This window comes from Pseudomonas sp. HN8-3 (genome assembly GCF_020790195.1).
Taxonomy (GTDB): Bacteria; Pseudomonadota; Gammaproteobacteria; order Pseudomonadales; family Pseudomonadaceae; genus Aquipseudomonas; species Aquipseudomonas synxantha_A.
Map to the genome: position 1 here is coordinate 5,542,995 of NZ_CP086206.1, position 226,709 is coordinate 5,769,703.

213 protein-coding genes, 1 other RNA gene, 2 pseudogenes and 1 riboswitch (2 of these 217 cut by a window edge) are annotated in these 226,709 nt (G+C 60.3%); of the genes and pseudogenes, 102 read left to right on the forward strand and 114 right to left on the reverse strand.

All coding sequences use genetic code 11. The features are described 5' to 3' along the window. Positions 1-724 carry the 3' portion of a choline ABC transporter ATP-binding protein gene (gene choV, locus LJX92_RS24760; protein WP_005792170.1) on the forward strand. The gene continues 455 nt to the left of window position 1, outside the view, so the window shows 724 of its 1,179 coding nt (coding positions 456-1,179); its start codon lies beyond the left edge, outside the window; it ends in the stop codon at positions 722-724. A gap of 73 nt (positions 725-797) precedes the next feature. Here choV and LJX92_RS24765 read toward each other — a convergent pair whose 3' ends face one another. Continuing rightward, on the reverse strand, positions 798-2,732 hold the full coding sequence (locus LJX92_RS24765) for a BCCT family transporter (RefSeq protein ID WP_228309931.1): 1,935 nt from the start codon (positions 2,730-2,732) through the stop codon (positions 798-800). Between the two features lie 390 nt (positions 2,733-3,122). On the opposite strand from LJX92_RS24765, the gene betI reads away from it, so the two are divergent. From betI to yccS, 12 genes are all read left to right on the forward strand, one after another. Next, positions 3,123-3,716, forward strand: coding sequence for a transcriptional regulator BetI (gene betI / locus LJX92_RS24770; RefSeq protein WP_032879040.1), 594 nt, complete (start codon positions 3,123-3,125; stop codon positions 3,714-3,716). A 110-nt stretch (positions 3,717-3,826) separates the two neighbouring features. Continuing rightward, complete coding sequence (gene betB / locus LJX92_RS24775) at positions 3,827-5,299, forward strand: betaine-aldehyde dehydrogenase (RefSeq protein WP_032879038.1); 1,473 nt, start codon at positions 3,827-3,829, stop codon at positions 5,297-5,299. A gap of 143 nt (positions 5,300-5,442) precedes the next feature. Beyond that, entirely contained in the window at positions 5,443-7,146 is a 1,704-nt protein-coding gene (gene betA / locus LJX92_RS24780; protein ID WP_005792174.1) for a choline dehydrogenase, read from the forward strand. A 225-nt stretch (positions 7,147-7,371) separates the two neighbouring features. Next, on the forward strand, positions 7,372-8,814 hold the full coding sequence (locus LJX92_RS24785; protein ID WP_228309060.1) for a TldD/PmbA family protein: 1,443 nt from the start codon (positions 7,372-7,374) through the stop codon (positions 8,812-8,814). Further along, positions 8,814-10,130: a TldD/PmbA family protein gene (locus tag LJX92_RS24790; protein WP_228309061.1), complete on the forward strand. Its 1,317-nt coding sequence runs from the start codon at positions 8,814-8,816 to the stop codon at positions 10,128-10,130. The genes LJX92_RS24785 and LJX92_RS24790 overlap by 1 nt, the downstream gene beginning before the upstream one ends. 247 nt (positions 10,131-10,377) lie before the next feature. Beyond that, entirely contained in the window at positions 10,378-11,895 is a 1,518-nt protein-coding gene (locus LJX92_RS24795; RefSeq protein ID WP_228309062.1) for a hypothetical protein, read from the forward strand. Positions 11,896-11,970: 75 nt separating this feature from the next. Next, entirely contained in the window at positions 11,971-12,708 is a 738-nt protein-coding gene (locus LJX92_RS24800; protein WP_228309063.1) for a hypothetical protein, read from the forward strand. Positions 12,709-12,922: 214 nt separating this feature from the next. Beyond that, on the forward strand, positions 12,923-13,795 hold the full coding sequence (locus LJX92_RS24805) for an alpha/beta fold hydrolase (RefSeq protein WP_032879030.1): 873 nt from the start codon (positions 12,923-12,925) through the stop codon (positions 13,793-13,795). A gap of 53 nt (positions 13,796-13,848) precedes the next feature. After that, complete coding sequence (mdtD, locus tag LJX92_RS24810; RefSeq protein WP_032879027.1) at positions 13,849-15,276, forward strand: multidrug transporter subunit MdtD; 1,428 nt, start codon at positions 13,849-13,851, stop codon at positions 15,274-15,276. Between the two features lie 130 nt (positions 15,277-15,406). After that, complete coding sequence (dbpA, locus tag LJX92_RS24815) at positions 15,407-16,744, forward strand: ATP-dependent RNA helicase DbpA (protein WP_235165500.1); 1,338 nt, start codon at positions 15,407-15,409, stop codon at positions 16,742-16,744. Between the two features lie 159 nt (positions 16,745-16,903). Continuing rightward, entirely contained in the window at positions 16,904-18,082 is a 1,179-nt protein-coding gene (locus tag LJX92_RS24820; protein WP_032879024.1) for an NAD(P)/FAD-dependent oxidoreductase, read from the forward strand. Positions 18,083-18,233: 151 nt separating this feature from the next. Then, complete coding sequence (gene yccS, locus LJX92_RS24825; RefSeq protein WP_005792181.1) at positions 18,234-20,417, forward strand: YccS family putative transporter; 2,184 nt, start codon at positions 18,234-18,236, stop codon at positions 20,415-20,417. Between the two features lie 4 nt (positions 20,418-20,421). On the opposite strand, the gene LJX92_RS24830 is transcribed toward yccS, so the two are convergent. Then, on the reverse strand, positions 20,422-21,159 hold the full coding sequence (locus LJX92_RS24830) for a substrate-binding periplasmic protein (protein ID WP_032879022.1): 738 nt from the start codon (positions 21,157-21,159) through the stop codon (positions 20,422-20,424). A gap of 197 nt (positions 21,160-21,356) precedes the next feature. Between LJX92_RS24830 and LJX92_RS24835 the strand changes: the two genes are divergently transcribed. Continuing rightward, positions 21,357-21,809: a GNAT family N-acetyltransferase gene (locus LJX92_RS24835; protein WP_148854084.1), complete on the forward strand. Its 453-nt coding sequence runs from the start codon at positions 21,357-21,359 to the stop codon at positions 21,807-21,809. A gap of 36 nt (positions 21,810-21,845) precedes the next feature. Here the strand turns inward: LJX92_RS24835 and LJX92_RS24840 are convergent, their stop codons facing one another. From LJX92_RS24840 to LJX92_RS24850, 3 genes are read right to left on the reverse strand one after another with little or no spacing between them, the layout of a single operon-like run. Further along, on the reverse strand, positions 21,846-22,142 hold the full coding sequence (locus LJX92_RS24840; protein WP_005792184.1) for a winged helix-turn-helix domain-containing protein: 297 nt from the start codon (positions 22,140-22,142) through the stop codon (positions 21,846-21,848). A 17-nt stretch (positions 22,143-22,159) separates the two neighbouring features. Next, complete coding sequence (locus LJX92_RS24845) at positions 22,160-22,660, reverse strand: M48 family metallopeptidase (RefSeq protein ID WP_032879017.1); 501 nt, start codon at positions 22,658-22,660, stop codon at positions 22,160-22,162. A 43-nt stretch (positions 22,661-22,703) separates the two neighbouring features. Continuing rightward, positions 22,704-24,809 (reverse strand): putative bifunctional diguanylate cyclase/phosphodiesterase, encoded by a 2,106-nt coding sequence (locus LJX92_RS24850; RefSeq protein ID WP_228309064.1) that lies wholly within the window; start codon positions 24,807-24,809, stop codon positions 22,704-22,706. A 310-nt stretch (positions 24,810-25,119) separates the two neighbouring features. On the opposite strand from LJX92_RS24850, the gene LJX92_RS24855 reads away from it, so the two are divergent. The 6 genes and pseudogenes from LJX92_RS24855 to LJX92_RS24880 all read left to right on the forward strand — a co-directional run bounded on the left by LJX92_RS24855 (position 25,120) and on the right by LJX92_RS24880 (position 28,981). Beyond that, entirely contained in the window at positions 25,120-25,785 is a 666-nt protein-coding gene (locus tag LJX92_RS24855; RefSeq protein ID WP_223017711.1) for a polysaccharide lyase family 7 protein, read from the forward strand. A 483-nt stretch (positions 25,786-26,268) separates the two neighbouring features. Further along, a pseudogene (locus LJX92_RS24860) lies at positions 26,269-26,542 on the forward strand (fructose-bisphosphate aldolase). 231 nt (positions 26,543-26,773) lie between these two features. Further along, positions 26,774-27,331, forward strand: coding sequence for a hypothetical protein (locus tag LJX92_RS24865; protein WP_223017712.1), 558 nt, complete (start codon positions 26,774-26,776; stop codon positions 27,329-27,331). 79 nt (positions 27,332-27,410) lie between these two features. Continuing rightward, positions 27,411-27,692, forward strand: a complete 282-nt coding sequence (locus tag LJX92_RS24870; RefSeq protein WP_223017713.1) for a hypothetical protein — start codon at positions 27,411-27,413, stop codon at positions 27,690-27,692. A 100-nt stretch (positions 27,693-27,792) separates the two neighbouring features. Next, positions 27,793-28,140, forward strand: a complete 348-nt coding sequence (locus tag LJX92_RS24875; RefSeq protein ID WP_228309065.1) for a hypothetical protein — start codon at positions 27,793-27,795, stop codon at positions 28,138-28,140. A 415-nt stretch (positions 28,141-28,555) separates the two neighbouring features. Further along, entirely contained in the window at positions 28,556-28,981 is a 426-nt protein-coding gene (locus LJX92_RS24880) for a hypothetical protein (RefSeq protein WP_223017714.1), read from the forward strand. A gap of 119 nt (positions 28,982-29,100) precedes the next feature. Here LJX92_RS24880 and fba read toward each other — a convergent pair whose 3' ends face one another. The 6 genes from fba to tkt all read right to left on the reverse strand — a co-directional run bounded on the left by fba (position 29,101) and on the right by tkt (position 35,316). Continuing rightward, entirely contained in the window at positions 29,101-30,165 is a 1,065-nt protein-coding gene (fba, locus tag LJX92_RS24885; RefSeq protein ID WP_003177554.1) for a class II fructose-bisphosphate aldolase, read from the reverse strand. Positions 30,166-30,288: 123 nt separating this feature from the next. Beyond that, the gene (locus LJX92_RS24890; protein WP_005792196.1) at positions 30,289-30,624 is read right to left on the reverse strand and encodes an MliC family protein; all 336 of its coding nucleotides are present in this window, start codon (positions 30,622-30,624) and stop codon (positions 30,289-30,291) included. 60 nt (positions 30,625-30,684) lie between these two features. Next, entirely contained in the window at positions 30,685-30,912 is a 228-nt protein-coding gene (locus tag LJX92_RS24895) for a hypothetical protein (protein ID WP_005792197.1), read from the reverse strand. Positions 30,913-30,943: 31 nt separating this feature from the next. After that, positions 30,944-32,107 carry a phosphoglycerate kinase gene (locus tag LJX92_RS24900; protein WP_032879003.1) on the reverse strand — a complete coding sequence of 388 codons (1,164 nt, stop codon included), beginning with the start codon at positions 32,105-32,107 and terminating at the stop codon, positions 30,944-30,946. A gap of 17 nt (positions 32,108-32,124) precedes the next feature. After that, positions 32,125-33,180 (reverse strand): erythrose-4-phosphate dehydrogenase, encoded by a 1,056-nt coding sequence (gene epd / locus LJX92_RS24905; protein WP_032879002.1) that lies wholly within the window; start codon positions 33,178-33,180, stop codon positions 32,125-32,127. Between the two features lie 138 nt (positions 33,181-33,318). Beyond that, the gene (tkt, locus tag LJX92_RS24910; RefSeq protein ID WP_005792201.1) at positions 33,319-35,316 is read right to left on the reverse strand and encodes a transketolase; all 1,998 of its coding nucleotides are present in this window, start codon (positions 35,314-35,316) and stop codon (positions 33,319-33,321) included. Positions 35,317-35,576: 260 nt separating this feature from the next. Between tkt and LJX92_RS24915 the strand changes: the two genes are divergently transcribed. From LJX92_RS24915 to LJX92_RS24930, 4 genes are all read left to right on the forward strand, one after another. Then, on the forward strand, positions 35,577-36,572 hold the full coding sequence (locus LJX92_RS24915; RefSeq protein ID WP_228309066.1) for an ArsR/SmtB family transcription factor: 996 nt from the start codon (positions 35,577-35,579) through the stop codon (positions 36,570-36,572). A 19-nt stretch (positions 36,573-36,591) separates the two neighbouring features. Beyond that, positions 36,592-37,782 (forward strand): methionine adenosyltransferase, encoded by a 1,191-nt coding sequence (gene metK, locus LJX92_RS24920; RefSeq protein ID WP_032878996.1) that lies wholly within the window; start codon positions 36,592-36,594, stop codon positions 37,780-37,782. 110 nt (positions 37,783-37,892) lie between these two features. Next, on the forward strand, positions 37,893-39,557 hold the full coding sequence (gene ligB / locus LJX92_RS24925; RefSeq protein WP_228309067.1) for an NAD-dependent DNA ligase LigB: 1,665 nt from the start codon (positions 37,893-37,895) through the stop codon (positions 39,555-39,557). 41 nt (positions 39,558-39,598) lie between these two features. Then, positions 39,599-39,994: a DUF1090 domain-containing protein gene (locus LJX92_RS24930; protein ID WP_103734251.1), complete on the forward strand. Its 396-nt coding sequence runs from the start codon at positions 39,599-39,601 to the stop codon at positions 39,992-39,994. A gap of 6 nt (positions 39,995-40,000) precedes the next feature. On the opposite strand, the gene LJX92_RS24935 is transcribed toward LJX92_RS24930, so the two are convergent. Beyond that, entirely contained in the window at positions 40,001-40,450 is a 450-nt protein-coding gene (locus LJX92_RS24935) for a c-type cytochrome (protein WP_032878990.1), read from the reverse strand. Between the two features lie 128 nt (positions 40,451-40,578). Here LJX92_RS24935 and LJX92_RS24940 point away from each other — a divergent pair, with 128 nt between their 5' ends. After that, entirely contained in the window at positions 40,579-41,772 is a 1,194-nt protein-coding gene (locus LJX92_RS24940; protein WP_228309068.1) for a murein transglycosylase A, read from the forward strand. 79 nt (positions 41,773-41,851) lie between these two features. Here LJX92_RS24940 and LJX92_RS24945 read toward each other — a convergent pair whose 3' ends face one another. Both LJX92_RS24945 and LJX92_RS24950 read right to left on the reverse strand, forming a co-directional pair. After that, positions 41,852-42,238, reverse strand: coding sequence for an MAPEG family protein (locus tag LJX92_RS24945; RefSeq protein ID WP_032878985.1), 387 nt, complete (start codon positions 42,236-42,238; stop codon positions 41,852-41,854). Positions 42,239-42,269: 31 nt separating this feature from the next. Beyond that, positions 42,270-42,605: pseudogene (locus LJX92_RS24950) on the reverse strand (EamA family transporter); the annotation flags it as partial. Positions 42,606-42,730: 125 nt separating this feature from the next. Here LJX92_RS24950 and LJX92_RS24955 point away from each other — a divergent pair. Further along, positions 42,731-43,990 carry a cation:proton antiporter gene (locus tag LJX92_RS24955; protein WP_228309069.1) on the forward strand — a complete coding sequence of 420 codons (1,260 nt, stop codon included), beginning with the start codon at positions 42,731-42,733 and terminating at the stop codon, positions 43,988-43,990. Here LJX92_RS24955 and LJX92_RS24960 read toward each other — a convergent pair. The 3 genes from LJX92_RS24960 to LJX92_RS24970 all read right to left on the reverse strand — a co-directional run bounded on the left by LJX92_RS24960 (position 43,984) and on the right by LJX92_RS24970 (position 47,367). Next, positions 43,984-44,871, reverse strand: a complete 888-nt coding sequence (locus tag LJX92_RS24960; RefSeq protein ID WP_005792214.1) for a formate/nitrite transporter family protein — start codon at positions 44,869-44,871, stop codon at positions 43,984-43,986. The two genes, LJX92_RS24955 and LJX92_RS24960, sit on opposite strands and share 7 nt — an antisense overlap. 71 nt (positions 44,872-44,942) lie before the next feature. Then, positions 44,943-46,862 (reverse strand): patatin-like phospholipase family protein, encoded by a 1,920-nt coding sequence (locus LJX92_RS24965; RefSeq protein ID WP_228309070.1) that lies wholly within the window; start codon positions 46,860-46,862, stop codon positions 44,943-44,945. A 100-nt stretch (positions 46,863-46,962) separates the two neighbouring features. Beyond that, on the reverse strand, positions 46,963-47,367 hold the full coding sequence (locus tag LJX92_RS24970) for an acyl-CoA thioesterase (protein ID WP_032878978.1): 405 nt from the start codon (positions 47,365-47,367) through the stop codon (positions 46,963-46,965). 198 nt (positions 47,368-47,565) lie between these two features. Then, positions 47,566-47,672, forward strand: a riboswitch (S-adenosyl-L-homocysteine riboswitch). Between the two features lie 21 nt (positions 47,673-47,693). Here LJX92_RS24970 and ahcY point away from each other — a divergent pair. The 5 genes from ahcY to LJX92_RS24995 all read left to right on the forward strand — a co-directional run bounded on the left by ahcY (position 47,694) and on the right by LJX92_RS24995 (position 54,259). Then, entirely contained in the window at positions 47,694-49,103 is a 1,410-nt protein-coding gene (gene ahcY, locus LJX92_RS24975; RefSeq protein ID WP_005792218.1) for an adenosylhomocysteinase, read from the forward strand. Positions 49,104-49,282: 179 nt separating this feature from the next. Beyond that, complete coding sequence (gene metF / locus LJX92_RS24980; protein WP_005792219.1) at positions 49,283-50,128, forward strand: methylenetetrahydrofolate reductase [NAD(P)H]; 846 nt, start codon at positions 49,283-49,285, stop codon at positions 50,126-50,128. A 75-nt stretch (positions 50,129-50,203) separates the two neighbouring features. Beyond that, positions 50,204-51,286, forward strand: coding sequence for a hypothetical protein (locus LJX92_RS24985; protein ID WP_032878976.1), 1,083 nt, complete (start codon positions 50,204-50,206; stop codon positions 51,284-51,286). A 63-nt stretch (positions 51,287-51,349) separates the two neighbouring features. Continuing rightward, positions 51,350-52,153, forward strand: a complete 804-nt coding sequence (locus LJX92_RS24990; protein WP_148854552.1) for a substrate-binding periplasmic protein — start codon at positions 51,350-51,352, stop codon at positions 52,151-52,153. Between the two features lie 222 nt (positions 52,154-52,375). Beyond that, positions 52,376-54,259 (forward strand): DEAD/DEAH box helicase, encoded by a 1,884-nt coding sequence (locus LJX92_RS24995; RefSeq protein WP_032878973.1) that lies wholly within the window; start codon positions 52,376-52,378, stop codon positions 54,257-54,259. Positions 54,260-54,445: 186 nt separating this feature from the next. On the opposite strand, the gene LJX92_RS25000 is transcribed toward LJX92_RS24995, so the two are convergent. Together LJX92_RS25000 and LJX92_RS25005 are read right to left on the reverse strand one after the other, a co-directional pair. Beyond that, complete coding sequence (locus LJX92_RS25000) at positions 54,446-55,045, reverse strand: YceI family protein (protein ID WP_014720298.1); 600 nt, start codon at positions 55,043-55,045, stop codon at positions 54,446-54,448. A gap of 32 nt (positions 55,046-55,077) precedes the next feature. Continuing rightward, positions 55,078-55,629: a cytochrome b gene (locus LJX92_RS25005; protein WP_032878972.1), complete on the reverse strand. Its 552-nt coding sequence runs from the start codon at positions 55,627-55,629 to the stop codon at positions 55,078-55,080. Between the two features lie 272 nt (positions 55,630-55,901). Between LJX92_RS25005 and LJX92_RS25010 the strand changes: the two genes are divergently transcribed. Beyond that, positions 55,902-57,308, forward strand: a complete 1,407-nt coding sequence (locus tag LJX92_RS25010) for an adenosylmethionine--8-amino-7-oxononanoate transaminase (RefSeq protein ID WP_032878971.1) — start codon at positions 55,902-55,904, stop codon at positions 57,306-57,308. A gap of 70 nt (positions 57,309-57,378) precedes the next feature. Beyond that, the gene (locus LJX92_RS25015; RefSeq protein WP_032878968.1) at positions 57,379-58,098 is read left to right on the forward strand and encodes a 16S rRNA (uracil(1498)-N(3))-methyltransferase; all 720 of its coding nucleotides are present in this window, start codon (positions 57,379-57,381) and stop codon (positions 58,096-58,098) included. A gap of 9 nt (positions 58,099-58,107) precedes the next feature. On the opposite strand, the gene LJX92_RS25020 is transcribed toward LJX92_RS25015, so the two are convergent. From LJX92_RS25020 to LJX92_RS25030, 3 genes are read right to left on the reverse strand one after another with little or no spacing between them, the layout of a single operon-like run. Next, complete coding sequence (locus LJX92_RS25020) at positions 58,108-59,010, reverse strand: transporter substrate-binding domain-containing protein (protein ID WP_078822546.1); 903 nt, start codon at positions 59,008-59,010, stop codon at positions 58,108-58,110. Between the two features lie 24 nt (positions 59,011-59,034). After that, positions 59,035-59,385: a RidA family protein gene (locus tag LJX92_RS25025; protein WP_223017722.1), complete on the reverse strand. Its 351-nt coding sequence runs from the start codon at positions 59,383-59,385 to the stop codon at positions 59,035-59,037. A gap of 10 nt (positions 59,386-59,395) precedes the next feature. Beyond that, a complete protein-coding gene (locus LJX92_RS25030; protein WP_228309071.1) occupies positions 59,396-60,637 on the reverse strand; it encodes a D-amino acid dehydrogenase in 1,242 nt (413 codons plus the stop codon). 108 nt (positions 60,638-60,745) lie between these two features. Between LJX92_RS25030 and LJX92_RS25035 the strand changes: the two genes are divergently transcribed. Continuing rightward, positions 60,746-61,648, forward strand: a complete 903-nt coding sequence (locus LJX92_RS25035) for a LysR family transcriptional regulator (protein ID WP_032878961.1) — start codon at positions 60,746-60,748, stop codon at positions 61,646-61,648. Between the two features lie 24 nt (positions 61,649-61,672). Here LJX92_RS25035 and trhA read toward each other — a convergent pair whose 3' ends face one another. Continuing rightward, on the reverse strand, positions 61,673-62,290 hold the full coding sequence (trhA, locus tag LJX92_RS25040; RefSeq protein WP_005792233.1) for a PAQR family membrane homeostasis protein TrhA: 618 nt from the start codon (positions 62,288-62,290) through the stop codon (positions 61,673-61,675). A gap of 144 nt (positions 62,291-62,434) precedes the next feature. On the opposite strand from trhA, the gene LJX92_RS25045 reads away from it, so the two are divergent. Continuing rightward, a complete protein-coding gene (locus tag LJX92_RS25045) occupies positions 62,435-63,349 on the forward strand; it encodes a LysR substrate-binding domain-containing protein (protein WP_032878959.1) in 915 nt (304 codons plus the stop codon). 73 nt (positions 63,350-63,422) lie between these two features. On the opposite strand, the gene madM is transcribed toward LJX92_RS25045, so the two are convergent. From madM to LJX92_RS25105, 12 genes are all read right to left on the reverse strand, one after another. Next, positions 63,423-64,187, reverse strand: a complete 765-nt coding sequence (madM, locus tag LJX92_RS25050) for a malonate transporter subunit MadM (RefSeq protein ID WP_032881185.1) — start codon at positions 64,185-64,187, stop codon at positions 63,423-63,425. Positions 64,188-64,192: 5 nt separating this feature from the next. Continuing rightward, positions 64,193-64,585, reverse strand: a complete 393-nt coding sequence (madL, locus tag LJX92_RS25055) for a malonate transporter subunit MadL (RefSeq protein WP_103734244.1) — start codon at positions 64,583-64,585, stop codon at positions 64,193-64,195. A gap of 67 nt (positions 64,586-64,652) precedes the next feature. Next, a complete protein-coding gene (gene mdcH, locus LJX92_RS25060) occupies positions 64,653-65,552 on the reverse strand; it encodes a malonate decarboxylase subunit epsilon (protein ID WP_032878955.1) in 900 nt (299 codons plus the stop codon). Further along, the gene (locus LJX92_RS25065; protein ID WP_032878954.1) at positions 65,549-66,145 is read right to left on the reverse strand and encodes a malonate decarboxylase holo-ACP synthase; all 597 of its coding nucleotides are present in this window, start codon (positions 66,143-66,145) and stop codon (positions 65,549-65,551) included. The genes mdcH and LJX92_RS25065 overlap by 4 nt, the downstream gene beginning before the upstream one ends. Next, positions 66,139-66,909 carry a biotin-independent malonate decarboxylase subunit gamma gene (mdcE, locus tag LJX92_RS25070; protein WP_223017726.1) on the reverse strand — a complete coding sequence of 257 codons (771 nt, stop codon included), beginning with the start codon at positions 66,907-66,909 and terminating at the stop codon, positions 66,139-66,141. Before mdcE ends, LJX92_RS25065 begins: the two co-directional genes overlap by 7 nt. Continuing rightward, on the reverse strand, positions 66,906-67,748 hold the full coding sequence (locus LJX92_RS25075) for a biotin-independent malonate decarboxylase subunit beta (RefSeq protein ID WP_228309072.1): 843 nt from the start codon (positions 67,746-67,748) through the stop codon (positions 66,906-66,908). Before LJX92_RS25075 ends, mdcE begins: the two co-directional genes overlap by 4 nt. Beyond that, entirely contained in the window at positions 67,741-68,040 is a 300-nt protein-coding gene (locus tag LJX92_RS25080) for a malonate decarboxylase subunit delta (RefSeq protein WP_025857695.1), read from the reverse strand. Before LJX92_RS25080 ends, LJX92_RS25075 begins: the two co-directional genes overlap by 8 nt. After that, positions 68,040-68,873, reverse strand: a complete 834-nt coding sequence (locus tag LJX92_RS25085; protein WP_228309073.1) for a triphosphoribosyl-dephospho-CoA synthase — start codon at positions 68,871-68,873, stop codon at positions 68,040-68,042. Before LJX92_RS25085 ends, LJX92_RS25080 begins: the two co-directional genes overlap by 1 nt. Further along, complete coding sequence (gene mdcA, locus LJX92_RS25090) at positions 68,874-70,544, reverse strand: malonate decarboxylase subunit alpha (protein ID WP_032878949.1); 1,671 nt, start codon at positions 70,542-70,544, stop codon at positions 68,874-68,876. It lies immediately after the preceding gene. Positions 70,545-70,828: 284 nt separating this feature from the next. Next, positions 70,829-71,263, reverse strand: coding sequence for a hypothetical protein (locus LJX92_RS25095; RefSeq protein ID WP_032878947.1), 435 nt, complete (start codon positions 71,261-71,263; stop codon positions 70,829-70,831). Then, entirely contained in the window at positions 71,226-71,855 is a 630-nt protein-coding gene (locus LJX92_RS25100; RefSeq protein WP_032878946.1) for a nucleotidyltransferase domain-containing protein, read from the reverse strand. The genes LJX92_RS25095 and LJX92_RS25100 overlap by 38 nt, the downstream gene beginning before the upstream one ends. Before the next feature lie 61 nt (positions 71,856-71,916). Then, positions 71,917-72,156, reverse strand: a complete 240-nt coding sequence (locus LJX92_RS25105; protein ID WP_032878945.1) for a DUF6124 family protein — start codon at positions 72,154-72,156, stop codon at positions 71,917-71,919. A gap of 433 nt (positions 72,157-72,589) precedes the next feature. Between LJX92_RS25105 and LJX92_RS25110 the strand changes: the two genes are divergently transcribed. Further along, complete coding sequence (locus LJX92_RS25110; protein WP_005792245.1) at positions 72,590-72,877, forward strand: HigA family addiction module antitoxin; 288 nt, start codon at positions 72,590-72,592, stop codon at positions 72,875-72,877. A gap of 136 nt (positions 72,878-73,013) precedes the next feature. On the opposite strand, the gene LJX92_RS25115 is transcribed toward LJX92_RS25110, so the two are convergent. The 6 genes from LJX92_RS25115 to pilG all read right to left on the reverse strand — a co-directional run bounded on the left by LJX92_RS25115 (position 73,014) and on the right by pilG (position 82,775). Continuing rightward, positions 73,014-73,469 (reverse strand): chemotaxis protein CheW, encoded by a 456-nt coding sequence (locus tag LJX92_RS25115; protein WP_228309074.1) that lies wholly within the window; start codon positions 73,467-73,469, stop codon positions 73,014-73,016. Then, a complete protein-coding gene (locus LJX92_RS25120) occupies positions 73,462-79,281 on the reverse strand; it encodes an Hpt domain-containing protein (RefSeq protein ID WP_228309075.1) in 5,820 nt (1,939 codons plus the stop codon). The genes LJX92_RS25115 and LJX92_RS25120 overlap by 8 nt, the downstream gene beginning before the upstream one ends. Before the next feature lie 89 nt (positions 79,282-79,370). Further along, the gene (locus LJX92_RS25125; RefSeq protein ID WP_228309076.1) at positions 79,371-81,422 is read right to left on the reverse strand and encodes a methyl-accepting chemotaxis protein; all 2,052 of its coding nucleotides are present in this window, start codon (positions 81,420-81,422) and stop codon (positions 79,371-79,373) included. Further along, complete coding sequence (locus LJX92_RS25130; RefSeq protein WP_228309077.1) at positions 81,419-81,943, reverse strand: chemotaxis protein CheW; 525 nt, start codon at positions 81,941-81,943, stop codon at positions 81,419-81,421. Before LJX92_RS25130 ends, LJX92_RS25125 begins: the two co-directional genes overlap by 4 nt. A 12-nt stretch (positions 81,944-81,955) precedes the next feature. Continuing rightward, positions 81,956-82,321: a twitching motility response regulator PilH gene (gene pilH / locus LJX92_RS25135; protein ID WP_003234583.1), complete on the reverse strand. Its 366-nt coding sequence runs from the start codon at positions 82,319-82,321 to the stop codon at positions 81,956-81,958. 46 nt (positions 82,322-82,367) lie between these two features. Further along, positions 82,368-82,775 carry a twitching motility response regulator PilG gene (gene pilG, locus LJX92_RS25140; RefSeq protein ID WP_005792254.1) on the reverse strand — a complete coding sequence of 136 codons (408 nt, stop codon included), beginning with the start codon at positions 82,773-82,775 and terminating at the stop codon, positions 82,368-82,370. 239 nt (positions 82,776-83,014) lie between these two features. Here pilG and gshB point away from each other — a divergent pair, with 239 nt between their 5' ends. From gshB to LJX92_RS25175, 7 genes are all read left to right on the forward strand, one after another. Further along, positions 83,015-83,968 carry a glutathione synthase gene (gshB, locus tag LJX92_RS25145; protein WP_005792255.1) on the forward strand — a complete coding sequence of 318 codons (954 nt, stop codon included), beginning with the start codon at positions 83,015-83,017 and terminating at the stop codon, positions 83,966-83,968. A gap of 77 nt (positions 83,969-84,045) precedes the next feature. Continuing rightward, on the forward strand, positions 84,046-84,951 hold the full coding sequence (locus LJX92_RS25150) for an energy transducer TonB (RefSeq protein WP_032878937.1): 906 nt from the start codon (positions 84,046-84,048) through the stop codon (positions 84,949-84,951). Between the two features lie 50 nt (positions 84,952-85,001). Next, on the forward strand, positions 85,002-85,571 hold the full coding sequence (locus tag LJX92_RS25155) for a YqgE/AlgH family protein (RefSeq protein WP_005792257.1): 570 nt from the start codon (positions 85,002-85,004) through the stop codon (positions 85,569-85,571). Then, positions 85,571-86,008 (forward strand): Holliday junction resolvase RuvX, encoded by a 438-nt coding sequence (ruvX, locus tag LJX92_RS25160; RefSeq protein WP_005792259.1) that lies wholly within the window; start codon positions 85,571-85,573, stop codon positions 86,006-86,008. Before LJX92_RS25155 ends, ruvX begins: the two co-directional genes overlap by 1 nt. Positions 86,009-86,140: 132 nt before the next feature. After that, complete coding sequence (gene pyrR, locus LJX92_RS25165; protein ID WP_005792260.1) at positions 86,141-86,647, forward strand: bifunctional pyr operon transcriptional regulator/uracil phosphoribosyltransferase PyrR; 507 nt, start codon at positions 86,141-86,143, stop codon at positions 86,645-86,647. A 24-nt stretch (positions 86,648-86,671) separates the two neighbouring features. Next, a complete protein-coding gene (locus LJX92_RS25170; RefSeq protein ID WP_032878936.1) occupies positions 86,672-87,676 on the forward strand; it encodes an aspartate carbamoyltransferase catalytic subunit in 1,005 nt (334 codons plus the stop codon). After that, the gene (locus LJX92_RS25175) at positions 87,673-88,944 is read left to right on the forward strand and encodes a dihydroorotase (protein ID WP_228309078.1); all 1,272 of its coding nucleotides are present in this window, start codon (positions 87,673-87,675) and stop codon (positions 88,942-88,944) included. The genes LJX92_RS25170 and LJX92_RS25175 overlap by 4 nt, the downstream gene beginning before the upstream one ends. Before the next feature lie 82 nt (positions 88,945-89,026). On the opposite strand, the gene LJX92_RS25180 is transcribed toward LJX92_RS25175, so the two are convergent. Next, positions 89,027-89,455: an NINE protein gene (locus tag LJX92_RS25180; RefSeq protein ID WP_032878933.1), complete on the reverse strand. Its 429-nt coding sequence runs from the start codon at positions 89,453-89,455 to the stop codon at positions 89,027-89,029. Positions 89,456-89,704: 249 nt separating this feature from the next. Between LJX92_RS25180 and LJX92_RS25185 the strand changes: the two genes are divergently transcribed. After that, positions 89,705-90,343, forward strand: a complete 639-nt coding sequence (locus LJX92_RS25185) for a C40 family peptidase (protein ID WP_005792265.1) — start codon at positions 89,705-89,707, stop codon at positions 90,341-90,343. A gap of 147 nt (positions 90,344-90,490) precedes the next feature. On the opposite strand, the gene LJX92_RS25190 is transcribed toward LJX92_RS25185, so the two are convergent. Beyond that, positions 90,491-91,525: a type IV pilus twitching motility protein PilT gene (locus LJX92_RS25190; RefSeq protein WP_032878931.1), complete on the reverse strand. Its 1,035-nt coding sequence runs from the start codon at positions 91,523-91,525 to the stop codon at positions 90,491-90,493. Positions 91,526-91,582: 57 nt separating this feature from the next. On the opposite strand from LJX92_RS25190, the gene LJX92_RS25195 reads away from it, so the two are divergent. The 10 genes from LJX92_RS25195 (at position 91,583) to LJX92_RS25240 (ending at position 98,892) form a co-directional block, all read left to right on the forward strand. Beyond that, entirely contained in the window at positions 91,583-92,278 is a 696-nt protein-coding gene (locus tag LJX92_RS25195; RefSeq protein ID WP_228309079.1) for a YggS family pyridoxal phosphate-dependent enzyme, read from the forward strand. Positions 92,279-92,303: 25 nt separating this feature from the next. Continuing rightward, on the forward strand, positions 92,304-93,122 hold the full coding sequence (gene proC / locus LJX92_RS25200) for a pyrroline-5-carboxylate reductase (protein ID WP_228309080.1): 819 nt from the start codon (positions 92,304-92,306) through the stop codon (positions 93,120-93,122). A gap of 25 nt (positions 93,123-93,147) precedes the next feature. Continuing rightward, positions 93,148-93,735, forward strand: coding sequence for a YggT family protein (locus LJX92_RS25205; RefSeq protein ID WP_003195087.1), 588 nt, complete (start codon positions 93,148-93,150; stop codon positions 93,733-93,735). A 221-nt stretch (positions 93,736-93,956) separates the two neighbouring features. After that, the gene (gene metX / locus LJX92_RS25210) at positions 93,957-95,096 is read left to right on the forward strand and encodes a homoserine O-succinyltransferase MetX (RefSeq protein WP_005792271.1); all 1,140 of its coding nucleotides are present in this window, start codon (positions 93,957-93,959) and stop codon (positions 95,094-95,096) included. Positions 95,097-95,103: 7 nt separating this feature from the next. Then, on the forward strand, positions 95,104-95,724 hold the full coding sequence (gene metW / locus LJX92_RS25215) for a methionine biosynthesis protein MetW (RefSeq protein WP_005792273.1): 621 nt from the start codon (positions 95,104-95,106) through the stop codon (positions 95,722-95,724). A gap of 21 nt (positions 95,725-95,745) precedes the next feature. Next, a complete protein-coding gene (locus tag LJX92_RS25220) occupies positions 95,746-96,180 on the forward strand; it encodes a DUF4426 domain-containing protein (RefSeq protein WP_228309081.1) in 435 nt (144 codons plus the stop codon). Beyond that, positions 96,177-96,773, forward strand: coding sequence for an RdgB/HAM1 family non-canonical purine NTP pyrophosphatase (gene rdgB / locus LJX92_RS25225; RefSeq protein WP_228309082.1), 597 nt, complete (start codon positions 96,177-96,179; stop codon positions 96,771-96,773). Before LJX92_RS25220 ends, rdgB begins: the two co-directional genes overlap by 4 nt. Further along, positions 96,770-97,972 (forward strand): radical SAM family heme chaperone HemW, encoded by a 1,203-nt coding sequence (gene hemW, locus LJX92_RS25230; RefSeq protein WP_228309083.1) that lies wholly within the window; start codon positions 96,770-96,772, stop codon positions 97,970-97,972. The genes rdgB and hemW overlap by 4 nt, the downstream gene beginning before the upstream one ends. Before the next feature lie 19 nt (positions 97,973-97,991). Beyond that, a complete protein-coding gene (locus LJX92_RS25235) occupies positions 97,992-98,315 on the forward strand; it encodes a DUF3392 domain-containing protein (RefSeq protein ID WP_043046299.1) in 324 nt (107 codons plus the stop codon). 28 nt (positions 98,316-98,343) lie between these two features. Continuing rightward, positions 98,344-98,892 (forward strand): RNA 2'-phosphotransferase, encoded by a 549-nt coding sequence (locus LJX92_RS25240; protein ID WP_032878922.1) that lies wholly within the window; start codon positions 98,344-98,346, stop codon positions 98,890-98,892. Here the strand turns inward: LJX92_RS25240 and LJX92_RS25245 are convergent. The 5 genes from LJX92_RS25245 to LJX92_RS25265 form a co-directional block, all read right to left on the reverse strand. Next, positions 98,885-99,694, reverse strand: coding sequence for a hypothetical protein (locus LJX92_RS25245; RefSeq protein ID WP_050549378.1), 810 nt, complete (start codon positions 99,692-99,694; stop codon positions 98,885-98,887). The genes LJX92_RS25240 and LJX92_RS25245 overlap by 8 nt on opposite strands. A 78-nt stretch (positions 99,695-99,772) precedes the next feature. Then, complete coding sequence (trmB, locus tag LJX92_RS25250) at positions 99,773-100,498, reverse strand: tRNA (guanosine(46)-N7)-methyltransferase TrmB (RefSeq protein WP_228309084.1); 726 nt, start codon at positions 100,496-100,498, stop codon at positions 99,773-99,775. A 9-nt stretch (positions 100,499-100,507) separates the two neighbouring features. Next, positions 100,508-101,302: a thiazole synthase gene (locus LJX92_RS25255; protein WP_032878919.1), complete on the reverse strand. Its 795-nt coding sequence runs from the start codon at positions 101,300-101,302 to the stop codon at positions 100,508-100,510. Positions 101,303-101,356: 54 nt separating this feature from the next. Beyond that, positions 101,357-101,557 (reverse strand): sulfur carrier protein ThiS, encoded by a 201-nt coding sequence (thiS, locus tag LJX92_RS25260; RefSeq protein ID WP_032878918.1) that lies wholly within the window; start codon positions 101,555-101,557, stop codon positions 101,357-101,359. A 79-nt stretch (positions 101,558-101,636) separates the two neighbouring features. Beyond that, complete coding sequence (locus LJX92_RS25265) at positions 101,637-102,011, reverse strand: DUF423 domain-containing protein (RefSeq protein ID WP_005792284.1); 375 nt, start codon at positions 102,009-102,011, stop codon at positions 101,637-101,639. 74 nt (positions 102,012-102,085) lie between these two features. Here LJX92_RS25265 and mtgA point away from each other — a divergent pair, with 74 nt between their 5' ends. Beyond that, entirely contained in the window at positions 102,086-102,808 is a 723-nt protein-coding gene (mtgA, locus tag LJX92_RS25270) for a monofunctional biosynthetic peptidoglycan transglycosylase (RefSeq protein ID WP_228309085.1), read from the forward strand. Between the two features lie 131 nt (positions 102,809-102,939). On the opposite strand, the gene rpoH is transcribed toward mtgA, so the two are convergent. From rpoH to ftsY, 4 genes are all read right to left on the reverse strand, one after another. Then, a complete protein-coding gene (gene rpoH / locus LJX92_RS25275) occupies positions 102,940-103,794 on the reverse strand; it encodes an RNA polymerase sigma factor RpoH (protein WP_003176698.1) in 855 nt (284 codons plus the stop codon). Between the two features lie 130 nt (positions 103,795-103,924). Further along, entirely contained in the window at positions 103,925-104,947 is a 1,023-nt protein-coding gene (ftsX, locus tag LJX92_RS25280; protein WP_005792287.1) for a permease-like cell division protein FtsX, read from the reverse strand. Continuing rightward, positions 104,944-105,615: a cell division ATP-binding protein FtsE gene (ftsE, locus tag LJX92_RS25285; protein WP_003213784.1), complete on the reverse strand. Its 672-nt coding sequence runs from the start codon at positions 105,613-105,615 to the stop codon at positions 104,944-104,946. The genes ftsX and ftsE overlap by 4 nt, the downstream gene beginning before the upstream one ends. After that, complete coding sequence (ftsY, locus tag LJX92_RS25290) at positions 105,612-107,006, reverse strand: signal recognition particle-docking protein FtsY (protein ID WP_005792288.1); 1,395 nt, start codon at positions 107,004-107,006, stop codon at positions 105,612-105,614. Before ftsY ends, ftsE begins: the two co-directional genes overlap by 4 nt. A 338-nt stretch (positions 107,007-107,344) precedes the next feature. Here ftsY and LJX92_RS25295 point away from each other — a divergent pair, with 338 nt between their 5' ends. From LJX92_RS25295 to LJX92_RS25310, 4 genes are read left to right on the forward strand one after another with little or no spacing between them, the layout of a single operon-like run. Beyond that, positions 107,345-108,700 carry a M16 family metallopeptidase gene (locus LJX92_RS25295; protein ID WP_005792289.1) on the forward strand — a complete coding sequence of 452 codons (1,356 nt, stop codon included), beginning with the start codon at positions 107,345-107,347 and terminating at the stop codon, positions 108,698-108,700. Beyond that, positions 108,693-110,183 (forward strand): M16 family metallopeptidase, encoded by a 1,491-nt coding sequence (locus tag LJX92_RS25300; RefSeq protein WP_078822563.1) that lies wholly within the window; start codon positions 108,693-108,695, stop codon positions 110,181-110,183. Before LJX92_RS25295 ends, LJX92_RS25300 begins: the two co-directional genes overlap by 8 nt. Next, entirely contained in the window at positions 110,183-110,800 is a 618-nt protein-coding gene (gene rsmD, locus LJX92_RS25305) for a 16S rRNA (guanine(966)-N(2))-methyltransferase RsmD (protein WP_228309086.1), read from the forward strand. The genes LJX92_RS25300 and rsmD overlap by 1 nt, the downstream gene beginning before the upstream one ends. Before the next feature lie 51 nt (positions 110,801-110,851). Continuing rightward, positions 110,852-111,847: a hydrolase gene (locus LJX92_RS25310; protein ID WP_032878905.1), complete on the forward strand. Its 996-nt coding sequence runs from the start codon at positions 110,852-110,854 to the stop codon at positions 111,845-111,847. Positions 111,848-111,982: 135 nt separating this feature from the next. Here the strand turns inward: LJX92_RS25310 and LJX92_RS25315 are convergent, their stop codons facing one another. Beyond that, the gene (locus LJX92_RS25315; protein ID WP_032878904.1) at positions 111,983-112,837 is read right to left on the reverse strand and encodes a sulfurtransferase; all 855 of its coding nucleotides are present in this window, start codon (positions 112,835-112,837) and stop codon (positions 111,983-111,985) included. Between the two features lie 33 nt (positions 112,838-112,870). Next, positions 112,871-113,542, reverse strand: coding sequence for a TetR/AcrR family transcriptional regulator (locus tag LJX92_RS25320; protein ID WP_005792294.1), 672 nt, complete (start codon positions 113,540-113,542; stop codon positions 112,871-112,873). Between the two features lie 146 nt (positions 113,543-113,688). Here LJX92_RS25320 and LJX92_RS25325 point away from each other — a divergent pair, with 146 nt between their 5' ends. The 5 genes from LJX92_RS25325 to LJX92_RS25345 all read left to right on the forward strand — a co-directional run bounded on the left by LJX92_RS25325 (position 113,689) and on the right by LJX92_RS25345 (position 118,261). Beyond that, the gene (locus LJX92_RS25325; protein ID WP_032878902.1) at positions 113,689-115,116 is read left to right on the forward strand and encodes a coniferyl aldehyde dehydrogenase; all 1,428 of its coding nucleotides are present in this window, start codon (positions 113,689-113,691) and stop codon (positions 115,114-115,116) included. 29 nt (positions 115,117-115,145) lie between these two features. Then, the gene (locus tag LJX92_RS25330) at positions 115,146-115,691 is read left to right on the forward strand and encodes a hypothetical protein (RefSeq protein WP_005792296.1); all 546 of its coding nucleotides are present in this window, start codon (positions 115,146-115,148) and stop codon (positions 115,689-115,691) included. Positions 115,692-115,728: 37 nt separating this feature from the next. After that, on the forward strand, positions 115,729-117,324 hold the full coding sequence (locus tag LJX92_RS25335) for a GMC family oxidoreductase (RefSeq protein ID WP_228309087.1): 1,596 nt from the start codon (positions 115,729-115,731) through the stop codon (positions 117,322-117,324). 103 nt (positions 117,325-117,427) lie between these two features. Further along, positions 117,428-117,907: a pantetheine-phosphate adenylyltransferase gene (gene coaD, locus LJX92_RS25340; RefSeq protein ID WP_003195136.1), complete on the forward strand. Its 480-nt coding sequence runs from the start codon at positions 117,428-117,430 to the stop codon at positions 117,905-117,907. 102 nt (positions 117,908-118,009) lie between these two features. Next, positions 118,010-118,261, forward strand: coding sequence for a YfhL family 4Fe-4S dicluster ferredoxin (locus LJX92_RS25345; protein ID WP_003195146.1), 252 nt, complete (start codon positions 118,010-118,012; stop codon positions 118,259-118,261). A gap of 123 nt (positions 118,262-118,384) precedes the next feature. Here LJX92_RS25345 and mutM read toward each other — a convergent pair whose 3' ends face one another. Further along, entirely contained in the window at positions 118,385-119,197 is an 813-nt protein-coding gene (gene mutM / locus LJX92_RS25350; RefSeq protein WP_005792299.1) for a bifunctional DNA-formamidopyrimidine glycosylase/DNA-(apurinic or apyrimidinic site) lyase, read from the reverse strand. A gap of 21 nt (positions 119,198-119,218) precedes the next feature. Beyond that, a complete protein-coding gene (locus tag LJX92_RS25355; protein WP_177464458.1) occupies positions 119,219-120,031 on the reverse strand; it encodes an HDOD domain-containing protein in 813 nt (270 codons plus the stop codon). 277 nt (positions 120,032-120,308) lie between these two features. Between LJX92_RS25355 and LJX92_RS25360 the strand changes: the two genes are divergently transcribed. From LJX92_RS25360 to ilvD, 3 genes are all read left to right on the forward strand, one after another. Next, the gene (locus tag LJX92_RS25360) at positions 120,309-121,505 is read left to right on the forward strand and encodes a class I SAM-dependent rRNA methyltransferase (RefSeq protein WP_005792302.1); all 1,197 of its coding nucleotides are present in this window, start codon (positions 120,309-120,311) and stop codon (positions 121,503-121,505) included. Positions 121,506-121,647: 142 nt separating this feature from the next. Further along, positions 121,648-122,838 (forward strand): MFS transporter, encoded by a 1,191-nt coding sequence (locus LJX92_RS25365; protein WP_032878899.1) that lies wholly within the window; start codon positions 121,648-121,650, stop codon positions 122,836-122,838. 238 nt (positions 122,839-123,076) lie between these two features. Beyond that, complete coding sequence (gene ilvD / locus LJX92_RS25370) at positions 123,077-124,918, forward strand: dihydroxy-acid dehydratase (RefSeq protein ID WP_003195159.1); 1,842 nt, start codon at positions 123,077-123,079, stop codon at positions 124,916-124,918. A 189-nt stretch (positions 124,919-125,107) separates the two neighbouring features. Here ilvD and LJX92_RS25375 read toward each other — a convergent pair whose 3' ends face one another. Next, complete coding sequence (locus LJX92_RS25375) at positions 125,108-126,169, reverse strand: haloacid dehalogenase-like hydrolase (RefSeq protein WP_228309088.1); 1,062 nt, start codon at positions 126,167-126,169, stop codon at positions 125,108-125,110. 242 nt (positions 126,170-126,411) lie between these two features. On the opposite strand from LJX92_RS25375, the gene LJX92_RS25380 reads away from it, so the two are divergent. Next, on the forward strand, positions 126,412-127,803 hold the full coding sequence (locus LJX92_RS25380) for an L-cystine transporter (protein ID WP_216090440.1): 1,392 nt from the start codon (positions 126,412-126,414) through the stop codon (positions 127,801-127,803). Positions 127,804-127,888: 85 nt separating this feature from the next. Here LJX92_RS25380 and LJX92_RS25385 read toward each other — a convergent pair whose 3' ends face one another. After that, positions 127,889-128,401 carry a dihydrofolate reductase gene (locus tag LJX92_RS25385; protein WP_032878896.1) on the reverse strand — a complete coding sequence of 171 codons (513 nt, stop codon included), beginning with the start codon at positions 128,399-128,401 and terminating at the stop codon, positions 127,889-127,891. A gap of 69 nt (positions 128,402-128,470) precedes the next feature. Here LJX92_RS25385 and LJX92_RS25390 point away from each other — a divergent pair, with 69 nt between their 5' ends. Further along, positions 128,471-129,850, forward strand: coding sequence for a DUF2868 domain-containing protein (locus tag LJX92_RS25390; protein ID WP_228309089.1), 1,380 nt, complete (start codon positions 128,471-128,473; stop codon positions 129,848-129,850). Then, the gene (locus LJX92_RS25395) at positions 129,843-131,210 is read left to right on the forward strand and encodes a DUF3482 domain-containing protein (protein ID WP_032878894.1); all 1,368 of its coding nucleotides are present in this window, start codon (positions 129,843-129,845) and stop codon (positions 131,208-131,210) included. Before LJX92_RS25390 ends, LJX92_RS25395 begins: the two co-directional genes overlap by 8 nt. Before the next feature lie 14 nt (positions 131,211-131,224). Here the strand turns inward: LJX92_RS25395 and LJX92_RS25400 are convergent, their stop codons facing one another. The 7 genes from LJX92_RS25400 to LJX92_RS25430 all read right to left on the reverse strand — a co-directional run bounded on the left by LJX92_RS25400 (position 131,225) and on the right by LJX92_RS25430 (position 140,411). Beyond that, the gene (locus LJX92_RS25400; RefSeq protein ID WP_032878892.1) at positions 131,225-131,740 is read right to left on the reverse strand and encodes a hypothetical protein; all 516 of its coding nucleotides are present in this window, start codon (positions 131,738-131,740) and stop codon (positions 131,225-131,227) included. Between the two features lie 154 nt (positions 131,741-131,894). After that, entirely contained in the window at positions 131,895-133,028 is a 1,134-nt protein-coding gene (locus tag LJX92_RS25405) for a TIGR03364 family FAD-dependent oxidoreductase (RefSeq protein WP_228309090.1), read from the reverse strand. A gap of 125 nt (positions 133,029-133,153) precedes the next feature. After that, the gene (locus tag LJX92_RS25410) at positions 133,154-134,176 is read right to left on the reverse strand and encodes a putative 2-aminoethylphosphonate ABC transporter substrate-binding protein (protein WP_228309091.1); all 1,023 of its coding nucleotides are present in this window, start codon (positions 134,174-134,176) and stop codon (positions 133,154-133,156) included. Between the two features lie 22 nt (positions 134,177-134,198). After that, complete coding sequence (locus LJX92_RS25415) at positions 134,199-135,911, reverse strand: putative 2-aminoethylphosphonate ABC transporter permease subunit (RefSeq protein WP_032878889.1); 1,713 nt, start codon at positions 135,909-135,911, stop codon at positions 134,199-134,201. 1 nt (position 135,912) lies between these two features. Further along, entirely contained in the window at positions 135,913-136,977 is a 1,065-nt protein-coding gene (locus tag LJX92_RS25420) for a putative 2-aminoethylphosphonate ABC transporter ATP-binding protein (protein WP_228309092.1), read from the reverse strand. Positions 136,978-137,224: 247 nt separating this feature from the next. Beyond that, positions 137,225-138,088 carry a LysR family transcriptional regulator gene (locus LJX92_RS25425; protein ID WP_005792324.1) on the reverse strand — a complete coding sequence of 288 codons (864 nt, stop codon included), beginning with the start codon at positions 138,086-138,088 and terminating at the stop codon, positions 137,225-137,227. Between the two features lie 16 nt (positions 138,089-138,104). After that, entirely contained in the window at positions 138,105-140,411 is a 2,307-nt protein-coding gene (locus LJX92_RS25430) for a heavy metal translocating P-type ATPase (protein ID WP_228309093.1), read from the reverse strand. Positions 140,412-140,496: 85 nt separating this feature from the next. Between LJX92_RS25430 and cadR the strand changes: the two genes are divergently transcribed. After that, positions 140,497-140,937: a Cd(II)/Pb(II)-responsive transcriptional regulator gene (gene cadR / locus LJX92_RS25435; RefSeq protein ID WP_103734214.1), complete on the forward strand. Its 441-nt coding sequence runs from the start codon at positions 140,497-140,499 to the stop codon at positions 140,935-140,937. A 132-nt stretch (positions 140,938-141,069) separates the two neighbouring features. Here cadR and LJX92_RS25440 read toward each other — a convergent pair whose 3' ends face one another. Beyond that, entirely contained in the window at positions 141,070-141,903 is an 834-nt protein-coding gene (locus tag LJX92_RS25440; protein ID WP_005792328.1) for a thymidylate synthase, read from the reverse strand. Positions 141,904-141,954: 51 nt separating this feature from the next. Next, the gene (lgt, locus tag LJX92_RS25445) at positions 141,955-142,767 is read right to left on the reverse strand and encodes a prolipoprotein diacylglyceryl transferase (protein WP_005792329.1); all 813 of its coding nucleotides are present in this window, start codon (positions 142,765-142,767) and stop codon (positions 141,955-141,957) included. Positions 142,768-142,983: 216 nt separating this feature from the next. Between lgt and LJX92_RS25450 the strand changes: the two genes are divergently transcribed. Further along, on the forward strand, positions 142,984-143,730 hold the full coding sequence (locus LJX92_RS25450) for an NRDE family protein (RefSeq protein ID WP_228309094.1): 747 nt from the start codon (positions 142,984-142,986) through the stop codon (positions 143,728-143,730). A gap of 98 nt (positions 143,731-143,828) precedes the next feature. On the opposite strand, the gene ptsP is transcribed toward LJX92_RS25450, so the two are convergent. Both ptsP and LJX92_RS25460 read right to left on the reverse strand, forming a co-directional pair. Further along, entirely contained in the window at positions 143,829-146,108 is a 2,280-nt protein-coding gene (ptsP, locus tag LJX92_RS25455; RefSeq protein ID WP_005792331.1) for a phosphoenolpyruvate--protein phosphotransferase, read from the reverse strand. Between the two features lie 22 nt (positions 146,109-146,130). Next, positions 146,131-146,610, reverse strand: coding sequence for an RNA pyrophosphohydrolase (locus tag LJX92_RS25460; protein WP_003176750.1), 480 nt, complete (start codon positions 146,608-146,610; stop codon positions 146,131-146,133). A gap of 143 nt (positions 146,611-146,753) precedes the next feature. Between LJX92_RS25460 and LJX92_RS25465 the strand changes: the two genes are divergently transcribed. Further along, positions 146,754-147,410 carry an HAD family hydrolase gene (locus LJX92_RS25465; RefSeq protein ID WP_032878883.1) on the forward strand — a complete coding sequence of 219 codons (657 nt, stop codon included), beginning with the start codon at positions 146,754-146,756 and terminating at the stop codon, positions 147,408-147,410. Between the two features lie 94 nt (positions 147,411-147,504). Here the strand turns inward: LJX92_RS25465 and LJX92_RS25470 are convergent, their stop codons facing one another. Then, a complete protein-coding gene (locus tag LJX92_RS25470; RefSeq protein WP_078822576.1) occupies positions 147,505-147,918 on the reverse strand; it encodes a DUF2269 family protein in 414 nt (137 codons plus the stop codon). Positions 147,919-147,958: 40 nt separating this feature from the next. Next, the gene (gene ilvA / locus LJX92_RS25475; protein ID WP_032878878.1) at positions 147,959-149,473 is read right to left on the reverse strand and encodes a threonine ammonia-lyase, biosynthetic; all 1,515 of its coding nucleotides are present in this window, start codon (positions 149,471-149,473) and stop codon (positions 147,959-147,961) included. Positions 149,474-149,611: 138 nt separating this feature from the next. Between ilvA and rpiA the strand changes: the two genes are divergently transcribed. Then, positions 149,612-150,283 (forward strand): ribose-5-phosphate isomerase RpiA, encoded by a 672-nt coding sequence (gene rpiA, locus LJX92_RS25480; RefSeq protein WP_099585891.1) that lies wholly within the window; start codon positions 149,612-149,614, stop codon positions 150,281-150,283. A gap of 317 nt (positions 150,284-150,600) precedes the next feature. Beyond that, a complete protein-coding gene (locus LJX92_RS25485) occupies positions 150,601-152,547 on the forward strand; it encodes an autotransporter domain-containing protein (RefSeq protein ID WP_228309095.1) in 1,947 nt (648 codons plus the stop codon). Here LJX92_RS25485 and LJX92_RS25490 read toward each other — a convergent pair whose 3' ends face one another. From LJX92_RS25490 to LJX92_RS25505, 4 genes are all read right to left on the reverse strand, one after another. Then, positions 152,548-153,456 (reverse strand): SdiA-regulated domain-containing protein, encoded by a 909-nt coding sequence (locus LJX92_RS25490; protein WP_032878873.1) that lies wholly within the window; start codon positions 153,454-153,456, stop codon positions 152,548-152,550. 121 nt (positions 153,457-153,577) lie between these two features. After that, positions 153,578-154,501 (reverse strand): SdiA-regulated domain-containing protein, encoded by a 924-nt coding sequence (locus LJX92_RS25495; protein ID WP_005792339.1) that lies wholly within the window; start codon positions 154,499-154,501, stop codon positions 153,578-153,580. A 250-nt stretch (positions 154,502-154,751) separates the two neighbouring features. Then, positions 154,752-155,417, reverse strand: coding sequence for a fumarylacetoacetate hydrolase family protein (locus tag LJX92_RS25500; protein ID WP_032878871.1), 666 nt, complete (start codon positions 155,415-155,417; stop codon positions 154,752-154,754). Between the two features lie 22 nt (positions 155,418-155,439). Further along, positions 155,440-156,834, reverse strand: a complete 1,395-nt coding sequence (locus tag LJX92_RS25505; protein ID WP_005792341.1) for an FAD-binding oxidoreductase — start codon at positions 156,832-156,834, stop codon at positions 155,440-155,442. 205 nt (positions 156,835-157,039) lie between these two features. Here LJX92_RS25505 and serA point away from each other — a divergent pair, with 205 nt between their 5' ends. Beyond that, positions 157,040-158,269: a phosphoglycerate dehydrogenase gene (gene serA, locus LJX92_RS25510; protein WP_005792342.1), complete on the forward strand. Its 1,230-nt coding sequence runs from the start codon at positions 157,040-157,042 to the stop codon at positions 158,267-158,269. Positions 158,270-158,333: 64 nt separating this feature from the next. Here the strand turns inward: serA and LJX92_RS25515 are convergent, their stop codons facing one another. Continuing rightward, positions 158,334-158,774 carry a DUF4399 domain-containing protein gene (locus LJX92_RS25515; RefSeq protein ID WP_103734207.1) on the reverse strand — a complete coding sequence of 147 codons (441 nt, stop codon included), beginning with the start codon at positions 158,772-158,774 and terminating at the stop codon, positions 158,334-158,336. 134 nt (positions 158,775-158,908) lie between these two features. On the opposite strand from LJX92_RS25515, the gene LJX92_RS25520 reads away from it, so the two are divergent. After that, complete coding sequence (locus LJX92_RS25520) at positions 158,909-159,403, forward strand: transporter substrate-binding domain-containing protein (RefSeq protein ID WP_228309096.1); 495 nt, start codon at positions 158,909-158,911, stop codon at positions 159,401-159,403. Between the two features lie 67 nt (positions 159,404-159,470). On the opposite strand, the gene LJX92_RS25525 is transcribed toward LJX92_RS25520, so the two are convergent. After that, positions 159,471-160,103, reverse strand: a complete 633-nt coding sequence (locus LJX92_RS25525) for a 2OG-Fe(II) oxygenase (protein WP_005792345.1) — start codon at positions 160,101-160,103, stop codon at positions 159,471-159,473. A gap of 132 nt (positions 160,104-160,235) precedes the next feature. Here LJX92_RS25525 and LJX92_RS25530 point away from each other — a divergent pair, with 132 nt between their 5' ends. Continuing rightward, positions 160,236-160,988, forward strand: a complete 753-nt coding sequence (locus LJX92_RS25530) for a DUF2059 domain-containing protein (protein WP_148853829.1) — start codon at positions 160,236-160,238, stop codon at positions 160,986-160,988. Positions 160,989-161,028: 40 nt separating this feature from the next. On the opposite strand, the gene LJX92_RS25535 is transcribed toward LJX92_RS25530, so the two are convergent. Further along, the gene (locus tag LJX92_RS25535) at positions 161,029-161,970 is read right to left on the reverse strand and encodes an alpha/beta hydrolase (protein WP_228309932.1); all 942 of its coding nucleotides are present in this window, start codon (positions 161,968-161,970) and stop codon (positions 161,029-161,031) included. A 99-nt stretch (positions 161,971-162,069) separates the two neighbouring features. On the opposite strand from LJX92_RS25535, the gene LJX92_RS25540 reads away from it, so the two are divergent. Both LJX92_RS25540 and LJX92_RS25545 read left to right on the forward strand, forming a co-directional pair. Next, positions 162,070-162,645, forward strand: a complete 576-nt coding sequence (locus LJX92_RS25540; RefSeq protein ID WP_223017749.1) for a DUF6436 domain-containing protein — start codon at positions 162,070-162,072, stop codon at positions 162,643-162,645. A gap of 26 nt (positions 162,646-162,671) precedes the next feature. Continuing rightward, positions 162,672-165,026 carry a penicillin acylase family protein gene (locus tag LJX92_RS25545; protein WP_223017750.1) on the forward strand — a complete coding sequence of 785 codons (2,355 nt, stop codon included), beginning with the start codon at positions 162,672-162,674 and terminating at the stop codon, positions 165,024-165,026. Positions 165,027-165,036: 10 nt separating this feature from the next. On the opposite strand, the gene LJX92_RS25550 is transcribed toward LJX92_RS25545, so the two are convergent. Beyond that, entirely contained in the window at positions 165,037-166,002 is a 966-nt protein-coding gene (locus LJX92_RS25550; RefSeq protein ID WP_103734203.1) for a GlxA family transcriptional regulator, read from the reverse strand. Positions 166,003-166,242: 240 nt separating this feature from the next. On the opposite strand from LJX92_RS25550, the gene LJX92_RS25555 reads away from it, so the two are divergent. Further along, entirely contained in the window at positions 166,243-166,884 is a 642-nt protein-coding gene (locus tag LJX92_RS25555; protein ID WP_032878860.1) for an HD domain-containing protein, read from the forward strand. Between the two features lie 128 nt (positions 166,885-167,012). Here the strand turns inward: LJX92_RS25555 and LJX92_RS25560 are convergent, their stop codons facing one another. From LJX92_RS25560 to LJX92_RS25590, 7 genes are all read right to left on the reverse strand, one after another. Further along, entirely contained in the window at positions 167,013-167,897 is an 885-nt protein-coding gene (locus tag LJX92_RS25560) for an ABC transporter permease subunit (RefSeq protein ID WP_078822585.1), read from the reverse strand. After that, positions 167,894-168,814: an ABC transporter permease subunit gene (locus LJX92_RS25565; RefSeq protein WP_223017751.1), complete on the reverse strand. Its 921-nt coding sequence runs from the start codon at positions 168,812-168,814 to the stop codon at positions 167,894-167,896. The genes LJX92_RS25560 and LJX92_RS25565 overlap by 4 nt, the downstream gene beginning before the upstream one ends. After that, on the reverse strand, positions 168,811-169,953 hold the full coding sequence (locus tag LJX92_RS25570) for an ABC transporter ATP-binding protein (protein WP_003195240.1): 1,143 nt from the start codon (positions 169,951-169,953) through the stop codon (positions 168,811-168,813). The genes LJX92_RS25565 and LJX92_RS25570 overlap by 4 nt, the downstream gene beginning before the upstream one ends. Positions 169,954-170,018: 65 nt before the next feature. Continuing rightward, positions 170,019-171,113: a polyamine ABC transporter substrate-binding protein gene (locus LJX92_RS25575; protein ID WP_005792355.1), complete on the reverse strand. Its 1,095-nt coding sequence runs from the start codon at positions 171,111-171,113 to the stop codon at positions 170,019-170,021. 149 nt (positions 171,114-171,262) lie between these two features. Then, complete coding sequence (locus LJX92_RS25580) at positions 171,263-172,357, reverse strand: polyamine ABC transporter substrate-binding protein (protein WP_032803992.1); 1,095 nt, start codon at positions 172,355-172,357, stop codon at positions 171,263-171,265. Positions 172,358-172,506: 149 nt separating this feature from the next. Next, positions 172,507-173,871, reverse strand: a complete 1,365-nt coding sequence (locus LJX92_RS25585; RefSeq protein WP_103734202.1) for an aspartate aminotransferase family protein — start codon at positions 173,869-173,871, stop codon at positions 172,507-172,509. Between the two features lie 58 nt (positions 173,872-173,929). Next, complete coding sequence (locus LJX92_RS25590; protein ID WP_003195249.1) at positions 173,930-175,288, reverse strand: glutamine synthetase family protein; 1,359 nt, start codon at positions 175,286-175,288, stop codon at positions 173,930-173,932. Between the two features lie 597 nt (positions 175,289-175,885). On the opposite strand from LJX92_RS25590, the gene LJX92_RS25595 reads away from it, so the two are divergent. Beyond that, positions 175,886-177,262 (forward strand): glutamine synthetase family protein, encoded by a 1,377-nt coding sequence (locus LJX92_RS25595; protein WP_003213894.1) that lies wholly within the window; start codon positions 175,886-175,888, stop codon positions 177,260-177,262. 230 nt (positions 177,263-177,492) lie between these two features. Continuing rightward, positions 177,493-178,155, forward strand: coding sequence for a TetR/AcrR family transcriptional regulator (locus LJX92_RS25600; protein WP_228309097.1), 663 nt, complete (start codon positions 177,493-177,495; stop codon positions 178,153-178,155). A 65-nt stretch (positions 178,156-178,220) separates the two neighbouring features. Here LJX92_RS25600 and LJX92_RS25605 read toward each other — a convergent pair whose 3' ends face one another. From LJX92_RS25605 to LJX92_RS25640, 8 genes are all read right to left on the reverse strand, one after another. Further along, positions 178,221-178,436, reverse strand: coding sequence for a TOBE domain-containing protein (locus LJX92_RS25605; protein WP_003176783.1), 216 nt, complete (start codon positions 178,434-178,436; stop codon positions 178,221-178,223). Between the two features lie 19 nt (positions 178,437-178,455). Beyond that, entirely contained in the window at positions 178,456-179,262 is an 807-nt protein-coding gene (gene ssuB / locus LJX92_RS25610) for an aliphatic sulfonates ABC transporter ATP-binding protein (protein ID WP_005792359.1), read from the reverse strand. Then, complete coding sequence (gene ssuC, locus LJX92_RS25615; protein WP_032878854.1) at positions 179,259-180,044, reverse strand: aliphatic sulfonate ABC transporter permease SsuC; 786 nt, start codon at positions 180,042-180,044, stop codon at positions 179,259-179,261. Before ssuC ends, ssuB begins: the two co-directional genes overlap by 4 nt. A 9-nt stretch (positions 180,045-180,053) precedes the next feature. Then, positions 180,054-181,202 carry an FMNH2-dependent alkanesulfonate monooxygenase gene (ssuD, locus tag LJX92_RS25620; protein ID WP_005792361.1) on the reverse strand — a complete coding sequence of 383 codons (1,149 nt, stop codon included), beginning with the start codon at positions 181,200-181,202 and terminating at the stop codon, positions 180,054-180,056. A gap of 25 nt (positions 181,203-181,227) precedes the next feature. Then, positions 181,228-182,196, reverse strand: coding sequence for a sulfonate ABC transporter substrate-binding protein (locus LJX92_RS25625; RefSeq protein WP_032878852.1), 969 nt, complete (start codon positions 182,194-182,196; stop codon positions 181,228-181,230). 96 nt (positions 182,197-182,292) lie between these two features. After that, a complete protein-coding gene (gene ssuE / locus LJX92_RS25630) occupies positions 182,293-182,886 on the reverse strand; it encodes an NADPH-dependent FMN reductase (RefSeq protein WP_078822590.1) in 594 nt (197 codons plus the stop codon). A gap of 318 nt (positions 182,887-183,204) precedes the next feature. After that, positions 183,205-183,843, reverse strand: coding sequence for a peroxiredoxin (locus LJX92_RS25635; RefSeq protein ID WP_003195267.1), 639 nt, complete (start codon positions 183,841-183,843; stop codon positions 183,205-183,207). A 273-nt stretch (positions 183,844-184,116) separates the two neighbouring features. After that, entirely contained in the window at positions 184,117-185,457 is a 1,341-nt protein-coding gene (locus tag LJX92_RS25640) for an OprD family porin (protein WP_032878849.1), read from the reverse strand. Between the two features lie 370 nt (positions 185,458-185,827). Here LJX92_RS25640 and tauA point away from each other — a divergent pair, with 370 nt between their 5' ends. Beyond that, a complete protein-coding gene (gene tauA, locus LJX92_RS25645; protein WP_228309098.1) occupies positions 185,828-186,814 on the forward strand; it encodes a taurine ABC transporter substrate-binding protein in 987 nt (328 codons plus the stop codon). 113 nt (positions 186,815-186,927) lie between these two features. Here the strand turns inward: tauA and argA are convergent, their stop codons facing one another. Together argA and argE are read right to left on the reverse strand one after the other, a co-directional pair. Further along, a complete protein-coding gene (gene argA, locus LJX92_RS25650) occupies positions 186,928-188,226 on the reverse strand; it encodes an amino-acid N-acetyltransferase (RefSeq protein WP_005792368.1) in 1,299 nt (432 codons plus the stop codon). A gap of 133 nt (positions 188,227-188,359) precedes the next feature. After that, positions 188,360-189,508: an acetylornithine deacetylase gene (gene argE / locus LJX92_RS25655; protein WP_103734196.1), complete on the reverse strand. Its 1,149-nt coding sequence runs from the start codon at positions 189,506-189,508 to the stop codon at positions 188,360-188,362. Between the two features lie 158 nt (positions 189,509-189,666). Here argE and LJX92_RS25660 point away from each other — a divergent pair, with 158 nt between their 5' ends. Then, positions 189,667-191,034: an inorganic triphosphatase gene (locus LJX92_RS25660; RefSeq protein ID WP_005792371.1), complete on the forward strand. Its 1,368-nt coding sequence runs from the start codon at positions 189,667-189,669 to the stop codon at positions 191,032-191,034. 71 nt (positions 191,035-191,105) lie between these two features. Here LJX92_RS25660 and LJX92_RS25665 read toward each other — a convergent pair whose 3' ends face one another. Next, a complete protein-coding gene (locus LJX92_RS25665) occupies positions 191,106-191,576 on the reverse strand; it encodes an Lrp/AsnC family transcriptional regulator (RefSeq protein ID WP_005792372.1) in 471 nt (156 codons plus the stop codon). Positions 191,577-191,703: 127 nt separating this feature from the next. Between LJX92_RS25665 and LJX92_RS25670 the strand changes: the two genes are divergently transcribed. The 6 genes from LJX92_RS25670 to LJX92_RS25695 all read left to right on the forward strand — a co-directional run bounded on the left by LJX92_RS25670 (position 191,704) and on the right by LJX92_RS25695 (position 196,963). Continuing rightward, positions 191,704-192,042 (forward strand): hypothetical protein, encoded by a 339-nt coding sequence (locus LJX92_RS25670; protein ID WP_223017755.1) that lies wholly within the window; start codon positions 191,704-191,706, stop codon positions 192,040-192,042. Between the two features lie 82 nt (positions 192,043-192,124). Next, entirely contained in the window at positions 192,125-193,819 is a 1,695-nt protein-coding gene (locus LJX92_RS25675; RefSeq protein WP_228309099.1) for a GspE/PulE family protein, read from the forward strand. Between the two features lie 76 nt (positions 193,820-193,895). Next, the gene (locus LJX92_RS25680; protein ID WP_003195285.1) at positions 193,896-194,816 is read left to right on the forward strand and encodes an SPFH domain-containing protein; all 921 of its coding nucleotides are present in this window, start codon (positions 193,896-193,898) and stop codon (positions 194,814-194,816) included. A gap of 10 nt (positions 194,817-194,826) precedes the next feature. After that, positions 194,827-195,273 carry an NfeD family protein gene (locus tag LJX92_RS25685; protein ID WP_005792377.1) on the forward strand — a complete coding sequence of 149 codons (447 nt, stop codon included), beginning with the start codon at positions 194,827-194,829 and terminating at the stop codon, positions 195,271-195,273. A 68-nt stretch (positions 195,274-195,341) separates the two neighbouring features. Beyond that, positions 195,342-195,656, forward strand: a complete 315-nt coding sequence (locus LJX92_RS25690) for a DUF2388 domain-containing protein (protein WP_003176799.1) — start codon at positions 195,342-195,344, stop codon at positions 195,654-195,656. Positions 195,657-195,820: 164 nt separating this feature from the next. Next, on the forward strand, positions 195,821-196,963 hold the full coding sequence (locus tag LJX92_RS25695) for a DegT/DnrJ/EryC1/StrS family aminotransferase (RefSeq protein ID WP_032878841.1): 1,143 nt from the start codon (positions 195,821-195,823) through the stop codon (positions 196,961-196,963). A 144-nt stretch (positions 196,964-197,107) separates the two neighbouring features. On the opposite strand, the gene gcvH is transcribed toward LJX92_RS25695, so the two are convergent. The 8 genes from gcvH to LJX92_RS25735 all read right to left on the reverse strand — a co-directional run bounded on the left by gcvH (position 197,108) and on the right by LJX92_RS25735 (position 206,091). Next, entirely contained in the window at positions 197,108-197,491 is a 384-nt protein-coding gene (gene gcvH, locus LJX92_RS25700) for a glycine cleavage system protein GcvH (protein WP_228309100.1), read from the reverse strand. 53 nt (positions 197,492-197,544) lie between these two features. After that, positions 197,545-198,627 carry a glycine cleavage system aminomethyltransferase GcvT gene (gene gcvT, locus LJX92_RS25705; protein ID WP_005792381.1) on the reverse strand — a complete coding sequence of 361 codons (1,083 nt, stop codon included), beginning with the start codon at positions 198,625-198,627 and terminating at the stop codon, positions 197,545-197,547. A gap of 156 nt (positions 198,628-198,783) precedes the next feature. After that, complete coding sequence (locus tag LJX92_RS25710) at positions 198,784-200,400, reverse strand: ABC transporter permease (protein WP_228309101.1); 1,617 nt, start codon at positions 200,398-200,400, stop codon at positions 198,784-198,786. A gap of 162 nt (positions 200,401-200,562) precedes the next feature. Then, entirely contained in the window at positions 200,563-201,567 is a 1,005-nt protein-coding gene (locus tag LJX92_RS25715; protein ID WP_228309102.1) for an extracellular solute-binding protein, read from the reverse strand. Positions 201,568-201,727: 160 nt separating this feature from the next. Further along, positions 201,728-202,945 carry a 2-octaprenyl-3-methyl-6-methoxy-1,4-benzoquinol hydroxylase gene (locus LJX92_RS25720; protein ID WP_164699558.1) on the reverse strand — a complete coding sequence of 406 codons (1,218 nt, stop codon included), beginning with the start codon at positions 202,943-202,945 and terminating at the stop codon, positions 201,728-201,730. Between the two features lie 61 nt (positions 202,946-203,006). Further along, positions 203,007-204,194 carry a 2-octaprenyl-6-methoxyphenyl hydroxylase gene (gene ubiH / locus LJX92_RS25725; RefSeq protein WP_078822596.1) on the reverse strand — a complete coding sequence of 396 codons (1,188 nt, stop codon included), beginning with the start codon at positions 204,192-204,194 and terminating at the stop codon, positions 203,007-203,009. Then, entirely contained in the window at positions 204,191-205,513 is a 1,323-nt protein-coding gene (pepP, locus tag LJX92_RS25730) for a Xaa-Pro aminopeptidase (protein ID WP_032878828.1), read from the reverse strand. Before pepP ends, ubiH begins: the two co-directional genes overlap by 4 nt. A 20-nt stretch (positions 205,514-205,533) precedes the next feature. Beyond that, the gene (locus LJX92_RS25735) at positions 205,534-206,091 is read right to left on the reverse strand and encodes a YecA family protein (RefSeq protein WP_017739071.1); all 558 of its coding nucleotides are present in this window, start codon (positions 206,089-206,091) and stop codon (positions 205,534-205,536) included. Positions 206,092-206,229: 138 nt separating this feature from the next. On the opposite strand from LJX92_RS25735, the gene LJX92_RS25740 reads away from it, so the two are divergent. The 4 genes from LJX92_RS25740 to LJX92_RS25755 all read left to right on the forward strand — a co-directional run bounded on the left by LJX92_RS25740 (position 206,230) and on the right by LJX92_RS25755 (position 207,650). After that, the gene (locus LJX92_RS25740) at positions 206,230-206,439 is read left to right on the forward strand and encodes a TIGR02449 family protein (RefSeq protein WP_003177365.1); all 210 of its coding nucleotides are present in this window, start codon (positions 206,230-206,232) and stop codon (positions 206,437-206,439) included. Beyond that, positions 206,436-206,753, forward strand: coding sequence for a cell division protein ZapA (locus LJX92_RS25745; protein ID WP_005792389.1), 318 nt, complete (start codon positions 206,436-206,438; stop codon positions 206,751-206,753). The genes LJX92_RS25740 and LJX92_RS25745 overlap by 4 nt, the downstream gene beginning before the upstream one ends. Before the next feature lie 30 nt (positions 206,754-206,783). After that, positions 206,784-206,962, forward strand: a non-coding RNA gene (ssrS, locus tag LJX92_RS25750) — 6S RNA. 58 nt (positions 206,963-207,020) lie between these two features. Beyond that, positions 207,021-207,650 (forward strand): 5-formyltetrahydrofolate cyclo-ligase, encoded by a 630-nt coding sequence (locus tag LJX92_RS25755; protein ID WP_032878825.1) that lies wholly within the window; start codon positions 207,021-207,023, stop codon positions 207,648-207,650. A gap of 7 nt (positions 207,651-207,657) precedes the next feature. Here LJX92_RS25755 and LJX92_RS25760 read toward each other — a convergent pair whose 3' ends face one another. Further along, entirely contained in the window at positions 207,658-207,804 is a 147-nt protein-coding gene (locus tag LJX92_RS25760; protein ID WP_005792392.1) for a hypothetical protein, read from the reverse strand. Between the two features lie 194 nt (positions 207,805-207,998). Between LJX92_RS25760 and LJX92_RS25765 the strand changes: the two genes are divergently transcribed. The 4 genes from LJX92_RS25765 to LJX92_RS25780 all read left to right on the forward strand — a co-directional run bounded on the left by LJX92_RS25765 (position 207,999) and on the right by LJX92_RS25780 (position 213,314). Beyond that, complete coding sequence (locus tag LJX92_RS25765; protein ID WP_228309103.1) at positions 207,999-208,448, forward strand: EVE domain-containing protein; 450 nt, start codon at positions 207,999-208,001, stop codon at positions 208,446-208,448. A 68-nt stretch (positions 208,449-208,516) separates the two neighbouring features. After that, entirely contained in the window at positions 208,517-209,482 is a 966-nt protein-coding gene (locus tag LJX92_RS25770) for an HlyD family secretion protein (protein ID WP_032878823.1), read from the forward strand. Further along, positions 209,479-212,196 carry a ribosome-associated ATPase/putative transporter RbbA gene (gene rbbA, locus LJX92_RS25775; RefSeq protein WP_228309104.1) on the forward strand — a complete coding sequence of 906 codons (2,718 nt, stop codon included), beginning with the start codon at positions 209,479-209,481 and terminating at the stop codon, positions 212,194-212,196. The genes LJX92_RS25770 and rbbA overlap by 4 nt, the downstream gene beginning before the upstream one ends. Further along, positions 212,196-213,314: an ABC transporter permease gene (locus tag LJX92_RS25780; protein WP_228309105.1), complete on the forward strand. Its 1,119-nt coding sequence runs from the start codon at positions 212,196-212,198 to the stop codon at positions 213,312-213,314. The genes rbbA and LJX92_RS25780 overlap by 1 nt, the downstream gene beginning before the upstream one ends. 41 nt (positions 213,315-213,355) lie before the next feature. On the opposite strand, the gene LJX92_RS25785 is transcribed toward LJX92_RS25780, so the two are convergent. Further along, the gene (locus LJX92_RS25785) at positions 213,356-213,763 is read right to left on the reverse strand and encodes a flagellar basal body-associated protein FliL (protein ID WP_005792398.1); all 408 of its coding nucleotides are present in this window, start codon (positions 213,761-213,763) and stop codon (positions 213,356-213,358) included. A gap of 150 nt (positions 213,764-213,913) precedes the next feature. Between LJX92_RS25785 and LJX92_RS25790 the strand changes: the two genes are divergently transcribed. Beyond that, the gene (locus LJX92_RS25790) at positions 213,914-214,891 is read left to right on the forward strand and encodes an NADPH:quinone oxidoreductase family protein (RefSeq protein WP_228309106.1); all 978 of its coding nucleotides are present in this window, start codon (positions 213,914-213,916) and stop codon (positions 214,889-214,891) included. 291 nt (positions 214,892-215,182) lie between these two features. Then, positions 215,183-216,520 carry a glycerol-3-phosphate transporter gene (glpT, locus tag LJX92_RS25795; protein ID WP_032878817.1) on the forward strand — a complete coding sequence of 446 codons (1,338 nt, stop codon included), beginning with the start codon at positions 215,183-215,185 and terminating at the stop codon, positions 216,518-216,520. Here the strand turns inward: glpT and LJX92_RS25800 are convergent. Together LJX92_RS25800 and LJX92_RS25805 are read right to left on the reverse strand one after the other, a co-directional pair. Continuing rightward, the gene (locus LJX92_RS25800; RefSeq protein WP_198707213.1) at positions 216,517-217,170 is read right to left on the reverse strand and encodes a gamma-glutamylcyclotransferase; all 654 of its coding nucleotides are present in this window, start codon (positions 217,168-217,170) and stop codon (positions 216,517-216,519) included. The two genes, glpT and LJX92_RS25800, sit on opposite strands and share 4 nt — an antisense overlap. A 27-nt stretch (positions 217,171-217,197) precedes the next feature. Continuing rightward, positions 217,198-219,585 carry a TonB-dependent receptor plug domain-containing protein gene (locus tag LJX92_RS25805; protein ID WP_228309107.1) on the reverse strand — a complete coding sequence of 796 codons (2,388 nt, stop codon included), beginning with the start codon at positions 219,583-219,585 and terminating at the stop codon, positions 217,198-217,200. A gap of 326 nt (positions 219,586-219,911) precedes the next feature. On the opposite strand from LJX92_RS25805, the gene LJX92_RS25810 reads away from it, so the two are divergent. Beyond that, entirely contained in the window at positions 219,912-220,394 is a 483-nt protein-coding gene (locus tag LJX92_RS25810; RefSeq protein ID WP_005792403.1) for a hypothetical protein, read from the forward strand. A 121-nt stretch (positions 220,395-220,515) separates the two neighbouring features. Here the strand turns inward: LJX92_RS25810 and LJX92_RS25815 are convergent, their stop codons facing one another. The 5 genes from LJX92_RS25815 to trxA form a co-directional block, all read right to left on the reverse strand. Continuing rightward, on the reverse strand, positions 220,516-221,484 hold the full coding sequence (locus LJX92_RS25815) for a CDP-6-deoxy-delta-3,4-glucoseen reductase (RefSeq protein ID WP_032878813.1): 969 nt from the start codon (positions 221,482-221,484) through the stop codon (positions 220,516-220,518). Beyond that, on the reverse strand, positions 221,484-222,950 hold the full coding sequence (gene ubiD, locus LJX92_RS25820) for a 4-hydroxy-3-polyprenylbenzoate decarboxylase (RefSeq protein WP_003195329.1): 1,467 nt from the start codon (positions 222,948-222,950) through the stop codon (positions 221,484-221,486). The genes LJX92_RS25815 and ubiD overlap by 1 nt, the downstream gene beginning before the upstream one ends. Positions 222,951-223,009: 59 nt before the next feature. Further along, the gene (locus LJX92_RS25825; RefSeq protein ID WP_228309108.1) at positions 223,010-224,992 is read right to left on the reverse strand and encodes an acyltransferase family protein; all 1,983 of its coding nucleotides are present in this window, start codon (positions 224,990-224,992) and stop codon (positions 223,010-223,012) included. A 156-nt stretch (positions 224,993-225,148) separates the two neighbouring features. Beyond that, entirely contained in the window at positions 225,149-226,408 is a 1,260-nt protein-coding gene (gene rho, locus LJX92_RS25830) for a transcription termination factor Rho (protein WP_003176825.1), read from the reverse strand. 234 nt (positions 226,409-226,642) lie between these two features. After that, positions 226,643-226,709, reverse strand: partial view of a thioredoxin TrxA gene (gene trxA / locus LJX92_RS25835; protein ID WP_032881181.1) — the final stretch only. The gene runs 263 nt beyond the window's last position; the window shows 67 of its 330 coding nt (coding positions 264-330); its start codon lies beyond the right edge, outside the window — the gene reads right to left on this strand; its stop codon occupies positions 226,643-226,645.

Below are 226,709 nucleotides of genomic sequence, written 5' to 3' on the forward strand. Positions count from 1 at the left end.
TGAACTGGTGGGCCTGAGCCAATGGCGCAACAAGAAGCCCGACGAGCTGTCCGGCGGTATGCAGCAACGCGTCGGCCTGGCCCGCGCCCTGGCGATGGACGCCGATATCCTGCTGATGGACGAACCCTTCTCGGCCCTCGACCCGCTGATTCGCCAAGGTTTGCAGGATGAGCTGCTGGAGCTGCAACGCAAGTTGAGCAAGACCATCGTGTTCGTCAGCCACGACCTGGATGAAGCGCTGAAACTGGGCAGCCGTATCGCGATAATGAAAGACGGCAAGATCATCCAGTACAGCGTGCCGGAAGAGATCGTGCTGAACCCGGCGGACGACTATGTACGCACCTTCGTCGCCCACACCAACCCACTGAACGTGCTGTGCGGACGCAGCCTGATGCGCACGCTGGACAACTGCAAGCGCGTGAACGGTTCGGTGTGCCTTGATCCGGGTGGTGACTCGTGGCTGGACCTGGCCGAAGGCAACACCATCCAGGGCGCACGCCAGAATGGCGTGGCGATGAACCTGCAGAATTGGGCGCCGGGGCAAGCGGTGGAAGGTCTGGGCCGGGTGCCGACGCTGGTGGACTCCAACATCGGTATGCGCGATGCGTTGCAGATTCGCTACCAGACGGGGAACAAGCTGGTGTTGCATGACAACAACAAGGTGGTGGGGATCTTGGGTGACAGTGAGCTCTACCATGCCCTCTTAGGCAAGAACCTGGGCTAGCAAACACTGCAAAGCAAAATGTGGGAGGGGGCTTGCCCCCTCCCACATTCAAAGCACCACCAGGCTTCAACTATCAGCTATAGACACGGCCAAGGAGCTGCCGATGGCTTTCAAACTGATCGAGCACATCCCGGGTGATCTGTTCCTGGGTGAAGCCCATCAGGTCGTATTCCTGAGGCCCGTTGTGCAGGTACACCTCGGCACGGTAATAACGGGTGCGCTCTTCTTCAGGCAAGTCAGCCGGCGCCGACGAGTAAGCATCCAGGCTCACTTCGTAGACAAACGGGTTGCCCTCTTCCATCTCGATGCGCACACCAATGCAGCGCTTGGATTTGCCCAACAGTGTCTGCACTTCCAAACCTTGCTCACGCAGCGCAACCGCCGCTTCTTCCAGCGCCGGCGTTACGTGCTTGTCCATAAAGCGTTGCACGGTGGCCTGGCTCGGTTGCAGGTCCAGCGCCGTCAAGCGCTCGCTGAACCCACGACGCCCGCGTTCAGCCAGTTGCGCCTGCTCCTGTTCGATGGCCACGTCCTGGCGCATCGCCTTGTGCAAACCGAACATAAAGAAGATCAGCACCACCGAGAACGGCAGCCCTGCCAGCACTACCATGGTTTGCATGGCTTCGAAGTTGCCGGCAAACAACAGACCGATCGTCACCAGCGTAATGACCGCCGACCAGAAGATCCGCAACCAGTGCGGCGCATCTTCGTCCACATTGCCGCCTTTGCAGGACAGATTGGCCATCATCACCGCGCCGGAATCCGCCGGGGTCAGGAACAACACAAAGCCCACGAAGATCGATACGCCGATAACAATTTTCGATGCTGGGTAATGCTCAAGCAGTTGGTAGATGGCCATGGACGGCTGCTCCAGAGCCGTCTTGCCCAACTCCACCGCCCCGTGGTTCAACACCAGGTCCAGGGCCGAGTTACCGAAGATCGACAGCCACGCCAGGGTAAAGCCCAGCGGGATAAGCAATACGCCCGCCACCAGTTCACGCACGGTACGGCCACGGGAAATACGCGCGATGAACATGCCCACAAATGGCGCCCAGGAAATCCACCAGGCCCAGTAGAACAGGGTCCACAGGCCCATCCAGCGCTCGGTCTTGTCGGCGTCGCCTTCGTACACATACAGGTCGAAGGTTTTCAGAATGATGCCGTTGAGGTAATCGCCGGTGTTCTGCACCAGGCCGTTGAGCAGGTGCAGGGTCGGGCCGAACAGCAGCACAAAAATCAGCAAGCCGCTGAACAGCACGATGTTGAGGTTGGACAGGCGGCGAATGCCGTTCTCCACGCCCGATACAGCAGCGATGGTCGCTACGGTGCTCATCACGATGATCACGATCAGCAAGTTAGTGTTGCTGTGCTCCATGCCGAACAGGTTTTCCAACCCCGAGGACACCTGCATCGAGCCGATACCCAGGTTGGTCACCAGCCCCAGCAAGGTGACGAACATGCCGAAACCGTCCACCGCATGGCCGGCCGCGCCTTTCACCCAACGCTCGCCCACCAATGGGTACAGCGCCGAACGCAAGGCCAGCGGCTGGTTATGGCGGTAGGCAAAGTACGCCACGGCCAAACCGACCAACGCATAGATCGCCCAGCCGTGCAGCCCCCAGTGCAGAAAGGTCAGTTGCAGCGCCTGGCGTGCCGCGCCATTGCTGGCCGCTGCGCCTTCGGGCGGGTTGAAGTAGTGGTCCAGCGGCTCGGACGCACCGAAATACAACAGCGAAATGCCGATGCCCGACGAGAACAACATGCCGGCCCAGGCGCCGTAGCTGAAGTCCGGGGTATCGTCCTTACTACCCAGTTTCAATTTCCCGTAGGACGAAAACGCCAGACCGACCACAAACACCAGGTAGGCGGCGATAACCACCATGTAGTACCAGCCGAAGCTTTTCGACAGCCACGCCTGGGCTACGCCGAGCAGGCGCCCGGCCTCCTGCGGGGCGATGATCAGAATGGCGGTCAATATCAGAATCAGCGCGGTGGAGGTGTAGAACACCCAACCGTTGACCCGGACCTTTTCCGGCGGGGTCTTTATAAGAGAGGCAGAACTCATGGCGCAGATGCTCCAGGCAGTGCGAGAGAGAAACACAAGGCAACGGTTATCCCGGGACATCGATTTTTCGGCAGTCGACGGACGGGTGTTATAAAGACACCCCGAAAATTCTTGAGCCCGCCGAAGCGGTGATCAGGCTCTGAAGTGGCCTGTTTCAAGGGTTTTTGCAGGTGTCAGAGGTTGCAGCTCGCAGGTAGGAAATATCTGTAGGCAGCGACCATTTGTCGCAGATCTTATTCTTTGTTGATTGAACGTTCAATCAAAACAAAATAGACTGGCCCTCAAGCCGACGGACGTGGATCGCCCATCGGCAGGCCTAAGGAGAGGTGCTACATGCCCAAGGTCGGTATGCAACCCATACGCCGCCAGCAGTTGATCGAAGCCACTTTGACGGCCATCGATCAGGTCGGAATGGGAGATGCCAGCATTGCGCTGATTGCGCGGCTGGCCGGCGTCTCGAACGGCATCATCAGTCACTACTTTCAGGACAAGAACGGCCTGATCGCAGCGACCATGCGCTACCTGATGAATGCGTTGATCGAGAACGTCCACGAACGCAGGCGTGCCTTGAAGGAAGACAGCCCACGGGCACACCTTCAGGTGATCATCGAAGGCAACTTCGACGCCAGCCAGGTCAATGGCCCGGCAATGAAAACCTGGCTGGCCTTCTGGGCCACCAGCATGCACCACCCGTCATTGCACAGGTTGCAGCGGATCAACGATCACCGTCTGTATTCCAACCTGTGTTGCCAGTTCCGCCGTGCGATGCCGTTACCCGAGGCACGCAGCGCAGCCCGCGGCCTGGCGGCTTTGATCGACGGTTTGTGGTTGCGCGGCGCCCTGTCGGGAGACGCTTTCGACACGGAGCAAGCGCAACGGATCGCTTACGAATATATGGATTTCCAATTGGCCAAGCAGGTGAGTTAGAGCACTTATAAACGCTCAACCCCTGAACGTCCGCCGCTCAGTGTTGCCACAACTCCATGGCCCACTGTACGGCGGGTAACGCCAACCACTTATGCACTTGCGAGGACTTTATGGCCCGTTTCGACCTGCAAAAACTCTACATTGACGGCGGCTACAGCGACGCTGGCAGCGATGCCACCTTCGAAGCCATCAACCCGGCTAACGGTGAAGTTCTCGCCCAAGTGCAACGCGCCACGAAAGAAGACGTCGAGCGTGCCGTGGTCAGCGCTGAAAAGGGCCAGAAAATCTGGGCTGCCATGACCGCCATGGAGCGTTCGCGCATCCTGCGTCGTGCTGTCGACATCCTGCGCGAGCGCAACGATGAACTGGCCGCCCTGGAAACACTGGACACCGGTAAAGCCTTCTCCGAAACCAAATACGTCGACATCGTCACCGGCGCCGACGTGCTGGAATACTACGCAGGCCTGGTGCCAGCCATCGAAGGCGAGCAGATCCCGCTGCGCGACACCTCCTTCGTCTACACTCGCCGCGAGCCGCTGGGTGTAGTCGCCGGTATCGGCGCGTGGAACTACCCGATCCAGATCGCCCTGTGGAAATCCGCCCCGGCCCTGGCCGCCGGCAACGCGATGATCTTCAAGCCAAGCGAAGTCACCTCGCTGACCACCCTGAAACTGGCCGAGATCTACACCGAAGCCGGCGTTCCGGCTGGTGTGTTCAACGTACTGACTGGCAGCGGCCGTGAAGTCGGCACCTGGTTGACCGAGCACCCGCGCATCGAGAAAGTCTCGTTCACCGGCGGCACCGACACCGGCAAGAAAGTCATGGCCAGCGCCTCGAGCTCGTCGCTCAAGGAAGTGACCATGGAACTGGGCGGCAAGTCGCCACTGATCGTGTTCGAAGACGCCGACCTGGATCGCGCCGCCGATATCGCGATGATGGCCAACTTCTACAGCTCCGGCCAGGTCTGCACCAACGGCACTCGTGTGTTCGTGCCCAAGCATCTGCAAGCTGCGTTTGAAGCCAAGATTGTCGAGCGCGTTGCGCGCATCCGTGTCGGCGACCCGCAGGACGACAACACCAACTTCGGCCCGCTGGTCAGCTTCGCCCACATGGAAAGCGTGCTGGGCTACATCGCCAAAGGTAAGGAAGAAGGCGCCCGCCTGCTGTGCGGCGGCGATCGTCTGACCGATGGCGACTTCGCCAAAGGCGCCTTCGTGGCTCCGACCGTGTTCACCGACTGCACCGATGACATGACCATCGTGCGTGAAGAAATCTTCGGCCCAGTGATGAGCATCCTCACCTACGAGACCGAAGAAGAAGTGATCCGTCGCGCCAACGACACCGACTTCGGTCTGGCTGCCGGCCTGGTGACCAAGGACCTGAACCGCGCCCACCGCGTGATTCATCAACTGGAAGCGGGTATCTGCTGGATCAACGCCTGGGGCGAGTCCGACGCCAAGATGCCGGTCGGTGGTTATAAGCAATCCGGTGTGGGCCGTGAGAACGGGATCAGCTCGCTGAACAACTTCACCCGCATCAAATCGGTACAGGTTGAGCTGGGCGATTACGCCTCGGTGTTCTAACACCCGAGCCTTGTATTGCCTGTAAGGCCGCCATCGGGGGCAAGCCCCCTCCCACCTTTGACTGTGTGAACCCGATCAAATGTGGGAGGGGGCTTGCTCCCGATGAGGCCCGACCTGACTAGACTTCAAAGAGGGTGCATCCAATGTCCCAAGAATACGATTACATCATTGTGGGTGCCGGCTCCGCCGGTAACACCCTGGCGACCCGTCTGACCGAAGACGAAGGCGTCACCGTTTTGCTGCTGGAGGCCGGTGGCCCAGACTACCGCCTCGACTTCCGTACCCAGATGCCCGCCGCCCTGGCTTTCCCGCTGCAAGGCCGCCGCTACAACTGGGCCTACGAAACCGATCCAGAGCCACACATGGACGGTCGCCGGATGGAGTGCGGGCGCGGCAAGGGCCTGGGTGGTTCTTCGCTGATCAACGGCATGTGCTATATCCGTGGCAATGCCATGGACTATGACAACTGGTCGAAGCTGCCCGGTCTGGAAGACTGGACGTACCTCGATTGCCTGCCGTATTTCCGCAAGGCAGAAACCCGCGATATTGGCCCGAACGACTACCACGGTGGCGAAGGCCCGGTCAGCGTGACTACGCCGAAAGCGGGCAACAACCCGTTGTTCCACGCCATGGTCGAAGCCGGCGTACAAGCCGGTTACCCGCGGACCGAAGACTTGAACGGTTACCAGCAAGAAGGCTTCGGCCCGATGGACCGTACCGTCACGCCGAATGGCCGTCGCGCCAGCACCGCACGCGGTTACCTGGACACGGCTAAAAAGCGTTCGACCCTGACCATCGTCACCCATGCCCTTACCGACAAAGTGTTGTTCGAAGGCAAGCGTGCCGTTGGCGTGCGCTACCTGATCGGCGCCGCCGAAGAGCGCGTTGAAGCCCGTGCGCGTAAAGAAGTATTGGTGTGCAGCGGTGCAATCGCTTCGCCGCAGTTGTTGCAACGCTCCGGTGTCGGCCCGGCCAAGCTGCTGGAAAGCCTCGACATCCCGGTGGTCCACGACCTGCCGGGCGTCGGCGAAAACCTGCAGGATCACCTTGAGCTGTACCTGCAATATGCGTGCACCCAGCCGGTGTCGCTGTACCCATCGCTGCTCTGGTACAACCAGCCAGCCATCGGTGCCGAGTGGCTGTTCAACGGCACTGGCATTGGCGCCAGCAACCAGTTCGAAGCCGGCGGTTTTATCCGTTCGCGTCCGGAATTCGAATGGCCGAACATCCAGTACCACTTCCTGCCGGTCGCGATTAACTACAACGGCAGCAACGGTGTGAAAGAGCACGGTTTCCAGGCACACATGGGCTCCATGCGTTCGCCAAGTCGTGGCCGCGTGCAACTGAAGTCGAAGAACCCACGGGACTACCCGAGCATCCTCTTCAACTACATGGCCACCGAGCAGGACTGGCAGGAGTTTCGCGATGGCATCCGCCTGACCCGTGAAATCATGCAGCAGCCGGCACTGGATCAATACCGTGGCCGCGAAATCAGCCCGGGTATTGAAGTGCAAACCGATGAGCAGCTCGACAAGTTCATCCGCGAGCACGCCGAAACAGCGTTCCACCCGTCCTGCTCGTGCAAGATGGGCACCGACGAGATGGCCGTAGTGGATGGCGAAGGCCGCGTGCATGGCATGCAGGGTCTGCGTGTAGTCGATGCGTCGATCATGCCGATCATCACCACCGGTAACCTGAACGCGCCGACGATCATGATCGCCGAAAAAATCGCCGACAAGATCCGTGGCCGCAAGCCACTGCCGCGCAGCACCGCCGACTACTACGTGGCAGGCGATGCGCCGGTTCGTGGCAAGCCGATGCGTGAAGTAGGGCCTACTGCGCAGTAACTGATACACCGCGGCGCCTGATATCGCAGGCAAGCCAGCTCCCACATTTGACTGTATTTGCACATCTGAATTTGTGAACACAGTCAGTGTGGGAGGGGGCTTGCCCCCGATGAGGCCCTGACAGACACCACAAAACCTCCCCCTCTACACTTTCCTTGATCAGCTCCCAGCCCCGGCCTACTCTGTTGGCCTGCCGCGCGCCGAGCCGCCCACAAGGAAGGCCCCATGTTCGAACACCACGCCACCCTCAAACAGCACTTCAGTGCCCTGCGCACCCGTGCCGAATTCTTCTCCCTGCGCTACGTACGCGAATCCGGTCAGTACCTGTCGGTACGCAAGAACGTCGCCGAGCCACCACACCTGAGCCACGATGAAGGCGCCATGCTTACCGTGCGTCTCAATGGCGTGGAAGCCTATGCCGCGACCAACGACATTTCCCTTGCCGGCCTGCAAGCGGCCCTTGAGCGCGCCGAACAGCAAGCCCGGATGATCCAGCCCCACGCCCTGCTCGACCTGCACCAGCAGCCGGTTTCCAATGAAGTCGCCGACTACCTGTCTCCGGACCTTGATCAGCCCTTCCCACCCCTGAGCGACTGCTACCAATTGCTCGGCGATGAATCTGCCGCCGTGCCCAAGGATGAACGCCTGGTGACTTGGGAAGTCAGCCTGGGCACCACCCATGTTGAGCAGATCTACCTCAACAGCGCCGGCGCGCAATTGCGCCAGGCTCAGCGCTTCGTCTTCCCTGGCCTGAGTGTCACCGCCTTCGACGGCAACGATAGCCAGACCCGCACCCTGGGCGGTACCAACTTCGGCCAGCAAGGCAGTGCCGGTGTGATCCAGCGCTTTGGCCTGGTGGGCGCCGCCCGCAAGGTGGCCGACGAAGCCCTGCAATTGCTGCTCGCACCCAATACGCCCCACGGCCAACGTGACCTGCTGCTGATGCCCGACCAGATGATCCTGCAGATCCACGAGTCCATCGGCCATCCGCTGGAACTCGACCGCATCCTCGGTGACGAGCGTAACTACGCCGGCACCAGTTTTGTGAAGGCCAGCGACTTCGGCCATCTGCAATACGGCTCACCGCTGCTTAACGTAACCTTCGACCCGGACATCCCCGAACAGCTCGCCAGCTACAGCCATGACGACGACGGCACCCGCGCCAGCAAGCAATTCCTGATCCGCGATGGCCTGCTGCTCAAGCCCCTGGGCGGTGCGTTGTCGCAATTTCGCGCCGACTTGCCAGGCGTTGCCAGCAGCCGCGCCTGCGGCTGGAACCGCCCGCCCATCGACCGCATGGCCAACCTGAATATCGAGGCCGGCGATAAAAGCATGGAGCAACTGGTGGGTGGCATTGAAAACGGCATCCTGATGTCGACCAACCGTTCGTGGTCCATCGACGATGCGCGCAACAAGTTCCAGTTCGGTTGCGAGTGGGGCCAGTTGATCGAAAACGGCGAACTCAAGGGCGTGGTGAAGAACCCCAACTATCGGGCAATTTCCGCGCAATTCTGGCGCAACCTCAGCGCGGTCGGCGACGCCAGCACCTTCAAGGTATTGGGCACGCCCAACTGCGGCAAGGGCGAGCCCAACCAGGTGATCCGCGTCGGCCATGCGTCGCCGGCCTGTGTATTCAGTAACATTGACGTATTTGGGGGCGATGCCTGATGAACCACTTCAAGGCACTGGTGGACTGGCTCAAGCAGGCCGTCACCGACAAGGAGCAGTTCCACCTGGGTTACGCGGATGAATCGTCCGAGTTCGTGCGTTTTAACCACGCACAGGTGCGCCAGGCCGGCCAAGTGCAACAGGCCAGCCTGAACCTCAAGCTGATCAACGATGGCCGCCACGCCGATCTGGGCATCACCCTGTCCGGCGAGGCGGCACTGGATCGCCAGCGTCTGGCCGATGCCCTGCAACAGCTGCGTGAAACCCTGCCGCTACTGCCACGTGATCCGTACCTGCTGCTCAACCACAACGCCTGGCAAAGCAGCAACGAACAGCGACGGCCGCTGCCGGCGCTGGCCCAGGTGCTGGACGATATCAGCCAGGCTGCCGACGGCGTCGACCTGGTCGGTTTCTACGCCGCCGGCCCCATCAGCCGTGGTTTCGCCAGTTCCTCGGGCGCGTTCGGCTGGCATTGCGCCAACAGCTTCAACTTCGATTTCAGCCTGTTCCACGCCAATGGCGAAGCGGTCAAGGCCAGCTACGCCGGGCACACCTGGGACAGCGCCGAATTTGCCGCACGCTTTCAACAGGCCCGCGAGCAACTGGCGTTTCTGGGGCGGCCGCTGCACAAGCTGGCGCCCGGCCAATACCGTGCCTACCTTGCACCGCCAGCGCTGGAAGAAATCATCAGCATCATTACCTGGGGTGGTTTTTCGGCCCAGGCCATCGCCAGCAAAGGCAGTTCGTTGCAGCGCCTGTATGCCGGTGAACAATCACTGAGCCCGCTGGTGACAATCAATGAACAGATCAGCGGTTCCCTGAGCCAGGCATTTTCCACCGAAGGCTACCCGCGCGGGGATGTGCCCCTGATCCGGGCAGGCAAGGCCGAGGGCCAGTTGATCAACTCTCGCAGCGCCGCCGAATACGGTTTGAGCACCAACGGCGCCAGCAGCGACGAGTCGCCCAGCGCCTTGCAAATGGCGGCAGGCAGCCTGGCCCAGGCCGATATCCTCAAGCAGTTGGGCACCGGGTTATATATCAGCAACCTCTGGTACCTGAACTATTCCGACCTGCCAGCGGCGCGCCTGACCGGCATGACGCGCTTCGCCACGTTCTGGGTGGAAAACGGCGAAATCAAGGCGCCGGTCAGCACCATGCGTTTTGATGACAGTGTCTATCAGTTGCTCGGCTCGCAACTTGAGGCCCTGACCGCTGATCGGGAGTTGTTGCTCTCGGCCAGCACTTACAGCCAGCGCAATACCACCTCCAACCTGCTGCCGGGTGCCTTGGTCAAGCGCCTGACCTTGACGCTGTGAAACTTTCACAGCCCGCGTAAAAACTAATGGCAGCCACTCCGGCTGCCATTAGTTATATAAGTGTCCGGCTATTTCCCTTCCTGCGTACAAACCGACCCAAGGCCGGATTTATCCTGCATCCAAAACCAATCGAGGTCACTCTCTGTAACCTATCCTCTCACCTATAGCGGGAACGCATTGCAGCAACAGGACACTTACAACAGTGATTCATTTGCGGGCAACCCACTATCAACTGCGGAGCATACTTATGAGCCTGAGCATTTCGACGCCCACCGGCAGTCATCGGTCGAGCGTAAATAGCTATTCACAAACAAGGGGCAAATCCGCAAATAACACGTCGAGCTCTGAAAACAAACTATTGTCTTCACACCTCCTCCGCGCCGTGCCTACCGAAACATCCGCAACACATGTCATATCAGGAAAAGATAGAGGCGCCCCACCCAGTAACTTGTGGACTGGCTTGTATGCCACCTATGAAAAATACCCCTACTTTGGCCGTTATGACCACGATGACTGGGTGGCGGTAATTAAGGCCGCCATGTCGGGCCTCGGCCAGAGCCCCTTGAGTATTTTTGATGAAGTCAAGGACACCGGAAACGGCTACAACATCACCATGAAAGACGACTTCAAACTGCATATATCCAACGATGAACTAGCACTGGCTACCCACCATGCCAAGTTTGCGGGCGACGATGAGGGCATGCTAAAAGATGCACGCTTTATTTTTGCGATCATGAATAAACGCAAGCACCTTGAAGCACAATACAACTACAGAAAAATCGATTATCGCACCCATATTCACCAACACAGCTTTGGTGCTGTTCTGAGCTCTTCTGATTACGGGATCAGCGGGTACGAGGGTTTAAAGCTTTTAGGGCTTGACTACCAACTACAGCATGTGTGGTCTCAGGACGTAGGGAACCAGGTAGCCGTACCGGCAATGAAGGTATTTTCGAGTAAGCGCGGCATGATTAATGACGGCTTTATGGAAAACTACGGGCACAAGAAAAAGGTACCACAATGGATAGAAAGCTTTATTGTCCTTAAGGCCCCCCACACCTCCATGCCGACGCCTATTGCGGTCCCTCAGATATCAACACCTTCCACCTTCACGCTCGAACCCCTTCCCCCTGAAGGTGATATTCAGGCCGACCATGAACTCCCGGAGCTTTCTGCCAAACGAAATGGACAGAAACCAGATAACCTGGTCACCGGGTTTTACACGCAAAGACCTTTTGTCTTTCAAGGTGAGACTTCAACCCACGCCGATGTCATAAAATTGCTGATGTCCAAGTTCGGGCAGAGCCCAACCGATGTTTTTTCAAATGTAAAATTCGCCCATAACGCCTATCAGGTCACCTTTAGGGACGGATTTGAGTTGACCCTCTCGCGGGACGAACTTGAGCAAGCCCAACAACACTCCTTATTCATCGGGCACGATGATGGCATGATAAAGGACGCCAACTTCATCTTCGCAGCCTACATCAAACGTCAACAACTCCAGCCCCCCGTGCGTTCCTTTGGGCAGAGTTTCGAAGCAGCATTGATTGGCAACATTGATGGCCGTACGGTAAAAAATGTTCTGGAAGGGATGGGCGTGAGCTCATCTATTAAATACATGGAAAGAGCAGGCGATGCCGATGGCCTGACCGTGTTGATCGGCAGTAACGCTGGTGGGCTGTTCTACAACGGCAGGCTCATAAAGGAAGGTAAAAACCTTCCTGGGGATGAGAAGGTACACACCCACGGATATCAACTCGCATAATAATAAATCCTCACCGTCAGTTCTCAGACAACCTGTTCACCGACAGTCCCCTTTATGCACCCCGAGTCAATTACTATGAATATCGGTTTCTCTCCACTGAATGGCCTCAACTATCCAACCCCTTACGATAATAGTCGCATCAACAATCGCCACTTGGAAAAAGGCGAATTCAATGCTGCCTACACCCGCAAAGATGATGCCCCCGCCCGTACAATTGTTCGCTCGACCACCGACTCGGGCATCAGACCAAAAAACATATGGCGAGATTTCTTTCAAGTCACCGAAGGTAACTGTGTCACGGTGTCAGCCATCAAGGCGGCGATGGCCAAGTTCGGCAGCCATCCAGAGAGTATTTATAAAAAGATAACCCGGACACCTGAAGGTTATGACGTAGTGATGCGCGACGATGTCCGCATCACCCTGACCCATCAAGAACTGCTTCAAGCCATGGAGCACACAGGATTCGCTGGTAGCGGCAAGGTCTTGCGACATGCCGTTTTTCTATATGCGGCCAGCGCAAAGCGGGCGCAGAACGAAAACAATGACCACCGGGCCAGCCAGAACTTTAAGACCGCAATGGACACCTTGAACGACGGAGAACACCCTGGTGAAGCGTTAACACGCCTTGGGCTCAAGCACTCTATGCGCAGCGGCACTCTTGAGGAATTAAAAAATGGAGCGATAGGTACCCTTGCCAACTCCAGCCATTCTGTCGCCGTCATTGATGGCCATATCGACTTGTGGAGTATCAAAGTTCCTCTTGGCGACTCACCATTCGACAGTAAAGAAAATACCGTATTGGTGTTGGCTTAAATCAATCTTTGCCTGACTTGCCTGTAAGTGGACTCATCTGTCAGGCAAATCCCTTCCCACTGGTAAACTTTCTGCGGTGCTCTCATTTGGCGAATCCGCCTATTGTCCCCTCCCTGATTCCTCGTTATAAGGCTTGATGGCATCCCGCCACCCCACCCACGTGCCCGCACGTGATGCATGACCTTGCCTGGACTGGGCAAGCTGGAGCCTTCAGATGAACCATGGAAGTTTTGTCATAGAGAAGCTGTTCAAACACTACAACGTTCACGTAGAGCAGCTCGGTAACCATCCGCATAGAAAAACCGTACTGATGGTCAATGGCGCGCTGTCCACCACGCGCTCCTTTGCCCGCACCAGCAAATGCCTGGCCGAGCATTTCAATGTGCTGCTGTTCGACTTGCCGTTCTCCGGCTACTCGCGCGAGCACAACACCGACCTTGACCTGGTCACCAAGGACGACGAGGTGCAAATCCTGCGTGCCCTGGTGGAACGCTTTGAGGTCAACCATCTGGTGTCGGCCTCGTGGGGCGGCATCTCTACGCTGCTGACCCTGGCGCACAACCCGCCCTCCATCGAAAGCTCGGTGGTGATGGCCCTGGCGCCCAACCTCAACCAGGCCATGCTCGAATACGTGGAGCGCGTGCGCGTGTTGATCGAGGCCGATGACAAATCTGCGGTCGGCCACCTGCTCAACGAGACGGTCGGCAAATACCTGTCGCCGCGCCTCAAGCGCAACAACCATCGGCACCTTTCGACCATGGCCACTACCGAGTACCGCCAGGCGCGCTTTCACATTCACCAGGTCCTGGCCTTGGGCGATGGCAACTACTTGCCAGCGCTGCGACAGATCGAGACGCCGGTGCACTTTCTCAACGGTGCCCTGGACGAATACACCCCGGCCGCCGAGGCCCAGCTGTTCAAACAATATGTAGGCCGCAGCAGCTTTGCGGTGGCCGAGCATACCGGCCACCTGCTGGACCTGGAGTCTCGGGAGGCGGCGCTGGCAGTTCACCGTGCATTGCTGGATTTCCTGGTCGGAGAGCACGCAACGTTGTCGGACTTAGACGAACCGCCAGTGGGAAAATGAGCGACGAATGGCGCATAATCGCCAACACATAGCCTGCTAATAAAAGGGTCCCCATGCCGAATCGTGCCCCTCTCGATGCCAAGACCGCCCGCTGGCTCCCCTGGGTGGTAGCGATTGCCTTCTTCATGCAATCGCTGGATGGGACGATCCTCAACACGGCTCTGCCGGCCATGGCCCGGGACCTCGCGGAGAACCCGCTGCGCATGCAGGGGGTGGTGATCGCCTACATGCTCACCGTCGCCCTGCTGATCCCCGCATCGGGCTGGATCGCCGACCGCTTTGGCACCAAGAAGATTTTCTTTGGCGCGATCATGCTGTTCAGCCTCGGCTCACTGCTATGCGCGTTGTCCAGCAGCCTGACCATGCTGGTGGGCGCACGGGTGATCCAGGGCTTGGGCGGTGCGCTGATGCTGCCGGTCGGGCGGCTAGTAGTGCTGCGCGCTTATCCACGCTCCGAGCTGGTGCGCATCATGGGCTTCATCACCATCCCCGGCCTGCTCGGCCCATTACTGGGCCCGACCATGGGCGGCTGGATGGTGCAATACCTGACCTGGCACTGGATCTTCCTGATCAACCTGCCGGTGGGCATGATCGGCTGCTATGCCGTGTGGAAATTCATTCCCGACCTGCGCGGCAGCGAACGCACGCGCTTCGACGGCCTGGGTTTCCTGCTGTTCGGCGCGGCAATGGTGCTGATCACCATCGCCATGGAGGGCCTGGGCGAACTGCACCTGCCGCACCTGCGGGTCATATTGCTGCTGTTCGGCGGGTTCGCCTGCCTGGCGGCGTACTGGCTGCGCGCCGGGCATATTGATAACCCGTTGTTCTCGCCGGTGCTGTTCAAGACCCGCACCTTTGCCGTCGGCATTCTGGGCAACCTGTTTGCGCGGCTGGGCAGCGGCGCACTGCCGTTCCTGGTACCGCTGCTGTTGCAGGTGGCACTGGGTTACTCGCCATCGGAAGCGGGGATGAGCATGTTGCCGCTTGCGGCGGCGGCGATGTTTGCCAAGTCCGTGGCAAGGCCGCTGATCGAGCGCCTCGGTTATCGCATCGTGCTGACCGGCAACACCTTGGCTCTGGGCATCATGCTGGCGAGCATGGGCCTGGTCAGCGAGCACACGCCCTACCCGCTGCTGCTGGCAATGCTGGCGGTGCTGGGGGCGATCAACTCCCTGCAATTCACGGCGATGAACACCGTGACCCTGATCGACCTCGACGACGCCCAGGCCAGCAGCGGCAACAGTCTGTTGTCGGTGGTGGCGCAGTTGTCCCTCAGCCTCGGCGTGGCCTGTGCCGGCGCGTTGCTTGGCGGGTTTACTGCCGAAGCCGGCAATGATGGTGTGGAAAGTGTCCTCGGCGCGTTCCAGTTGACCTTCCTCACCGTGGGCATCATGGCGATGCTGGCGGCGGCGATCTTCCTGCAATTGTCGCCAAAAGACGGCAAACGCGTGGTCAGCCGCGAGCACGATATCGAGCACTGACGGGCTTCTCGTCGAGAACTTGCGGGGAAAATCCCACAGGGCTGGTACACTGCGCGACATTTTGTTTTGCAGAGCCAGTCCCGTGACTACCATCGCCACCGCTTTTAATACTTTGCCCCTGTCCGCCGCCATGCTGGCTAACCTCGACTCGCTGGGTTACGTCGAGATGACGCAGATCCAGGCGCAAAGCTTGCCGGTGATCCTCAAGGGGCTGGACCTGATTGCCCAGGCCAAGACCGGCAGCGGCAAGACCGCCGCCTTCGGCATCGGCCTGTTGAACCCGATCAACCCACGTTACTTCGGTTGCCAGGCGCTGGTGATGTGCCCCACCCGTGAACTGGCCGACCAGGTCGCCAAGGAAATCCGTCGCCTGGCCCGTGCCGAAGACAACATCAAGGTGCTGACCCTGTGCGGCGGCGTGTCCCTCGGCCCGCAGATCGCCTCCCTGGAGCATGGCGCTCACGTCATCGTCGGCACCCCGGGCCGTATCCAGCAGCACCTGCGCAAAGGCTCGCTGGTACTGGACGGCCTGAACACCCTGATCCTCGACGAAGCTGACCGTATGCTCGACATGGGCTTCTACGACGCCATCGAAGACATCATCAGCAAGACCCCACCACGCCGCCAGACCCTGCTGTTCTCGGCCACCTACCCGGTGAGCATCAAGCAGCTGGCGTCCAAGTTCATGCGTGCGCCGCAGCAGGTGAAGGCCGAGGCGTTCCACTCCGATGACCAGATCGAACAGCGTTTCTTCGAGATCTCGCCAGAAGAACGCATGGACGCGGTGACCAAGGTGCTGGCGCATTTCCGCCCAGCCTCCTGCGTGGCGTTCTGCTTCACCAAGCAGCAAGTGCAGGAAACTGTCGACCACCTGACAGCCAAAGGCATTTCCGCCGTCGGCCTGCACGGCGACCTGGAACAACGCGACCGTGACCAGGTACTGGCGATGTTCGCCAACCGCAGCACCTCGGTGCTGGTGGCTACCGACGTGGCTGCCCGTGGCCTGGACATCGACTCGCTGGACATGGTGATCAACGTCGAACTGGCCCGCGACTCGGAAATCCACATCCACCGCGTTGGCCGTACCGGTCGTGCTGGCGAGACCGGTATCGCCATCAGCCTGGTGGCGCCGTCCGAAGCGCACCGCGCCCAGGCCATCGAGCAACTGCAGAAGTCGCCGCTGAACTGGGACCAACTGGACAACCTCAAGCCGCAAAGCGGTGGCCCGCTGCTGCCGCAGATGAGCACCCTGTGCATCGCCGCCGGGCGTAAAGACAAAGTCCGCCCAGGCGACATTCTGGGTGCATTGACCGGTGAAGCCGGCATTCCGGGCGCCCAGGTCGGCAAGATTGCGATCTTTGACTTCCAGGCATTCGTGGCCGTGGAACGCGGGATCGCCAAGCAGGCGTTGCAGCGCTTGAATGACGGCAAGATCAAAGGCCGTTCGTTGCGTGTGCGGATCCTGTAAATATCTCGCACACCAATGGAGATTCAAATGTGGGAGGGGGCTTGCTCCCGATAGCGAAGTCTCAGTCAATATAGATGTGACTGAACCACCGCCATCGGGAGCAAGCCCCCTCCCACATTTGACTGTATTTCAATTCAGAATTTGTATGAGGACACCGTTTTGCGCTCGACCGAAGTTGTGATCATTGGCGCCGGCGCCGCAGGCTTGATGTGCGCACTGACCGCCGCCGGGCGTGGGCGCAAAGTGATGCTGATCGACCACGCCAACAAGGCCGGCAAGAAGATCCTGATGTCCGGTGGCGGCCGCTGCAACTTCACCAATATGTACACCGAGCCTGCCAACTTCCTCTCGCATAACGCGCACTTCTGCAAGTCGGCCCTGGCGCGCTACACCCAGTGGGATTTCATTGGGCTGGTGGCCAAGCACGGTGTGCCGTACCACGAGAAAAAACTCGGCCAGCTGTTCTGCGATAACAAGTCCAGCGACATCCTCGGCATGTTGCTCGATGAGTGCATCCAGACCGGCGTGAGCCTGCACCTGGACACCTCCATCGAGGAAATCGCCAGGCTCGATAGCGGCTACCAATTGCAGACCACGCTCGGCGAGTTGCACTGCGAGTCGCTGGTGATTGCCACCGGTGGCTTGTCGATCCCCACATTGGGCGCCACCGGTTTTGGCTATCAAGTGGCCAAGCAATTTGGCCACGAACTGCTGCCAACCCGCGCCGGGCTGGTGCCGTTTACCATCACCGACCAGCTCAAGCCATTGTGCAGTGAGTTATCCGGCACTTCAGTGGATTGCCTGGTGAGCTGCAACGGCCAGAGCTTTCGCGAGAACATGCTGTTCACCCATCGCGGCCTGAGCGGGCCGGCGATTTTGCAGATCTCGTCTTACTGGGAATCCGGCGACACGGTGGAAATCAACCTGTTGCCCGATCATGACGCCCATGACTGGCTGCAACAGCAACAGGCCGAGCATCCCAACAGCGAGCTAAAGACCCTGCTGGGGGAGATTTTCACCAAGAAGATGGCCAACCTGCTGGCCCAAAGCTGGTTCGAATCCAAACCGATGAAGCAGTACACCCATGCTGAAATTGCCGATATCGCGCAAAAGCTTGGGAGCTGGCAACTCGTACCGGCCGGCACCGAGGGCTATCGCACTGCCGAGGTAACCTTAGGTGGAGTGGACACGCGGGAAGTGTCGTCCAAGACCATGGAATCACTGAAAAGCCCTGGCCTGTACTTCATCGGCGAAGTGCTGGATGTGACCGGTCACTTGGGCGGGTTCAACTTTCAGTGGGCCTGGGCGTCGGGCTACGCAGCCGCGCAATACGCCTGACACAACGCAGTAAACATGTGGGAGCAAGCCCCCTCCCACATTGGTTTTGTAGTGATCTTGAAAAATTTGCTGTTGGATGTGATCAGCACACTTGCCGTGGCGTCCTTGATAGCTCAATTTAGCGACAACGTCCCGGAAGACTCCAGACTTCATGTCATCGACCTCGTTCAAGCAGTCCATGCGGCGCCTGTGGGCGCTGGATAAATTCAGCTACAGCGTACGGGTGTTCATCGCCCTCACCGGCAGCATGGCGCTGTGTTGGTACCAGGATGAAATGACGCTGTTGATCCCGCTGTTCCTGGGGATTATCGCCAGTGCCCTGGCCGAGACTGATGACAGTTGGCAGGGCCGCCTCAACGCCCTGGCGGTGACACTGGTGTGTTTCAGCATCGCCGCGCTGTCGGTGGAATTGCTGTTCCCCTACCCCTGGATCTTTGCCATCGCCCTGGCCCTGGCCAGTTTCTCCCTGACCATGCTCGGTGCGCTGGGCGAACGCTATGGCGCGATTGCCTCGGCCACCTTGATTCTGTCGGTCTACACCATGATCGGCGTGGACCAGCGCGGCGGCGCCGTCACCGACTTCTGGCATGAGCCGCTGCTGCTGGTGGCCGGCGCCGCCTGGTACGGCGTGCTGTCGGTGCTGTGGCAGGCGCTGTTTTCCAACCAGCCGGTGCAGCAGAGCCTGGCGCGGTTGTTCCGTGAGCTGGGGCGCTATCTCAAGCTCAAGTCATCCTTGTTCGAGCCGATCCGCCAACTGGATGTGGAAGCCCGGCGCCTGGAACTGGCCCAGCAAAATGGCCGGGTGGTCGCCGCGCTGAATGCGGCCAAGGAAATCATTCTGCACCGTGTCGGCAATGGCCGACCGGGCTCGAAGGTCAGCCGCTACCTGAAGCTGTATTTCCTGGCCCAGGACATCCACGAACGCGCCAGTTCGTCTCACTACCCGTACAACGCCCTGACCGATGCCTTTTTCCACAGCGATGTGCTGTTTCGCTGCCAGCGCCTGCTGCGCCAGCAAGGCAAAGCCTGCCAGACCCTGGCCGAATCGATCCAACTGCGCCAACCGTTCATCTATGACGACAGCTTCGCCGAGGCCCTGGGCGACCTGAACGCCTCCCTGGAGCACCTGCGCATCCAGAGCAACCCCGCCTGGCGTGGCCTGTTGCGCTCGTTGCGCGCCCTGGCCGCCAACCTGTCCACCCTTGACCGCCTGCTGGGCGACGCCAGCAACCCCGATGCCCTGGCCGACGCTACCGACAGCAACCTGTTGGACCGCGCCCCGCGTAACTTCAAGGAAATGTGGACGCGCCTGCGCACCCAACTCACGCCGACGTCATTGCTGTTTCGGCACGCCTTGCGCCTGTCACTGGCATTGACCATCGGCTATGGCACCCTGCACGCCATCCACGCGTCCCAAGGTTACTGGATCATCCTCACCACCCTGTTCGTCTGCCAGCCGAGCTACGGCGCCACCCGCCGCAAACTCGGCCAGCGGATCATCGGCACCGCCATCGGCCTGACCGTGGCCTGGGCGCTGTTCGATTTGTTCCCCAACCCGGTCGTGCAATCGATGTTCGCCATCGCTGCGGGCCTGGTGTTCTTTATCAACCGCACCACGCGCTACACCCTGGCGACTGCAGCGATCACCCTGATGGTGCTGTTCTGCTTCAACCAGGTGGGCGATGGCTACGGGCTGTTTCTGCCTCGCCTGTTCGATACCCTGCTTGGCAGCCTGATCGCGGGGCTGGCGGTATTCCTGTTCCTGCCGGACTGGCAAGGCCGGCGCCTGAACAAAGTGCTGGCCAATACCCTGACCTGCAACAGCATCTACCTGCGCCAGATCATGCAGCAATACGCCGCCGGCAAGAGCGACGACCTGGCCTACCGCCTGGCCCGGCGCAACGCGCATAACGCCGATGCCGCGCTATCCACTACGCTGGCGAATATGCTGATGGAGCCTGGGCACTTTCGTAAGGAGGCCGACGTAGGCTTTCGCTTTCTGGTGCTGTCACACACCTTGCTCAGCTATTTGTCGGGTTTGGGTGCGCACCGCGAAACCCAGCTACCGGCCGACGTGCGTGAGCATTTGATCGAAGGCGCAGGCAACAGCCTGGCGGCAAGCATTGATGAGATCGCCAGCGGCCTGGCCAACAAACAGCCGATTGCGATCCAGAGTGATGCCGAGGAAGGGTTGGCGGCAGAGTTGGAGCAAATGCCGGATGAGATCGATGAGGCGCAGCGGCTGGTGCAAACGCAGTTGGCGTTGATCTGTCGGCAGTTGGGGCCGTTGCGCACGTTGGCCGCGCACTTGATCAAAGACACCAGCGCGGCTTAGGCCGCTACATCCCATGCGCCTTCATCAACCGCGCATAACTGCCATCCGCCTTCATCCGCGCAATCTCCCGATCAAAACCGGCAACAATCTGCGCGTGTTCGGGGTTCTTCAGGCTGACCAGGATATGCAAGCTGTTCTGGCTCAAGGGCTCGCCCACAAACGCCACGGCATTGCGCACCCGCGGCGATTCCCGCGCCAGGTAGTAACGCGCTACGTATTCATCCTCCAGCGTCAACCGCACGCGCCGGGCCGCCAACATGCGCACGGCCATGGCAAAGTTGTGCACCGGCACTTTCTGCAACAGTGTGTCTTGGTCAAACGCTGCCGAGTAGGCGTAGCCGCGCACCACGGCGATCGTCTCGTCGTGCAGTTCTGTCAGGTTGCGATAAGCAATGGGATCATCGCTACGCTTGAGAAAGCGCACACGGTTAAGCAAATACTCGCCGGAAAATTGCCCCAACTGCGTACGGGCCTCGTCGTACCAGGCGTTGATCAGCACGTCGTAGCGTCCGTCCCCCACCCCTTTCAAGGCGCGAGCCCAAGGCACCTGGTCAAAATCACTGGCATACCCCGCACGGGCCAGGGCCGTGCTGACGATATCCGTGGCCAGGCCGCCATTGATCAGGGTGGCATCGGTAAACGGCGGCCAGCTATCCGCCACCAGGCGCAGGCGTTGTGCCAACACCGGTTGGGCCAGTAACAACACGGCGATCAAAGCAACGGCACGAGTCAATCGCGGCATGCTCAAAGTCCTTGGCAGGCAGGCAGTGGCCTGATAACAGTAGCTCATCAATGAGCGTGCACTGCAGATTACACAAAGAAGCCCGCGGCGCCCGCGCCGAATGATGGCAAATTGATGCCATTCACAAAATTACCATTTTAGACACCAGCGCCCGCCGCGCTTACTATTCTTGGCACGTCTTTATACGAGCACACATCATGACGGTTGATTGGGTCTGCAAACATCACGACGACTTGGGCAAGGAACAGCTGTACGCCATCCTGCGCCTGCGCAACGAGGTCTTCGTCGTCGAGCAACAATGCGTTTACCAGGACATCGACGACCAGGATCTGGCGGGCGATACCCACCACTTGATGGCCTGGCAAGATGATGAGCTGGTGGCCTACCTGCGGTTACTGGACCCTGAGTCCCAGGGCGACGACGTAGTGATCGGCCGCGTCATCGTAGCAAAGGTGGCACGGGGCACCGGGCTGGGGCATCAAATGATGGAGGAAGCGCTCAAGCGCATTGAGAGTATCTGGCCAGAAATGCCGATTTTTCTCTCAGCCCAGGCGCATTTGCAGGGGTATTACGGGCGCTATGGGTTCGTAGTGGCGGGCGAGGAATACCTGGAAGACGATATTCCACATATTGGTATGCGGCGGGCTTGATGGCCTCATCGGGGGCAAGTCCAGCCACAACCTGTGTCAGGGGTAACCCAACACCTGCTTGATCATCGCAAGATTGGCCGCGATCCACCCCCGGTCAATCGCACCCCAATCACGAATCCGATAATGCCCAGCGTGATTACGCGCCCCCTCTTCCTGCTCAAACTCGCACACGATATCCAAGTCAGCCAACGCCGCAATCGTGTCCTGGGCCGTGCGCCGTGGCATGCCAGTGGCCTCGGTCAGCGCCGGGACGCTGCTGGCCAACTGGCTGTCGATCAAATACGCCACATACAGGCGGCGATAGAAGCTGCTTTTGGTCTTGCTCACATCCATGGTCTGTCGCCTTGTGGTTAGGGCTTGCCCTGCAAATCGCGCCAGGTGAGGTACACCCGCAGGTCGAATTCCACCTGATGGTAGTCCGGCATCATGTATTGGCAGAGTTTGTAGAACGCCTTGTTGTGGTCCGATTCCTTGAAGTGCGCCAGTTCATGCACCACGATCATGCGTAGAAACTGCGGGGCGGCCTCCTTGAACAGCGAAGCGATGCGAATCTCTTTCTTGGACTTGAGATTACCGCCCTGTACCCGCGAAATCGTGGTGTGCAAACCCAAGGCGCGATGAGTCAGGTCCAGCCGGTTATCGAACAGCACCTTGTCGATGGACGGTGCGTTGCGCAAGTGTTCCTGCTTCAGGGCCAGCGCGTAGGCGTACAGCGCCTTGTCGCTCTGCACGGCGTGGCGTTCGGGGTAACGCTGCTCCAGATAGGCACCCAACTGGTCCTTGGCGATCAGTTGACGCACTTGCTCCTGAAGCGCAGCGGGATAGGCCTGGAGGTATTTCAACGCAGTCATGGGGGTGTGCAACGCAAATGGGACGGGCGCCAGTGTAGCGAATTCAACGCCCGCGAGGGTACGACCAGCCTGCAACGTCCTCGGCCATTAACGGCAACGCCGCCCACGGCCCCTGGATATACGTGCAGCCATTGGCCTTGAGCCATTCTGTTTGCTCAAGGGTCTCTACGCCTTCAGCGATCACCAACACATTAAAATGCCCACACAACTGGATGATGCTGCGTGCCATTGCGGCATCCCGCGACGAGCCTGGCAGGCGCGCCACCAACTGCGGGTCAAGCTTGAGGGTGTCGAACGCAAGATCGCGCAAATGGGCCAGGGAGCAGTGGCCAGCACCAAAGTCATCCAGGGCTATACGCACGCCAATGCGGCGCAGTAACTGCAACTGTTTGGTCGACTCCTCAAGATTATTCATCAGGCAGTCTTCACCGATTTCCACCTCCAACTGCCGCCCACGCAGCCCATGTCGCTCCAGTACCTGCTGCAGTTGGTTGGCCAGGTTGGGCATATTGAACTGGCTACTGCTCAGGCTCACGCTCAGCACCAGCTCAGGGTCGAAGGTAGCTTGCCAGGCCTGGCGCTGAGCAGCGACTTGCTGGTAGATCCAGGTGCTCAACTGGCTGATCAAGCGCGCCTCTTCCAACAGCGGCAAAAACAAACCTGGTGGCACATCGCCGACACTCGGATGCTGCCAGCGCAACAGTGCTTCGACACCGCGCAGACGCCCATCATCCAGGCACATCTGGGGTTGGTACACCAAGGTGAAATCCTTGTTCGCAATGGCTGTGCGTACGCTGTCTTCGAGCATCAGCCGCGAACGGGCGCGGCCGTTCATTTCCTGGTCGTAGTAACGATACTGCTGACGTCCGGCGCGCTTGGCTTCGTACATAGCGATATCTGCTGCCCGTAACAGACCGCTCAGGTCCGAGCCGCAATCCGGAAACGTCGCAATGCCAATACTGACGCCGAGCATCACATCCAGACCGTCGACCTGCTGGCACACAGACACTCGCTCGATCAGCTTTTCCGCGATCTTCGCAGCCTGTTCGGGGAACTCAAGCTCCAGCAAGGCGGTGAACTCGTCCCCGCCAATGCGTCCGAGAATGTCGTAGGAACGCAGACATGCCTGCATTTGTTCAGAAACCCAACGCAGCACGCGATCACCGGCGTCGTGGCCCAACGTATCGTTGACTCGCTTGAAGCCATCAAGGTCCAGGTACAGCAATACCAGCGCCTGCTCACTGCGTTCGCCGCGCAGCAACGTATTCTCCACCGCCTGATGAAAACCCCGCCGGTTCAGCAGCCCGGTCAACGGGTCGGTCACGGCCTGGAACTCCAGCTGCTGGTGCAGGTGGCGCACTTCAGACATGTCCAGCACTGTCACCACCATCGCCTGCTGCTCGGCAGGCAAGGGCGCGCAGGATAACGCCACCGGCACCTGCTGCCCGCGACCAGTACGCAAAATGGCATCGTGCTGGCGCCACGTCTGGCCCTTGCGATACGCCTCGTACATCGGGAAGCCCAGCCAAGTGGGCACATGAGGTTTTTGCAGAAAACTGAGGAAACTCTCCCCCTGCAACTCGGCCATCGTGGCATTGAGCAGCCGCGAAATGGCCGGGTTGGCGTACTCGATCACACTGGTTTCGCCCACCACCAGAATGCCCTCGGCGGCGTTATCCAGCACCGAGGCATTAAAGGCGCGGGCCAGTTCCAGGTCATGGCTCAGGCGCTGCAAAGCGCGGCGATTACGCTGGTGATCCAGCAACGCCTGCACCTTGGGCTTGAGGATAAGTGGGTCAAACGGCTTGAACAGGTAGTCGATCGCACCGCTGGCATACCCTTCAAGTACCGCATCGGGTGAATGGGCAGTGGCTGTCAGGAAGATAATCGGCGTCATGCGCGTGCGTTGGCTGCCACGCATTAGACGTGCCACCTCGAAGCCATCCATACCGGGCATGCGCACGTCCAGCAACACCAGGTCGACGTCGTGGGCCAGCAGCAATTCCAAGGCTTCCAGGCCGGAAGCGGCGGTCATTACCCGCCAGTCTTCACACTGCAATAGCGCACGCATGCTGACGAGGTTTTCCGGGTAGTCATCGACCACCAAAAGGACCGAACTGGCATCGCCTGGGTGTGGAGCGCAATCCATGCTACGTCTCTTCCTTGGGGAGCTGCACCGGTCAGTTCTGTTACCAAACCCGGATAAATACTGAGGGCTCACTCTAGCCTCGGTTCCAAAAAAGCAGAAGTGACGTGGATGCCCTCATTGAAACAAAAGCCAGGAAGCCGACTAACGGTAAGGCCCTACAGCCCGCGGCTCATGGGCAACATGGCTTTTTGGCATTCCTCTGACGCCAATTAATTGCCAGCGATTGTTTAACAATTTCACCAGCACCGCCTATAAAGAACCGGTAAGGCCTCTGGGCCAACGTTTTCACCCTCTGTAAAAGGCCAACACCATGATCGACCTCTCCACCTGGAACCTGAGCATTCCGGTCGGCTCCCCGCCCACGACCATCGACACCCCAAGGCTGCTGAGTGGCTTCAACGATCAATACTTCCAGGCCGAAGGCAGCGATGTGCAGTTCTGGACCCCCGTGACCGGCACCCGCACCGAAAACGCCATTTACCCACGCAGCGAACTGCGCGAAACCTACGCCGACGGGCGCCTGCGCAACTGGACCTACCCCGAGGCCGACAACTTCCTGCGCGCCACCCTCACGGTCAACCAGGTACCCACCTCCGGCAAAGTCGTCATCGGCCAGATCCACGCCTATGACAGCCAGAAACCACTGATCAAGCTGGAGTACCAGTTCAAGGAAAAAACCCAGACCGGCAACATCGTCGCCAAGGTGCGCATGCGCCCGGACGAGGCCGAGAGCCAGGTCATCATCGTCGCCTCCGACGTGCCGCTGGAGAAGAGCTTCACCTACGTTATCAATCTCAACAAAGCCGGGCTGCTCAGCGTGTACGCCGCCGACAGCGAGTGGAATGAACGCATTGGCGCTGCCTGGGGCGACAAGCCGTTGTACTTCAAGGCGGGGGTGTATGTGCAGGACAACAGTGGGGACAGCAAGGAGGGGGCAAGGGTGACGTTTGCGAAGTTGGATATTGATCACGAGTAAATGGATTAGCCTATTTCGAGTAGGCAACGTCCGATAAGCCCACGGATCATTCCCCGATAAATCCAGACGATTAAATCCCCTGTGGGAGGGGGCTTGCTCCCGATAGCGGTGTGCCAGCTCCAATAGCTGTGACTGACCCACCGCAATCGGGGGCAAGCCCCCTCCCACATTTGGCCTGTGTGGCCTGAGGGCTTGGTGTCCGTCCTACAGCACCATTGCGACAAGCCAACTCGCCGCTTATAGCTCGCCCCGTCGCCGGCGTTGATCAGCGATAGGGTTTCGCAGCCCTACAGAGTTAAAACCGCACCCGTCAAAACAGTCCCGGTATCTTGCCGACGGCAGTCTTTGTTATGGCGGCTGTGCGTGGGAGACCTTCGGGTCTGCCGGGTCTTAGCTCCTCGGTCTGCGAACCCGCGTACAGCTGCCACCTAATTTGTTTCGCAGCAAACGGTGGTCAATCTTCTTTCGAGTTAAGGATTCACCATGACCCAACAACTACCACCCCGCCGCTTCACCGCACCGAAACCGCCACCGACTACCCCGTGCTCCTGATCGACAGCGACGCACCACTGCTTGACCTTCACGCCTGTCTGCGCGAACGCCTCAACGCGGCGCTTGAGCACCTCAACCTGATGGCGTGCTCCATGCCGGACTTCGCCGAACGCGACCTGAACAACACGCATTCTGGTGCAGGATGTAAGTGATGTGTTTCGGGTCATTGAACACCGTGGTGTTCGATGATCCTGCCGCTGCTTGATCAAGCCCTGCAACAAAAGCCCGCACTTTTGCGGGTTTTCCCCTATAGGCTCATGCCCACAACTGACATTTTGAATAAACATGCCGTATAAGAGTCACAAGCGATTCGGCCTTGTAATAAATCGCAGCTTAATTCCGAATCGTTCTAGACACCTGTTAATGTTGACAGTAGCCGCTCCTTCCCGATTATTAGACGATAAGGCCTCACTCATCGCACTAAGGAAGTGCAAACATGGAAACTCTAAACGCCACTATCGAACTTAAACGGTACACTGCCGGTGATAAGGTGTGCGCCGTAACCGATCACGGAACCTTTGCCGGTACAATTGATCATTATGATGGCGTCGCAAAAACCTACACGGTGGCAACCCCAACAGGTGAGTTCGTTACTTTTGAAGAGCAAAGTATCAAGGCATGGGTCAATTCGGCGCTTTTAAATTCGCAACCACAAGCGCCAACGGAAGGACCGAAGGTGGGCGCTCGAACATTTGTCGTTGCCCAACCTGGCTCTTACATTCAAGACTACACCACTTACAACACCTATAACACCGTCTATGCTCAAGCAGGAAGCGTCGTCCAGATCTACAACCAGCGGAGTTCAATGGTCACTCTTCCACAGCCACCCACCTGTATAAAATGCACCGATGAAGAAAAGTTCTGGGCACTGTGGGCAGGCTTTTACTTCAACAACCCTCACTATCAAACCTACACCGGCATTCCTACAACAACCATTTATCCTAGCCAGACTACTATCGTGCCGAGTGGTAGCGTAGCGGTCATTAGAAACTAATAGACGTGTCTATACTGAATACATCAGCGCCCTTCATCAACACACATGAAATAAAATAGCAAAATTGGAGAATACGACCATGGATAACGCCAGCAACCCGCAAGGTCTGCCACTCAAGGAAAATGACCTCGCAGTTTTCGAGACCATTGATAAAAAAATCATCATTGGAAAAGTAGCGGGAATTTCAAAGGAGACCTTTAGCATCAAAGAAATTTCAACTCAACAACTTCTTACGCTTTCCCAAAATAATGTTCGCCTCATTCGAACCGCCGATATTCCCTCGACGTTGCAAACGACTCCAACAAACGTAGTAATCCCGCCAGTGCAGGAGCCTACACAGATCCCATCCAGTAACAGTTAAGCGAAGTATCAAGGTCCAGCCTTATCACCTACACGGTAGGTCTGGGCCTTGTGTCTAAATAAAAGGACTTCCACATCTTACTATTACAGAGAGTATTCGCATGGATGTTTATACAGGCTTCGAAGACTTAACGTTTACACTCAACACCACCCTAGGTGTAATTACGGGTACATTTCTTGGATTCGATTCGAACACCAATAGCCATATAATGAGCATTAACGGAGAGGTCGCCTCCATTCCCGCAGACAGTATCATATCCTTAATAACGACCAGTTCTTTTCAATTATTTGATGAGCCCAACAGAACTGTTACCGACGTCAACATGGAGCCAGGCGCGATTGCCCATATAAATTTTAGGGGTGCCCGTACCGCTGCCAGCATTCAACAACAGCCCGCTTATGGCAACTGGGACGACTTGAGCAAAGCGCTTACACAGAGCATTCAATAAGCAACATCATTATCTGGAGCATATAAAATGACTGCAGTCTTTACATCTGGCCAATACACCGGTGGTTACGGCGATCTATCGATTTACATTACCGTTGGAAACATCATATATACGTCGCCCACTACCGGAGTCTTTGCAGGAAACTGCAACTACTACGGAGATTTTATCTCCCTCTCTGGCACATTTAACACCCCGAATCCCGGATCTGCACAGGGCACAGTAATCAGAATGCAGTCGACCCAATCGAGCGGAACTCGGGTAAGCGGGCTGAACATAGAACTGAATGCAGCGGACCCTTACTACAGCTTACTTGAGGGCAGTCATACCATTCATTTTACAAATAGCACATGGGGTACGAATTACTTAGGTGTCAGACGTGTTTAACCTTCTCCAGCACTCATAGTGAACCAAAATCATGCCACCTATCTTTATGCCACCGGTTGACTTGTTGCTTTATAACTCGAGCAGAACCGTCTTGAACAATATATCGCCCATCGGCATTGACTTTAACAATCCCAACAACATCACGAGGAAGTCGACCACTATTCCTGATGCTTTTCGTGCGATAGACGGCTATGGTATCTATGTGCCACAGAGCACTGTATTTGACGTCAACAACGACAACGTAGTTTTGCACGTAAAAAACACAACGACGGGAAAAGTAGGAACGTTCTCCGGGCATCGTGCATATTTAGCCCCGTATGTGTTTGAATTCGACTTCTACCATAACGGCAGGGTCACGACAGGCGCTGGTGATCTGCAGTTCTATTACGTCGTTACAAAACCTAATGGCACGGTTCTACAGTCCATAATCTTATTGATTACCGCAGTAGCGCCCTGATATTGGAACAGTGGTAGTTCAATCATGACAGATAATGCCCAAGGGTGGCGGGACACGCTCGCTCACACACAAAAAACCCGTCTCGAGACGGGTTTTTAATACGCACCAGCCTTGTGGACTCAGTTCACCTTAGCGTTCAACTCACCCTTCAAATACCGCTGGTACATCGCTTCCAACGAGATCGGCTTGATCTTCGAAGCATTACCCGCAGTACCAAACGCTTCGTAGCGAGCAATACACACGTCGCGCATTGCGGTCACGGTGGCACCGAAGAATTTACGTGGGTCGAATTCGCTCGGGTTGGTGGCCATCAGGCGACGCATTGCGCCAGTAGAGGCCAGGCGCAGGTCGGTGTCGATGTTGACCTTGCGCACGCCGTACTTGATGCCTTCGACGATTTCTTCAACCGGTACGCCGTAGGTTTCTTTGATGTCGCCGCCGTACTGGTTGATGATCGCCAGCCATTCTTGCGGTACCGAGGAAGAACCGTGCATCACCAGGTGGGTGTTGGGGATGCGCTTGTGGATTTCCTTGATGCGGTCGATGGCCAGCACGTCGCCGGTAGGTGGCTTGGTGAACTTGTAGGCGCCGTGGCTGGTGCCGATGGCGATGGCCAAGGCATCGACCTGGGTCTTCTTGACGAAGTCGGCCGCTTCTTCCGGGTCGGTCAGCATCTGGCTGTGATCCAGCACGCCTTCGGCGCCGATGCCGTCTTCTTCGCCGGCCATGCCGGTTTCAAGCGAACCCAGGCAGCCCAGCTCGCCTTCGACCGACACGCCGCAGGCATGAGCCATGGCCACAGTTTGTTGGGTGACGCGTACGTTGTACTCGTAGTCGGTTGGGGTCTTGCCGTCTTCGCCGAGGGAGCCATCCATCATCACCGAGCTGAAGCCCAGCTGGATGGAGCGCTGGCACACGTCAGGGCTGGTGCCGTGGTCTTGGTGCATGCACACCGGGATATGTGGGAATTCTTCGATGGCCGCAAGGATCAGGTGACGCAGGAACGGGGCACCGGCGTATTTGCGCGCACCGGCCGAAGCCTGGACGATCACAGGGGAGTCGGTCTTGTCAGCGGCTTCCATGATGGCGCGCATCTGCTCAAGGTTGTTGACGTTAAAGGCTGGGACGCCGTAGCCGAACTCGGCTGCGTGGTCCAGCATTTGACGCATGCTGATAAGTGCCATTGTGTTGTCTCTCCCGGTCGAGGGTCGTTAATCGTGCAAGCCTGCCGTAGCGGCGGCTGCTATTCAAGTTATTGCAGATCAAGGGGTTAAGCTTGAGCTGCTGAATCGTTATTGCTGTTGGGTTCAGTTGGCTTTGCAGCCGCGCCCAATCAAATCATCGGTGGCAACCCAGTACACCAGGCCTTCCTCACCTTTGGTGTGAAACGCCAATTGGCCGTCGCTGTACAGCACGCCCGAGGCGGCTACCTCTTGTTTGAGACGGTAAACCTGGTCCGATCCGCCGAGGCGTACATCCACTTCGGAACGGGCCTGGTTGGCGAAGCGCCAGTTGAGCTCGGCCTTGCTATCGCAGGTCCAGGTGGTCCACTTGTCGGCAGGCTCTGCGGCCTTGCTGAACATGTTCATGCTGCTGCAACCGGCCAACAGGGCCAGGGCTGCCAGGGCGAAAACGCCTTTCATTGCCAATCCTCGCAGGGCGACCTGGGGCCGCCGTTGCTGTTGGTTAGTGGATCAGACCCGTCAAGGGCAACCCTGTTCCTGACCGTTGGGCGCGGAGTCGTATTTCTCCAGCCGTTCGTTGCCGATGCGCTTGTTGATCACCGGCATGGTCTCGGCTTGCCAGTCAGCCTGGTAACAGCTTTTGTTCAACGGAGCCTTGGCGTTGTCCGCCTCCGGCGCCGCGCTGGGTGTGCCGCTGCAGCCGGCCAACAAGCCCGCTGCGATCACCAGTGCCAACGACTTGATCATGGGAACACTCCTTTTCCTGATCACGCGAGCCTTAGCCCTTGGCTCGGGTTTCCAGCACTTCCACGGCTGGCAAAACCTTGCCCTCGACGAATTCGAGGAAGGCGCCGCCACCGGTAGAAATGTAGGAGATCTGATCAGCAACGCCATATTTATCGATGGCCGCCAAGGTGTCACCGCCGCCGGCGATGGAGAAGGCCGAGCTTTCAGCAATAGCTTTGGCCAGCACTTTGGTGCCGTTGCCGAACTGGTCGAACTCGAACACGCCTACCGGGCCATTCCACAGGATAGTCTGGGATGCCTTGAGCAGTTCAGCGAAATTGGCCGCGGTTTGCGGGCCGATATCCAGGATCATGTCGTCAGCGGCCACGTCAGCGATGAGCTTGACGGTGGCTTCGGCGCTTTCAGCGAACTCTTTGGCAACGACCACGTCCACCGGCAATGGCACGCTGACTTTGGCGGCGATGGCGCGGGCGGTGTCCAGCAGGTCCGGCTCATACAGGGATTTGCCCACCGGGTGGCCGGCTGCGGCTAGGAAGGTGTTGGCGATGCCGCCGCCGACGATCAACTGGTTACAGATCTGGCTGAGACTGTTGAGCACGTCCAGCTTGGTGGAAACCTTGGAACCGGCAACGATGGCCGCCATTGGCTGGGCCGGAGCGCCCAGGGCCTTGCCCAACGCATCCAGCTCAGCAGCCAGCAGTGGGCCGGCAGCGGCAACCTTGGCGAACTTGGCCACACCGTGGGTCGAACCTTCAGCGCGGTGAGCAGTGCCGAAAGCGTCCATCACGAACACATCGCACAAGGCGGCATATTGCTGGGCCAGTTCGTCGCTGTTCTTTTTCTCGCCCTTGTTGAAGCGCACGTTTTCGAACAGCACGATGTCACCGGCTTTCACGTCCACGCCGCCCAGGTAGTCTGCGACCAGTGGCACGTCACGGCCCAGGGCCTTGCTCAGGTACTCGGCGACAGGCTTGAGGCTGTTTTCGGCAGAGAACTCACCTTCGGTCGGGCGACCCAAGTGGGAGCAAACCATCACGGCCGCGCCTTTTTCCAGGGCCAGCTTGATGGTCGGCAGCGAGGCCAGGATTCGCGCATCGCTGGTGACAACACCGTCCTTGACTGGGACGTTGAGGTCTTCGCGGATCAGTACGCGTTTACCTTGCAGATCGAGGTCGGTCATCTTCAACACGGTCATGGGTCGCAGTTCCTGAATTACTGTTGAGGTTGTTTAGAGGCGATGTGCAGATAATGTTCCGCAACATCCAGCATTCGGTTGGCAAAACCCCATTCGTTGTCGAACCAGGCCAGGATGTTCACCAGCCTGGGGCCGGAAACGCGAGTCTGGCTGGCATCGACAATCGCCGAATGCGGGTCATGGTTGAAATCGCAACTGGCGTGGGGCAACTCGGTGTAGGCCAGCAGGCCTTTGAGCGGGCCGCTGGTGGCGGCGTCACGCAGTATCCGGTTGACCTCCGTCGCATCGGTGTCGCTGACGGTTTGCATGGTGATATCCAGGCAAGACACGTTTACCGTCGGCACCCGTACGGCTTTGGCCTGGATTCGCCCGGCAAGTTCCGGCAACAGTCGCTCGATGCCGCGAGCTAAGCCTGTGGACACCGGAATCACTGACTGGAACGCCGAACGCGTGCGGCGCAGGTCTTCGTGGTGATAGGCGTCGATCACCGGCTGGTCGTTCATCGCCGAGTGAATCGTGGTGATCGACACATAATCCAGGCCGATCGCCTGATCCAGCAGGCGCAACAATGGCACGCTGCAGTTGGTGGTACACGAAGCGTTGGACACCAGCAGCTCATCACCGGTCAGGCAATCCTGGTTGATGCCATAGACAATGGTGGCGTCGACATCCGCCTCGCTGGCCATCGGTTGGGAAAACAGCACACGCGGCGCACCGGCATCGAGAAAACGCTGGCCATCGGCACGGGTGTGATAGACACCGGAGCATTCCAGCACCAGGTCGACGCCCAGTGCTTTCCAGTCGATGCCTTCGGGGGTGGCACTGCGCAACACTTGTACGCAGTTGCCATTGATATGCAGACAATCGCCGTCGACTCGCACTTCGCCGGGAAAGCGGCCGTGGGTGGAGTCAAAGCGTGTCAGGTATTCGATGCTGGCCATGTCGGCCAGATCGTTGATTGCAACAATTTCAAACCCGGCTGCCGCCCCTCGCTCGAACAGAGCACGCAAGACGCAACGACCAATGCGGCCGTAGCCGTTGAGTGCAACTTTGTAGGGACGCGGTTGGGGCATGGGGTTCTCGATCAAGGTTAGTTCGGTGTTGAATGTTCTGACGCCATCGCGGGCAAGCCCACTCCCACATTAGACCGCGATCCAAATGTGGGAGCGGGCTTGCCCGCGATAGCGCCAGTGCAGACAACGCAGACTGACTTAGTCTTCCAGCAACTCTTCAGCCTGACCCAGGATGTTTTCCAGGGTGAAACCGAACTCTTCGAACAACGCTGGTGCCGGCGCCGACTCACCATAGGTGGTCATGCCGATCACGCGGCCTTCCAGGCCCACGTACTTGTACCAGTAGTCAGCGTGAGCCGCTTCGATGGCGATACGCGCGCTGACCTGCAGCGGCAACACCGATTGCTTGTAGCCGGCGTCCTGGGCTTCGAACACGCTGGTGCATGGCATGGATACAACGCGAACGTTGCGGCCCTGGGCGGTCAGCTTGTCGTAGGCCTGAACGGTCAGGCCCACTTCGGAACCGGTGGAGATCAGGATCAGCTCCGGCTCGCCGATGCAGTCCTTGAGCACATAACCACCACGGCTGATGTCGGCGATCTGCGCGTCGGTACGCACCTGGTGTTGCAGGTTCTGACGCGAGAAGATCAGCGCCGAAGGGCCGTCCTTGCGCTCGATGGCGTGCTTCCAGGCCACGGCGGATTCGACCGCGTCGGCTGGGCGCCAGCAGTCCAGGTTCGGCGTGGTACGCAGGCTGGTCAGTTGCTCGACCGGCTGGTGCGTCGGGCCGTCTTCACCCAGGCCGATGGAGTCGTGGGTGTACACATGGATCACACGCTTCTTCATCAGTGCGGCCATGCGCACGGCGTTACGGGCGTATTCCATGAACATCAGGAACGTCGCGCCGTATGGCACCAGGCCGCCGTGCAGGGACACGCCGTTCATGATGGCGCTCATGCCGAACTCGCGCACGCCGTAGTACATGTAGTTGCCGCTGGCATCTTCTGCCGAGACACCTTTGCAGCCTTTCCACAGGGTCAGGTTGGAACCGGCCAGGTCGGCCGAACCGCCGAGGATCTCAGGCAGCAGCGGGCCAAAGGCGTTCAGGGTGTTCTGGCTGGCTTTACGGCTGGCGATGGTCTCGCCCTTGGCCGCGACTTCGGCGATGTAGGCCGAGGCTTTTGCCGAGAAGTCGGCAGGCAGGTCACCGGCCAGACGGCGTACCAGCTCGTTGGCCAGTTCCGGGAATTCGGCGGAGTAGGCAGCGAAACGCTGGTCCCATTCGGCTTCGGTGGCCAGGCCTTTTTCCTTGGCGTCCCATTCGGCATAGATGTCGGCCGGGATTTCAAACGGGCCGTGGTTCCACTTCAGCGCTTCACGGGTCAGGGCGATTTCCGCGTCACCCAGTGGGGCGCCGTGGCAGTCTTCTTTACCTTGCTTGTTCGGCGAGCCGAAACCGATGGTGGTCTTGCAGCAGATCAGGGTTGGCTGCGCGCTCTTGCGAGCGGTGTCGATGGCGATCTTGATTTCTTCCGGATCGTGGCCGTCGACGTTGCGGATCACCTGCCAGTTGTAGGCTTCGAAACGCTTGGGGGTGTCGTCGGTGAACCAGCCTTCGACTTCGCCGTCGATGGAAATGCCGTTGTCGTCGTAGAAGGCAATCAGCTTGCCCAGGCCGAGAGTGCCGGCCAGGGAGGCGACTTCGTGGGAGATGCCTTCCATCATGCAGCCATCACCCAGGAACACATAGGTGTGGTGGTCGACGATGTCGTGGCCAGGGCGGTTGAATTGCGCGCCCAGAACTTTTTCAGCCAGCGCGAAGCCGACAGCGTTGGCCAGGCCCTGACCCAGGGGACCGGTAGTGGTCTCCACGCCTGGGGTGTAGCCGAATTCCGGGTGGCCCGGGGTGCGGCTGTGCAGCTGGCGGAAGCTCTTGAGGTCGTCGATGGTGACGTCGTAGCCGGTCAGGTGCAGCAGCGAGTAGATCAGCATCGAGCCGTGGCCGTTGGACAGCACGAAGCGGTCACGGTCGGCGAACGACGGGTTGCTCGGGTTGTGTTTCAGGTAGTCACGCCAAAGTACCTCGGCGATATCCGCCATGCCCATCGGGGCACCGGGATGGCCGCTGTTGGCTTTTTGCACGGCATCCATGCTGAGGGCACGAATGGCGTTGGCACGCTCACGACGGCTGGGCATCGCTGATCTCCTGGAGTTTACTTATAAAGAAACGGAAAAAAGGACCGGCATTTTCCCTCAGCCACCGCCTGCGGGCAATGACAGATAGTCACTTGAGGGTGTTTTTCCTGTGGTTTGGACGGCAATAGGTTGCAGAAACCTTTAACTGGTTCGTCTAAAGGTTATAGCGGCAGCTTATAACCGCCACTTATCGATCAATATCAAAACTTTTTGATATTGACCTTGCAGGGATTTACACCCGTCACTAGACTGCTGGCCTTATGAACGTACCCGTGCCCTCCCTGCGTCCTGACGACGGCGATGAACTGGCAGCCCTTTGCAAGGCTGCAGGTGATCCGTTGCGCCTGAACGTATTGCGCGCACTGGCCAACGATTCGTTCGGGGTGCTGGAACTGGCGCAGATCTTCGCCATCGGCCAATCCGGCATGAGCCACCACTTGAAGGTGCTGGCCCAGGCCGACCTGGTCGCCACGCGCCGCGAAGGTAATGCGATTTTTTACCGCCGCGCCCTGCCCCATACCGAACAGCTCGGCGGCAAACTGCACGCCGCCTTGCTTGAGGAAGTGGATAACCTCGGCCTGCCGAGCGACGTACAGTCGCGCATCGGCCAGGTCCACGGGCAACGCGCCGCCGCCAGCCAAGACTTTTTCTCCCGGGTTGCCGACAAGTTTCGCGCCCAGCAGGACCTGATCGCCGGCTTGCCCCAATACCGCGAAAGCGTACTGGCGCTGTTGGACAAGCTGAGCTTCAGTACTGAGGCAACGGCCGTGGAAGTCGGCCCTGGCGATGGCGGCTTTCTGCCGGACCTGGCACGGCGTTTCGGGCAGGTGACGGCGCTGGACAACAGCCCGGCAATGCTTGAACTGGCGCGCCAACTCTGTGAACGCGAAGCCCTGAGCAATGTGCGCCTGCAGTTGGCCGACGCCTTGAATGACACCAGCCTGCGGGCCGATTGCGTGGTGCTGAACATGGTCTTGCACCATTTCGCCGCCCCCGCCGACGCCCTCAAGCAAATGGCCGGGTTACTGCACCCCGGCGGTAGCCTGCTGGTTACGGATTTATGCAGCCACAACCAGAATTGGGCCAAGGAGGCCTGCGGTGATCTCTGGCTGGGTTTTGAACAGGACGATCTGGCCCGTTGGGCCACCGCTGCGGGACTCGTTCCCGGGGAAAGCCTCTATGTAGGTTTACGTAATGGTTTCCAGATTCAGGTCCGCCATTTTCAGCGGCCGGCTGGCGACACTCACCATCGGTAAATATCAGGAAAACATCGAGATGAGCGAATACTCCCTTTTCACCTCCGAGTCCGTGTCTGAAGGGCATCCGGACAAAATCGCCGACCAGATTTCTGACGCGGTGCTGGACGCTATCATCGCTGAAGACAAGTTCGCCCGTGTGGCGTGCGAGACGCTGGTGAAAACGGGCGTGGCGATCATCGCCGGCGAAGTCACCACTACAGCCTGGGTCGACCTGGAGCAGATCGTTCGTGACGTGATCACCGACATTGGCTACAACAGCTCCGACGTCGGCTTCGACGGCGCGACCTGCGGCGTGATGAACATCATCGGCAAGCAATCGCCTGACATCAACCAGGGTGTAGACCGTGCCAAGCCTGAAGACCAGGGCGCCGGCGACCAGGGCCTGATGTTCGGCTACGCCAGCAATGAAACCGACGTGCTGATGCCGGCGCCGATCACCTTCTCGCACCAGTTGGTGCAACGCCAGGCCGAAGCACGTAAATCCGGGGTATTGCCTTGGCTGCGCCCGGACGCCAAGTCCCAGGTGACCTGCCGTTACGAAGGCGGCAAAGTCGTGGGTATCGACGCCGTTGTGCTGTCGACCCAGCACAACCCGGACGTGTCCTACGCCGACCTGCGCGAAGGCGTGATGGAGCTGATCGTCAAGCACGTGCTGCCTGCCGAGTTGCTGACCAAGGACACCCAGTTCCACATCAACCCGACCGGACAGTTCATCATCGGCGGCCCCGTGGGCGACTGCGGCCTGACCGGTCGCAAGATCATCGTCGACAGCTACGGCGGCATGGCCCGTCACGGCGGTGGCGCGTTCTCGGGTAAAGACCCGTCCAAGGTTGACCGTTCGGCCGCTTATGCCGGTCGTTATGTGGCCAAGAACATCGTGGCTGCCGGCCTGGCCGAGCGCTGCGAAATTCAGGTTTCCTACGCTATTGGCGTGGCGCAGCCTACGTCGATCTCGCTGAATACCTTCGGCACCGGCAAGATCAGCGACGAGAAAATCGTCAAGCTGGTGCGTGAAATCTTCGACCTGCGCCCCTACGCAATCACCACCATGCTCGACCTGCTGCACCCGATGTATCAGGAAACCGCAGCCTACGGCCACTTCGGCCGTACCCCTGCGCAGAAGACTGTTGGCGATGACACCTTCAGCACCTTCACCTGGGAAAAAACCGACCGAGCCAACGACCTGCGTATCGCTGCCGGCCTGTAAGCGTTCGCGCTGTATACAGAAACACCCGGTAAAAAGCCCCGAGCAATCGGGGCTTTTTTGTGGGCGCCTGGATGACTTAGGCTGGGCTCCCTTTTCGAGCAAGGATGCTCATGATGCATATGTTCATGGCTTTTTTTCTCAGTGTTTTATCCAGCTGGACGTGGGCAGAAACGTGCCCCGATCACGCTCACCTGCAACTCGACAGCTTGGCCAGGCAGATCAGCCAGTGGGACGACAGTTACCACCGCCAGGGCCAATCCCCCATCAGTGACGAACTCTACGACCAGGCCCGCCAGCGCCTGGCGCAATGGCGTGAATGCACACGCCAAGCCACGCCGAAAGCGGAAAACCCGCTGGCCAGTTCACGCGGCACGTTACGGCACCCAGTCGCGCACACCGGCCTGGAAAAGCTGCCAGACGAACCGGCAGTCAAGGAGTGGCTCAGCACCCGCCAGGATGTATGGATCCAACCCAAGGTCGATGGGGTGGCGGTGACGCTCGTCTATCGCGAGGGCCGCTTGCAGCAACTCATCAGCCGAGGCGATGGCGTGCTGGGCCACGATTGGTCGGCCTCGGCCGCCAGGATCCCCGGTATCGTCCAACAGCTGCCAGACGCGATTGATGTGGTGCTGCAAGGCGAACTTTACTGGCGCCTTGATCACCATGTGCAAGCGATAAACGGTGGGCTCAATGCGCGCAGCAAAGTGGCCGGCCTGATGAACCGGCGACAATTGAGCGACGCTGAGGCGGCAGGCATCGGCTTGTTCGTCTGGGCCTGGCCTGACGGTCCGGCGGACTTCACCGAGCGCCTGGCCACCCTGACGCGCTGGGGCTTCAGCGATACACAGCGTTATAGCCACCCCATTGCGCACATCAGCGAAGCCACTCATTGGCGCACGCATTGGTACAACGCACCGCTGCCCTTCGCCAGCGATGGCGTGGTGCTGCACCAGGCTGCACGGGCACCCGCCGAGCGCTGGCAAGCCAGTGCGCCTTATTGGATGGTCGCCTGGAAGTACCCAGCCATCAAAGCCCTGGCACTGGTGCGCAAGGTGCAATTCAGGATCGGTCGCACCGGGCGCATCACCCCCATCCTCGAACTGGAACCCGTGTGGCTGGATGATCGGCAGATCAGCCGGGTCAGCGCCGGCTCCCTGAAACGCTGGCAAGCCCTGGATATCCGCCCCGGCGACCATGTGTCGATCAGCCTGGCGGGCCAGGTCATTCCCCGACTGGACGAGGTGATCCTGCGCAACGAAACCCGTGTGGACATGCAGCTACCCAACCCTCGCGATTTTCACGCCCTGAGTTGCTGGCAAATGGAGCCCGGCTGCGAAGATCAATTACTCGCCCGCCTCACCTGGCTGAGCGGCAAACAGGGCCTGGCCTTGCCACATATGGGCCGTGAAACCTGGAACATATTGATCCAGGCCGGTCTAATCGCAGGCTTTCTCGATTGGTTAACCCTGGATGCGGCGCAGCTTGCTACCATTGAGGGCTTCGGTGATCGCACTCGTGAGCGAGTGCTCGACAGTTTTAACAACGCCCGGCAACGCCCTTTTTCACAATGGCTCAAGGCCTTGGGCGTACCGCCAGCGGCGCGCAACAACCTGAAGGGCGACTGGCAGACGCTGGCCGCCAAAGACACCCAAGCCTGGCTGGCCTCAGACGGCATCGGCCCGGGTCGTGCAGCGCAACTGAGCGCGTTTTTTCGCGACCCGCAGGTGCAAGCCTTGGCTGAAACATTACGCGAGGCCGGGATAGATGGGTTTTGAACGCCACCCGGCCACCTGATTGCGACCTTGGAGCTTTATAGATGAAATTTCTCGCCCCCTTTGCCTTGCTGACCCTCGCAAGTTTCACAACCATGCCACTGCTGGCCGCCGAAGAAGCGCAACCGCTCACCGGCTGCGCCGCCAAGCGCCAGGCCATCAGCAGCCAGATCGAACAAGCCAAGGCCCACGGTAACAGCGCCCAACAGGCCGGCCTGGAAAAAGCCCTGAGCGAAGTCACCGCCAACTGCACCGACGCCACCTTGAAAAAAGAACGTGAAAACAAAGTGCTCGACGCCAAGCACGAAGTCTCCCGCCGTCAGGCCGACCTCGACAAGGCCATGAAAAAAGGCGATCCGGACAAGATCAACAAGCGTAAGGACAAACTGGCCGAGTCGCGCAAAGAACTACAGGACGCGGTGGAAGAACTCGACCAGTAAAAACGATCAGTGATCGCGGAACTGTTTATGGCAGGCGCTACAGGCGTCTTCGACTTTTTGCACCGCCGGCTGAAGGTTACTGGCCTTGTAGGGTTGCACTTGGCTGGCGATCACCAATTCACCGGTGGCCGCCTCAAGGTCGCGGGCCAGTTGCTGGAACTGCGCCTGTTTCTGCCACACGTCGTCCCTGGCGCTCGTGTGATCTTCTTCGCGCACGCTTGGGAAGTGCTTCCACGGCTCATGGGACAACGCATCCAGCTTGACCGCGCCTTCTGCAAACCTGGCACCGTCGAACGGGATACGCCCGCGCAACATCCCGCCCAGGTCTTCGCCGGTCTTGAGCATCTGCTTGAAGATCGCCTTGCGTTGGCCCAGTGGGGAATTGGGGTCAACACCGCCACAGGCGGACAAGGCCAGGCAGGCCAGCAGTACAACGGTCAGTTTTTTTAGAATCATGATGGCTTCAGGTCACGGGAAACGGCGGCCAGTATCCTCGCCCCGCCCGCAAAGACCAATAGCCCTATTAATAATAAGGGTTGCCCGAATGCAATGAAGCATGGGTAATCGCTTCAGGAAATGCTTACATGAATATCACCGCGAAACCCTGGAGCCGCCGACTCGCGTGGGCTCTGCCAATGATCGCACTGCTGGCCGGCTGCGATGCAGGTAAAGATGCCGGCAAAGAGGTCGCCAAAGAAGAAGCCAAACCCCATGCGGTCGCCACCTATGTGAGCGCACCTTGGGAAGCCTTGCCGGTGGTCTCCGACAGCGATTTGCTGGCCGGTTTTGAATCCTGGCGCAGCGCCTGCCAGCGCCTCAAAGCCGACCCGGTATGGGGCACCACCTGCGCGGCAGCGGCCAGCGTACCGGGCAATGCCGTGGCGGTTCGCGGCTTTCTCAAGGAACACCTCGATGTCTTCGGCTTGCGTTCGGCCAACAACACACCCAATGGTTTGATCACCGGTTATTACGAGCCGGTCTACCCCGGCAGCCTGACCAAAACCGCTACCGCCCATGTGCCGGTCTACGGCGTGCCGGATGACTTGATTATCGTCAACCTCGAAAGCATCTACCCGGAGCTTAAAGGCAAGCGCCTGCGTGGACGCCTGGAAGGTCGGGTGCTCAAGCCTTATGACGACGCCAGCACCGTCAACAGCCAGGGCTCCACTGCCAAGCCGATCGCCTGGCTGACCGACCCAATGGACCTGCAATTCCTGCAAATCCAGGGCTCAGGGCGTATCCAACTGGCGGGAGGGCGCCAACTGCGCGTAGGTTACGGCGACCAGAACGGCTACCCGTACCGCCCAATCGGCCGTTGGCTGGTAGAGCAAGGCGAGCTGAAAAAAGAAGAGGTGACCATGGGCGCCATCAGCGCCTGGGCCAAGGCACATCCGCAGCGCATTCCCGAACTGCTGGCGAGCAACCCCAGCTACGTATTCTTCAGCGCACGCCCCGACAGTAACGAAGGCCCACGCGGTTCGCTGAACGTGCCATTGACCGCCGGCTACAGCGTGGCGGTGGACCGCAAGGTCATCCCGCTGGGTAGCCTATTGTGGTTGTCGACCACCAAACCCGATGGTTCACCGATCACCAGACCTGTCGCGGCCCAGGACACCGGCGGCGCAATCACCGGCGAAGTACGGGCAGACTTGTTCTGGGGCACAGGTGATGCGGCGGGAGAGCTGGCAGGAAATATGAAACAACAAGGGCAAATCTGGATGCTGTGGCCCAAAGGCGCGGCGCTGCCGCAAGTACCGGATGCCCCCGCCGGCACCTGACAGACGCTGATAATGAAATGTGGGAGGGGCGGTGCGACGATTCGCCTTGCCCCCTGCCACAAAGGATTTGCATCAGGCGTTAGATCGAGACAAAGAAAAAACTCGCAATCAACGCCATTCCCACGGCCCACACCAGCGAACGCAAAATCGCCCAATCGGCCAGGTAGCAAATGATGTACAGCAGGCGGCTGGTGATAAACAGCACCGCCAGCACATTGATCGTCACCAGTTCGGCGTTGCCGGCCATGTGCGCAATGACCACCGCCGCGGCAAACGCCGGGGTCACTTCAAAGCTGTTGAGTTGCGCATTGTTGGCGCGCTTGGCGACGCCCTCAACGGTATCGAGGAAAGCACGCGGGTCGTGGTTGTGCCGAGCTCCGAACTTGCCCGTGCTGAACTTGGCGACACCCGTGCATAGATAGGGCAGAAAAATTGCGATCAACACACACCAGAAAGCGACTGTCATCACTCATTCCTTTTTTGGATTTATCCGACGGTTAGAGTTTCATCACGAACATGCCGATCAGCACCAACCCACAAGCTATGAGCCGTGGACGGCCAAAAGGTTCTTTCAAGTAACGCATGCCGAACAGCACCACCAGGATCACGCTGACTTCCCGCGACGCCGCCGCCTCGGCAATCGAGCCCAACTGCATGGCCCAAAGCACCAAAGCGTAGCTCAACAACACGCACAATCCCACGCTCAGGCCCAACCGCCATTGAGTGCGCCAGAACAGGCTGAAGGCCGCACGCTTGCGCACCAGCGCCAGCAACGGAAATGGCCAGGCACTGATCAATATCAGCCACACCAGGTAATCCAGCGGGTGCGACCAGCACCAGGGCTGTCGCTACCACCAGAACCTCCTCAATTGATTCGTGATGTAACTTCACCTGTTTATACTAAACACCACCTCGGCGCCCCCCATGCGCCTACATTTCCCTGCTCCAAGGACCCCGGATGCTCGAACTTGTCGCCGCCTTCATTTGCCTCACCACCCTGCTCACCTATGTGAACTACCGCTTTATCGGCCTGCCGCCGACCATCGGTGTAATGGTCACTGCGCTGCTTTTTTCCCTGATCCTGCAGGGCCTGAGCTTTATCGGCTATCCCGGCCTGGAAGAGCGCATCCAGCAACTGATCGGCCAGATCGACTTCGGCGACTTGCTGATGAACTGGATGCTCTCGTTCCTGCTGTTCGCTGGCGCCTTGCACGTCAACTTGAACGACTTGCGCAGTTACCGCTGGCCCATCGGCCTGCTGGCCACCTTTGGCGTGTTGATCGCCACCGTGGTGATCGGCAGCCTGGCCTATTACATCTTCGCCCTGTTCGGCTGGCACGTGAGCTTCCTCTACTGCCTGCTGTTCGGCGCGCTGATTTCGCCTACAGACCCGATTGCGGTGCTCGGCGTGCTGCGTACCGCCAATGCGTCGAAACCATTGAAGACCACCATTGTCGGCGAGTCGCTGTTCAATGATGGCACCGCCGTGGTGGTGTTTACCGTGCTGTTGGGTATCGCGCAGTTGGGCGAGACGCCTACCGCGGGCGCCACTGCCCTGCTGTTTGCCCACGAGGCCATAGGCGGCGTGCTATTCGGCGGGCTGACCGGCTACCTCGTGTACCTGATGATCAAGAGTATCGAACAGCACCAGATCGAAGTGATGCTGACCCTTGCTCTGGTGATCGGCGGTTCGGCCATGGCTTCGCAACTGCACGTGTCCGCACCGATTGCAATGGTGGTCGCGGGGCTGATCATCGGCAACCTGGGACGCAAGCTGGCGATGAACGACATGACGCGTCGCTACTTGGATGGTTTCTGGGAACTGCTTGATGACATGCTCAACGCCTTGCTGTTTGCGCTGATCGGCATGGAATTGCTGCTGTTGCCATTCAACTGGCTGCACGTATTCGCGGCCAGTTTGCTCGCCGTGGCGATCCTGCTCTCGCGCCTGTTGACGGTGGCCCCGGCGATCTTGCTGCTGCGGCGCTGGCGCACGGTACCGCGCGGTACTATCCGCATCCTGACCTGGGGTGGTTTGCGTGGCGGTGTCTCGGTGGCCTTGGCCTTGGCGCTGCCCCTGGGTCCGGAGCGCGACTTGTTGCTGAGCATCACCTACATCGTGGTGCTGTCATCGATCCTGTTGCAGGGGTTGAGCATCGGCAAGCTGGTCAAACACGTGACCCGGGGCGAACCCCAGGCCACGCCTGAACATCACTGATCTTTTCTAGTCGGCTGCGGATGCCGAGGGTCCGCAGCAGCTTTGCCTGGCAGGCTGCTCTCACTGCGAATCTGCGCATGGCTGATCAGGGCGAAGATAAAACTGCCGCCGATGATATTGCCCGCCAGGGTCGGTCCGGCAAACACCAGCCAGAAATCCTTCCACGGCAGCTCGCCGGCAAACACCAGGTATGACACTTCCGCCGAACCGACGACGATATGCGTGAAGTCACCCAGGGCCATAAGGTATGTGATCAGGATAATGATCCACATCTTTGCGCTTTCCATTGATGGGATCATCCACACCATGGTGGCGATCATCCAGCCGGAAACGATGCCCTTGGCAAACATCTGGCCAGAATCGTTCTCCATGATCTTGCGTCCGATTTCAAGAAAGGCCAGGTCGGTCTTGGTATCGAAAATCGGTAAATGCAACATCACATAAGCCACCAGCAAAGTGCCGCACAGATTGCCTACCAACACGACTGTCCATAGTCGTAGCAGACGTGCAGCATTGCCCAGAGTGGGCTTGCTCATGACCGGCAGCACCGCGGTCAGGGTGTTTTCGGTGAACAGTTGCTGGCGTGCGAGGATCACCGCCAGAAACCCCGCGCAATAGCCAAAACTGGCTATCACCTTGAAGCCCTCGGCGTCCGGCAGGCGTGAATTGAGCAAACCCATCGCCATCAACGACAGGCCCATGGTGAGTCCGGCGGCCAGTGCCGACCACCATAAGGCGGCGACACTGCGCTCCAGCTCCTGGTCGCCCTGGGTACGGATGATTTCGTGAAGAACCGCCGCACGGGGCGGCTGGTTCTTGTCGACGTCCTGCTGCTCTTCCTGCGACAGGTTGGGGGTCTTGCCGTCTGCTTGAGTGGCCATGATGTACCAAAGTCCGAGGGGTGCCTGAAGCTACGACATGCCGCGACGATGGCTGTTCAATGGCCCGGCAATTAAACCGGAATGCGCCACGCCTTGGCCTGTTCCACGGTGGTGGAACTCACGGGTTTGCTCCAAGGTTTATTGCGCGCTTGATAGTATTTGATGATGCCATCGAGCACGCTATTGAAGTCTTGTGGCGTCTTCGCCTCTTTTAAGTCACGCACCGCACGTTGCAGCAGCTCAACGTTGGATGCCGGCTGGCCAGGACGGTACAGCGATGGGTAGATGACCTCCCGCGTAAAGTTTTCAGCTTTCACCCCGATATCCCGACTTTGCATCTCGGCGACGGCACTGCTCAATACCTTGGACATACTTGGCACACTGCCCGATTTTTGCTTGGCGCCCACCTGTAAAAGCTGCTGGAAATTACGCTGGCCCGGCGTATTCAGACGTTTGCCCAACCACTCGATGTGCTCGGGCCTGCTGGCGAGAGAGTCCAGGTTGCGTAAGGCCGCAGCAATCTTCGGAGTAATCTTCAGGGACGTGTCGGATTGGTTGGCTTCGGTAATTGCACTGTCCAACGCCTCCAACGCCTGTTTCGCCTCATCGCGAAACCGCAGTGCGTCTGCGCTGGCGGGGTCCTTGCGCAATTCACCCTGCACGCTGGCAAGCATTTGATCATCCATCGCCAACACAGCATCGTCCAGGGAGGCGAACTCATGGCGCTCACGTGTCAGTTCACGCTTTTGCAGGTGGCTCGACACCGATTGGCGAGCCTGGGCCTGCAAATGCTGTTTCTGTTCAAGCGTCATGGTGAAGTTGACGGTGCCGTTGAGCAGGCCGCGAAAATCGCCTTTGTTCGAGTTCAACGGCAATGTCACCGTTTGATCCGAAAACGCCTTGAGCCGGTCATCTTGGTAGGTTTCAGCCGCGGTATGCGGCGTGCCTGTGAACTTGTCAGCCAAATGGCTGAAAAAACCACCGCTCTGGCGCGGTGGTGAGCTCTGCTCGGATTCGAACTTGACGATCAGCGATTCGTCCTTGCCCAAAGGGCTCTGCGGAAACGAACGTTCAATGACACCGGGGGCAGGGGTATTGAGGAGCAGCCCTCCGTCTTGAAACGCCGTAACCTCTGCATCCGCCTGAAACCCATGGCCCTGTTCGGACGGGCTCTTGAACAGGCCCGGCAACGCCCCCGAAATAAGCGCAGCACGGGCGATGTCCATATCTGGCGTCAGGCTGGCATTGAACACCACCAACTGTGGACGACCGTCGAACATGCCTGTGCCCGTGATGTTCAGTTGCTTGATCGCCGGAATATGGCGGCTCAACACCTCCAGGTCGCGAAAGGTGGGCCCGGCTCCGGCTTTGAGCCGGTCGGCGATTTGCGTGACTTCAGGCGGGCGGTCCGCCTTGGGCATACGCTCGATATGGGCAAGAATCGATTGACGTGACTGGTTGCGAATCAATTCTTCCAGGGGCTGCCCCTCGGTTTGCAGGCGCGGCAGCAGGGTCAGCAGCAGTTGCGAAATATTGCCGCCCGGGCCAGGTAGATTGCCCGCAAGCTTGCCAAGTTTGGAACTGGCATCCTGCAGCCAGGCCAGGATCGGATCTTTGCTATTGAGCAGGCTGGGCAAGTCGAGGCTGTTCGACAACTGCGTGAACGCCTTCGCGTCCATGCCACTGGCGAGTAACGCTGCAGAAATCGCACCGGCAGACGAGCCCGACACCACCTTGACGCCTTTGAGTTTGTCGGCGTCTTCAAGCGCCTGCACCATCCCGGGAAAGGCAATGCCCTTGGCGCCACCGCCACTGAGCACCAAGTGAGCGGGCGGCGGCGGTGACAGCACCACCTCGACGCGGCCATCGCTATGCCGATAAATACTCAGGTTGCGCTCGCCCACGCCCTTGACCAAAGGCGTCTTCACGTCCTGGCTGAAGGTTTGAGACGAAAGAGGCTTATTTTCTACAACAGAACTGGAGACTTTCATACATGAGGCTCTCTCTACAGGGTGTAGGCCTGAGTGATGAGAGAGCCTCGGAAGGATCCACACGGAATGATTTGGTAACGCAAATCACGTCGCGCAGGTGTTACTCAGAAAGACCGTCGTCCTGGAACTGGTCCTTCACATACTTGATTTCGGTACGGCCATGGGGCGCCGGCAAACCGTCTTCGCCCAGGTTGACGAAGACCATTTTTTCCACCGTCAGGATACTTTTGCGGGTGATCTTGTTGCGCACTTCACAGGTCAGAGTGATGGAGGTGCGGCCGAACTCAGTGGCGGTGATACCCAGTTCAATGATGTCGCCCTGGCGCGAGGCGCTGACAAAGTTGATTTCGGAGATGTATTTGGTCACCACGCGCTGGTTGCCCAATTGGACAATCGCGTAAATGGCTGCTTCTTCATCGATCCAGCGCAGCAGGCTGCCACCGAACAGGGTGCCGTTGGGGTTGAGGTCTTCGGGTTTTACCCATTTGCGGGTGTGGAAGTTCATGATCACTCCAAAGCGTCTTGCCAAATGATGGGCAACATCATGGCAGAGCCAGGGCCCAAGCTCTATGAGCCATTGCCTATCGCCCCCATGCGCGATCTTCATGCCGCCGACAGAAAGGCTTGGGAAGTGCCACATACACGGCTATAATCGCCTCCGTTTCAAAACGGTCATCTTCGATTGATACCGTTCTCCCGCCACCTGTCCGAGGGGCGCTGCAGCAGGTTCAACCTGTCAGGCTCGGATGGGGCGTTGTCCGGCCTGGTTGCCCTGGCCTGATACTAAACGCACAACGGCGCCCATTCGCACACTACGAATGGAGGCTCTCTATGAGCGCTGTAATGACGCCTGCAGATTTCAACGACTACAAAGTCGCCGACATGTCCCTCGCTGCCTGGGGCCGTCGCGAAACCTTTATCGCCGAATCCGAAATGCCGGCCCTGATGGGCCTGCGTCGCAAGTACGCCGCTGAACAGCCGCTCAAGGGCGCGAAGATTCTGGGCTGCATCCACATGACCATCCAGACCGCCGTACTGATCGAAACCCTGGTTGCCCTGGGTGCCGAAGTGCGTTGGTCCTCGTGCAACATCTTCTCGACTCAGGACCAGGCCGCCGCCGCTATCGCTGCCGCCGGTATCCCGGTATTTGCCTGGAAGGGCGAAACCGAAGAAGAGTACGAGTGGTGCCTGGAGCAAACCATCCTCAAGGATGGCGCGCCATGGGATGCCAACATGATCCTCGACGACGGCGGCGACCTGACCGAACTGCTGCACAAGAAGTACCCGCAGATCCTCGACCGCGTCCACGGCGTGACCGAAGAAACCACCACGGGCGTGCACCGCCTGCTGGATATGCTGGCCAAGGGCGAGCTGAAGATCCCGGCCATCAACGTCAACGACTCGGTGACCAAGAGCAAGAACGACAACAAGTACGGCTGCCGTCACAGCCTGAACGATGCAATCAAGCGTGGCACAGACCACCTGCTGTCGGGCAAGCAAGCCCTGGTGATCGGCTACGGTGACGTGGGCAAGGGTTCGTCCCAGTCCCTGCGTCAGGAAGGCATGATCGTCAAGGTCTCCGAAGTTGACCCGATCTGCGCCATGCAAGCCTGCATGGACGGTTTCGAAGTGGTTTCGCCGTTCATCGACGGTATCAACGACGGTACCGAAGCAAGCATCGACAAGGCCCTGCTGGGCAAGATCGACCTGATCGTCACCACCACCGGTAACGTGAATGTGTGCGATGCGAACATGCTCAAGGCCCTGAAGAAGCGCGCCGTTGTCTGCAACATCGGCCACTTCGACAACGAGATCGACACCGCATTCATGCGCAAGAACTGGGCATGGGAAGAAGTGAAACCGCAGGTGCACAAGGTTCACCGTACCGGCGCCGGCAATTTCGACCCGCAGAACGATGACTACCTGATCCTGCTGGCCGAAGGCCGCCTGGTTAACCTGGGCAACGCCACCGGTCACCCAAGCCGCATCATGGACGGCTCGTTCGCCAACCAGGTACTGGCGCAGATCTTCCTGTTCGAACAGAAGTACGCCGACCTGTCGCCAGCCCAGAAAGCCGAGCGCCTGACCGTTGAAGTACTGCCCAAGAAACTCGACGAAGAAGTGGCCCTGGAAATGGTCCGCGGCTTCGGCGGCGTCGTGACTCAACTGACCAAGACCCAGGCCGACTACATCGGTGTGACGGTTGAAGGTCCGTTCAAGCCGCACGCTTACCGCTACTGATACACCTGCTGCCCACTCTCCCTGTGGGGGAACGGGCTTTAATGTGGGAGGGGGCTTGCTCCCGATGGCGGTGGGTCAGTCAATATATTTATTAACTGACACTCCGCCATCGGGAGCAAGCCCCCTCCCACATCGACGGTGTACACACTCCGCAATTCTGGGTTTCAAAGGGTATGACCATGTCCCAAGACCGTCGCTACAGCTTCGAGTTTTTCCCGACCAAGACCGATGCTGGGCATGAAAAGCTGATGGCCACTGCCAAGGTGCTGGCCAGCTACAACCCCGACTTCTTCTCCTGCACCTACGGCGCCGGCGGTTCGACCCGCGACCGCACGATCAACACCGTGTTGCAGCTGGAAAGCGAAGTCAAAATTCCCGCCGCTCCGCACTTGTCGTGCGTGGGCGACAGCAAGGCCGACCTGCGTGGTCTGCTGACCCAATACAAAGCTGCCGGCATCAAGCGTATCGTCGCCTTGCGTGGCGACCTGCCGTCCGGCATGGGCATGGCCAGCGGTGAGCTGCGCTACGCCAATGACCTGGTGAGTTTCATCCGCGAAGAAAGCGGCGATCACTTCCATATCGAAGTGGCCGCTTACCCGGAGATGCACCCCCAGGCGCGCAATTTCGAAGACGATTTGCAGAACTTCGTACGCAAGGCTAATGCCGGCGCCAACAGTGCGATCACCCAGTACTTCTTCAACGCCGACAGCTACTTCTACTTCGTCGAGCGTGTACAAGCGATGGGTGTGAATATCCCGATCGTGCCGGGCATCATGCCGATCACCAACTACAGCAAGCTGGCACGTTTCTCCGACGCCTGCGGTGCCGAAATCCCCCGCTGGGTGCGCAAGCAACTGGAAGCCTATGGCGACGACGTCAAAAGCATCCAGGCCTTCGGCGAGCAGGTCATCACCGAGATGTGTGAGCAATTGTTGCAGGGTGGTGCGCCAGGGTTGCATTTCTATACCCTGAACCAATCTGAACCCAGTCTTGCTGTCTGGAACAACCTCAAGCTGCCACGCTGAGGTCTGTTCGGTTGTACCAAGGCCCTCAGACGAGGGCCTTTGTCGTTTTACGTGACCCACGGAACCCCGCAGTCCATGAATACAGTGTCCCCGACTTCCCGCCCGCAACTGGTCTATCTGGTCTTCGGTGCCCAGACCTACCACCAGGAAGCGGTATTCAGCATCGCCAGCGCACTGGCGTTCCTGCAGGACACCCCGGACGCGAACGTGGACATCCAGGTGTTCACCGACAATCCAGAGCCTTATCACTTGCTGCCGGTACGCGTGCGCCCACTGGACGAGGCCACTCGCAAACGCTGGAGCGAGCCCCACGGTTATCATTTCCGCACCAAACACGTGGTACTGCGCCAGGTACTGGAAGAGTCGGAGGTGGCGCTGCTGATCGACACCGACACGTTCTTCCACCATTCGCCCATGGCCCTGTTCGAGCGCGTGCAGCCCGGCACCCTGCTGTGCAACGCCTTCTACACCAAGTACGGCGACAACCACGAAAGCATCCTCTACACCGCCCTGCACCAGCGCCTGCTGGAGATGGGCGTGGCCGACGATGACATGATGACCCTCAATTCCGGGGTCATGGGCCTGACCCAACAGGATGCACACATCCTCGACCGCTCCATCGAATTGATGGATGAACTGTTCCCCCACGCCCAGGGCGCCTACACCCTGGAAGAGTTCTGCCTGTCCATCGCCGCCTACCGCACCGTCAACGTGCGCGAATGCCCGGACCTGATCCACCATTACTGGAGCCGCAAACAGCTGTTCCGGGCCAAGGTCAAGGCGTGGATCGCCAAACACGCCAGCGCCCCAACCAGTGCGCAGGCCCTGGCCGATACCCGCCAGGTCTCCTCGCACCTGCCGCGCCCGCCGCGCTTGCAGCGCTTGATGTACAAGCTGATCACCCTGCTGCTGCCCAAGCACCAGCAACAGTTCATTCGTGAAATCCTCTATGGTTGCTACGAGCACGAAAACGAGTTCGATCAGGCCTGCGGTCCGGTTTGGTGGGACAAGGCACGACAAAACCAGGAAGAACGCCAGAAGCGCCCACTGGATGCCCACCAACTGGAACACTGGTTCGCCAACCCCGTGGTGCGGCTGATACTGGGCGAGCGTCGCGCCGCGATCCACGAACACTTGCTGGACGCTCCGGCGAAATAACACCGCCCGCCAATGCGCGTGGTAGAGCTTCTCTTTCTGTCGGGAGCGTCGTAACCTCAAGGTATGCCCGCCATTTTCAAGCTACTGACCGCCGTGCTTTTTTCTTGCCTGAGCCTGGTCGCTCATGGCGAGAAACTGCGCATTGTCACCGAGCCCTGGGCGCCCTATGTCTACGACGATAACGGCACCAGGGCCGGCCTGGATTACGAAACCACAGTGGCCGTGTTCCAACGTCTGGGCGTGGAAGTGCAATGGCAATTCCTGCCCTGGAAGCGCTGCCTGGCGATGCTCGAGCAGGGTCACGCCGATGGCGCGCTGGATATTTTCCACAGCCATGAACGCGACGCCCAGTTGCTCTACCCCAGTGAACCCTTGTCGGAAGTCGAATTCGTCCTGTTCTACGCCAATGATCGCCCTCACCCCGCCACAACCCTCGATGAGCTGCGTGGCCTGACTGTCGGCATCTCACCCGGCTACCTCTATGGCGAGACGTTCAGTGGGTCCAGCGCATTCGAGCGCGAGCCTGCCCCCAGCCATGAAGCCAATTTCGGCAAGCTGATGCTCGGACGCATCGACATGGTCGTGACTGACCGGCGAGTGGGGCAGCACATCATCAAGACCCTGGGCCTTGAGGGCAAAGTCAGCCAGGCGGCAGTGGTGGTCAGCCGCCAACAACAATTTCTCGCGGTGCGCCGTGGAGCCGGCATGGACCTGTTGGTACAGCGCTTTGCCGCCGAGCTCAAGCGCTTCAAGCAAGAGCCGGCCTATGCCGCCTTGAGCGCCAAATATGGTGGGATGCAGGCGCAAACCTCCCCGATATCAGCCTCCGGACACGCCGTTGAGCAGCAGGAAAGCAGCGCGCCGTGATTGCTCTGTTATACTCCGGCCTTTCCGCCAGGCTTACGCCCGGCCGCTCGGGTCTTGAAAAAGGCACCCAACCCAGCTACTGCGCAGCTTTGCAGCCCGCGCGAGCCGGTGGAGTGCCCGCCAGACACAGCAGGACCGGACGGGATTGCGCTCCCCTAAGCGCCATTCACGCCCGGCAAGATTATCCCTTTGGGCCAAGCCCTAACTAAAACAGGATTACTCATGTCCTTTGCTTCCCTCGGTCTCTCCGAGGCTTTAGTCCGCGCCATCGAGGCAGCGGGCTATACCGAGCCTACTCCGGTGCAACAGCGGGCCATTCCCGCCGTGTTGCAAGGTCGCGACCTGATGGTCGCGGCTCAGACAGGTACCGGTAAAACCGGTGGTTTCGCCCTCCCGATTCTGGAGCGGTTGTTTCCCAACGGTCACCCGGACAAATCCCAGCGTCACGGCCCGCGCCAACCGCGTGTACTGGTCCTGACCCCTACCCGCGAACTCGCAGCCCAGGTCCACGATAGCTTCAAGCTGTACGCCCGCGACCTGAAGTTCGTCAGCGCCTGCATCTTCGGCGGTGTCGGCATGAACCCACAGGTTCAGGCCATGTCCCGTGGCGTTGACGTACTGGTCGCTTGCCCGGGTCGTTTGCTCGACCTATGCGGCCAGGGCAGCGTCGATTTGTCCCACGTGGAAATCCTCGTGCTGGACGAAGCCGACCGCATGCTCGACATGGGCTTTGTCCATGACGTGAAAAAGGTCCTCGCACGCCTGCCGGCCAAACGTCAGAACCTGCTGTTTTCGGCAACGTTCTCCCAGGACATCACGGCCCTGGCCGGCAAGCTGCTGCACAACCCGGAGCGCATCGAAGTCACGCCACCGAACACCACGGTCGAGCGTATCGAGCAACGCGTATTCCGCCTCGCCGCCAGCCACAAGCGCTCGCTGCTGGCGCACCTGATCACCCACGGCGCGTGGGAACAGGTGCTGGTCTTCACCCGCACCAAGCACGGCGCCAACCGCCTGGCCGAGTACCTGGACAAACACGGCCTCACCGCTGTTGCCATCCACGGTAACAAGAGCCAGAACGCTCGCACCAAAGCCCTGGCCGACTTCAAGGCCGGCACTGTGCGCATCCTGGTCGCCACCGATATCGCCGCCCGCGGCCTGGATATCGACCAGTTGCCACACGTGGTCAACTTCGAACTGCCGAACGTCGATGAAGACTATGTGCACCGTATCGGCCGTACTGGCCGTGCCGGTCGTTCGGGTGAGGCCATTTCCCTGGTCGCACCGGACGAAGAAAAACTGCTGAAAAGCATCGAACGTATGACCAAGCAGAAAATCGCCGACGGCGACCTGATGGGCTTCGATGCCAGCGCCGTGGAGGCCGAGAAACCTGAAGCCCGCGAGCGTCCGGATGTGCGTAACCCGCGCAACCCACGCGGTCCGAAGGGCGATGGCCCGAACGGCGGCGGTGGCGGCGGTGGTCGTCGCGACAAAGGCAAGGACAAGGGCAAGGAAAAGTCCGCCACCAGCAGCCGAGGTGAACGCCCGGCCCGTGAGCAAAAGCCACGTGAAGGCACCCCGGCCCGCGAACAGCGCCAGCCTAGCCAGCCGCCACGCGCCGCCGCTGACCGTGCCCCGGACGAGTTCCTCGACGACGATGTGGATAACTTCGGTAACCGCGTCGACTACGTGCCCCAGGCCAAGCCGGCCCAGGGCCGTGGCCGTCGTCCAGGTGCCCCGGCACAAGGCGCCGGTGCGGGTGCTCCCCGTGGCGGCCAGCCACAGGGTGGCCGTCAGAACGGTCCACGCAACAGCAGCGGCGGCAGCACCGGTACTCCGCCTGCCAAGCGCAGCGGCCCGCGTAATGGTGCACCGCGTGACGGCCAGGCGCGTCGCGAAGATTCGCGCAGCAACAACCGCCGCCCGGCCCGTGACGACCAGCCGCGTCTGTCCGAGCCAGCGGTGCAAAACCCGCGTGGTGGCCCGGCGCCGAAGATCATCCACAAGGAGTCGAAAGCTGATCGCTTCCCGACACCCGAGCAGTTGGACCAACTGCCAGGCCGTCCTCGTGGTGAGAAACCGGCGCTGCTGACCCGCAACCGCTGAGCTCCAAAGCCATAGGCGTTGACCGCTACATCGCCATCGCGGGCAAGCCCACTCCCACAAGGGAATGCATTTCAAGTGTGGGAGCTGGCTTGCCTGCGATGAGGCCCGGCTAGGCAACACGAATCCCCAGCCAAAAAAATGCCCCGCATCGAAAGATGCGGGGCATTTTTGTATGCGCGGCGAAAATTACTTCGCTTTCACACCTTCAAACGTGATGTACAGCTGAACGTTGTCAGACTGTGGACCTACGTCCATACCGTCTTTGTTGAATTCCTTGCGGCTGATGTTGGTGGTGCCTTCAAAGCCGGCACGGTAGCCGCCCCATGGATCCTTGCCTTCGCCCAGGAACGTGGCTTTGACCAGGATCGGCTTGGTCACACCGTGGAAGGTCAGGTCGCCGGTCACATCAGCAGTCAGCTTGCCATCAGCATTTTTGCCAGTTGGCTTGACGCTGGTGGAGACGAACTTGGCATCAGGGAATTTGCCCGACTCCAGGAAGTCCTTGCTGTTGACGTGCTTGTCGCGCTCGGCGTGGTTGGAGAACACGCTGGCAGTACGCACGTTAACTTCAATCTTGGCGTCTTCCGGCTTGGCGGCGTCAAAGCTGAACTTGCCGTCCAGGTCCTTGAAGGTACCGGTAATGTAGCTGTAGCCCAGGTGGCTGATCTTGAAATCGACGAAGGCGTGCTGGCCTTCCTTGTCGATCACGTAGTCAGCGGCCATCGCCGAACCTGCGGACAGCAGAGCAGAACCGATTGCCAGCGCAGCGAGTGTTTTTTTCAACATGCTTTCTATTCCTTGTGAGTCGAGGTTGAACATCAGGCTTTGCGCCCCAGCATTCGTGTCAGGGTCGCATCACGATCGATAAAGTGGTGTTTCAATGCAGCCACGCCATGCAAACCGGCGAAGACCACCAACACCCAGGCCAGGTACAGATGCACCCAACCGGCTGTGTCTGCCTGGTCCGGTAGACCGGAAACCACGGCAGGAATTTCAAACAGGCCAAACACCGGAATACCGACACCGTCGGCGGTGGAAATCAGGTAACCGGCAATCATCACGGCAAACAGCCCCAGATACAGGAACGCATGGCCAAATGCAGCACCGATCCGCGTCATACGGCTATAGCTGGCCAGCGGCGGTGGCGGCGGGCTGACCAGACGCCAGACGATACGCACCAGCATGATGGCAAACAGCGTGATGCCAATGCTCTTGTGCAAGTCGGGCGCATCTTTGCGCCAGGCGCTGTAGTAGTCGAGGCCGACCATCCACAGGCCCAATGCGAATAAACCAAACACCACCAAGGCGACGCCCCAGTGTAGAACCATGCTGACCCAGCCGTACCGGGCGGGAGAATTGCGTAGCTGCATGTACTTAATCCCGTAAGAACTGTGCCCAAGACTAGCGTTTTACCTATCGAATTAAAGCGGAAAATTTCGCTTTGAAATATCGAGAAATACGATGAAGAGGCTAGGTATCATAAATTAACAAGGGATTAAGACTATTCCCAAGAAACGCGACAGACCGTCCTGCATTTACCGCCAATTGCCCCACAATGGCTTGTGACACGCGCCACCATTGCATAGGCTTGCGCGATTGTTTCGCCTGCGCGCGCCGCAGGATCGCTTCGAGGAGATCACCGATGGGCTTGAACAACCAGTGGATGCAACGCGACCTCGCGGTGCTGTGGCATCCCTGCACCCAGATGAAAGACCACCAGCAACTTCCGCTGGTCCCGATCAAGCGCGGTGAAGGCGTATGGCTGGAAGACTTCGAAGGCAAACGCTACCTCGACGCCGTCAGCTCCTGGTGGGTCAACGTGTTCGGCCACGCCAACCCGCGCATCAACCAGCGCATCAAGGACCAGGTCGATCAGTTGGAGCATGTGATCCTCGCCGGTTTCAGCCACCAGCCAGTGATCGAGTTGTCCGAGCGCCTCGTGCAGATGACGCCTGAAGGCCTGACGCGCTGCTTCTACGCCGATAACGGTTCATCCTGTATCGAAGTCGCATTGAAGATGAGCTTTCACTACTGGCTCAACCGCGGCCTGCCGAACAAGAAGCGCTTCGTCACCCTGACCAACAGCTACCACGGCGAAACCATCGCCGCGATGTCGGTAGGCGACGTGCCGTTGTTTACCGAGACCTACAAGGCGCTGCTGCTCGACACCATCAAAGTGCCGAGCCCCGATTGCTACCTGCGCCCCGACGGCATGAGCTGGGAAGAACACTCGCGCACCATGTTCCTGGCCATGGAACAGACCCTGGCTGACCACCACGATACCGTTGCCGCAGTGATTGTCGAGCCACTGATCCAGGGCGCCGGCGGCATGAGGATGTACCACCCGGTGTACCTCAAGCTGCTGCGCGAAGCCTGCGACCGCTACGGCGTGCACTTGATCCACGACGAAATCGCCGTCGGCTTCGGCCGCACCGGCAGCATGTTCGCCTGTGAACAAGCCGGCATCCGCCCGGACTTCCTGTGCCTGTCCAAGGCCCTCACCGGCGGCTACTTACCGCTGGCCGCCGTGGTCACCACCGAAGATGTCTACAGTGCCTTCTACGACGACTACCCTACCCTGCGCGCCTTCCTGCACTCCCACAGCTACACCGGCAACCCGCTGGCGTGCGCGGCAGCCTTGGCGACGCTGGATATCTTTGAAGAAGACAACGTCATCGAAAACAACAAGGCCCTGGCCCAGCGCATGGCGACCGCCACCGCGCACCTGGTGGACCATCCTCACGTTTCGGAAGTGCGCCAGACGGGCATGGTGCTGGCGATCGAGATGGTGCAGGACAAGGCCACCAAGGCCGCCTACCCGTGGCAGGAACGCCGTGGCTTGAAGGTATTCGAACACGCACTGGAGCGCGGCGCGCTGTTGCGGCCACTGGGCAGCGTGGTGTATTTCCTGCCGCCCTATGTGATTACACCGGAGCAGATCGACTTCCTGGCCGAAGTGGCCAGCGAGGGGATTGATATCGCCACTAACAGCAAAGTCAGTGTGGCGGTGCCCAAAGATTTCCATCCAGGCTTTCGTGACCCGGGTTGATACCAACCCCTGTAAGAACCGACTTGCCACAGCAAGCTCGCTCCTGCATACACCTCTTCAGAGAACAGAAATGAGACTGTCCCGCTTTTTCACCGACACCCCGCTGAGCCTCGGCGATCACGAACTTCCTGAAGCCCAGGCGCATTACATCAGCCGTGTGTTGCGCATGGGTGAAGGCGATGCCGTGCAGCTGTTCGACGGCTCTGGCCAGGAGTTTAGTGGCACGCTGCTGGAAGTCGGTAAAAAACGCGTCACCGTGCAACTGACGCAAAGCTTTGCCGGCCAAGATGAATCGCCGCTGCATATCCACCTCGGCCAGGGCCTGTCCCGGGGTGAGCGCATGGATTGGGCGATCCAGAAGGCCACTGAACTGGGCGTCAATGCGATCACACCGATCTTCAGCGAGCGCTGCGAGGTGCGCCTCAAGGACGAACGCGCCGACAAACGCCTGCTGCACTGGCGTCAGGTTGCCATCAGCGCGTGCGAGCAGTGTGGGCGTTCAACGGTGCCGGTGATTCACGCACCGGTGTTGCTGGCCGACTGGCTGAAGCAAACCGAGGCCGACCTGAAACTGGTGCTGCACCCAGTCGCCGAGCCGATGATCAGTCACGCGAAGCCTTCGAGCCTGGCGTTTCTGATCGGGCCGGAAGGTGGCTTGACCGACGGCGAAGTCGACACCGCCCAAGGCGCTGGCTTCCATGCTGCGCGGTTGGGGCCACGGGTATTACGTACCGAAACCGCGCCCGTGGTGGCGCTGTCGGTCGCCCAGCAACTCTGGGGTGATTTCTAAACGGAGCGATCACTCCACCGGATCACTCACCGGCTTGGCAATGATCGCCTTCAACTCGCTGGTCATTGGGAATTCCAGGTTCAGGCCCTTCGGCGGGATCGGCTGCTCAAACCAGCGCTGGTAAATCCCGTTGATCTCTCCCGAACGGTACAGATCACCCAAAGTCTCGTTGACCACGGCGAGAAACTGCGGGTCGTCCTTGCGCACCATGCAGCTGTAGATCTCCCGCGACTGCTCCTCGCCCACCACCACCCAGTGGTGCGGGTCCCTGGCCTTGGCGCGCTCGCCGTAGAGCAACGCATCATCCATATAGAACGCTACCGCACGGCCGGTCTCGAGCATCTTGAAAGCCTCGCCATGGTCTTTGGCGCTGATCACGAACATATTGGCTTTGTGTTCAGCATTGTAACTTTTGAGGAAGCGTTCATTGGTAGTACCGGCAGTGGTCACCACGTTTTTGCCTTTGAGGTCGGCAAAGCCTTTGATCCCGCTGTCCTTGGCCGTTAGCAACTGCCCCTTCACGTAAATGAACCCGTAGGAAAATGCTACCTGCTTCTGCCGCTCGGCGGTCACGCCGGTGGAGCCGCACTCCAGGTCGACGGTGCCGTTCTGCACCAGCGGAATACGGGTTTGAGAAGTCACCAGGTTGTACTTCACCTTGAGCTCACTCACCCCGATTTTCTGCTGGATGCGCTCGACAATCTTGCTCGCCAGGTCCACCGAGTAGCCCATCGGCTTGCCACTGTTATCCCCAATGTAGGAAAACGGCACCGACGCATCGCGATACCCCAGGGTGATGGCCTTGGCGCTGGCGATCTTGCTCAAGGTGCCCTCCAGAGGCGCTTCGGTCGCATGGGCGTTTGCGCTCAAAAAAAGTCCAAGAGCGCAGCCGGTCAACAGGATTTTTTTCATTGTTATTCTCCGTTGGTAGATCGGTTATTTACGTACTGCAATCACGCTGATTTCCACCAGGACACTCGGTCGCGCCAGCTCTGCTTGCAGGGTGGTACGCGTGGGCGCCATGCCTGGCGAAAGCCATGCAGACCAGGCTTCATTCATCGGCTTAAAACCGGTACTGATGTCCTTCAGGTAAATCGTCGCGTTGAGCAGGTGATCTTTGTCACTGCCCGCCTCGACCAACAGCGCGTCGATCCTGGCCAACACTTCTCGGGTTTGGCTGGCTACGTCCTGGCCATCGCCCGGTACCTGGCCCGAGAGAAACACCAAATCCTTGAAGGTCACGGCAGCGCTAAGACGCTCGTTGCTGTTGATTCGGGTGATAGTCATGGCTGCATCCTCAAGCGGCGCGGGGCGCCAGGCCCTGCATATCAATGGAAGGAACATGCTGGCTGATCAACTCAGCCAATAGCTGGCCACTGCCACAGGCCAGGGTAAAACCAAGCGCGCCATGCCCCAGGTTCAGCCACAAGTTGCGGTAGGCGCTGGCACCGATCAATGGCACGCCCGTCGGTGTTGCCGGGCGCATACCGGCCCACTCGACCGCGTGGGCGTAGTCACCGGCCAAGGGAAACGTCTCCAGCGCCTGACGCTTTATCAAGGCCAGGCGCTTGGGCTCAAGACGCGCATCAAAGCCGACAATATCCACCATGGCCGCGATCCGCAGTTGCTCACCAATGCGCGCGTAGACGATCTTGCGGTCATAGTCGGTGATGCTCACGTTCGGCGCCTTGTGCTGCGCGCCGATCGGCACGCTCAGGCTGTAGCCCTTGAGCGGGTACAGCGGCAGCGACAAGCGCGGCAACGCCAACTCGGCGCTGCGATGCCCGGCAGCCAGCACCAACTGTTCGACCGGCATCACGTCATGGCCCATTTCGATGGCCTGCACCGCACCGTCGGCGTGACGAATCCCGGTAACCTTGCGACCCAGCAAAAATGTACAGCGCCCTGAAGCCTTTAACCGAGCTGCCAGCCGTTGGCAAAAAGCATGACAGTCCGCCACTTCCTCATTCGGGGTATAGATGCCGCCGACAAACCCACCTGCCGCCAACGCCGGTTCCAGGTGCGTACAATCCACCGCAGACAGCACCTGCTGCTGAAGGACGTCAGTGACCTTGCTGCGTACACGCTCAAACGTCTCGGCATTGCGAAAGGTCACCAGCTTGCCGTTGCGCCGCCAGTCGAAGCCGTCCAGGCGATCATCGACACGCCATTGCTGCAAGGTGCCTTGGCTCAGGCTCGCCAGCCGCAGCAAGTGGGCAGCGTTGCGCTTGTTCACCGATCCCCGGCAGGCACCGATGAACGCTGCCATCCAGCGCCATTGCTGGAGGTCAAGCCGTGGGCGCAGCTTCAGCGGCGAGTCGCCGCGCAACAGCCACCCAATCGCTTGCAGCGGCACGCCCGCGTCGGCCAATGGCGCAACATAGCGATAGGACAGCTGCCCACCGTTGGCGAAACTGGTTTCGCTGCCCAAGGTATCGCGGGCGTCGATCACCGTTACCTCATGGCCAGCCCGTACCAAAGCATAAGCACTGGCCAAGCCGATAACCCCACCACCGATGATGCAAACCTGCCTGGCCATCCCAGCCCCCGACCGTTGATTAACTGAAGACCAAGCGTAGGCGCAGGTGACAGGCCACCGACAATGAATAAAGATGGGTCACCTATAAACAAAGGTTATGGACTTGCCATGCGCTTGCGTCATATCGAAATCTTCCAGGCCATTCGCCAGACTGGCTCGATCAGTGCTGCCGCGCAGTTGCTGCACGTCTCGCAACCTGCGGTGACCAAAGTGTTGCAGCACGCCGAATTGCAGCTGGGCTTTGCGCTGTTTCTGCGGGTGCGCGGCAAATTGCAGCCCACGCCGGAAGCCCTGGCACTGGAAAGCGAAGTCGAGAAAGTCACCGAGAGCTTGCAAGGTGTAAGGCGTCTAGCCAAGAGCCTGCGCCGCGCCCCAGGGCAAAGCGTGCGCATTGGTGCGATTCCGGCGTTGGCCTTGTCGCTGCTGCCTCCGGCGATTCTGGAATGGAAGCGCGAATACCCCGACATGGCTTGCGAGCTGTCCAGCGACCATAGCCGTGAGCTGGTCCAGAAGCTGCTGATGCGCGAAATCGACCTGGCGCTGACCCTCAACTTTTCCGGCCATCCTGGGTTGACCACCCAGGTGCTGGCCAATGGCGTGCTGGTTGCATTGGCGTCCAAGGGCTATTGGTCGGCGGCTGAAATCAACCAGCCATTGCCGCTGAGCGAACTGGCGGGCGCGCCATTGATCGGGCTTTCCAGTGCTGATCCGCTGGCGACCAAGCTGGACAGCTACCTGGAGAACGTCGATCCACCGCCACGCGTGACCATCTCGGTACAAACCTATTCCCTGGCCCGGGCGATGGTGGAGTCCGGCGCCGGTTTGACGGTCATTGACCCCTTTACCGCCCTCGGCGCATCGACGGCAACCACCTGCATCCGCACCCTCACGCCACCCCTGCCGATCACCCTCTACGCCCTGACCCGTGGCGATGAACCACCGCCGCATATGCTCGCCAAGCTGCTGCAGATCTTCGGCATTCGTGCCTGTGAGCTACTGGCACGTCTCTAATACCACCGAAGCCCCCTCCCACATTCAGAGCACGTAATGCATGATCGCCACAAAATGCAGGAGGCTGCCGCCAATCACAAACAAATGCCAGATCCCATGGGAATGGCGCAGGCGATCTTCCAGGGCAAAAAAGATGATGCCCACGGTGTACAACACGCCGCCCGACGCCAACCAGATAAACCCTGCCGTGCCCAGCGCCGCTATCAGCGGCTTGACTGCCACGAGTACGATCCAGCCCATCACCGCGTAGATCACGATGGACAGAATCCGCGCCTCCGAGCGCGGCTTGATCTCTTGCAGGATGCCGATCACCGCCAGCCCCCACACAATCCCGAACAGCGTCCAGCCCCAGGGCCCGCGCAGAGTCACCAGGCAGAACGGTGTGTAGCTGCCGGCGATCAACAGGTAGATCGAAAAGTGATCGACCTTTTGCATGATCTCTTTTCGCCGCCCCCGCACGCTGTGGTAGACGGTCGACGCGCTGTACAGCACCATCAGGGTAAAGCCATAAATCGCCACGCTGACGATCTTCCAGGGGCTGCCGTCCAGGCTCGCCACCACCAACATCCACACGGCGCCAATACACGCCGCGACTGCACCGAGCAAATGGCTCCAGGCGTTGAACCGTTCCCCGTGATACATCTATCGTTAACCTCCCCTCATCGTTGACGACTGGCGGCAAGCCTCCAGCCTTGCGCATAAGAGTGCAAGCAGCGTGTGACGTTCCAGCGACGAGGGCTGCGTTTGCAGGCACAATCGAGCGCAATCGAACAAGAGCCCACGGCCATGCTGATCGACGAAGAGTTCACCCTCAAGAAGCTGGAAATCTTCCTGGCGTTCATGCGCACCGGCAACCTGGCCCGCGCCGCCGCCGAACTGCAAACCAGCAACGTCAGCGTGCACCGCGCCATCCACTCCCTGGAAAGTGCCTTGCGCTGCCCGCTGTTCAAGCATGAAGGGCGCAACCTCACCCCGCTGGAAAGCGCCTACGTGCTCGAAGAGCGTGCGCAAAAGCTGATAGCCGATGTGGTCGAGGGAGTGCGCCTGACCCGCGAAGCCGCCGGCTTCTGCGCCGAACGCTTCAAGCTCGGCTCGCTGTACTCGCTGACGGTCAAGACCGTGCCGCAACTGATCATGGGCCTGAAGATCCGCCGCAGCGAACTCAATATCGACCTGATCCTGGGCTCCAATTTCGACCTGTTCTACAAGCTCAAGAACATGGAGGTGGATGCGATCCTCATCTCTCTGGACGATCACGCCACCGATCCGGACTGTGAGCAGATCGCGCTGTTCAGCGATGACATCTTCCTTGCCACACCGGCCGATTCCCCCCTGGACCGTCATCAGGAAATCGACCTGGCCGACGTGCGCGACGCCACCTTCATCACCCTCACCCAGGGCTTCGCCACGCACCAGGACGGCAACCGGGTGTTCAAGCAGGCGGGGTTCGAACCGAAGGTGGCGATGCAGGTGAACGATATATTTACCTTGCTGAGCATGGTCAGCTCGGGGGTGGGTTATGCGCTGCTGCCTGGGCGGATTGCGGCGGTGTATGAGAACCGCGTGAAGCTGATACCGCTGCAACCCAGGTATCGGTTGCAGCAGCAGATCGGCGTGGTGTTCTTGAAGGCCAAGGAGCGTGACCCGAACCTGCTGGCGTTGTTGGCGGAGTGTCGGATGTATGCCAATCGCCAGGCTTGAGAATGCCATCGGGGGCAAGTCGAATCGTCGCACCGCCCCCGATTGCGCCAGACCAGACAGCGAAAATCCCCAGTCAGCCCACCAACCCCCTCATCACCAAAAACAACAACGACGGCCCCAACAAACACCCCAGCGCTGTATAGAACGCCGCGGTCAAACACCCATAAGGCACCAACTTCGGATCAGTCGCCGCCAACCCGCCCGCCACGCCGCTGGAAGTGCCCATCAAGCCACCGAAGATCACCGCACTACGTGGATTGTTCAGCCCGATCAGCGGGGCCACGAACGGTGTCATTACCATCACCAAAATAGCCTTGATCAACCCTGCGGCAATCGACAGCGCCATCACCTCGGAACTGGCCCCAATCGCCGCCCCGGTAACCGGGCCAACGATATAGGTCACGGCACCGGCGCCGATGGTGGTGAGGCTCACCGCATCGGTATAACCAAACGCCATTGCCACCCCTACCCCGGCAACAAACGACGAGCCCACACCGACAAACAGAGCCAGCACGCCGACGTATCCGGCGCGCTTCAACTCATCGACACTCACGCCAAACGCCGTGGCTACAATAGCGAAGTCCCGCAGCATCGCGCCGCCCAACAGGCCAATGCCTGACAACAGTGGAATATCCACCACGCCCTTGGAGCCGCCAGTAAAAGCGCCTCCCACATACGACAACACCAGGCCCAACAGAATGGCAATGGCCGAGCCATGCAGGCGGCCTTTGGTAAAAGTGTCAGAGATCCAGTAGGAAACCCACATGGTCAGGCCGATCACGGCAAAACCACTGATCAATCCGTACCCGGTGATCACTTTCATCATCGATTCGTACATGGCGATCACCCGGCGTCTTTGGTCGGAACAGCTGCAACCGGCTCGCGGTTACCGATACGCACCAGCACCGGTACCAGGGCAAAGCCGAGCACCACGGCGAGGGTCCCGGCCAGAATCGCCATGGGCCCGCCACTGATGGCGCCATACACGTTTTGCTGGGCGGCCATCGCCACCACAATCGGGATATAAATCGCAGCCCAGAAGCTCACGCCCTGCTCCGACTTGCCGGTAAACAAGCCACGCTTGCCGAGGTAACTGCCCAGGCCAATCAGCAGCAACATGGCGATACCCACCCCGCCGACGTTAGCCGGGATACCCATCCATTTGCCCAGCAGTTCACCGACAAACAGGCCGGCCAACGTGCACAGCGCCAGAAACGCCACACCGTAGATAATCATGATTGTTGTCCTCAAAGTGCTCGTTCGAAATTGTTGTTGTTGTGCTTCGAAAGCCTTGGGTGTTGCTTCATCGGTGGCGGCGCTCCTCCTCTTGCAGCAGGGCCTGCAAGGTGTCCAGGCGTGCGCCTTCGCAGGCGATCACCGTGCCTTGTTCGAACACGCGGCGTGACAGACCAGTGAGCACCGCGCCCGGGGGCAGTTCGATTTGCAGGCGTACGCCACGCTCGTAGGCGCCTTGCACGGTGCCGCGCCAGTCGACGACGCGGCACATGTTGAAGGCCAGGTCATCGCGCAGTTGCTCAGGGTTGTGGATAGGTCGCGCGCGGGTGCTGCTCAGGTAGGTGATGCGCGGCGCCTTGAGTGGGACGAACGCTTGGGCAAGCACCTTGGCCGGCGCTTCCAGCAGCGCACAGTGGGACGGCACGCTCACTGCCAGACGCTTGGCGACGCCGTTGCCTTTGATGCGCTCGGCGACACGCTGCATCGCTTCATTGCTGCCGGCGATCACGGTCTGGTTGTCGGCGTTGATATTGGCCAGATACACCGGAGTTGCGGCGCTGTGGATATCTGCCAGCAAGGCTTCAACCGTGGATAAATCGGGGCCGATCAGGGCGGTCATGCCGTAGCCTTGTGGATAAGCCTGTTGCATCAGCTCGCCACGCAGGCTGACCAGTTTCAGCGCATCGGCGAAGTCCAGGGCGCCGGCGATGACGGCGGCCGGGTAGGCGCCGATGGACAGGCCCGCCACGTAGTCAGGCGTATGGTGCAACTGCTGGGCATGGGCAACGCCGACGATCAGCAGGCACAGTTGCACCGCACGCGTGCTCGCCAAGGCTTGCGCCGAATCGAGCCGACGAACATCTTCACCCAAGGCATCACTGGCTTCTTCCAGAACCTGGGCCGATAGCGCCTGGAGCATGCCCACGCGCTGGGCACCCTGCCCCGGAAACACCAACAAGCTGCTCATGCCACGGCCTGCCAGGGGTCAAGTACAAGGTGCGCGCCGCCAGTGGTTTTGAGCAGTACGCGGCGTGAGCCTGTGGCCCATTCGCGCAAGGCAACAGCGCCAAACGGGGTTTGCAGTTGCAGGTCCACGGCGCACGGTGCGGTGTCGAATTTCGCCAGCAATGCACGCGCCGCGTTGCGATCAAGCGGTTCGGGGGTGCGCAGGATCAAATCCAGATCACTCATGGCATGCAACGCTTCGACGCCGCTCGCCAATTCAAATCCGGCGCTGCCGCTGACGCCCCAGTGATACTGCGCCAACACTGGCCGCAGTTGATCGAGCGCCCGCAGCGCCGGTAAATCCCGTGGCGAGATCACCTGGCGCAAGTCTTCGGGCGCCACGCGCCGTTGCACCGCAGCAACAGGCATCACCGCCCCATAACGCTGCTCACGCAGACGCCCACGTACGCCAACCGCCACTTGACCTGCTTCGGTAATGGCGCGCCGCACCACTACTGGATGGCCGGCGCTCAGCGCGTCCCGCGCCCAGGCCGGAGCATCCGCAGGCAGGTGCGCCGGGGTCATGCCCCAGAGCAAGTCATGGGCGTTCACCATTGTTCCCGCAGCAGTTGGCGTACATGGCTTGAGGCGGTGCGATTAGTCGCACCGAGACGTCCTTTTAAATCGGGTTGCACGACATCTTTGATCGCCTGCACCAGGCAATCGCTGACCCGCGCCACATCGTCCGTTGTCGGCTGTTCAATCTGGCTCACCGACAAGGTCTCCCAGAGCAAACCCAGGCTGGCATAACTGTCGATGTCATAGGCCATCGGCGGCACACTGGCGGCCAAGGCTTCGAGTTCTTCGACGCTGCGCAGGGTCACCCGTGCGGCCGAAGCCTTGCCCATGGCGTGCACCATTACCCCAGGGTCGCGCAGGGCGATCAAGCGATTGGCCTGGTAACCGTGGGCCAGGAATGCGCCAGACATGGCCTTGCCCACCAGCAGTGCAATCACCGGGTGCCCGGCCAGGCGTGCGCGAGCGTAGCTGTCGGCAGCGGCGGCCAGGGCCTGGTGAATGCCGAGGGCTTCTTCACGGCGACCATAGGCTTGGCTGGGCACATCGACGATGGCGATGATGGGGCGTTTGTCACCCGTCACGATGGCTTCATCGACGGCCTTGGCTAGCCCCCAACCTTCCAGCAACCCGACTTCGCCATTGCGCGCACGCGGGAAGCGGTTATTCGGGTCGGTGACCACGGCGATAAAGCGCACCGCCTGTTCACCCAATACGCCGTCTGCGACTTTCAATGAGTCCGGCAAGCCCTCTACGGGTGCTGCGCCAGCGCTCAATGCATTGAACCACTGTAACCCTCTCATGGGCGTTCTCCCTGATACAGAGCGCGAACCGTCGCGGGCTCGATTTGCGCCGCTGTGTCGAGGTCGGCCAGCCGCGCCAGGTAGAAATCAGCGCGCCGGCTGCGGGGTTGTTCGGGCGCCCCGTGTTGCAACAGCGCGCTCACGGTCTGCTGGATCTGCACCACATCGTCCGCCACGTAACGGTCGGCCAAGCCACTGTTGAAACGTTGTTCGCCGCCGGTGAGGCTCCAGATAAACGGGCGGTCGCGGGAGTCGTATTCTTCCAGCCCGGCCTCCTGTTCGATCACCTGCGGTCCGTTCAGCCCCAGGCGCGCTTCGCGGGTGACCACCAGGTAACTGCACAACCCGGCCGCGATGGACATGCCCCCAAAGCAGCCGACACTGCCCGCCACCACGCCGATCACCGGCTGATACTGGCGCAGGTCGACTATCGCCGCGTGAATATCGGCAATCGCGGCAAGGCCCAGGTTGGCTTCCTGCAAGCGCACCCCACCGGTCTCCAGCAGCAGCACGGCGCGGGTCGGGATGCCGTTGCGGTTGTCTTCGGCAGCCAGTTCCAGTGCCCCCGCGATTTTTGCGCCACCGACTTCACCGAGGCTGCCGCCTTGGAAATTGCCCTCGATAGCGGCGACCACTACCGGCAAACCGCCGATGCTGCCCTTGGCAATCACCACACCGTCATCCGCCTGGGGCACTACGCCCTGGCGGCTGAGCCACGGCGACATGACCCGTTGGAACGGGTCGATCAGTTCACGATAAGTGCCAGCATCCAACAACGCCTTGGCGCGCTGCCGCGCACCGAGTTCGACGAAGCTGTGTTTGTTGAGCAAATCAGTCATGGCCGACCTCCTCGAAACCTTGCTCCAGGCGCAAACGCACCACGCCGGGGGTGGCGCCGAAATCGTGGATATCGATGTTCAAGGCAGGTGGCGTCTGCTCCTGGAAGATGCGTTCGAACAGGTGCTGCCAACGTTGCTCGGCGCCGTTGACCGAGGTCTGCACTTGGATGGTCAGCGTGCCGGGAGTGCCCGGCTCCAGCAGCACTTCGAGGTCGCCCGAACCGACGCAACCCACCAGCGCGCGGCCTTTTGGCGGCTGGCCCGCGGGGAATTCAAAGGATAAGGTTTCCATCACAACGCTCCGTCGAGGCGGTCGATAAACAGGCAGGCGGCGAGCAAGTCGGCAGCGCCGCCAGGGGAGGCATTCAGGGCCAGGAGTTGCTGGTCCAGTGCGTGCAGTTGGCGACGGCCCGCGAGGGTTGCGCTACCGCCAGCGTCGAGCACGGCCTGGGCGCCTTGCTGCATGGCTTGGAGGCCTTCAGTGCCGGCGCGGTAGAGCACGCAGGTGTCGGCCAGCTCGGTCATGATCGCGAGCAAGGCATCCAGGCGGGCATTCTGCTCACCGGCGTTTTGCCCGCGGCTTTTATGCAGTTGCGGCAGGCCGCGTTGCATCACAGCGGGGAAGCCCAGTTGCGCTTCTTCACGGGCACCGCGTGCGCCGTAGCGCTGGGCGACCTGTGCGCCGTGGCTTAGTGGTTGCGGCGCGAAGCGGTCTTCGAGCAGAGCTAGTTTGGCCGCGGTCAGGGTTACGGCGCGTGGTTGCAGGGCCGCTGCTGCGGTGAGCAAACCAAGGGCCCAGATCGCACCGCGATGAGTATTTACACCATGAGTGGTAATGAGCATCGCTTGCTCGCCCTCGCGACCTATACGGCCGAGCGCTTCACGCAGGGGTACACCGACTTCACCAAATTCAAGGACGGCCTCGGCCATTTCCTTGAACATCGGCCACAACGACAGCGCCGAGGCGTGCATCAGGCCCAGGTGCAAATCGCTGTGGGCGCCGTTGCCGCGCCGGTCTACCAAGGCGGGTTTAGGCGACAAATCCGCTTCATCGATCAGCGCGTCGACGGCCATATCCGCCAGGCGATCGGCCAGGCTCAATTCATGCTGTTTTAGAGCGCGCATTTACCAGCTCCTGAATTTGGCGGGCGGGTTGTACAAGCCACCGGACCACTCCACCAGGTCGGCCACACTCTTGGCGGCCAACAATTCGCGGGTGGCATCGGTGCGGCGGATACCCAAGTCTTCGGGCAAGGCGATCAAGCCTTCGCGACGCATACGGGCGGTGTCCTTGGGGTTATGGCGCATACCGATTGCCGTCACCCCGGCGACGGCAGCGATCATTGCCTGGCGCTCTTCCAGGGAGCGCGCCTTGTAGAGGTAGGCGATGCCTTCTTCGGTGAGCAAGTGGGTAACGTCGTCGCCGTAGATCATGATCGGCGCCAGCGGCATGCCGCTTTTACGTGCCACTTCCACCGCGTCGAGGGTGTCGACAAAGGTCGGTTTGCCGCCCTCCTGGAAGGTCTCGACCATTTGCACCACAAGTTTTTTGCCGCGCTCAAGCAAGGCCTCGGGCGCATCGTCATGGCGCATATCCAGCCAGGCCGGTGTGCCGTGCCGACGACCACGTGGGTCGTGGCCCATGTTCGGCGCACCACCGAAACCGGCAAGGCGGCCACGGGTCACGGTGCTGGAATGCCCATCGCCATCCACTTGCAGGGTGGCGCCGATAAACAGGTCCACCGCGTACTGGCCGGCCAGTTGGCAGAACATGCGATTGGAGCGCATCGAGCCATCGCGGCCGGTGAAGAACACATCCGGGCGGGCGGCGATGTAGTTTTCCATGCCCAGCTCGGTGCCGAAGCAATGCACGCTCTCGACCCAACCGCTTTCAATCGCCGGGATCAACGTGGGGTGTGGGTTGAGGGTCCAGTTGCGGCAGATCTTGCCCTTCAGACCCAGGGATTCGCCGTAGGTGGGCAGGATCAATTCGATGGCGGCGGTGTTGAAGCCGATGCCATGGTTGAGCGACTGCACATTGTGTTTTTCGTAGATGCCACGGATCGCCATCATCGCCATCAGCACATGCACCGGCTTGATATGGCGCGGGTCGCGGGTGAACAGCGGTTCGATGTAGAAAGGCTTGTCGGCCACCACCACGAAATCCACCCAGCTTGCGGGGATGTCCACACGGGGCAAGTCGGTGACGTCGTCCACCAACTGGTTGACCTGCACAATGACGATGCCATCGCTGAACGCGGCGGGTTCGATCAGCGCCGGGGTGTCTTCGGTGCTGGCGCCGGTGTAGATATTGCCGGCGCGGTCGGCCATGAAGCCGGCCGAGAGCACCACGTTGGGGATCAGGTCCACCACCAGGCGCGCATAGAGTTCGATGTAGGTATGGATCGCGCCGATTTCCAGCAGGCCGTCTTCCAGCAACTGGCTGATGCGCAGGGATTGAGTGCCGGCGAAGGAAAAGTCGAGCTTGCGGGCGATGCCTTTCTCGAACAAGTCCAAGTGCTCGGCGCGCCCGACACTGGGCATGATCATGTGCAAATCGTGGAGCTTGGCCGGGTCAGCCTTGGCCAGGGAGCGCGAGAGAAAGTCGGCCTGCTTCTGGTTGTTGCCCTCCAGCACCACGCGGTCGCCGGGGAGGATCAGCGCTTCCAGGGCCTCGACGATCCTGTCGCTGGGCAACACCGCCCCGTCTGCATACTGTTTGACCAGCCCGAGCCGCCGCTGCTTCTCGTCGCGCCGCCGCGTCCAGCGCGAGTCGGGGGTGATGGTTGTTGTCATGGTCGCTCCACGGGGTTTGCTGTCGTGGGGCTGTACCTTAGGAGTGAATTTAGGTGCTATCAATCAAGCTCAGCGGCAGACCGTTACGCCTGGAGTAATGAAGATCAAAATATGGGAGGGGCGGTGCGCCGATTCGACTTGCTTCCGATTGCGCTGGGTCAGCTATTAAATTTTGGTTGATACAACGCTATCGGCGGCAAGTCGAATCGGCGCACCGTCCCTCCCACATTTGCTCAGTAGCGCCTGTCAGATAGCAGTCCCTGTGTGGGACCGAACGAACCGCGCTATCTCTGATCAAGGCTAGCCAACAAATCTTGCACGTTGAGCATCAATACCGTCGCGCTATCGATCAACTGGCTTAGCAGGGCCTCATCCTCATCCATATACCCTTCGTATTCCGCCAGGTTGCGACGCTCATGACACAACGCCAACAACCGCACCTGCACCTTGCTCGCGTCGAGGGTGTGAACCAGACATTGAAAGACCAGATAGCGTTTGTCAGAACGATAGCCTTGCAAGCGCAAAGCCGTGAGGGCGATAGCATGGGCGGCGTTGTAAGCCAGATCGAAACGGCTGGCGAATGATAGCTGTGGGGTTGCGGCGTCCTTCAATCGATCACGAGCTGAACGCATCAGCCCGTCACACTCCTTGCGATCCGGCGGCTCAGCCTTCAAGCCACCACTACGTTGCAGATTCTCCAGGTTTGCCTTGCTGTCCATCCGTGGATTCCAGAGGGTTGCCCCCTAACAGATTGATCTTGTCCTGCTGCACTACCCGCTGCACGAAACTGTTCCCGGCATTCCATTTACCGATCCAGTCTTCAGGGGTGTACAGCGTCGGGTTGATGGTGCGACCCAGTTGCTCTTCCAGCGGTATGAGTTGCTCCATGACTTCACTGTAGTTGAGGCTTTGACCGATCAGCATCAGATCTATGTCACTGGATGAGTGCGCCTCACCCTTGGCGATGGAACCGTAGATAAACGCCCAGGTGATCTGCTCGGCAAACGGTGCCAGTGCATTGCGCAATGGCTCGTCCAGGCTCAGCGTCTTACGCACGATAGCCAACAGTTCCGAGTAAATCGGGCACTGAGGGTTGGCTTGGTAGTGAGTCTGGTTGCCTTGGCGCGTCATGTTCAAGATGCCCGCCAACTGCAAACGCTCCAACTCTCGGGTGAGGCTACCCTTACCCACCTGGGCCCACCGGGCAATTTCATTGGTGAAAAAGCTTTGGTCGGGCTTGCCGAAAAGCAGGCCCAGCACTTTTTGCTGGGTGACCGTGAAGAGCGCAGTACTGAGCGGCAAGGTGTGCATGGCAGCGGCCAATGAGTCCCAAAAAGGGAACGATAGGTCCCTTTTTGGGAACGATCAAGTTTTAAGCCGCTGAGAAGGGGGATATCTGTTCCAGTGCTTGATCCACCAATAGCTGTCCTAGCTCTGCCATTTGCTGAATCCCGAGCATGACGGCGCGCTGGGAAGTGTCCAGGTCGAAAGCCAGGTTGCAGGTGAGTGCGTTGAGGGAGGACAGGGTTTCGCTGGCGTTGACCAGCAGGGTTTCGGTGTTTTGGTGGGGGTTTACGGTGAAGAGGGGTGGATTGGGGGTAGGTTTGATCATGATGAAACTCCTAAACAGTCAGTAAGGAGCGCCACCGTTCGCTTGCACGCGAATGAGGGTGGCGACCGTGCGCAGGTGTGCAAGACCGGGCCTGTTTAGGACACCCAGCAGGTCCGAAGACCTCCTGCGCGCAGCCGCCATAAAGCAGCGAGCACAAAAAACGCCCGTTGGATGGCTGGGCGTTCATACGCCTAAACAGTTTCGTCGGACTTGCACGTCCGTGTCACCGTTTTTTGCGATGACGGGACGAAGACTAGGCGTGCGGACCTCTCACCACAAGTTCATGCACGGCTCAAAATCTTGCAGGAAAAATCCGAAGCCTTTTATGTCGAAGTGCGTGCAGGAAGTTTCATACAGCGTTTTGGGGTTGTTGCTTGGAACTGGTCCTTCTAGCCTTCGCGGTTGAATGCCCATAGTCGAAGGACGTACCAACATGCCGATGCACAACCCACCTCACCCAGGTGAAATATTGCTTGAAGATGTGATCCCCGCCCTGGGCATCACCATTACCGAGATGGCGCGACGTCTTGGCTTCGCCCGCGAGACTTTTTCAAGGATCTTGCATGGCCACGCCCCGGTCAGCCCGGACCTTGCCGTTCGGTTGGAACGGGCTGGCGTGAGTAAAGCCCAGTTATGGTTGTCGATGCAAAGTGCCTACGACTTATGGCAGGCCGAGCATCGGGAGCAACCGGTAATTGAGCGGTTTGCGCGCATTGATTGAGATCTTGGGCCAAGCACAATTCAGTGTGGGAGCTGGCTTGCCTGCGATAGCGGTGGGTCAGTTGTTGATGCAGTGACTGACAAGCCGCCATCGCAGGCAAGCCAGCTCCCACATTGGAATTTCACAAGACTTAGGATCAGGCCAGACCGGACTCTACCAACAACGCTTCAAGCCCCATCAAATCCGGCACCTTCGCCACCTGCTCGCCCACCTGCACCGCCGCCAGTTCCAGTGGGCACAGCGGCACGTCCACATAGCTCAATTCGCTATCGAGCTTGTAAGAGCGGGGAATGCCTTGGATCACCAGCGCAATAAACTTCAACGTCGGCCTTCCACCCAAGGCATTCAACACTACGATCCGGGAACGTTCGCCGGTCACGCTGGCTTCACCGCACACGGCTTCAAAGCTGATCAAGGGGATTTGCCGATCACGCCAGGTCACTTGCCGCAGGTACCACGGCGGCGCATCGCTGGCCGGTTCGCCGCGCTGGAAGTCGATCAGCTCGGCGATGGCGACGTTGGGCAGCACCAGGTAGCGGTCGGCCAAGGGCAGCAGCAAGCCGGTGAGTTGGCTGGCGCGGTGGTCAAGCATGGGACTTGCTCCAGTAGGCGATGCTTTCCAGCAGCACCGACTCCTGGTACGGCTTGCCGAGGTAGTCGTTGACGCCAATGGCCATGGCGCGGTCGCGGTGTTTCTGGCCGGTGCGCGAGGTGATCATGATAATCGGCAGGCGCATCAGGCGCGGGTCATTGCGGATCTGGATAGCCACTTCGAAGCCGTCCATGCGCGGCATTTCGATGTCGAGCAGCATCAGGTCCGGGGTGTGTTCTTCAAGTACGGCGAGGGCATCAATGCCGTCCTTGGCGGTGAGCACGTTCATGCCGTTGCGCTCCAGCAGGCGGCTGGTGACTTTGCGTACGGTGACCGAGTCGTCCACCACCAGTACCAGCAGCGGGCGTTTTTTCAGCGGGTCGTTGAGGACCAGTGGCACATCCACTGCCTGGGCCGGCAAGGCCGGTTGGCGGGCGCGGATATGCGCGAGCAGGTCAATGATCAACACCACGCGGCCATCACCGAGGATGGTCGCACCGGGCACGCCCTGTACCCCGGCAAACTGCGGCCCCAGACCCTTGACCACGATCTCGCGAGTGCCGGCCATGGCGTCCACATGCACCGCTACGCGCCGTTCATTGCAATGCACCAGCAACACCGGCAGCGGTTGGTATTGGCCTAGAAGTTTCGGGCGGCTGACGGTGTGCAGCAGATCCCCCAGGTAAAACAACTCGTAGCGCTGGCCGGCGTATTCATAATGCGGCGGGTCTTGCTGGTAGTGCCCGGCCAGTTCATGTGGCAGTACGCGCACCAGGCCTTCGAGGGTGTTGAGGGGGATCGCGTACTGGTCGTCTGCGCATTGCACCATCAACGCACGGTTGACCGACACGGTAAACGGCAGGCGAATACGAAAGTGCACGCCCACGCCTGGGGTCGAGTCGATCACCATCGAGCCGCCGAGTTGACGCACTTCTTCGTGCACCACGTCCATGCCCACGCCACGCCCGGAGATCTGGGTGATTTTTTCTGCCGTGGAAAAGCCCGGCTGCAGGATGAACTGCAGCACGTCGCGGTCGCTGATGGTTTGATCCGGGCCGAGCAGGCCGCGCTTGATCGCCTTGCGCCGCACCGCTTCAAGGGGCACGCCGGCGCCGTCGTCACGCATGTCGAAGACGATGTCGCCGCCTTCGTGGGTCAGGTCCAGGGTAATGCGCCCCTTTTCCGGCTTGCCCGCCTGCAACCGCACCTCACGCGATTCCAGACCGTGGTCGACGGCATTGCGCAGCATATGTTCCAGTGGCGCCGCCATGCGTTCGAGCACGTTGCGGTCCATCTCGCCTTCGGCATTGCCGACGATGAACTCCACGTCCTTGCCCAGCTCTTGCGCCACTTGGCGCACGATGCGCTTGAGGCGTGGCAGCATCCGCTCGAAAGGCACCATGCGCGTGCGCATCAGGCCCTCCTGCAATTCGGTGTTGATGCGCGCCTGTTGCTGGAGCAAATCGTGGGCATCCTGATGGCGCTGCTCCAGGGTGTCCTTGAGGTCGAGCAGGTCGGAGGCCGATTCGGACAGCGCGCGGGACAGCTGCTGCAACTGCGAATGGCGATCCATTTCCAGTGGGTCAAACTCTTCGTAGCCCAGGCGTTCGGCCTCGGCCTGCTGACGACTGAGCAGGCGCCCCTGGGTTTCGCTGTCGAGCCGGCGCAATTGATCGCGCATCCGCTCGATGGTGGTTTGCACTTCATTCAATGCAATGCGCGCATCGTTGACTTGCTGCTCGATACGGCCACGGAAAATCGAGGTTTCACCGGCGAGGTTAACCAGGTCGTCGAGCAGTTCGGCGGAGATTTTCACCATGTCTGCAGCGGGGTCGACCGCCGCTTCAGCCTTGCCCGCAGGCAACGCCACGGGCACCACCGGCTCTACACTGGGGTGCACCAGGCTTTTGATGCGCTCGATAAGTTTGTCCACCGCCCCCACCGGCAGCCCATCCGCTACGGCGTCGACCATCTGTGCCAAACGATCATGGCAACCTTGCAGCAGCGCAAACAGCTCTGGGGTCGGCGCCAGCAACCCGGCGGATAGCCCCTCGTAGAGAAACTCCAGCTCATGGGCCAAATCGCCAATCGGCCCGATCTCTACCATGCGCGCCCCGCCCTTGAGGGTGTGCAGGTCACGCAGCAGGGTTTCGACTTCCTGGCGGTTGCCCGGCTCGGCCTGCCAGCGCAGCAACGCGCTGCCTGAACTGTCGAGGATATCGGCGGCCTCTTCGAGGAAGATATCCAGCAATTCAGGGTCTGCACCCGAGGCCGGCGCCGCCGCAGCCGGAGTCGCCGGCGCGCTGTTCTGGCGCAGCTCACGCAGTTTGGCGATCAGCTCGGCAGCGTCGCTCAAAGGCTGCTGCTGTTGTAGTTCTTCCAGTTGCAAAGCCAACCGTTCGTGGCTGGCCATCAGCACCTGGGACAGCTCGGGGGTGTAACTGTAGCGGCGGTCCACCAGGCCCTCGTACAGGCACTCCAGCTCATGGGCCAAGTCGCCCACCGGGTCGATTTCGGCCATGCGCGCACCGCCCTTGAGGGTGTGCAGGTCCCGTTGCAGTGAGGACAACGGCGCGGCGCTTTCGGGCTCCAGCAACCAGCGCTTGAGGGACTGCCCGGCACTGTCGAGGATATCGACGGCCTCCTCAAGAAAGATGTCGACAATCTCATCATCCATGGCTGTTTGCTGATCCAACTGCGCAGTGGCAGCACCCAGTTCCGAAATGCTCAGGGCGCGGCTGCCGTCGCTTTTGATCAGGCCGGTGGCGGACGGGTCCAGCGCGTTATCCAGCAACGCGTGCAAGGCTTGTACCCGCGCAGGTGCCGGGCTGATTTCCTGGCCGGCAGCCAGTTGGTCGAGCATGTTGATCAGCGCCTCATGGGCCTGTTCCGCCTCATGGAAAAACCGCTCGCTGACCGCCAGGCTGCTTTCTTCCACAGCGCCATACAGGTCGAGCAAGGCCTCGCACAACGCGTCGATAGCGTGCAGGTCGGCGATGTGCGCGCCCTCCCCCAAGGTGGTCAGCTCATCCAGCAAGGCGGTCAGTTCCTGGCGTTCGCCGGGATGTTGCTGCCAGCGGCGCAACAGGTTGTCGGCGTCGAGCAGAATGTCCATGCCCTGGGCCAGGAAGTTGGTGATCAGATGCCGATCGCGCTTGATCGGCAGGCCGCTGCCAGGGGCTTCGAGCAGCGCTGCAAGCTGCTGGTCCAACAGGCTTTGGGTGCGTCTGATCAGATCCGCTGCGCCCTGGATGGGTGCCAGGGGATCGCTGTCCAGGTCGCGCAGGCCACGCTGGAACAGCCCTTCGGCTTCCAGCAGCAACTCTACTTCGTCCAGGTCCAGGGGCAAGCGATGGGCCTTGTATTCGCGGGTCAGGTGGTCGAGGGGGCGCGCCAGTTCCGCGATGGGCAACACCCCGGCCATGTAGGCACTGCCCTTGAGCGTATGCAGGGCGCGTTGCAGTTCATCACTGACCTGCAACGGCACCTGTTCGGCGGCGTGGTGCAGGAAGTGGTTGAGGCTGTCCAGATGGCTCTGGGCTTCGTTGCGGAAGATCTCCATCAGCATCGGGTCATGGGGCTCGCCAGCGGTTGTTGCCGCGCCACTGGCCAAGGCATGGGCGCGGGCGGCCAGGGCGTCGACTTCGTCGCGCTGGCGTTGGTCGTCGATGGCAAAATCGGCGATCAATTCCGGCAGCACAGCCACGGCCTCATCCAGCACCTGCTGCACCTCGGCGCCAAGGGCGACGCTGCGTTCCAACACACGGTTGAGCAGGTTTTCCACGGCCCAGGCCAGTTCGGCCAGCACCAGGGCACGGACCATGCGACCGCTGCCCTTCAACGTATGGAAGGCACGGCGCATTTCGCCCTGGGCGGTTTTGTCCGCACTGTTGGGCAGGTTGCGGTGCAGCACGTCGAGAACTTCGTCGGTTTCTTCGAGGAAGACTTCGCGCAGCTCATCGTCAATCGGCTCTTCACCCGCCGGCGGTGGCAGCAGACTGCCGGGGCGTTGCAGGGCCGGAGGATTAAGGCCTGACGTGGGGCTTGCCAGTGCGTCAAATTGGGATTGGCTCGGTGCCTGTTCGGTCGACAGTGCGCCATCGGGCGCGACCAATGCCTGGCGCCAGGGTTTTTCGGCCGGCAGATAACCCAGCGCCGCCAGGCTTTGGGTGGCCCGCTCCAGCACACGCTCGCCAGCGGCGTCAGGGTCTTGGAGCATGCGTTCCAGGTAATACTCCAGGCTGCTGATCACATCGGCGAACTGCTCCAGTTGCACCGGCGAAGGCGCGACGTCGCTGATCATCAACTGCTCGTCGACATAATCGGTGCAGCCGCGCATCAGGCTCGCCGCACGCGGCAAAGGGATCATCGCCAGCGCGCCACGCACCTGGCTCAGCAATTGCGGCAAGGATTCCAGGCGCTGGCGGTCCCAATGGGCTTCGATGCAGTCGATCACCAGTTCCTTGGCTTGTTTGAGGCACTGGCAGGATTCAGCAATCACCAACTGATGAATCTGGGTCAGGTCGGTGGTGGGCAGCCGGCTTTCTTCGCGGCTTTGCGGCTCCACCGTGCCGATCATGCCCGCCAGCGTGGCTTCGACGTAGAGCAACGCGCCTGCCACGTCCATCAGCACCGCGTCATTGGGTTCGCGTTGCCCCTGGGCCAGGCTCAGCACGACGGCCAACTGGTCGATGATCACTTTGCGCGGCTGGCCAAAACCCAGTACGGCGAGGGTGTCGGCGATCTGCCGCAGGGGCGCCAGCAGTGCGTCGAGTTCGTCGATGTGCTGGCGGTCGCTGCGTACGAACAGATCGAGGCGCTCCTTGACCCGCACCAGCTCCTCACACAAGGCACCGAGCACCGACCCCATGGCATTGCGGTCCGGCCCGGCCATGCGCGCACGCTCGGCGTCGACCACGGCGCTGTCGGGCAAAGCTTCATCCAGGCCATAGCGCTCTTTAAGGCTTTGCATGCGCGGCGTCGGCCGGGTGACTTTGGCCACGTAAAACAACAGGCTTTTGAGCAGCTCATCCGGCGCAGGCTGATTGATGCCGTCAATGCCCTGGGCCAGCAGGCGCTTGAGTTGTTTGCCGCTGGCCTTGAGCAGGCTGCGCAGCGCCGGGCTGTTGGCGACCACGCCGGTCAACATGCCCTCGACCAGTGCCGACGCCACCTGCCACAGCGGTAACAACGGCGCGCCCTGGCACAACGCCTCAAGGCGTGCGAACACCCGCGCCATGTCTTCCAGGTTGCTCGGGCCGTGGTCTTCACGCAGCAACCCGGCGAGGGCTTGTTGCAGCAAGGGGTGCCATTGGCGCAACTGCTCATGCAACTGCGGCGTTGCTCGTTGGGCCAGTGTTTCATCAGGCAGCGGCGCGATCGACAGCAGTTGCGGGCTGAACAGGCTGGTTTCAGACAACAGGCTTTCACCCCGCGCAGTGCGCAGGTCGTTGAGCAGCGGCAGTACCACCAGCGGCAGGTCGCGGCGGGCGCTGTGTACGCGATCCAGGTACAGCGGCAACTGGCCGAGGGCCTGTTGCAGCAGGCGGATGCTTTCTTCGCGCTGGCTGACGCGACCGGTCTGGAGCGCCAGGGCCAGTTCCTCGATCTCTTCGGCCAACAGCGCCGCGCCGTAGAACTCGACCATTTGCAGCGCGCCATGCACCTGGTGGATCCCGGCCAGGCAATTGTCGAGGGTGTCGCCGTCGCCGGTTTCAACGTAAGCGTCCAGCGCCGAACGGGCCTGTTTCAGGGTTTCGGCAATGTCGCCCTTGACCCATTCGAGGGCCACGTAGTCGTGCCGATCAACCATAACTGCTCCGCTTAGAATTCGTGGGTTGCTGGTATCTCACAAACAATGGAGCTCCCACAATTGGACTGTGGCGTTCTTCAGGTCGTATTTCAATCGTCCACCTGTTTGGGTGGCGGCAAGGTGAAACCCGACACCGACCTGCGCAACTGACTGGCCATCTTCGCCAGGTTACCAATGCTCTCGGCGGTCGCGGTCGACCCCGACGACGTCTGTGTGGTGATCTGCTGGATCACATTCATGGTCAGGGAAATCTGCCCGGCCGAAGACGTCTGCTGCTGCGCCGCATTGGAAATGCTCTGGATCAGCGCCGCCAGGGTTTTCGACACGCCTTCGATCTCTTCCAGCGCGACCCCGGCATCCTGGGCCAGGCGTGCGCCGCGCACCACCTCGGTGGTGGTCTGCTCCATGGAGATCACTGCTTCGTTGGTGTCGGCCTGGATCGCCCGCACCAGAGTTTCGATCTGCCGGGTGGCCGCCGACGAGCGCTCGGCCAGGCGTTGCACCTCATCGGCCACCACCGCAAAACCGCGCCCGGCATCGCCTGCCATGCTGGCCTGGATCGCGGCGTTGAGGGCGAGGATATTGGTCTGGTCGGCAATGTCGTCGATCAGGCTGACGATGTCGCCAATTTCCTGGGATGACTCGCCCAGGCGCTTGATGCGCTTGGCGGTGTCCTGGATCTGTTCGCGAATGTTGTCCATGCCATGGATGGTGTTGTGCACCACCTCGTTGCCTTTGTTGGCGATCTCAACCGAGCGCTCTGCCACCGCTGAGGACTCGGCGGCGTTGGCCGATACCTGGTCGATCGACTGCGCCATCTGGTTGATCGCGGTAGACGCTTCGGCAATCTGCTGCGCTTGATGTTCCGACGCCTGGGCCAGGTGCATGGCGGTGGCCTGAGTGTCTTGCACCGCACCGGCGACTTGCCCGGCCGTCAGGTTGATGGTGGCGACCAGGTCACGCAATTGATCCACGGAATAGTTGATCGAATCGGCGATGGTGCCGGTGAAGTCTTCGGTAACCGAGGCGGTGACAGTGAGGTCGCCGTCGGCCAGGTCTTCGATTTCATCCAGCAGGCGCATGATCGCGTTCTGATTGCGCTCGTTCTTCTCGGCGGTTTCACGCAGTTGGCGGTTGGTCTCGCGCACCATCACCAAGCCGATCAGGATGATCGAGGCCAGCGCCAGCAGGCCCAGCAGATAGCCGCCGATGGTGTCGAAACTGCGCCCGCCGGCGAGGTTTTCAAAACCGGTGGCCAGGTGCGAGGCTTCATCAAGCAGGGTTTGCGACAGGTTGAAGATATGGCTCGCCGAAGCCCGCACCTGGAACAACTGCGGCGAGGTTTCGAGGATTTCATCCACGGAGCCTGAGACAAACTCGAACAGCTCGGCAATCTCCATCAGCCGCGTACGGGCGTCAGGGTCTTCGACCTGAGTGATACGCAGCCCGGGGTTGCCGTTGAGCATACCGTTGAGCACCACGCCAAAACGGTTGGCGTCGCGACCGAAGGCATCGGCGGCCTGCACGGCGGTTTCATCGCCCGCAAGCACGGTGTTGACCGCCCCCAGGATCCGTTCGGCCAGCAGCGACTGGCGCTGGGCCAACGCCACCTGGCTGGCCGGGGCGCCGCGTTGCAGCAGGATATCGACGACTTTTTCCGACTCCATTTGCAGTTGCGGCACGGTTTCGGCCAGGGTCGCAGCCACCTGGTGCAGGGACAGAACGGTCTGCTCGCTGGCGAGGATCGCATCGGTGTTTTTCAGCAGCGCTTCCCAGTCGGTCTGCACGGCACGCATTTCGGCGCGCACCGCGCTGGGTGCGGCGGGCAAGCCGGTTTGCGGATCACCCTTTTTCAGGTAGCCCCAGCGCTGGGCAAAATCGTTGCGCGCCTCGCCCAGCAGCTTGAACGCGGCGGCCTTGCCGGCGGCGGCTTCGGTGGCGTTCTTGGCAATGCGCTGGGACAGCACGCGCAGCTCACCGGCGTGGCCGATGTACTGCTTGTCGTAGGTGGACTGGGTGTTGAGGTACGCAAAGTTGGCGAACAGCAACATGATGAACACGATCAAGGCGATAAACAGCACAATGATCTGCGAACGGCTGCGCGAAGCGGCCTGGGGTTTGGGCGTAGTAACGGTGCTCATGCGGCGACATCCATGAAGCCAGGGGCCTGGGCCAAAGCGAAGGGGCTGAAGACTTGCCACTGCGGGCCGCCGTCGAACTGGCCCTGGATAAACGGCGCGCCGGACGCGGTGCTGGCCATCCAGGCATCCAATGGGAAGTGCTGCATACCGACCACTTCGTCTACCAGCAGCCCGACAAACACGTCATTGAACTCCACGACCAGCACCCGCCTTTGCTTGCGCGCCTTGGATAACTCAAGGCCAAGGAAACCGCCCAGGTCCAGCACCGGCAGCAAGCGCCCGCGCAGGTTGGCCACGCCCTTGACCCAGGGTTTGACCCCCGGCATCAAGGTGCAGCGCGGTTCATGCAACACCTCGGCGACCTCGCCCATGGGCGCCACGTACCAGTGTGGCCCCAGGCGAAAGCCGATACCGCTCCAGCGTTGCAGGCGGGTTTCCTGGGACGGCAGGTCGGCGGCCAGCAGGCGGCAACGGCGGTCGATGTCCAGCAGCAGCTCGAAGGCGGTTTGCGACTCGGTCATGATCGCGAGCCTTTAGCCGGCCAGTACCTTGTTCAGGGTGGCGATCAGTGTGTCTTCGTCCACCGGCTTGGTCAGGTAATCCTTGGCGCCCTGGCGTGCACCCCAGATCTTGTCGGTTTCCTGGTCCTTGGTGGTGATGATGATGATCGGAATACCGTTGGTTTCCGGCTCCTTGGACAACTGGCGGGTGGCCTGGAAGCCGTTGAGGCCCGGCATCACGATGTCCATCAACACGGCGTCGGGCTTTTCCTGACGAGCCAGCGCTACGCCGTCCGCGCCGTTTTCGGCTTTCAGGACTTGATGGCCGTGCTTTTCCAGCATGCCGGTCAGTTTGTACATTTCGGTCGGCGAGTCGTCGACGATCAGAACACGTGCCATGGTTTTCCCCACTACATTGGTCGGCGCCGGCCCTTGTGAGGTGGCGTCAGTGTGCTTGTTCTACTGCGGCGAAGGCAGGCACATAGGCCTTGATCGCACCCAGCAGTTCTTCCTTGCTGAAAGGCTTGGTCAAAAATTGATCGACACCCACGATGCGCCCCTTGGCCTTGTCGAACAGGCCATCCCTGGAGGACAACATGATCACCGGGATCGCCTTGAACGCCGGGTTGTTCTTCACCAGGGCGCAGGTCTGGTAGCCATCCAGGCGCGGCATCATGATGTCGACAAAGATAATGTGCGGGTGATGATCCACAATCCGCGCCAGGGCATCGAAACCGTCGATGGCGGTGATGACCTCGCACCCCATGTTCTTCAACAGTGTCTCGGCGGTGCGGCGGATCGTTTTCGAATCGTCGATCACCATCACTCTCAAGGCGTTGGAATGCTGTTCCATATCTGCTCTACCATCGCCACAGCGAATCGGTTTTCGGTGTGTACTGCCTGATGTTGCACAGGATGAGCGCCGCAAGCCTTGGAATTCAAGGGCTGCTACGCCGTGGCAGTCTTTTTAGCACAGTCTCCGGGCGCAATCTATCGAGGCACCCACCCGGTGGTTTTTCCTTGACCCACAACAACCACAGCGCCACTCTGACGCCACTTTTATGCGCCCTAATTTGCTAGAGGAAACCCCCCATGAGCGTTCGCGTCGGCATTGTCATGGACCCTATCGCCAGCATTTCCTATAAAAAGGACAGCTCGCTGGCCATGCTCCTGGCCGCCCAGGCCCGCGGCTGGACGTTGTTCTATATGGAACAGCGCGACCTGTACCAGGGCGACGGCGAGGCGCGGGCGCGGATGCGTCCGTTGCAGGTATTCGCCAACCCCGAGAAATGGTTCGAGCTTTCGGATGAAATCGACAGCCCCCTGAGCGACCTCGATGTGATCCTGATGCGCAAGGATCCGCCGTTCGACATGGAGTTTGTGTACTCCACCTACTTGCTGGAACAGGCCGAACGCGCCGGCGTGTTGATCGTCAACAAGCCGCAGAGCCTGCGCGACTGCAATGAAAAGCTGTTTGCCACCCTGTTCCCGCAGTGCACGCCGCCGACCGTGGTCAGCCGCCGCGCCGATGTACTGCGTGAATTCGCTGCCAAGCATGGCGATGTGATCCTCAAACCGCTGGACGGCATGGGCGGCACTTCGATCTTCCGCCACCGCGCTGGCGACCCGAACCTGTCGGTGATCCTCGAAACCCTGACTGCGCTGGGCACCCAGCAGATCATGGGCCAGGCTTACCTGCCGGCGATCAAGGATGGCGACAAGCGCATCCTGATGATCGACGGCGAGCCGGTGGACTACTGCCTGGCGCGCATCCCGGCAGCGGGCGAGACCCGTGGCAACCTGGCGGCCGGTGGTCGTGGTGAAGCACGGCCGTTGTCGGACAAGGACCGCTGGATCGCCGCTCAAGTTGGCCCGACCCTGCGCGAAAAAGGTCTGCTGTTTGTCGGACTCGACGTAATTGGTGAGAACCTCACGGAAATCAACGTCACCAGCCCTACCTGTATTCGCGAGATCGACAATGCATTTGGCACGAACATCGGCGAAATGCTGATGGCCGCCATTGAGCGCAAGCTACAAGCCAAGTGACATAGAACAGCCGGACACACACCAACATTGCGTTATCATGCGCCACCTGTGAAACGCGCGATGTTGGTTTTCTTGTCATGACACTCCCGTCCGATCTGCCCCCAGAACTCACCCACAGAGGCGTGCGCCCGGCTGATCGGCTCGGATTTACCCTGTTTCTCGCCGCATTGATTCACCTCGCCTTGTTGCTGGGCGTGGGCTTCACCATGGTCGAGCCCAAGCAGATCACCAAGACCCTGGAAATCACCCTCGCTACGTTCAAAAGTGAGAAGAAGCCCGAAAAGGCCGACTTTCTTGCCCAGGACAACCAGCAGGGCAGCGGTACGCTCGACAAGAAAGCCGTGCCCAAGACCACTGAAGTAGCGCCCTTCCAGGACAACAAGGTCAATAAGGTCACCCCGCCGCCGGTGCCCAAGCCCGAGGTCAAGCAGGCAACGCCCAAGGCCGCCGTGACCACCGTTGCGCCCAAGCCGCAAAAGGCCCCGACCCAGCGCGAAAAAACCAGGACTGAACCCAAGCCCGAGCCGGTGAAGCCCGCGCCAACCTTCGACAGTTCGACGCTGTCCGACGAAATTTCCAGCCTGGAAGCCGAACTGGCCCACGAACAACAGCTGTATGCCAAGCGCCCGCGCATCTACCGCCTGAACGCCGCGTCGACCATGCGCGACAAAGGCGCCTGGTATAAGGACGAGTGGCGCAAGAAGGTCGAGCGCATCGGCAACCTCAATTACCCGGACGAAGCCCGGCGTCAGCAGATTTATGGCAACTTGCGCTTGCTGGTATCGATCAACCGTGACGGTTCGCTCTATGAAGTGCAGGTGCTGGAGTCCTCCGGCCAACCGCTGCTGGACCAGGCCGCCCAGCGCATCGTGCGCCTGGCCGCGCCTTTTGCGCCGTTCAGCGGCGACTTGAATGACGTGGACCGCCTGGAAATCATCCGCACCTGGAAGTTTGCCAAGGGCGACCGGCTGTCCAGCAACTGACACCGCTCCTACACTTGTCAGTTCGCCCCTCCAACGCCACACTAGCGGACATGAAAAACGTCAGCCCGACCTACCTCAAGCACCAATTCCTGATCGCCATGCCCCATATGGCCGACCCGAACTTTGCGCAGACCTTGACCTATATCGTCGAGCACACGGCCAATGGTGCCATGGGGCTGGTGGTCAACCGTCCACAGGAGCTGAGCCTGGCCGATATCCTTGAGCAATTGCGCCCGGAACTCGACCCACCGACCCGCTGCCAGGATGTGCCGATCTATATCGGCGGGCCGGTGCAGACCGATCGCGGCTTTGTGTTGCACCCCACCGGGCCGCAATACCAGGCCACGGTGGATCTTGAGGGCGTGTCACTGTCCACGTCTCAGGACGTGCTGTTCGCGATCGCCGATGGCGTCGGCCCTGAGCAAAGCCTGATTACCCTGGGCTACGCCGGTTGGGAAGCCGGGCAACTGGAGGCCGAGCTGGCGAGCAATGCCTGGCTGACCTGCCCATTCGACGCCGACATCCTGTTCAACACCGCCAGCGAACTGCGCCTTGATGCTGCCGCCGCCAAGCTGCGGGTCAACCTCAGCCTGTTGACCAGCCAGGCGGGGCACGCCTGATGGCCTTGCGTCTGATCCTGGGTTTTGACTACGGCACTAAACAGATCGGCGTAGCGGTCGGCCAGGTTATTACCGGCCAGGCCCGCGAGCTGTGCACCTTGAAGGCCCAGAACGGCATACCGGACTGGAACCAGGTTGAAGCCCTTATCAAAGAGTGGAAGCCCGACGCTGTGGTGGTCGGCCTGCCTCTGAACATGGATGGCACCCCCAGCGACATGTGCCTGCGCGCCGAAAAATTCGCGCGCCGCCTCAATGGCCGCTACAACCTGCCCTTCTATACCCACGATGAGCGCCTGACCACCTTTGAAGCCAAGGGTGAGCGTCGTGACCGCGGCGGGCAGAAGGGCAGTTACCGCGACAACCCCGTGGACGCCATCGCCGCCGCCTTGCTGTTGCAGGGTTGGCTGGATGAAAACACCGCTTTATTTGAATCCTGACCCGCCGCGATCCTGTGGGAGCGGGCTTGCCCGCGAAGAACGTTAACGATACCGCGTGAAGGCTGGATGAACGCGGTACCCATGAGTTTTTCGCGAGCAAGCTTGCGCCTACACACTTAAAAAGGAGCCCCCATGAGCCTGCCCAATCCCGCCGAACTGATCAGCCAGATGGCATTACGCCTCAAGGCGCACCTGGAACACCGCGGCATCAGCGAACCGCGCTTTATCGGCATCCGCACCGGCGGTGTCTGGGTAGCCCAGGCGTTACTGGAAGAACTGGGCAGCGATTCGCCCCTGGGTACGCTGGACGTGTCCTTCTACCGCGACGACTTCAGCCAGAACGGCCTGCACCCACAGGTGCAACCTTCGGCCCTGCCATTCGAGGTTGAGGGCCAGCACCTGATCCTGATCGATGACGTCCTGATGAGCGGCCGTACCATACGCGCCGCCATGAACGAACTGTTCGATTACGGCCGCCCGGCCAGCATTACGTTGGTCTGCCTGCTGGACCTGGATGCTGGCGAATTGCCGATCAGCCCGGATGTCGTAGGTGCAACACTGTCTTTGCAAGCCCGGCAGCGGGTAAAATTGTCCGGTCCCACGCCGCTCGAACTCGAACTGCAAGACCTTGCCCTTTAAACCGCCTTGTACAGAGTCCCCGCGATGACGCCTCTAGATGCCAAGCGCCCGCTGCAGCTCAATGCTCAGGGCCAGTTGCAACATTTCTTGTCCCTCGACGGTTTGCCCCGCGAACTGCTCACCGAAATCCTCGACACCGCCGACTCGTTCCTTGAAGTCGGCGGCCGCGCGGTGAAGAAGGTCCCGCTGCTGCGCGGCAAGACCATCTGCAATGTGTTCTTCGAGAACTCCACCCGCACCCGCACCACCTTTGAACTGGCAGCCCAGCGGCTATCGGCCGACGTGATCACGCTGAACGTGTCCACCTCGTCGGCGAGCAAGGGCGAGACCCTGCTCGACACCCTGCGCAACCTCGAAGCCATGGCCGCCGACATGTTCGTGGTCCGCCACGGCGACTCCGGCGCCGCGCACTTCATCGCCGAGCATGTGTGCCCGCAGGTAGCGGTCATCAACGGCGGCGACGGCCGCCACGCCCACCCGACCCAGGGCATGCTCGACATGCTCACCATCCGTCGGCACAAGGGCAGCTTTGAAAACCTCTCGGTGGCCATCGTCGGCGACATCCTGCACTCCCGTGTAGCACGCTCGAACATGCTGGCCCTCAAAGCCCTGGGCTGCCCGGATATCCGCGTGATCGCGCCGAAAACCCTGCTGCCCATCGGCATCGAACAGTATGGCGTGAAGGTCTACACCGACATGGCCGAGGGCCTCAAGGATGTGGACGTGGTGATCATGCTGCGCCTGCAACGCGAGCGCATGGCTGGTGGCTTGCTGCCGAGCGAAGGCGAGTTCTACCGCCTGTTCGGCCTGACCACCGCACGTTTGGCCGGGGCCAAGCCGGATGCCATCGTGATGCACCCGGGGCCGATCAACCGCGGGGTGGAGATTGAGTCGGCGGTGGCCGATGGCCCGCAGTCGGTGATCTTGAACCAAGTGACCTACGGCATCGCGGTACGCATGGCCGTGCTGTCCATGGCCATGAGCGGGCAGACCGCGCAACGTCAATTCGAGCAGGAGCAGGCCCAGTGAAGCTCAGCATTCTCGGCGCCCGAGTCATCGATCCAGCCAGTGGCCTGGACCAAGTTACCGATCTTTATCTGGACGCCGGCAAGATCATCGCCATTGGCGCCGCACCTGCCGGCTTCAACGCCATCGAAAGCATCGACGCCAAGGGCCTGGTGGCCGCGCCCGGGCTGGTGGACCTGAACGTCGCCCTGCGCGAGCCGGGCTACAGCCGCAAAGGCAACATCAACAGCGAAACCCAGGCCGCTGCGGCCGGTGGCGTGACCAGCCTGTGCTGCCCGCCGAACACCAAGCCGGTGCTGGACACTTCGGCGGTGACCGAGCTGATCCTGGACCGCGCCCGTGAAGCCGGCAATTGCAAGGTGTTTCCCGTCGGAGCCTTGAGCAAAGGCCTGGATGGCGAACAACTGGCCGAACTGATCGCACTGCGCGATGCCGGTTGCGTGGCCTTCAGCAACGGCCTGGAAAGTTTTCGCAGCACCCGCACGCTGTGCCGTGCCCTGGAATACGCGGCCACCTTCGACCTGACGGTGATCTTCCACTCCCAGGACCGCGACCTGGCCGAAGGCGGCCTGGCCCATGAAGGGGCAGTCGCCAGCTTCCTCGGCCTGCCGGGCATCCCGGAAACCGCCGAAACCGTGGCCCTGGCCCGTGACCTGTTGCTGGTGGAGCAAAGCGGCGTACGCGCACACTTCAGCCAGCTGACCAGCGCCCGCGGCGTTGCCCTGATCGCCCAGGCCCAGGCCCGTGGCTTGCCGGTGACGGCGGATGTGGCGCTGTACCAATTGATCCTGACGGATGAGGCGCTGATCGACTTCTCCAGCCTGTATCACGTGCAGCCTCCACTGCGTACCAAGGCCGACCGTGACGGTTTGCGTGCGGCGGTGAAGTCGGGGGTGGTGTCAGCGATTTCCAGCCATCACCAGCCTCACGAGCGTGACGCCAAGTTGGCGCCATTTGGCGCGACCGAGCCGGGTATCAGTAGCGTGGAGTTGTTGTTGCCGCTGGCAATGACCTTGGTGGAAGACGGCTTGCTCGACCTGCCGACGCTATTGTCCCGCCTGAGCGCCGGCCCGGCCGACGCTCTGCGCTTGCCGGCGGGCAAGCTTGAAGTCGGTTCGCCAGCGGACCTGGTGCTGTTTGACCTGGGCAGCTCGACGGTGGCAGGGGAGCATTGGTTGTCCAAGGGTGAAAACTGCCCGTTCATTGGCCACAGCCTGCCGGCGACGGTGCGGTACACCTTGATGGATGGGCGGATCACTTACCAGGCCTGAAACCGGTCTAGAGTGAGCGCAGTAAAAAATGTGGGAGGGGGCTTGCTCCCTCCCACATTTTGTTCTCTATAGGGCCGAGAGATCAGCGGCCGTTATTGCGCTCGGCATTGCGGATCGAGATCTGCGTATTCAACGTCCAGAAGTCATACAGCACCCCAATCAGGAACAAACCGCCGGTCAGCAGGTAGATCAGGCCGGTGATCCATTTGCCCTGGTACATACGGTGCACACCGAACAGGCCCAGGAACGCCAACAGGATCCACGCGACGTTGTATTCGATAGGCCCGGCGGTAAAACGCAGGTCGGCTTCACGGTCCATGGCCGGGATGAGGAATACGTCGATCAACCAACCAATGCCCAGCAGGCCGAAGGTAAAAAACCAGATCGTGCCGGTCACGGGTTTGCCGTAATAAAAGCGATGCGCCCCGGTAAAACCGAAAATCCACAGCAGGTAACCGATCACCTTGCTATGGGTATCTTGCTGCTGACCAACCTGTTGATAGGTGTTCATGGAGTACCTCTTTTGCTTCGATAGATAAATTTTTTCATTTTCTTTGTGACTTTTTTACGAGCGCCCGACGTACGGCAAATGGTATCTTCCTGTCCTCAAAGCCTTATGCCACCTGACTTGTGTAGGACAATTGCGGCAATTCGTCGCGTTTTTCCTGGATTTGACCCCAAGGTTCAGTCGACAAACGGCCTGAGAACGACACAAAAAGCTGTTATAAAGTTGCGCGCAAACCCATAAGAGCCACGCCTAATGCGACCATTTTTCAAGACATGGCTGACCATCTGCCTATTAATGCCACTGGCCGCCCACGCCACCAATCGTGAGCAACGACTTCCGAACGTCAATGGTTTCACCCCTAAAGTCCACAGCACAACCACCAAGGCCAAATCGGTAAAGCTGACCGTCAACCGCCCGACTCAACTGAGCAAGGCACACGGTAAAGCAACACCCGGCCTGATGGCTGTCAACACCAAGCAAAGCAGCAACGTCCTCAGCCGTGCCGTCAACGTGCTGGGTACTCCTTATCGTTGGGGCGGTAGCAGCCCAAGTAAAGGGTTCGACTGCAGCGGCCTGGTGAAATATGCATTCAACGATGTAAAAGCCGTGGATTTGCCGCGCACCTCCAACGCCATGGCGGCTGGTCACGGCTTGAAGGTTGATCGCAAAGACCTGAAGCCCGGCGACTTGTTGTTCTTCAAGCTCAAGAGCCGCCAGGTCAATCACGTAGCCATCTACCTGGGCAACGACCGTTTTATCCACGCGCCGCGTCGTGGCAAGTCGGTGAGCATCGACACGCTGAAAAAGCCGTTCTGGGACAAGAACTACGTGATTGCCAAGCGTGTGCTGCCTAAAGAACAGAACAGCAACCTGCGGATCGTGCAGCGCTAAGCCAGGCGCCACTGAAGCTCCCCATTTGAAATGCAATCAAATGTGGGAGCTGGCTTGCCTGCGATGACGGTGTGTCAGTTGGCAGAGAGAGCGCCTGACAGCCCGCTATCGCAGGCAAGCCAGCTCCCACATGAGTATCTGTGCGTTTTAGATATCTGCAGGCACCCTCGCCTTCTCCCGCGCCTCTTCCCGGCTGACCAGCCCCGCGCCGACCAACGCCTTCAAACTCATATCCAGCGTCTTCATCCCCAACGCGCCACCGGTCTGAATTGCCGAAACCATCTGCGCCACCTTGTCCTCACGGATCAGATTGCGAATCGCCGGCGTGCCCAGCATGATTTCATGGGCGGCCACACGGCCGCCGCCGACCTTCTTCACCAGTACCTGAGACACCACCGCCTGCAACGACTCCGACAACATCGAGCGGACCATGGCCTTTTCCCCGGCCGGGAAGACGTCCACCAGCCTGTCTACAGTCTTTGCAGCCGATGAAGTGTGCAGGGTGCCAAACACCAGATGCCCGGTCTCAGCTGCCGTCAAGGCCAGGCGGATGGTTTCCAGGTCGCGCAATTCGCCTACCAGGATCACATCAGGGTCTTCCCTCAGGGCCGAGCGCAGGGCCACGCAGAAGCTGTGGGTGTCGCGGTGCACCTGCCGTTGGGTGATCAGGGCCAGTTTCGGCCTGTGGATAAATTCGATGGGGTCTTCAAGCGTGAGGATGTGCTGGCGCCGGTGCCGGTTCAGATAATCGATCATCGCCGCCAGCGTCGTGGACTTGCCCGAACCCGTAGGCCCGGTGACCAGCACCAGGCCACGGGGGAACTGAGCCATACGCTGGAATACCTCGCCCAACCCAAGGTCTTCCAGGCTCTGGACCTCGGTCGGGATGGCACGAAACACCGCGCCTATACCGCGATTCTGGCGGAACACGTTCGCCCGAAAGCGTGCGACTCCCGGCAATTCGAAGGCAAAATCCGTTTCAAGAGATGTTTCGAAATCCTTTTGTTGGTGTTTATTCAACAAAGGGCTCACCAGATCGACCAGTTGCGCTGCGCTCAGCACCGGCTCATCCATCGGCCAGACCTCGCCATCGACTCGCACCATCGGCGCCAAGCCGGCCGACAAATGCAGGTCACAGGCGCCACGGCTTACGCTGGCCGTCAGCAATTGCGTGATATCCATAGGGCTTTCCATTTCCAGTAGAATGCCGCGGACTCCATATCCACGGGTGCAACTTGAATGTCGACGATAGCAGACAACATCGGCCTGGTTAGCCAGCGCATTCGCGCCGCAGCCGATGCCGCGCAACGTGACGCAAGCAGCATCCACCTGCTGGCCGTGAGCAAGACCAAACCCGCACAAGCCGTGCGCGACGCCTATGCCGCCGGGATGCACGATTTTGGCGAGAACTACCTGCAGGAAGCCCTGGGCAAACAGGCGGAATTGACCGATCTGCCCTTGAGTTGGCACTTCATCGGCCCCATTCAATCGAACAAGACTCGCGCCATCGCCGAGAACTTCGCCTGGGTGCATTCCGTGGACCGCCTGAAAATCGCACAACGCCTGTCCGAACAACGCCCGGCCGACCTGCCGCCGCTGAATATCTGCATCCAGGTCAATGTCAGTGGCGAGGCCAGCAAATCCGGCTGTACGCCTGCCGACCTGCCGGCCCTGGCCAACGCGATCAGCGCCCTGCCGCGCTTGAAGCTGCGCGGCCTGATGGCGATCCCCGAGCCGACTGAAGACCGGGCCGCACAGGATGCGGCGTTTGCCAGCGTACGCGACCTGCAAGCCAGCTTGAACCTGGCGCTGGACACACTTTCCATGGGCATGAGCCATGACCTTGAGTCGGCCATCGCCCAAGGCGCCACCTGGGTGCGGATCGGTACCGCCCTGTTTGGCGCCCGCGACTACGGCCAGCCGCAAAATGGCTGACTTCCCTCGAAAATAAGGACCTGTCATGAGCAACACGCGTATTGCCTTTATCGGCGCCGGTAACATGGCGGCCAGCCTGATCGGTGGCCTGCGGGCCAAGGGCCTGGACGCCGAACAGATCCGCGCCAGCGACCCGGGCGCCGAGACCCGCGAGCGCGTCAGCGCCGAACACGGCATTGAAACCTTTGCCGATAACGCCGAAGCCATCCACGGCGTCGATGTGATCGTGCTGGCGGTCAAGCCCCAGGCCATGAAGGCCGTGTGCGAAAGCCTGCGCCCAAGCCTGCAGCCGCATCAATTGGTGGTGTCCATTGCCGCCGGCATCACCTGTGCCAGCATGAAAGCCTGGCTCGGTGACCAGCCGATCGTACGTTGCATGCCCAATACCCCAGCGTTGCTGCGCCAGGGCGTAAGCGGTTTGTACGCCACCGCTGAAGTCAGCGCGCAGCAGCGTGACCAGGCTCAGGAGTTGCTGTCTGCGGTGGGCCTTGCCGTATGGCTGGAGCAGGAGCAGCAACTGGATGCGGTCACCGCCGTTTCCGGCAGCGGCCCGGCCTACTTCTTCCTGTTGATCGAGGCCATGACCGCCGCTGGCGTCAAGCTGGGTCTGCCCCACGACGTTGCCGAACAACTGGCTGAGCAAACGGCCCTGGGCGCCGCGAAAATGGCTGTCGGCAGCGATGTCGATGCCGCCGAACTGCGCCGGCGGGTAACGTCGCCGGGCGGCACCACGCAAGCCGCCATTGAATCGTTCCAGGCCGGGGGCTTTGAGGCCCTGGTGGAAAAAGCACTGGGTGCCGCGGCACATCGTTCGGCCGAGATGGCTGAGCAACTGGGCAAATAGTCGTCCCTTACCAAGGTAATCAAACATGCTCGGAATCAATGACGCTGCCATTTTCATCATTCAGACCTTGGGCAGCCTGTACCTGCTGATCGTGCTGATGCGCTTTATCCTGCAACTGGTGCGGGCGAACTTCTACAACCCGTTGTGCCAGTTCGTAGTCAAGGCCACCCAACCGCTGCTCAAGCCACTGCGCCGGGTGATCCCGAGCCTGTTCGGCCTGGACATGTCGTCGCTGGTGCTGGCGTTGCTGCTGCAGATCCTGCTGTTCGTGGTGATCCTGATGCTCAACGGCTACCAGGCGTTCACCGTGCTGCTGTTGCCGTGGGGCCTGATCGGTATTTTCTCGCTGTTCCTGAAGATCATTTTCTGGTCGATGATCATCAGCGTGATTCTCTCGTGGGTCGCACCCGGTAGCCGTAGCCCGGGTGCCGAACTGGTGGCTCAGATCACCGAACCGGTGCTGGCACCCTTCCGTCGCCTGATCCCGAACCTGGGTGGCCTGGATATCTCGCCGATCTTTGCGTTTATCGTGATTCAGTTGCTGCAGAGCTGGGTGATTCCACGCCTGGCGTACTTTGCCTACATGCCCAAAGAGCTGTTCGGCCTGATCTGAATGCCGTAGCCCCTATGGGAGCTGGCTTGTGTGGGAGCTGGCTTGCCTGCGATAGCATCACCTCGGTGTGTCTGAAAACCGCGGTGCCTGCATCGCGGGCAAGCCCGGCTCCCACATCAACCCTTCCCACATTTTGTATCTGCGTACTGGTACAGACCATTGCTTGCCGCTAGGGTCCCCGCTCTTTAGACTTACGCCTCATTTAAACGAGAGCAGGGTCGATGCCAGCTGCCTTCCCCCCCGATTCTGTTGGACTGGTCGTGCCTCAAGTGGCGCACTTCAGCGAACCGCTGGCCCTGGCCTGCGGCCGTTCGTTGCCTGCCTACGACCTGATCTACGAAACCTACGGCCAACTGAACGCCACGGCGAGCAACGCCGTGCTGATCTGCCACGCCCTGTCCGGCCACCACCACGCCGCCGGTTTCCACAGCGTTGACGAGCGCAAACCCGGCTGGTGGGACAGTTGCATCGGCCCCGGCAAGCCAATCGACACCAACAAGTTCTTCGTCGTCAGCCTCAACAACCTCGGCGGCTGCAATGGCTCCACCGGCCCCAGCAGCCTCAATCCGGACACCGGCAAGCCATTCGGCGCGGACTTCCCGGTGTTGACCGTAGAAGACTGGGTACACAGCCAGGCACGCCTGGCCGACCTGCTGGGCATCCACCAGTGGGCCGCAGTCATTGGTGGCAGCCTGGGCGGTATGCAGGCGCTGCAATGGACCATCAGCTACCCGGACCGCGTGCGCCACTGCCTGGCTATCGCCTCGGCGCCCAAGCTGTCGGCGCAGAACATCGCCTTCAACGAAGTGGCACGCCAGGCCATCCTCACCGACCCCGAGTTCCACGGCGGTTCGTTCCAGGAAGCCGGCGTGATCCCCAAGCGCGGCCTGATGCTGGCGCGGATGGTGGGGCATATCACCTACCTGTCCGATGATTCCATGGGCGAAAAATTCGGTCGCGGCCTCAAGAGCGAGAAGCTCAACTACGACTTCCACAGCGTCGAGTTCCAGGTGGAAAGCTACCTGCGCTATCAGGGTGAAGAATTCTCCGGACGTTTTGATGCCAACACCTACCTGTTGATGACCAAGGCCCTGGACTACTTCGACCCGGCGGCCAACCACGACGACGACCTGGCGAAAACCTTCGAGCACGCCACGGCCAAGTTCTGCGTGATGTCATTCACTACCGACTGGCGCTTCTCGCCGGCCCGCTCCCGTGAGCTGGTGGATGCGCTGATGGCCGCCAAGAAAGACGTCTGCTACCTGGAGATCGATGCACCGCAGGGCCACGACGCCTTCCTGATTCCGATCCCGCGTTACCTGCAGGCCTTTAGCAACTACATGAACCGAATCGCACTGTGAGAACGCCATGAGAGCCGACCTGGAAATCATCCAAGACTGGATCCCCGCCGGCAGCCGCGTGCTCGACCTGGGCTGCGGCGATGGCGAACTGCTGAGCTGGCTGCGCGACAACAAGCAAGTCACCGGCTACGGCCTGGAAAACGACCCGGACAACATCGCCCAGTGCGTGGCCAAGGGCATCAACGTAATCGAGCAGGACCTGGACAAGGGCCTGGGCAACTTCGCCAGCAACAGCTTCGATATCGTGGTGATGACCCAGGCCCTGCAAGCGGTGCACTACCCGGACCGCATCCTCGACGAAATGCTGCGGGTCGGGCGCCAATGCATCATCACTTTCCCCAATTTCGGCCACTGGCGCTGCCGCTGGTACCTGGCCACCAAGGGCCGTATGCCGGTCTCGGATTTCCTGCCGTACACGTGGTACAACACGCCCAACATCCACTTCTGCACCTTCGAAGACTTCGAAGCGTTGTGTGGCGAGCGTGAAGCCAAGGTCATCAACCGCCTTGCCGTCGATCAACAGCACCGCCACGGCTGGGCGAGTAAGCTATGGCCCAATCTATTGGGCGAAATCGGTATTTACCGGGTCAGCAGTCCTGGCCTGACCGACCACAAAGTTGCCGTCTAATCATCTTCAAGAGGGACGTTCATGAGTCGTTTGGTTATTTTTCTATTGACCGCATGCCTGGGCGCAAACGCCATGGCTGCAGACGCTATCGACCCCAATCGCACGAAGGAATTTGGCGATATTACCGTCCACTACAACACCTACACCTCCAGTTTCCTGCAACCGGAGACGGCCCAGGCCGTCGGCATCGTACGCAGCAAGGAGAAGGGCCTGATCAACGTAACCGTGATCAAGGGCGTCACCCCGGTGGCGGCGCAAGTGACCGGCACCATCAAAGACCTGGGCGGCAAAAGCGAGATCCTGACGTTCAAGCAAATCGAAGAGAAAGGCGGCATCAGCTACCTCGCGCCCTACTCGGTGACCCAGCGCGAATACAAGACATTTACCATCAACGTTGAAACCGGCGGCAAAGCCCATGGTTTCCAATTCAACCAAGAACTGTTTCCGGCCGAATGATGAACCTTACCCAACTCGTACTGGCCAGCCATAACGCCGGCAAACTCAAAGAACTGCAGGCCATGCTCGGTGAATCCGTGCAACTGCGTTCGATTGGCGAGTTCAGCCAGGTCGAACCGGAAGAAACCGGCTTGTCGTTCGTTGAGAACGCCATCCTCAAGGCCCGCAACGCAGCACGCATCTCCGGCCTGCCGGCCCTGGCGGATGACTCGGGCCTGGCGGTGGACTTTCTCGGCGGCGCGCCCGGCATTTATTCGGCCCGTTACGCTGATGGCAAGGGCGACGCAGCCAATAACGCCAAGCTGCTCGACGCGCTCAAGGACGTGCCCGACGCCGAACGTGGTGCACAGTTCGTCTGCGTGCTGGCCCTGGTGCGACATGCCGATGACCCGCTACCGATCCTGTGCGAAGGCTTGTGGCACGGGCGCATCCTGCACGCCGCCAGCGGTGAGCATGGCTTCGGTTACGACCCTTTGTTCTGGGTGCCGGAGCGCAATATCTCCAGCGCCGAACTGAGCCCGGCCGACAAGAACCAGATCAGCCACCGCGCCCGCGCCATGGCGTTGCTGCGCCAGCGCCTGGGCTTGAAATGACCCAGAACACCTCTGCGCAGCCGCTGATCCACGGTGGCGCGCAAACACCACGGGCGGCCCTGCCCCACCTGCCGCCCCTGGCGCTGTACATCCACATCCCTTGGTGCGTGCGCAAATGCCCGTATTGCGACTTCAACTCCCACACCGCCAGCAAGGTGCTGCCGGAAGAAGAGTATGTAGATGCATTGCTGGCGGATCTGGATCAAGACCTGCACGCCGTTTATGGTCGGGAACTGAGCTCGATTTTCTTCGGTGGCGGCACGCCCAGCCTGTTCAGCGCCGTCGCCTTGGGCCGCTTGCTCAAAGGCGTGGAAGCCCGTATTCGGTTCGCCGCGGATATCGAGATCACCCTGGAAGCCAACCCCGGAACCTTCGAGCAAGAGAAGTTCGTGGCGTACCGCAAACTGGGGATCAATCGCCTGTCCATCGGCATCCAGAGCTTCCAGCAAGAGAAGCTTGAAGCCCTGGGCCGTATTCACAATGGCGATGAAGCCGTGCGCGCCGCTGGCATGGCGCGCCAGGCAGGGTTCGATAACTTCAACCTGGACTTGATGCACGGTTTGCCCAACCAGTCCCTGGACGACGCCCTGGGCGACCTGCGCCAAGCCATTGCGCTCAAGCCGACACACCTGTCCTGGTACCAACTGACCTTGGAACCCAACACCGTCTTCTGGAACCAGCCGCCCACGCTGCCGGAAGACGACACACTGTGGGACATCCAGGAAGCCGGCCAGGCGCTGCTCGCCGAACACGGTTACGCGCAATACGAGGTGTCGGCCTATGCCCAGCCCGGCCGCCCGGCGCGACACAACCTGAATTACTGGAGCTTTGGCGACTTTATCGGCATCGGCGCCGGCGCCCACGGCAAGCTCAGCCACCCGGACGGGCGCATCGTACGCACCTGGAAAACCCGCGCCCCCAAGGACTACCTCAACCCGGCCAAAAGCTTCCAGGCCGGAGCGAAAGAGCTGACCAACGACGAACTGCCGTTCGAGTTCCTGATGAACGCTCTGCGCCTGACCGAAGGGGTCGATGCCAAGCTCTACGCCGAACGCACCGGCCTTGATCTGGCCAGCCTCGATGAAGGCCGCCGCGAGGCAGAACAAAGTGGATTAATGCAGGTCGAACCGTCACGCCTGGCGGCAACCGACCGCGGGCAACTCTTTCTCAATGACCTGTTGCAGACGTTTTTGAGCTGATCGCTCTTAAGGAAATCGAATGGATCTGGTACTCGACCTGCTCGCCACCGTATCCCGCTGGAGCCGTAGCAACCTGTCGGAAATCTCCCTGGCCCTCGTGGGCTGCTTGTTGGTGCTGTTCGGCGCCGATATCAAGGGCTGGGTCGAAGCGCGCCTGGGCAGCATCGCCGGCGCCCTGCGCGTGCCCTTGATGGCCCTGCTGTGCATGATCGGCAGCGGTGCGGCGTTGATCTACGCTACGCCGTGGATTGTGCGGGGGCTGAGCCAATTCAATAACTACAGCCTGGCGCCGGTGTTGATCGTGGTGCTGGTGTTGATTGGGGTAGTGGCAGACCGGCGCTGATCAGACCAGACCGAGATAAGGACATCACATGAGCAAAAAGCTACTGGACGACACCAGCAAATTCCTGAGCTATGTATTACGTCACGAACCGCAAGCGATAGGCCTTTCGCTGGATTCAGAGGGCTGGGCAAGCGTGACGGCACTGATCGACGCCGCGTCACGTGAAGGACGCAACCTTACCCGGGAACTGCTGGAACAGGTCGTGCGCACAAACGAGAAGAAACGCTTTTCGTTTTCCGAAAATGGTCAAAATATTCGGGCCGTGCAGGGCCACTCCAACCCAAGCGTCCAGCTGCAACTCGAAGAAAAACAACCGCCAGCACTCCTCTACCACGGCACCGCAACACGATTTGTCGAGTCAATCAACCAGAAGGGCCTTATTCCAGGCTCCCGTCATCATGTGCACCTCAGCGAACAGCTTGAGACTGCCAGGGAAGTTGGGCAGCGCTACGGGACTGTCGTGATTCTTAAGGTAAACACCCCGGAGATGCTGGCCGAGGGTTTCAAGTTTTTCCAGGCTGAGAACGGCGTCTGGCTGACGGAGCAGGTTCCTGTTCGGTTCCTCGAACCTATTTAGCGGCCTGATTACCAAAACTTTTTTCGTAATACTCTTTAAGCGTCATCGGGTCTTTACAACCCAAGGCCAGAGCCTGATTCAGGTAAGTCAAGTTCACGCTGTCGGGCTTACCTTCGTCGTTCATACGTGTCGCCGCCAAGATATAGTAGGCGTCAGCCCGGTACTGATCATAGGTCAGCATCCGCACACTGGCGCGAGCTTGCATGTTGCCCAAGGTTCTTTCTTCCTTGGCCTCGGCTAGCCGATCACTCTCAAAACAAAGCGAGCGATTGGTGTACAACGGGTAATAATCACGGTTGGCGTCAACTTTGAGCAGCATCTGCTTGAGCGTCTCAAGATACTTTATGTGCCCAGGATCAAGCAGATCAAGACGCATGTACGTCATATCGCACTGATAGTAATAACCCACACCAGCGGCCAACAGACCTTGATCCATCGCCTTGTGCATCGGTTCACAAACCTGCTTGCGCTCTTGCTCGGACATGCCGAACCGGCTTTGGATATTGGCCAGCATGTAAGTCGCGACAACGTGCCCGCCCTCTGAGGCCATCTTCAAATCATGTTGGTACGCCGCTATAGCGCCCTGAACCTCTTTGAGTTGTTCGGGCAACGTGGCCTTATCCAGCTCGCCACTGGCTTCAAGCTTGACGTTATCATCGAACAGCAGCTTGAGTTGTTCCGCCTTCTTTTGAGCACGCTCAAAATAATCATCAGGGGAAATCACTGGTAGAGAGGGGGAGCTAGCCGCGAAGGCTGCCGCAGACAGCAGACTGAGCAGCAGGCTGGAAAGAATGGACTTCAAGCGCTTGTATTCCTTTACAAGAAAAAAACCAAGTGGCAGTGGAACGCAGCCATTCCACTGCCGTGATAGCAGGGTTACTTAAGCCAGCTTCTCAAACTTCAAATCCCACACCCCATGCCCCAACCGCTCGCCGCGGCGCTCGAACTTGGTAATCGGCCGCTCGGCCGGGCGTGGCACGCATTTGCCGTCTTCGGCCAGGTTGCGGTAGCCAGGGGCGACGTTCATCACCTCCAGCATGTATTCCGCGTACGGTTCCCAGTCGGTGGCCATGTGCAGGATACCGCCCACTTTCAGCTTGCTGCGCACCAACTCCGCAAAGGACGCCTGGACGATACGACGCTTGTGGTGACGGGCTTTGTGCCACGGGTCGGGGAAGAACAGCATCAGGCGGTCGAGGCTGTTGTCGGCGACGCAGCGGTTGAGCACTTCAATCGCGTCGCAGTCGTAAACTCGCAGGTTGGTCAGGCCCTGGGTCAGCACGCCATTGAGCAATGCGCCGACACCTGGACGGTGGACTTCCACACCGATGAAATCCTGCTCCGGCGCGGCCGCGGCCATTTCCAGCAGGGAGTGGCCCATGCCGAAACCGATTTCCAGGGAGCGTGGGGCCGAACGGCCAAACACCTGGTCGTAATCAACCGGCGCATCGGCCAGGGGCAAAACGAACAGCGGCGTGCCTTGCTCCAGGCCCTTTTGCTGGCCTTCGGTCATACGGCCGGCGCGCATCACAAAACTCTTGATGCGGCGGTGCTTGGACTCGTCGCCCGCTTCCACGGTGTTCGGCGTTTCGTTTGATTCAGTCATCAATAGCTCTTACTTGATCAGACCATCCAGCGGCGAAGAGGCGCTGGCATAGAGTTTTTTCGGCATGCGTCCGGCGAGGTAGGCCAGGCGGCCCGCGACGATCGCGTGTTTCATGGCTTCGGCCATCATGATCGGTTGCTGGGCGTGGGCGATGGCCGAGTTCATCAGCACCGCGTCGCAGCCCAGTTCCATGGCGATGGTCGCGTCGGAGGCAGTGCCCACGCCCGCATCCACCAGCACTGGGATCCTGGCTTCTTCAAGGATGATCTGCAGGTTGTACGGGTTGCAGATGCCCAGGCCGGAACCGATCAGGCCAGCCAGTGGCATCACCGCGATGCAGCCGATTTCTGCCAGCTGCCGGGCGATGATCGGGTCATCGCTGGTGTAGACCATCACGTCAAAGCCTTCCTTGACCAGGGTCTCGGCGGCCTTGAGGGTTTCGATCACATTGGGGAACAGGGTTTTCTGGTCGGCCAGCACTTCCAGCTTCACCAGGTTGTGGCCGTCCAGCAACTCACGGGCCAGGCGGCAGGTGCGCACGGCTTCGATGGCGTCGTAGCAACCGGCGGTGTTCGGCAGGAAGGTGTAGCGGTCTGGGGACAGCACTTCGAGCAGGTTCGGTTCGCCTTCAATCTGGCCCAGGTTGGTGCGGCGCACGGCGAACGTCACGATTTCGGCACCCGAGGCTTCGATGGCCTGGCGGGTCTCTTCCATGTCGCGGTACTTGCCGGTGCCGACCAGCAAGCGGGACTGGTAGGTACGACCGGCCAGGACGAAAGGCTTGTCGTTACGAACGATGCTCATGGGAAATCCTCTGTTTGGATGAGGTTCTGCAGAATGCGTTACCGCCGTGGCGGGCTAACCGCCACCGATGGCGTGGACCACTTCGACTTGGTCGTTTTCCTTCAGCGAGGTCTCGGCGTGCTGGCTACGCGGGACGATATCCAGGTTGAGCTCCACTGCGACGCGACGCCCGGTCAGGTCCAGGCGGGTCAGCAGGGCTGCGACGGTTTCACCGTCGGGCAGTTCAAAGGGTTCGCCGTTCAACTGAATGCGCATGCCACGGGCCGCCATCGTTTTTAGGGGCCCGCATTCTAGCGCGATTGGGACCTGCCGGTCAGCTCCAAGCGTCAAGCGGTCAAAGCTGCAAGCGCCACGCTGCCAGGCCAAGGAAGAACCAGCCAAGCAGGAACGCCAGCCCGCCGAACGGCGTAATGATCCCGAGTTTGCTGATGCCAGTCATCGTCAGCACATACAGGCTGCCCGAGAACAGCAGGATACCGACGGTAAACGAGATACCCGCCCAACTGACCAATCGACCGGGAATATGCGCCGCCAGCAACGCCACGCCGAACAACGCCAGGGCGTGCACCAGTTGGTAGGTCACGCCGGTATGGAAGATCGCCAGGTAGTCGGCGCTCAGGCGGTTTTTCAGGCCGTGGGCGGCGAACGCACCCAGGGCGACACCGGTAAAACCGAAAAAGGCAGCCAGCATCAGAAAGCTACGCAGCATGGGGAACTCCAGTCAGACTCATCGGGCAGGGTCTGTATAATGGCCCGCTCAACGGGTTCGGCCAAGCCATCTCTATGCTGCGTGTCCTCTTCAAACGCTTTCTCAACGTCGTGAAATGGTTCGCCATCGGCAGTGTGTTGCTGGTGCTGCTGTTTCGTGTGGTCCCGCCCCCGTTTACCGCGTTGATGGTGGAGCGCAAGGTCGAGTCCTGGATCGACGGCGAACCCATTGACCTGCAACGCAGCTGGGTACCGTGGGATGAAATCAGCGATGACCTCAAAGTGGCGGTGATGGCCGGTGAAGACCAGCGCTTCCCGCAACATTGGGGCTTTGATTTTGGCGCGATCCAGGCCGCGATCCTGCACAACGAACGCGGCGGCTCGATTCGCGGCGCCAGTACGCTGAGCCAGCAAGTGTCGAAAAACCTGTTCCTGTGGGCCGGCCGCAGCTATTTGCGCAAGGGCCTGGAAGCGTGGTTCACCGGGTTGATCGAGGTGCTGTGGCCCAAGGAGCGGATTCTTGAGGTGTACCTCAACAGCGTGGAATGGGATGAAGGCGTATTCGGCGCAGAGGCGGCGGCGCGGCACCATTTTGGCGTGAGCGCCAAGGGGCTTTCGCGGCAACAGGCCAGCTATCTGGCGGCGGTGTTGCCTAATCCAAGGGTATGGAGTGCCAGTCATCCGACCGCGTATGTGGCCAGGCGAGCGGCTTGGATTCGCCAGCAGATGAGTCAATTAGGTGGCGCTGGATACCTGACTGAGCTGAACAACTCTCGAAAAGCCCCCTGGTCCAACTGACACAACACAAAACAAATGTGGGAGGGGGCTTGCTCCCGATAGCGATAGATCAGTCACTTTGATGTTGACTGACACTCTGCTATCGGGAGCAAGCCCCCTCCCACATTTTCAAACTAGCATTGCCAGCTAAATTAGGCGGCGATCGACAACTTCAGCTTGTTCATCGCGCTTTTCTCAAGCTGACGAATCCGCTCGGCCGACACGTTGTACTTCTGCGCCAGGTCATGCAGCGTGGCTTTCTCTTCTGCCAGCCAGCGCTGGTAGAGAATGTCACGGCTGCGGTCGTCCAGCACTTCCAGCGCTTCGTGCAGGTTGTGGTTGGAATTGTCACTCCAGTCGGCGTCTTCCAGTTGACGCGCCGGGTCGTACCGGTGGTCTTCCAGGTAGTTGGCAGGCGATTGGAAGGCGCTGTCGTCATCCGCTTCGGCGGCTGGGTCAAAGGCCATGTCATGGCCGGTCAGGCGGCTTTCCATCTCGCGCACTTCACGAGGCTCCACACCGAGGCTTTCAGCCACGCGGTGGACTTCCTCGTTGTTCAGCCACGCCAGGCGTTTCTTCTGGCTGCGCAGGTTGAAGAACAGTTTGCGCTGGGCCTTGGTGGTCGCGACTTTCACGATGCGCCAGTTGCGCAGGATGAACTCGTGGATTTCCGCCTTGATCCAGTGCACGGCGAACGACACCAGGCGCACACCCATTTCAGGGTTGAAGCGCTTTACAGCCTTCATCAGGCCAACGTTGCCTTCCTGAATCAGGTCAGCCTGGGCCAGGCCGTAGCCACTATAGCTACGGGCGATATGTACAACAAAACGCAGGTGGGCGAGCACCATCTGCCGAGCCGCCCCCAAATCCTGCTCATAGTAGAGACTCTCGGCCAGTTCACGCTCCTGCTCGGGCGTCAGCAATGGAATGCTGTTGACCGTGTGCACATAAGCCTCCAGGTTCGCACCCGGGACCAAGGCATAAGCAGGTTGCAAAGAAGTGGTCATACGAAAAAACCTCCGACTCACATAACTCGTGCAGTTCAGCACTGCGAAAATTGACCTGGGAACCGTAGGACAAGTTCCCTAAACCACTGATACGGTCAATACAAACGAAACCACATTAATCTGGCATTAACTACTTCGGCGCCAGTTCACGTAAATGCCGTGCTACCGCAATCCAGGCACCGATATACCCCAACAACACCGCGCCAAGCAAGAGACTCAGACCATCGGCTACCGGCACCCCGGCCAGGGCAAAATCACTGCCATACAAACCCGCCAGCCCGACAACCGCGTCGTTCAACCAATTCAGGCCAAACGCCAGCACGCCCCAGGACAAGACCCCGGCACCCAGGCCATAAAGCGCGCCCATGTACAGGAAAGGACGGCGTACATAGCTGTCCGTGCCGCCGACCAGTTTAATCACTTCTATCTCGGTGCGACGGTTTTCAATATGAAGACGAATGGTATTACCTATCACCAAAAGTAATGCAGACACTAATAACACCGTCAGGCCGAACACAAAGCGGTCACCCAGCTTGAGGATCGCGGCCAGGCGCTCTACCCAGACTAGATCAAGTTGGGCCTGTTGCACCTTGGGCATCTCTGCGAGTTTTTGTCGCAGGGCCTCCAGCGCCGGCTTGTCGACCTCGTTCGGCGTCACCAGCACCACGCCCGGCAGCGGGTTCTGCGGCAGCTCCTTGAGCGCCTCGCCCAGGCCGGACTGCTGCTGGAATTCTTCAAGGGCTTGATCGCGGCTGATGTATTCGGCATCCGCTACGCCCGGAATGTTCTTGATGTCGTCGCGTAGCGCTTCGCCGTCCTTGCTGCTGGTGTCCAGGTTCAGGTACAGCGATATCTGCGCCGCCCGCTGCCAGGAACCGCCGAGGCGTTCCACATTATTAAGCAGCAGCGACAAGCCCATCGGCAGGCTCAAGGCTACGGCCATGACCAGGCAGGTGAAAAAGCTGCCGATCGGCTGTTTGCCCAGGCGACGCAGGCTGTCAAGCAGGCTGGCGCGATGGCTTTCGATCCAGGCGTGCAGCAAGGTGCCGAAGTCCGGGCCGTCGTCTTCGTCACGCTTTTTCTTCGGCGGTTGCGGATCGGCAGGCTTGGGTGCCACGCGTTCGGATACTTTGGGGCTACGGGTAGCACTCATACGCCAGCCTCCCCATCACCGATCAAGCGGCCACGTTGCAAGGTCAACATGCGATGGCGCATACGGGCGATCAGGGCCAGGTCGTGGCTGGCGATCAATACGCTGGTGCCCAGCCGATTGATGTCTTCGAACACCCCCATGATCTCGGCCGCCAGGCGCGGGTCGAGGTTGCCGGTGGGTTCGTCCGCCAGCAGCAAGGCCGGACGGTGGACGATGGCGCGGGCAATACCGACGCGCTGTTGCTGGCCGGTGGACAGGTCCCCCGGGTAAAGGTCGGTCTTGTCCGACAATGCCACGCGCTCCAGCGCCGAATCCACGCGCTTGACGATTTCGGCTTTGGACAGCCCGAGAATCTGCAGCGGCAGCGCGATGTTGTTGAACACCGTGCGATCGAACAGCAGCTGGTGATTCTGGAACACCACGCCGATCTGGCGGCGTAGAAACGGAATTTGCGCATTGCTGATGGTAGCCAGGTCCTGGCCCGCCAGCAGCAACTTGCCGGTGGTCGGGCGCTCCATGGCGAGTAACAGGCGCAACAGCGTGCTTTTGCCAGCGCCCGAGTGACCGGTGACAAACAAGAACTCGCCGCGACGCACTCGAAAGCTCAGCTCATGCAAGCCCACATGCCCGTTGGCATAGCGTTTACCGACCTGTTCGAATCGAATCATGAACGCTCCCGCTCGGCAAACAGTGCCTGTACAAAGGGCTCGGCTTCAAAGGTGCGCAGGTCGTCGATACCTTCACCGACACCGATATAACGAATCGGCAACCCGAACTGTTTAGCCAGGGCGAAAATCACCCCGCCCTTGGCCGTGCCGTCGAGCTTAGTCAATGCCAGGCCGGTCAGCTGCACCGTCTGGTTGAATTGTTTGGCCTGGCTGATGGCGTTCTGACCAGTACCGGCGTCGAGCACCAGCAAGACTTCATGCGGCGCATCGGCGTCGAGCTTGCTGATCACACGGCGCACTTTCTTCAGCTCTTCCATCAGGTTGTCTTTGGTGTGCAGGCGCCCGGCGGTATCGGCGATCAACACGTCGATATTACGCGCCTTGGCGGCCTGCACGGCATCGAAGATCACCGAAGCGGAGTCGGCGCCGGTGTGCTGGGCGATCACCGGGATCTTGTTGCGCTCGCCCCATACCTGCAACTGCTCGACGGCGGCGGCACGGAAGGTGTCACCGGCGGCGAGCATGACTTTCTTGCCCTCGCCCTGCAGCTTCTTGGCCAGCTTGCCGATGGTGGTGGTTTTGCCCGCGCCGTTGACGCCGACCACCAGGATCACGAACGGCTTGTTCGGGGTGATCACCAGCGGCGCTTCCACGGGCTTGAGCATTGCAGCCAGTTCGGCCTGCAAGGATTTGTACAACGCATCGGCGTCGGTCAGTTGCTTGCGCGCGACCTTCTGAGTCAGGCTCTGGATGATCACGGCAGTGGCTTCGACACCCACGTCGGCGGTGAGCAGGCGGGTTTCGATGTCTTCCAGCAGTTCATCATCAATGACCTTCTTGCCCAGAAACAGGCTGGCCATACCTTCGCCGATGCTGGCGCTGGTCTTGCTCAGACCCTGCTTGAGGCGGGCGAAAAAGCCGCTCTTGCTGGTTTCGGCAGGCGCGACAGGCTCTTCGATCACCGCAGGCGCGGCAACGACAGCAGGCACTTCAACCGGGATTTCGACCGCTGGCGGCGTCTGGACCACTACCTCTACCGGTGGCGCCACCGGAATGGGCGGCGTCACGTGTTCAGCCTGCACATCTTCAACCAGTGCCACCGGCTCTTCGGCTACCGGTAGCGCAAGCCACGGTTTGTGCTCGGGCTCGGGCTCCGGCTCGGGTTCTGCCTCGACCACCGGCTGCAATACCGGCTCCGCGATGGGCAACACCACCGGCGCCGGCGTCTCGGCAACCGGCTCGGCTTCTACTATAGGCTCTGGAATAGGCTCAGCTTGAACCTGCGGCTGTTCGACGACGGTTTCCTGCGGCTTTTTGCGCAGCCATCCGAACAGGCCTTTTTTCTCGCCAGCCGCAGCTGGGCTCTTCTTGTCGTCGTTGGAACCAAACATGGAGGACGGCTATCTCAAAGTAGCGATGCGCCAGGGCGCCTCGGTAAATAAATTCGATGCAGAACAGACTGCTTTAACGCCCGCTTGTTCATGCGCAACATTTTGTAAGGCGTAAATAAGTGCCTTGGCAAATCGTTTCAATATGGGACTGAAGCGATAAAATCGGCGAAACGTGGAAGATTGTCGGGGAAAAACGCCAACTACTCCAACTTTCCTACGACTGAACCCAGGACTAGATGACGACCGCAGTGGCCGTCCCTAAATCGGATCAGTATCCTAGCACCTCCTCGCCCGCCGACGCTAAGACCAAGCGGGCAGCCCAACAGGTTAAAAAACGAATGAATGCTCTAGCCCGCCGCGCCGCAGGCCTGCTGCTCAGCACAGTTTGTCTGCCCCTTTCAGCCTTCGCTGCCGACCCACAACCCACTCATGAATTCACTCTGGATAACGGCCTTAAAGTGGTCGTGCGCGAAGACCATCGCGCGCCAGTGGTGGTTTCCCAAGTCTGGTACAAGGTTGGTTCAAGCTACGAAACCCCAGGCCAGACCGGTTTGTCCCACGCCCTTGAACACATGATGTTCAAAGGCAGCGCCAAGGTCGGCCCCGGCGAAGCCTCGCTGATCCTGCGTGACCTGGGCGCCGAAGAAAACGCGTTCACCAGCGATGACTACACCGCGTATTACCAGGTGCTGGCCCGCGACCGCCTGGGCGTGGCCTTTGAGCTGGAAGCCGACCGCATGGCCAGCCTGCGCCTGCCCGCCGACGAGTTCAGCCGCGAAATCGAGGTAATCAAGGAAGAACGCCGCCTGCGCACCGACGACAACCCGATGTCCAAGGCCTACGAGCGCTTCAAGGCCATGGCCTTCCCGGCCAGCGGCTACCACACGCCGACCATCGGCTGGATGGCTGACCTTGAGCGCATGAAGGTCGAGGAGCTGCGCCACTGGTACCAATCCTGGTATGTGCCCAACAACGCCACCCTGGTAGTGGTCGGCGATGTGACCCCGGACGAGGTGAAAAGCCTGGCCCAGCGTTACTTCGGCCCGATCCCCAAGCGTGATGTGCCACCGGCGAAGATCCCGCTGGAGCTGGCCGAACCCGGCGAGCGCCTGCTGACCCTGCGGGTGCAGACCCAACTGCCAAGCGTGTTCCTGGGCTTCAACGTACCGGGCCTGGCCACCGCCGAAGACAAACGCTCGGTGCAAGCCTTGCGCCTGATCTCGGCCCTGCTGGACGGCGGCTACAGTGCACGTATCTCCGAGCAACTGGAACGTGGTGAGGAGCTGGTATCCGCCGCGTCCACCAACTACGACGCCTATACCCGTGGCGATACGTTGTTCATGCTCTCGGCCACGCCCAACCAGCAGAAACAAAAGACCGTCGCCCAAGCCGAAGCCGGCCTGTGGCGCCTGCTTGATGAGTTGAAAGCCAAGCCGCCGACCGCTGAAGAACTGGAGCGCATCCGGGCCCAGGTCATCGCCGGCCTGGTGTACCAGCGTGACTCCATCACCAGCCAGGCCACTGCCATCGGCTCCCTGGAAACCGTCGGCCTGTCCTGGAAGCTGATGGACACCGAACTGGCTGACCTGCAAAGCGTGACGCCAGAAGATATCCAGAAAGCCGCGCGCACCTATTTCACCCGCGAACGTCTGAGCGTCGCCCATGTATTGCCTGAGGAGACCGCTCATGAGTGATCGTAAAAGCAGCCGCCTGATCCTGCCCAGCCTGATCGCAGTCACCCTGGTTGCGGCCAGTGCCGTGTATTTCCTGCGCCCGAGCGAGTCGGTCGCCAGCCAGGCTCTGGAAAAGGCCCAATCGGCCAGCACCCTGCAGTCGCTGGCGGAACTGGACGGCAAGGCGCCAACCAACCGCAAGCTCGATGTGCAAACCTGGACCACCGCCGAAGGCGCCAAGGTGCTGTTTGTCGAAGCCCATGAACTGCCGATGTTCGATATGCGCATCCTGTTCGCCGCCGGCAGCAGCCAGGATGGCGACACACCGGGCCTGGCGCTGATGACCAACGCCATGCTCAACGAAGGCGTGCCGGGCAAGGATGTCAGCCAGATCGCCAGTGGCTTTGAGGGCCTCGGCGCCGACTTCGGCAATGGTGCCTACCGCGACATGGCGCTGGTCACCCTGCGCAGCCTCAGCGACAGCGATAAGCGCACCGCAGCCCTGGCACTGTTCGACCAGGTTATTGGCCAACCGACGTTCCCGGCAGACTCCCTGGCGCGGATCAAGAACCAGATCCTGGCCGGCTTCGAGTATCAGAAGCAGAACCCCGCCAAGCTGGCGAGCATCGAACTGTTCAAACGCCTGTACGGCGATCACCCTTACGCGCACCCGAGCGAAGGCACCCCCGAGAGTGTGCCGAAGATCACCCTGGCGCAGTTGAAGGCATTCCACGCCAAAGCCTACGCGGCGGGTAATGCTGTGATTGCGGTGGTCGGCGACCTGACTCGCGCTGAGGCCGAGGCCATGACGGCCAAAGTGTCGGCCTCGCTGCCCAAAGGGCCCGCCATGGCCAAGATCGCTCAACCGACCGAGCCAAAAGCCGGCCTGAGCCGTATCGAGTTTCCCTCCAAGCAAACCCACCTGCTGTTTGCGCAATTGGGCATCGACCGCGCCGATCCGGACTACGCAGCTCTGTCCCTGGGCAACCAGATCCTTGGCGGCGGTGGCTTCGGCACCCGTTTGATGAGCGAAGTGCGCGAGAAACGCGGCCTGACCTACGGCGTGTACTCCGGTTTCTCGCCAATGCAGGTGCGCGGCCCGTTCATGATCAACTTGCAGACCCGCGCCGAAATGAGCGGCGGCACCCTGCGCCTGGTTGAGGATGTACTGGCTGACTACCTCAAGAACGGCCCCACGCAAAAAGAACTGGACGACGCCAAGCGCGAACTGGCCGGCAGCTTCCCGCTGTCCACCGCGAGCAACGCCGATATTGTCGGGCAACTGGGCGCCATGGGTTTTTACAACCTGCCGCTGAGCTATCTGGAAGATTTCATGAAACAATCCCAGGCCCTGACCGTAGAGCAGGTCAAGGCTGCAATGAACAAACACTTGAGCGCCGACAAGATGGTCATCGTGACCGCCGGCCCGACGATTGCGCAAAAGCCACTACCGCCCCCCACTGATAAACCTGCCGAGCAGCCGCTCGGGGTTCCGGAGCATTAATGGCCAGTTCATCTCGCCCGAAAAAACCTGTCCACAACGTGCATAACGGTGTGGGCCAACTGCGCATCATTGGCGGTGAATGGGGCAGCCGCAAGCTGAGCTTCCCCGACGTCGTAGGCCTGCGCCCGACGCCGGATCGCGTGCGTGAAACCCTGTTCAACTGGCTTGCGCCATACATCGGCGGGGCCAAGGTGCTGGACCCGTTCGCCGGCAGTGGCGCGCTGTTCCTGGAGGCGCTGTCGCGTGGCGCGGCCCAGGGCCAGGCGTTGGATGCCAGTAATGTGGCGGTGTCCAGCCTCAAGGAACACCTGGGCACGCTGCGTTGCACCACCGGCCAGGTGCAGACGGTCGACGCGCTGCGCTACCTGGAAACCCAGGCGGTGACTGAATACGACGTGGTGTTCCTCGACCCGCCGTTCAACCAGAACCTGCTGCCGACTGTGTGTGCTTTGCTCGAAGAGCGCCAGTGGCTGGCACCGGATGCCTGGATCTACACTGAAAGCGAGACCGCGCCATCAACGCTCGGCCTGCCGGGCAGTTGGCGCCTGCATCGGGAGCAAAAGTCCGGGCGGGTGTATTACGCGTTGTGGCATCGCCTGGTCGAAAACGCCTCTTAACCTGTGGCAGGGGAGCTTGCCACGGCGAGCTCACTGGCTACCGAGAGTTTCATGACCCCCTCTTCCGATCTGTTCAAACCCGCCTTCGGCCTCGGCAACCCTCACCTGCAAACACTGTGGGGGCCGCTGTTGCGCCCAACGACCCATATCGAACGCCAACGCGAACGTCTATGGCTGGAAGACGGCGACTTCCTCGACCTCGACTGGCATGGCCCCCATGACCTGCACGCACCGTTGGTACTGGTGCTGCATGGACTGACCGGTTCGTCCAATTCGCCCTATGTGGCCGGCCTGCAACAAGCCCTCGCCGGCCAAGGTTGGGCCAGCGTTGCGTTGAACTGGCGCGGCTGCTCGGGCGAGCCCAACCTTCTGGCGCGCAGTTATCACTCCGGGGCCAGCGAAGACCTGGCCGCGGCGATTGCCCATCTGCGCGCCAAACGGCCACTGGCACCGCTGTATGCCGTGGGGTATTCCCTGGGCGGCAATGTGTTGCTCAAGCACTTGGGCGAAACCGGCGTGACTTCGGGGCTGCAAGGCGCGGCGGCGGTCTCGGTACCGTTTCGCCTGGACCAATGCGCTGATCGCATCGGTCTGGGGTTTTCGCGGATCTACCAGAAGCACTTCATGCGCGAGATGCTGGCGTACATTCGCGTAAAGCAACGCCAGTTTTTGCAAGATGGACGTGAGGAAGGACTGAAAACCCTGGAGGCACTGGGCTCCCTGGAGAAGATGCGCACGTTCTGGGACTTCGATGGGCGAGTGACTGCGCCGTTGCATGGCTTCTTGAGTGCTGAGGATTACTATCGCCGCGCATCCAGTCGCTACTACCTGGGCGATATCCGCACACCAACACTGATCATCCAGGCCGCCGATGATCCGTTTGTGTTTGCTCATAGCCTGCCGGAAGCGAGTGAGCTGTCGGAGTGCACCGAGTTTGAATTGCTGACAAAGGGTGGGCATGTGGGCTTTGTGGAGGGTTCACTGAAACGTCCCGGCTATTACTTGGAACGCCGCATCCCACAGTGGTTACTGACACAACGCAGTTAAAAATGTGGGAGGGGCGGTGCGACGATTCGACTTGCCCCCGATAGCGGTGGATCAGTTACAGATACTGAGACTGACACACTGCAATCGGGGGCAAGCCCCCTCCCACATTTTGATTGGGTTTACAGGGCCAATTGCTCAGTCGCCTGTTGCAATTTCCCGCGCCGGATCCGTAATCCACTCACTCCACGACCCCGCATACAACTTGCCCAACGGATATCCCGCCAACGCCAGGGCAAACAGGTTATGGCATGCCGTCACCCCCGAACCGCAGTACGCCACCAACTCCTGCGGCGGGCGCCCCTGCAACTGCGCAGCAAAGCGTTGCTTGAGCTGCTCGGCCGGCAGGAAGCGCCCGTCACTGCCCAGGTTTTCATTGAATGCTGCGCACTGCGCGCCGGGAATATGCCCGGCAATCGGGTCTATGGGCTCTACTTCGCCACGAAAACGCGGCTGGGCGCGGGCGTCGATCAAGGTCAGGCCGGGCTGACCCAGGCGTTTTTGCAAATGCTCGGCATCCAGCACCAACCGATTATCCGGCGTACCAGTGAAGGTGCCCGGCTCGGTCACCGGCGCATCCAGGCTCAAGGGGAAACCGGCGCTGTGCCAGGCCTTGAGGCCACCATCGAGAATAAACACCCCATCACGCTTGCCCAGCCAGGCCAGCAGCCACCAGGCACGGGCGGCATAGGCACCGGGGCCGTCGTCATACAGCACCACATCGGTGTCGGCACTGATGCCCCAGGCCCGTAGCTGCTTGGCGAACGTGTCTGCTGCTGGCAAAGGATGACGACCCGTCACGCCCTTGGTTACCGGACCGCTGAGGTGGCGCTCCAGGTCGGCGTATTGCGCGCCCTCGATATGCCCTTCGGTGTAGCTGCACAGGCCGTAATCCGGGTCTTCCAGGGCAAAGCGGCAATCCAGGATCACCAGCCCTGCCGACTTCTGGCGCTCGGCCAATTGCGGGGGGCTGATCAGTTGGGCAAGCGGCATGACTGACTCCTGTGAATACAAAGGGGAAAGGTCTTACTTCACTTCTTCCAGTGCCTGGTTCAGGGGCACGTAAAATTCCTTGAACAACGCATCCACCGCTTCTTTGGCCTGGGGCGTGACAAACCCCGCCTCCAACACCAGCACCTGGTACACCCCGCGCTTGATCGCCTCGGCGCTCAGGTGGGTGGACTTTTCGTTGGTGGTGCACAGGAACCGCACCCAGGAGGTCAGGATGATCCAGGCATTCAGGGTCAGGGCTTCGGTTTGCACCGGGTCCATATTCAGAATGCCGGCATCGACAAACCCCTGGTAAATGGCACCGCCCTGGATCAGGCAACGCTGGGAAAACCGCCGATAGCCCGTGGCCAGTTCCGGATCGCTCTCCAGCAGATGTTCGAGGTCGCGGTGCAGGAAACGATAGCGCCACATGCCCGCCAGCACGGCTTGCAGATAAAAGCGCTTGTCCTCCACCACCATCGTGCGCCCCTGGGGCGGGCGCAGGAAACTGTCCACCAGGGCTTCATATTCGCGAAACAGCACGGCGATGATCGCCTGCTTGTTGGGGAAGTGGTAGTACAGGTTGCCCGGAGAAATCTCCATATGGGCGGCGATATGGTTGGTGCTGACACTGCGCTCGCCCTGCTGGTTAAAAAGCTCCAGGCTGGTTTGCACAATGCGCTCGCTGGTCTTTACTCGTGGTGCCATGGGGGATCAGCTTCCAAACACGGGATGGGGCATCTTACGGCCTATGCCGGCCAGGTTAAATCTGGATGTTACTGCAATGTTATTTGACAATTTAGAGCAATAACTCTAAAAATCCAGGCAGACCTATAACAATCGGGAACTGCGCCATGTCTGCCAACGTTGCCTACCTGCAAGATGCCCAGGCCTTGGACCACCTCCAGGAGCTGTTCGAAGCCCAGCGTCGCGCCTACGCCGCCAACCCGATGCCACCGGCTGCGCAACGCCAACAATGGCTCAAGGCCCTGCGCGATGTGCTCAGCGACGAACGCCAGGCGCTGATCACTGCGATCAGCCAGGACTTCAGCCATCGCAGCGCAGACGAAACCCTGTTCGCCGAATTGATGCCCAGCCTGCATGGCATTCACTATGCCAGCAAACACCTCAAGGGCTGGATGAAACCCTCCCGCCGCGCTGTAGGCATTGCCTTCCAGCCCGCCTCGGCCAAAGTCATTTATCAACCGTTGGGCGTCGTCGGCGTCATCGTGCCGTGGAACTACCCGTTGTATCTGGCTATCGGCCCGTTGGTCGGGGCTTTGGCCGCCGGCAACCGGGTGATGCTCAAGCTCAGCGAGTCCACACCGGCCACCGGCGAACTGCTCAAGGCGCTGCTGGCCAGGATCTTTCCCGAGGACCTGGTGTGCGTGGTGCTGGGCGAAGCCGAAGTGGGCATGGCGTTTTCCAAATTGCGCTTCGATCACCTGCTGTTTACCGGTGCCACCAGCATTGGTAAACACGTGATGCGTGCGGCGGCCGAAAACCTCACGCCGGTCACCCTGGAACTGGGCGGCAAGTCGCCAGCCATCGTCTCGGCCGATGTACCGCTCAAGGACGCCGCCGAGCGCATCGCCTTCGGCAAAGCCTTGAATGCCGGGCAAACCTGTGTGGCGCCAGACTATGTGCTGGTGCCGGAGGACCGCGTCGCAGGGTTTGTCGAGGCGTATTCCAAGGCCGTACGTGGGTTTTATCCGACCCTGGCCGACAACCCGGACTACACCGCCATCATCAACGAGCGGCAACTGGCCCGGCTCAATGCCTACGCCAAGGACGCCACCGACAAGGGCGCCACCCTGGTCCCACTGTACGAGCAAGGCCAGGCTCGACGTATGGCCCACAGCCTGCTGCTGAATGTCAGCGACGACATGACAGTCATGCAGGACGAGATTTTCGGCCCGCTCTTGCCCATCGTGCCGTATCGCGGCCTTGACCAAGCCTTTGCCTACATCAACCAGCGTCCACGCCCACTGGCCCTGTACTACTTCGGCTACAACAAGAACGAGCAGGAGCGTGTGCTTCACGAAACCCATTCCGGCGGCGTATGCCTGAACGACACCTTGCTGCACGTAGCCCAGGACGACATGCCATTTGGTGGCATCGGCCCGTCGGGCATGGGCCATTACCACGGCCATGAAGGCTTCCTGACATTCAGCAAGGCCAAGGGCGTGCTGGTTAAACAGCGCCTGAACGCGGCGAAGTTGATCTACCCCCCTTACGGCAAATCGATTCAGAAATTGATCCAGAAGTTGTTTATCCGCTGATAACCGTCACCTTCAGGACGATAAAAACAATGAACCCCAGCCTGAACGATTCACCCGCACTGTCTCGGCGCGGCGTCTTGAAAATCGGCCTGTGCGCCAGCGCTTTCCTCGCCACGGCCGGGCTTGGCGCCAGTCTCAGCGGTTGCTCCAGCAGTACGCCGGCCAGCGGCTTCGCGATGTTGCGCGCCAGTGATTTGCCGTTCTTGCGCGCGGTGATCCCAGTGCTGCTGGAGGGTGCGGCCAGCGCCGAGACAGTGGTCGCAGGCATTGAAGACACCCTGAAAAAACTCGATTACAGCCTGCAAAACTTGTCGCCGGAGATGTTCAAGCTCACCCAGCAGTTATTCGACGTGCTGGGCATGGGCATCACCCGCGGCCCGCTGACCGGTATCTGGGGCAGTTGGGAAAATGCCAGCAGCGAGCAGATCCGCAACTTCCTGCACCGCTGGGAAAACAGCTACCTGAACCTGCTGCGCATGGGACAGGGCTCGCTGCTCAAGTTGGTGATCATGGCCTGGTATTTTCGGCCCGCCTCCTGGGCCCATTGCGGTTATCCCGGCCCACCGAAGATCTGATTCGCATCCCTCACAATAAAAACCAGAGACGACCCTGATGCCCGTACCCGATCTGTTCCGCGATGGCCTGGCCCGTGGCTGGAAAACCCACAATGGCGCCGCCCTCGACAACGACCTGACCCTGGAAGCCGATGTAGCCATTATTGGCAGCGGTGCCGGTGGTGGCACCACCGCAGAGATCCTCAGCGCCGCTGGCTACAAGGTGTTGCTGATCGAAGAGGGCCCACTCAAGACCAGCAGTGACTTCAAGCTGCTCGAAGACGAAGCCTACGCCAGCCTCTACCAGGAAGGCATCGGCCGCATGAGCAAGGACGGCGCCATCACCATCCTGCAAGGCCGGGCGGTGGGCGGCACCACCTTGATCAACTGGACCTCCAGCTTTCGTACACCCGACGCCACCCTCGCCCACTGGGCCAGCGAATACGCGGTGAAGGGCCACAGCAGCACCGAGATGGCGCCCTGGTTCGAAAAAATGGAGCAGCGCCTGGGCATCGCACCCTGGGCGCTTCCACCGAATGCCAACAACGATGTGATCCGCAAAGGCTGCGAAAAGCTTGGCTACAGCTGGCATGTGATCCCGCGCAATGTGCGCGGCTGCTTCAACCTGGGTTATTGCGGCATGGGTTGCCCGGTGAACGCCAAACAATCGATGCTGGTGACGACTATCCCCTCCACCCTGGAGAAAGGCGGCGAACTGCTGTACCTCGCCCGCGCCGAGCAGCTCAAATACAGCGGCGACACCATCAGCAGCCTGGAATGCGTGGCCATGGACGAGCGCTGCGTGGCGCCGACCGGGCGCAAGATCACCGTAAAAGCCAGGCATTACGTGCTGTCGGGCGGCGGTATCAATAGCCCGGCCCTGCTGATGCGCTCGGACGCGCCCGACCCGCATTCGCGGCTGGGCAAGCGGACCTTCTTGCACCTGGTCAACTTCTCGGCGGGGCTGTTCGACGAAGTGATCAACCCGTTCTACGGTGCGCCGCAATCGATTTACTCCGACCATTTCCAATGGCAGGACGGCACTACCGGCAAAATGTCCTACAAGCTCGAAGCGCCACCCTTACACCCAGGATTGGCCAGCACCTTGTTTGGCGGTTACGGCAAACAGAACGCGTTGGACATGAACCAACTGCCTCACACCCACGCCATGCTCGCCCTGCTGCGCGACGGCTTTCACCCCGACAGCCCGGGCGGCAGCGTGGATTTACGCGGCGATGGCACACCCGTGCTCGATTATCAGGTTTCGCCCTACGCCTGGGACGGCCTGCGCCGGGCCTTCCACAGCATGACCGAGATTCAGTTCGCGGCAGGGGCCAAATCGGTCAAGCCTTTGCATCACGACGCACGGTACGTGAACAGCCTGGCCGAAGCGCGCAGCATGATTGACGGTTTGAACCTGGAGTTGCACCGCACAACCCTTGGCAGCGCCCATGTGATGGGCGGCTGTGCCATGGGCGAAGATCCGAAGCATGCGGTAACCGACAGCCTCGGTCGCCACCACCAACTGCGTAACCTGTCGATTCATGACGGCTCGCTGTTTCCTACCAGCATCGGGGCAAATCCCCAGTTGTCGGTGTATGGATTGAGCGCCCAACTGGCGTCAGCCTTGGCCGAACGTCTGAAAACAGCGTGAAAAACCGTTCGATTCACGGCATTTATCTACGTAAGTCGACTTGGCCGACCGGGATGGCTGCGATACCATCCGGTTCCCCAACGGACTCCGCCAGGACGACGCGATGAACCGAGTGTTGTACCCAGGTACCTTCGACCCGATTACCAAAGGCCATGGCGATCTGGTCGAACGCGCCTCTCGCCTGTTCGACCATGTGATCATCGCGGTCGCAGCCAGCCCCAAGAAAAACCCGCTGTTTCCCCTGGAACAACGTGTGGAGCTGGCGCAAGAGGTCACCAAGCACCTGCCGAATGTGGAAGTAGTGGGCTTTTCGACATTGCTGGCGCATTTCGCCAAGGAGCAGAACGCCAATGTGTTCTTGCGCGGCTTGCGGGCGGTGTCGGATTTCGAATACGAATTCCAACTGGCCAACATGAACCGCCAACTGGCGCCGGACGTGGAAAGCCTGTTCCTCACACCGTCGGAGCGTTATTCGTTCATTTCCTCGACGTTAGTTCGTGAAATTGCTGCTTTGGGCGGAGATATCACCAAGTTCGTGCATCCTGCCGTGGCGGACGCACTGACATTGCGCTTCAAGAAGTAAGACCGCTCAATCGGTGCCTGCTCGCACTGCGGGCGCCAATGCGGCACAATTGCGCGCATTAGTTTTCAGATGCCTTGGCAGAGTGCCCTGGCAGGAGTTTCCATGTCCCTGATCATCACCGACGATTGCATCAACTGCGACGTCTGCGAACCCGAGTGCCCGAACGCCGCCATTTCCCAGGGCGAAGAGATCTACGTGATCGACCCCAACCTGTGCACCCAGTGCGTCGGCCACTACGACGAACCGCAGTGCCAGCAGGTTTGCCCGGTTGATTGCATCCCGCTGGATGAAGCGCACCCAGAGACTGAAGAGCAGTTGATGGAGAAGTACCGCAAGATTACCGGTAAGGCCTGAGTTTTTTAGTGCCTGTGAGGGCCTCATCGGGGGCAAGCCCCCTCCCACATTTTGAATGTGTTCACAAATCAAAGTGTGGGAGGGGGCTTGCCCCCGATGACAATCTCAGCCATCACAAAGCTATCAGCTCTGACACTTGGGGCAAAACACACTCGCCCGCTGCCCCAGCACCACATTGCGCAACTCGCTCCCGCAGACCTTGCACGCCTCGCCGCCACGGCCATACACGAACAGTTCCTGCTGGAAATACCCCGGCTGCCCATCACCGCCGATAAAGTCGCGCAGCGTGGTGCCGCCCCGCTCGATAGCGGCGGCCAGCACCCGTTTGATCTCAATCGCCAGCTTCAAATAGCGCCCGCGTGAAATGCCACCGGCGGCACGCCGCGGGTCAATACCCGCCGCAAACAGCGCTTCCGTCGCATAGATATTGCCCACGCCCACCACCACCGCGTTGTCCATGATGAACGGCTTCACCGCCATGGACTTGCCGCGTGACAGCTGGAACAAACGCTCGCCATCAAACAGCTCGGTCAACGGCTCCGGGCCCAGACGCAGCAGCAGTTCGTGGTTGTGCGGATCCTGGCTCCAGAGCATCGCGCCGAAACGCCGAGGGTCGGTGTAGCGCAGGGCCATCCCCGACTCCAACTCGATATCCACATGTTCATGCTTGGCCGCGGGCATACCGACCTCAACCAGACGCAGGTTGCCCGACATACCCAAGTGACTGATCAAGGTGCCCACTTCGGCATTGATCAACAGGTACTTAGCCCGCCGTTCCACCAGCACGATGCGCTGGCCAGACAGGCGCACATCCAGGTCTTCCGGGATCGGCCAGCGCAGGCGCCGCTCACGCACCACCACGCGACTGACGCGTTGGCCTTCCAGGTGCGGGGCAATGCCGCGTCGGGTGGTTTCGACTTCAGGTAACTCGGGCATGTGTACCTCTTGAATGACGGTTCAGTGCGCACCCAGTTCGCGGATCGACAACTTCAGGCTTTCGAAGTCGTAATCCGACAGGCCCACGTAATCCAGCACCAGGTGCCCGATTGCATTCCACTCATGGTCCACCGCCTGGCTCCCCAGTACGCGAAACGACGAACAGATATGCTCGGCCATCTTCAAGATAGCCAGCAGGTTCTTGAGCTGCGGGTTGCGCGACGACTCATCACTGAAAATCGCCAGAGCGTTGTGGTGATTGGCGATGGCGTCGGTGACATGCTCCGGCAGGCGCCAGGACTTGGCGGTGTAGTAGCCGACCACTGCATGGTTGGTGTGGAACGCGTTGTTTTCGGTGTCGACCACGCGGCAATCCGGGCCGGCGTTGGCGTAAGCCTGTTCCAGCACGGACATGTAGTTGGGAAAACGCTTGAGCATCAACGGTACGCCGCAATCGTGGAACAGGCCCAGGGCATAGGCTTCGTCGACGGTTTGCGAGCCGGTGCGCTTGGCCAGCGTGAGGCAGGTCATGGCCACATCCTGGGCGGTGTCCCAGAAACGGTTGAGGGTAACGATGGTGTCGTCGCTCATCTCGCCCTTGATCGACTGCGCGTTGATCAAGTTGATGATCGAGCGGCTGCCCAACAGGTTTACCGCACGCTGGATCGATGCAATTTTGTTGCTCAGGCCGTAATACGGCGAATTGACGATCTTCAGCAGCGCACCAGACAAGCCCGGGTCCTGGGAGATCAACCGTGCGATCACTTCCAGGTCCGGGTCGGGCATGTACTGCTCCATCTGCAAATCCACCATGATTTGCGGTTGGGGCGGCACGCTGATGCCTTGCAGGGCCTGTTGAATCTGCTCGGCGGAAAGCTCTTGGGACATAAATACACACTCTGGACTAGGCGCGAATTCTACCCCTTATGCAGCCGTGACCGACACCCAAAAACCCAAGTGAAACCCGATCGAATGTGGGAGCTGGCTTGCCTGCGATAGCATTACCACCGTACGTCTGATACACCGCACCGCCCGCATCGCAGGCAAGCCAGCTCCCACATGAAAGAGTGCGCAAAGGGTATACTCCCGCTCTTTTTTCCGGAGCGACGTCATGTCCCTGCCAAGCCTGCGTCTCAAAGCCAACGCCGATCGTCGTTTGCGCAACGGCCACCTGTGGGTCTACAGCAACGAAATCGACGTGGCCGCCACCCCACTTCACGGCTTCCAGGCAGGCGACCAGGCTATCCTGGAAGCAGCCGGCGGCAAGACCCTGGGCATCGTGGCCATGAGCCCGAACAACCTGATCTGCGCCCGCCTGCTGTCGCGCGACATCAAGTTGCCGCTGGACAAGTCGCTGCTGGTGCACCGCCTCAACGTCGCGCTGTCCCTGCGTGATCGCCTGTTCGACAAGCCGTTCTACCGCCTGGTCTACGGTGATTCCGACCTGCTGCCGGGCCTGGTGGTCGACCGTTTCGGCGACATCCTGGTGGTGCAGATCGCTTCGGCGACCATGGAAGCGCATAAAGAAGACGTGATCGCGGCCCTCACCCAGGTGCTCAAGCCCAGCGGCATCCTGTTCAAGAATGACTCCGCCGCACGCGACGCCGAGGGCCTCAACCGCTACGTCGAAACGGTTTTCGGCCTGGTGCCGGAGTGGGTGGCGCTGGAAGAGAACGGCGTGAAATTCGAAGCCCCGGTGATCCAGGGCCAGAAAACCGGCTGGTTCTACGACCACCGCATGAACCGCGCCCGCCTGGCCCCGTATGCCAAAGGCAAGCGCGTGCTCGACCTGTACAGCTACATCGGCGGCTGGGGCGTGCAAGCTGCAGCCTTTGGCGCCAGTGAAGTGTTCTGCGTCGACGCTTCGGCCTTCGCCCTCGACGGCGTAGAGCGCAACGCCGCGCTGAACGGCTTTGCCGAGAAGATGACCTGCATCGAAGGCGACGTCTTTGAAGCGTTGAAAGAACTGAAAGCCAGCGAAGAGCGCTTCGACGTGATCGTCGCCGATCCACCGGCCTTCATCAAACGCAAAAAAGACATGAAGAATGGCGAAGGCGCCTACCGCCGCCTCAACGAGCAAGCCATGCGCCTGCTCAGCAAGGACGGCATCCTGGTCAGCGCTTCGTGCTCGATGCACCTGCCGGAAGACGATCTGCAAAACATCCTGCTGACCAGCGCCCGTCACCTGGATCGCAATATCCAGATGCTCGAACGCGGCGGCCAGGGCCCGGACCACCCGGTGCATCCGGCGATTGTCGAGACGCGGTATATCAAGAGCATTACTTGTCGCTTGCTGCCTAATAGCTGACAGCGGGATGCTCCCCGTAGGAACAGTCAACGACTGATCCTACGGGCCTTTCAGCTGTTTCCCACTGCCATTTCCATTGACTTCCCTTGCCGTCACACCGACTCTCCTCCCCCCAGCAAGGAAGGGTAGAGCGGTCCGGTTGATGCCTATTAGTACAGCCACACCAAACAAGTCATATTTCATCGTACTGTTGATGACCATGACCCTGCTCGCAGTCTTCCCCCTCGACGTAGTCCTGCCGTCCTTTCCCGCCCTCTCCAATCACTTTGGCCACACGCCTTCAGAAATCGCCCAGTCCGTCAGTATTTTTGCCATTGGCCTGGCCGTCTCGTTACTGCTGATAGGCCCGTTGTCTGACATGTTCGGCCGCAAAAAACTGCTGCTGGCAGGTATTGCCTTATCGGCGCTGGGTGCAGCCGGTTGTTTGCTGGCCCCGGATTTCAATTGGTTTATCGGCTTTCGCGTGGTTCAGGCCGTAGGGTGCGGGGCGTTTGCCCTGTCGCAGGCGCTTATCCAGGACTTGTTTACAGGACGGGAGCTGCAACGGATTCGAATCTGGATGACCACCGCCGGCGGAGTGTTCATCTCAAGCTCGCCACTGATGGGCACCTGGCTGCAAATTTATGGCGGATGGCAGGCGAGTTTTTACGTGTTTATCGTGTTAGCCACAGTGGTGTGGCTCTGGTCCGCACGCCTGCTGCACGACTCGCGCAGCAGCCATCGCCCTTCACCGCTACAGTTCTTCAACGGCTATTGGCTGCTGTTTTCCGACCTCCGTTTCGTCAGCTATTGGTTGATTTCCGCCCTGGCCTTTGCCTGCCATTTCTCGTTTATCGTGATGTCGCCCCTGATCTTCATGGAGCGCTTGAACCTGTCGACGTATCAATTCGCCTGGGCATTGCTGCTATATGGCGCGGCCTACGTCTGCGGCGGAGTGATTGCCAGTATCCTGCATCGCAAAATGGACGCCGACCGGCAAATCAACACTGGCCTGTTGCTGATCACTGTTTCAGGTCTGGTCATGCTCTGGCTGGCCTGGCAGTTCGGCCTGTCGGCCGCCACGGTGCTGATCCCGATGTTGATCTGCACAGCCGGCACCACCATCTGTCGACCCATCGCCAACTCCAAGGCCATGAGCCTCTACCCGCAACTGGCTGGCACGGCGACCTCTGCCGGTAGCTTGCTGATTTTCATGTGCGGCGGCCTGATCAGCCTGGTGATCAACCTGGCCACCGCCAACCTGACCACCGCGCTAGCCCTGTGCTTTCTAACCCTGAGTGCCGCCGGGCTCGCCCTGAATGCGCTGATCAAGCAGCGCCCACATGTCCTGTAGCGGCTATCTTCAAGGTTACGGCCATTCCCTCCAGCCGCCAGCGGTGTAGAATCGGCCCTATTCATCGCCAGTCATCCCCCGGCGGGTTTATGAGCTCGAGGCCCAAGCAAGCGGCGATCCCGCGATGCGAGTGGCAACTTCCGGACACACGGCCATTTTTCGGGTGTTCCAGTCGTCAATTAGAAGCTCACTCCCCTTTGCACCTGATTAATAAGTGATTAGCCGCCCGGAGTGCTCCATGCCAGATTACCGCTCGAAAACATCCACCCACGGCCGCAACATGGCCGGCGCCCGCGCACTGTGGCGTGCCACGGGGATGAAGGATGACGACTTCAAGAAGCCGATCATCGCGATTGCCAACTCCTTTACCCAGTTCGTACCGGGCCATGTCCACCTCAAGGACCTGGGCCAACTGGTCGCCCGCGAGATCGAACGGGCCGGCGGCGTGGCCAAGGAATTCAACACCATTGCCGTGGACGACGGCATCGCCATGGGCCATGACGGCATGCTGTATTCCCTGCCGAGCCGCGAGATCATCGCCGACTCCGTGGAGTACATGGTCAACGCCCACTGCGCCGACGCCATCGTGTGCATCTCCAACTGCGACAAGATCACCCCCGGCATGTTGATGGCTGCCTTGCGCCTGAACATCCCGGTGATCTTCGTCTCCGGCGGCCCGATGGAAGCCGGCAAGACCAAGCTCGCGTCCCACGGACTCGACCTGGTCGACGCCATGGTGATCGCCGCCGATTCCAGCGCTTCTGACGAGAAGGTCGCGGAATACGAGCGCAGCGCCTGCCCGACCTGCGGTTCGTGCTCCGGCATGTTCACCGCCAACTCGATGAACTGCCTGGTAGAAGCCTTAGGTCTCGCCTTGCCGGGTAACGGTTCCACACTGGCCACCCACAGCGACCGCGAGCAACTGTTCCTGCAAGCCGGCCGCACCATCGTCGAGCTGTGCAAGCGTTACTACGGTGAGAACGATGAGTCGGTGTTGCCGCGCAATATCGCCAACTTCAAGGCGTTCGAAAACGCCATGACCCTGGACATCGCCATGGGCGGTTCCACCAACACCATCCTGCATTTGCTGGCTGCCGCCCAGGAAGCCGAGATCGACTTCGACCTGCGCGACATTGACCGCCTGTCCCGCCACGTGCCGCAACTGTGCAAGGTCGCGCCGAACATCCAGAAGTACCACATGGAAGACGTGCACCGCGCCGGCGGGATCTTCTCAATCCTCGGTTCCCTGGCCCGTGGCGGCCTGCTGCACACTGACCTGCCGACCGTGCACAGCAAGTCGATCGCCGAAGGCATCGCCAAATGGGACATCACCCAGACTGACGACGAAGCCGTGCACACCTTCTTCAAGGCCGGCCCGGCCGGCATCCCGACCCAGACCGCATTCAGCCAGTCGACCCGTTGGGATACGCTGGATGACGACCGTGAAAACGGCTGCATCCGCAGTGTCGAGCACGCCTACTCCCAGGAAGGCGGCCTGGCCGTGCTGTACGGCAACATCGCCCTCGACGGCTGCGTGGTGAAAACGGCAGGTGTGGATGAATCCATCCACGTTTTCGAAGGCCGCGCCAAGATCTACGAAAGCCAGGACAGCTCGGTGCGCGGCATCCTCGCTGACGAAGTCAAGGAAGGCGACATCGTGATCATCCGCTACGAAGGCCCCAAGGGCGGCCCGGGTATGCAGGAGATGCTCTACCCCACGTCCTATCTGAAATCCAAGGGCCTGGGCAAAGCCTGTGCGCTGCTGACCGACGGGCGTTTCTCCGGTGGGACTTCGGGCCTGTCCATCGGCCACGCTTCCCCGGAAGCCGCTGCCGGTGGCGCGATTGGCCTGGTGCAGGATGGCGACAAGGTGCTGATCGACATTCCGAACCGCTCGATCAACCTGTTGATCAGCGATGAAGAACTGGCGGCACGCCGGGTTGAGCAGGACAAAAAGGGTTGGAAGCCGGTAGAAAAACGCCCGCGAAAAGTCACTACTGCGTTGAAGGCTTACGCATTGTTGGCCACCAGTGCCGACAAGGGTGCTGTACGTAACAAGGCAATGCTCGACGGCCTGTAAGCCCCGCGCATCAAAATGCCCCGCCAGGTGCGGGGCATTTTTTTGCCTGGAGATAACCCTAGGAACAATGAAAGTCAAAATGTGGGAGGGGGCTTGCCCCGATGACGGTATTTCAGTTAGTCAATTTGTAGCTGACTCACCGCTATCGGGGGCAAGCCCCCTCCCACATTTTTGACCGCATTCAGTCTGTTATTGAATGTCCTCGGGCTTGACGATCACCCAGTTCTTGTCCGCCGTCACCGGCAGCCCTTCCTTGGCTTGAACCGCCGCGTGCTTGGCGATCATGCCGTTGAGCTGGGTCATGTACTTGTCTTTACGGTTGATCCACAAATGGATGCCACCCTTGGCCACCTCCACATCGTGGAACAGCATGTAACCGTCGCTGGTGGGGGTATCACCGCCGACGATCACCGGCTTTTTCCACTCGTCGATGTAGGTGAGGATCGCCGCGTGCTTGCCGGCCATCCAGGTCGCCGGGGTCCACAGGTAGGGCGTCAGCTCCAGGCCGAGGTTGGCCTTCTCGTCATATTTGCCCGCGGTGATCTGCTTGCGTGCGGTGGTCAACTCGCCGGTCTTGCGGTCCTTGAGCATCGTGGTCACGCCGATGACGTTCTCGGGCTTTACGTTGTAGCCGTACTTCGGATCGGCCGCGACCATGCGCACCAGTTCCTCGGACGCGGCGGTCATCACATACACCTCGATGCCGTTTTCCATCAGTTTGTTGTAGAGCTCGGCCTGGCCAGTGAAGACTTTCGGTGGCTGTATCTCGGTTTTTTTCACCACGTCGCCTTCAAAATAGCTGACGGGTACGGGCTTGCCGGAGGCCATCAGCTCGTCGACCTGCACCTTGAGTTCCTTGAGGGTGAAGCCGGAAAAAATCTGCGCAACCCAGGGGTAGCAGACCATGTCGTCGACTTCGCACAGGCGGTAGTAGTAGCTGAACAGACTTTCCTTATGGTCGGCGGTGTCTTTGAAGGGGATAAGCTTGAGCGATGGGTCCATGGTTTCGCGGGTGATCAGGCCCTTGTTTTCCATGTACGGCAGCAGCGACTCTTCAAGGTCGTAGCGGTAGCTGGTGTTGTCCATGTCGAACACCGCATAGTTACCCTTGTTGGCGTTGGCGGCGATCATTTCGTTGAGTTGCTGGGCGGCCGGTGCCGGCCAATGTTTCAACTCGGTGGCGGCAAACGCCTGGCTGGCGAGTCCGAGGCAAAAGGCTGCGGATAAGAGTAGTTTCGGCGCGAGCTTCATAGGCGTTGTCTCCCTCAAGTGAAAGACATCGACGCTAACAAATCCCTGTGACACTTATCACCCGAGCGCGACGGCTTTGGTTCTGATTCCGCCACGGCCATGCGCAGCAGCGTCAGACGCTTATTCCAAAAACGACAGTCACCATTCCATATTGGTATTAAATCAATATATTTCAAGCTGTTAGGCTTGCCGGTTCGCAATCGCAGGCTGACGCGATTGGCTGCCTTCTCAACGGAGCTTCAATGAATCTGCCCCTGATTCTCAATTTATTGGTGTTCGTGGCCCTCTTGCTGGGCCTGGCACAAACCCGTCGGACTAACTGGAGCCTGGCCAAGAAGGTCCTGTTCGCCCTGGTCCTGGGCGTGCTGTTCGGTGCGGCCTTGCACACCATCTATGGCGACGGCAATCCAGTGCTCAAAGCCTCCATCGGCTGGTTTGATCTGGTCGGCAATGGCTATGTGCAGTTGCTGCAAATGATCGTGATCCCGCTGGTGTTCGCTTCGATCCTCAGTGCCGTGGCGCGCCTGCATAACGCCTCGTCCCTGGGCAAGATCAGCTTCCTGACCATCGGCACGCTGTTGTTTACCACGGCCATCGCGGCGCTGATCGGCATCGGCCTGACCAACCTGTTCGGCCTCACCGCCGAGGGCCTGGTGGCCGGCACCCAGGAAATGGCGCGCCTGCAAGTGATCCAGAGTGATTACGCAGGCAAGGTCGCCGACCTGAATATCCCGCAGTTGCTGCTGTCGTTCGTGCCGGCCAACCCGTTCGCCGACCTGGCCCGGGCCAAGCCGACGTCGATCATCAGCGTGGTGATTTTTGCCGCGTTCCTCGGGGTAGCCGCGCTGCAACTGCTCAAGGATGATGTGGAAAAGGGCCAGAAGGTCATCAACGCCATCGACACCCTGCAAGCCTGGGTGATGCGCCTGGTGCGCCTGGTGATGAAGCTGACCCCGTACGGCGTGTTGGCGCTGATGACCAAGGTGGTCGCCGGTTCCAACCTGCAAGACATCATCAAGCTGGGCAGTTTCGTGGTGGTGTCGTACCTGGCCCTGGGCCTGATGTTTGTGGTGCACGGCCTGCTGCTGTCGTTGGCCGGGATCAACCCGCTGCGCTTTTTCCGCAAGGTGTGGCCGGTACTGACCTTTGCCTTCACCAGCCGCTCCAGCGCCGCCTCGATCCCCTTGAGTATTGAAGCGCAGACCCGCCGCCTGGGTATCCCCCAGTCGATCGCCGGTTTCGCCGCTTCGTTTGGCGCGACCATCGGCCAGAACGGTTGCGCCGGTCTTTACCCGGCGATGTTGGCGGTGATGGTCGCGCCGACCGTGGGCATCAACCCGTTGGATCCGCTGTGGATCGCGACGCTGGTGGCGATTGTGACCTTGAGTTCGGCGGGCGTCGCCGGTGTGGGCGGTGGTGCGACCTTCGCCGCGCTGATCGTACTGCCGGCCATGGGCTTGCCGGTGTCACTGGTGGCGTTGCTGATTTCGGTGGAACCACTGATCGACATGGGCCGTACAGCGTTGAACGTGAATGGTTCGATGACGGCGGGGGCGATTACCAGCCAGATCATGGGGCAGACGGATAAAGCGTTGCTGGATGCCGATGAGCATGCCGAGTTAGCGCAGGTCTGATAGACCGCTATCGCAGGCAAGCCAGCTCCCACATTTGAATGTATTCACACATCAAAATGTGGGAGCTGGCTTGCCTGCGATGCTTTTAGGCTTTTTCCCACACTTCGAAGTTGTAGGCCGGTTTATCACCTTCGGCCGGATTCTCGACATTCGACACCAGCTTCCACTGGTTCCTATCAAACTCTGGAAACCACGCATCCCCTTCCGGGCTCAGCGCCACCCGCGTCAGGTACAGGCGATCGGCCTGTTCCAGTCCCTGCGCGTAAAGCTGCGCGCCGCCGATCAGCATCAGCTCGTCCGCGCCCTGCGCCTTGGCCCATTCCTCAGCCCGTTCTACCGCCGCTTCCAATGACGGAAAAACTTGCGCACCTTCAAGCGTCAGATCGGTCTGACGGCTGACCACTATGTTCAAGCGCCCTGGCAGCGGTCGACCCAAGGAATCCCAGGTCTTGCGCCCCATGATGATCGGCTTGCCGAGCGTGGTGGCTTTGAAATACTTGAAATCCCCCGGCAAATGCCAGGGCATGCTGTTGTCGACGCCGATCACACGGTTTTCACCGAGGGCTGCGATCAGGCTTAAAGGGAGAGTTTTTTTCATGGCGACGAGAATACCAGAGCCGCGAGTCAGCGGTTATGCTCCACCTTCACTGAAACAACAGGATGGCGCGTGACTGCACTGACTCCTCTGCACACACTCTGGCTGACAGAAGCCGTGCGCCTGCGTGAAGAACACGCCGGCCCCCTGGAAGACCTGGAAGCCAACCGCCTGGCCCGCACGGCCGGGGGCGACCTGTCGACGCGTATTACCCAGCGCGCCTTGCACCTGGCCGAGCGCGATGGCCTGACCGGTGCCCTCACACGCTGGCTGCAAGGCGCGCGCCTGGCGCTGATCTTACTGGCGGTCGTGGCCGTGATCAGTGGCGCCGGCCTGGCATTCGCTGCGCTGGGCAATGGCCTGACACCGGTGAACGTGTTCTGGGCCCTGGGCAGCCTGCTCGGGTTGAACCTGATCCTGCTGGTCAGTTGGGCCCTGGGGCTGCTGTTTGCTGGCGAACACAGCGCCAGCCTTGGGCGCCTGTGGTTATGGCTCAGCGAGAAACTGGCGCGTGACGCCAAAGCCGCACAATTGGCGCCAGCGTTGCTGCTGTTGTTGCAACGGAAAAAACTCAATCGCTGGGCGGTGGGTGTGTTGGCCAACAGCCTGTGGCTGCTGGCGTTGCTCAGCGCCATGGTGATCCTGCTGACCCTGCTCGCCACCCGTCGCTACGGCTTTGTGTGGGAAACCACCATTCTCGGCGCCGACACGTTTGTCGCCGTGACCCAGGCCCTCGCCAGCCTGCCCGCTTTGCTGGGTTTCAATGTGCCAACCGTCGACATGATCCGCGCCAGCGGTGATTCAGCCCTGAATATCGAAAACGCCCGCCAAGCCTGGGCCGCCTGGCTGGTGGGCGTGTTGCTGGTCTACGGCCTGCTGCCCCGATTGATCCTCGCCCTGTTCTGCCTGTGGCGCTGGAAAATCGGGCGTGCGGCGTTGCGCCTGGACCTCAACCTGCAAGGCTACGCCCAACTGCGCGAACGCCTGATGCCTAGCAGCGAACGGCTTGGGGTCAACGATGCCGCGCCCGAACAGCTGCACCACGTCAGCGGCGGCGTCAGCGAGATGGACAGCGACGGGGCCTTGCTGGTGGCCATCGAACTCGACGATCACCACCCGTGGCCGCCCAAACTGCCCAGCAACGTTAAAAACGCCGGCATCCTCGACAGCCGTGAATCGCGGAACAAGCTGCTGGAACAACTCAGCCGTTTCCCGCCCGCACGGCTGGTCATCGTCTGCGACCCGCGCCGCTCGCCGGACCGTGGCAGCCTGGCGTTGATCGCCGAACTGGCGCGCAGCGCCACCACCACCCGTGTATGGCTGCTGCAAGCACCGCCCGGCCAGGCGCTGGACGCCGAACGCCTGGGTGACTGGCACACCGCACTGCAACAACTTGAGCTGCCGTTTGCCGATTGCGCACCGCTGAACTGGCTGGAGACCGGGCATGACTAAACCGCTGAAACTCGCCGTGGTCGGCCACACCAATGTCGGCAAGACCTCACTGCTGCGCACCCTCACCCGTGACGTGGGCTTCGGCGAAGTCTCCCATCGCCCCAGCACCACGCGGCATGTCGAAGGCGCGCGCTTGTCGGTGGATGGCGAAGCCTTGCTGGAGCTGTACGACACGCCCGGCCTGGAAGACGCCATCGCCCTGCTCGACTATCTGGAGCGCCTGGATCGCCCCGGTGAACGCCTGGACGGTCCCGCTCGCCTGGCGCGTTTTCTGGAGGGCAGCGAAGCGCGCCAGCGTTTCGAACAGGAAGCCAAGGTGTTGCGCCAATTGCTGGCCTCGGACGCCGGCCTGTATGTGATCGACGCCCGCGAGCCGGTGCTGGCCAAGTACCGCGATGAGCTGCAAGTGCTGGCCAGTTGCGGCAAACCCTTGTTGCCGGTGCTCAACTTCGTCACCAGCAGCGACCAGCGCGAGCCGGACTGGCGCGAAGCCCTGGCCCGCCTCGGCCTGCACGCGCTGGTGCGCTTCGACAGCGTGGCGCCGCCGGAAGACGGTGAACGTCGCCTGTATGAAAGCCTGGCCCTGCTGCTGGAAAACTCCCGCCCGCAGTTGGAACGCCTGATCCTCGATCAAGAGGCCCAACGCCAGGCCCGCCAGCAAAGCGCCGCACGCTTGATCGCAGAACTGCTGATCGACTGCGCGGCCTGCCGTCGCAGCGTCGTCACCGAAGATGAACAGCAAGCCATCGGCGATCTGCGCAAAGCGGTGCGCCAACGGGAACAAAAGTGCGTTGAAGCCCTGCTCAAACTGTTCGGCTTTCGCCCACAGGATGCCGCCGCCAGTGATCTACCGTTGCTTGACGGTCGCTGGGGCGATGACTTGTTCAACCCCGAAACCCTCAAGCAACTTGGCGTACGGGTCGGTGGCGGAATCGCCGCCGGTGCCGCTGCCGGTGCTGGCGTGGACCTCCTGGTCGGCGGCCTGACCCTTGGCGCTGCGGCACTGGCCGGCGCTATCGCCGGTGGCGCCCTGCAAACCGCACGCAGCTACGGCAGCCGCCTGCTGGGCAAGATCAAAGGCCAACGCGAGCTGACCGTCGACGACAGCGTGCTGCGCCTGCTCGCCTTGCGCCAACGTCAGTTGCTCAAGGCCCTTAGTCTGCGCGGGCATGCGGCGATGCATAGCATCAAGGTCGACACGCCCCAGGACAAAACCTGGCGCGAGGGCAAGCTGCCCGACGCGCTGCACAAGGCCCGCGCCTATCCGCAATGGTCATCCCTCAACCCCCACGCCAAGCTGAGCCAGGCCGAGCGTCAGGAACAGGTCGAAACATTGGCTGAACAGCTCAACGAAGCGTGACGCGCTTAAAGCGCTCACCAATTCAACCCCAGGAACGCCTTGCATAGCGAGCGAACCAGTTCTTTATCAGCGTTTTCAGCTACCCCGTTGCGGTCGATATCACTATTGGTGGTAGCGGTTTCCAACACGCTGTCGCTGTCGACGTCATAGTCCATGGTTCTGGAGACCAGTAATGTTTTCCCCTCGGACACCTTGCTCTCACGGAACTCCAGCCTCACCGAATCCGGCCGTCCCGCGTCGCTGAAATCATCCACATAGATGACGAGCGCACACTGCCAATGGCTTGCCGGGTTAAACCAATTGAGTTTCACGAAGCTGTCGGCGAAAGTCGCGATCCGGCGCTTATCCAGGTCCAGCGAACCGGGTTTACTATGCCCTCCCCATTTTGCATTCGAGGTCATTTCCTGTCCGACGATATCGTGGATCAGCTCATCGGGACGACCCGGCCGTTGCTGATAGAAATGCAAAATGACCGTATCGGCATGACCGTTGCCTTGCAGGTCTTGGGCGATGGCTTTCAAATAGTGCATCAGTGTTGCTCTCTTAATGGGTGAAGCAAGCACCTTAGTGAGGTAACAACAAGGGCTCCAGGCGGCGTATCGGCTTATTGTGTAAGGCCCATCTTCGCTGCCAGTAGCCTCGCCGCCTTGGCCTTGAGTACATCAAGTTCGAGCACCGGGCTCATCACATCTCTCCCCACAAGGTACTGATATTTCGCTCGGCCATCGCCGGCCCCACGCTCATGCCCACGCCGGTGTGCATCAACGCAGCGCTGACACCGGATGCTGCCTGCACAAACGAGAACGGCCCGGGTCCGCGAGCGCCGTAGACGCCTTGCCAGCGTTCGACCACCTGGATTTTGCAGCCCAGGGTCTGTTCGGCCAGCTCGATCATCCAGTCATCTACCTGCTCGGCATTGAAGGGCGACGGGTCGCTGTCGTAATGGTGGGAGTCACCGATGATCAGTTCGCCATGGGGTGTAGGGCTGATCAACAGGTGAATGCCGTGTTCCTGCAGATGCGGCGTTTCGCGCAGGATCTGCGCCTGCACTGCGGCAGCCTCCGGCAGGTCGGCGAAGGCGCCGTAGTGCACGCAGCTCAGGCCGGTGAGCAGGGCGTGTTGCAGGTTCAGGTTGACCGCCGGCCGGGCGCGCAGCATTTGCAGGCGGCAGGTTTGCGGGTTGAGCGGGGCGATGGATTCGGCCAACAGGGTCTGATAGTCGTGGCCGGAGCAGACGATGATCTGCTCGCCGCGAAAGCTACCGGCCGTGCTGTGCAATTGGCCCGGTTCGACGTCGCGCACCAGAGTGGAAAAGTGAAACTCCACCTTCAACGCCTGACTCAGGTACTGGATCAGCGCCGGGATCGCCTCGCGGGAATACAGTTGCTGATCGTCCTTGCCGTGCAGCGCCGCGCGGTGGTGGCGGAACTGGCCGGCATACAGGTCCTTCATCGCAGCGCCTTGCAGCAGCTCGACGTTGTAGCCGTGTTCGCGGGCACGCCCGGCGCAGAAGGCTTCGAGCAGATGTTCTTCAGCTTCCGTGCGGGCAAACAGGTAAGAACCATTGCGCTTGAGCGCAAGGCCCGCCGTTTGCGCCCATTGGCCCCAGATCTCGCGGCTCTGGCGGGCCAGGTCCAGCATCGGCCCCGGCGGCTGGCCGGTGACCAGGGCTTGGCCGAAGTTACGCACAGAAGCGCCCAATGGCGTGGCGCTGCGCTCGAACACCTTGACCTTGAGGCCGCGCTTGGCGGCGGCATAAGCGTGGGACAGGCCGAGGATGCCGGCGCCGATGATCAGCAGGTCGCTGTGGTGTGTCATGGAGTGATGTCCTGAATTCGAAGCCACTATCGCAGGCAAGCCAGCTCCCACATTTTAATGTGTGAATACCTTCAAATGTGGGAGCTGGCTTGCCTGCGAAGGGGCCATAAGCCCTAACGAAAACCTTACTGACCCGCCACCTTCTCCGACTTACCGTCATAGCGCTTGCGCCATTCAGTCAGGATGCTGTCGCGGTTTTTCGAGGCCCAGGCAAAGTCGTTCTTGATCAGGCGCTGCTCGTAGTCGGCCGGCAATTCGGTCTGCGGCTTGGCGATACCCGGCTGGGCGAGGATGGCGAAGTTAGCCTTGTACAGCTCCATCGCCGCTGGGCTGGCGGAAAAGTCAGCGAGTTTTTTTGCCGCATCGGCGTGTGCGCTGCCCTTGACTACGGCGGTGGCTTCGATCTCCCAGCCCAGGCCCTCTTTCGGCAGGATGATGTCCAGCGGCGCACCCTGGCGTTTGAGTTGAATCGCCGGGTATTCAAAGGAAATCCCGATCGGGAACTCACCGGACGCCGCCAACTTGCACGGCTTGGAGCCGGAGTGAACGTACTGGCCGATGTTCTGGTGCAGGTCGTCCATGTACTGCCAGCCTTGCTTCTCGCCGAAGGTCTGCAACCAGGCGCTGACATCCAGGAAGCCGGTGCCGGAGGACGCCGGATTGGGCATCACGATCTTGCCCTTGTATTCAGGCTTGGTCAGGTCCTGCCAGCTCACCGGTTTGGTCAGGCCCAGCTTTTCGGCTTCGATGGTGTTGAAGCAGATGGTCGCGGCCCACACGTCCATGCCGACCCAGGCGGGCGGGTTGGCGGCGTCTCGGTAGTTTTTGCCGATCTTGTCCAAATCCTTGGGCGCGTAGTTGTCCAACATGCCTTGCTGATCGAGGATCGCCAGGCTGGAGGCGGCCAGGCCCCACACCACGTCAGCCTGCGGGCGGTCTTTTTCAGCCAGCAGCTTGGCGGTGATAATGCCGGTGGAATCGCGTACCCACTTGATCTCGATGTCGGGGTTGGCCTGCTCGAAGGCTTTTTTGTAGGTCTTCAATTGCTCGGCTTCGAGGGCCGTGTACACGGTCAACTCGGTCTTGGCGAAGGCATTCAGGCTGAATGCCGTGAGTACCGCAGCGACCAGCGCCAGGGGCTTGAACATGGAGCACCTCCTTCAGGGATGTTTATTGGCCGGGCGCGGTCTGGCGCCAGGCTTGGGAGCGACGCAGCGCGCCACGTGAGGCCCACGCCAGCAACAGCGAGACGCCGACTGAGGTGAACAGGATCAGGGTCGACATGGCCGCCGCGCCGCCCACGTTGCCGGCGTCGTCCATGTTCAGCACGGCGACGGCGGCGAGGATGGTGTCGGGGCTGTAGAGAAAGATCGCGGCGGACACGGTGGTCATCGCCGACACAAACAGGTAGCGCAGGATATCCAGCAGCGCCGGCAGGCAGATCGGCACCGTGACGCGCCAATAGTGGCGGTACAACGGCGCCTTGAGCGACAACGCCGCCGCTTCGAACTCGGCGTCCAGCTGGCGCAGGGCGGTGGTCGCGGTCATCTGCGCGGTGGTCAGGTAGTGCGCAATGGTGCACACCACCAGCAACGCCATGCTCCCGTAGAACACGTGCAGCGGGTTGCCGTTGAGGTTGAAAAAGAACACGTAGCCCAAGCCGAGCACCAGCCCCGGCACCGCCATCGGTACGAAGCTGAGCATGCGCAGCGCCAGGTTCAGGCCCTTCTGGCCCTTGGTCTTCTCCATCAGGTAGGCACCGGTGAAGATCAACACACTGCCGATCAACGCCGTGCACAGCGCCATGGTCAGGCTGTTGCGGTAGGCCAGCCAGCCGCCGCCGGCGGTGTCTTCGAACTGATAGTGGTTGAGCGATAGCGACAGGTTGTACGGCCAGAACTTCACCAGCGACGAATACACCGCCATGCCGAACACCAGCAGCAACACCGCGCAAATCAGCAACACGATGGCCAGGTAGCAACCGTCGCGCAGCCGCGATGGCGCGGGCAGAAACACCTGGGCGCGACCGCTCATCGAGTCGCCATGCCGACGGCGCAACCAGGCATCCACGCCGAAGCTGAACAGTGCCGGCAGCAGCAACACCATGCCGATCAACGCGCCGCGCCCGAACTGTTGCTGACCGACCACCGCCTTGTAGGCTTCCAGCGCCAACACCTGGTAATCACCGCCCACCACCACCGGTACACCGAAGTCGGTGATGGTCAGGGTAAACACCAGGCAGAACGCGGCGAACACCGCCTGGCGCGTGGCCGGCCAGGTGATGCTGCGAAACGCCCGGGCCGGGCTGGCGCCCATGCTCGACGCCGCATCGAACAAGCGTGCATCCGCCAGGGACAGCGCCGAGAGCAAGATCATCAAGGCATGGGGAAAGGTGTAGATCACTTCACCGAGCACAATGCCCCAGAAGCCGTAGATATTGTCCGAGAGCAAACCGCGCAACATGCCCTGGTTGCCGAACAGATAGACCAGGGCAATGCCCGGCAGCATCGACGGCGCCATCAAGGGCAGCAATGACAACCCGCGCCAGACGGTCTTGCCAGGAATCAACGTGCGTTGCAGGGCGTAGGCAAACAGGTAAGCCAGCGGTACGACGATGGCCGCCACACTGAGGGAAACTTTCAGGCTATTTCCCAGCAACCAGTGGAAGTTGGCGCTGGTCAGCAGCTCCCGCGCTGCAACCAGGCCACCGCCCTGCCCGGCTTCGCTGCTGAAGCCGCGCCAGAAGATCGCCAGCAGCGGCAGCAGGACCGCCACCACCAGCAGGCCGAGCCAGAGCCATTTACCGCCGACCACAAAGAGGCGGTCGCCCCACTCGGCGCGGGACACCTGACGCGGTACCGGCAATGTCATGACGGCGGCCATCTCAGGCAAACACCTGCAGGCTGCGCGGCGGCAAGGCCACCCAGATGTCCTGGGCACCCAGGCGCGGTATGGCTTCGGGTGCCAGTTCGGCCAGCAACGGATGGCCCGGCAACTGCTCCAACTCAAAGCTCATGCGGCAGCGGTTGCCGAGGAAAGTAATGTCGCGAACCTTGGCCGGGAACAGGTTTTCTTCATGCACCGTCGGGTTGACGCTGATCGCTTCCGGGCGACAGAACAGGCGGCCGGACCGGGCCACACCGGCATCGTCGGCCAGGCGCATATTCATTCCGCCGACCTGGGCATGGCTGGCGCTGCTACGGCTGAACGGCAACCAGTTGCCCTGGCCAACAAACTCGGCCACGAAGGGTGTGGCCGGGCGGTCGTAGATCTCCTGGGGCGTGGCGTACTGCTCGACCTTACCGTTGTTCATCACGGCAATGCGGTCGGCCATCAACATGGCTTCGTCCTGGTTGTGGGTCACCATCAAGGTGGTAATACCCAGGCGCCGCTGCAATTGGCGCAGCTCGGTGCACAAATGCTCGCGCACACGGGCGTCGAGGGCCGACATCGGTTCATCCAGCAGTAATAACGAAGGGGCCGGCGCCAATGCACGGGCCAGAGCGACGCGCTGCTGCTGGCCGCCGGAGAGTTGGCCGGGGTATTTCTTTTCGCTGCCGACCAAACCGACCAGTTCAAGCATCTGCCCGACGCGCTTGCGCACTTCATCGCGGCCGCTGCCTGTGAGGCCGTAGCCAATGTTTGCTTCAACCGTGAGATTGGGGAACAACGCGTAGGACTGAAACAGGATGCCGTAGTCTCGCGCCTGGGGCGGCAGCAGGGAAACGTCCCGCTCGCCCAGGTAAAGCTCACCGCTATCCTGACGCTCCAGGCCGGCGATGCAGCGCAGCAACGTGGTCTTGCCGCAGCCGGACGGGCCCAGCAGGCACACCAGCTCGCCGGCGGCGACGTCCAGGGACACGTTGTCCAGCGCGGTGAAAGCGCCAAAGCGTTTCTGGATCCCGCGCACCTTCATGGGCGCGCCGGGTTGGGTCAGGGCTGTGTTCATGCAAGGCACCTCATCGAACGGATGAAGGCCATGCTAGGGAGGCAATGCGTAGTTGGTGTGGCAGAAAGGCAAAACGGGGTGATAGTGGTATTGGTGGATTTGTGTAGGACTCATGGAGATGAGTTGCCTGTCCTACCGCTATCGGGAGCAAGCCCCCTCCCACAGTTGACCGGGTTCCAACATGAGAATGCGGTCAAAATGTGGGAGGGGGCTTGCTCCCGATTGGCCCTCAAGCCAGCCGCAGAACTTAAATTGGCGACATTTCCTGAGCCAGGCCAAGGAATGCCGCCGGCAGCCGCGCACCTTTACGCTCCTTGAGGCAATACAGATACTCCGGAATCTGCGGCGCATTCTCGATGGTCAGCACACGCAATTGCGGATCATGGGGCACTTCCTGGCGAGCGATGATGCTGATGCCGATATTGCGCAGCACCGCCTCGCGAATCGACTCACGGCTGCCAATCTCCAGCAACGGCCCATACCCTACGCCGCCGCTCTTCAAAAGCTCTTCGGTCAGCCTGCGGGTGGTGGAGCCGGCTTCACGCATCAACAGCGTGTGCCCGGCCAGCGCGCTCAACGACACATGCTCAAGCTTGGCCAACGGGTGATTGCGATGTACCGCCAGCACCAGCGGGTCGGTGCCCAGCACGCGGCGGATCAGGCGCGGGTCGTCCAGCAATTGCGAAGAGGCCGCAACGTCGACGCGGTAATCATCCAACGCTTCGAGCACCTGCTGGGAGTTGCCGATTTCCACCGACACTTCCACGTGCGGCAGGCGTTCACGAAAGGCTTTGACCAGGTCGAGAATGTAATACGGCGCCGTCGCGGCAATCCGCAGCGCGCCCTGGACCTGACCATTGTTGCGCAGGAAAAACTCGATATCCGCTTCCTGCTGCAACAGCGTCTTGACCATCGGCAACAGCCGCGCACCTTCGTCGCTGACCGTCAGGCGACGGCCGCCGCGATAGAACAGCTCAACGCCGTATTGGCTTTCCAGGTTGCGAATCTGGGTGGTCACCGTGGGCTGGCTCAGGCCGAGTTTTTTCGCCGCCTGGGTGATACTGCCCAGGCGGGCGACCATAAAAAACGCCTTTAACTCAGCACTCAGCACACCACCCTCTCATCCTCTATTTGCGCAACAGGCGCAGGCCATTGAACACCACCAGCAAACTCACGCCCATGTCGGCGAAGACCGCCATCCACATGGTCGCCATGCCCATGAAGGTCACGGCCAGGAAAATTGCCTTGATCACCAGCGCCAGGGCGATGTTCTGCTTGAGGATACTCGACGTTTGCCGCGACAGCCGAATGAAAGCCGGAATCTTGCGCAGGTCATCATCCATCAGCGCCACGTCAGCAGTCTCGATAGCCGTGTCAGTGCCCGCCGCTGCCATGGCAAAGCCGATCTCGGCCCGCGCCAGGGCTGGAGCATCGTTGATGCCATCGCCGACCATGCCCACCCGATGGCCTTGGCCGTAGAGGGTTTCGATGGCTTGCAGCTTGTCGGTGGGCAACAGGTCACCCTGGGCCTGGTCGATGCCGACTTGGGTCGCAATCGCCTGGGCGGTGTGGGTGTTGTCGCCGGTAAGCATCAGGGTTTTGATGCCCAGGTCGTGAAGTTGCTGGATGGCTTCGCGGCTACTGTCCTTGACCGTGTCGGCCACGGCAAACAGCGCCAGGGGGCCGGACTTGTCCAGCAGTAGCACGACGGACTTGCCTTGTTTTTCCAGGGCGAAGAGTTTTTCTTCCAACGCCTCTGAGCACAGGCCGAGGTCTTCCACCAGGCGGTGGTTGCCCAAGTGATAGGTCTGGCCGTTGATGTCGCCGCGCACACCGCGCCCGGCCAGGGCCTCGAAGTTATCCACAGCATGAATTGGCAGGTTTTTATCCACAGCCGCGTTGGCAATCGCCAGGGACACCGGGTGGTCGGAACGCCCCGCCAAACTGGCAGCCAGGGCCGGGGCGCTGTCTTCAAGATTCGGGAACAGCGGCAGGTAATCGGTTTGCACCGGTTTGCCGTGGGTGATGGTGCCGGTCTTGTCGAGCGCCAGGTAGTCGAGCTTGTAACCGCCCTCCAGGTACACGCCGCCCTTGATCAGGATGCCTTTGCGCGCTGCGGCGGCCAGGCCGCTGACGATGGTCACCGGTGTGGAGATCACCAAGGCACACGGGCATGCCACCACCAGCAGCACGAGGGCGCGATAGATCCAGTCGAACCACACGCCCGCCATGAACAGCGGCGGAATCACCGCCACGCCCAGGGCAAACAGGAACACCGCCGGGGTGTAGACCTTGGAAAAACTGTCGACAAAGCGCTGGGTCGGCGCCCGTGCGCCTTGGGCTTGTTCCACGGCGTGGATGATTCGCGCCAGGGTCGAGTTGTTGGCCGCCGCAGTGACTTTGTACTCCAGGGAACCGGCCTGGTTGATGGTGCCGGCGAAGACTTTATCGCCGATGGTCTTTTCAATCGGCAGGCTTTCCCCGGTGATCGGTGCCTGATCGATGGTGGATTGACCGGCAGTGACTTCACCGTCCAGGCCGATACGCTCGCCGGGTTTTACTCGAACGATCGCACCAAGCTCAATGCTTTTGACCTCTTGTTCTATCCATGAACCGTCAGCCTGGCGCACGGTGGCCTGCTCCGGGGTCATCTGCATCAAGCCGCTGATGGCATTGCGCGCCCGGTCCAGGGACTTGGCCTCAATCAACTCGGCCACCGTAAACAGGAACATCACCATCGCCGCTTCCGGCCACTGACCAATCAGGATGGCGCCGGTCACCGCGATGCTCATCAGCGCGTTGATGTTCAGGTTGAGGTTTTTCAGGGCAATCCAGCCCTTTTTGTAGGTGGTCAAGCCGCCGCTGAGGATCGACACCAGCGCCACCAGTGCGATCACCCAAGTCGGTGCCACACCGGTGAAGTGCAGCACTTCGGCACCCAGGGCGCCCACGCCCGACACTGCCAATGGCCACCAATGCTTCTTGGCCGGCGGCGCGGCGGTGGGGCTGCCTTCCTCGATAGGGTCGGCCTGCATACCGATGGACTTGATCGCCGCAATGATCGGCGCCGTGCTCGGCAGGTCATGGGTGACACCGAGGATGCGGTTGATCAGGTTGAATTCCAGTTGCTGCACGCCGGCGAGCTTGCCCAGTTTGTTCTGGATCAGCGTCTGCTCGGTGGGGCAGTCCATGGCTTCGATGCGGAAAGTGCTCAGGCGCGAGCCGGCGGTGGGCGCTTCGCTCAGGGTCACCACGGCAGGCCCGGCAGCGCCGGAACAGCAGGAGCCTGAGTGGCCGTGGCTATCCACCGGCGTGAGTTTTGCCGGGGCGTGATCATGTGGGTGATCGTGACCATGATCGTGCGGGTGGTCATGAGCATGGTCATGATCGTGCTTGTGGTCGTGCTTGTGCGGGGTGTGAATGGAGTGGCTCATCAGGTCGCGTCCGTAAAGGTGCCTGTTGCCAAGTAAAGACCCTGTAGCCACTATAGGGTCAAGCACCCATTTGGAGATTGCTGCGATGAAGATCGGCGAACTGGCCAAACTCACCGACTGCCCGGTGGAAACCATCCGTTATTACGAGAAGGAAAGCCTGCTGCCACCGCCTGCGCGCACTGAGGGCAACTACCGGGTCTATACCCAGGCGCACACCGAGCGGCTGATCTTTATCCGCAACTGCCGCAGCCTGGACATGACCCTCGAAGAAATCCGCAGCCTGTTAGGGCTGCGCGACAGCCCCCAGGACCAGTGCGAAAGCGTGAATGCGTTGATCGACGAACATATCCACCACGTGAAAGCGCGGATCGACGGATTGCTGGCCTTGCAGGAACAACTGCTGGACCTGCGCCAACGTTGCGGCGGTGGGGATCAGTGCGGGATTTTGCAGCAGTTGGAGGTCAGCGGCGGGATTGCGGCCAGTGAGGCCGAGCCTTCACATGTGGGCCGAAGCCACGGCCACTAAACTCAAGCGAACACGCAACCCATGTGGGAGCTGGCTTGCCTGCGATAGCGGTGGGCCCGCGACATTGATGTCGTCTGACACTCCGCTATCGCAGGCAAGCCAGCTCCCACAGTTTTTTACCGCGTTGGGCCGTTAGATAGCCACGTCGGCCTTGATGCTTGGGTCCGCGTCGTAGCCCACGATCTCGAAGTCTTCGAACTTGTAGTCGTAGATCGAAGCAGGCTTGCGCTTGATCACCAGCTCCGGCAGCTTTTTCGGCGTGCGCGCCAACTGGGTCTGGATCTGTTCCATGTGGTTGCTGTAAGCGTGGGTGTCGCCAGTGGTGACAATGATCTCGTGAGGGATCAGGTCGCATTGCTGGGCCAGCATATGGGTCAGCAACGCCAGCGCGGCGGTGTTATACGGCAGCCCCAGGAATACGTCAGAGCTGCGGATATACAGCTGCATCGACAGATGGCCGTCATGCACGAACGCCTGATACAGCAAGTGGCACGGCGGCAGGGCTTGCTTGCCGTTGCGCGCGTTTTCCTGCGGGCTCTGGGTTTCGTCCGGCAGGTACTCGACGTTCCAGCCGTGGAACAGGATGCGGCGGCTGTTGGGGTTGGTCTTGAGCGTGTGCACCATGTAGTCGATCTGGTTGATCGTGCCGCCGTCCTTGGTGGGCCAGGCGGTCCACTGCTCGCCGTACACCGGGCCCAGGTCACCGTCTTCGGTGGCCCACTCATCCCAGATCTTCACGCCATTTTCGTTGAGCCATTTGATGTTGGTGTTGCCGCTCAACATCCAGATCAGCTCGTTGGCGATGCTTTTGAAGTGCAGTTTCTTGGTGGTCAGCAGCGGGAAGCCGTCGGCCAGGTTATGCCGATACTGACGGGCGAACACGGCCTTGGTGCCGGTGCCGGTGCGGTCGCCCTTGGTCAGGCCATTGGTCACGACGTCGTGCAGCAGTTCGAGATATTGCTTCATGTGAGTACCTGTATCGTTGAAGCCGAGGCGGGCAAACCTCGGCGTTCGAATTTAAAGCGCGGCGTTCTTCAGCGGCTGCGGGCGGTTGTAAGCCCACCACAACATGCCCAGGCCCGCCAGGATCATCGGCAGGCTGAGCACCTGACCCATGGTCAGCCAGCCCCACGCCAGGTAGCCCAACTGCGCATCCGGCACCCGAACGAACTCGACGATAAAGCGGAAAATCCCGTAGAACAGCGCGAACATACCCGACACGGCCATGGTAGGGCGTGGCTTGCGCGAGAAGAGGTAAAGAATAAGGAACAGCGCCACACCTTCCAACGCGAACTGATACAGCTGCGACGGGTGGCGCGGCAGTTGCGCCGGGTCGCTGAACGGCGGGAACACCATGGCCCACGGCACGTCGGTCGGCTTGCCCCACAACTCGGCGTTGATAAAGTTGCCAATGCGCCCGGCACCCAGGCCGATCGGCACGAACGGCGCCACAAAATCCATCAACTGGAAGAACGACTTGCCGTTGCGGCGCCCGAACCACCACGCAGCGATCATCACGCCGACAAACCCGCCGTGGAATGCCATGCCGCCCTTCCACACTTCGAAAATCAGCGTCGGGTTGGCGATATACGCAGACAGGTCGTAGAACAGCACATACCCCAGGCGCCCGCCGACGATCACCCCCATCGACATCCAGAACACCATGTCGGAGAGCTTCTCCTTGGTCCAGGTCGGGTCGAAACGGTTCAGGCGCCGGGAAGCCAACAGCCAGGCACCGCCGATGCCGATCAGGTACATCAACCCGTACCAATGGATTTTCAGCGGACCAATGGCCAGGGCCACCGGGTCGATCTGCGGGTAAGGCAGCATTGCGACTCCTCGTTAAAACATTTAGTCATGACGCACCGGACCATGCCGATGTGCGATTAAGCCTGCGTTACAGCGGCGAGATCAAATTAAGAAGTTCACATACACGCCAAATAGCCCGGCATGTTAACGGATGGAAGGTGAACGGCCCAACTTCGTTACGATGGAACGCCTGCACATCTGTGGGTAGAGTGGCAAAAACACAAAAGGGGTCACCCGATGTGCCTGATTGTTTTCGCCTGGCGACCAGGCCATGCCCAACCGCTGATCGTCGCGGCCAACCGCGATGAGTTCTATGCCCGCCCCAGCCTGCCGCTGGCCCAGTGGCTGGATGCGCCGCAGGTCTATGCTGGCCGCGATCAGGAGGCCGGGGGCACTTGGTTGGGTGTCAACTCGGATGGGCGTTTCGCTGCGCTGACCAATATCCGCGACCCGCACCAGCCACCGGCACGCAAGTCGCGGGGCGAGCTGGTGGCGCGCTTTCTCAGTGGTTCGCTGCCCATTGATGACTATTTAGCCGACGTTAACAGACGTTCGATTGAATATTCCGGGTTTAACCTGCTGGTGGGGACGCGGGATGAGCTGTGGCATTACAACGCCAATGATACCGAGCCTACGCTGCTGAAGGCTGGGGTTTACGGGTTATCCAATGCCGGGCTGGATACGCCCTGGCCTAAGTTGGTGAAGGCCAAGGCGGCGTTCAGCGCAGTACTGGAGAACCCCGAGCCTAAGGCACTGCTGGGAATTCTCAGCGACCCGCAGACCGCCCCGTTTGCTGAACTGCCGGACACCGGCGTAGGCCTGGCGACCGAAAACCTGCTATCGAGCGTGTTTATCGCCAGCCCCAGTTATGGGACACGGGCCAGCACGGCGCTGATTGTGAATGCCGATGGGACGCGCAGGATGCTGGAGCGTAGCTTTGGCCCACACGGCGGGCGGCTGGGCGAGGTCGAACTGGAAATCTGACGGCGCTTGGACTGACGTCATCGCAGGCAAGCCAGCTCCCACATTTGGAATGCAGTTCCCTGTGGGAGCTGGCTTGCCTGCGATGAAGGCGCCTCGGTCTAGAGGGTTTTCGCCGAGGCCGGGTTGATCATCCGGGTCAGCCCGAGGTTCTTCAGCGCCAACTGCAACGAGCTGTGGATAACTTGCGGGTTGTCGATGGTCATCAACTGCGCGAGCAAATCCTTGGCCATGCCCAGGTCAACCTGGCGCAACATCCACTTCACCTTCGGCAAGTTGGTGGCGTTCATCGACAGGCTGTCAAAGCCCATCGCCATCAGCAACACCGCAGCGGCCGGGTCGCCAGCCATCTCACCGCAGATACTCACCGGCTTGCCTTCGGCATGGGCGTCGCGCACCACGTGTTGCAACGCTTGCAACACCGCCGGGTGCAGGTAGTCGTAGAGGTCGGCCACCCGTGGGTTGTTACGGTCCACCGCCAGCAGGTACTGGGTCAGGTCGTTGGAGCCCACCGAGAGGAAGTCCACCTGCCGCGCCAACTCCTTGGCCTGGTATACCGCTGCGGGAATTTCGATCATCACACCAATCGGCGGCATCGGTACGTCGGCGCCTTCGTCGCGTACTTCGCCCCAGGCGCGGTGGATCAGGTGCAGGGCTTCTTCCAGCTCATGGGTGCCGGAGATCATCGGCAGCAGGATGCGCAGGTTGTTCAACCCCTCGCTGGCCTTGAGCATGGCGCGGGTCTGGACGAGGAAGATTTCAGGATGGTCGAGGGTAACGCGAATGCCACGCCAGCCAAGGAAGGGGTTGTCTTCCTTGATGGGGAAATACGACAGTGACTTGTCGCCGCCAATATCCAGGCTGCGCATCGTCACCGGTAACGGGTGGAAGGCCTGCAATTGCTCGCGATAAATCGCCAGCTGCTCCTTCTCGCTCGGAAAACGCTGGTTGATCATGAACGGCACTTCGGTGCGGTACAGCCCTACCCCTTCGGCGCCGCGTTGCTGCGCACGCGCTACATCCGCCAACAGGCCGGTGTTGACCAGCAGCGGTACGCGGTGACCGTCGAGGGTGACGCACGGCAGCTCGCGCAACGAATCGAGGCCCTGGGCCAGTTGCTTCTCTTCTTCCACCACTTCGGCGTATTGCTTGCGCAGCACGTCGCTGGGGTTGGTAAATACCTCGCCGCGATGCCCATCGACGATCATGTCGATGCCGTCGACCTTGGAGTACGGCAGGTCCACCAGGCCCATCACCGTCGGGATGCCCATGGCCCGGGCCAGGATCGCGACGTGGGAGTTACCCGAGCCCAATACCGAGACCAGGCCCACCAGCTTGCCCTCAGGCACTTCGCCGAGCTGAGTGGCCGTCAGCTCTTCGCTGACCAGGATGGTGTTGTCGGGGAAGACCATGTTGGTGCTGCGGTCTTCCTGCAGGTACGCCAGCAGGCGCCGGCCCAGGTCGCGTACATCCGAAGCCCGCTCGCGCAGGTAGGCGTCATCCATCATCTCAAAGCGGTTGACGTGATCGGTGACCACCTGGCGCAACGCGCCCTGGGCCCACTGGCCGGTCTTGATCACGGTCTTGACTTCGTTACCCAGGGACGCGTCATCGAGCATCATCTGGTACACGTCGAACAGCGCACGCTCTTCGGGGCGCAGCTGGGTGGCCAGCTTGTTCGACAGGTTGCGCATGTCGGCGCGCACGCCCTCCAGGGCAGTCTTGAACAGTTTGATTTCGGCTTCGATGTCGTGGACGGTCTTGTCCGGCACCACATCGAGGTCGGCCGGCGGCAGCATGACCACCGCCGTACCCACCGCAGCACCCGGCGAACCGGGCACGCCGACGAACTTGGCTTCCTGGATGCCCTTGCCCTGGCGCCCAAGGCCGCGAATCGAACCAGTGGCTTCGGCGTGGGCGATAACCCCGGCCAGCTGCGCGCTCATGGTCACCAGGAAGGCTTCTTCACCTTCGTCGAACTGGCGGCGTTCTTTTTGCTGGATGACCAACACGCCGACGACGCGGCGGTGGTGGATGATCGGCGCGCCGAGGAACGAGGCGTAGCGCTCTTCACCGGTTTCGGCGAAGTAGCGATAACGCGGGTGGTCGGCCGCATGTTCGAGGTTCAGGGGTTCTTCACGCGTCCCCACCAGGCCCACCAGACCTTCATTGGGCGCCATGCTGACCTTGCCGATGGAGCGCTTGTTCAAGCCCTCCGTGGCCATCAGCACAAAACGGTTGGTCTCGGGGTCCAGCAGGTAAACCGAGCAGACCTGGCTGCCCATGGCTTCCTTGACGCGCAACACAATAATCCCCAACGCCGCCTTGAGATCCTTGGCGGAGTTAACTTCCTGGACGATCTTGCGCAGCGTATTGAGCATGGCTCGGGGTCGAACTCCGTCGTCAGTCGCGCGCTAAAAGGCGCGGGGCAAGCTCTTTGAGAGCGCGGCGGTAAACCTCGCGCTTGAATGTCACCACCTGGCCCAACGGGTACCAATAGCTGACCCAGCGCCAGCCATCGAACTCCGGTTTACCGGTCAAATCCATCCGCACCCGCTGCTCGTTGGAGATCAGGCGCAAAAGAAACCATTTCTGCTTCTGGCCGATGCACAGCGGTTGGCTGTGGGTACGCACCAGGCGTTGCGGCAAACGATAGCGCAACCAGCCACGGGTACAGGCCAGAATCTGCACATCTTCACGCTCAAGGCCGACTTCTTCGTTCAACTCACGGTACAAGGCGTCTTCAGGGGTTTCGTCGGGGTTTATCCCACCTTGAGGAAACTGCCAGGCATCTTGGTTGATTCGGCGAGCCCATAGCACCTGTCCGGCATCATTCGTAAGAATAATCCCGACATTAGGACGGAAACCATCGGGGTCGATCACGGCAACAACCTCGCAAACGCATGTCGCCGCATTGTTCCACAAAGATTGTTCCAGCGGCAACGAGGCTTCTTACCTTATGTGCACTCTTGTGAAAAGACCGTATTCTGGACGCCTTTTTACAGACTTTTCAGCGAGTAACTGCAATGCGCCTGGCTTTATTCGACTTGGACAACACCCTTCTCGGCGGTGACAGCGATCACGCCTGGGGCGATTACCTGTGTGAGCGTGGGATTCTCGACCCGGTGGCCTACAAGGCCCGCAACGACGAGTTCTACCAGGACTATCTGGCCGGCAAGCTGGATAACGCCGCTTACCTGAACTTCTGCCTGGAAATCCTCGGCCGCACCGAGATGGCCCAACTGGACGAGTGGCACAACGACTATATGCGCGACTGCATCGAGCCGATCGTGCTGCCCAAGGCGGTGGAACTGCTGGCCCAGCACCACGCCGCCGGCGACAAGCTGGTGATCATCACCGCCACCAACCGCTTCGTCACTGCGCCAATTGCCGCACGGCTAGGCGTTGACACCCTGATCGCCACCGAATGCGAGATGGAAAACGGCCGCTACACCGGGCGCAGCACTGATGTGCCGTGCTTTCGAGAAGGCAAAGTGACGCGCTTGAATCGCTGGCTGGAAGAGACTGGGTACAGCCTGGAAGACAGCTACTTCTATAGCGACTCGATGAATGATTTGCCGTTGCTGGAGCAGGTGACGCATCCGGTGGCGGTGGATCCGGATCCGAATTTGCGCGCTGAAGCGCAGAAGCGGGGCTGGCCGGTGATCACTCTGCGCAGCTGATGACGCCATCGCAGGCAAGCCAGCTCCCACATTTGGAATGCATTCCCCTGTGGGAGCTGGCTTGCCTGCGATGAAGGCGACGCGATCTAACGCTTTAAACCGGCTTGGCGCCCATCAGCCCTGCAATCGCCACAAACCCCACCAGGCTGACCACCGCCAGCACCAGGGTAAAATTCAGGCTGCCGCCCTCACCTTTGCGCAGGCGATTAAGGCGCGCCACCAGCCAGAACCACGCCAGCGCCGCCACGGTGTAGAGGATGCTGGAGCCTAAAATCCAGGTTTGCCCCAGGGGCCAGCCGATCAGGTGCACCAGCCACCAACCGGTGAACGGCATACTGACCAGGCAAATGCCCATCAGCAGCCACACGAACGCCCATGGGCGTTGCACGATGACCGCCGGGCCGGCACTGCGTTTACGCCAGGCCAGTACGGCCAGGCCGAGGCCGCTGAGCAGCAGCAACACGGTGGCGGTGATGTGGATAACCTTGAGGGTGGTCAGTGTTTCCATGGTCTCGATTCCTTAAAGGCCGCTCAGTCAGCGTAGTCGCTCAACCGAGGAACAACTGGTAGGCCGGGTTTTCGCTTTCATCCCAGTACGGGTAGCCGATTTCAGCCAGGGCTGCCGGCACCAGGTGGCGCTCGTCCGCCGGCACTTGCAGCCCGGCGACCACACGGCCGTCCGCTGCACCGTGGTTGCGATAGTGGAACATCGAAATGTTCCAGCGCCCGCCCAGCTTGTGCAAGAAGTTGAACAAGGCGCCCGGACGCTCCGGAAATTCGAAGCGAAACACCACCTCATCGCTGACTTTGGCCGCATGGCCGCCCACCATATGGCGAATGTGCAACTTGGCCAGTTCGTTTTCGGTCAGGTCCAGCACGGGGAAACCCTGGCTGGTCAGGCTGGCGATCAGTGCGCTGCGCGGATCGTTTTCCGGGTGGGTCTGCACGCCGACGAAGATGTGCGCTTCGCTGCCAGAGTGGTAGCGGTAATTGAATTCGGTGATCTGGCGCTTGCCCACGGCCTCGCAGAACGCCTTGAAACTGCCCGGCTGCTCGGGGATGGTTACCGCGATGATGGCTTCGCGGCCTTCACCCAGCTCGGCACGCTCGGCCACATGGCGCAGGCGATCGAAGTTGACGTTGGCGCCAGAGTCGATGGCGACAAAGGTCTGGCCGCTGACGCCGCGAGTCTCGACGTACTTCTTGATCCCGGCCACGCCCAACGCGCCTGCCGGCTCGGTGATGGAGCGCGTGTCGTCGTAGATATCCTTGATCGCCGCGCAGATTTCATCGGTGCTGACGGTGATCACTTCATCCACATGATCCTTGCAGATGTCGAAGGTGTGTTGACCGATCTGCGCCACCGCCACGCCATCGGCAAAGATTCCCACGGTCGGCAGCACCACGCGCTCGCCTGCCGCCATGGCGGCTTGCAGGCAGTTGGAGTCGTCCGGCTCGACGCCGATGATCTTGATTTCCGGACGCAGGTATTTCACATACGCCGCAATACCGGCGATCAGCCCGCCGCCGCCCACCGGTACGAAAATCGCGTCCAGCGGCCCCGGGTGCTGGCGCAGGATTTCCATCGCCACGGTGCCCTGCCCGGCAATGGTGTGTGGATCATCGTAGGGGTGAATGTAGACGTAGCCTTTTTCGTCGACCAGCTTGAGCGAATAGGCCAGGGCTTCCGGGAAGGAATCACCGTGCAGCACCACTTTGCCGCCCCGCGAGCGCACGCCTTCGACCTTGATCTCCGGGGTGGTCTTGGGCATCACGATGGTGGCCTTGACCCCCAGCACCTTGGCCGCCAGGGCCAGGCCCTGGGCATGGTTGCCCGCCGATGCCGTGACCACGCCACGGGCGCGTTCTTCGCTGCTCAATTGGGTCAGCTTGTTGTAGGCGCCGCGAATCTTGAACGAGAACACCGGCTGCAAGTCTTCGCGCTTGAGCCAGACCTTGTTGCCCAACCGCTCGGAGAGCTGGCGGGCAGTCTGCAAGGGAGTTTCCACGGCGATGTCATACACGCGCGAGGTGAGGATCTTTTTGACGTAGTCTTCAAGCATCGGCAGGCATCTACTTCACGAGTTGGGCAGGGCCAAGGAGTCTAACCCAGCGTTTGGGCGGGCGACCACACGAATCCGGAGGTTTTGTTGGGTTATACTCGCGCCCCTCGATAACTCCCCGCCCGTTCCGGAGCCCGCATGACCCAGGATCAACTCAAACAGGCAGTGGCCCAGGCCGCCGTCGATTTAATCCTTCCCAAACTCGACGACAAGAGCATCGTCGGTGTCGGCACCGGCTCCACTGCCAACTGCTTTATCGACGCGCTGGCCCAGCACAAGGGCGCGTTCGACGGCGCCGTGGCGAGTTCCGAAGCCACCGCTGCACGCCTTAAAGGCCATGGCATTCCGGTGTACGAGCTCAACACCGTGAGCGACCTGGAGTTCTACGTGGACGGCGCCGATGAAAGCGACGAACACCTGAACCTGATCAAGGGCGGCGGCGCGGCCCTGACCCGCGAGAAAATCGTCGCGGCCGTGGCCAAGACCTTCATCTGCATCGCCGATGCCAGCAAGCTGGTGCCGGTGCTCGGCGCCTTCCCGCTGCCGGTGGAAGTCATCCCAATGGCTCGCAGCCACGTGGCCCGCGAGCTGGTGAAACTGGGCGGCGACCCGGTGTACCGCGAAGGTGTATTGACCGACAACGGCAACATCATCCTCGACGTGTTCAATATGCAGATCACCAACCCCGTTGAGCTGGAGACGCAGATCAACGCCATCGTGGGCGTGGTCACCAACGGCCTGTTCGCAGCGCGCCCGGCCGATGTGTTGCTGCTGGGCACCCCGGAAGGCGTGAAAACCCTCAAGGCTTAACAACACCACAACTCCAATGTAGGAGGGGCGGTGCGACGATTCGACTTGCTCCCGATAGCAGTGTGTCAGTCAGAATATCTGGTACTGATACACCCAATCGGGAGCAAGCCCCCTCCCACATTTGCAGCACTCCCCTCCAAAACCGTGCGCTCTGTCACGGCATCCCCTGCCCCGCCTGGTATCCAATCGGATACAAATTACAGCCACGCGACCCACGCGTTTAACAATGCGCCAATTTGCAGCCGCCCACGGAATGAGGCGCGCATTGTGCAAAGGGTCTGGGCTTTGAACATTCCCATCACCTCAAGGAAGACCTTGTGATAAAGCCCCTAGCCCTCGCCATCAGCGTTGCCGGTGCCCTGCTGTCCGCGCAAGCCCAAGCTTACGAGTACGGCCAGCACGCCAACACCACCCTGGAAAAACTGATCAATGACTACCCCGGTCGTTATCGCGGCACGGCCAATTTTGCTGGCGCTGCTGATTGGATGCAGAGCCAGATGGGCGCGGCCTATTCCATCAGCCGCCAGGACTTCACCTGGAGCAGCGGCAGCCGTGCTTCGCAAAACGTGGTGGCCTACGCCGCCGGCACCACGCCGCAGTACGTGGTGATTGGCGCGCATTTCGACACCTACTTCGGCCGCCCGACCCTGCAAGGCCTGGATGACAATGGCTCCGGTGCCAGCGTGCTGACCGAGGTGGCGAAGAACCTCGGCGGCCTGTCATTGGAAAATGGCCTGCAAATCGTCGGATTCGGCGCGGAAGAAGAAGGTTTGCGCGGCTCCCGGGCCTTTGTTGACTCGCTGAGCGCCAGCCAGCGCGCCAATATGCTTGCGATGATCAATCTCGACAGCCTGATCACCGGCGACATGATGTATGCCCACGCCGGCCAGAACAGCACCGACAACCCGGCCCTGGCGTCATTGCGCGAGCACACGTTTCAGATCGCCAAGGAGTTGAATATCCCGCTATTCACCAACCCCGGCCTGGACCCGCAATACCCCAAAGGCACAGGCTGCTGCAGTGATGGTGAACCTTTCGAGCCGCTGAATATCCCGATCCTTTATGTAGAGGCCACCAACTGGGAACTGGGCGATCTGGACGGTTATACCCAGACCGACAACCCGAAAATCCCAGGCGGCTCGACCTGGCACGACCCGAGCGAAGACAACAAAGGCGTACTCACCGACGCCTTCGGCCAGGCGCGCATCGACCAGCGCCTGCGTGACTATTCACGCTTGCTCAGCCGCCTGGTGCTGGAACTGACCAACGCCGACCTGATGGCCTCGACGGCGTCCGGCGGTGCCGTCGCACGCAACATGCAGGACAACCTGCAACGTCAGCATCAAGCCATGGTGCGCCTGCACGATCGCCGCTGGCTGACCCTGCAGGCGGCCAGCCGCGAGGTGGGCAGCTTTGATGGCGAGATCGGCGTGGACGGCGAATACAGCCCGGACAGCGGTTTCGACACGGCCCCCAACCCCGAAGCCCGACGCCTTGGCCTGCACGCCCTTGGCGATTATCAGCTGACCCCAAGCCTGAATATCGGTGCCAGCCTGAGCTACCTCAACGGGCGCGACAAACTGGAGCATCGCGGCAAACTGGACAGCGACACCTGGCAGGCAGCCGTGTACGCGCTGCTCAATGATGGCGGGCCAAGCTGGCTGGCCGGTGACCTGAGCATCGGCCACACGCGTTTCGATTCCAAACGCAACCTGATCATCCAGGCCAATGGCGGGCCGATCCTGCTCAATCAGCAACTGACGGGCGAGACTGATGCCCTGGCGTTGGGCGCGCGGGTGCTGGGCGGCTACGACTTTGACTTCGGTGCGCTCAAGAGCGGGCCTTTCGCCGGCCTGGACTACAGCCACTACCGCATCGACACGTTCCACGAAAAACAGAACCTGCGCACCGCCCTGCAGTATGAAGAGCAGTCTTTCGACTCCCTGCAAGCCAGCCTCGGCTGGCGCGTGCGTGGCGCTGTCGCCCTGCCCTACAGCCTGAGCCTGATGCCGTATGCAGACATCGCCTGGGTCAAGGAAATGGCCGATGGCCGCTTGGATGACCTGCAACTGACAGCCCGCGCCGATGGCCAGGCGCGCACCGCTCGGCTCGGCTCAGCAGACAAGAGCTTTGGTCGCGCACAAATCGGCAGCCAATTGGCGATCACCCCGCAGTTGGGGGTGTATGCCGAGGTCAATGGCCGCCTGGGTCATGCCGAAGGCAGCCAGACCGGCTATACGCTGGGCGTGCAATGGATGTTCTGATCAGGTTTTTTTGAACACGTAAAACAGGTTCGGCTCGCTGACCATATACAGCGTGCCCTCGTCATCCATGGCAATCCCTTCGGCCTGAGGCACGCGCTTGCTCAGGCCATGGCGCCCTTTAAGCAACGACAAACTGCTTAAGGGGCGACCGTCGATGTCCAGCTCCAAAACCAGGAACGATTCATCCGACAGCGCCAGCAGATGGCCGCTGCGCTCGTCGTATTGCAGGCTCGACAGGTCGCGCACAAACAGTCCGGCATCGCGCTTGGGGTTGTTGATCACGTGCACCGAGTAGGTTTTTTCCGCCTTGAAATGCGGGAAGCCATGCACTTCATAGATCAGCATCGGGTCGCGCTCCTTGGCGACGAACAGACGCTTGCCCACCGAATCATAGGCCAGGCCCTCGAACCCCTTGTTGCTGCCGATATGTACGCCGAGGGTCATCTGCTCCGCGTCGGCGGCGTCGAGGAAGGTTGTGTCGTCGTCCACATGCACCTTGATCAGCCGCTGCTGGCGCTCATCGCTGATGACGTAAATGTTGTCACTGATAAACTCCACAGCCTCTGCATCGCCAAACCCCACCAGTGGAATGCGTCGCAGGATCTTGCCCTCCAGGGACAGCTCCACCAGCTCAGCGTTTTTATTGGTGACGGTAAACAGGCTTTTGCGCACCGGATCGTAGGTGAGGGCCGAGACATCATCGTCGAGCCCTTCGATCACCTGGCCTTCCAGGGTCACGCGGTAATCTGCCAGGCCAATGGCGCGCTCATCGGCAGGCTGGCGCCACACCTGCCAGTTGAACCAGGCACGCTCGAACAGACGAAACTGCTGCGCAACGACCCCGGCGGCAACCAGGGCAAGCAACAGCAAGATGAAAACAGCAGGTTTGGGGCGGGCAAGTCGACGCATCGGGGCGGGCTCAGTGAAAAAACTGGCGAATAGATATCAAGGTCGCCTGAATTTAAACTTAAACGCGCCGAACTGTCTGGCGAATGCCGTTTATAAAGAAAAGTCTGACGTAATTCGTCAGTTATTTCTGCTTTTCAAAACGATAGAACAAGTTGGGTTCACTGACCATGTACAGGTTGCCGCTCTCATCCAGGGTCACCCCTTCGGCGCGCGGGATGGTGTCTTTCAGGCCGTTGAAGCCACCGAGCAAGGTCATGAAGCTGACTTGCTCGCCTGTTTCGTCCAGTTCCAGCAACAGGTGGGAATCGGCCGACAGCACCAGCAAGTGCCCAGTGCGCGGGTCAATGGACAAGGCCGAAAGGTTGCGCACATCCAGTTCGGTGCTGGCCAGCTTTTGCTTGTCGCCGGTCAGCGTGTTGCCATCGCTCTTCCACGTGAACAAGGCCGGCGGCCGCTCTTCGCCCAGTACAAGCTGCTGATTGCGCTTGTCCCACGCGATCGCTTCAAAGGCTTTGTTCTGGTCTTTGGAGGGGCCCAGGTCATGGCTTGGGAAATCAGCTTTGTTCAGCGCCGTGGTGCCGGCGTCCACCTTTACCACGGTCACGGTGTGATCGCGTTCATCTACCACGGCCATCGAGCCGTTTTCCATCACCGTCACGCCCTCAGGATTGTTCCAGCCATTGAGCGGCATCTTGCGCAATACGTCGCCTTGCAGGCTCAGCTCCACGAGAAACGGGTTTTTGCCCATCACGGAAAACAGTGTTTTGGTCTGGGGGTTGTAGGACAGGTCGGAAGCCTCATCCTTCTCCATACCGGGCAGCAGCTTGGCGTCGATGACCGCCTGATAGTCCGGGAGCCAAACACTCTCCTGGCGTTCAACCGGGCTCTCGAAGCGCTCCAGCACCCACAGCACACCGCGATCGTCCCAGTGCATGGCCCAGGCCACGCCATACAGAATGGCACCGGCCAAAAATACCCAGGAATACCAGCGCATGGACAAGCGCGAGCGAAGCGAGGTTTTCGAAGTGGGTAGAGGCACGGCCATTGAGCGCTTTTCCGGAAAGTCAGCTGTATGGGATAGCACAGGATTCAACGGCCTGCGCGCAAGAGGCTGGGATTATCCGGATGGCGTGTGAAAAAAATGCAAAAGCCCATACTTGGGATACACACAAAACCAATGTGGGAGGGGCGGTGCGACGATTCGACTTGCTCCCGATTGCGGTCTGTCTGCCAGCTTATTTGTAGCTGACCCACCGCTATCGGGAGCAAGCCCCCTCCCACAGTTTGGCCGTTACTTAGCGCACGACGCTTTCGAAACGGTTCACACCCGCCAGCTCCAACACCAGCTCATCCCCCACATTCAACGGGCCTACGCCTGCCGGAGTGCCGGTGAGAATCACATCACCCGCCTGCAGGGAGAAGCAGCCCGCCATGTGCTGGATCATCGGTACGATCGGGTTGAGCATCTGCGCGCTGTTGCCATCCTGGCGCACTTCGCCGTTGATGGTCAGGCGTATGCCGATGTCGGTCACGTCCGCAAAGGTACTGCTGACCACGAAGGGGGCAAGCACCGCCGCGCCGTCGAAGCACTTGGCGATTTCCCACGGCAGGCCCTTGGATTTCAGCTCGGCCTGTTTGTCGCGCAGGGTCAGGTCCAGCGCCGGGGCGAAGCCGGAGATGGCGTCGAGGACTTCTTCGCGGTTTGGCTTGTTCGACAACGGCTTGCCGATCAACACCGCGATTTCCACCTCATAATGCACCGAACCACGTTCGGTGGGAATCGCAAAACCACCTTCCAACGGCACCACGCAGCTACCGGGCTTGATGAACAGCAAAGGCTCGGTGGGCACCGGGTTATCCAGCTCCTTGGCGTGTTCGACGTAGTTACGCCCGATGCACACCAGTTTGCCCACAGGGAAGTGGATGTTGGTGCCGTCGACATACTTGTGCTGGTAGCTCATGGAACGACTCCTTCAGGTGCGGTTAAACCGCGAAGATTTTGCCAGGGTTCATGATCCCGTTCGGGTCGAACACGGCCTTCACAGCCTTCATGTACTCGATTTCAACCGGCGAGCGGCTGTAGGTCAGGTAATCACGCTTGGTCATGCCCACGCCGTGTTCGGCGGAAATCGAGCCGTTGTACTTGGCGACGGTTTCGAACACCCACTTGTTCACGGTGGCACACTTGGCGAAGAACTCGTCCTTGCTCAGGTTTTCGGGCTTGAGGATGTTCAAGTGCAGGTTACCGTCACCGATATGACCGAACCAGACGATTTCGAAATCCGGGTAGTGTTCGCCGACGATCGCATCAATTTCGCTCAAGAATGCCGGCACTTTGGAGACGGTGACCGAAATATCGTTCTTGTACGGTGTCCAGTGGGAGATGGTCTCGGAGATGTACTCGCGCAGCTTCCACAGGTTGTGCAACTGGGTTTCACTCTGGCTCATTACGCCGTCCAGTACCCAGCCCTGCTCGACGCAATGCTCGAACGTTTCCAGCGCATGGTTGGCGACTTCTTCAGTGGTGGCTTCGAATTCCAGCAGCGCGTAGAACGGGCACTCGGTTTCGAATGGCGCCGGCACATCGCCACGGCCGAGGACTTTGGCCAGGGCCTTGTCGGAGAAAAATTCGAAGGCGGTCAGGTCCAGCTTGCTCTGGAACGCGTGCAGCACCGGCATGATCGAGTCGAAGTCAGTGGTGCCGAGTACCATGGCGGTGAGGTTTTTCGGGGCACGGTCCAGGCGCATGGTGGCTTCGACCACAAACCCCAGGGTGCCCTCAGCGCCGATAAACAGCTGGCGCATGTCGTAGCCGGTGGCGTTTTTGATCAGGTCGCGGTTCAGTTCCAGCACATCGCCCTTGCCGGTAACGACTTTCATGCCGGCCACCCAATTGCGGGTCATGCCGTAGCGAATCACCTTGATCCCGCCGGCATTGGTGCCGATATTACCGCCAATCTGGCTGGAACCGGACGAGGCAAAATCCACCGGATAGTACAGGCCGTTTTCTTCAGCGACGTTCTGCAATTGCTTGGTGACCACGCCCGGCTGGCACACGGCGGTGCGGTCGGTAAGGTTCACGTCGAGGATCTGGTTCATATAGTCGAACGACACCACCACTTCGCCATTGGCCGCGACTGCCGCTGCCGACAGGCCGGTGCGCCCACCGGACGGCACCAGTGCTACCTTGTGCTCGTTGGCCCAACGGACGATGGCCTGCACCTGCTCAGTGGTCTTGGGAAACACGATAGCGCTGGGCGCGGGGGCGAAGTGCTTGGTCCAATCCTTGCCGTAAGCCTCCAGGGAGTCGGCATCGGTCAGCACTTTGCCGGGCTCAACCAGGGTCTTTAGCTCATCAATCAGTGCAGGATGGGTCATCGACAGAACTCTCGAACAATTCATGGTCATCCTGAGAACGCTTCACGTCGCAGGAATAGGTGTTTAGCGGGGTGCGTATGCTAGCATACCGCCCCCGCAGGACAGACCCAAAGGGCGTTTCTGCGGTGACGGCTTTCCTGCCGTCCGGGTCAGCTTGCGCTGCTCGACTCCCTGCCAATTTTCTCCGGGATACAGGTTTACGCAGATGAGCAAGACTTCTCTCGATAAGAGCAAGATCAAGTTCCTTCTTCTGGAAGGCGTCCACCCATCGGCTGTCGACGTTCTGAAAGCCGCCGGGTACACCAGCATTGAGTACATCACCAGTTCTCTGCCGGAAGCCCAGCTCAAGGAAAAGATCGCCGACGCGCACTTTATCGGCATTCGCTCCCGCACTCAGCTGACCGAAGAGATCTTCGACCACGCCAAGAAACTCGTGGCGGTCGGTTGTTTCTGCATCGGCACCAACCAGGTTGACCTCAACGCAGCGCGCGAACGCGGTATCGCGGTGTTCAACGCCCCGTACTCCAACACCCGTTCCGTAGCGGAGCTGGTATTGGCCGAGGCCATCCTGCTGCTGCGCGGTATCCCAGAGAAGAACGCCTCCTGCCACCGTGGCGGCTGGATCAAAAGCGCGGCCAACTCCTTCGAGATCCGCGGCAAGAAGCTGGGTATCGTCGGTTACGGCTCGATCGGCACTCAACTGTCGGTGCTGGCCGAAGGCCTGGGTATGCAGGTGTTCTTCTATGACACCCTGACCAAGCTGCCATTGGGCAACGCGACTCAAGTCGCCAGCCTGACCGAGCTGCTGGGCATGTCCGATATCGTCACGCTGCACGTTCCGGAAACCGCCGAGACCCAGTGGATGATCGGCGAGAAGGAAATCCGCGCGATCAAGAAAGGCGGGATCCTGATCAACGCCGCTCGCGGCACTGTGGTCAAGCTCGATGCCCTGGCCGACGCGATCAAGGACAAGCACCTGATCGGCGCCGCCATCGACGTGTTCCCGGTGGAGCCACGCTCCAACGACGACATCTTCGAAAGCCCGCTGCGTGGCCTGGACAACGTGATCCTGACCCCGCACATCGGCGGCTCCACTGCTGAAGCCCAAGCCAATATCGGCCTGGAAGTCTCGGAAAAACTGGTCAAGTACAGCGACAACGGTACCTCGGTATCGTCGGTCAACTTCCCGGAAGTGGCCCTGCCGGCTCACCCGGGCAAGCACCGCCTGCTGCACATCCACCAGAACATCCCGGGCGTGATGATGGAGATCAACAAGGTCTTCGCGGAAAACGGCATCAACATCTCCGGTCAGTTCCTGCAGACCAACGAGAAGGTCGGCTACGTGGTCATCGACGTCGACGCCGAGTACTCGGACCTGGCGCAAGAGAAGCTGCAGCACATCAACGGCACTATCCGTAGCCGCGTGTTGTTCTAAGGTTTCAACCGCACCACGAAAAAGGGAGCCCCTCGGGGCTCCCTTTTTTGCATCTGAACAAATCTTACTTGACGTTAACCGTGATGACTTTCGAGGCTACCGTAGGCTCGAACTGGCGATGCACGTTGTCGCCAGCCACCAGTTGCAAGGTGTGCTTGCCTGGCGTGAGGGTCAGCTCGGTCTCGGTTTGCGCCTTGCCGAAGTGAATCGAGGTAGGCGTGGCCGGGATCGCTTCGTTTGCGTTGAGCGCCCCCACTTCCTGATCTACCAGCAGGTGATGATGGCCGGCGCCCGGTACCTGTTTGTCGATCGGCTCCAGGTCCAGGCCCTTGATGCCAAATTTGACGGTGAAGGTTTTGTCGACAGTAGCGCCGTCTTTGGGCGAGACAATGAACACTTCAGCACCAGCAGGAGCCGGTGTGCGCGGCTGGTCGGCAGCGCTGGCCAACATCGAAGCACCCAGCAGCAGGGACGCCAGGGTTGCACGGGACAAAAGGGCTTTCATTCGCTTCTCCAGTTTTTCAGTGAAATCTGTAGGGTTATGACAACTTCGCGATAAATTGCGGTCCAAGGCACCCGACACCATAGCAAAACGATGCTGAACAGCGCCTCGTCCATTCGAATTCTCTAGGAGTGACCATGCGCTTTTCGCCTGGCCTGTTACTGTTGCTTGCCCTTCTGAGCCCATTGGCCCATGCCGAGCTGATCGATGACGTCAATGATCGCGGCGAACTGCGTATAGCCCTGGAAGCCAACACCCCGCCGTTCAATTTCAAGGAAGGCGACAAGCTCACCGGCTTTGAAGTGGAACTGGGTGAGCAACTGGCGAAAGAAATGGACGTACGCCCTTCTTTTATCACCACCGACGACAGTGACCTGTTGCCAGGTGTGGAAACTGGCAAGTACGACGTGGCAATAAACCATATCGCTATGACTGCCGAACTCAAGGATCGGTTCGATTACAGCACGGCTTATCGCGAGAAGCCGGACCTTGTGATCCCATTCCAGAAAGGTAACCCAGCGCTCAAGAGCAGCCTGGACATGGCCCTAGAGCGGGTGAAGGCGGATGGCAGATTGAAGGCGATGGCGCAGAAGTGGTTCGACAGCGACACACCGGCAGCCAAGGCACAGTAGATCAAATGTGGGAGGGGGCTTGCTCCCACATTTTGTCCAAGGCAAGACTTTAGAATCCTTTGCCTGCCTAAAACGGCTCGTTGCCCCGCCGGCGAAACCAGCCGGTCAGGGACAGGCGTTCGCGCGTGGCCGGCAGTACCTCGTGGGGCACCTCGCCCGACAAAAACACCACCAGGCAGCCGCCGGTGGGCACCACGTCATATTCGACGCCGCCCTTGAGGTACATGCGCAACTGGCCGCCATGCTCGGGCAGCCAGGCGTCGTTCAAGTAGATCACCGCCGAGACCATGCGCCGGTCGTCGTCACGAAAGCGGTCCACATGCTTGAGGTAAAACGCACCGGGTGGGTACATCGCGAAGTGGCTTTCGAAATCTTCCAGCCCAAGGAACAGGCTGCGGTTCATTGCCAGGCGCAGGCTGTCCATGACGGCCATATAGGTGTCGCAAACCGCCGCGTCGCCCTCTTCCAGCCACTGAATATGATCACCGCGAATACCCTCGCGAATCTCCTGGGCCGGCCCGCGCCCGACTGCCGCCGGTGCCAGCTCACCTTCGGCCGCACGTTTATGGCACTCAGCCGCCAGTTCCAGGGTCAGAGCCTGGGGCAGGAAGCCATTCTGCTGCGACCAGCCTTTTTCGGCCAAGTCGTCAACGATACGTTGCAGCAGCGGGTCATCGAGGGATATTTGCATGGCGCGCATAGTATCCATACGCCTGAGAATCCGACAGCGCCGTCGAGCGCCCGAATGCACTTTAAATCAGCTGTCTGATAGGACTTCTCGACAAATCCTACGCCCGACACGGACAATAGTGGCCGACTGACAGGAGTCCATATGCGTCGTTTGTTTTTTACCGTGTTGATGTTCTGCGTTTTGCCCGCCTGGGCAGACGGCCATGACCAGTTGTACAAGGTTGCCGGCTGGGCCGAACAACGTGCGCATTTCAATGACGCCCTCAGTGCCGCCCAGCAGCGCTACCGCAATAGCCTGCCGCCGGCGGTGTATCAGGCGCTGGTGGACAATAGTAATAAGCGCTTTGGCGCCCAAGCCATGGATCAGCGTGCCGAGGCGCAACTGCGCAAGCACCTGGCCAACCCGAAACCGGCCCTGGCGTTCTTCCAATCGCCCCTGGGCCGCAAGATCGTCGCCGCAGAATTGCTGGCCACGCGCCGCGACCAGTTGGCGAAAAACGCCCAGGGCTTGCCGAAAATCCAGGCCGACGCCACCCGCAGCCTGATCATCGGCCATCTGGCCCAAGCCCTGCCCGCGCGCGAGGCCGGTGCAGAAGTCAGCCTGGCGATTGCCGGTGTAGCGGCCGACAGCTTGAGCCAGATGATCCCCGGTTTGCTTGGCGGCGGTCAGGCCCAGGGTATGTTGAATGGGCAGCGCGAACGGTTGATGCAACAAATCGACAAGGACCTGAACAACACGCTGTTGTACGTCTACCGGGATTTGTCCGACCCGGAGCTGGAAGAGTTCGCTACGTTTGCCGAATCGCCGGAAGGTAAGGCGTATTACCAGGCGGCCCTGGCAGCCATTCGCGCAGGGCTGGCTGTCGGCCAAAGCACCTCAAGCCTGACGCAGTAATTGTGGGAGGGGGCAAGCCCCCTCCCACATTTAAAATGCGTTAGTTCAGGTGATCGGTGAGGTACTTGAAGTACTCATTACGAATCTCTGGAATCTCATTGGCCAGGTGATGCCTGCCCCGCGGCAGCATCAACACCTCGGGCCGGTCGAACTTACCGCGTAGCACCTGCAAATTGTGTTGCCAATCCACCGTCATATCTTCCTCACCCTGCACGATCACCGGCCGCCGTGGGCTGCGGGGTGCGGCTTCGATGCGTTTGATCCAGCGCGCCAGCGCCCCTACCCAAGCGGTGGGCAATTGGCGCGGCTGCAGTGGGTCGGCTTCAAGGAACGGTTTGAACGCAGGGTCGTTGGAGTTATCGCTGAAGCGTCGGGCGATGCCTTTGACGAACGGGCGCAGCAGGTAATAGCTGACCTGCGACCATCCCCAGGCACGCGGCCGCACCAGCGGTGAGAGCAGGAAGGTCTTGCCCTGGGCCGGGCTGTCGGCGCCGTGGTTGAGCAAGTGATCCACCACAATGGCGCCGCCGGTGCTTTGCCCGAACAGGTGCCAGGGTTGCGGCAATTGCAGCGCCTTGGCCCCAGCGAACAACGCCTGCACCACGCTCTGGTACACCGCAAACTCATCGATGCTGGCGCGCGGGCCGCTGGACAAGCCGTGGCCCGGCAAGTCGCAGGCGATCACCACAAAGCCCTGGTCCAGCGCCCAATCCACCACATGGCGGTACAACCCCATGTGGTCGTAGAAACCGTGGAACATGAACATCGTTGCCACCGGCGCAGGCGGCCACCATACCTGGGCCACCACTTCAAACCCGTCCACTTCCAGGCGCCCTAACCGGCTCACCGCCGGCACCTTGCGAGCGGCCAGGTCAAGCCCATAGAAACGTTGATAGACCCTTGCCTCGGCGCTAAGCGGTTGCGCGTCCACCAGGGGCCGCAAGCTTTCGCGCAGATGATCAGGGTCAAAGGTGACGGGCATAAAGGCTTCCAGACTGGCGGTGAAGATGAATATCGAGCTGCGATATTCATCTGTCAGGACAAGCATGGCAAGCTACGCGACCTGCGAGGATACCTTTGAATGCGACCGCCTTACCGCAACGCCCTGTTCGCCAGCCTGATCCTGGTTATCTGCGCCGGCGTGCTGTGGGCCGCGTATGACTGGTTCCAGGGCCGCTACCTGCGCGCCTTCAGCGAGCACACGGCGGTATTCTCCGGCGATGCGCTGCAACTGCCCGCCGCCCTCAGCGGCCCTGGCCCGATTCGCCTGGTGCACTTCTGGGACCCGGCCTGCCCGTGCAATGTCGGCAACCAGCAACACCTGGGTGAGCTGATCGAGCAGTACGAGCCCCAAGGGGTCGAGTTTTACGCCCTGCAAAAAGCCGGTAGCCACGGCACCCTGCCCGACAACCTGCGCCACATGAAAATCCTCGACGCCCTGCCCGGCGCCGATCGCATACCCGCCAGCCCGGCCGTGGGCATCTGGGACCGCACAGGCAAACTGGCCTATTTCGGCCCCTACAGCGAAGGGCTGACGTGCAATGCCAGCAACAGTTTTATCGAACCCATTCTCAAGGCCCTTGGAACCGGACGCGAAGTGAATGCCACTCACACCCTCGCGGTAGGCTGCTATTGTTCGTGGCCTGAGGATCTGTAGCCCGTCCACTCTGGTAAGGAATGTTCATGAAGCGCGTCTTGCAGATTTTCGCGGTGCTGATTGCGCTGGTCGCCCTCGGCGCCGGTTGGTATGTCTACAGCAAGCAGCCCACGCGTCAGGGCACAGTGCCGCTGGCCCACCTGCAAAGCTCGGTCACGGTGCGCTACGACGACCGTGGCGTACCGCATATCCGTGCCGAGAACGAGGCTGACCTGTACCGCGCCCTGGGCTATGTGCATGCCCAGGACCGGCTGTTCCAGATGGAGGTCATGCGGCGCCTGGCCCGTGGCGAACTGGCCGAAGTGCTGGGGCCCAAACTGCTTGAGACCGACAAGCTGTTTCGCAGCCTGCGCATTCGTGAGCGCGCCTTGAGCTACGCAGAGCACATGGACCCCGACTCAGCGTCGTCCAAAGCCCTGCAAGCCTATCTGGACGGGATCAACCAATATCAGGACAGCCACGCCAGCCCCATGGAGTTCGACGTGCTGGGCATCCCCAAGCGCCGCTTTACCGTCGAGGACAGCATCAGCGTCGCCGGGTACATGGCTTACAGCTTTGCCGCCGCCTTTCGTACCGAGCCGGTGCTGACTTACGTGCGCGACCATCTGGGCAGCGACTACCTGAAAGTGTTCGATCTCGACTGGCAACCCAAGGGTGCGCTCAACCTGGCGGCCAGTGACTGGCAAACCCTCGGCGCCATCGCCGCCCTGAGTGAGCAGGCCCTGGCCGACAACGGCCTGCCGCAGTTCGAGGGCAGCAACGCCTGGGCCGTCAGCGGCAGCCATACCAAAAGCGGCAAGCCGTTGCTGGCGGGTGACCCGCATATTCGCTTCTCGGTGCCATCGGTGTGGTACGAGGCGCAGTTGCAGGCGCCAGGCTTTGAGCTGTACGGCTATCACAACGCGCTGGTGCCGGTGGCGTTCCTGGGGCACAACCTGGACTTCGGCTGGAGCCTGACCATGTTCCAGAACGACGACCTTGATCTGGTCGCCGAGAAGGTCAACCCGGACAACCCCAACCAGGTCTGGTATCACGGCCAATGGGTCGACATGACCAGCAGCGAGCAACAGATCCAGGTCAAGGGACAGGCGCCGGTGACCCTCACGCTGCGCCGTTCGCCCCACGGCCCGATCATCAATGACGTGCTCGGCGAGAACGCGGGCAGCACGCCAATTGCCATGTGGTGGGCGTTCCTGGACACCGAAAACCCGATCCTCGACGGCTTCTACCAACTCAACCGCGCCGATACCCTGGCCAAGGCACGTGCCGCGGCCGCCAAGGTGTCGGCACCGGGCCTGAACATCATATGGGCCAATGCCAAGGGCGATATCGGCTGGTGGGCGGCAGCGCAGTTGCCGATCCGCCCGGCCGGCGTCAACCCGGCGTTCATCCTCGATGGCAGCACCGCCCAGGCCGACAAGTTGGGCTTCTACCCGTTCAGCGCCAACCCCCAGGAAGAGAACCCGGCACGTGGCTATGTGGTCTCCGCCAACGCCCAACCGGTATCGCCCACCGGCATGGAGATCCCGGGCTACTACAACCTCGCGGACCGTGGCCAGCAGTTGAACGCGCAGTTGAGCGACAACAGCGTGAAGTGGGATGTAAGCAACAGCCAGGCTTTGCAACTGGGCACCACCACCGCCTACGGCCCACGCCTGCTCGCACCGCTGCTGCCGGTGCTGCGCGAAGGGATCAAGGACCCGGCTCAGCTCAAGCTGGTGGAACAGCTCGCAAGCTGGAAAGGCGACTACCCGCTGGACTCCACCAGCGCCACGCTGTTCAACCAGTTCCTGTTCAACCTTGCCGACGCGACCTTCCACCCGAAGCTGGGCGATGCACTGTTCAAGACCCTGATCACCACCCGTGTGATCGACGCGGCGTTGCCACGCCTGGCAGCCTCGGCGGACTCACCCTGGTGGGAGGGCAAGCGCGCGGATATCGTCAAGCTCGCCTGGGACAACAGCCTGGCCCACCTCAAGACGACCTTCGGCGACGACCCGGCGCAGTGGCAGTGGGGCAAGGCGCACACCTTGACCCATGGTCATCCGCTGGGCATGCAGAAACCGCTGGATAAGCTCTTCAACGTCGGCCCGTTCGCCGCACCGGGCAGCCACGAAGTGCCGAACAACCAGACCGCCGCGATCGGCCCGGCGCCATGGCCGGTGACCTATGGGCCTTCGACACGGCGCCTGATCGACTTCGCCGACCCTGCCCACGCACTGACCATCAACCCAGTGGGGCAAAGCGGCGTACCGTTTGATGCTCACTATGGTGATCAGGCGCAAAGCTATATCGAAGGCGGGTATGAGCAGGCGCATTTCAGTGATGAGGAAGTGACGGCCAATACCCGAGGCACCCTGAAACTGTTGCCTGCCAGATAGCTGTTTATCGCTACACCGGCGCCGCAAAGTTAAGCCTGAACTGTTGCGGCGTGACGCCCAGGCGGCGATTGAACACGCTGCGCATGTGCTGGGCGTCGCGAAATCCGCATTGATAGGCCACCGTCTTGAGTGGCGCCGGGCTGCTTTCGAGCATCACCCGCGCCGCATCCACCCGCGCTCTCTCGACAAATTCCGCCGGCGTGATCCGCGCTTCACGGGCGAACACCCGGGAGAAATTGCGCGCACTCATATTGGCCGCCCTGGCCAAATCGGCAATGGTCAAATCCCCGGTCAGGTTGGCCAGCACGTACAACTGCACCAGCGCCACCGCCGAAGTGGCCTCGGCATGGGGAGTGAGAAACGGGCTGAACTGCGATTGCCCGCCCGAGCGTTGGGTGAACACCACCAGGCGCTTGGCCACGCTCAGCGCCACTTCCGGGCCGTGATCCTGGGCCAGCAGGTACAGCGAAAGATCGATACCCGCCGTGACCCCGGCCGAGGTGTAGAGGTTACCGTCCTGCACATAGAGACGGTCGGCCTCGACCTGGGCAGAAGGGCACAGGCGCGCCAGGCTGGCGGCGTCATTCCAGTGGGTAGTGACAGTTTTACCGTCCAGCAGACCGGCGCGGGCCAGCATGAAGGCGCCGTTGCAGATCGAGCCGAAGCGCTGTGCCCTGGCAGCGGCACCGCGCAGCCACTCATCAAACTGAGGGCCGAAATCTTCGAAAGGCAGTTGCGGGCCGCCCGCTACCAGCAACAGGTCGTAGGGCTGCCGGGCTTCGCTGTAGTGCTTGTGCGCCTGCAATGACAGGCCATTGGAGGCAGCCAGAGTGCCGTGGCCGAAACCGATCACCTCCAGGCGGTAGTGATCGTCGGGCGCCAGGAAGCGGTTGGCCTCGCAGAACACATCCATGGGCCCGGTCACGTCCAGTGACTGGACGCCGGGGAAGATCAGGATCGCGACGGTTTTGTGCATGGGAGACCTTTATCTCTGGGCTGACGCAAAACCCTGTGGGAGCTGGCTTGCCTGCGATGCAGACACCTGGGCTCATCAGGTATACCGAGGTGATGCTATCGCAGGCAAGCCAACTCCCACATTAGATCGCGCGCAGCCTTGGCGCGATGTGGCAGCACATTGGCCGAAAACGCGCCCTCGTCTCGATAGCTGCGTCGCCCAAGCGCGAACAGACTGGATGCTTTCCAGAGGAGCACCACCATGAACACCACCATCGCCGGCATCAAAATCCCCGACAGCGCCTTGGCCAAAGCCACCACTGAATACATCCGCGACATCGAATCCGACCTGCTGTACCACCACTCGCGCCGGGTATTTCTGTTCGGCGCCTTGAGCGGAGAGCGCAAGCAACTGGCCTACAACCCGGAGCTGCTGTATGTCGGCGCAATGTTCCACGACCTGGGCCTGGTGGAAGGTCATCGCAGTGACGACCAGCGTTTCGAAGTGGACGGTGCCAATGCCGCCGCCGCGTTCCTCAAGCCTTACGGGCTGAGCGATGACGATATCGAACAAGTGTGGTTGTCCATCGCCCTGCACACCACACCGGGTGTGCCGCAACACCTGCGCCCCACCGTGGCGCTGGTGACCGCCGGGGTGGAGATGGACGTGCTGGGCATGGACTACGCCGCATTTTCCACGGTGCAGCGCGAAGCGGTGGTGCATGCGCATCCACGCGGTGAAGGGTTCAAGGAGTGCATCATCTGCGCCTTCGCCGACGGCTTGCGCCATCGCCCGCAGACCACGTTTGGCAACGTGAAGACGGATGTGCTGGTGGATCAGGAGCCGGGGTTCAGGCCGATGAATTTTGTCGAGGTGATTCGCACGTCGCCGTGGTTGGCGTAGCTGAGTTGAAATGCGATCAAATGTGGGAGGGGGCTTGCCCCCGATGGCGGTGTGTCAGTCAGCAAATCTGATACTGATACACCGCTATCGGGAGCAAGCCCCCTCCCACATTTGGACCTCACCCAGCTTTAGATCGGGGCTGGAGCGCGGCGCTTGTCCGGCTGTTGCCAGCCGTCAGCCGCGGCTTCTTCGATGGCTTGCTGGATGGCCTTCTTGCGATGCTCTTCGGCCCGACGGCTGAAGAACCACACCAGGAAGGTCACCAACGACACCGCCAACAGGATCAGGCTCGCCACCGCGTTGATCTCGGGTTTAACCCCAAGGCGCACCGCCGAGAACACTTCCATCGGCAAGGTGGTGGAACCCGGGCCCGATACAAAGCTGGCCAGTACCAGGTCATCCAGGGACAGCGCAAACGACATCATGCCGCCCGCCGCCAGCGACGGCGCGATCATCGGGATGGTGATCAGGAAAAACACCTTCCACGGCCGCGCGCCCAAATCCATCGCGGCTTCTTCGATCGACAAATCCAGCTCACGCAAGCGCGCCGACACCACCACCGCCACATACGCCGCACAGAACGTCGTGTGGGCGATCCAGATGGTGACGATGCCACGTTCCTGGGGCCAGCCGATCATCTGCGCCATGGCCACGAACAGCAGCAACAGCGACAGGCCGGTGATCACTTCAGGCATGACCAACGGCGCCGTCACCAGGCCGCCGAACAGCGTACGGCCCTTGAACTGGCTGATACGCGTGAGCACAAAGGCCGCCAACGTGCCCAGCGCCACCGCGGCCACCGCCGTGTAGCAGGCGATTTCCAGGGAACGGGCCACCGAGCCCATCAACTGGGTGTTGTCCAGCAGGCCCACGTACCACTTGATCGACCAACCGCCCCACACCGTCACCAGCTTGGATTCGTTGAACGAGTAGATCACCAGGATCAACATCGGCAGGTAGATAAACAACAAGCCTGCGACCAGCATGAAGCTGGAGAAACGAAAGCGCTTCATATCTTGCCCTCCAGCTCTTTGGCCTGGCTGCGGTTGAACAGAATGATCGGCACGATCAGGATCGCCAGCATCACCACGGCCAAGGCAGAAGCCACCGGCCAGTCACGGTTGTTGAAGAATTCCTGCCACAACACTTTACCGATCATCAGGGTTTCCGGGCCGCCGAGCAGTTCAGGGATCACGAACTCGCCCACCACTGGGATAAACACCAACATGCAGCCGGCGATGATGCCGTTCTTGGACAGCGGCACGGTGATTTTCCAGAAGCTGTTGAAGGTGCTCGAACCGAGGTCGGAGGCAGCTTCGAGCAAGCTCTGGTCGTGTTTGACCAGATTTGCGTACAGCGGCAGGATCATGAACGGCAGGTACGAGTAGACCACGCCGATATACACCGCGATGTTGGTGTTGAGGATCTGCAACGGTTCACTGATCAGCCCCATGGACATCAGGAAGCCGTTGAGCAAACCGTTGTTGCTGAGGATGCCCATCCACGCATACACGCGGATCAGGATCGCGGTCCAGGTCGGCATCATGATCAGCAGCACCAGCACGGTCTGCATCTCTTTGCGCGCCGTGGCGATGGCGTAGGCCATCGGGTAGCCGATCAGCAGGCACAGCAGCGTGCTGAAGAACGCCATCTTCAACGAGCCCAGGTAGGCGGCGATGTACAACTCGTCGCCCGCCAACAGGCTGTAGTTGGCCAGGTTCAGCACCACTTGCAGCTTTTGCTCAACGTAGGTGTAGATCTCGGTATAGGGCGGGATCGCCACGTCGGCTTCGGCAAAGCTGATTTTCAATACGATGAAAAACGGCAGTGCGAAAAACAGAAACAGCCAGAGGAATGGAACCCCGATGACCACCTGCTTGCCATTGGGGATTATGCGATCCAAGCGCCGCTTGAATTTCTTCATGTTCATGAGCGAAGTACCACGCCGCTGTCGTCTTCCCACCACACGTAAACCTGATCACCCCAGGTTGGGCGCTGGCCACGGCGTTCGGCGTTGGCGACGAAGGACTGCACCAGCTTGCCACTCGGCAGCTCCACATAGAACACCGAGTGACCGCCCAGGTAGGCGATATCGTGCACCTTGCCGCTGGACCAGTTGTGCTCGCAGGTTGGCATTTCGGTGGTGACCAGCAGTTTTTCCGGGCGAATCGCGTAGGTCACCGACTTGTCTTCCACCGAAGTAGCGATGCCGTAGCCCACGTAGATGTCGCGATCCAGGTCCGGGCACTTGAGCACCGCATGGCCTTCGGCGTCGTCCACCACTTGGGTGTCGAAGATGTTCACGTTGCCGATGAACTCGCACACCAGGCGGCTGGTAGGGGTTTCGTAGATGTCGATCGGGCTGCCGATCTGGGCGATCCAGCCCAGGTGCATGATCGCAATACGCTCGGCCATGGTCATGGCCTCTTCCTGGTCGTGGGTCACCATCACGCACGTCACGCCGACGCGCTCGATGATCTCTACAAGCTCAAGCTGCATCTGCGAGCGCAGCTTCTTGTCCAGGGCGCCCATTGGCTCATCGAGCAGCAAGAGTTTGGGGCGCTTGGCCAGGGAACGGGCCAGGGCTACACGCTGGCGCTGGCCGCCGGACAGCTGGTGCGGCTTGCGCTTGGCGTATTGGCTCATCTGCACCAGCTTGAGCATCTCGGCCACGCGGGCGTCGACTTCGGCCTTGGGGATCTTGTCCTGCTGCAGGCCGAACGCGATGTTCTGCGCCACGGTCATGTGCGGGAACAGCGCATAGGACTGGAACATCATGTTGATCGGCCGCTCGTAGGGCGGCATGTCGGTAATGTCCACGCCGTCCAGGTAGATGCGGCCTTCGGTTGGGCGCTCGAAACCTGCGAGCATACGCAGCAAGGTGGACTTGCCTGAACCCGAACCGCCGAGCAAGGCGAAGATCTCGCCTTTCTTGATTTCCAGGGACACATCGTCCACCGCAATCGTCTCGTCGAACTTCTTCGTGACCCGGTCGATTTTGACCAGCACCTTTTTCGGTGTCTGGTCGCCCTCGAGGGCTTTCTTATAGGCGCCGGAGGCAACTGCCATTTACGAAACTCCCAAAAAAAGAGTGCAGCTCGCCCAATACGGGCCAGCCTTGGATAGTTTGAGCCTTACTTGCCCGTCTTGACCTTGGTCCAGCTACGGGTCATTAAACGCTGCACTTTCGGGGGTAGCTCGAAGTTGACGAATGTCCGCTCGAGAACCGCCTGCGGTGGGTAAACCGCTGCGTCGGTGCGTATCGATTGTTCCATCAGCTTGTCCGCCCCGGGGTTAGGGTTGGCGTAACCGACGTAATCACTGACCTGGGCGATCACCTCAGGTTGCAGCAAATAGTTGATGAAGGCATGAGCCTCTTTAACGTTGCTCGCATCCTTGGGGATCGCCAGTACGTCAAACCAGAGGTTGCCGCCTTCCTTGGGAATTGCGTAGGCGATGTTCACGCCCTTGCCCGCCTCGGCCGCGCGGGCCTTGGCCTGGAACACATCACCGGAGAAACCGGCAGCCACGCAGATGTTGCCGTTGGCCAGGTCCGAGATGTATTTGGAGGAGTGGAAGTAAGTCACGTAGGGCCGCACTTTGAGCAGCTTCTCTTCGGCCTTCTTGTAGTCGGCCGGGTTGGTGCTGTTAGGGTCCAGGCCCATGTAGTTGAGCACTGCCGGCAGCATTTCATCGGCCGAATCCATGAACGACACACCGCAGGTGGCGAGCTTCTTCATGTTTTCCGGTTCGAACAACACCGCCCAGGAATCGATATGGTCGACGCCCAGCACTTCCTTGACCTTATCGACGTTGTAGCCAATGCCGTTGGTGCCCCACAGGTACGGCACCGCGTACTGGTTGCCCGGGTCGTTCTTTTCCAGGCGCTTGAGCAGGGCCGGGTCGAGGTTGGCGTAGTTTGTCAGCAGTGACTTGTCGAGCTTCTGGAACGCCCCGGCCTTGATCTGCTTGCCGAGGAAATGGTTGGACGGCACGACCACGTCATAGCCGGTACGCCCGGCGAGCAACTTGCCTTCCAGGGTTTCGTTGGAATCAAACACGTCATACACGGGCTTGATGCCGGTGGCCTTTTCAAAGTTGGCCAGGGTGTCGGGGCCGATGTAGTCCGACCAGTTATAAACATGCACCGTCGATGCGGCCTGCACGCTGACAGCCAGCGTGATACCTGCACCCACCAGCAAGGCTTTGCGAAATAAAGAAATTGGCAAGTGGAGGTCCTCTTAAATAGTTGGGCCCAAAGTTGTTGCCCGGCAACAAAACCGGCGCGCAACTTACCCTCGATAAACCGATCCGGCAAAACTTTCTTTGATCTAATTTGTGGGAGAGGGGCTTACCCCCCTCCCACAGCTGCCAGGGCTTACTTGCCCGACTTGATCTTGGTCCAGCTACGGGTCATTTCACGCTGGGTCGCGGCCGGCAAGTCGGCAATCGCGTAGAGCTTGGCCTGCACGTCCGCCGACGGGTAGATGCCCGGGTCGCTGGTGATGTCTTTATCGACCAGTGCGGTGGCTTTCTCGTTACCGTTCGGGAAACGCACGCTGTTGGTGATCGACGCCATGACTTCCGGCTTGAGCAGGTAATTCATGAAGGTGTAGGCGGCCTCGACGTTTTCGGCATCCTTGGGGATAGCGACCATGTCGAAGAAGCTGCCGGCGCCTTCTTTCGGAATGTCGTAGGCCACTTTGACTTTGCCACCGGCTTCAGCGGCACGGGACTTGGCCTGCTGGATGTCACCCGAGTAACCCACGGCCACGCAGATGTTGCCGTTGGCGAGGTCGGAAATGTACTTGGACGAGTGGAAGTAACCGATCGAAGGACGGATCTTCAAGAACAGGTCTTCAGCCTGCTTGAGATCGGCTTTCTTCTGGCTGTCGGTCGGCAGGCCCAGGTAATGCAGCGCGATTGGCAGCATTTCGGTTGGCGAGTCGAGGAAGCTCACGCCGCAGCTTTTCAGCTTGGCGATGTTTTCCGGCTTCATCAGCACATCCCACGAATCGATCTTGTCCACGCCCAGCGCGGCCTTGACCTTCTCCGGGTTGTAACCGATGCCGATCGAACCCCACATGTACGGGAACGCGTGCTTGTTGTCCGGGTCGCTGACCGACACGGCCTTGAGCAGGGATTTGTTCAGGTTGCTGTAGTTAGGCAGCTTGGACGTGTCCAACTCCTGGTACACGCCGGCCTTGATCTGCTTGGCCAGGAAGTTGTTCGACGGCACGACGATGTCGTAGCCGGACTTGCCTGCCAGCAACTTGGCTTCCAGGGTCTCGTTGCTGTCGAACACGTCGTACACCACCTTGATGCCCGACTCTTTTTCAAAGTTGGCGATGGTGTCCGGTGCAATGTAGTCAGACCAGTTGTACACGTGCAGCACTTTATTGTCTGCCTGGGCCGCGCCCGCCATTGCGCCCATCAGGGACAAGGCGAGGAGGGTCTTGCCAGCGTTTTTCAAACCTAATGCCTTCATTGGGTGATGCTCCGATTTTTCTTTTTTGGGCCGCACATTGTTTATGTTTCGGGCCCAGCCAAAGGGCAACAAAACAGGACGACAGTCTGGCAAGTTCAGGGGCCCGCTTTCAACCGGCCCCCGCATTTATCTACTCAGCCCTGCAATGCCGCCAACGTCAGGTCCAGGCAATGACGGGCCTTGGTCACCAGCTCGTCGATTTCTGCCTGGCTGATCACCAGCGGCGGCGAAATGATCATGGTGTCGCCCACGGCGCGCATGATGAGGCCATTCTCGAAGCAGAAGGTTCGGCAGATCATGCCGGCGCCCTTGCCTTCATGACGCTTGCGCGTGGCCTTGTCCTGCACCAGCTCGATCGCACCGAGCATACCCACGCCGCGCACTTCGCCCACCAGCGGGTGGTCAGCCAGTTCCCTCAGACGTTTCTGCAAATACGGTGCCGTTTCGTCGTGTACACGGCTGACGATTTTTTCATCGCGCAGGATACGGATGTTTTCCAGGGCCACGGCCGCTGCGACCGGGTGGCCGGAGTAGGTAAAACCGTGGTTGAAATCGCCCCCTTCGTTGAGCACCGCCACCACTTCGTCGCGCACGATCAGGCCGCCCATGGGCACGTAGCCTGAGGTCAGGCCCTTGGCGATGGTCATCATGTGTGGCTTGAGGTCGTAGAAATCGCTACCGAACCACTCACCGGTACGGCCGAAACCGCAGATCACTTCGTCGGCGACAAACAGGATGTCGTACTTGGCGAGAATTTCCTTGATGCGCGGCCAGTAGGTGGCGGGTGGCACGATCACGCCACCGGCTCCCTGGATCGGCTCGGCGATAAAGGCGCCGACGTTGTCCACGCCCAACTCCAAAATCTTCTCTTCCAGCTGGTTGGCGGCCCAGATCCCGAATTCTTCAGGGCTCATGTCGCCGCCTTCGCCAAACCAGTAGGGTTGAGCGATGTGGGTGATGCCCGGGATAGGCAGGTCGCCCTGCTCATGCATATAAGTCATGCCACCCAGGCTGGCGCCGGCCACGGTGGAACCGTGGTAGCCGTTCTTGCGGGCAATGATGGTTTTCTTGTTCGGCTGGCCCTTGATCGCCCAGTAGTGGCGGACCATGCGCAACATGGTGTCGTTGCCTTCGGAGCCGGAGCCGGTGAAGAACACATGGTTCATGCCGGCGGGCGCGACTTCGGAAATGACTTTGGCCAGTTCAAGCACCGGCGGGTGAGCGGTCTGGAAGAACAGGTTGTAGTACGGCAGCTCTTTCATCTGTTTGGCGGCGGCGTCAGCCAGTTCGTCGCGACCATAGCCGATCGCCACGCACCACAGGCCGGCCATGCCGTCGAGGATCTTGTTGCCTTCGCTGTCCCACAGGTAAACGCCGTGGGCTTTGGTGATGATCCTTGGGCCTTTCTCTTTCAATTGCTTGAAATCGCTGAACGGCGCCAGGTGGTGATCATTGCTCAAGGCTTGCCATTCACGGGTTTGCGGGTTGTTGCTGGACATACCAATCTCCTAGACTTTTCAGTGAAGGGCGCGCCGTTTGAAGGGCGCGCCCGGCGCATCAGACGGCGAAGAGCAGGAATTCCCGCTCCCACGAACTGATCACGCGCTTGAAGTTTTCATGCTCGGCCCGCTTGACCGCGACGTAGCCTGTGATGAACTTTTGCCCCAGGTATTTCTCGATGGTCTTGCTGTTTTCCATACGCTCAAGGGCATCTTCGATGGTCAACGGCAGACGCAGATTGCGGCGCTCGTAACCACGGCCGACTACTGGCGCGCTCGGGTTGTGGCCTTCGACCATGCCGATGTAGCCGCACAGCAGGCTGGCGGCAATCGCCAGGTAGGGGTTGGCATCGGCGCCCGGCAGGCGGTTCTCCACGCGGCGGTTCTGTGGGCCGGCATCTGGAACGCGCAGGCCGACGGTGCGGTTCTCTTCGCCCCACTCCACGTTCACCGGCGCCGAGGTGTCGGGCAGGAAGCGGCGGAACGAGTTCACGTTCGGGGCGAACAGCGGCAGCAATTCAGGGATGAACTTCTGCAGGCCACCAATGTGGTTGAGAAACAGCTGGCTCATTGTCCCGTCTTCATTGGAGAAGACGTTCTTGCCGGTGGCGATGTCGATGATGCTCTGGTGCAGGTGCATCGCGCTGCCGGGCTCGCCGGTCATCGGCTTGGCCATAAAGGTGGCAGCCACGTCGTGCTTGAGCGCGGCTTCACGCATGGTGCGCTTGAACACCAGGATCTGGTCGGCCAGGGACAAGGCATCGCCGTGACGGAAGTTGATTTCCATCTGCGCGGTGCCGTCTTCGTGGATCAGGGTGTCGAGGTCCAGCTCCTGCAGTTCGCACCAGTCGTAGACGTCTTCGAACAGCGGGTCGAATTCGTTGGCCGCTTCTATAGAGAAAGACTGGCGGCCAGTCTCCGGGCGCCCGGAACGGCCAATCGGCGGTTGCAGCGGAAAGTCCGGGTCTTCGCAACGCTTGGTCAGGTAGAACTCCATCTCCGGCGCCACGATGGGCTGCCAGCCGCGGTCGGAGTAGAGTTTGAGGACTTTCTTGAGCACGTTGCGCGGCGACAGCTCGATCGGGTTGCCTTGCTTGTCGTAGGTGTCGTGGATCACCTGGGCAGTGGGCTCGATGGCCCAGGGCACCAGGAATACCGCGTTCTGGTCGGGGCGGCAGATCATGTCGATGTCGGCCGGGTCGAGCAACTCGTAATAGATGTCGTCTTCAACATAGTCGCCGGTCACGGTCTGCAACAGAACGCTTTCGGGCAGGCGCATGCCTTTTTCGGCGATGAACTTGTTGGTCGGCGAGATCTTGCCCCGGGTAATACCGGTGAGGTCGCCAATCATGCATTCGACTTCTGTGATCTTGTGGTCTTTCAACCAATCGGTGAGCTGGTCGAGGTTGTTACTCATAAATGCCTCTGGGCTGGGTTTCCTGGCATCCGTTAAAAGCCAGGCGTTGGTTGACGCAGCATCCGCGTCGTTTGTTCATTCAGGGTAGGAGCTTACCTGCCATTTGCCCAAGGGTTGCATTCCTCACGCCAAAGTTGTGCAGAATCATGATCGGCACGGCGAATATGGGCGGGTGGGTGGCGCAGGCGTTGGCAAAGAGGAGGTCGGACGGGCCGTCAAGAATATTGGCCGGTGCGTGAGCATTCACGCGGGACGAACGGACTGCGCACAATGTGTGGCGCAAGCACGCAGAGACGCCGAATGGCGGCAGGTGAAACATGAAGCACCCCGGTATTATTGCTGTTATGGGTTTGAATCGAGCTTAGCCTTGTTCATTTTTTTACACAACACCCCCGTAAAAAATACAACACGGCCCGCTCAAGCCTGCAGGTCCAAAGACCTTTAAACCCAAAAAACCGCCCCAAAAAGCCCCAAAAAAGGCTTCATGGCGCTTTTTTAGGGCAAAAAATGCCTCGCTTGACTTCGGCAAGCCGTTCGGGTTGACTGAAACCAGAAAAGATCAATGATTGATATTTTTAACAACAAAGGTGTTGCATCATGTCGGTACCCCCGCGTGCCGTTCAGCTTAACGAAGCGAACGCGTTCCTTAAGGATCATCCTGAGGTTCTGTACGTAGACCTTCTAATTGCGGATATGAATGGTGTGGTGCGCGGCAAGCGCATCGAACGCACCAGCCTCCACAAGGTTTACGAGAAGGGCATTAACCTGCCTGCCTCTTTATTTGCCCTGGATATCAATGGCTCGACGGTGGAAAGCACCGGCCTGGGCCTGGACATCGGTGATGCTGACCGAATCTGTTATCCAATCCCCGACACCCTGTGCAATGAACCCTGGCAAAAGCGCCCTACCGCGCAATTGCTGATGACCATGCACGAACTTGAAGGTGAACCTTTCTTCGCCGACCCGCGCGAAGTGCTCCGCCAAGTTGTAAGCAAGTTTGACGACCTCGGTCTGACCATCTGCGCCGCCTTCGAGCTTGAGTTCTACCTGATCGACCAGGAGAACGTGAACGGCCGCCCACAACCGCCCCGCTCGCCGATCTCCGGCAAACGCCCGCACTCGACACAGGTCTACCTGATCGACGACCTCGACGAATACGTCGACTGCCTCCAGGACATTCTGGAAGGTGCCAAGGAGCAAGGCATTCCGGCCGATGCCATCGTCAAGGAAAGTGCCCCGGCGCAGTTCGAAGTGAACCTGCACCACGTGGCCGACCCGATCAAGGCCTGCGACTACGCAGTACTGCTCAAGCGCCTGATCAAGAACATCGCCTACGACCATGAGATGGACACCACCTTCATGGCCAAGCCTTACCCAGGGCAGGCAGGCAACGGGTTGCACGTACACATCTCCATTCTGGACAAGGACGGCAAGAACATCTTTGCCAGCGAGGATCCCGAGCAGAACGCCGCATTGCGTCACGCGATCGGCGGTGTGCTGGAGACCCTGCCCGCCCAAATGGCGTTCCTGTGCCCCAACGTCAACTCCTACCGTCGTTTCGGCGCACAGTTCTATGTGCCGAACTCGCCGTGCTGGGGCCTGGACAACCGCACCGTAGCGATTCGCGTACCCACCGGCTCTTCCGATGCCGTGCGTATCGAACACCGCGTGGCCGGTGCCGATGCCAACCCTTATCTGCTGATGGCTTCGGTCCTGGCGGGTGTACACCACGGTCTGACCAACAAGATCGAACCGGGCGCTCCGGTGGAAGGCAACAGCTACGAGCAGAACGAGCAAAGCCTGCCGAACAACCTGCGCGATGCCCTGCGCGAGTTGGACGACAGCGAGGTGATGGCCAAGTACATCGATCCTAAATACATCGATATCTTTGTTGCCTGTAAGGAAAGTGAGCTGGAAGAGTTTGAACACTCCATCTCCGACCTTGAGTACAACTGGTACCTGCATACCGTGTAAGCGGTTGCGGCATTGAAGAAGCGCCACAGGCTTAGGGTCTGTGGCGTTTTTTTATGGGCTTATTCCGGGAGACCGAATTGGTCTCATCGGGAGCAAGCCCCCTCCCACACTGACCGAGTTCCAGATTTGGAATGGGGTCAACTGTGGGAGGGGGCTTGCTCCCGATGGCGGCCTGGCAGACAACACACCTCCCTGCTCATACAATGCCCGCTGCCTTGTAGGAGACATCCATGACCACCCGCCCCGCCGCCCCTCGCAAACCCCGCGCCCGCAGCCAGGCCCGGATCGACGCGATCCTTGAAGCCGCCCGCACCTTGCTGGCCGCCGAAGGCGTGGCCGGTTTGTCGATCTACAGCGTGGCCGAACGTGCGCAAATCCCACCATCGTCGGTGTATCACTTTTTCGCCAGCGTGCCGGCATTGCTGGAAGCATTGACGGCTGACGTTCACGCAGCCTTTCGCGCTGCCATCCAGGCGCCTATCGAGCATGAGTCACTCAGGCATTGGCGCGACCTGTCCTGCATCGTTGAACAACGCATGCTCACCGTTTATGACCAGGACGCCGCTGCACGCCAGTTGATCCTGGCCCAACACGGGCTGACCGAAGTCACCCAGGCCGATCGTCAGCATGACCTGGAGTTGGGGGACTTGATGCTGGAGGTGTTCAACCGCCACTTCGAAGTGCCGAGCTTGCCCAAGGATGTGGATGTATTTGCCCTGGCGCTGGAGTTGAGCGACCGCGTGTATGCGCGCTCAGTGCATCAGCATGGGCTGATTACGCCGCGTATGGCTGAGGAAGGAATGCGGGTGTTTGATGCCTATGTGGGGCTCTACTTACCCGCATATTTGTCCAAACGGGCCTCATCGCAGGCAAGCCAGCTCCCACATTTTTGATCTGTGAATACATTCAAATGTGGGAGCTGGCTTGCCTGCGATAGCGAGCTCAAGAGCGACGCGAATCACAATTTTGCAATCGACACCTCAGTCGATTTCACAAAGGCAATCACTTCACTGCCAATCACCAGCTCTAGCTCTTTCACCGAGCGAGTGGTAATCACCGAAGTGACGATGCCCGAGGCAGTCTGTACATCGATTTCCGACAGTACGTCACCGACCACGATTTCCTTGATGGTGCCTTTGAACTGGTTACGCACGTTGATGGCTTTAATAGTCATGATGTTTTTCCTGTGTGGGTTATTGAGCCCAACGCAATTGCGTCGGCAGCGGTGAAACAGGTTCGGGTTCCGGCGGTGAACCGGGCAGCGACAGCACGCGGTTGAGCACCTCGGCCTCCAACGCGGCCAGGCGGTGTGAACCACGGGCCCGTGGGCGTGGCAGGTCGACGGCGAGGTCGAGACCGATTTCGCCGTCTTCGATCAGAATCACCCGGTCGGCAATCGCCACGGCTTCGCTGACATCGTGGGTCACCAGCAATACAGTGAAACCGTGCTTGCGCCAGAGGTTCTCGATCAGTTGCTGCATCTCGATGCGAGTCAGGGCATCCAGCGCCCCCAGCGGCTCGTCGAGCAGCAACAGCCGCGGCTGGTGAATCAGCGCACGGGCCAACGCCACACGCTGCTTCTGGCCACCGGACAAGGCCGCCGGCCATTCATTGGCGCGCTCGGCCAGGCCCACCGCTTCCAGGGCCTCCAGCGCCCTGGGGCGCCAGTTGCCCGTAAGGCCAAGGCCGACGTTGTCGATGATCTTTTTCCACGGCAGCAAACGCGCTTCCTGGAACATCAATCGTGTGTCTTCAATCGCCTCGTGCAGCGGCGCGGAGCCGGCCAGCAGCTCGCCGCCACTGGCCTTGTCCAGCCCCGCCAGCAGGCGCAACAAGGTACTCTTGCCGCAGCCGCTGCGACCTACCACGGCCACGAATTGACCGGCCGGAATATGCAGGTCGATGTCCTTGAGCACTTCGCGAGTGCCGAAGGATTTGCGCAACTTGCGCACCGCCAGGGGAATGCCCTTGAGCAGGCGCGGGGGTTGTTGAGCTGTCATGCCGCACCTCCTTTGACTTGATACGCCGGGTGCCAACGCAGCCATACCCGTTCCAGGCCACGCGCCGCCAGGTCGGCGAGTTTGCCGAGGATCGCGTACATCACGATGGCCAGCACCACCACATCGGTTTGCAGGAACTCACGGGCATTCATCGCCAGGTAACCGATGCCGGAACTGGCCGAGATGGTTTCCGCCACGATCAGCGTCAGCCACATAAAGCCCAGGGCAAAGCGCACGCCCACCAGGATCGACGGCAGCGCGCCAGGCAGGATGACTTGCCAGAACAGGCTGAACCCCGACAGGCCATAGCTACGCGACATTTCCACCAGCGCCGGGTCGACGTTGCGGATACCGTGATAGGTGTTCAGGTAGATCGGGAACAACGTGCCCAGGGCCACCAGGAAAATCTTTGCGGTCTCGTCAATGCCGAACCACAGGATCACCAGCGGAATCAGCGCCAGGTGCGGCACGTTGCGGATCATCTGCACCGAGCTGTCCAGCAGGCGCTCGCCCCACTTCGACAACCCGGTGATAAAGCCCAGGGCCAGGCCGATGCTGCCACCAATCACAAAGCCCAGGCCGGCACGCCAGCCGCTGATGGCCAGGTGCGTCCAGATTTCGCCACTGACCACCAGGTTGACCCCGGCTTCGATCACCGCACTGGGCGCCGGCAAAATGCGCGTCGACAACCACCCCGCCGACACCGACAACTGCCACACCGCCAGCAACAAGATCGGCAGCACCCAGGGCGCCACGCGATGGCTGAATTTTTCAAAGTCCATAACGGCGCCTCAACTCTGTGACGCAGCTTTGGGAAGGATGTCGTTGGCGACCATCTCGCCAAACGGGCTGACGTAACCGGCGCTTTTCGGCAACTCGGGACGTTCGATATCCAGATGCGGAAACAACAGTTCGGCGACCCGATACGACTCTTCCAGGTGTGGATAACCGGAGAAGATAAAGGTGTCGATACCCAGGTCCGCGTATTCCTTGACCCGCGCCGCAACCGTCGGGCCATCGCCGACCAGCGCCGTGCCTGCTCCGCCACGCACCAGGCCGACGCCGGCCCACAGGTTGGGGCTGACTTCCAGGTTGTCACGGCTGCCGCCATGCAAAGCGGCCATGCGTTGCTGACCGACCGAATCGAAACGCGCCAGCGACGCCTGGGCGCGGGCAATGGTGTCGTCGTCCAGATGGGAGATGAGTTTGTCGGCGGCTTTCCAGGCCTCTTCGTTGGTCTCGCGCACAATCACATGCAGGCGAATGCCGAAGCGCAGGGTACGCCCGAGTTTCTCGGCCTTGGCGCGAACCTGGGCGATTTTTTCCGCGACAGCAGCCGGCGGCTCGCCCCAGGTCAGGACCATTTCCACCTGCTCGGCTGCCAGGTCCTGGGCCGCTTCGGAGGAACCGCCGAAGTACAGCGGCGGGCGCGGTTGCTGGACCGGTGGGTAGAGCAGCTTGGCGCCTTTGACGCTGATGTGCTCGCCGTCGTAGTCCACGGTTTCGCCTTCGAGCACGCGGCGCCAGATGCGCGTGAACTCCACCGATGCCTGATAGCGTTCTTCGTGGCTGAGGAACAAGCCATCGCCAGCCAACTCTTCCGGGTCACCGCCAGTCACCAGGTTGAATAACGCACGACCACCGGACAACCGGTCCAGGGTGGCGGCCTGGCGTGCGGCGACCGTCGGGGAAATGATCCCGGGGCGCAGAGCAACCAGGAATTTCAAACGCTGGGTCACTGGAATCAGCGAGGCAGCCACCAGCCACGAGTCTTCGCAGGAGCGACCGGTAGGGATCAACACCCCGCCGAAACCCAGGCGGTCAGCGGCCTGGGCCACTTGTTGCAAATAACCGTGATCGACGGCGCGGGCGCCTTCGGCGGTGCCAAGGTAATGGCCGTCGCCGTGGGTAGGCAGGAACCAGAAAATATTGAGGCTCATGGAGTTGTCTCCTGAAGGAATCGGATTACGGCGCTTTGGCAACCGCGGCGGGTGGCGTCCAGATCACGTCCTTGATGCTCAAGGGCTTGGGGATCAGTTTGAGCTGGTAGAAGCTGTCGGCGATTTTCTGCTGGGCCGCGACCACTTCCGGGGTCAGGAACAGCGCACCGTAGCCCTGGCGTTTCACCGAGGTCAGGGTGATGTCGGCGGGCAGGCCCAGCAGCGGTGCGACTTGTTCGGTGACTTCCTGCGGGTTGGCCTTGGACCACTCGCCCACCGCGCGCACTTCTTCCACCAGCGCCCTGATCACTTCAGGGTGTTGCTCGGCGTAGGGTTTGGTGGCCAGGTAGAACTGATGGTTGTCGGCAATGCCGGTGCCGTCACGCAGGGTACGGGCTTGCAGTTGTTTCTCGGCGGCGGCCTGGTACGGGTCCCAGATCACCCAGGCATCCACACTGCCGCGCTCGAAGGCGGCACGGGCATCGGCAGGTGGCAGGAATACGGTTTTCACGTCGGTGTAGTTGAGGCCGGCATCTTCCAGGGCTCGCACCAGCAGGTAATGCACGTTGGAGCCTTTGTTGAGCACAACCTTTTTGCCTTTGAGCTCGGCGACCGATTTGATCGGTGAGTCTTTGGGCACCAGGATCGCTTCACTGGTAGGCGCAGGCGGTTCGTAGGCGACGTAAAGCAAGTCGGCGCCGGCCGCCTGAGCAAACACCGGTGGCGTTTCACCGGTGACGCCAAAGTCGATGGAGCCGACATTCAGGCCCTCAAGCAACTGCGGGCCGCCGGGAAACTCGGTCCACTGCACCTGCACACCTTGGGCGGCCAGGCGTTTTTCCAGGGTGCCCTTGGCCTTGAGCAGCACCAGGGTGCCGTACTTCTGATAACCGATCCGCAAGGTCTCGGCGGCTTGGGCTTGAACAATGGCGCCGAAGGACACAGCCGCAGCAAACAGTGCGACCAGACCACGACGCAAGATGACAGTGCGCATGGCGCTCTCTCCACAGTTGCGATTAGGGTTTTGGCTGCACCTGCTTGGCCGTTGGCGGCTGAGTAAGGTGAGTGTTTCTCGATTTTCGGGTAAGGGTCAGATGCTCCAGCGAGCACTCAACAAGCGTTCATTCAACACATCGGGGTCCAGCGGCTTGGGGCGTCGGGCCATGGCGCTGTAGAGCTGCTCCAGGGCTTCGTGCAAGCGTCGTTCAAGTACCGGCACCAGTTGCGCCTGGACGCTGCCTTCGCCATAGGCGATCTGGCTGTCTTCGGCGAAAATGCCGTGGAGCAATTCCTGGGCTTTCAGGGCCGACAACACCGGTTTCAAGGCATAGTCCACCGCCAGCATGTGGGCGATGCTGCCGCCGGTTGCAATCGGTAATACCACCTTATGGGCCAGGGCGCGTTCGGGCAGAAGGTCCAACACGGTTTTCAGCGCGCCGGAAAACGACGCCTTGTACACCGGTGTGGCGATCACCAGGCCGTCGGCATTGGCCACCTGTTGCAACAGGTCGATGACCTTGGGGCTGTCGAAGCGGGCATGCAGCAAGTCTTCAGCCGGGAAGTCGCGTATCTGGTAACTCACCACCTCTACGCCCTGCTGTTGCAGCCATTGACGGGTTTTATCCAGCAACACCCCGGAGCGCGAACGCTGGCTGGGACTGCCTCCAAGTGTTACGACCAGCATGCAGGAGATTCCTTGAGCAAGTGTCGGCGGTTCGCTGTACGGCGATGGCGCCAAGATGGGATAGACCTTATCAGCAGATTTATATATCTATAAATCTTATTTATTCATTTGTTTATTCCATAAATACATAAGCGTTTAACCAATCGCCAGGCGAAAAAAAAGGCCGTCGAAACGGCCTGAAAACCCCTGCTGTGTGAGACGGTTTGCAACTTGATGCCTTTGCTGTTCATGAGGCCGCCATCGCGGGCAAGCCCGGCTCCCACAGGGGAATGCGGTCAACTGTGGGAGCCGGGCTTGCCTGCGATGGCGATATCCGCCTTAACGATTGGGTTGTGGGGTAAGCCGCAGGTACGGCTTCACCGCGCGATAGCCCTTGGGAAAGCGCTTCTTGATCTCTTCCTCGTCCTTGAGCGACGGCACGATCACCACCTCATCCCCATCCTGCCAGTTGGCCGGCGTGGCGACCTTGTGGTTGTCGGTCAGTTGCAGCGAGTCGATCACCCGCAGGATTTCATGGAAGTTGCGCCCGGTACTGGCCGGGTAGGTGATAGTCAGGCGGATCTTCTTGTTCGGGTCGATCACGAACAAAGAGCGCACGGTGAGGGTGTCACTGGCGTTGGGATGGATCAGGTCGTAGAGGTCCGAGACCTTGCGGTCGGCGTCGGCCAGGATCGGGAAGTTGACCACGGTGTTCTGGGTCTCATTGATGTCTTCAATCCACTTGTGATGCGAGTCCACCGGGTCTACCGACAGGGCGATGGCCTTGACGCCACGTTTTGCGAATTCGTCCTTGAGCTTGGCGGTGAAGCCCAGCTCGGTGGTGCACACCGGGGTGAAGTCTGCCGGGTGGGAAAACAACACACCCCAGCTGTCGCCCAGCCATTCGTGGAAGCGAATCTTGCCGGCGCTGGAATCCTGTTCGAAGTCGGGGGCGATGTCGCCCAGTCTTAGGCTCATGGTGTGGCTCCTGATGAGTGCTTATGGAGCCCACTGTGCATGGATTTGGATTTATTTAAAAAGAATAAATATCGATTTATCTAGACGATAAAGGAATATTAAAAATGTGTTCATTGGACTTGGGCACAGGCGAAGATCAACATTGTTTTCAAGGTTCGAGAAGGCCTTGAGTCGCTGTAGTAAAGAGGGTTTCAGGAAGGGCTTGCGGGGGTTGAGCCCGACTTGAAAGCAGTACACCTTGCCCGGCATTGCGCCGGGCAAGGCTTTACAGTCTTACAACAGCGGGATCGAGTAGCTGACGATCAGGCGGTTTTCGTCCTGGTTACGTGCGTTGGCGATGTCGCTGCGCCACATAGCGTTTTTCCACGCCACGCCGACGTTTTTCAGCGGACCTTCCGGTACGACGTAGGCAACAGTGATGTCACGTTCCCACTCGGACTGGCCGGTGAACTCGGCACGGTTGCTGGCAACGGTGTCGATATGATCACCCTTCAGGTAAACCACACCAGCGGTCAGGCCAGGTACGCCCACCTTGGCGAAGTCGTAGGAGTAGCGAGCTTGCCAAGTGCGCTCGCCGGCACGGGCGAACTTCTGGATCTGCATGTCGGTGGTGATGTAAGCCGACGAGCCGTCACCCTGGTTCAACCAAGGGAAGTCGCTGCTGCCGTTGCTGACCTGGTAACCGCCACCGAAGGTGTGGCCGGCAACCGAGTACAGGAACAGGCCGCTGTACAGGTTGTTGTCGACTTTGCCACGACCGGAGTTGACGCCACCGTAGTTGCCTGTGGAGAAGTAGGCAGACTGGTTGCCGTTGTTACCGTCGTCGGAGCTGTTGAAGTAACGCAGATCAGACTTCAGCACGCCAGGGCCGATAGCCCAGTTGTGGGTCAGGCCCAGGAAGTGTTGCTTGTAGAAATCTTCCAGGTTGCCGTAGTAGTACTGGGCGGTCAGGTCCTTGGTGATCTTGTAGTCACCACCGGCGTAGTAGAACTTGTTGCTCGAACGCCAGTTCACGCCACGGCTGTTGGCGCCGGAGATGGACAGGCTTTCGTTGTTGCTGGAGTTACGGCCCTTGGCTTTTTCGATCTGGCCGGCAACCAGGGTCAGGTCCTTGATGTCGCTGGAGGTGATCTGGCCACCCTGGAAGGTCTGCGGCAGCATACGACCATCGTTGGTGACGATGACCGGCAGCTTGGGTTGCAAGGTACCCAGCTTCAGTTCGGTCTGGGAGATCTTCGCTTTGGCGGTCAGGCCCAGGCTGGAGTAGTTATCAACGGCTTCGCCATTGGACTTGCTCGGGAAGATGGTGCCGCCATACGAGCTGGCGGTCGCGCCGTTGGTGCCGCCGCCGGAATCCAGGCGAACACCCAGCAGGCCGATAGCGTCAAGACCGAAGCCGACGGTGCCTTGGGTGTAACCGGAGATGAAACGCAGATCGAAGCCTTGGCCCCACTCTTCGTTCTTGTTCGCACCAGCACCTTCACGGTTGTCGGTGTTGATGTAGAAGTTACGCAGGCCCAGTGTGGCCTTGCTGTCTTCGATGAAACCGGCGGCGCCTGCTTGCTGGGCGATTGCGCCCAAAGCTACAGCCACAGCCAAGGTGGACTTCTTCATGTACCGCTCCTCTCGTTTCTAATTTTTGTATTTCTTTGGCCCCGGGTCTGACGCCCTGGATCCACAGATGCGCGATTAGCGCCAGATAGTGACTAGCAAGTCAATCGTAACCTTGTGTGTCTACTACCTTCGTCTAATCGCAGTTGATTTGGTCCCTGCAGGGTAATGAGTTTTTCATACACCCAAAAAGAATTGTTTCATTCTTTTTCATACGATTCGGGAATAAGCGGATGCGTGAAGCGGGTGGGTCGAGTGACACGAACCGCTCCATAAGCTAATTCCTAAAGGGTATTTACCAGTGCTTTTTTAGATCGATTAGTGTGACCGTACGGTTGCATACGTCACTCACGATCAAAAAGGCGACGCCATCATGGCCAAACGCATATCCTCCCGTCAATTTGTTACAGTTTTTGTATCGGTATTACTTTCTTTTGGTGTCAGCGCGGCCGATTTGACGGTCGGCTACCAGACCGGCATCGATCCCAGCAAAGTCCCCCAGGCCGACGGTCTCTACGAAAAAACCATTGGTGAGAAAATCGCCTGGCGCCGGTTCAACAGTGGCCCGGAGGTGGTCACGGCCATTGCCTCGGGTGATGTACAAATCGGCAACCTCGGTTCCAGCCCCCTCGCCGCAGCCGCTTCGCGCAATCTACCCATCGTCGCGTTTATCGTATCGGCACAGATCAACGCTTCTGAAGCCCTGGTAGTGCGTAATGGCAGTGGCATCGACAAACCCGAAGACCTGATCGGCAAAACCATCGCCACACCCTTCGTCTCAACCTCCCATTACAGCCTGCTCGGCGCCCTGAAGCACTGGGGGCTGGACACTAAACAAGTCAAAGTGGTGAACCTGCAACCGGCCGAAATCGCCGCCGCCTGGAAGCGCGGCGATATCGACGGCGCATTCGTGTGGTCACCGGCCCTGGGCGAAATCCGCAAGACCGGCAAAACCCTGACCGATGCGGCGCAGGTGGGCCAATGGGGCGCACCGACGTTTGAAGTGTGGGTAGCACGCAAGGATTTCGCCGAAAAACATCCTGAGGTAGTGGCCAGGTTTGCCAAGGTCACCCTCGATTCATTCGCCGACTATGCCGCGCATAAAGACAGTTGGACGGTGGATTCGGAACCGGTGCAGAAGATCGCCAAATTGACAGGCTCCAATGCCGACGATATTCCAGAGTTGCTGGCGGGCACGACGTTTCCCGATGCGCAGGCACAACAGACCGAAGCGCTGCTCAAGGGCGGCACGGCGAAGGCGATTGGGGAGACGGCGAAGTTCTTGAAAGAGCAAGGCAAGGTGGAGACGGTGTTGCCGGACTATTCGGCCTATGTGACCGACAAATTCATCACACAATAAATACAGTCTTCGGTGGGAGCTGGCTTGCCTGCGATGCCAGCAACTCGGTCGTTCAGATAAACCGAGGCGCTGCTATCGCAGGCAAGCCAGCTCCCACACAGAGCCGTACTCTTTTACAGGGCCTTTTCAAAGATCTTGGAGTTGCGCTGATAGTTGTACAGCGACGCACGCGCCGACGGCAGGCGGTCCACGCTGCTCGGCACAAAACCGCGCTCACGGAACCAGTGGGCCGTGCGCGTGGTGAGCACGAACAAGGTCTTCAACCCCTGCGCACGTGCACGGGTCTGGATGCGTTCGAGCAACACATCGCCGCGTGCGCCGTGGCGGTACTCCGGGTTCACCGCCAGGCACGCCAGCTCGCCCGCATCCGAATCCGCAATCTGATACAGCGCTGCGCACGCGATGATCATGCCTTCGCGCTCGACCACGCTGAACTGTTCGATTTCCCGCTCCAGCACTTCCCGCGAACGACGCACCAGAATGCCCTGCTCTTCCAGCGGGCTGATCAGGTCCAGCAAACCGCCGACGTCTTCAATCGCCGCTTCGCGCACCAGTTCGAATTGCTCCTGGGCCACCAGCGTACCGCCGCCGTCGCGGGTAAACAGCTCGGTGAGCAAGGCGCCGTCTTCGGCGTAGCTGACGATATGGCTGCGCCCTACTCCACCCCGACAGGCTTCGGCAGCGGCATCGAGCAGCTCGGCCTGATAGTTGCTGCCCAGGCGTTGCAGGTGCGCAGGCACTTGCTGCGGGCGCAATTCACGTACAAGACGGCCGTTCTCATCGATCAGGCCGGGATCGGCACCGAACAGCAGCAATTTGTCGGCACCCAGGTCGATGGCGGCACGGGTGGCGACATCTTCGCAGGCCAGGTTGAAGATTTCACCGGTAGGCGAGTAGCCCAACGGCGACAACAGCACGATAGAGCGCTCGTCCAGCAGGCGGTTGATGCCTTTGCGGTCGACCCGGCGGACTTCGCCGGTGTGGTGATAGTCAACGCCCTCAAGCACGCCAATCGGGCGCGCCGTCACCAGGTTGCCGCTGGCCACGCGCAGGCGCGAGCCCTGCATGGGCGACGAGGCCATGTCCATGGACAGGCGCGCTTCGATGGCGATACGCAGATGGCCGACAGCGTCGATCACGCACTCCAGCGTCGCCGCATCGGTGATGCGCAAGCCTTCGTGGTAAGCCGGGGTCAGGCCGCGTGCTTCAAGGCGGGTTTCAATCTGCGGACGCGAACCGTGCACCAGCACCAGCCGCACACCCAGGCTGTGGAGCAGCACCAGGTCGTGGACGATATTGCCGAAGTTGGGATGTTCCACACCGTCGCCAGGCAGCATGACCACAAAGGTGCAGTCGCGGTGGGCGTTGATATAGGGCGAAGCGTGACGAAGCCAATTAACGTATTCGGGCATAACACCTGGGCCTGTAATAAAAAGCAGCCGAAAAAGGATGAGTCGCAAAAACGCACAGCGGGCTGATGGTTATCGTCGGAACAGGCTTGGCGACACGCTCGCTCTCCTTATGTACGAATGGGCAAGGGTTAATTTATGCAGGTTTCAGGCAGTAATGTTCGATCAGTTCCCGCAATAGACGCACTGTAGGCGTCAAGCGTGACATTTCGAGGTACTCGCCCGGCTGGTGGGCGCAGGCGATGTCGCCGGGGCCAAGCACCAGGGTTTCACAACCAAGGCGCTGAAGATAAGGCGCTTCAGTGCCGAACGCTACTGCTTCGGCACGATGACCGGTCAAACGTTCCGCCACCCGCACCAACTCGGTGTCTTCGGGCTGCTCGAAAGGCGGCACTTCGGGGAATAGCGGCGCGTAGTCGATCTTGACCTTATGACGCTCGGCCAAGGGTTCGAGCTTCTGCCGGATCGCCGCACGCAGCACCTCGGGGTCCATGCCTGGCAAAGGTCGCAGGTCGAACTCCAGGGAGCACTGGCCGCAGATGCGATTAGGGTTGTCGCCGCCGTGGATACAGCCGAAATTCATGGTCGGCTGCGGCACGCTGAATTGCGCGTTGCGGTATTCGCGCTGCCAGGCCAGGCGCAGGCCGCGCAGTTCGCCGATGGCATCGTGCATGGCTTCGAGGGCGCTGTGGCCCAGGCTTGGGTCCGACGAGTGGCCGCTGCGGCCGAGGATGTCGATACGTTCCATCATCACGCCTTTATGCAGGCGAATCGGCTTGAGCCCAGTTGGCTCGCCAATCACCGCCGCCCGTCCCAGCGGCCTTCCCGCCTCGGCCAGGGCACGCGCGCCGGACATGGAGCTTTCCTCGTCACAGGTGGCGAGGATCAGCAGCGGCTGCTTGAACGGCTGGTCCAGCAACGGCAACACCGCTTCAATGGCCAGGGCAAAAAATCCCTTCATGTCGCAACTGCCCAGCCCCACCCAACGGCCATCGACTTCCGTCAGCTTGAGCGGATCGGTCTTCCACAGCGCCTCATCATAAGGAACCGTATCGCTATGGCCCGCCAACACCAAGCCACCGGGGCCGCTGCCGAAACTGGCGAGCAGGTTGAACTTGCCAGGGCTGACTTGCTGGATGTCGATAGCGAAACCCAAGTCGCCCAGCCACGCGGCGAGCAGATCGATCACCGGGCGGTTGGTCTGGTCGAGAGACGCTTGGGTGCAACTCACCGACGGCGCGGCGATCAAGGCGGCGAACTGCTCTTTCATGGACGGTAACGGCATGCGCGGTCTCCCAACTTCCCGGATGAACCTCACTATAGAGGCATCTGCCCAACACAATAAACCGTTGCGGCACGTTGCCGGGCTCAGTCCTGTACACTGCACGACCTTGGCAGCCACACTTTTCCCCGGCTGCGCTCCCGATCCTGGATTTTCCGGCCATGCAGAAAGAAACCGAAATCAAGCTCCGCGTCAGCCGCGAAACACTCGCCGCGCTACGTGAGCACCCGCTACTGAAAAAACGCAACAAAAGTGGCTGGGAACGCCGTGAGTTGATGAATCAGTACTTCGACACCCCCGAGCGCGACCTGGCGCAGGCCAAGGTCGCCCTGCGCCTGCGCAAGGACGGTGACGACATCATTCAGACCCTCAAGACCCGTGGCCAAAGCGTTGCCGGCTTGTCGGAGCGCAACGAGTACAACTGGGACCTGCCCAAAGCCAAGCTCGATGTGAAGAAACTCGACGGCGAGTGCTGGCCCGAGCAACTGGCCGAGTTGGACAAAAAGACCCTCAAGCCGATCTTCACCACCGACTTCGTGCGTGAACGCGCCGAAATCGCCTGGGGCCGTGGCAAGGCCAAGGTGGTGATCGAAGCCGCCCTGGACCTGGGCCATGTGGTGGTCGGCAAGCAGAAGGAAGAAATCTGCGAGTTGGAACTGGAATTGCGCGAAGGCGAACCCGCCGCCCTGCTGGAGCTGGCCGCCGAACTGGCTGCGACCCTGGCGCTGATGCCCTGTGACATCAGCAAAGCCGAGCGCGGCTACCGCCTGTATGACGCGAGCAGCTACTCATTGAGCCTGCCGGCACCGCAGATCCACGCCGAAATGCCTTTGGATGATGCTTTCGCCGCAATCATGTGGCACCTGTTGGGCAGCAGCCAGCGCCTGGCCGAGCAATACCGTTTCAACGGCCACTGGCGCTTGCTGCAGGACTGGGTCGAGAACCTGGGCGAGTTGCGCGCGCTGATCGGCAGCCTCGGCCAGGCCGCGCCGCGCCAATCCACCAGCGAACTGCGCAGCGCCCTGGATGCACTGCTGGAAGACTGGCGCCCGCTGGTCCAGGCCGGTGACGACGATGAAGACATTCGCAAAGCCGCACCGGAGCAGTTCATCGAAGAATTGCAAGATGTACGCTGGGGCCTGTTCTCACTGAATACCTCGCGCTGGCTGCTGGCTCGCACCTGGACCGCTGAGCGTAACGTGCGCGGCAACCGCCAGGGCGCTGCGCAAATCACCAACTGGCTGCCGCGCTTGCTGGCCGACGACGCCGTCGCCCTGCAACTGCCGCGCTACCAGCAACAGCCCGAAGACCTCGCCGAGCAACTGCCGCGCATCGAACGCATCCAGGCCTGGCTGCACCATGCGCGCCATGTGGTAGACATTGCGGAACTGGACCGTTTGTACGGCGAGCTGAACAAGCTGGCGCAGTTGGCTAACCAGCCGATCACCGATGAATCGCTGGATGCGCGTATGCACCAGGCGATTGCGGTGTATCAGAACCGGGCCTGGAAGACCCTCCTGCGCCTGTAAAATCGCCATCGGGAGCAAGCCCCCTCCCACACAATGTGGGAGGGGGCTTGCTCCCGATGAGGCCCGCCCTGTCAGCGCAATACTGGCAGGCTGGTAGTGGACTTGATCTCCGACAACGCCACGATGGAGTTGACCTCCTGGATCCCCGGCACCATCGATAACTTCTCGAAGAAAAACCGCTCATACGCCTCGATGTCCGAAGTGACGATGCGCAGCAGAAAATCCACCGACCCCATCAGCACATAACACTCCAACACCTCCGCAAATCCGCGAATCGCTTCGGTGAACTCAGTGAAGTTGGAGCGGCCGTGAGCGTTGAGTTTGATCTCGGCGAAAATCTGCGTGTTGAGCCCGATTTTCTTGCGGTCCAAGAGGGTGACCTGGCCCCGGATCACGCCCTCTTCCTTGAGCCGCTGAATGCGTCGCCAGCACGGAGACTGCGACAGGCCGACCTGCTCGGCGATCTGTGCGCTGGAGAGCGAGGCGTCCTCTTGCAGCAGGGCCAGAATGCGGCGATCGTAGACGTCCAACTCGCTGTGCATAGAAATACCTATGAAAGTGTATTTTTTGAATTGATTGATTCGATAATGCGCCAATAAGGCTCATCTTAGATAAGAAATCTCCCTAGGCGAATGTGAAAATTCCTCCAGTCGATTTTGGAGAGTCAGTATGCACGCCGTCGAAACCGCCCACCCTGTCACCCGCGTCGATGCGTGGGCCGTCAACAGCGCCCACTGTCAGGCGCACTATCGGATCGTCGCCGAGGCTGAGCCCGACGTGCTGTGCCGGGTGCTGAACTACTTTGCGCTGCAGTTCCTGACGCCAGCCCACGTCAATATGAGCCGGGACGTCGACCTGCTGAATATCGATATCGTGATCGACGGCCTTAGCTGGCACCGTGCCCAAGTCATCGGTGAAAAGATTCGAAACCTGATCAGTGTCTGCGACCTGGAGCTGTGGCCGGCTGATGCCGAGCGGCCTCAGGCACTGGCGGCGACGGCGCGGTAAAAACCTGCAATACACCTGGGAACGAGGATTTCCAGCGGCTGACTAGTCTGGGATTACACCCCAAACCGCCCAGGAAACCTGCATGACCGCTGCCTCCCTCGACCAACCCTTGGAACTGCAACAATTATTGCCGGCATTGATCGAGCAAGGGCTGATTACCGCACAGGCGGCCCATAGCATTCAGGCAGCATCTTGCACTCAACATCCCCTGGAATGCATCGCAGCCCAAGGCCCTTGTCTTGAGACCCTGACCCAATGGCTGGCACAACATGCAGGTCAGCCTTACCTGCGCATCGACCCGTTGAAGATCGACGTGGCGAGCGTGGTGCCGTTGATGTCCCATGCCTTCGCCCAGCGCCACGGCATTCTTGCGGTCGCCGTGGATGCCCAAAGCGTCACTATCGCCAGCGCCCAGCCGTACATCAGCGCCTGGGAAGCCGGGCTCGCTCAAGTGCTCAAACGCACCATCAAGCGCGTGGTGGCCAACCCCCGCGACATCCAGCGCTGCCTCCACGAGTTTTACCGCTTGGCCAAGTCAGTCAGCGGCGCCGATCAGAAAATGGCGATACCCGGCAACGTCGAACTGCTCAGCCTCGGCGCCAGCGACAAGGAGCCCGATGCCAATGACGCGCATATCGTCAATATCGTCGACTGGCTGTTGCAATACGCCTTTGCCCAACGGGCCAGCGATATTCATATCGAACCCTGTCGCGATCAGGGCCGGGTGCGTTTTCGCATCGACGGGCTGTTGCATGACGTCTATCAATTTCCGCCTCAGGTCACCACCGCAGTGGTCAGCCGCTTGAAAAGTCTTGGGCGAATGAATGTGGCCGAGAAACGCAAACCCCAGGATGGTCGCGTCAAGACCAGGAACCCGGCAGGCGCGGAAGTGGAATTGCGCCTTTCGACCCTGCCGACCGCGTTTGGCGAAAAGCTGGTGATGCGGATTTTTGACCCTCAGGTGCTGCTCAAGGACTTCGACCAGCTGGGCTTGTCGAGCGCCGATCAGCAGCGCTGGCACGCCATGACTCGGCAAGCCAATGGCATCATCCTGGTCACAGGCCCGACCGGCTCGGGCAAGACCAGCACCCTCTACACCACCCTCAAGCAACTGGCGACCCGAGAGGTCAACCTGTGCACGGTAGAAGACCCGATTGAAATGGTCGAGCCGGCGTTCAATCAGATGCAGGTCCAACACAACATCGACCTCAGCTTTGCCAGCGGCGTCCGCGCCCTGCTGCGCCAGGACCCGGACATCATCATGATCGGTGAAATCCGTGACCGGGAAACCGCCGAGATGGCCATACAGGCCGCACTGACCGGGCACCTGGTGTTCTCGACCCTGCATACCAACGATGCGCCCAGCGCCATCAGCCGACTGCAGGAGCTTGGCATTGCTCATTATTTGATCAAGGCCACACTCATAGGCGTCATGGCGCAGCGTCTGGTGAGGGTTTTGTGCACCCACTGCAAGCGTGTGACGGGTGTGGAGAACATAGGCTGCTACGAGGCCGTCGGTTGTATGGAATGCCGTGACAGCGGTTATCGAGGCCGAGCCGGGCTGTATGAAATCATGCCGTTGGACCCAGCGCTCAAGGCGCTGGTGACTCCCGGTACGGACATACAGGCGCTACGCCGTGAGGCGCTCGCGCAGGGCATGAACAGCTTGCGCATGGCCGGCATCGATAAAGTGAACGCCGGCGTGACCACGATGACGGAAATATTACGGGTCACGCCTGGGGATTCAGAAACAAATCCTTTATTTGTTGGGCCGTGAAACCGTCCTTATCGGTGACCAGACCGCTACAATCGGCCCAACGTCGTTCACTGACATCTTCAGATAAGGAATCGCTATGCAGATCGGAACCGTACTGCTTCTTTTTGTGGGCTTGGCCATCGCCATCCTGTTCATGGGTTTCAAAGTGGTGCCCCAGGGCTACCAATGGACGGTCGAACGTTTCGGCCGCTACACCAACACCCTCAAGCCCGGCCTGAACATCATCATCCCGGTCATGGACCGCATCGGTCGCAAGATCAACGTGATGGAAAGCGTGCTGGATATTCCGCCCCAGGAAGTCATCACTGCCGACAACGCCACCGTGCAGATCGATGCCGTGTGCTTCTTCCAGGTGGTCAACACCGCCCAGGCGGCCTACGAGGTCAACAACCTCGAACACGCAATCCGCAACCTGCTGCAAACCAATATCCGTACCGTCCTGGGCTCCATGGAGCTTGATGCCATGCTCAGCCAGCGTGATGGCATCAACGAGAAGCTGCTGCGCACCGTGGACGAAGCCACTGCGCCGTGGGGCATAAAGATCACCCGTATCGAGATCAAGGACATCAGCCCACCTGCCGACCTGATGGCCGCCATGTCCGGCCAGATGAAAGCCGAGCGAATCAAGCGTGCACAGATCCTCGAAGCCGAGGGCCTGCGTGCGTCGGCGATCCTGACGGCCGAAGGCAAGAAGCAGGCGCAGATCCTTGAAGCCGAAGGTAGCCGCCAGGCCGCGTTCCTGGAGTCCGAAGCACGTGAGCGTCAGGCCGAAGCCGAAGCTCGAGCGACACAAGTGGTGTCCGAAGCCATCGCGTCGGGCAATGTGCAGGCGGTCAACTACTTCGTCGCGCAAAAATACATCGATGCCTTGGGCAAGCTGGCGTCGGCCAACAACAGCAAGGTCATCCTGATGCCGCTGGAAGCCAGCCAGGTGATTGGCGCCGTGGGCGGTATCGGCGAAATCGTCAAGGCAACTTTCGGCAACCAGAAAGGCTGAGGCCAACACCATGTGGGACTTTTTGCTGCATTTGTCGTTCTGGGACTGGTTGGCGCTGGGCACCGTGCTGTTGATTCTTGAGGTGTTCGGCGCCGGCGGGTACCTGCTGTGGATGGGTATCGCCGCGGCCGCAGTGGGGGTGATCAAGTTCCTGGTCCCGCCACTCGGGCTGGAGTGGCAACTGCTGCTGTTCGCCATGCTGTCGATCCTGACGGCCGTGTATTGGTGGAAGCGCCAACGCAGCAGCGCCAAGGTCAGCGATCAACCGGGGTTGAACGAGCGCGGCTCCGAATTGATCGGGCGCACCTTCATGGTGCATCAGGCGATTGTGGATGGCCGGGGCAAGATTAAAGTCGGCGATGGCGTGTGGATGGTCACCGGTGCCGATGCCCCAGCAGGCGCTCAAGTACGCGTGGTTGGCCAGGATGGGGTGATTTTAGAGGTTGAAACTGTTTAGTCAGTGATGGAACTGGATCGACTTAACTACAATCAAAACGTACAGATAACCCACCGGAGTCACCCATCATGCGTCTTAAATATGCTGTCGCAACCCTCGCTGTGCTTTCCCTACCTGTCGGCTCAGCCATGGCCGATAGCTTTTGGCGTAATGTCATCTCGTCGGGCGCCACCACTGGCTCGACTTACCTGACATTCAAGGACCACAAGCTGGTAGTCGCCGCCCAGGACGACGCGGGCAGCTTCGTCGCCAGCGACGGCGGCATCCGCGGCCCGTACCTGGAAGCGGCCATGCAGAAGGTCCGCGCCGACAACCCTGGCCTTCAGGCCACGGACATGGAACTGGCTAACGCCATCCTGGCGAAGAATGCTGTAACCGAGTAACAGCCGCACCGATAAAAAATGCCGCTTTTTCAAGCGGCATTTTTTTGCCTGCCCTATGACGAATCGTTCATAAGCGACAGGCTATATTCAGTCTTGCCGTGCAACCATGCGTTACTGACACGTTTAACATTCATCGCCTATCTTGAACGGATGCCTTCTTCGTCATGAGCCAACAGCCTTTCCTGCCGTTTTCCAAACCGACCATTGATGAAGCCACCATTTCGGCAGTCGGCGATGTCCTGCGTTCCGGCTGGATCACCAGCGGGCCAAAAGTGCAGGCGTTCGAGGCGCAGTTGTCGGAATACTTTGGCGGGAGGCCGGTGCGCACCTTCAACTCGGGCACCTGCACCATGGAGATCGCCTTGCGCATCGCCGGTATCGGGCCTGGGGATGAAGTCATCACGACACCGATTTCCTGGGTGGCCACCGCCAACGTCATCCTCGAAGTCGGCGCTACTCCAGTGTTCGCCGATATCGACCCGATTACCCGCAACATTGACCTGGCCCAGGTTGAGGCGGCAATCACACCACGTACCAAAGCGATCATCCCGGTCTACCTGGCGGGCTTGCCCCTGGACATGCCGATGCTTTACGCGCTGGCCAACAAGTACAACCTGCGTATCGTCGAAGACGCCGCGCAAGCCTTGGGCTCCAGCTGGGACGGGGAACGCATCGGTGCAACCGGTGACTTCGTGTCGTTCAGCTTTCAGGCGAACAAGAACATCACCTCATCCGAGGGTGGCTGCCTGGTGTTGAACAACGCCGAGGAGGCTCGCCTGGCAGAGAAGTATCGCCTGCAGGGCGTGACCCGCACCGGTTTCGATGGCCTGGATGTGGATGTCCTGGGCGGCAAGTTCAATATGACCGACATCGCCGCCGCCATTGGCCTGGGGCAGTTTGCGCATATCGAGAAGATCACGGCCCACCGCCAGCACCTGGCACGCCACTACTTCCAGTGCTTTGGCAGTGACTTCGAAGAGAAATATGGCGCGCAACTGCCGCCGGCGGATTTCGAGAACAGCAACTGGCACCTGTTCCAACTGGTGTTGCCGGAGCGCCAGGACGGCTTGCCTGCTCGCGCAACGTTCATGGAGCAGATGCAGGCCCACGGCGTTGGCATTGGCTATCACTACCCGCCGATCCACTTGCTGAGCCTGTATCGGGCACAGGGTTTCAAGGAAGGCATGTTCCCGGTGGCGGAGCGTGTTGGGCGTTTGATCGTGTCGTTGCCGATGTTCACGGCAATGACAGAGGCGGATGTGGAGCGGGCTGTAGCGGCGGTTAAAGCGGTACTGAAGAAAGACTGAACACAACCAGCAGGCACACCCCAATCAACTGTGGGAGCTGGCTTGCCTGCGATGCAGGCACCTCGGTGTATCGGTGATACACGGGTGATCCAATCGCAGGCAAGCCAGCTCCCACATTGATGTGTGCTGTTGCAGCTATTGCGTTTAGTCGCCGATGGCGGCTTTGTAGCCGGCGGCATCCAGCAGTTTGTCCAGTTCAGCCTTGTCGCTTGGCTTGAGCTTGAAGATCCAGGCGCCGTAAGGGTCAGAGTTCAGCAGCTCAGGGCTGCCACTCAGCTCTTCGTTGACAGCAATCACTTCGCCAGCAACCGGCGAGTAGATATCCGAAGCGGCTTTCACCGACTCAACCACACCCGCCTGGCCTTGCGCTGCAAAATTGGCACCCACCTCTGCCAACTCAACAAACACCACATCACCCAAAGCTTCCTGTGCATGGTCGGAGATGCCGACAGTCACGGTGCCATCAGCTTCCAGACGGGCCCATTCGTGACTTTCGGCAAAACGCAGGTCGGCAGGGATATTGCTCATAGTCTGTGTCCTCAAGAAGAAATGTCAGCGGCCATTGGCCTGCCGGAAAATAGTTAGATCAAGGTTTTGCCATGGCGTACGAAGGTCGGCTTGACCACTCGAACCGGGTACCACTTGCCGCGGATTTCCACTTCGGCCCGGTCGGCAGTCGCCGCCGGTACGCGCGCCAGGGCAATGGATTTGCTTAGCGTAGGCGAGAAACTACCACTGGTGATCTCTCCTTCGCCAACATTGGCGATACGAACCACTTGGTGAGCGCGTAAAACTCCACGCTCTTCCAGCACCAGCCCGACCAATTTGAACTGCACACCGGCCGCCTTTTCCGCTTCCAGCGCAGCACGACCGATAAAATTGCGCCCGGCAGGTTCCCAGGCAATGCTCCAGGCCATATTGGCCGCGAGGGGCGATACCTGCTGATGGATATCCTGGCCGTACAGGTTCATGCCGGCCTCCAGGCGCAAGGTATCGCGGGCACCGAGGCCGATAGGTGAAATGCCCGCCCCCACCAGATCGTTGAAAAAACCCGGTGCCTGGTCGGCGGGCAGGACAATTTCCAGGCCGTCTTCGCCGGTGTAGCCGGTACGGGCGATAAACCAGTCGCCGTCGGCATGGCCTTCGAACGGCTTGAGCTGGTGGATCAGGATGCCACGGGACTGAGTCACCAGTTCGGCGATCTTATGCCGGGCATGAGGCCCTTGGATGGCAAGCATGGCCAATTCGGACCGCTCATGCAGCTGCACCTGGTAATCGCCCAGTTGCGCCTGCATCCAGGCCATATCCTGATCGCGGGTGGCGGCATTGACCACCAGCCGGTACCCGGTTTCGGTTCGGTAGACGATCATATCGTCCACCACTCCGCCTTGCTCGTTGAGCATGGCGCTGTACAGCGCACGGCCGCAGCCGTGCAATCGATCGACGTCATTGGCCAGCAGGTGCTGAAGCCATTCCTTGGCCTGAGGGCCGGTGACATCGATTACGGTCATATGAGATACATCGAACACCCCACAGTCGCGCCGCACCTGATGGTGTTCTTCAACCTGCGAGCCGTAATGCAAAGGCATATCCCAACCGCCAAAATCGACCATTTTCGCGCCGAGGGCGAGATGCAGGTCATACAAAGGCGTACGCTGTCCCATGGGTTTCTCCTTCCGGGCTTGGCGAAGGTGCGCAGAGCTGCCACTTGTGCCGAACACCTTGATTTACAAGGCCCGCAGCCACATACAGCAGGTCGATCCGAAAGACGGAGCGCACCGAATGCCGCGCATTGTAGCCTCATGCCGTAGGACTGGCACCTAACCGATTTGCCGAGCAGAGCGACGGATCAGCCCGATGACCGGCAACAACCCGACCAGCACCAGGGTCAACGCCGGCAAAGAAGCCCGCGCCCATTCACCTTCACTGGTCATCTCGAAGATCCGTACCGCCAGCGTGTCCCAGCCAAACGGGCGCATCAGCAATGTCGCGGGCATTTCCTTGAGTACATCCACGAACACCAGCAGCGCCGCGCTCAGGGTGCCGGGCAACAACAACGGCAGATACACTTTGCAAAACAGTCGTGGACCGCTCACCCCAAGGCTGCGTGCAGCTTCGGGCAATGACGGACGAATGCGCGCCAGGCTGTTTTCCAAAGGCCCGTAGGCCACTGCCAGGAACCGTACCAGGTAAGCCAGCACCAATGCCGACAGGCTGCCCAACAGCAAGGGCCTGCCCGCGCCGCCCAGCCAGCCGGACAGTGGCACCACCAGTTCGCGGTCCAGGTAGCTGAACGCCAGCATGATCGACACCGCCAGCACCGAGCCCGGCAAGGCATAACCGACATTGGCCAGGCTGATACCGGAGCGAATCGCCCGGGTCGGCGCCAGGCGGTTGGCAAAGGCCAGGATCATCGCCACGCTGACCGTAATCAGCGCGGCAATACCACCCAGGTAGAGGGTGTGGACGATCAGGCCCGTATAGCGCTCATCCAGGTCGAAGCGCCCGCGCTGCCAGAACCAGGCCACCAGTTGCAGCATCGGGATCAAAAACGCACAGGCAAATACCAGGCCGCACCAGGCGCTGGCCGCCACGGCCTTGAACCCGTGCAGGTGGTACAACGCCTTGCCGCGTGGCCGCTCATTGCTCGGTCGGCTGGCCCCGCGCGCGCGCCGCTCGCCATACAGCACCAACATCACAACCAGCAGCAACAGGCTGGCCAGTTGCGCGGCGCTGGAAAGGCTGAAAAAGCCATACCAGGTTTTGTAGATAGCCGTGGTGAAGGTATCGAAATTGAACACCGAGACGGCGCCGAAATCTGCCAGGGTCTCCATCAACGCCAGGGCCACACCGGCACCAATCGCTGGTCGCGCCATCGGCAACGCCACGCGCCAGAATGCTTGCCATGGCGATTGCCCCAATACCCGCGCCGCTTCCATCAAACCCTTGCCCTGGGCCAGAAACGCAGAACGTGCCAGCAGGTAAACGTAGGGATAGAACACCAGCACCAACACGATGATCACGCCGCTGGTGGAGCGCACTCGCGGCAAGCGCAGCCCATTGCCGAACCATTCGCGCAGCAGGGTTTGCACGGGCCCTGCAAAGTCCAGCAGACCGACGAACACGAAGGCCAGCACATAAGCCGGGATCGCAAAGGGCAGCATCAGCGCCCAATCGAGCCAACGTCGCCCGGGGAATTCGCAGAGGCTGGTCAACCAGGCCAGGCTGACGCCCAGCAGCGTCACACCAATACCGACACCGAGTACCAGGGTCAGGGTGTTGCCCAGCAAGCGCGGCATCTGGGTGTCCCAGAGGTGGGACCAGATCTGGTGGTCGATGCTTTGCCAGGACAGCAGCAGCACGCTCAGCGGCAGCAGCACCAGGGCGGCGACGGTGAAGACCGGCAGGTACCAGCGGCGTTGGGCGGGGTGGGCCAAGGAAAAGCTCTCTATAGAACAGACTATTCGAAGACAAACACAAAACAATGTGGGAGGGGGCTTGCTCCCGATAGCGGAGTGCCAGTCAATGATGATTAGACTGATACCCCGCTATCGGGGGCAAGCCCCCTCCCACATTTAGATCTGTGGCAATTTACACATTCAGTTCCAGCCAGCGCGATCCATCAGGCGAATGGCTTCAGCCTGGCGCTTGCCCGCCACTTCTACCGGTAAGGTATCGGCCACGAACTTGCCCCAGCTCGCCACTTCCGCCGATGGCGGTACCGCCGGGTTGGCCGGAAATTCCTGGTTCACGTCGGCAAAGATTTTCTGCGCCTCAGGCGTGGTCATCCACTCCACCAGTGCCTTGGCCGCTTGCGGGTGCGGCGCGTGCCTGGTCAGGCCGATGCCCGACAGGTTCACATGCACGCCACGGTCGCCCTGGTTCGGCCAGAACAGTTTCACCGCCAGATCCGGCTTCTGCTTGTGCAGGCGGCCGTAGTAGTAGGTATTGACGATACCCACGTCGCACTGTCCGGCATTGATGGCTTCCAGCACGGCGATGTCATCGGAGAACACGTCGGTGGACAGGTTGTTGACCCAGCCCTTGACGATCTCTTCGGTCTTGGCCGCGCCATGGGTTTCGATCAACGTGGCGGTCAGTGACTGGTTGTAGACTTTTTTCGCGGTACGCAGGCACAGGCGGCCTTCCCATTGCTTGTCTGCCAGGGCTTCGTAGGTGGTCAGTTCGCCCGGTTTCACCCGCTCGGTGGAATAGGCGATAGTGCGCGCACGCAGGCTCAAGCCGGTCCAGGCGTGGGCCGATGAGCGATATTGCAGCGGGATATTCTTGTCGATCACAGCGGAAGTGAACGGTTGCAGGATGCCCATTTGCTCGGCCTGCCAGAGGTTGCCGGCGTCGACGGTGAGCAGCAGATCGGCGGTGGCGTTCTCGCCCTCGGCCTTGATGCGCTGCATCAGCGGCGCTTCCTTGTCGGTGATGAACTTGACCTGCACCCCGGTCTTCTGGGTGTAGGCATCGAATACCGGCTTGATCAGCTCATCGATGCGCGAGGAGTAGACCACGACTTCGTCGGCTGCCTGCACGGTGGTGCTGCCGATCAGGGTAAGTGCCAGGGCAGTCAGGAGGCGCTTGGGTGCCAACATGGGTGCGGTCTCTCATTTGCAAATTGAGGGCAAATGATAAGGACTCACATTTGGTAACGCTCGGCGGAGGCGTTACCAGATGTTGCACAGCCCGAATATGCGCGAGGGTTGAGGGCCTCATCGGGGGCAAGCCCCCTCCCACAGGGGACTGTGTTTCAATTCAGGGTTTAGCGAGTTCTGGTAGATCGCCAGTCAAACCTAGCGCCTGGCGCACAAACACTGCCTTGGCTTCGGGCATCTGGTCGACGATTTTCAGACCGGCATTACGCAGCCAGCGCAGCGGCAGTTGATCCGCCTGGAACAAGCGCTCAAAGCCTTCCATTGCCGCCATCAACGCCAGGTTGTGAGGCATGCGACGCCGCTCGTAACGACTCAGGACCTTAACATCTGCCAGGCGCTCGCCGCGCTCGGTGGCCGCCAACAACACCTCGGCCAATACCGCCGCATCAAGAAAGCCCAGGTTCACGCCCTGCCCCGCCAACGGGTGAATAACGTGGGCAGCATCACCGATCAGTGCCAGGCCTTCGGCCACGTAGCGTTTGGCATGGCGCTGGCGTAACGGCACGCAAACTCGCGGGTCGGCGCTGATCACAGTGCCCAGGCGCCCTTCGAAGGCGCGCTCCAGCTCCCGGCAGAAGCGTTCATCATCCAGGGCCATCAGGCGCTCGGACTCAGCCGGCGTGGTCGACCAGACAATCGAGCACCAGTCTTCCTGCCCATCCCGTACCAGCGGCAGGAACGCCAGCGGGCCGGTATCGGTAAAGCGTTGCCAGGCCGTGCGCTGGTGCGGCTGGCTGCTGCGCACGCTGGTGACGATCGCGTTATGCAGGTAATCCCACTCGCGGGTCGGGGTGCCGGTCAGGCGGCGTACTGCGGAGTTGGCGCCATCGGCGGCTACCACCAGCGGCGCACGCAACTTGCGCCCATCAGCCAGGGTCAGCAGCCAGTCATCGCCGGAGCGGCGCATCTGTTCCAGGCGCGCATTGGCCAGCAGGCCGAGGTCGCAGTCGTGCAAGCGCTCCAGCAAAGCATCCTGCACTACGCGGTTTTCGACGATATGCCCGAGCACCTCGGCATGCACGCTGGCTGCCGAAAAGTGAATCTGCCCGGTACCGCTGCCGTCCCACACCTGCATCTCGCCGTAAGGGCTGGCGCGACGCTCGACGATGCCGTCCCACACGCCCAGGCGTTCGAGGATGCGCTGGCTGGCAGCGGACAACGCGCTCACCCGCGGTTCAAATGCCGCATCCGGCTCGAACGGTTTGACGCTTAGCGGGCTGCCGTCGAGCAGCAGCACCTGCAAGCCGCTGCCCTGCAATGCCAGCGCCAGGGCGCTTCCGACCATTCCGGCCCCGACAATCAGCACATCTGCGCGCATGTCCATGCTTTAAGCCTTGTCTCGTGTGCGGCACAGGCCGCCAATAAAGTGATGGGCCGGCTCAAACATCGGAGCGCACCCCCAGCCCCATGGCCTGGCGGGCGAACCAGCGTTTGGCCGGCGGCAACAGATCCAGGCCGAGCAAGCCCAGGTTACGGCCCAGCGCCATTAGCGGCTGGCCGCTGCCAAACAAGCGTGTGACCTGATCGGAAAAGCCTACGGTCAGTTGTTGGTCCAGGCGCTGGCGATCCCGATAGCCTTGCAACGTCGCCAGGTCACCTGGCACTGCCGGGCCGGCCAACAAGGCTTCGGCCAAGGCATTGGCATCGCGCAGGGACAGGTTGAACCCCTGCCCGGCAATCGGGTGCAGGCTGTGGGCGGCATTGCCGAGGACCGCAAGATGCGAGCGCACTTGCTCTTCAGCTTCCACCAGGGTCAGCGGGTACAGATGACGGGCGCCCACTTGCTTGAGGGTGCCCAGGCGATAACCGAATACGCCCTGCAACTCGCTCAGGAAGCTGCGCTCGTCAAGGTCGGCCAGGCGCTGGGCGTCCATGCCGATGCGGGTCCAGACCAGCGCACAGCGGTTGTCCGGCAGCGGCAGCAAGGCCATCGGCCCCTCATCGGTAAAGCGCTCGAACGCTTCGCCATTGTGGGCTTCGCTCGGGGTGATATTGGCGATCAGTGCGCTCTGGTTGTAGGGCCGGGTCTTCACGCCAATGCCCAGTTGCTCGCGCAGGCCGGAGCGGCCGCCGTCGGCCAACACCGCGAGGTCGCATTCCAGCACGGTTTCATCGTTGAGGGTCAGGCGATAGCCATCAGGCAGCGGCTCCATGCGCGTGACTTCCGCGGGGCAGCGCCAGCTGACGACGTCTTTATCCAGGCCTTGCCACAGGCATTGGCCCAGCCAGGCGTTTTCCACCACATAGCCCAGGGCCGGTACGCCCTCTTCCATGGCGGACAAGCGCGCGGTAGAGAAACGCCCGCGGTCCGATACGTGGATCTGCTTGATCGGTTCGGCGCGGCGGGCAATGTCCTGCCACAGGCCCAGACGCTGATAAATCTGGCGGGCACCAAAGGACAGCGCCGAAGAACGCGCATCATAACTGGGCTGGTAGCTGTCGCCCGGGGCAAAGGGTTCGATCAGCACGATCTTCCAGCCACGTGCCTTGGCCCCAGCCTGCAACGCCAGGGCCAGGCTGGCACCCACCAGGCCACCACCAATAATCGCCAGGTTGACCCGGCTCATCGGGCAGCCGCCATCAGTGCTTCGATCTCGGCAACGGTCTTGGGCACCGCGCCGGTCAGGATTTCACAGCCTTGCTTGGTCACTATCACGTCATCCTCGATGCGTACGCCAATGCCACGCCATTTCTTTGCCACGTTCTGGTTGTCCGGGGAAATATAGATGCCCGGTTCCACGGTCAAGGCCATGCCGACTTCCAGCACTCGCCATTCACCGCCGACCTTGTACTCGCCCACATCATGCACATCCATGCCCAGCCAGTGGCCGGCGCGGTGCATGTAGAAAGCGCGGTAGGCTTCGCTGGCGATCAGTTCGTCAACGTCACCTTGCAGCAACCCCAACTTCACCAAGCCGGCGGTGATGACCTGCACGGTAGCCTCATGGGCCTGGTTCCAATGCTTGTTCGGTGCGATCTGCTTGAAGGCGGCTTCCTGGGAGGCCAGCACAATCTCGTAGATCGCCTTTTGCTCAGGCGAAAACTTGCCGTTGACCGGCCAGGTGCGGGTGATGTCGCTGGCGTAGCAGTCGATCTCACAACCGGCGTCGATCAGCACCAGGTCGCCATCCTTGAGCAGCGCGTCATTCTGCTGGTAATGCAGGATGCAGCTGTTGCGTCCGGCGGCGACGATGGAACCGTAGGCTGGCATTTTCGCACCGCCCTTACGGAACTCGTAATCCAACTCGGCCTCCAGGCTGAACTCATGCAAACCCGCACGGCTGGCCTGCATCGCCCGCACATGGGCCGCGCAGGAAATGCGCGCTGCTTCGCGCATCACCCTCACCTCTGCCGCCGATTTATACAGGCGCATGTCGTGCAGCAGATGATCCAGGGCAACGAATTCGTTCGGTGGCTGGGCGCCCAGGTGCGCCTTGGAGCGGATCACGTTGATCCACTCCATCACATGCCGGTCGAATTCGGCATTGCTGCCCATGGCCGAATATACCCGGTCGCGGCCTTCGATCAGGCCGGGCAGGATGTCGTCGATATCAGTGATAGGGAATGCGTCGTCGGCGCCAAAGTCGCGGATCGCGCCTTCAGTGCCGGCGCGCAGGCCGTCCCACAGCTCGCGCTCAGCGTTGCGCTCACGGCAGAACAACACGTATTCGCCATGCTGGCGACCGGGCATCAGCACGATCACCGCTTCGGGCTCGGGGAAACCGCTCAGGTACTGGAAGTCGCTGTCCTGGCGGTACACGTGCTCGACATCGCGGTTGCGGATGGCCACGGCGGCTGCCGGCAGGATCGCGATGCTGTTGGGTTCCATCTGCGCCATGAGCGCCTTGCGGCGACGGGTGTATTCCGCTTTGGGGATATGAATCATGGGCAGATGGGGTTCCTTTCTTAATGCAGCGAAGGCTTGGGTGCAGCAGGTTCAGCAGACTTTTTGGTCTCGGTGAACAGCAGCAACGGCGCGACGCGCAGGTATTCCATCACTTCCATGTAGTCGCCTTCGCCGTCTTCGGACTCTTCCAGAGCATCTTGCACCTGGGAGATGGCTGCCAGATCCTGCAGCACTTCCTTGGCGTCGGTGCTCAGCTCCAGGCCACCGGCGTTCACGCCGAAACCGTGGAGGAAACCCTGGCACCACTGGCCCAGGGCAGCAGCACGCTCGGTGAGTGGGGCGTCGTCGGTCGGCAGCAGCAGAACCACGGTGACGTCGTCACCGGTCAGCTCGCCCTTGACCATCTCTTGCAGGCCGATCAGCGCGTTACGCACGTTTTCGGTCGGTTCGGTTTCCAGCAGCTCGGCCACGTCGGCCAGCCAGTTGTCGGCATCAAAGCCCACGCCGGTGCAGCTGCGGCCCAACAGCACGCCGTGCAGTTCGGCAGGCGAGCATGGGTGACCGCTGGTGCTCAGCAGTTTGGAAAAAGCGTCGTACGGGGAATTCTGAATGGGCATGGTGAGCTAGGCGCCAGACGGCGCAATGTCTAGAATGGAGCGCTGTATCCTAGCACCGGCAGACGCACCAAGACTATCGAGGGCGTCAGATCGTTTATCCTGCAGTTGCCATTCATCAGACAAATCCAGTGGAACCCAATGGAAGACACCGACCTGCAAGCGCTGATGGCCAGACTCGAACTGCTAATTGATCGGGTCGAGCAACTAAAGAGTCAAAACGGACTCCTATTAGCTCAGGAAAAGACCTGGCGCGAGGAACGCGCTCACCTCATTGAAAAAAACGAAATCGCCCGGCGTAAGGTCGAATCGATGATTTCGCGCCTGAAGGCCCTGGAGCAAGACTCATGAGTTCAAGCAATAGCGTTACCGTGCAGATCCTCGACAAAGAATATTCGATCATCTGCCCCCAGGAAGAACGCAGCAATCTGGTGAGCGCTGCGCGTTACCTGGACGGCAAGATGCGTGAAATCCGCAGCAGCGGCAAAGTGATCGGCGCCGACCGCATCGCCGTGATGGCCGCGCTGAATATCACCCACGATCTGCTGCACAAGCAGGAACGCCCTGACGTGCAGGCCAGCGGCTCGACCCGCGAGCAAGTGCGTGACCTGCTCGAGCGCGTGGATCTGGTGCTTTCCACCGATTCCGACGCACCCAAGGGCTGATTGCCGAGTCTGTTTAAGGTATACTCGCCCCACTCCCTGGCGTGTTTGCCAGTCGGCGATGTCCCTGAGCCGATTCGCACTACCCTGGAAGTTGCACGTTGGGCTGGTGTGCATGTCCGCTAGACGGAAAGCCTTAAAGCCTACTGCTTCTTCCACCTTGAACTTTCGGGTTCAAGGGCTAAGTCGACAGCGGCTCTGTCGGGGAGCCTGAATTCCCAAACTCAATGCCAGTCCCAGGACTGGCATTGTTTTATGAGCCGATAAGCCATGACCGAACCTGCGCCGCTGTCCCGTCCGCAACTTCGACGCATGTTGCGCAAGGCCCGCCGTGCCCTCACGCCGAGCGAGCAGCGCCAGGCCGCCCTTGGCCTGTACCGGCAACTGGCGCAGCACCCGCTGTTTCGCCGGGCCAAACATATTTCCTTATACCTGCCGACGGACGGCGAAATCGATCCGCGCCTGCTGCTGCGCGCGGCGCAGCGCCGTGGCAAGGCCACCTATCTGCCGGTACTGAGTGCCTGGCCGCGCACCAAGATGGTGTTCCAGCGCGTGCGGCCTGGGGATAAGTTGTCGCCCAACCGCTTTGGCATTCTTGAGCCGCGGGTCAATGTCCACCAGCAGCGCAAAGTCTGGGCGCTCGACCTGGTGCTGTTGCCGTTAGTGGGGTTCGATAGCGAAGGCGGACGCCTGGGCATGGGTGGCGGATTCTACGACCGCAGCCTGGCCTACCTGGCCAGGCGCAAAAGCTGGCGCAAGCCGACCTTGCTGGGGTTGGCCCATGAATGTCAGCAGGTAGACCGCTTGGCGCAGGCAAGTTGGGACGTGCCGCTGGCGGGCACTGTCACCGATAAGCACTGGTATGTTGCACAAACGTCGCTGGAACCAGCGACGCCTTGAAGCCTTATTAACGCTTGAATTGTTGCTGCACTGGCGAGAGTTCAACCGGTGCGTCGGCCTTGTTCGACCACAAGCTCTGGGCATACCCGGTGGTCACAACGCCCAGACCAAACAAAATAACCAAAATCCATAGTAAATCCGGTTTACGTTGCATCGATTGCCCCCCTTCAGGCACCTCGTACACGATGACAACAACGTTCCAAAGTAGTCCGTTGCAGCTGCGCCAAGCCTAAAAGCGCGCATTCTGCGGTAACGTGAACCAACACGCAAACCTTGACGCCAACCGACTGTCGGTTTGTCATGCAATTGCCCGACAACTTGCCCAATGCCTTTTTCAGGAGCCCAAAAATGGCCTACTGGCTGATGAAATCCGAGCCTGACGAATTGTCCATCGAGGACCTGGAAAAGCTCGGCGAAGCGCGCTGGGATGGGGTTCGCAACTATCAGGCGCGCAACTTTCTGCGCGCCATGGCGGTGGGCGATGAGTTTTTCTTCTATCACTCCAGCTGTCCGGAGCCAGGGATTGCCGGCATCGGCAAAATCGTCGAGGCCGCCTACCCGGATCCTACAGCGCTGGAACCGGACAGCCATTATTTCGACTCCAAGGCCAGTGCGGAGAAAAATCCGTGGAGTGCCATCACCGTGGGCCACGTCAACACCTTCCCCAAGGTGCTGGGCCTGGGCTATCTAAAGCAGCAAACCGCTCTTGCCGAAATGCCGCTGGTGCAGAAAGGCAGCCGGCTTTCGGTCATGGCGGTCACGCCTGAACAATGGGCGGCCATCCTTCAGCTGCTTTAACTGACCGATATCAAGACCCTCACGGGCCAAACCCATCACACTGGACGCTAACGCCGCAGGATGCAGCCATGTCTACGAACCACCATACGTCCCGTCTGTTCGCCATCGCCCTGATCGTCCTCTTGCTGGGGGCGGGGGCCTTTGGCTACTGGCGTTCGACCCAGGACCGCCTGCCCGAGGGCTTGAGCATGGGCAATGGGCGCCTGGAGTCCACCGAAGTGCAAATCGCCGCCAAGATCCCCGGGCGCCTGGCCGAAGTGCACGTGGATGAAGGCGACAAAGTGCTCAAGGGCCAGTTGCTGGCACGCATGGACACCCGCACCCTGCAAGCCCAGCGCGCCCAGGCCGAAGCAGAGGTGTTACGCGCCAGGGAAAACTTCGCCTCTGCTGAAGCCAACGTGCAGTTGCGCCAAAGCGAGCAACTGCTGGCCAGCCAGGAACTCAAGCGCACCCAAGAGCTGTACCGGCGCGGCTTTGCCAGCAGCCAATTGATCGACCAGCAGCAAGCTCGCCAGAACACCGGCAATGCGGCGGTGATCGCGGCCCAAGCCCAAGTCAACGCAGTGAAGGCCGCGATCGGTGCGGCCCAGGCCCAAGTCGCCCAACTCACCAGCGAAATCGACGACAGCAGCCTGCGTGCGCCCATCGACGGCATCATCCAATTGCGCTTGGCCGAGCCGGGCGAAGTGCTCGGCGCGGGTGGTCGCGTGTTGCTGCTGATTGACCCCAATGACCAGTACATGAATCTCTACCTGCCCGCCTCCGTCACCGGCCGCCTGACCGTCGGCAGTGAAGCACGCATCCTGCTCGACGCCCTGCCCCAGCAAGCGCTGCCGGCCAAAATCAGTTTTGTCGCGGCCAAATCCCAGTTCACTCCCAAGGAAGTCGAAACCCGCGATGAGCGGCAAAAACTGGTGTTCCGCGTCAAATTGCGCCTGACTCAGCCCAGCGCCGTGCCACAAGCCAAACCGGGCATGCCCGGCGCGGGCTATGTACGCACGGCCGATGTCGACTGGCCGGCCAACCTGCAATGAGCGGCCTGGCGCTGCACGCCACGGGGATCAACCACCGCTACGGCAAGCAACAGGCACTGCTCGACGTTGCCTTCAGCTTGCCAGCCGGTACCCGCTGCGGGTTGATAGGTCCGGACGGCGCCGGCAAGTCGAGCCTGCTGGGTCTGATCGCCGGGGTTAAAAAGCTGCAGGAGGGCCAGTTGCAGGTGCTCGGCGGTTCCATCCAAGACCGTCGCCACCGCAATAGCCTGTACGCGCGCATTGCCTTTATGCCCCAGGGCCTGGGCGGCAATCTGTACCCCGAGCTGTCCATCAGCGAGAACATCCGTTTCTTCGCCACCTTGTTCGGCCTGTCGAAAGCCGATTGCGACCAGCGCATGCACAACCTGCTGCTCGCCACCGACCTCGCACGCTTTGCCGAGCGCCCGGCAGGCAAGCTCTCTGGCGGCATGAAACAGAAGCTCGGCTTGTGCTGCGCACTGATCCATGATCCGGACCTGTTGATCCTCGACGAACCCACCACCGGCGTCGACCCGCTGTCCCGCCGGCGTTTCTGGGAGCTGGTAGATAGCGTACGCAGTGAGCGCCCGCAACTGACACTGCTGGTGGCCACCGCCTACATGGAAGAGGCCGAGCAATTCGAGCATTGCCTGATGCTCGACCGTGGCAGGTTGATCGCCGATGGACTGAGCCGCGAACTGGCGGCGATAACGCCCAGCGGCAAGCTGGATGAGGCCTTCACCCACTTCCAGGGCGACAGTGCTCACGACAGCCAGCCACTGGTAATTCCACCGCGCACAGGCGGCAACGCCGATATCGCTATCCAAGCCCACGACCTGACCCTGCGCTTTGGCGATTTCACCGCGGTGAACAACGTCAGCTTTGCCATTGGCCGCGGCGAGATCTTCGGCTTCCTCGGTTCCAACGGTTGCGGCAAGACCACCACCATGAAAGTGCTGACCGGGCTGATGCCGGCCACCGAGGGCAGTGCAATCCTGCTGGGCAAGCCGGTGGACGCCAAGGACCTGGCGACCCGCAAGCGCGTAGGTTTCATGTCGCAGAGCTTCTCGCTGTATGGCGAACTGAGCGTGCGCCAGAACCTGGTGCTGCATGCGCAGCTGTTCGACTTGCCCAAGGCCGACAGCGGTCCGCGCATTGATGAACTGATCCAACGTTTCGACCTGGGTGAAGTGGCCGAACAGCCCTCCGGCGAGTTACCCCTTGGCCTGCGCCAGCGTTTGTCCTTGGCGGTTGCGGTGCTGCATCGCCCGGAAGTGCTGATCCTCGATGAGCCCACCTCGGGTGTCGACCCGGCGGCACGGGATGATTTCTGGCGGTTGCTGATCGAGTTGTCGCGCCAACAAGGCGTGACCATCTTCCTGTCCACCCACTTTATGAACGAAGCCCAGCGCTGCGACCGCATCTCCTTGATGCATGCCGGCAAGGTGTTGGCCTGCGACACGCCCGAGGCGCTGCAACAGCAGTTCCACGGCGATACCCTGGAGGCGGCTTTCGTCACCTGCCTGGAGCAGGCCCAGGGCGAACCCGAATCCAGCGCGCCCCGTGCAACGGTCAACGATGCCCACACGCCGCCCGCGAGCAAACACGGCTTCAGCCTGGCGCGGTGGTTAGCCGTGGCCAGCCGCGAAGGCAAGGAGCTGCTGCGCGACAAGGTACGCATGGCCTTCGCCCTGCTCGGGGCGATGTTCATGATGGTGATCTTCGGCTACGGGATTTCCCTGGACGTGGAAAACCTCGCCTTCGCCGTCTACGACCAGGACCAGACCCCGCAAAGCCGCGCCTATCTAGAGGCATTTCGCAGTTCGCGCTATTTCGCCGAGCAAGCACCCATTCGCGACGCCAACGAATTGCACCGGCGCCTGCAACGTTCGGAAATCAAGCTGGCCCTGGAGATCCCACCCGGCTTTGGCCGTGACCTCTACGCCGGCCGCCAGCCCACCGTCGCGGCCTGGCTCGACGGCGGCATGCCGTTTCGCGCTGAAACCAGCCGCAACTACGTGGAGGCCGTGCACCAGGACAACCTTGCGCAACTGGCTGAACTCAGTAGCTTACCCTTGAACAACCGGGCCGCCGTCAAGCTTGAAACACGCTTTCGCTACAACCAGGACGTGGTCAGCGTGAATGCCATTGGCCCTGGCGTGATGGCGCTGATCCTGGCGTTCATTCCGGCCATGCTCACCGCCCTCGGCATTGTGCGCGAGAAGGAGCTGGGGTCGATCACCAACTTCTATGCCACACCACTGACGCGCCTGGAGTTCCTGTTGGGTAAACAGGCGCCCTATCTGGTCGTCAGCCTGGTCAACCTGGCACTGCTAGTGGCGATGAACCGCTGGTTGTTCGGTGTACCGTTCAAAGGCAGCGGCCTGACCCTGGCTTTTGGTGGCCTGTTGTACGTGCTGGCGACCACGAGCATGGGTCTGCTGATCTCGGCGTTCACCCGCACCCAGATCGCGGCGATCCTCGGCACCATGATCATCACCAGCCTGCCGACCATCCAGTTTTCCGGGCTGATCGTGCCGCGTTCGTCCCTGGAAGGTGCGGCGGCGCTGATGGGCATGCTGTTTCCGGCCGGGCACTTTCTGGATATTGCGGTGGGCACCTTCACCAAGGCCCTGGACCTGCGCCAGTTGTGGCCACAATGCCTGGCCTTGTTCGGATTTTTCGTCGGTTTTACCGGGCTGAGCCTGGTGATGCTCAAGAAGCAGGAGGCCTGATGCACAAGCTCGCCCATATCCTGCGCCTGGGGCTCAAGGAACTCACCAGCCTGCGCCACGACAGCGTGTTGCTGCTGTTTCTGGCCTACGCCTTCACCGTGGCGATCTACATGCCCGCTGCCGGTTCAGTGATTGGCGTGCACAACGCCAGCGTGGCCTTTGTCGATGAAGATCACAGCGCGCTCTCGCGGCAAATGGCCGAGGCCCTGCAACCACCGGAATTCCAGGCGCCGGCGCCACTGGCCTACGACCAGCTGGACAGGGTCATGGACAGCGGCCAATACACCTTCGTCGTCAATGTACCGGCGAATTTCCAGGCCGACCTGTTGGCGGGGCGCCAGCCGGGGGTGCAGGTGAACGTTGATGCCACGGCGATGAGCCAGGCATTCATGGGTGCGGGTTACATCGGGCGGATTTTCCAACGCGAACTGCTGACCTACAGCAGCCAGGCCGATGCTGCCGGCAAAGCTCCGGCCCTGCTGACCACCCGGGCGTTGTTCAATACCAACCTGGAAGGTGGCTGGTTCCTGGCGGTGATCCAGATCGTCAACAACATCACCATCCTCGCCATCGTGCTGACCGGCACCGCGCTGCTGCGCGAACGCGAGCACGGCACCCTCGACCATCTGCTGGTGCTGCCCCTGACCGCGCTGGAGATCATGCTGGCAAAAATCTGGAGCAACATGCTGGTGGTGGTGTTGTGTACGTGGCTGTCCCTGGAACTGGTGGTCAAAGGCTTGCTCGGCGTGCCGCTGGCCGGGTCATTGGGCCTGTTCCTGCTGGTGACGGCCCTGTATTTATTTGCGAGTACTGCGTTGGGGATCTTCCTCGCCACTCTCGCCCGCTCGACGCCGCAGTTCGGCCTGCTGGCGATCCCGGTGATCATTCCCATGCTGTTGCTCTCTGGCGGCAGTACGCCGCTGGATAGCATGCCCGAATGGTTGCAGTGGGTGATGCAGGGCTCGCCATCGACGCATTTTGTAAGCTTGAGTGCAGCGATTCTATTCAGGGATGCGGGGTTGAGCGTGGTGTGGCCAGACTTGCTGGCCCTGACGGCGATTGGCTTGGTGTTTTTTGCGGTGGCGTTGGCGCGGTTTCGCAAGAGCCTGGCTTCCTGAGACGCCTGGCAGGACCTCGCGAATGGCGCTAAGCGCCGGCTTTACTGGATGATCAGATTGTTGAAGAGCAAATCTTCCACCATCGGCTTGCCGGTCTCGTCATTCATCACTTGCTGGGTTTGTTTCAGGGCTTCCTGACGCAGCTTTTCCTTGCCTTCGACCGTACTCATGGCCTCGCTGGTCTGCTGGGTAAACAGCGCCACCAGCTGGTTGCGGATCAACGGATCGTTGGCTTTGACCGCCGCAGCTGCTTCGGTGCCGGTCACGCGCAGGGCGATATCGGCCTTGTAAACCTTGAGTTTGGCCGTGCCATCCAGGCCGTAGTTACCCACAAACGGCGGGGTCAGGCTGATATAGCTGACTTTCGGCGCCTCGCCTTCCTTGGCTTCTTCGGCCTGGACGGCCATCGGCAATGTCAGGGCCAGCATCAACAGGATCCACGCTTTCACAGTTCATTCCTCGAATTCGTTTGCCCGGTAGCATAACGCTAGCAAGGCTGAGCACAAGCTTATGGGGGCTTATCAGGCGCGGGTATGCTCGTTGACCCACGGGCGCACCCTCCTACACTTATCGGCCACGATGCCAAAAGGAATAGTCCGATGAAAGCTGTGCTGTGCAAAGCCTTCGGCCCCGCCGAAACCCTGGTGCTGGAAGAGATCGCCAGCCCTGCGATCAAGAAGAACGAAATCCTGCTGGACGTGCACGCGGCCGGGGTGAACTTCCCGGATACCCTGATCATCGAGGGCAAGTACCAGTTCAAGCCGCCCTTTCCATTCTCACCCGGTGGCGAAGCGGCGGGCGTGGTCAGCGAGGTGGGTGAGAAAGTCAGCCACTTGAAGGTCGGTGACCGCGTAATGGCGTTGACCGGTTGGGGCAGCTTTGCCGAGCAGGTCGCGGTGCCTGGCTATAACGTGCTGCCGATTCCGCCGAGCATGGACTTCAACATCGCCGCCGCCTTCAGCATGACCTACGGCACCTCGATGCACGCGCTTAAACAGCGCGCCAACCTGCAACCCGGTGAGACCCTGCTGGTGCTAGGCGCCTCCGGCGGTGTGGGCCTGGCCGCGGTGGAAATCGGCAAGGCCATGGGCGCACGCGTGATCGCCGCCGCCAGCAGCGCCGACAAACTCGCGGTGGCCAAGGCGGCCGGGGCTGATGAGTTGATCAACTACAGCGAAACCAGCCTCAAGGACGAGATCAAACGCCTCACCGACGGCAATGGCGCGGATGTGATCTACGACCCGGTGGGCGGCGACCTGTTTGACCAGGCCGTCCGCGCCATCGCCTGGAACGGCCGCCTGCTGGTAGTGGGGTTTGCCAGCGGGCGCATTCCCGAATTGCCGGTGAACCTGGCATTGCTCAAGGGCGCGGCGGTAGTTGGGGTGTTCTGGGGCTCGTTTGCCCAGCGCCAGCCGCAGGATAACGCGGCGAATTTTCAGCAGTTGTTCACGTGGTATGCCGAGGGCAAGTTGAAGCCGTTGGTGTCGCAGGTGTATCCGCTGGAGCAGGCTGCCCAGGCGATTAATGACCTGGGGCAGCGCAAGGCAGTGGGTAAAATAGTTGTCCAAACCCGATAACACACCTGAAATGCAATCCATGTGGGAGCTGGCTTGCCTGCGATAGCGGTGGGTCAGCTACTACAGATGAACCTGAAAAACCGCCATCGCAGGCAAGCCAGCTCCCACAGTAGTTACTCAGTGGTCTTAGGACCTAATCACGACCATCACTTATCTATTAGCGACATGTTCGTAAAAGAACATGCAATTGCTCTCGTTTCCTGTGTTTGCAGATAAGAGGCGATGCTATTTTCGGTAACGAAACTGTAACATTCGCATCCGCAGTCAAAACAAGAAATTTGGAGCTCTTGAATGTTTGCTTTCTTTCGACCTGCCGCACACCAGGCGCCTCTGCCTGAAGAAAAAATAGACAGTACCTACCGACGGCTGCGCTGGCAGATCTTCGCTGGTATTTTCTTCGGTTACGCCGGCTACTACCTGCTGCGCAAAAACTTCTCCCTGGCCATGCCCTACTTGATCGACGAGGGTTACACCCGTGGTGAACTGGGCCTGGCGATGTCGGCGATTGCGATTGCCTACGGTTTATCCAAGTTCCTCATGGGGCTGGTGTCCGACCGCTCCAACCCACGTTACTTCCTGCCGTTCGGCCTGCTGGTTTCAGCGGGGGTGATGTTCATTTTCGGTTTCGCACCTTGGGCAACGTCCAGCGTGACCATGATGTTCATTTTGCTGTTCATCAACGGCTGGGCCCAGGGCATGGGGTGGCCGCCGAGTGGGCGGACAATGGTGCACTGGTGGTCGCAGAAAGAACGCGGCGGCGTGGTGTCCGTGTGGAACGTGGCGCATAACGTCGGCGGTGGCTTGATCGGCCCGCTGTTCCTGCTGGGCATGGCGTGGTTCAACGACTGGCATGCTGCCTTCTACGTGCCGGCCACCGTGGCCCTGGCGGTCGCGGCGTTTGCCTTCATCACCATGCGCGACACCCCGCAATCGGTGGGCTTGCCGCCTATCGAGAAGTACAAGAACGATTACCCGGAAGGCTACGACGCCAGCCACGAAGACGAATTCAGCGCCAAGGAAATCTTCGTCAAGTACGTGCTGCGCAACAAAATGCTGTGGTACATCGCCTTCGCCAACGTGTTCGTCTACCTGTTGCGCTACGGCGTACTGGACTGGGCGCCGACCTACTTGAAAGAAGCCAAGCACTTCACGGTCGATAAGTCGTCCTGGGCGTATTTCTTCTATGAGTGGGCCGGTATCCCAGGCACGTTGTTGTGCGGCTGGATGTCGGACAAAATCTTCCGTGGCAATCGCGGCCTGACCGGTATCGTGTTCATGGCGCTGGTCACCGTGGCGACCCTGGTTTACTGGCTCAACCCGCCGGGCAACCCGATGATCGACATGATTGCGCTGTTCTCGATCGGCTTCCTGATCTACGGCCCGGTCATGCTGATCGGCCTGCAGGCGCTGGAGCTGGCACCGAAAAAAGCCGCCGGCACTGCCGCGGGTTTCACCGGCTTGTTCGGTTACCTGGGCGGTTCGGTAGCAGCCAGTGCGGCCATGGGCTACACGGTTGACCATTTCGGCTGGGACGGTGGTTTCGTGCTGCTGATTGGTGCCTGTGTACTGGCGATCGCGTTCCTGATCCCCACGCTGTGGCACACCAACAGCGTCAGCTCGGCGCGTTAATCGGCAGAGCAATCCCTGGCACAACGCTTGAGCCGCGCCTCCAGGTTTTTATCTGGCATGGCGTGGCTACGCAGGGCGTTCACGGTCTGCTCGACATAATCGCGAGTCGTGCCGTAACGCCCGCAAGCGCTTTGCAGCACATGATTAAGCACAATATCGGGCAAGTTGCCGGCATAGCTGGGCAAGTGCCGCTCCAGAACAAACCCCAACGCCTGCACGGTGCTGCCATCTTCCAATCGGCAACTGAGCCAGTGCGGCCGGTACGAGGGGTAAGGCATCTCACGCTGCCATAGGGCGTAAAGCGAGGCCTCCAACTGGTCCTCCGGCAAGCGGTAGGCAAACCCGCTGCAGGACCCGCCGCGATCCAGCCCGAACACCAACCCCGGCAACTCCGGCGTGCCCCGATGCTCGTGGGACCACAGGTACAAGCCGCGGTGATAACCATGAACCCGTGCGCGCACCCGTTCGGTCGACGAACATTCAGGGCGCCAGATCAGCGAACCATAGGCAAACAGCCACACTGGCCCACCCTTGTGCCGGGCCATAGTGGCCTGCATCGAGCTCATTAATTGTTCGTGAGTGAGTTGCGGCCCAAGATCGAGCCGCGGAGGGTAAGCCAACTGCAAAAGATCGGTTTCAATGGCGGTCATGGCGAAAAGCGGTGCGCCTCCTGTGTGTTACCAGTTGTAAGCGACTTTACCGTAATAGAACGCGCCGCTGTAACCGTACGGCGAAAAAGTGCTGTAGGCGAGATTGCCGCCGCTGCTGGCGTAAGCATTAACCTTCTCTGGGTATTTGTCGGTAACGTTGTCGCCCCCAAGGGTAAAGGTCCAGTTCTTGAGCTTGTAGTCGGCTGACAGGTCCAGCACCCAGGCGGCTTTGAAGGTCTGGTCGTTGACCTTGTCCGCCTGATAACTGGTGAACTCACCATAGCGCACCAGGTTAGTGTGCAGCGCCCAATTACCGAAGGTGAAGTCGTTGCCCAGGCTCAGTTTGTGCTGGGGTGTGGTGTCGCCCAGCAAGCCGATACGTTCGCGACGGTCCACTCGCACCAGGTTGGCCCCCAGGCTATCGAGTACCGCCGGGTTGGCTTTCACATCGGTGACCTTGGTGTGGTTGTAGTTATAGCCCAGGGTGCTGTTCCAGCGAATGCCGTTATCGAGCTGGTAGCGATAGTTGGCTACCAGATCGACGCCATCGGTGCTGGTGTCCGTGGCGTTGGTGAAGTAACGGGCCGTGGTGTAGTTGATATTGCCGACGCCATTGGCTTGCAGGTAAGCCACCGTGGCCGGGTTGAGATTGAGGTTAGACGACAGGCTGATGCGGTCGCGGATGTCGATGCGGTACACATCGAGCGTGACGGTCAGGTCATCGGCCGGCTCCAGCACCAGGCCGAGGCTGTAGTTGCGCGACTTTTCCGCCTTGAGGTCTTCGGCACCGAGCAGGCGTGCCACCTGACTGTTGGCCGGGAAGGTGCCGGCTTCCTGGATGGTGCTGCCGATCAACTGCGATGAGGTGTAGGCAAAATTCTGCTGGGCCAGGGACGGCGCACGGAAACCGTTGGAGATGCTGCCGCGCAAGGCCACCTGGGGGGTGAAGTCGTAGCGGGCCGACAGCGAGCCGCTGACGTTGGAGCCAAAGTCACTGTAATCCTCATGGCGCACGGCGGCCGAGGCGCTGAGTTTTTCGGTGAAGTTGGTTTCCAGGTCCAGGTACTGTGCCCAGTTATGGCGTGTGCTGGTGCCGGCGTCGGCATCACGGAAGCCTCCCAGGCCGGAACTGCCGGTCTGGTAATAGGACGCTGGCTCGCCCGCCTCGATTTCATAGCCCTGATGCAGGTATTCACCGCCGAACGCCACGGAGACCGGATACGGCAGAAAGCCCACATCGAACTCACGGGACAGGTCCAGGCTGACTTGCTTTTGATCGTTGCTCAGGGTGCCGTTGTTGAACTTGCGCGGCGTTGCCAGGCCCAGGGAGGTGTTGATGGTTTCGGTGCCCAGTTCGTACTGATTCTTGCCGTAGTTGGCCGACAAGTCGTAATGCCAGTCGTAGGCCAGCAGGCCGCGCAAGCCCACCACCAGAGAAGTGTCTTCCAGGTTGCCCTTGATCAGCGGCAGGTAGCCGTTGGGGTTGAGTGCGGCAATGTTATTGGAAGCGTTGCTGGCCCGGTAGAACGCCGCTGTTTCACCGCGGCGCTTGCTATAGCCACCGAAGGTGTAGAACTCGGCTGCATCGCTGAAGGAATATTCCGAGTTGAACTGGAATTTGCCTTCATTGGTGGCCGGCTCACCTTGCCGGAACACACGCTGGCCGTAGGTGGTGGAGCCAATACTGCCTGGGCGGTAATCGTCGCCGGCGCGGTTGGTGTAATCGTTGTCGGCGCCTTCGGCAGACAGGTTGATAAAGCCATTGTCGCCCAATGCCAGGCCCGTATTACCACTGACATTACGCTGGATGCCATCACCCTTTTTGTACTCACCAAACTTGCTGGACACCGAGCCGCCATGGTCGGCGTGCTTGAGGATCACGTTGATCACCCCGGCGATCGCATCGGAGCCGTAACGGGCAGAAGCGCCGTCGCGCAGCACCTCGATATGGTCCACCGCCGACAGCGGGATAGCATTCAAGTCTGCCGGGGCCGAACCGCGCCCAACCGCACCGCCCAGGTTGACGAAGGCACTGGTATGTCGACGCTTGCCGTTGACCAGTACCAACACCTGGTCCGGCGACAAACCGCGCAACTGCGCCGGACGCACCAGTTCGGCCCCGTCCACCAGGCTTGGCCGGGGGAAGTTGATCGACGGTATCAGCCGCGCCAATACGGCACCCAGCTCATCGGAGCCGGTACTGCGCAGGTTTTCACCGGAGATTACGTCGATTGGCGACAGCGATGCATTGGCGGTGCGCTCTTGGGCGCGGGTGCCGGTGACGATCACAGTGTCGAGTTTAGGTGCATCAACCGCAGAAGTTTCGTCTGCCAGAACTGGATTGAATCCCACAACGGTCAGCAAATTGGCCGACAAAATCGCCGTGTATAGCGCGTGTTTCCTGTAGCTCCCCATACCGCTCCCCTTTGAATCAAAAATAGAACTGCAATGCGCGAAGTTCGTACGATCGATCCGGCTGGCGGGCGGTGGCGGTCAGTATCTGGTTATGGTCGGTGAAGTCGGTAGTCCGTTGCGATATAGCTTAAAGATATTCATCATCCAGAATAAATACCTTAAAAGAATAAGCAAAAGCATAAGCACGCTCGCCCATTCGTCAGGATCCACGCGTCTAATCCCGGTAATTTCAGCCCCGGTTCAGCCTGGGCGCGTGCCAAGCCGTCAAACTGGCGCGCCTGTAACGACCCACTTAGCCGTTCATCAAATCGACTACCGAGGTCGCCATGAAAAAATTCCGATTGCCTGGCCTGTTATTGCTTGCCCAGGCCACCACTGCACTGGCTAGCGAAACGCCAACGGCGACTGACGACAAAGGCTTCTGGTACGCCCAGACAAGCGTCTACACCCGGCACTTTGCACCCGACCCGCAACACAACAACAAACAGGACCTGATCGGCCTGGAGCGCAATGAGGCGTCGGGCCTGGTGTATGGCGGGGTGACCTTTCGCAACTCGTTCCGCCAACGCTCGTACTACGCCTATGCGGGCAAGCGCTATGACATGGCCGACTACCCGGTGTATGCGAAGTTGACCGGTGGGTTGATCCAGGGCTATCGCGGCGAGTATCGCGACAAGATCCCGTTGAATCGTTTTGGCGTAGCGCCAGTGATCATTCCGTCCGTGGGTACCCATTACGGGCCGGTCGCGGCGGAGCTGGTGTTGCTGGGGTTCAATGCAGCGATGGTGACGACTGGCTTACGCTTCTGACACGACACTGCCCGCTGTGGGAGCTGGCTTGCCTGCGATAGCGGTGCGCCAGTCGGCAAATGAGATACTGACCCACCGCTATCGCAGGCAAGCCAGCTCCCACATTATTCAGCGCAACACTTCAGGGCCGTGGGGCATAGGCGAAGACATCGGCGCGCATACGGTGCGCATCCATACCGGCATCGACCAATGCATCCAGGGTGCCGTAGATCATTGCTGGCGAACCACTGGCGTAGACATGCACGCTATTGAGATCGGCAATGTCCTCGCACACCACCTCGTGCAGCAAACCGCAGCGCCCTTCCCAGCCACAGAGGTCGCTGACCACTTTGTGCAGGAACAGATTGGGCAGTTGCAGCCACTGATCCCAGTGCTCGATCTGGTAGAAATCTTCCGGGCGCCTTACGCCCCAGTACAGGTGCACCGGGTGCTTGAAGCCCGAAGCGCGACAGTGCTCGATCAGACTGTGCATCTGCGCCATACCGGTACCGGCGGCCATCAGCACCAGTGGTCCGTCCGGCAACTCGGCCAGGTGGGTATCACCGAACGGCAGTTCCACACGGGCCATCTGGTTGCGCTGCAATTGTTCGATAAGGTTGCGCGCACTGTCCTCGCGCACCAGCACATGCAGCTCCAACTCACGCCCGGCATGGGGTGCAGAAGCCAGGGAGAACGCCGATTTCTCGCCGTTCTCCCGTTCGAGCATCAAGTATTGCCCGGCGTGGTAACGCACCGCCTTACCGGCCGGGGCGCGCAGGCGCACACGCCAGACATCGCCGCCGACTTCCACGCACTCGATCAATTGGCATGACAATTTGCGCAACGGCAACTCTCCTGGCGCGAGTACGCCATCCCACAACACAATGCAGTCTTCCAGCGGCTCGGCGATGCAGGTATAGAACTCGCCATGGTCGCGCACTTCACCAGCTTGGCTTACCCGGCCCTCCACCAGCAACGCCGCACACACATGGCACACGCCATTGCGGCAGGCCTGGGGGCATTCGTACCCCAGGCGGCGTGCACCTTCGAGGATTCGTTCGCCAGGGACCAGCTCCAGTACAGCGCCGGAAGGTTGCAGGGTTACACGCATCAATCTATTCCCAATTCTTTCCAGATCGCATCGACACGCGCGGTGACGGCTTCATCCTTGACGATCACCCGGCCCCACTCGCGAGTGGTTTCACCCGGCCATTTGTGGGTGGCATCCAGGCCCATTTTCGAACCCAAGCCCGATACCGGCGAGGCAAAGTCGAGGTAGTCGATCGGCGTGTTATCGATCATCACGGTATCGCGCTTGGGGTCCATGCGCGTGGTGATGGCCCAGATCACATCGTTCCAGTCCCGCGCATTGATGTCGTCGTCGGTCACGATAACGAACTTGGTGTACATGAACTGTCGCAAAAACGACCACACACCCAACATGACGCGCTTGGCATGGCCCGGATACGACTTCTTCATGGTCACGATGGCCATGCGGTACGAACAGCCCTCGGGCGGCAGGTAGAAGTCGGTGATTTCCGGAAATTGCTTCTGCAGGATCGGTACGAACACTTCGTTGAGCGCCACTCCGAGAATCGCCGGCTCATCGGGTGGACGCCCCGTGTAGGTACTGTGGTAGATCGGTTTGACCCGATGGGTGATGCGCTCGACGGTGAACACCGGGAAGCTGTCGACTTCGTTGTAATAGCCGGTGTGGTCGCCGTAAGGGCCTTCATCGGCCATCTCACCCGGGTGAATCACGCCCTCGAGGATAATTTCGGCGGTAGCCGGCACCTGCAAGTCGTTACCGCGGCACTTGACCAATTCGGTGCGATTACCGCGCAACAGGCCGGCGAAGGCGTATTCGGACAAGCTATCGGGCACAGGTGTCACGGCGCCGAGAATGGTCGCCGGGTCGGCCCCCAGGGCCACAGACACCGGGAACGGCTTGCCCGGGTGTTTTTCACACCACTCTCTGAAGTCGAGTGCGCCGCCACGGTGGCTCAGCCAACGCATGATCACCTTGTTGCGGCCAATGACTTGCTGACGGTAGATGCCGAGGTTCTGGCGATCCTTGTTCGGGCCTTTGGTGACAGTCAGGCCCCACGTGATCAGCGGGCCGACATCGCCCGGCCAGCACGTCTGGACCGGGAGCATGGCCAAATCGACATCATCGCCTTCGATGACCACTTCCTGGCACACCGCATCCTTGACCACCTTGGGCGCCATGGCGATGATCTTGCGGAAGATCGGCAACTTCGACCAGGCGTCCTTCAAGCCCTTGGGCGGCTCGGGCTCCTTGAGAAACGCCAGCAACTTGCCGATCTCGCGCAGCTCGCTGACCGACTCGGCACCCATGCCGAAGGCTACGCGCTCGGGCGTACCGAACAGGTTGCCCAGCACCGGGATATCAAAGCCGGTCGGGTTTTCGAACAGCAGCGCCGGGCCCTTGTTGCGCAAGGTGCGGTCGCAAATCTCAGTCATTTCCAGTACCGGAGAAATCGGCATCTGGATACGTTTCAACTCTCCGCGCTGCTCAAGTTGCTGCACGAAATCCCGAAGATCCTTGAATTTCATTAAACATGCCACCCGTAAAATAGGCGTACATCCTACCTGCTCTGAGGGCGGCTGGCAGCTTAATTGGCCGTCAAGCCGCGTGATTGCAACGAACTGAACAATGGCTCAAGGAAGGCTTCAATGTGTCGCGCCCCCACGTCTGACAGATGGTTATCGTCGGTATACAGCGCGCGGCCATTGAGTTCGACCCGGCACAAACCATCGGCGCCGCACAGCAGGGGCGCAGGGTCCAGCACCGCGACACCACTGTCGGCAGCCGCCAGTTCGTCAAACAATTGCGTGATGAACGCCTGGCGCTTCACATGCTCGGCCACGGCCAGCCCTTCACCACTCACGGGCCGGTTCATCATCGCCAACCGGCTGAGACGGTAAGGCACGATGATTTCCTGCAGCGGCACTTCCTTGACCAGCCAGACCTTATGGCCGGCAGCACGCAAACCCTGGATGCGTTCACGCAAGCCTTGGGCGAAGCGTTGCTCGGCGACGGCACGCACATACTGGCCAGTGCCGGGGTCTTTGAGCGCATGCTCCTTGTCACCCGACATTTGCCCATACACATACAGGCTCCAGCGGGCGGCCAACACCACATCGCTGAATGTCTGCTCAGCCATGGCCTTCTCGACGCGACGGTTGAAATGCGCGCAGCGGGCAATATTCTCCAGGCCATCGAGGGGAATACAGCCGGCAAAACTGGCTTCGACCAGGCTGATATCGTGACGATCAGCGCCCTCTTTGAGTGCCGGTATCAGCGCGGTAGCGTGACTGTCACCCCATACCAACGCTGAAACCGATTGATCTTTGGGGCCGAAATGGCAGAACAAGCGTTCATCGGGCGTATCTTTGTCGGCCATGCACGCCAGCAGGTCCGGGCTCCACTTCTTGGCTTGGGCAAAGCGCAACGCCTGCTCGGACAAGCGCGAAGGCACGCCGTCAGCTTCGCGTATCGCAAGGCCAGTGAAGCCCAGCCCCAGAATGCCGACCATGGCTGACGCCAGAATCGCCTTACGCGAAGCCAGCAAACGTTTTTCCCGGAACGGCGTTTCCACGAAGCGCCAGGACAGATAGCCCAGCACCAGCGAAAGCAGCATCAGCCCCGCCAGTTCCAGCGCGCTCAAGCCATCCACCGCGGCGTAGTTGGCGTACACGAATACCGGCCAGTGCCAGAGGTACCAGGAATAAGAGATCAGCCCGATACCCACCATGATCCGCGTGCCCAACAGGCGAGCGACCCAAGTCTGTTGCTGGCCGTTGGCCCAGATCAACCCGACCACACCCAGCACAGGCAACAACGCAGTCGCGCCTGGGAACGGCGTTTTCGCGTCGTAACCCAATACAGCGATGAGGATCAATGCCAGGGAAGCCAGGCTGATTCCTTGCGCCAAGGCCGGCGAGGCGCGCCATTCACGCTTGGGCTGCACCGCCAGCATCGCACCGGCCAGTAGCTCCCAGGCCCGCAGATGCAACAGGAAGAAAGCTTTCTGTGGCTCATGCTGAACCGCCCAGACGCTCATGCCAAACGACGCCAGCAGCACCACGAACAATGCCAGGCGCCAGTGCCTCAAACGGCTGGAAAGCAAGGTCAGCAGCAATGGGAAGAAAATATAGAACTGCTCTTCTACCGCCAATGACCAGGTATGCAGCAAGGGCTTGATGTCCGATGAGGCATCGAAATAGCCGTGCTGGCGCGAGAACAACAGGTTCGAGGTAAAGGTCACCTGATAATGCGCAGACCGCCCCAACTCTTCATAGTCCTTGGGCGCCAACAGAAACCAACCCACTGCCAGTGTCGCGGCGATCATCACAAACAGCGCGGGCAAGATACGTCGGGCACGGCGAGCCCAGAAGTCGATGAAACTGAAGCGTCCAGCTTGACGCTCTCGCCAGATAATTGACGTGATTAGAAAGCCCGAGATGACGAAGAAGACGTCAACGCCAACAAAACCGCCAGTAATGCCAGGGACACCAAAGTGGAACAACACGACTGCAAGGACAGCGATGGCACGCAGGCCATCGATGTCTCTGCGGTAAGCAAGGGTGGTCATAAGAATGTGGTCAGTCTGCGACGAAAGGGATGAGCGAAGTCACGCGTCAATTTTTGTTACTTAACGGATACTTATGCCACAAAAATCGCAGAATCTCGACGCAAAAAAAATGGCGCCCCATTAAGGGCGCCATTTTTTTGGACCTGAAACGCTGTATTACTTGCGTTTCATCGACAGGAAGAACTCGTCGTTGGTCTTGGTGGTTTTCAGCTTGTCGATCAGAAACTCGATGGCAGCCACTTCGTCCATCGGATGCAGCAGCTTGCGCAGGATCCACATACGCTGCAGCTCGTCGTCAGCGGTCAGCAACTCTTCGCGGCGAGTGCCGGAGCGGTTGATGTTGATCGCCGGGAACACACGCTTTTCAGCAATGCGACGGTCCAGGGGCAGCTCCATGTTGCCGGTACCCTTGAACTCTTCGTAGATCACTTCGTCCATCTTCGAGCCGGTTTCAACCAGCGCGGTGGCGATAATGGTCAGCGAGCCGCCTTCTTCGATGTTGCGCGCGGCGCCGAAGAAACGTTTCGGTTTCTCCAGGGCGTGGGCATCGACACCACCGGTCAATACCTTGCCGGAGCTCGGGATCACAGTGTTGTAGGCACGGGCCAGACGGGTGATGGAGTCGAGCAGGATCACCACGTCCTTCTTGTGTTCGACCAGGCGCTTGGCCTTTTCGATCACCATTTCGGCGACCTGCACGTGGCGGGTTGGCGGCTCATCGAACGTCGAGGCAACCACTTCGCCGCGCACGGTGCGCTGCATCTCGGTCACTTCTTCCGGACGCTCATCGATCAACAGTACGATCAGGTGAACTTCAGGATTGTTACGGGCGATGTTCGCTGCAATGTTCTGCAGCATGATCGTTTTACCGGCTTTCGGCGGTGCGACGATCAGGCCACGCTGGCCTTTGCCGATCGGGGCGCACAGGTCGATCACACGACCGGTCAAGTCTTCGGTGGAACCGTTACCGGCTTCCATCTTCATGCGCACGGTCGGGAACAGCGGGGTCAGGTTCTCGAAGAGAATCTTGTTTTTCGCGTTCTCGGGGCGATCGAAGTTGATCGTGTCGACCTTGAGCAAGGCGAAATACCGCTCGCCCTCCTTCGGAGGACGGATCTTGCCAACGATGGTGTCACCGGTGCGCAAGTTGAAGCGACGGATCTGGCTCGGCGAGACATAGATATCGTCTGGGCCGGCGAGATAGGAAGCGTCTGCGGAGCGGAGGAAGCCGAAGCCGTCCTGGAGAATCTCCAGCACGCCATCACCGGAGATTTCCTCGCCGCTTTTCGCGTGCTTCTTGAGCAGGGAGAAAATCACGTCCTGCTTGCGCGAACGGGCCATATTTTCTATGCCCATTTCTTCGGCCAGTTGGAGCAGGTCGGTAATCGGCTTTTGCTTGAGTTCAGTCAGATTCATATAGGAATGACGTAATCATTTATGGAGGGGGGAAATTAAGCTTTTGGCTTAATGAGGCCGCGCCGCAGAGAAGGCGACAGGATCGCGTACTAATCGAAAAGGAATGCGTCGGCGACGGCTTGCAGGGGGCAGTGGAGAAACCAGTGCGGGGCCGAATGTACCACCTGAGTTTCGGAGCGTCTAGCCCTGCTTTACGAAAAAGCCCCGAGATTTTCGGGGCTTTTTTGACGACGCTTAGATGTTCGCGTCGAGGAATGCAGCCAGTTGCGACTTGGACAGCGCGCCAACCTTGGTGGCCTCG

Bases quoted from the DNA above. Each gene is read 5' to 3' on its own strand.
- betI (WP_032879040.1), top strand. From the start codon at position 3,123: ATGCCCAAGGTCGGTATGCAACCCATACGCCGCCAGCAGTTGATCGAA.
- betB (WP_032879038.1), top strand. From the start codon at position 3,827: ATGGCCCGTTTCGACCTGCAAAAACTCTACATTGACGGCGGCTACAGC.
- betA (WP_005792174.1), top strand. From the start codon at position 5,443: ATGTCCCAAGAATACGATTACATCATTGTGGGTGCCGGCTCCGCCGGT.
- LJX92_RS24785 (WP_228309060.1), top strand. From the start codon at position 7,372: ATGTTCGAACACCACGCCACCCTCAAACAGCACTTCAGTGCCCTGCGC.
- LJX92_RS24790 (WP_228309061.1), top strand. From the start codon at position 8,814: ATGAACCACTTCAAGGCACTGGTGGACTGGCTCAAGCAGGCCGTCACC.
- LJX92_RS24795 (WP_228309062.1), top strand. From the start codon at position 10,378: ATGAGCCTGAGCATTTCGACGCCCACCGGCAGTCATCGGTCGAGCGTA.
- LJX92_RS24800 (WP_228309063.1), top strand. From the start codon at position 11,971: ATGAATATCGGTTTCTCTCCACTGAATGGCCTCAACTATCCAACCCCT.
- LJX92_RS24805 (WP_032879030.1), top strand. From the start codon at position 12,923: ATGAACCATGGAAGTTTTGTCATAGAGAAGCTGTTCAAACACTACAAC.
- mdtD (WP_032879027.1), top strand. From the start codon at position 13,849: ATGCCGAATCGTGCCCCTCTCGATGCCAAGACCGCCCGCTGGCTCCCC.
- dbpA (WP_235165500.1), top strand. From the start codon at position 15,407: ATGCTGGCTAACCTCGACTCGCTGGGTTACGTCGAGATGACGCAGATC.
- yccS (WP_005792181.1), top strand. From the start codon at position 18,234: ATGTCATCGACCTCGTTCAAGCAGTCCATGCGGCGCCTGTGGGCGCTG.
- LJX92_RS24830 (WP_032879022.1), bottom strand. From the start codon at position 21,159: ATGCCGCGATTGACTCGTGCCGTTGCTTTGATCGCCGTGTTGTTACTG.
- LJX92_RS24835 (WP_148854084.1), top strand. From the start codon at position 21,357: ATGACGGTTGATTGGGTCTGCAAACATCACGACGACTTGGGCAAGGAA.
- LJX92_RS24840 (WP_005792184.1), bottom strand. From the start codon at position 22,142: ATGGATGTGAGCAAGACCAAAAGCAGCTTCTATCGCCGCCTGTATGTG.
- LJX92_RS24845 (WP_032879017.1), bottom strand. From the start codon at position 22,660: ATGACTGCGTTGAAATACCTCCAGGCCTATCCCGCTGCGCTTCAGGAG.
- LJX92_RS24850 (WP_228309064.1), bottom strand. From the start codon at position 24,809: ATGGATTGCGCTCCACACCCAGGCGATGCCAGTTCGGTCCTTTTGGTG.
- LJX92_RS24855 (WP_223017711.1), top strand. From the start codon at position 25,120: ATGATCGACCTCTCCACCTGGAACCTGAGCATTCCGGTCGGCTCCCCG.
- LJX92_RS24865 (WP_223017712.1), top strand. From the start codon at position 26,774: ATGGAAACTCTAAACGCCACTATCGAACTTAAACGGTACACTGCCGGT.
- LJX92_RS24870 (WP_223017713.1), top strand. From the start codon at position 27,411: ATGGATAACGCCAGCAACCCGCAAGGTCTGCCACTCAAGGAAAATGAC.
- LJX92_RS24875 (WP_228309065.1), top strand. From the start codon at position 27,793: ATGGATGTTTATACAGGCTTCGAAGACTTAACGTTTACACTCAACACC.
- LJX92_RS24880 (WP_223017714.1), top strand. From the start codon at position 28,556: ATGCCACCTATCTTTATGCCACCGGTTGACTTGTTGCTTTATAACTCG.
- fba (WP_003177554.1), bottom strand. From the start codon at position 30,165: ATGGCACTTATCAGCATGCGTCAAATGCTGGACCACGCAGCCGAGTTC.
- LJX92_RS24890 (WP_005792196.1), bottom strand. From the start codon at position 30,624: ATGAAAGGCGTTTTCGCCCTGGCAGCCCTGGCCCTGTTGGCCGGTTGC.
- LJX92_RS24895 (WP_005792197.1), bottom strand. From the start codon at position 30,912: ATGATCAAGTCGTTGGCACTGGTGATCGCAGCGGGCTTGTTGGCCGGC.
- LJX92_RS24900 (WP_032879003.1), bottom strand. From the start codon at position 32,107: ATGACCGTGTTGAAGATGACCGACCTCGATCTGCAAGGTAAACGCGTA.
- epd (WP_032879002.1), bottom strand. From the start codon at position 33,180: ATGCCCCAACCGCGTCCCTACAAAGTTGCACTCAACGGCTACGGCCGC.
- tkt (WP_005792201.1), bottom strand. From the start codon at position 35,316: ATGCCCAGCCGTCGTGAGCGTGCCAACGCCATTCGTGCCCTCAGCATG.
- LJX92_RS24915 (WP_228309066.1), top strand. From the start codon at position 35,577: ATGAACGTACCCGTGCCCTCCCTGCGTCCTGACGACGGCGATGAACTG.
- metK (WP_032878996.1), top strand. From the start codon at position 36,592: ATGAGCGAATACTCCCTTTTCACCTCCGAGTCCGTGTCTGAAGGGCAT.
- ligB (WP_228309067.1), top strand. From the start codon at position 37,893: ATGATGCATATGTTCATGGCTTTTTTTCTCAGTGTTTTATCCAGCTGG.
- LJX92_RS24930 (WP_103734251.1), top strand. From the start codon at position 39,599: ATGAAATTTCTCGCCCCCTTTGCCTTGCTGACCCTCGCAAGTTTCACA.
- LJX92_RS24935 (WP_032878990.1), bottom strand. From the start codon at position 40,450: ATGATTCTAAAAAAACTGACCGTTGTACTGCTGGCCTGCCTGGCCTTG.
- LJX92_RS24940 (WP_228309068.1), top strand. From the start codon at position 40,579: ATGAATATCACCGCGAAACCCTGGAGCCGCCGACTCGCGTGGGCTCTG.
- LJX92_RS24945 (WP_032878985.1), bottom strand. From the start codon at position 42,238: ATGACAGTCGCTTTCTGGTGTGTGTTGATCGCAATTTTTCTGCCCTAT.
- LJX92_RS24955 (WP_228309069.1), top strand. From the start codon at position 42,731: ATGCTCGAACTTGTCGCCGCCTTCATTTGCCTCACCACCCTGCTCACC.
- LJX92_RS24960 (WP_005792214.1), bottom strand. From the start codon at position 44,871: ATGGCCACTCAAGCAGACGGCAAGACCCCCAACCTGTCGCAGGAAGAG.
- LJX92_RS24965 (WP_228309070.1), bottom strand. From the start codon at position 46,862: ATGAAAGTCTCCAGTTCTGTTGTAGAAAATAAGCCTCTTTCGTCTCAA.
- LJX92_RS24970 (WP_032878978.1), bottom strand. From the start codon at position 47,367: ATGAACTTCCACACCCGCAAATGGGTAAAACCCGAAGACCTCAACCCC.
- ahcY (WP_005792218.1), top strand. From the start codon at position 47,694: ATGAGCGCTGTAATGACGCCTGCAGATTTCAACGACTACAAAGTCGCC.
- metF (WP_005792219.1), top strand. From the start codon at position 49,283: ATGTCCCAAGACCGTCGCTACAGCTTCGAGTTTTTCCCGACCAAGACC.
- LJX92_RS24985 (WP_032878976.1), top strand. From the start codon at position 50,204: ATGAATACAGTGTCCCCGACTTCCCGCCCGCAACTGGTCTATCTGGTC.
- LJX92_RS24990 (WP_148854552.1), top strand. From the start codon at position 51,350: ATGCCCGCCATTTTCAAGCTACTGACCGCCGTGCTTTTTTCTTGCCTG.
- LJX92_RS24995 (WP_032878973.1), top strand. From the start codon at position 52,376: ATGTCCTTTGCTTCCCTCGGTCTCTCCGAGGCTTTAGTCCGCGCCATC.
- LJX92_RS25000 (WP_014720298.1), bottom strand. From the start codon at position 55,045: ATGTTGAAAAAAACACTCGCTGCGCTGGCAATCGGTTCTGCTCTGCTG.
- LJX92_RS25005 (WP_032878972.1), bottom strand. From the start codon at position 55,629: ATGCAGCTACGCAATTCTCCCGCCCGGTACGGCTGGGTCAGCATGGTT.
- LJX92_RS25010 (WP_032878971.1), top strand. From the start codon at position 55,902: ATGGGCTTGAACAACCAGTGGATGCAACGCGACCTCGCGGTGCTGTGG.
- LJX92_RS25015 (WP_032878968.1), top strand. From the start codon at position 57,379: ATGAGACTGTCCCGCTTTTTCACCGACACCCCGCTGAGCCTCGGCGAT.
- LJX92_RS25020 (WP_078822546.1), bottom strand. From the start codon at position 59,010: ATGAAAAAAATCCTGTTGACCGGCTGCGCTCTTGGACTTTTTTTGAGC.
- LJX92_RS25025 (WP_223017722.1), bottom strand. From the start codon at position 59,385: ATGACTATCACCCGAATCAACAGCAACGAGCGTCTTAGCGCTGCCGTG.
- LJX92_RS25030 (WP_228309071.1), bottom strand. From the start codon at position 60,637: ATGGCCAGGCAGGTTTGCATCATCGGTGGTGGGGTTATCGGCTTGGCC.
- LJX92_RS25035 (WP_032878961.1), top strand. From the start codon at position 60,746: ATGCGCTTGCGTCATATCGAAATCTTCCAGGCCATTCGCCAGACTGGC.
- trhA (WP_005792233.1), bottom strand. From the start codon at position 62,290: ATGTATCACGGGGAACGGTTCAACGCCTGGAGCCATTTGCTCGGTGCA.
- LJX92_RS25045 (WP_032878959.1), top strand. From the start codon at position 62,435: ATGCTGATCGACGAAGAGTTCACCCTCAAGAAGCTGGAAATCTTCCTG.
- madM (WP_032881185.1), bottom strand. From the start codon at position 64,187: ATGTACGAATCGATGATGAAAGTGATCACCGGGTACGGATTGATCAGT.
- madL (WP_103734244.1), bottom strand. From the start codon at position 64,585: ATGATTATCTACGGTGTGGCGTTTCTGGCGCTGTGCACGTTGGCCGGC.
- mdcH (WP_032878955.1), bottom strand. From the start codon at position 65,552: ATGAGCAGCTTGTTGGTGTTTCCGGGGCAGGGTGCCCAGCGCGTGGGC.
- LJX92_RS25065 (WP_032878954.1), bottom strand. From the start codon at position 66,145: ATGGTGAACGCCCATGACTTGCTCTGGGGCATGACCCCGGCGCACCTG.
- mdcE (WP_223017726.1), bottom strand. From the start codon at position 66,909: ATGAGAGGGTTACAGTGGTTCAATGCATTGAGCGCTGGCGCAGCACCC.
- LJX92_RS25075 (WP_228309072.1), bottom strand. From the start codon at position 67,748: ATGACTGATTTGCTCAACAAACACAGCTTCGTCGAACTCGGTGCGCGG.
- LJX92_RS25080 (WP_025857695.1), bottom strand. From the start codon at position 68,040: ATGGAAACCTTATCCTTTGAATTCCCCGCGGGCCAGCCGCCAAAAGGC.
- LJX92_RS25085 (WP_228309073.1), bottom strand. From the start codon at position 68,873: ATGCGCGCTCTAAAACAGCATGAATTGAGCCTGGCCGATCGCCTGGCG.
- mdcA (WP_032878949.1), bottom strand. From the start codon at position 70,544: ATGACAACAACCATCACCCCCGACTCGCGCTGGACGCGGCGGCGCGAC.
- LJX92_RS25095 (WP_032878947.1), bottom strand. From the start codon at position 71,263: ATGGACAGCAAGGCAAACCTGGAGAATCTGCAACGTAGTGGTGGCTTG.
- LJX92_RS25100 (WP_032878946.1), bottom strand. From the start codon at position 71,855: ATGCACACCTTGCCGCTCAGTACTGCGCTCTTCACGGTCACCCAGCAA.
- LJX92_RS25105 (WP_032878945.1), bottom strand. From the start codon at position 72,156: ATGATCAAACCTACCCCCAATCCACCCCTCTTCACCGTAAACCCCCAC.
- LJX92_RS25110 (WP_005792245.1), top strand. From the start codon at position 72,590: ATGCCGATGCACAACCCACCTCACCCAGGTGAAATATTGCTTGAAGAT.
- LJX92_RS25115 (WP_228309074.1), bottom strand. From the start codon at position 73,469: ATGCTTGACCACCGCGCCAGCCAACTCACCGGCTTGCTGCTGCCCTTG.
- LJX92_RS25120 (WP_228309075.1), bottom strand. From the start codon at position 79,281: ATGGTTGATCGGCACGACTACGTGGCCCTCGAATGGGTCAAGGGCGAC.
- LJX92_RS25125 (WP_228309076.1), bottom strand. From the start codon at position 81,422: ATGAGCACCGTTACTACGCCCAAACCCCAGGCCGCTTCGCGCAGCCGT.
- LJX92_RS25130 (WP_228309077.1), bottom strand. From the start codon at position 81,943: ATGACCGAGTCGCAAACCGCCTTCGAGCTGCTGCTGGACATCGACCGC.
- pilH (WP_003234583.1), bottom strand. From the start codon at position 82,321: ATGGCACGTGTTCTGATCGTCGACGACTCGCCGACCGAAATGTACAAA.
- pilG (WP_005792254.1), bottom strand. From the start codon at position 82,775: ATGGAACAGCATTCCAACGCCTTGAGAGTGATGGTGATCGACGATTCG.
- gshB (WP_005792255.1), top strand. From the start codon at position 83,015: ATGAGCGTTCGCGTCGGCATTGTCATGGACCCTATCGCCAGCATTTCC.
- LJX92_RS25150 (WP_032878937.1), top strand. From the start codon at position 84,046: ATGACACTCCCGTCCGATCTGCCCCCAGAACTCACCCACAGAGGCGTG.
- LJX92_RS25155 (WP_005792257.1), top strand. From the start codon at position 85,002: ATGAAAAACGTCAGCCCGACCTACCTCAAGCACCAATTCCTGATCGCC.
- ruvX (WP_005792259.1), top strand. From the start codon at position 85,571: ATGGCCTTGCGTCTGATCCTGGGTTTTGACTACGGCACTAAACAGATC.
- pyrR (WP_005792260.1), top strand. From the start codon at position 86,141: ATGAGCCTGCCCAATCCCGCCGAACTGATCAGCCAGATGGCATTACGC.
- LJX92_RS25170 (WP_032878936.1), top strand. From the start codon at position 86,672: ATGACGCCTCTAGATGCCAAGCGCCCGCTGCAGCTCAATGCTCAGGGC.
- LJX92_RS25180 (WP_032878933.1), bottom strand. From the start codon at position 89,455: ATGAACACCTATCAACAGGTTGGTCAGCAGCAAGATACCCATAGCAAG.
- LJX92_RS25185 (WP_005792265.1), top strand. From the start codon at position 89,705: ATGCGACCATTTTTCAAGACATGGCTGACCATCTGCCTATTAATGCCA.
- LJX92_RS25190 (WP_032878931.1), bottom strand. From the start codon at position 91,525: ATGGATATCACGCAATTGCTGACGGCCAGCGTAAGCCGTGGCGCCTGT.
- LJX92_RS25195 (WP_228309079.1), top strand. From the start codon at position 91,583: ATGTCGACGATAGCAGACAACATCGGCCTGGTTAGCCAGCGCATTCGC.
- proC (WP_228309080.1), top strand. From the start codon at position 92,304: ATGAGCAACACGCGTATTGCCTTTATCGGCGCCGGTAACATGGCGGCC.
- LJX92_RS25205 (WP_003195087.1), top strand. From the start codon at position 93,148: ATGCTCGGAATCAATGACGCTGCCATTTTCATCATTCAGACCTTGGGC.
- metX (WP_005792271.1), top strand. From the start codon at position 93,957: ATGCCAGCTGCCTTCCCCCCCGATTCTGTTGGACTGGTCGTGCCTCAA.
- metW (WP_005792273.1), top strand. From the start codon at position 95,104: ATGAGAGCCGACCTGGAAATCATCCAAGACTGGATCCCCGCCGGCAGC.
- LJX92_RS25220 (WP_228309081.1), top strand. From the start codon at position 95,746: ATGAGTCGTTTGGTTATTTTTCTATTGACCGCATGCCTGGGCGCAAAC.
- rdgB (WP_228309082.1), top strand. From the start codon at position 96,177: ATGATGAACCTTACCCAACTCGTACTGGCCAGCCATAACGCCGGCAAA.
- hemW (WP_228309083.1), top strand. From the start codon at position 96,770: ATGACCCAGAACACCTCTGCGCAGCCGCTGATCCACGGTGGCGCGCAA.
- LJX92_RS25235 (WP_043046299.1), top strand. From the start codon at position 97,992: ATGGATCTGGTACTCGACCTGCTCGCCACCGTATCCCGCTGGAGCCGT.
- LJX92_RS25240 (WP_032878922.1), top strand. From the start codon at position 98,344: ATGAGCAAAAAGCTACTGGACGACACCAGCAAATTCCTGAGCTATGTA.
- trmB (WP_228309084.1), bottom strand. From the start codon at position 100,498: ATGACTGAATCAAACGAAACGCCGAACACCGTGGAAGCGGGCGACGAG.
- LJX92_RS25255 (WP_032878919.1), bottom strand. From the start codon at position 101,302: ATGAGCATCGTTCGTAACGACAAGCCTTTCGTCCTGGCCGGTCGTACC.
- thiS (WP_032878918.1), bottom strand. From the start codon at position 101,557: ATGCGCATTCAGTTGAACGGCGAACCCTTTGAACTGCCCGACGGTGAA.
- LJX92_RS25265 (WP_005792284.1), bottom strand. From the start codon at position 102,011: ATGCTGCGTAGCTTTCTGATGCTGGCTGCCTTTTTCGGTTTTACCGGT.
- mtgA (WP_228309085.1), top strand. From the start codon at position 102,086: ATGCTGCGTGTCCTCTTCAAACGCTTTCTCAACGTCGTGAAATGGTTC.
- rpoH (WP_003176698.1), bottom strand. From the start codon at position 103,794: ATGACCACTTCTTTGCAACCTGCTTATGCCTTGGTCCCGGGTGCGAAC.
- ftsX (WP_005792287.1), bottom strand. From the start codon at position 104,947: ATGAGTGCTACCCGTAGCCCCAAAGTATCCGAACGCGTGGCACCCAAG.
- ftsE (WP_003213784.1), bottom strand. From the start codon at position 105,615: ATGATTCGATTCGAACAGGTCGGTAAACGCTATGCCAACGGGCATGTG.
- ftsY (WP_005792288.1), bottom strand. From the start codon at position 107,006: ATGTTTGGTTCCAACGACGACAAGAAGAGCCCAGCTGCGGCTGGCGAG.
- LJX92_RS25295 (WP_005792289.1), top strand. From the start codon at position 107,345: ATGAATGCTCTAGCCCGCCGCGCCGCAGGCCTGCTGCTCAGCACAGTT.
- LJX92_RS25300 (WP_078822563.1), top strand. From the start codon at position 108,693: ATGAGTGATCGTAAAAGCAGCCGCCTGATCCTGCCCAGCCTGATCGCA.
- rsmD (WP_228309086.1), top strand. From the start codon at position 110,183: ATGGCCAGTTCATCTCGCCCGAAAAAACCTGTCCACAACGTGCATAAC.
- LJX92_RS25310 (WP_032878905.1), top strand. From the start codon at position 110,852: ATGACCCCCTCTTCCGATCTGTTCAAACCCGCCTTCGGCCTCGGCAAC.
- LJX92_RS25315 (WP_032878904.1), bottom strand. From the start codon at position 112,837: ATGCCGCTTGCCCAACTGATCAGCCCCCCGCAATTGGCCGAGCGCCAG.
- LJX92_RS25320 (WP_005792294.1), bottom strand. From the start codon at position 113,542: ATGGCACCACGAGTAAAGACCAGCGAGCGCATTGTGCAAACCAGCCTG.
- LJX92_RS25325 (WP_032878902.1), top strand. From the start codon at position 113,689: ATGTCTGCCAACGTTGCCTACCTGCAAGATGCCCAGGCCTTGGACCAC.
- LJX92_RS25330 (WP_005792296.1), top strand. From the start codon at position 115,146: ATGAACCCCAGCCTGAACGATTCACCCGCACTGTCTCGGCGCGGCGTC.
- LJX92_RS25335 (WP_228309087.1), top strand. From the start codon at position 115,729: ATGCCCGTACCCGATCTGTTCCGCGATGGCCTGGCCCGTGGCTGGAAA.
- coaD (WP_003195136.1), top strand. From the start codon at position 117,428: ATGAACCGAGTGTTGTACCCAGGTACCTTCGACCCGATTACCAAAGGC.
- LJX92_RS25345 (WP_003195146.1), top strand. From the start codon at position 118,010: ATGTCCCTGATCATCACCGACGATTGCATCAACTGCGACGTCTGCGAA.
- mutM (WP_005792299.1), bottom strand. From the start codon at position 119,197: ATGCCCGAGTTACCTGAAGTCGAAACCACCCGACGCGGCATTGCCCCG.
- LJX92_RS25360 (WP_005792302.1), top strand. From the start codon at position 120,309: ATGTCCCTGCCAAGCCTGCGTCTCAAAGCCAACGCCGATCGTCGTTTG.
- LJX92_RS25365 (WP_032878899.1), top strand. From the start codon at position 121,648: ATGCCTATTAGTACAGCCACACCAAACAAGTCATATTTCATCGTACTG.
- ilvD (WP_003195159.1), top strand. From the start codon at position 123,077: ATGCCAGATTACCGCTCGAAAACATCCACCCACGGCCGCAACATGGCC.
- LJX92_RS25375 (WP_228309088.1), bottom strand. From the start codon at position 126,169: ATGAAGCTCGCGCCGAAACTACTCTTATCCGCAGCCTTTTGCCTCGGA.
- LJX92_RS25380 (WP_216090440.1), top strand. From the start codon at position 126,412: ATGAATCTGCCCCTGATTCTCAATTTATTGGTGTTCGTGGCCCTCTTG.
- LJX92_RS25385 (WP_032878896.1), bottom strand. From the start codon at position 128,401: ATGAAAAAAACTCTCCCTTTAAGCCTGATCGCAGCCCTCGGTGAAAAC.
- LJX92_RS25395 (WP_032878894.1), top strand. From the start codon at position 129,843: ATGACTAAACCGCTGAAACTCGCCGTGGTCGGCCACACCAATGTCGGC.
- LJX92_RS25400 (WP_032878892.1), bottom strand. From the start codon at position 131,740: ATGCACTATTTGAAAGCCATCGCCCAAGACCTGCAAGGCAACGGTCAT.
- LJX92_RS25405 (WP_228309090.1), bottom strand. From the start codon at position 133,028: ATGACACACCACAGCGACCTGCTGATCATCGGCGCCGGCATCCTCGGC.
- LJX92_RS25410 (WP_228309091.1), bottom strand. From the start codon at position 134,176: ATGTTCAAGCCCCTGGCGCTGGTCGCTGCGGTACTCACGGCATTCAGC.
- LJX92_RS25415 (WP_032878889.1), bottom strand. From the start codon at position 135,911: ATGGCCGCCGTCATGACATTGCCGGTACCGCGTCAGGTGTCCCGCGCC.
- LJX92_RS25420 (WP_228309092.1), bottom strand. From the start codon at position 136,977: ATGAACACAGCCCTGACCCAACCCGGCGCGCCCATGAAGGTGCGCGGG.
- LJX92_RS25430 (WP_228309093.1), bottom strand. From the start codon at position 140,411: ATGAGCCACTCCATTCACACCCCGCACAAGCACGACCACAAGCACGAT.
- cadR (WP_103734214.1), top strand. From the start codon at position 140,497: ATGAAGATCGGCGAACTGGCCAAACTCACCGACTGCCCGGTGGAAACC.
- LJX92_RS25440 (WP_005792328.1), bottom strand. From the start codon at position 141,903: ATGAAGCAATATCTCGAACTGCTGCACGACGTCGTGACCAATGGCCTG.
- lgt (WP_005792329.1), bottom strand. From the start codon at position 142,767: ATGCTGCCTTACCCGCAGATCGACCCGGTGGCCCTGGCCATTGGTCCG.
- LJX92_RS25450 (WP_228309094.1), top strand. From the start codon at position 142,984: ATGTGCCTGATTGTTTTCGCCTGGCGACCAGGCCATGCCCAACCGCTG.
- ptsP (WP_005792331.1), bottom strand. From the start codon at position 146,108: ATGCTCAATACGCTGCGCAAGATCGTCCAGGAAGTTAACTCCGCCAAG.
- LJX92_RS25465 (WP_032878883.1), top strand. From the start codon at position 146,754: ATGCGCCTGGCTTTATTCGACTTGGACAACACCCTTCTCGGCGGTGAC.
- LJX92_RS25470 (WP_078822576.1), bottom strand. From the start codon at position 147,918: ATGGAAACACTGACCACCCTCAAGGTTATCCACATCACCGCCACCGTG.
- ilvA (WP_032878878.1), bottom strand. From the start codon at position 149,473: ATGCTTGAAGACTACGTCAAAAAGATCCTCACCTCGCGCGTGTATGAC.
- rpiA (WP_099585891.1), top strand. From the start codon at position 149,612: ATGACCCAGGATCAACTCAAACAGGCAGTGGCCCAGGCCGCCGTCGAT.
- LJX92_RS25490 (WP_032878873.1), bottom strand. From the start codon at position 153,456: ATGCGTCGACTTGCCCGCCCCAAACCTGCTGTTTTCATCTTGCTGTTG.
- LJX92_RS25495 (WP_005792339.1), bottom strand. From the start codon at position 154,501: ATGGCCGTGCCTCTACCCACTTCGAAAACCTCGCTTCGCTCGCGCTTG.
- LJX92_RS25500 (WP_032878871.1), bottom strand. From the start codon at position 155,417: ATGAGCTACCAGCACAAGTATGTCGACGGCACCAACATCCACTTCCCT.
- LJX92_RS25505 (WP_005792341.1), bottom strand. From the start codon at position 156,834: ATGACCCATCCTGCACTGATTGATGAGCTAAAGACCCTGGTTGAGCCC.
- serA (WP_005792342.1), top strand. From the start codon at position 157,040: ATGAGCAAGACTTCTCTCGATAAGAGCAAGATCAAGTTCCTTCTTCTG.
- LJX92_RS25515 (WP_103734207.1), bottom strand. From the start codon at position 158,774: ATGAAAGCCCTTTTGTCCCGTGCAACCCTGGCGTCCCTGCTGCTGGGT.
- LJX92_RS25520 (WP_228309096.1), top strand. From the start codon at position 158,909: ATGCGCTTTTCGCCTGGCCTGTTACTGTTGCTTGCCCTTCTGAGCCCA.
- LJX92_RS25525 (WP_005792345.1), bottom strand. From the start codon at position 160,103: ATGCGCGCCATGCAAATATCCCTCGATGACCCGCTGCTGCAACGTATC.
- LJX92_RS25530 (WP_148853829.1), top strand. From the start codon at position 160,236: ATGCGTCGTTTGTTTTTTACCGTGTTGATGTTCTGCGTTTTGCCCGCC.
- LJX92_RS25535 (WP_228309932.1), bottom strand. From the start codon at position 161,970: ATGCCCGTCACCTTTGACCCTGATCATCTGCGCGAAAGCTTGCGGCCC.
- LJX92_RS25540 (WP_223017749.1), top strand. From the start codon at position 162,070: ATGCGACCGCCTTACCGCAACGCCCTGTTCGCCAGCCTGATCCTGGTT.
- LJX92_RS25545 (WP_223017750.1), top strand. From the start codon at position 162,672: ATGAAGCGCGTCTTGCAGATTTTCGCGGTGCTGATTGCGCTGGTCGCC.
- LJX92_RS25550 (WP_103734203.1), bottom strand. From the start codon at position 166,002: ATGCACAAAACCGTCGCGATCCTGATCTTCCCCGGCGTCCAGTCACTG.
- LJX92_RS25555 (WP_032878860.1), top strand. From the start codon at position 166,243: ATGAACACCACCATCGCCGGCATCAAAATCCCCGACAGCGCCTTGGCC.
- LJX92_RS25560 (WP_078822585.1), bottom strand. From the start codon at position 167,897: ATGAAGCGCTTTCGTTTCTCCAGCTTCATGCTGGTCGCAGGCTTGTTG.
- LJX92_RS25565 (WP_223017751.1), bottom strand. From the start codon at position 168,814: ATGAACATGAAGAAATTCAAGCGGCGCTTGGATCGCATAATCCCCAAT.
- LJX92_RS25570 (WP_003195240.1), bottom strand. From the start codon at position 169,953: ATGGCAGTTGCCTCCGGCGCCTATAAGAAAGCCCTCGAGGGCGACCAG.
- LJX92_RS25585 (WP_103734202.1), bottom strand. From the start codon at position 173,871: ATGTCCAGCAACAACCCGCAAACCCGTGAATGGCAAGCCTTGAGCAAT.
- LJX92_RS25590 (WP_003195249.1), bottom strand. From the start codon at position 175,288: ATGAGTAACAACCTCGACCAGCTCACCGATTGGTTGAAAGACCACAAG.
- LJX92_RS25595 (WP_003213894.1), top strand. From the start codon at position 175,886: ATGTCGGTACCCCCGCGTGCCGTTCAGCTTAACGAAGCGAACGCGTTC.
- LJX92_RS25600 (WP_228309097.1), top strand. From the start codon at position 177,493: ATGACCACCCGCCCCGCCGCCCCTCGCAAACCCCGCGCCCGCAGCCAG.
- LJX92_RS25605 (WP_003176783.1), bottom strand. From the start codon at position 178,436: ATGACTATTAAAGCCATCAACGTGCGTAACCAGTTCAAAGGCACCATC.
- ssuB (WP_005792359.1), bottom strand. From the start codon at position 179,262: ATGACAGCTCAACAACCCCCGCGCCTGCTCAAGGGCATTCCCCTGGCG.
- ssuC (WP_032878854.1), bottom strand. From the start codon at position 180,044: ATGGACTTTGAAAAATTCAGCCATCGCGTGGCGCCCTGGGTGCTGCCG.
- ssuD (WP_005792361.1), bottom strand. From the start codon at position 181,202: ATGAGCCTCAATATTTTCTGGTTCCTGCCTACCCACGGCGACGGCCAT.
- LJX92_RS25625 (WP_032878852.1), bottom strand. From the start codon at position 182,196: ATGCGCACTGTCATCTTGCGTCGTGGTCTGGTCGCACTGTTTGCTGCG.
- ssuE (WP_078822590.1), bottom strand. From the start codon at position 182,886: ATGCTGGTCGTAACACTTGGAGGCAGTCCCAGCCAGCGTTCGCGCTCC.
- LJX92_RS25635 (WP_003195267.1), bottom strand. From the start codon at position 183,843: ATGAGCCTAAGACTGGGCGACATCGCCCCCGACTTCGAACAGGATTCC.
- LJX92_RS25640 (WP_032878849.1), bottom strand. From the start codon at position 185,457: ATGAAGAAGTCCACCTTGGCTGTGGCTGTAGCTTTGGGCGCAATCGCC.
- tauA (WP_228309098.1), top strand. From the start codon at position 185,828: ATGGCCAAACGCATATCCTCCCGTCAATTTGTTACAGTTTTTGTATCG.
- argA (WP_005792368.1), bottom strand. From the start codon at position 188,226: ATGCCCGAATACGTTAATTGGCTTCGTCACGCTTCGCCCTATATCAAC.
- argE (WP_103734196.1), bottom strand. From the start codon at position 189,508: ATGCCGTTACCGTCCATGAAAGAGCAGTTCGCCGCCTTGATCGCCGCG.
- LJX92_RS25660 (WP_005792371.1), top strand. From the start codon at position 189,667: ATGCAGAAAGAAACCGAAATCAAGCTCCGCGTCAGCCGCGAAACACTC.
- LJX92_RS25665 (WP_005792372.1), bottom strand. From the start codon at position 191,576: ATGCACAGCGAGTTGGACGTCTACGATCGCCGCATTCTGGCCCTGCTG.
- LJX92_RS25670 (WP_223017755.1), top strand. From the start codon at position 191,704: ATGCACGCCGTCGAAACCGCCCACCCTGTCACCCGCGTCGATGCGTGG.
- LJX92_RS25675 (WP_228309099.1), top strand. From the start codon at position 192,125: ATGACCGCTGCCTCCCTCGACCAACCCTTGGAACTGCAACAATTATTG.
- LJX92_RS25680 (WP_003195285.1), top strand. From the start codon at position 193,896: ATGCAGATCGGAACCGTACTGCTTCTTTTTGTGGGCTTGGCCATCGCC.
- LJX92_RS25685 (WP_005792377.1), top strand. From the start codon at position 194,827: ATGTGGGACTTTTTGCTGCATTTGTCGTTCTGGGACTGGTTGGCGCTG.
- LJX92_RS25690 (WP_003176799.1), top strand. From the start codon at position 195,342: ATGCGTCTTAAATATGCTGTCGCAACCCTCGCTGTGCTTTCCCTACCT.
- LJX92_RS25695 (WP_032878841.1), top strand. From the start codon at position 195,821: ATGAGCCAACAGCCTTTCCTGCCGTTTTCCAAACCGACCATTGATGAA.
- gcvH (WP_228309100.1), bottom strand. From the start codon at position 197,491: ATGAGCAATATCCCTGCCGACCTGCGTTTTGCCGAAAGTCACGAATGG.
- gcvT (WP_005792381.1), bottom strand. From the start codon at position 198,627: ATGGGACAGCGTACGCCTTTGTATGACCTGCATCTCGCCCTCGGCGCG.
- LJX92_RS25715 (WP_228309102.1), bottom strand. From the start codon at position 201,567: ATGTTGGCACCCAAGCGCCTCCTGACTGCCCTGGCACTTACCCTGATC.
- LJX92_RS25720 (WP_164699558.1), bottom strand. From the start codon at position 202,945: ATGCGCGCAGATGTGCTGATTGTCGGGGCCGGAATGGTCGGAAGCGCC.
- ubiH (WP_078822596.1), bottom strand. From the start codon at position 204,194: ATGAGCCGGGTCAACCTGGCGATTATTGGTGGTGGCCTGGTGGGTGCC.
- pepP (WP_032878828.1), bottom strand. From the start codon at position 205,513: ATGATTCATATCCCCAAAGCGGAATACACCCGTCGCCGCAAGGCGCTC.
- LJX92_RS25735 (WP_017739071.1), bottom strand. From the start codon at position 206,091: ATGCCCATTCAGAATTCCCCGTACGACGCTTTTTCCAAACTGCTGAGC.
- LJX92_RS25740 (WP_003177365.1), top strand. From the start codon at position 206,230: ATGGAAGACACCGACCTGCAAGCGCTGATGGCCAGACTCGAACTGCTA.
- LJX92_RS25745 (WP_005792389.1), top strand. From the start codon at position 206,436: ATGAGTTCAAGCAATAGCGTTACCGTGCAGATCCTCGACAAAGAATAT.
- LJX92_RS25755 (WP_032878825.1), top strand. From the start codon at position 207,021: ATGACCGAACCTGCGCCGCTGTCCCGTCCGCAACTTCGACGCATGTTG.
- LJX92_RS25760 (WP_005792392.1), bottom strand. From the start codon at position 207,804: ATGCAACGTAAACCGGATTTACTATGGATTTTGGTTATTTTGTTTGGT.
- LJX92_RS25765 (WP_228309103.1), top strand. From the start codon at position 207,999: ATGGCCTACTGGCTGATGAAATCCGAGCCTGACGAATTGTCCATCGAG.
- LJX92_RS25770 (WP_032878823.1), top strand. From the start codon at position 208,517: ATGTCTACGAACCACCATACGTCCCGTCTGTTCGCCATCGCCCTGATC.
- rbbA (WP_228309104.1), top strand. From the start codon at position 209,479: ATGAGCGGCCTGGCGCTGCACGCCACGGGGATCAACCACCGCTACGGC.
- LJX92_RS25780 (WP_228309105.1), top strand. From the start codon at position 212,196: ATGCACAAGCTCGCCCATATCCTGCGCCTGGGGCTCAAGGAACTCACC.
- LJX92_RS25790 (WP_228309106.1), top strand. From the start codon at position 213,914: ATGAAAGCTGTGCTGTGCAAAGCCTTCGGCCCCGCCGAAACCCTGGTG.
- glpT (WP_032878817.1), top strand. From the start codon at position 215,183: ATGTTTGCTTTCTTTCGACCTGCCGCACACCAGGCGCCTCTGCCTGAA.
- LJX92_RS25800 (WP_198707213.1), bottom strand. From the start codon at position 217,170: ATGACCGCCATTGAAACCGATCTTTTGCAGTTGGCTTACCCTCCGCGG.
- LJX92_RS25805 (WP_228309107.1), bottom strand. From the start codon at position 219,585: ATGGGGAGCTACAGGAAACACGCGCTATACACGGCGATTTTGTCGGCC.
- LJX92_RS25810 (WP_005792403.1), top strand. From the start codon at position 219,912: ATGAAAAAATTCCGATTGCCTGGCCTGTTATTGCTTGCCCAGGCCACC.
- LJX92_RS25815 (WP_032878813.1), bottom strand. From the start codon at position 221,484: ATGCGTGTAACCCTGCAACCTTCCGGCGCTGTACTGGAGCTGGTCCCT.
- ubiD (WP_003195329.1), bottom strand. From the start codon at position 222,950: ATGAAATTCAAGGATCTTCGGGATTTCGTGCAGCAACTTGAGCAGCGC.
- LJX92_RS25825 (WP_228309108.1), bottom strand. From the start codon at position 224,992: ATGACCACCCTTGCTTACCGCAGAGACATCGATGGCCTGCGTGCCATC.
- rho (WP_003176825.1), bottom strand. From the start codon at position 226,408: ATGAATCTGACTGAACTCAAGCAAAAGCCGATTACCGACCTGCTCCAA.